The organism is Yeosuana sp., assembly GCF_057126245.1.
In genome coordinates, this window is the sequence record NZ_DBNGMQ010000054.1 from 1 (window position 1) to 207,630 (window position 207,630).

The 207,630-nt window shown below is 32.6% G+C and carries 181 protein-coding genes, 2 tRNA genes, 2 pseudogenes and 2 riboswitches; of the genes and pseudogenes, 65 read left to right on the top strand and 120 right to left on the bottom strand.

Annotated features, from left to right (window positions below; translation table 11 throughout):
- The first annotated feature begins 709 nt into the window (after positions 1 to 709).
- The 5 genes from AC15TD_RS06315 to AC15TD_RS06335 all read left to right on the top strand — a co-directional run bounded on the left by AC15TD_RS06315 (position 710) and on the right by AC15TD_RS06335 (position 4,146).
- The gene (locus tag AC15TD_RS06315) at positions 710 to 892 is read left to right on the top strand and encodes a hypothetical protein (protein WP_484451289.1); all 183 of its coding nucleotides are present in this window, start codon (positions 710 to 712) and stop codon (positions 890 to 892) included.
- 43 nt (positions 893 to 935) lie between these two features.
- Complete coding sequence (locus tag AC15TD_RS06320; RefSeq protein ID WP_484451290.1) at positions 936 to 1,373, top strand: hypothetical protein; 438 nt, start codon at positions 936 to 938, stop codon at positions 1,371 to 1,373.
- A gap of 162 nt (positions 1,374 to 1,535) precedes the next feature.
- Positions 1,536 to 1,982 carry a DUF6090 family protein gene (locus AC15TD_RS06325; protein WP_484451291.1) on the top strand — a complete coding sequence of 149 codons (447 nt, stop codon included), beginning with the start codon at positions 1,536 to 1,538 and terminating at the stop codon, positions 1,980 to 1,982.
- Positions 1,983 to 2,487: 505 nt separating this feature from the next.
- Positions 2,488 to 3,687: a 6-phosphofructokinase gene (locus tag AC15TD_RS06330; protein ID WP_484451292.1), complete on the top strand. Its 1,200-nt coding sequence runs from the start codon at positions 2,488 to 2,490 to the stop codon at positions 3,685 to 3,687.
- A 252-nt stretch (positions 3,688 to 3,939) separates the two neighbouring features.
- A complete protein-coding gene (locus AC15TD_RS06335; protein ID WP_484451293.1) occupies positions 3,940 to 4,146 on the top strand; it encodes a hypothetical protein in 207 nt (68 codons plus the stop codon).
- Between the two features lie 156 nt (positions 4,147 to 4,302).
- Here the strand turns inward: AC15TD_RS06335 and gldC are convergent, their stop codons facing one another.
- Both gldC and gldB read right to left on the bottom strand, forming a co-directional pair.
- Entirely contained in the window at positions 4,303 to 4,638 is a 336-nt protein-coding gene (gldC, locus tag AC15TD_RS06340; RefSeq protein ID WP_484451294.1) for a gliding motility protein GldC, read from the bottom strand.
- Positions 4,638 to 5,600 (bottom strand): gliding motility lipoprotein GldB, encoded by a 963-nt coding sequence (gldB, locus tag AC15TD_RS06345; protein ID WP_484451295.1) that lies wholly within the window; start codon positions 5,598 to 5,600, stop codon positions 4,638 to 4,640. Before gldB ends, gldC begins: the two co-directional genes overlap by 1 nt.
- Positions 5,601 to 5,692: 92 nt before the next feature.
- Between gldB and nadE the strand changes: the two genes are divergently transcribed.
- Positions 5,693 to 6,481 carry an NAD(+) synthase gene (gene nadE / locus AC15TD_RS06350; RefSeq protein WP_484451296.1) on the top strand — a complete coding sequence of 263 codons (789 nt, stop codon included), beginning with the start codon at positions 5,693 to 5,695 and terminating at the stop codon, positions 6,479 to 6,481.
- A gap of 94 nt (positions 6,482 to 6,575) precedes the next feature.
- Positions 6,576 to 7,202, top strand: coding sequence for a response regulator (locus AC15TD_RS06355; RefSeq protein ID WP_484451297.1), 627 nt, complete (start codon positions 6,576 to 6,578; stop codon positions 7,200 to 7,202).
- Here the strand turns inward: AC15TD_RS06355 and dnaG are convergent.
- The 4 genes from dnaG to AC15TD_RS06375 all read right to left on the bottom strand — a co-directional run bounded on the left by dnaG (position 7,197) and on the right by AC15TD_RS06375 (position 11,805).
- Positions 7,197 to 9,155 (bottom strand): DNA primase, encoded by a 1,959-nt coding sequence (dnaG, locus tag AC15TD_RS06360; protein WP_484451298.1) that lies wholly within the window; start codon positions 9,153 to 9,155, stop codon positions 7,197 to 7,199. The two genes, AC15TD_RS06355 and dnaG, sit on opposite strands and share 6 nt — an antisense overlap.
- A gap of 203 nt (positions 9,156 to 9,358) precedes the next feature.
- On the bottom strand, positions 9,359 to 10,438 hold the full coding sequence (locus AC15TD_RS06365) for a hypothetical protein (RefSeq protein ID WP_484451299.1): 1,080 nt from the start codon (positions 10,436 to 10,438) through the stop codon (positions 9,359 to 9,361).
- 49 nt (positions 10,439 to 10,487) lie between these two features.
- Positions 10,488 to 11,243: a hypothetical protein gene (locus tag AC15TD_RS06370; RefSeq protein WP_484451300.1), complete on the bottom strand. Its 756-nt coding sequence runs from the start codon at positions 11,241 to 11,243 to the stop codon at positions 10,488 to 10,490.
- Positions 11,230 to 11,805 (bottom strand): RNA polymerase sigma factor, encoded by a 576-nt coding sequence (locus AC15TD_RS06375; protein WP_484451301.1) that lies wholly within the window; start codon positions 11,803 to 11,805, stop codon positions 11,230 to 11,232. Before AC15TD_RS06375 ends, AC15TD_RS06370 begins: the two co-directional genes overlap by 14 nt.
- Before the next feature lie 289 nt (positions 11,806 to 12,094).
- Here AC15TD_RS06375 and AC15TD_RS06380 point away from each other — a divergent pair, with 289 nt between their 5' ends.
- From AC15TD_RS06380 to AC15TD_RS06400, 5 genes are all read left to right on the top strand, one after another.
- The gene (locus AC15TD_RS06380) at positions 12,095 to 13,537 is read left to right on the top strand and encodes a circularly permuted type 2 ATP-grasp protein (protein ID WP_484451302.1); all 1,443 of its coding nucleotides are present in this window, start codon (positions 12,095 to 12,097) and stop codon (positions 13,535 to 13,537) included.
- Between the two features lie 18 nt (positions 13,538 to 13,555).
- Positions 13,556 to 14,482 (top strand): alpha-E domain-containing protein, encoded by a 927-nt coding sequence (locus tag AC15TD_RS06385; RefSeq protein WP_484451303.1) that lies wholly within the window; start codon positions 13,556 to 13,558, stop codon positions 14,480 to 14,482.
- Between the two features lie 14 nt (positions 14,483 to 14,496).
- Complete coding sequence (locus AC15TD_RS06390; protein ID WP_484451304.1) at positions 14,497 to 15,465, top strand: transglutaminase family protein; 969 nt, start codon at positions 14,497 to 14,499, stop codon at positions 15,463 to 15,465.
- 171 nt (positions 15,466 to 15,636) lie between these two features.
- Positions 15,637 to 16,047, top strand: a complete 411-nt coding sequence (locus AC15TD_RS06395; RefSeq protein WP_484451305.1) for a DoxX family membrane protein — start codon at positions 15,637 to 15,639, stop codon at positions 16,045 to 16,047.
- 245 nt (positions 16,048 to 16,292) lie between these two features.
- Complete coding sequence (locus AC15TD_RS06400) at positions 16,293 to 17,219, top strand: lysostaphin resistance A-like protein (RefSeq protein WP_484451306.1); 927 nt, start codon at positions 16,293 to 16,295, stop codon at positions 17,217 to 17,219.
- A 229-nt stretch (positions 17,220 to 17,448) separates the two neighbouring features.
- Here AC15TD_RS06400 and AC15TD_RS06405 read toward each other — a convergent pair whose 3' ends face one another.
- The 8 genes from AC15TD_RS06405 to rsgA form a co-directional block, all read right to left on the bottom strand.
- On the bottom strand, positions 17,449 to 18,426 hold the full coding sequence (locus AC15TD_RS06405) for a polyprenyl synthetase family protein (RefSeq protein WP_484451307.1): 978 nt from the start codon (positions 18,424 to 18,426) through the stop codon (positions 17,449 to 17,451).
- A gap of 77 nt (positions 18,427 to 18,503) precedes the next feature.
- Positions 18,504 to 19,544: a dual-specificity RNA methyltransferase RlmN gene (gene rlmN / locus AC15TD_RS06410; protein ID WP_484451308.1), complete on the bottom strand. Its 1,041-nt coding sequence runs from the start codon at positions 19,542 to 19,544 to the stop codon at positions 18,504 to 18,506.
- Positions 19,545 to 19,739: 195 nt separating this feature from the next.
- Positions 19,740 to 20,789 carry a tRNA preQ1(34) S-adenosylmethionine ribosyltransferase-isomerase QueA gene (gene queA, locus AC15TD_RS06415; protein ID WP_484451309.1) on the bottom strand — a complete coding sequence of 350 codons (1,050 nt, stop codon included), beginning with the start codon at positions 20,787 to 20,789 and terminating at the stop codon, positions 19,740 to 19,742.
- A 79-nt stretch (positions 20,790 to 20,868) separates the two neighbouring features.
- Positions 20,869 to 22,092, bottom strand: coding sequence for a 3-phosphoshikimate 1-carboxyvinyltransferase (locus AC15TD_RS06420; RefSeq protein WP_484451310.1), 1,224 nt, complete (start codon positions 22,090 to 22,092; stop codon positions 20,869 to 20,871).
- A 51-nt stretch (positions 22,093 to 22,143) separates the two neighbouring features.
- Positions 22,144 to 22,470, bottom strand: a complete 327-nt coding sequence (locus AC15TD_RS06425) for a nucleotide pyrophosphohydrolase (protein WP_484451311.1) — start codon at positions 22,468 to 22,470, stop codon at positions 22,144 to 22,146.
- An 83-nt stretch (positions 22,471 to 22,553) separates the two neighbouring features.
- On the bottom strand, positions 22,554 to 22,931 hold the full coding sequence (locus AC15TD_RS06430) for a metal-dependent hydrolase (protein WP_484451312.1): 378 nt from the start codon (positions 22,929 to 22,931) through the stop codon (positions 22,554 to 22,556).
- A 450-nt stretch (positions 22,932 to 23,381) separates the two neighbouring features.
- Positions 23,382 to 23,834: a D-aminoacyl-tRNA deacylase gene (gene dtd, locus AC15TD_RS06435; protein WP_484451313.1), complete on the bottom strand. Its 453-nt coding sequence runs from the start codon at positions 23,832 to 23,834 to the stop codon at positions 23,382 to 23,384.
- 10 nt (positions 23,835 to 23,844) lie between these two features.
- Positions 23,845 to 24,795: a ribosome small subunit-dependent GTPase A gene (gene rsgA, locus AC15TD_RS06440; protein ID WP_484451314.1), complete on the bottom strand. Its 951-nt coding sequence runs from the start codon at positions 24,793 to 24,795 to the stop codon at positions 23,845 to 23,847.
- Positions 24,796 to 24,881: 86 nt separating this feature from the next.
- Between rsgA and AC15TD_RS06445 the strand changes: the two genes are divergently transcribed.
- Positions 24,882 to 25,334: a hypothetical protein gene (locus tag AC15TD_RS06445; protein WP_484451315.1), complete on the top strand. Its 453-nt coding sequence runs from the start codon at positions 24,882 to 24,884 to the stop codon at positions 25,332 to 25,334.
- A gap of 54 nt (positions 25,335 to 25,388) precedes the next feature.
- On the opposite strand, the gene AC15TD_RS06450 is transcribed toward AC15TD_RS06445, so the two are convergent.
- The 5 genes from AC15TD_RS06450 to AC15TD_RS06470 all read right to left on the bottom strand — a co-directional run bounded on the left by AC15TD_RS06450 (position 25,389) and on the right by AC15TD_RS06470 (position 29,806).
- Positions 25,389 to 25,730 carry a hypothetical protein gene (locus tag AC15TD_RS06450; protein ID WP_484451316.1) on the bottom strand — a complete coding sequence of 114 codons (342 nt, stop codon included), beginning with the start codon at positions 25,728 to 25,730 and terminating at the stop codon, positions 25,389 to 25,391.
- Between the two features lie 164 nt (positions 25,731 to 25,894).
- Positions 25,895 to 26,977 carry a chorismate mutase gene (locus AC15TD_RS06455; RefSeq protein ID WP_484451317.1) on the bottom strand — a complete coding sequence of 361 codons (1,083 nt, stop codon included), beginning with the start codon at positions 26,975 to 26,977 and terminating at the stop codon, positions 25,895 to 25,897.
- A gap of 11 nt (positions 26,978 to 26,988) precedes the next feature.
- On the bottom strand, positions 26,989 to 27,840 hold the full coding sequence (locus AC15TD_RS06460) for a prephenate dehydrogenase (protein ID WP_484451318.1): 852 nt from the start codon (positions 27,838 to 27,840) through the stop codon (positions 26,989 to 26,991).
- Complete coding sequence (locus tag AC15TD_RS06465; protein ID WP_484451319.1) at positions 27,840 to 28,982, bottom strand: pyridoxal phosphate-dependent aminotransferase; 1,143 nt, start codon at positions 28,980 to 28,982, stop codon at positions 27,840 to 27,842. Before AC15TD_RS06465 ends, AC15TD_RS06460 begins: the two co-directional genes overlap by 1 nt.
- Entirely contained in the window at positions 28,979 to 29,806 is an 828-nt protein-coding gene (locus tag AC15TD_RS06470) for a prephenate dehydratase (RefSeq protein WP_484451320.1), read from the bottom strand. The genes AC15TD_RS06465 and AC15TD_RS06470 overlap by 4 nt, the downstream gene beginning before the upstream one ends.
- Before the next feature lie 290 nt (positions 29,807 to 30,096).
- Here AC15TD_RS06470 and gldA point away from each other — a divergent pair, with 290 nt between their 5' ends.
- The gene (gene gldA, locus AC15TD_RS06475; protein ID WP_484451321.1) at positions 30,097 to 30,993 is read left to right on the top strand and encodes a gliding motility-associated ABC transporter ATP-binding subunit GldA; all 897 of its coding nucleotides are present in this window, start codon (positions 30,097 to 30,099) and stop codon (positions 30,991 to 30,993) included.
- Here the strand turns inward: gldA and AC15TD_RS06480 are convergent.
- The 20 genes from AC15TD_RS06480 to AC15TD_RS06575 all read right to left on the bottom strand — a co-directional run bounded on the left by AC15TD_RS06480 (position 30,990) and on the right by AC15TD_RS06575 (position 55,692).
- Positions 30,990 to 31,739, bottom strand: a complete 750-nt coding sequence (locus AC15TD_RS06480; protein WP_484451322.1) for a head GIN domain-containing protein — start codon at positions 31,737 to 31,739, stop codon at positions 30,990 to 30,992. The genes gldA and AC15TD_RS06480 overlap by 4 nt on opposite strands.
- Positions 31,736 to 32,836, bottom strand: a complete 1,101-nt coding sequence (locus AC15TD_RS06485) for an acyloxyacyl hydrolase (protein WP_484451323.1) — start codon at positions 32,834 to 32,836, stop codon at positions 31,736 to 31,738. The genes AC15TD_RS06480 and AC15TD_RS06485 overlap by 4 nt, the downstream gene beginning before the upstream one ends.
- 34 nt (positions 32,837 to 32,870) lie before the next feature.
- Positions 32,871 to 33,827 (bottom strand): methylenetetrahydrofolate reductase [NAD(P)H], encoded by a 957-nt coding sequence (metF, locus tag AC15TD_RS06490; protein WP_484451324.1) that lies wholly within the window; start codon positions 33,825 to 33,827, stop codon positions 32,871 to 32,873.
- A 220-nt stretch (positions 33,828 to 34,047) separates the two neighbouring features.
- Entirely contained in the window at positions 34,048 to 36,723 is a 2,676-nt protein-coding gene (metH, locus tag AC15TD_RS06495; protein WP_484451325.1) for a methionine synthase, read from the bottom strand.
- Positions 36,723 to 37,727, bottom strand: a complete 1,005-nt coding sequence (locus AC15TD_RS06500) for a homocysteine S-methyltransferase family protein (RefSeq protein WP_484451326.1) — start codon at positions 37,725 to 37,727, stop codon at positions 36,723 to 36,725. Before AC15TD_RS06500 ends, metH begins: the two co-directional genes overlap by 1 nt.
- 49 nt (positions 37,728 to 37,776) lie before the next feature.
- Positions 37,777 to 37,892, bottom strand: a riboswitch (SAM riboswitch).
- 77 nt (positions 37,893 to 37,969) lie between these two features.
- Entirely contained in the window at positions 37,970 to 38,860 is an 891-nt protein-coding gene (gene cysM, locus AC15TD_RS06505; RefSeq protein ID WP_484451327.1) for a cysteine synthase CysM, read from the bottom strand.
- Positions 38,847 to 39,581, bottom strand: a complete 735-nt coding sequence (gene epsC / locus AC15TD_RS06510) for a serine O-acetyltransferase EpsC (RefSeq protein WP_484451328.1) — start codon at positions 39,579 to 39,581, stop codon at positions 38,847 to 38,849. Before epsC ends, cysM begins: the two co-directional genes overlap by 14 nt.
- A gap of 46 nt (positions 39,582 to 39,627) precedes the next feature.
- Complete coding sequence (locus tag AC15TD_RS06515; protein WP_484451329.1) at positions 39,628 to 40,680, bottom strand: NAD(P)/FAD-dependent oxidoreductase; 1,053 nt, start codon at positions 40,678 to 40,680, stop codon at positions 39,628 to 39,630.
- Positions 40,681 to 40,688: 8 nt separating this feature from the next.
- Complete coding sequence (locus AC15TD_RS06520; RefSeq protein WP_484451330.1) at positions 40,689 to 41,267, bottom strand: precorrin-2 dehydrogenase/sirohydrochlorin ferrochelatase family protein; 579 nt, start codon at positions 41,265 to 41,267, stop codon at positions 40,689 to 40,691.
- Between the two features lie 8 nt (positions 41,268 to 41,275).
- Positions 41,276 to 42,052 carry a uroporphyrinogen-III C-methyltransferase gene (gene cobA / locus AC15TD_RS06525; RefSeq protein ID WP_484451331.1) on the bottom strand — a complete coding sequence of 259 codons (777 nt, stop codon included), beginning with the start codon at positions 42,050 to 42,052 and terminating at the stop codon, positions 41,276 to 41,278.
- Positions 42,053 to 42,082: 30 nt separating this feature from the next.
- A complete protein-coding gene (locus AC15TD_RS06530; protein ID WP_484451332.1) occupies positions 42,083 to 44,176 on the bottom strand; it encodes a HEPN domain-containing protein in 2,094 nt (697 codons plus the stop codon).
- Between the two features lie 48 nt (positions 44,177 to 44,224).
- Entirely contained in the window at positions 44,225 to 45,472 is a 1,248-nt protein-coding gene (locus AC15TD_RS06535; RefSeq protein WP_484451333.1) for a sulfate adenylyltransferase subunit 1, read from the bottom strand.
- Positions 45,473 to 45,539: 67 nt separating this feature from the next.
- Entirely contained in the window at positions 45,540 to 46,442 is a 903-nt protein-coding gene (gene cysD, locus AC15TD_RS06540) for a sulfate adenylyltransferase subunit CysD (protein ID WP_484451334.1), read from the bottom strand.
- A 21-nt stretch (positions 46,443 to 46,463) separates the two neighbouring features.
- Entirely contained in the window at positions 46,464 to 47,084 is a 621-nt protein-coding gene (locus AC15TD_RS06545; protein ID WP_484451335.1) for a phosphoadenosine phosphosulfate reductase domain-containing protein, read from the bottom strand.
- A gap of 11 nt (positions 47,085 to 47,095) precedes the next feature.
- Positions 47,096 to 47,359 (bottom strand): DUF2061 domain-containing protein, encoded by a 264-nt coding sequence (locus AC15TD_RS06550; RefSeq protein WP_484451336.1) that lies wholly within the window; start codon positions 47,357 to 47,359, stop codon positions 47,096 to 47,098.
- A 165-nt stretch (positions 47,360 to 47,524) separates the two neighbouring features.
- Positions 47,525 to 47,941: an RrF2 family transcriptional regulator gene (locus AC15TD_RS06555; RefSeq protein ID WP_484451337.1), complete on the bottom strand. Its 417-nt coding sequence runs from the start codon at positions 47,939 to 47,941 to the stop codon at positions 47,525 to 47,527.
- Positions 47,942 to 47,954: 13 nt separating this feature from the next.
- A complete protein-coding gene (locus AC15TD_RS06560) occupies positions 47,955 to 49,127 on the bottom strand; it encodes a trans-sulfuration enzyme family protein (protein WP_484451338.1) in 1,173 nt (390 codons plus the stop codon).
- 4 nt (positions 49,128 to 49,131) lie between these two features.
- Positions 49,132 to 52,533, bottom strand: a complete 3,402-nt coding sequence (gene thrA, locus AC15TD_RS06565) for a bifunctional aspartate kinase/homoserine dehydrogenase I (protein ID WP_484451339.1) — start codon at positions 52,531 to 52,533, stop codon at positions 49,132 to 49,134.
- 15 nt (positions 52,534 to 52,548) lie between these two features.
- Positions 52,549 to 53,823: an O-acetylhomoserine aminocarboxypropyltransferase/cysteine synthase family protein gene (locus AC15TD_RS06570; RefSeq protein ID WP_484451340.1), complete on the bottom strand. Its 1,275-nt coding sequence runs from the start codon at positions 53,821 to 53,823 to the stop codon at positions 52,549 to 52,551.
- 115 nt (positions 53,824 to 53,938) lie between these two features.
- Positions 53,939 to 54,053, bottom strand: a riboswitch (SAM riboswitch).
- 88 nt (positions 54,054 to 54,141) lie between these two features.
- Positions 54,142 to 55,692 (bottom strand): hypothetical protein, encoded by a 1,551-nt coding sequence (locus AC15TD_RS06575; protein ID WP_484451341.1) that lies wholly within the window; start codon positions 55,690 to 55,692, stop codon positions 54,142 to 54,144.
- Between the two features lie 148 nt (positions 55,693 to 55,840).
- Here AC15TD_RS06575 and AC15TD_RS06580 point away from each other — a divergent pair, with 148 nt between their 5' ends.
- Both AC15TD_RS06580 and leuB read left to right on the top strand, forming a co-directional pair.
- Positions 55,841 to 57,016, top strand: coding sequence for a 2-isopropylmalate synthase (locus tag AC15TD_RS06580; RefSeq protein ID WP_484451342.1), 1,176 nt, complete (start codon positions 55,841 to 55,843; stop codon positions 57,014 to 57,016).
- Between the two features lie 17 nt (positions 57,017 to 57,033).
- Entirely contained in the window at positions 57,034 to 58,152 is a 1,119-nt protein-coding gene (leuB, locus tag AC15TD_RS06585; protein ID WP_484451343.1) for a 3-isopropylmalate dehydrogenase, read from the top strand.
- 118 nt (positions 58,153 to 58,270) lie between these two features.
- Here leuB and AC15TD_RS06590 read toward each other — a convergent pair whose 3' ends face one another.
- The 23 genes from AC15TD_RS06590 to AC15TD_RS06700 form a co-directional block, all read right to left on the bottom strand.
- The gene (locus AC15TD_RS06590) at positions 58,271 to 59,362 is read right to left on the bottom strand and encodes an acyltransferase family protein (RefSeq protein ID WP_484451344.1); all 1,092 of its coding nucleotides are present in this window, start codon (positions 59,360 to 59,362) and stop codon (positions 58,271 to 58,273) included.
- 248 nt (positions 59,363 to 59,610) lie between these two features.
- Positions 59,611 to 59,814, bottom strand: coding sequence for a response regulator (locus AC15TD_RS06595; RefSeq protein ID WP_484451345.1), 204 nt, complete (start codon positions 59,812 to 59,814; stop codon positions 59,611 to 59,613).
- Positions 59,787 to 59,978 carry a hypothetical protein gene (locus AC15TD_RS06600; protein ID WP_484451346.1) on the bottom strand — a complete coding sequence of 64 codons (192 nt, stop codon included), beginning with the start codon at positions 59,976 to 59,978 and terminating at the stop codon, positions 59,787 to 59,789. Before AC15TD_RS06600 ends, AC15TD_RS06595 begins: the two co-directional genes overlap by 28 nt.
- 7 nt (positions 59,979 to 59,985) lie before the next feature.
- On the bottom strand, positions 59,986 to 60,408 hold the full coding sequence (locus tag AC15TD_RS06605; protein ID WP_484451347.1) for a hypothetical protein: 423 nt from the start codon (positions 60,406 to 60,408) through the stop codon (positions 59,986 to 59,988).
- 217 nt (positions 60,409 to 60,625) lie between these two features.
- Entirely contained in the window at positions 60,626 to 63,745 is a 3,120-nt protein-coding gene (locus AC15TD_RS06610) for a sigma 54-interacting transcriptional regulator (RefSeq protein WP_484451348.1), read from the bottom strand.
- Positions 63,742 to 66,360, bottom strand: coding sequence for a CheR family methyltransferase (locus AC15TD_RS06615; protein ID WP_484451349.1), 2,619 nt, complete (start codon positions 66,358 to 66,360; stop codon positions 63,742 to 63,744). The genes AC15TD_RS06610 and AC15TD_RS06615 overlap by 4 nt, the downstream gene beginning before the upstream one ends.
- A 322-nt stretch (positions 66,361 to 66,682) precedes the next feature.
- A complete protein-coding gene (locus AC15TD_RS06620) occupies positions 66,683 to 67,051 on the bottom strand; it encodes a response regulator (RefSeq protein ID WP_484451464.1) in 369 nt (122 codons plus the stop codon).
- Between the two features lie 124 nt (positions 67,052 to 67,175).
- Complete coding sequence (gene argH / locus AC15TD_RS06625; RefSeq protein WP_484451350.1) at positions 67,176 to 68,453, bottom strand: argininosuccinate lyase; 1,278 nt, start codon at positions 68,451 to 68,453, stop codon at positions 67,176 to 67,178.
- A 152-nt stretch (positions 68,454 to 68,605) separates the two neighbouring features.
- Positions 68,606 to 69,676, bottom strand: coding sequence for a M20 family metallo-hydrolase (locus AC15TD_RS06630; RefSeq protein ID WP_484451351.1), 1,071 nt, complete (start codon positions 69,674 to 69,676; stop codon positions 68,606 to 68,608).
- A 1-nt stretch (position 69,677) separates the two neighbouring features.
- Entirely contained in the window at positions 69,678 to 70,454 is a 777-nt protein-coding gene (argB, locus tag AC15TD_RS06635) for an acetylglutamate kinase (protein ID WP_484451352.1), read from the bottom strand.
- Positions 70,455 to 70,549: 95 nt separating this feature from the next.
- Positions 70,550 to 71,491, bottom strand: a complete 942-nt coding sequence (locus AC15TD_RS06640) for a Rossmann-fold NAD(P)-binding domain-containing protein (RefSeq protein ID WP_484451353.1) — start codon at positions 71,489 to 71,491, stop codon at positions 70,550 to 70,552.
- A gap of 6 nt (positions 71,492 to 71,497) precedes the next feature.
- On the bottom strand, positions 71,498 to 72,262 hold the full coding sequence (gene proB / locus AC15TD_RS06645) for a glutamate 5-kinase (protein ID WP_484451354.1): 765 nt from the start codon (positions 72,260 to 72,262) through the stop codon (positions 71,498 to 71,500).
- A gap of 1 nt (position 72,263) precedes the next feature.
- A complete protein-coding gene (locus AC15TD_RS06650) occupies positions 72,264 to 73,460 on the bottom strand; it encodes a glutamate-5-semialdehyde dehydrogenase (protein WP_484451355.1) in 1,197 nt (398 codons plus the stop codon).
- An 87-nt stretch (positions 73,461 to 73,547) separates the two neighbouring features.
- Positions 73,548 to 74,672 (bottom strand): aspartate aminotransferase family protein, encoded by a 1,125-nt coding sequence (locus tag AC15TD_RS06655; protein ID WP_484451356.1) that lies wholly within the window; start codon positions 74,670 to 74,672, stop codon positions 73,548 to 73,550.
- Between the two features lie 2 nt (positions 74,673 to 74,674).
- Positions 74,675 to 75,469 carry a pyrroline-5-carboxylate reductase gene (gene proC / locus AC15TD_RS06660; RefSeq protein ID WP_484451357.1) on the bottom strand — a complete coding sequence of 265 codons (795 nt, stop codon included), beginning with the start codon at positions 75,467 to 75,469 and terminating at the stop codon, positions 74,675 to 74,677.
- Positions 75,470 to 75,481: 12 nt separating this feature from the next.
- On the bottom strand, positions 75,482 to 76,459 hold the full coding sequence (gene argC / locus AC15TD_RS06665) for an N-acetyl-gamma-glutamyl-phosphate reductase (protein WP_484451358.1): 978 nt from the start codon (positions 76,457 to 76,459) through the stop codon (positions 75,482 to 75,484).
- A gap of 3 nt (positions 76,460 to 76,462) precedes the next feature.
- The gene (locus AC15TD_RS06670; protein WP_484451465.1) at positions 76,463 to 77,638 is read right to left on the bottom strand and encodes an argininosuccinate synthase; all 1,176 of its coding nucleotides are present in this window, start codon (positions 77,636 to 77,638) and stop codon (positions 76,463 to 76,465) included.
- A gap of 5 nt (positions 77,639 to 77,643) precedes the next feature.
- Positions 77,644 to 78,261: a GNAT family N-acetyltransferase gene (locus AC15TD_RS06675; RefSeq protein WP_484451359.1), complete on the bottom strand. Its 618-nt coding sequence runs from the start codon at positions 78,259 to 78,261 to the stop codon at positions 77,644 to 77,646.
- 507 nt (positions 78,262 to 78,768) lie between these two features.
- Complete coding sequence (locus tag AC15TD_RS06680; protein WP_484451360.1) at positions 78,769 to 79,530, bottom strand: 3-keto-disaccharide hydrolase; 762 nt, start codon at positions 79,528 to 79,530, stop codon at positions 78,769 to 78,771.
- A gap of 149 nt (positions 79,531 to 79,679) precedes the next feature.
- Positions 79,680 to 80,732 carry a sugar phosphate isomerase/epimerase family protein gene (locus AC15TD_RS06685; RefSeq protein WP_484451361.1) on the bottom strand — a complete coding sequence of 351 codons (1,053 nt, stop codon included), beginning with the start codon at positions 80,730 to 80,732 and terminating at the stop codon, positions 79,680 to 79,682.
- 22 nt (positions 80,733 to 80,754) lie between these two features.
- Positions 80,755 to 81,903 (bottom strand): Gfo/Idh/MocA family protein, encoded by a 1,149-nt coding sequence (locus tag AC15TD_RS06690; RefSeq protein WP_484451362.1) that lies wholly within the window; start codon positions 81,901 to 81,903, stop codon positions 80,755 to 80,757.
- Between the two features lie 7 nt (positions 81,904 to 81,910).
- The gene (locus AC15TD_RS06695) at positions 81,911 to 83,083 is read right to left on the bottom strand and encodes an MFS transporter (protein WP_484451363.1); all 1,173 of its coding nucleotides are present in this window, start codon (positions 83,081 to 83,083) and stop codon (positions 81,911 to 81,913) included.
- Between the two features lie 32 nt (positions 83,084 to 83,115).
- Positions 83,116 to 84,072, bottom strand: coding sequence for a sugar phosphate isomerase/epimerase family protein (locus AC15TD_RS06700; protein ID WP_484451364.1), 957 nt, complete (start codon positions 84,070 to 84,072; stop codon positions 83,116 to 83,118).
- 340 nt (positions 84,073 to 84,412) lie between these two features.
- Here AC15TD_RS06700 and AC15TD_RS06705 point away from each other — a divergent pair, with 340 nt between their 5' ends.
- From AC15TD_RS06705 to AC15TD_RS06735, 7 genes are read left to right on the top strand one after another with little or no spacing between them, the layout of a single operon-like run.
- The gene (locus tag AC15TD_RS06705; protein WP_484451365.1) at positions 84,413 to 86,122 is read left to right on the top strand and encodes a GMC oxidoreductase; all 1,710 of its coding nucleotides are present in this window, start codon (positions 84,413 to 84,415) and stop codon (positions 86,120 to 86,122) included.
- A 2-nt stretch (positions 86,123 to 86,124) separates the two neighbouring features.
- Positions 86,125 to 86,733: a gluconate 2-dehydrogenase subunit 3 family protein gene (locus AC15TD_RS06710; protein ID WP_484451366.1), complete on the top strand. Its 609-nt coding sequence runs from the start codon at positions 86,125 to 86,127 to the stop codon at positions 86,731 to 86,733.
- Positions 86,734 to 86,743: 10 nt separating this feature from the next.
- On the top strand, positions 86,744 to 87,544 hold the full coding sequence (locus tag AC15TD_RS06715; RefSeq protein WP_484451367.1) for a 3-keto-disaccharide hydrolase: 801 nt from the start codon (positions 86,744 to 86,746) through the stop codon (positions 87,542 to 87,544).
- 13 nt (positions 87,545 to 87,557) lie between these two features.
- The gene (locus AC15TD_RS06720; protein ID WP_484451368.1) at positions 87,558 to 88,529 is read left to right on the top strand and encodes a formylglycine-generating enzyme family protein; all 972 of its coding nucleotides are present in this window, start codon (positions 87,558 to 87,560) and stop codon (positions 88,527 to 88,529) included.
- A gap of 6 nt (positions 88,530 to 88,535) precedes the next feature.
- Positions 88,536 to 89,861, top strand: coding sequence for a Gfo/Idh/MocA family protein (locus tag AC15TD_RS06725; RefSeq protein WP_484451369.1), 1,326 nt, complete (start codon positions 88,536 to 88,538; stop codon positions 89,859 to 89,861).
- Between the two features lie 11 nt (positions 89,862 to 89,872).
- Positions 89,873 to 90,799, top strand: a complete 927-nt coding sequence (locus tag AC15TD_RS06730; RefSeq protein WP_484451370.1) for a hydroxypyruvate isomerase family protein — start codon at positions 89,873 to 89,875, stop codon at positions 90,797 to 90,799.
- 11 nt (positions 90,800 to 90,810) lie between these two features.
- Positions 90,811 to 92,262 carry a Gfo/Idh/MocA family protein gene (locus tag AC15TD_RS06735; protein ID WP_484451371.1) on the top strand — a complete coding sequence of 484 codons (1,452 nt, stop codon included), beginning with the start codon at positions 90,811 to 90,813 and terminating at the stop codon, positions 92,260 to 92,262.
- 5 nt (positions 92,263 to 92,267) lie between these two features.
- Here AC15TD_RS06735 and AC15TD_RS06740 read toward each other — a convergent pair whose 3' ends face one another.
- The 6 genes from AC15TD_RS06740 to ilvD form a co-directional block, all read right to left on the bottom strand.
- Positions 92,268 to 93,860 (bottom strand): NADP-dependent glyceraldehyde-3-phosphate dehydrogenase, encoded by a 1,593-nt coding sequence (locus AC15TD_RS06740; RefSeq protein ID WP_484451372.1) that lies wholly within the window; start codon positions 93,858 to 93,860, stop codon positions 92,268 to 92,270.
- A 185-nt stretch (positions 93,861 to 94,045) separates the two neighbouring features.
- On the bottom strand, positions 94,046 to 95,311 hold the full coding sequence (gene ilvA / locus AC15TD_RS06745) for a threonine ammonia-lyase IlvA (RefSeq protein ID WP_484451373.1): 1,266 nt from the start codon (positions 95,309 to 95,311) through the stop codon (positions 94,046 to 94,048).
- Positions 95,312 to 95,326: 15 nt separating this feature from the next.
- The gene (gene ilvC, locus AC15TD_RS06750; RefSeq protein WP_484451374.1) at positions 95,327 to 96,802 is read right to left on the bottom strand and encodes a ketol-acid reductoisomerase; all 1,476 of its coding nucleotides are present in this window, start codon (positions 96,800 to 96,802) and stop codon (positions 95,327 to 95,329) included.
- 9 nt (positions 96,803 to 96,811) lie between these two features.
- Positions 96,812 to 97,345, bottom strand: coding sequence for an acetolactate synthase small subunit (gene ilvN, locus AC15TD_RS06755; RefSeq protein ID WP_484451375.1), 534 nt, complete (start codon positions 97,343 to 97,345; stop codon positions 96,812 to 96,814).
- A 115-nt stretch (positions 97,346 to 97,460) separates the two neighbouring features.
- Positions 97,461 to 99,161, bottom strand: coding sequence for a biosynthetic-type acetolactate synthase large subunit (ilvB, locus tag AC15TD_RS06760; protein WP_484451376.1), 1,701 nt, complete (start codon positions 99,159 to 99,161; stop codon positions 97,461 to 97,463).
- 42 nt (positions 99,162 to 99,203) lie between these two features.
- The gene (gene ilvD, locus AC15TD_RS06765) at positions 99,204 to 100,889 is read right to left on the bottom strand and encodes a dihydroxy-acid dehydratase (RefSeq protein ID WP_484451377.1); all 1,686 of its coding nucleotides are present in this window, start codon (positions 100,887 to 100,889) and stop codon (positions 99,204 to 99,206) included.
- Between the two features lie 506 nt (positions 100,890 to 101,395).
- Between ilvD and metK the strand changes: the two genes are divergently transcribed.
- Together metK and AC15TD_RS06775 are read left to right on the top strand one after the other, a co-directional pair.
- Positions 101,396 to 102,649 carry a methionine adenosyltransferase gene (gene metK / locus AC15TD_RS06770; RefSeq protein ID WP_484451378.1) on the top strand — a complete coding sequence of 418 codons (1,254 nt, stop codon included), beginning with the start codon at positions 101,396 to 101,398 and terminating at the stop codon, positions 102,647 to 102,649.
- A gap of 11 nt (positions 102,650 to 102,660) precedes the next feature.
- Positions 102,661 to 103,734, top strand: a complete 1,074-nt coding sequence (locus AC15TD_RS06775) for an NADH:flavin oxidoreductase (protein WP_484451379.1) — start codon at positions 102,661 to 102,663, stop codon at positions 103,732 to 103,734.
- Between the two features lie 332 nt (positions 103,735 to 104,066).
- On the opposite strand, the gene AC15TD_RS06780 is transcribed toward AC15TD_RS06775, so the two are convergent.
- The 3 genes from AC15TD_RS06780 to AC15TD_RS06790 form a co-directional block, all read right to left on the bottom strand.
- Complete coding sequence (locus AC15TD_RS06780) at positions 104,067 to 106,805, bottom strand: carboxypeptidase regulatory-like domain-containing protein (RefSeq protein WP_484451380.1); 2,739 nt, start codon at positions 106,803 to 106,805, stop codon at positions 104,067 to 104,069.
- Between the two features lie 69 nt (positions 106,806 to 106,874).
- A complete protein-coding gene (locus tag AC15TD_RS06785) occupies positions 106,875 to 107,735 on the bottom strand; it encodes a GLPGLI family protein (protein WP_484451381.1) in 861 nt (286 codons plus the stop codon).
- A 172-nt stretch (positions 107,736 to 107,907) separates the two neighbouring features.
- Complete coding sequence (locus tag AC15TD_RS06790; RefSeq protein ID WP_484451382.1) at positions 107,908 to 108,759, bottom strand: GLPGLI family protein; 852 nt, start codon at positions 108,757 to 108,759, stop codon at positions 107,908 to 107,910.
- 124 nt (positions 108,760 to 108,883) lie between these two features.
- Between AC15TD_RS06790 and AC15TD_RS06795 the strand changes: the two genes are divergently transcribed.
- Genes AC15TD_RS06795 through AC15TD_RS06810 form a run of 4 tightly spaced genes read left to right on the top strand, consistent with a single transcriptional unit; the run spans position 108,884 to position 112,467 of the window.
- Positions 108,884 to 110,362: a sensor histidine kinase gene (locus AC15TD_RS06795; protein WP_484451383.1), complete on the top strand. Its 1,479-nt coding sequence runs from the start codon at positions 108,884 to 108,886 to the stop codon at positions 110,360 to 110,362.
- Positions 110,355 to 111,035 carry a response regulator transcription factor gene (locus AC15TD_RS06800; protein WP_484451384.1) on the top strand — a complete coding sequence of 227 codons (681 nt, stop codon included), beginning with the start codon at positions 110,355 to 110,357 and terminating at the stop codon, positions 111,033 to 111,035. Before AC15TD_RS06795 ends, AC15TD_RS06800 begins: the two co-directional genes overlap by 8 nt.
- Before the next feature lie 33 nt (positions 111,036 to 111,068).
- Entirely contained in the window at positions 111,069 to 111,848 is a 780-nt protein-coding gene (locus AC15TD_RS06805) for a hypothetical protein (RefSeq protein ID WP_484451385.1), read from the top strand.
- Between the two features lie 4 nt (positions 111,849 to 111,852).
- A complete protein-coding gene (locus AC15TD_RS06810; protein WP_484451386.1) occupies positions 111,853 to 112,467 on the top strand; it encodes a deoxynucleoside kinase in 615 nt (204 codons plus the stop codon).
- A gap of 73 nt (positions 112,468 to 112,540) precedes the next feature.
- Here AC15TD_RS06810 and AC15TD_RS06815 read toward each other — a convergent pair whose 3' ends face one another.
- From AC15TD_RS06815 to AC15TD_RS06830, 4 genes are all read right to left on the bottom strand, one after another.
- On the bottom strand, positions 112,541 to 114,946 hold the full coding sequence (locus AC15TD_RS06815; RefSeq protein WP_484451387.1) for a sodium-translocating pyrophosphatase: 2,406 nt from the start codon (positions 114,944 to 114,946) through the stop codon (positions 112,541 to 112,543).
- Positions 114,947 to 115,071: 125 nt separating this feature from the next.
- Positions 115,072 to 115,599 carry an inorganic diphosphatase gene (locus tag AC15TD_RS06820; protein WP_484451388.1) on the bottom strand — a complete coding sequence of 176 codons (528 nt, stop codon included), beginning with the start codon at positions 115,597 to 115,599 and terminating at the stop codon, positions 115,072 to 115,074.
- A 177-nt stretch (positions 115,600 to 115,776) separates the two neighbouring features.
- The gene (locus tag AC15TD_RS06825; protein ID WP_484451389.1) at positions 115,777 to 118,272 is read right to left on the bottom strand and encodes a DUF5686 and carboxypeptidase-like regulatory domain-containing protein; all 2,496 of its coding nucleotides are present in this window, start codon (positions 118,270 to 118,272) and stop codon (positions 115,777 to 115,779) included.
- A gap of 146 nt (positions 118,273 to 118,418) precedes the next feature.
- The gene (locus tag AC15TD_RS06830) at positions 118,419 to 119,396 is read right to left on the bottom strand and encodes a pyruvate dehydrogenase complex E1 component subunit beta (RefSeq protein ID WP_484451390.1); all 978 of its coding nucleotides are present in this window, start codon (positions 119,394 to 119,396) and stop codon (positions 118,419 to 118,421) included.
- A gap of 213 nt (positions 119,397 to 119,609) precedes the next feature.
- Here AC15TD_RS06830 and AC15TD_RS06835 point away from each other — a divergent pair, with 213 nt between their 5' ends.
- The 5 genes from AC15TD_RS06835 (at position 119,610) to AC15TD_RS06855 (ending at position 124,678) form a co-directional block, all read left to right on the top strand.
- Positions 119,610 to 120,356, top strand: coding sequence for an electron transfer flavoprotein subunit beta/FixA family protein (locus AC15TD_RS06835; protein ID WP_484451391.1), 747 nt, complete (start codon positions 119,610 to 119,612; stop codon positions 120,354 to 120,356).
- Between the two features lie 77 nt (positions 120,357 to 120,433).
- A complete protein-coding gene (locus AC15TD_RS06840; protein WP_484451392.1) occupies positions 120,434 to 121,393 on the top strand; it encodes an electron transfer flavoprotein subunit alpha/FixB family protein in 960 nt (319 codons plus the stop codon).
- Between the two features lie 118 nt (positions 121,394 to 121,511).
- Positions 121,512 to 122,126, top strand: a complete 615-nt coding sequence (locus AC15TD_RS06845) for a bifunctional nuclease family protein (RefSeq protein ID WP_484451393.1) — start codon at positions 121,512 to 121,514, stop codon at positions 122,124 to 122,126.
- Positions 122,127 to 122,214: 88 nt separating this feature from the next.
- Positions 122,215 to 123,729, top strand: coding sequence for a NupC/NupG family nucleoside CNT transporter (locus AC15TD_RS06850; RefSeq protein ID WP_484451394.1), 1,515 nt, complete (start codon positions 122,215 to 122,217; stop codon positions 123,727 to 123,729).
- A gap of 124 nt (positions 123,730 to 123,853) precedes the next feature.
- Positions 123,854 to 124,678 carry a thymidylate synthase gene (locus AC15TD_RS06855; RefSeq protein WP_484451395.1) on the top strand — a complete coding sequence of 275 codons (825 nt, stop codon included), beginning with the start codon at positions 123,854 to 123,856 and terminating at the stop codon, positions 124,676 to 124,678.
- Between the two features lie 50 nt (positions 124,679 to 124,728).
- Here the strand turns inward: AC15TD_RS06855 and AC15TD_RS06860 are convergent, their stop codons facing one another.
- Positions 124,729 to 125,025: an isoamylase early set domain-containing protein gene (locus AC15TD_RS06860; protein ID WP_484451396.1), complete on the bottom strand. Its 297-nt coding sequence runs from the start codon at positions 125,023 to 125,025 to the stop codon at positions 124,729 to 124,731.
- A gap of 300 nt (positions 125,026 to 125,325) precedes the next feature.
- Here AC15TD_RS06860 and AC15TD_RS06865 point away from each other — a divergent pair, with 300 nt between their 5' ends.
- The 5 genes from AC15TD_RS06865 to lspA all read left to right on the top strand — a co-directional run bounded on the left by AC15TD_RS06865 (position 125,326) and on the right by lspA (position 131,279).
- On the top strand, positions 125,326 to 126,234 hold the full coding sequence (locus tag AC15TD_RS06865) for a dihydrofolate reductase (protein WP_484451397.1): 909 nt from the start codon (positions 125,326 to 125,328) through the stop codon (positions 126,232 to 126,234).
- Positions 126,235 to 126,329: 95 nt separating this feature from the next.
- Positions 126,330 to 128,096 (top strand): serine hydrolase, encoded by a 1,767-nt coding sequence (locus tag AC15TD_RS06870; RefSeq protein ID WP_484451398.1) that lies wholly within the window; start codon positions 126,330 to 126,332, stop codon positions 128,094 to 128,096.
- A gap of 132 nt (positions 128,097 to 128,228) precedes the next feature.
- Entirely contained in the window at positions 128,229 to 129,785 is a 1,557-nt protein-coding gene (locus AC15TD_RS06875; RefSeq protein ID WP_484451399.1) for an NAD(P)/FAD-dependent oxidoreductase, read from the top strand.
- 107 nt (positions 129,786 to 129,892) lie between these two features.
- Positions 129,893 to 130,780 (top strand): ACP S-malonyltransferase, encoded by an 888-nt coding sequence (gene fabD, locus AC15TD_RS06880; RefSeq protein ID WP_484451400.1) that lies wholly within the window; start codon positions 129,893 to 129,895, stop codon positions 130,778 to 130,780.
- A gap of 4 nt (positions 130,781 to 130,784) precedes the next feature.
- Positions 130,785 to 131,279: a signal peptidase II gene (lspA, locus tag AC15TD_RS06885; RefSeq protein ID WP_484451401.1), complete on the top strand. Its 495-nt coding sequence runs from the start codon at positions 130,785 to 130,787 to the stop codon at positions 131,277 to 131,279.
- A 64-nt stretch (positions 131,280 to 131,343) separates the two neighbouring features.
- On the opposite strand, the gene AC15TD_RS06890 is transcribed toward lspA, so the two are convergent.
- The 3 genes from AC15TD_RS06890 to AC15TD_RS06900 are packed head-to-tail and all read right to left on the bottom strand — an operon-like array spanning position 131,344 to position 133,631.
- Positions 131,344 to 131,514: a hypothetical protein gene (locus AC15TD_RS06890; protein WP_484451402.1), complete on the bottom strand. Its 171-nt coding sequence runs from the start codon at positions 131,512 to 131,514 to the stop codon at positions 131,344 to 131,346.
- Positions 131,465 to 132,484: a UDP-glucose 4-epimerase GalE gene (gene galE, locus AC15TD_RS06895; RefSeq protein WP_484451403.1), complete on the bottom strand. Its 1,020-nt coding sequence runs from the start codon at positions 132,482 to 132,484 to the stop codon at positions 131,465 to 131,467. Before galE ends, AC15TD_RS06890 begins: the two co-directional genes overlap by 50 nt.
- On the bottom strand, positions 132,477 to 133,631 hold the full coding sequence (locus AC15TD_RS06900; protein WP_484451404.1) for a DegT/DnrJ/EryC1/StrS family aminotransferase: 1,155 nt from the start codon (positions 133,629 to 133,631) through the stop codon (positions 132,477 to 132,479). Before AC15TD_RS06900 ends, galE begins: the two co-directional genes overlap by 8 nt.
- Before the next feature lie 129 nt (positions 133,632 to 133,760).
- Here AC15TD_RS06900 and AC15TD_RS06905 point away from each other — a divergent pair, with 129 nt between their 5' ends.
- From AC15TD_RS06905 to AC15TD_RS06915, 3 genes and pseudogenes are all read left to right on the top strand, one after another.
- On the top strand, positions 133,761 to 134,996 hold the full coding sequence (locus AC15TD_RS06905; RefSeq protein WP_484451405.1) for a 3-deoxy-D-manno-octulosonic acid transferase: 1,236 nt from the start codon (positions 133,761 to 133,763) through the stop codon (positions 134,994 to 134,996).
- Positions 134,997 to 135,106: 110 nt separating this feature from the next.
- A complete protein-coding gene (locus tag AC15TD_RS06910; protein WP_484451406.1) occupies positions 135,107 to 135,337 on the top strand; it encodes a hypothetical protein in 231 nt (76 codons plus the stop codon).
- 943 nt (positions 135,338 to 136,280) lie between these two features.
- Positions 136,281 to 136,352 (top strand): annotated as a pseudogene (locus AC15TD_RS06915) (hypothetical protein); the annotation flags it as partial.
- Positions 136,353 to 136,784: 432 nt separating this feature from the next.
- Here the strand turns inward: AC15TD_RS06915 and AC15TD_RS06920 are convergent.
- From AC15TD_RS06920 to mutS, 3 genes are all read right to left on the bottom strand, one after another.
- Positions 136,785 to 136,868: transfer RNA gene (locus tag AC15TD_RS06920), tRNA-Leu, on the bottom strand.
- A gap of 29 nt (positions 136,869 to 136,897) precedes the next feature.
- Positions 136,898 to 136,969: transfer RNA gene (locus tag AC15TD_RS06925), tRNA-Gly, on the bottom strand.
- Positions 136,970 to 137,067: 98 nt separating this feature from the next.
- The gene (gene mutS, locus AC15TD_RS06930) at positions 137,068 to 139,647 is read right to left on the bottom strand and encodes a DNA mismatch repair protein MutS (protein WP_484451466.1); all 2,580 of its coding nucleotides are present in this window, start codon (positions 139,645 to 139,647) and stop codon (positions 137,068 to 137,070) included.
- A 143-nt stretch (positions 139,648 to 139,790) separates the two neighbouring features.
- Between mutS and AC15TD_RS06935 the strand changes: the two genes are divergently transcribed.
- The 5 genes from AC15TD_RS06935 (at position 139,791) to AC15TD_RS06955 (ending at position 143,700) form a co-directional block, all read left to right on the top strand.
- Positions 139,791 to 140,327, top strand: a complete 537-nt coding sequence (locus AC15TD_RS06935; protein ID WP_484451407.1) for an RNA methyltransferase — start codon at positions 139,791 to 139,793, stop codon at positions 140,325 to 140,327.
- 88 nt (positions 140,328 to 140,415) lie between these two features.
- A complete protein-coding gene (locus AC15TD_RS06940) occupies positions 140,416 to 141,522 on the top strand; it encodes a glycoside hydrolase family 88/105 protein (RefSeq protein ID WP_484451408.1) in 1,107 nt (368 codons plus the stop codon).
- A gap of 213 nt (positions 141,523 to 141,735) precedes the next feature.
- Positions 141,736 to 142,725 carry a Tll0287-like domain-containing protein gene (locus AC15TD_RS06945; protein WP_484451409.1) on the top strand — a complete coding sequence of 330 codons (990 nt, stop codon included), beginning with the start codon at positions 141,736 to 141,738 and terminating at the stop codon, positions 142,723 to 142,725.
- 3 nt (positions 142,726 to 142,728) lie between these two features.
- Complete coding sequence (locus AC15TD_RS06950; protein WP_484451410.1) at positions 142,729 to 142,989, top strand: heavy-metal-associated domain-containing protein; 261 nt, start codon at positions 142,729 to 142,731, stop codon at positions 142,987 to 142,989.
- A 51-nt stretch (positions 142,990 to 143,040) separates the two neighbouring features.
- Complete coding sequence (locus tag AC15TD_RS06955) at positions 143,041 to 143,700, top strand: class I SAM-dependent methyltransferase (protein WP_484451411.1); 660 nt, start codon at positions 143,041 to 143,043, stop codon at positions 143,698 to 143,700.
- A 384-nt stretch (positions 143,701 to 144,084) separates the two neighbouring features.
- On the opposite strand, the gene AC15TD_RS06960 is transcribed toward AC15TD_RS06955, so the two are convergent.
- Positions 144,085 to 146,166, bottom strand: coding sequence for a prolyl oligopeptidase family serine peptidase (locus AC15TD_RS06960; RefSeq protein WP_484451412.1), 2,082 nt, complete (start codon positions 146,164 to 146,166; stop codon positions 144,085 to 144,087).
- 385 nt (positions 146,167 to 146,551) lie between these two features.
- Positions 146,552 to 147,682, bottom strand: a complete 1,131-nt coding sequence (gene folK / locus AC15TD_RS06965) for a 2-amino-4-hydroxy-6-hydroxymethyldihydropteridine diphosphokinase (RefSeq protein WP_484451413.1) — start codon at positions 147,680 to 147,682, stop codon at positions 146,552 to 146,554.
- Positions 147,683 to 147,751: 69 nt separating this feature from the next.
- Between folK and AC15TD_RS06970 the strand changes: the two genes are divergently transcribed.
- From AC15TD_RS06970 to rpsU, 4 genes are all read left to right on the top strand, one after another.
- Positions 147,752 to 148,456: a queuosine precursor transporter gene (locus AC15TD_RS06970; protein ID WP_484451414.1), complete on the top strand. Its 705-nt coding sequence runs from the start codon at positions 147,752 to 147,754 to the stop codon at positions 148,454 to 148,456.
- A gap of 95 nt (positions 148,457 to 148,551) precedes the next feature.
- Positions 148,552 to 151,191, top strand: a complete 2,640-nt coding sequence (locus AC15TD_RS06975) for an AsmA family protein (protein ID WP_484451415.1) — start codon at positions 148,552 to 148,554, stop codon at positions 151,189 to 151,191.
- 111 nt (positions 151,192 to 151,302) lie between these two features.
- Positions 151,303 to 152,166: a sigma-70 family RNA polymerase sigma factor gene (locus AC15TD_RS06980; protein WP_484451416.1), complete on the top strand. Its 864-nt coding sequence runs from the start codon at positions 151,303 to 151,305 to the stop codon at positions 152,164 to 152,166.
- Positions 152,167 to 152,203: 37 nt separating this feature from the next.
- On the top strand, positions 152,204 to 152,398 hold the full coding sequence (rpsU, locus tag AC15TD_RS06985) for a 30S ribosomal protein S21 (RefSeq protein WP_166962940.1): 195 nt from the start codon (positions 152,204 to 152,206) through the stop codon (positions 152,396 to 152,398).
- A gap of 56 nt (positions 152,399 to 152,454) precedes the next feature.
- Here rpsU and AC15TD_RS06990 read toward each other — a convergent pair whose 3' ends face one another.
- Positions 152,455 to 153,249, bottom strand: coding sequence for a DUF2797 domain-containing protein (locus AC15TD_RS06990; protein ID WP_484451417.1), 795 nt, complete (start codon positions 153,247 to 153,249; stop codon positions 152,455 to 152,457).
- 42 nt (positions 153,250 to 153,291) lie between these two features.
- Here AC15TD_RS06990 and AC15TD_RS06995 point away from each other — a divergent pair, with 42 nt between their 5' ends.
- Positions 153,292 to 154,806: a GH3 auxin-responsive promoter family protein gene (locus AC15TD_RS06995; protein WP_484451418.1), complete on the top strand. Its 1,515-nt coding sequence runs from the start codon at positions 153,292 to 153,294 to the stop codon at positions 154,804 to 154,806.
- A gap of 236 nt (positions 154,807 to 155,042) precedes the next feature.
- Here the strand turns inward: AC15TD_RS06995 and clpX are convergent, their stop codons facing one another.
- The 7 genes from clpX to AC15TD_RS07030 form a co-directional block, all read right to left on the bottom strand.
- Positions 155,043 to 156,275: an ATP-dependent Clp protease ATP-binding subunit ClpX gene (gene clpX, locus AC15TD_RS07000; protein WP_484451419.1), complete on the bottom strand. Its 1,233-nt coding sequence runs from the start codon at positions 156,273 to 156,275 to the stop codon at positions 155,043 to 155,045.
- A gap of 73 nt (positions 156,276 to 156,348) precedes the next feature.
- Positions 156,349 to 157,023, bottom strand: coding sequence for an ATP-dependent Clp endopeptidase proteolytic subunit ClpP (clpP, locus tag AC15TD_RS07005; RefSeq protein ID WP_484451420.1), 675 nt, complete (start codon positions 157,021 to 157,023; stop codon positions 156,349 to 156,351).
- 177 nt (positions 157,024 to 157,200) lie between these two features.
- Positions 157,201 to 158,529 (bottom strand): trigger factor, encoded by a 1,329-nt coding sequence (gene tig, locus AC15TD_RS07010; RefSeq protein ID WP_484451421.1) that lies wholly within the window; start codon positions 158,527 to 158,529, stop codon positions 157,201 to 157,203.
- 137 nt (positions 158,530 to 158,666) lie between these two features.
- Positions 158,667 to 159,020 carry a phage holin family protein gene (locus AC15TD_RS07015; protein WP_484451422.1) on the bottom strand — a complete coding sequence of 118 codons (354 nt, stop codon included), beginning with the start codon at positions 159,018 to 159,020 and terminating at the stop codon, positions 158,667 to 158,669.
- Between the two features lie 140 nt (positions 159,021 to 159,160).
- Positions 159,161 to 160,021 carry a class I SAM-dependent methyltransferase gene (locus tag AC15TD_RS07020; protein ID WP_484451423.1) on the bottom strand — a complete coding sequence of 287 codons (861 nt, stop codon included), beginning with the start codon at positions 160,019 to 160,021 and terminating at the stop codon, positions 159,161 to 159,163.
- Positions 160,022 to 160,067: 46 nt separating this feature from the next.
- Entirely contained in the window at positions 160,068 to 160,838 is a 771-nt protein-coding gene (locus tag AC15TD_RS07025) for an alpha/beta fold hydrolase (RefSeq protein WP_484451424.1), read from the bottom strand.
- Positions 160,838 to 161,551: a pyridoxine 5'-phosphate synthase gene (locus AC15TD_RS07030; protein WP_484451425.1), complete on the bottom strand. Its 714-nt coding sequence runs from the start codon at positions 161,549 to 161,551 to the stop codon at positions 160,838 to 160,840. Before AC15TD_RS07030 ends, AC15TD_RS07025 begins: the two co-directional genes overlap by 1 nt.
- Positions 161,552 to 161,640: 89 nt before the next feature.
- Between AC15TD_RS07030 and AC15TD_RS07035 the strand changes: the two genes are divergently transcribed.
- The 8 genes from AC15TD_RS07035 to murI all read left to right on the top strand — a co-directional run bounded on the left by AC15TD_RS07035 (position 161,641) and on the right by murI (position 169,893).
- Positions 161,641 to 162,300: a CBS domain-containing protein gene (locus AC15TD_RS07035; RefSeq protein WP_484451426.1), complete on the top strand. Its 660-nt coding sequence runs from the start codon at positions 161,641 to 161,643 to the stop codon at positions 162,298 to 162,300.
- 3 nt (positions 162,301 to 162,303) lie between these two features.
- The gene (locus AC15TD_RS07040; protein WP_484451427.1) at positions 162,304 to 163,188 is read left to right on the top strand and encodes an NAD kinase; all 885 of its coding nucleotides are present in this window, start codon (positions 162,304 to 162,306) and stop codon (positions 163,186 to 163,188) included.
- A 100-nt stretch (positions 163,189 to 163,288) separates the two neighbouring features.
- Positions 163,289 to 163,981 carry a type IX secretion system protein PorG gene (porG, locus tag AC15TD_RS07045; protein WP_484451428.1) on the top strand — a complete coding sequence of 231 codons (693 nt, stop codon included), beginning with the start codon at positions 163,289 to 163,291 and terminating at the stop codon, positions 163,979 to 163,981.
- Complete coding sequence (locus AC15TD_RS07050) at positions 163,978 to 164,718, top strand: isoprenyl transferase (RefSeq protein WP_484451429.1); 741 nt, start codon at positions 163,978 to 163,980, stop codon at positions 164,716 to 164,718. The genes porG and AC15TD_RS07050 overlap by 4 nt, the downstream gene beginning before the upstream one ends.
- Positions 164,690 to 167,329, top strand: a complete 2,640-nt coding sequence (gene bamA, locus AC15TD_RS07055; protein ID WP_484451430.1) for an outer membrane protein assembly factor BamA — start codon at positions 164,690 to 164,692, stop codon at positions 167,327 to 167,329. Before AC15TD_RS07050 ends, bamA begins: the two co-directional genes overlap by 29 nt.
- 36 nt (positions 167,330 to 167,365) lie before the next feature.
- Positions 167,366 to 168,508: an OmpH family outer membrane protein gene (locus AC15TD_RS07060; RefSeq protein ID WP_484451431.1), complete on the top strand. Its 1,143-nt coding sequence runs from the start codon at positions 167,366 to 167,368 to the stop codon at positions 168,506 to 168,508.
- Between the two features lie 30 nt (positions 168,509 to 168,538).
- On the top strand, positions 168,539 to 169,045 hold the full coding sequence (locus AC15TD_RS07065; protein WP_484451432.1) for an OmpH/Skp family outer membrane protein: 507 nt from the start codon (positions 168,539 to 168,541) through the stop codon (positions 169,043 to 169,045).
- Positions 169,046 to 169,113: 68 nt separating this feature from the next.
- Entirely contained in the window at positions 169,114 to 169,893 is a 780-nt protein-coding gene (murI, locus tag AC15TD_RS07070; RefSeq protein WP_484451433.1) for a glutamate racemase, read from the top strand.
- Positions 169,894 to 169,912: 19 nt separating this feature from the next.
- On the opposite strand, the gene AC15TD_RS07075 is transcribed toward murI, so the two are convergent.
- The 3 genes from AC15TD_RS07075 to AC15TD_RS07085 are packed head-to-tail and all read right to left on the bottom strand — an operon-like array spanning position 169,913 to position 172,515.
- On the bottom strand, positions 169,913 to 171,016 hold the full coding sequence (locus AC15TD_RS07075) for an esterase-like activity of phytase family protein (RefSeq protein WP_484451434.1): 1,104 nt from the start codon (positions 171,014 to 171,016) through the stop codon (positions 169,913 to 169,915).
- On the bottom strand, positions 170,997 to 171,509 hold the full coding sequence (locus tag AC15TD_RS07080; RefSeq protein WP_484451435.1) for a gamma carbonic anhydrase family protein: 513 nt from the start codon (positions 171,507 to 171,509) through the stop codon (positions 170,997 to 170,999). Before AC15TD_RS07080 ends, AC15TD_RS07075 begins: the two co-directional genes overlap by 20 nt.
- 4 nt (positions 171,510 to 171,513) lie before the next feature.
- Positions 171,514 to 172,515, bottom strand: coding sequence for a PorP/SprF family type IX secretion system membrane protein (locus AC15TD_RS07085; RefSeq protein WP_484451436.1), 1,002 nt, complete (start codon positions 172,513 to 172,515; stop codon positions 171,514 to 171,516).
- Between the two features lie 174 nt (positions 172,516 to 172,689).
- Here AC15TD_RS07085 and AC15TD_RS07090 point away from each other — a divergent pair, with 174 nt between their 5' ends.
- From AC15TD_RS07090 to AC15TD_RS07110, 5 genes and pseudogenes are all read left to right on the top strand, one after another.
- Positions 172,690 to 173,592, top strand: a complete 903-nt coding sequence (locus tag AC15TD_RS07090) for a NifU family protein (RefSeq protein WP_484451437.1) — start codon at positions 172,690 to 172,692, stop codon at positions 173,590 to 173,592.
- 58 nt (positions 173,593 to 173,650) lie between these two features.
- Positions 173,651 to 173,850, top strand: a pseudogene (locus tag AC15TD_RS07095) (dodecin family protein).
- Positions 173,851 to 173,992: 142 nt separating this feature from the next.
- Positions 173,993 to 176,029, top strand: coding sequence for a thioredoxin domain-containing protein (locus tag AC15TD_RS07100; protein ID WP_484451467.1), 2,037 nt, complete (start codon positions 173,993 to 173,995; stop codon positions 176,027 to 176,029).
- The gene (locus AC15TD_RS07105) at positions 176,026 to 176,379 is read left to right on the top strand and encodes a DUF1304 domain-containing protein (protein WP_484451438.1); all 354 of its coding nucleotides are present in this window, start codon (positions 176,026 to 176,028) and stop codon (positions 176,377 to 176,379) included. Before AC15TD_RS07100 ends, AC15TD_RS07105 begins: the two co-directional genes overlap by 4 nt.
- Positions 176,380 to 176,469: 90 nt before the next feature.
- The gene (locus AC15TD_RS07110) at positions 176,470 to 177,282 is read left to right on the top strand and encodes a mechanosensitive ion channel family protein (RefSeq protein ID WP_484451439.1); all 813 of its coding nucleotides are present in this window, start codon (positions 176,470 to 176,472) and stop codon (positions 177,280 to 177,282) included.
- On the opposite strand, the gene tsaB is transcribed toward AC15TD_RS07110, so the two are convergent.
- From tsaB to AC15TD_RS07235, 25 genes are all read right to left on the bottom strand, one after another.
- Positions 177,279 to 177,950, bottom strand: a complete 672-nt coding sequence (gene tsaB, locus AC15TD_RS07115; protein ID WP_484451440.1) for a tRNA (adenosine(37)-N6)-threonylcarbamoyltransferase complex dimerization subunit type 1 TsaB — start codon at positions 177,948 to 177,950, stop codon at positions 177,279 to 177,281. The genes AC15TD_RS07110 and tsaB overlap by 4 nt on opposite strands.
- Before the next feature lie 18 nt (positions 177,951 to 177,968).
- Positions 177,969 to 179,249, bottom strand: coding sequence for an efflux RND transporter periplasmic adaptor subunit (locus AC15TD_RS07120; RefSeq protein WP_484451441.1), 1,281 nt, complete (start codon positions 179,247 to 179,249; stop codon positions 177,969 to 177,971).
- Between the two features lie 5 nt (positions 179,250 to 179,254).
- Positions 179,255 to 180,583 carry a TolC family protein gene (locus tag AC15TD_RS07125; protein WP_484451442.1) on the bottom strand — a complete coding sequence of 443 codons (1,329 nt, stop codon included), beginning with the start codon at positions 180,581 to 180,583 and terminating at the stop codon, positions 179,255 to 179,257.
- A 102-nt stretch (positions 180,584 to 180,685) separates the two neighbouring features.
- Positions 180,686 to 181,849: an efflux RND transporter periplasmic adaptor subunit gene (locus AC15TD_RS07130; RefSeq protein ID WP_484451443.1), complete on the bottom strand. Its 1,164-nt coding sequence runs from the start codon at positions 181,847 to 181,849 to the stop codon at positions 180,686 to 180,688.
- Between the two features lie 18 nt (positions 181,850 to 181,867).
- Positions 181,868 to 183,127: an ABC transporter permease gene (locus tag AC15TD_RS07135; protein ID WP_484451444.1), complete on the bottom strand. Its 1,260-nt coding sequence runs from the start codon at positions 183,125 to 183,127 to the stop codon at positions 181,868 to 181,870.
- 1 nt (position 183,128) lies between these two features.
- A complete protein-coding gene (locus AC15TD_RS07140) occupies positions 183,129 to 184,373 on the bottom strand; it encodes an ABC transporter permease (protein WP_484451445.1) in 1,245 nt (414 codons plus the stop codon).
- Positions 184,366 to 185,067, bottom strand: a complete 702-nt coding sequence (locus AC15TD_RS07145) for an ABC transporter ATP-binding protein (RefSeq protein WP_484451446.1) — start codon at positions 185,065 to 185,067, stop codon at positions 184,366 to 184,368. Before AC15TD_RS07145 ends, AC15TD_RS07140 begins: the two co-directional genes overlap by 8 nt.
- 101 nt (positions 185,068 to 185,168) lie before the next feature.
- Positions 185,169 to 185,321 carry a hypothetical protein gene (locus AC15TD_RS07150; protein ID WP_484451447.1) on the bottom strand — a complete coding sequence of 51 codons (153 nt, stop codon included), beginning with the start codon at positions 185,319 to 185,321 and terminating at the stop codon, positions 185,169 to 185,171.
- Between the two features lie 67 nt (positions 185,322 to 185,388).
- Complete coding sequence (locus AC15TD_RS07155; protein WP_484451448.1) at positions 185,389 to 185,934, bottom strand: DUF420 domain-containing protein; 546 nt, start codon at positions 185,932 to 185,934, stop codon at positions 185,389 to 185,391.
- A complete protein-coding gene (locus AC15TD_RS07160; RefSeq protein WP_484451449.1) occupies positions 185,934 to 186,674 on the bottom strand; it encodes an SCO family protein in 741 nt (246 codons plus the stop codon). The genes AC15TD_RS07155 and AC15TD_RS07160 overlap by 1 nt, the downstream gene beginning before the upstream one ends.
- Entirely contained in the window at positions 186,661 to 187,383 is a 723-nt protein-coding gene (locus AC15TD_RS07165) for a hypothetical protein (RefSeq protein WP_484451450.1), read from the bottom strand. The genes AC15TD_RS07160 and AC15TD_RS07165 overlap by 14 nt, the downstream gene beginning before the upstream one ends.
- 100 nt (positions 187,384 to 187,483) lie before the next feature.
- Positions 187,484 to 187,864, bottom strand: a complete 381-nt coding sequence (locus AC15TD_RS07170) for a cytochrome C oxidase subunit IV family protein (RefSeq protein WP_484451451.1) — start codon at positions 187,862 to 187,864, stop codon at positions 187,484 to 187,486.
- Between the two features lie 22 nt (positions 187,865 to 187,886).
- Entirely contained in the window at positions 187,887 to 188,867 is a 981-nt protein-coding gene (locus AC15TD_RS07175) for a cytochrome c oxidase subunit 3 (protein ID WP_484451452.1), read from the bottom strand.
- Between the two features lie 138 nt (positions 188,868 to 189,005).
- Complete coding sequence (locus AC15TD_RS07180) at positions 189,006 to 189,587, bottom strand: cytochrome c oxidase subunit 3 (RefSeq protein WP_484451453.1); 582 nt, start codon at positions 189,585 to 189,587, stop codon at positions 189,006 to 189,008.
- Positions 189,588 to 189,589: 2 nt separating this feature from the next.
- Positions 189,590 to 190,480 (bottom strand): heme o synthase, encoded by an 891-nt coding sequence (cyoE, locus tag AC15TD_RS07185; RefSeq protein ID WP_484451454.1) that lies wholly within the window; start codon positions 190,478 to 190,480, stop codon positions 189,590 to 189,592.
- Between the two features lie 195 nt (positions 190,481 to 190,675).
- Positions 190,676 to 192,775: a gliding motility protein RemB gene (locus AC15TD_RS07190; RefSeq protein WP_484451455.1), complete on the bottom strand. Its 2,100-nt coding sequence runs from the start codon at positions 192,773 to 192,775 to the stop codon at positions 190,676 to 190,678.
- Between the two features lie 179 nt (positions 192,776 to 192,954).
- The gene (locus tag AC15TD_RS07195) at positions 192,955 to 193,674 is read right to left on the bottom strand and encodes an energy transducer TonB (protein ID WP_484451456.1); all 720 of its coding nucleotides are present in this window, start codon (positions 193,672 to 193,674) and stop codon (positions 192,955 to 192,957) included.
- A gap of 68 nt (positions 193,675 to 193,742) precedes the next feature.
- On the bottom strand, positions 193,743 to 194,123 hold the full coding sequence (locus AC15TD_RS07200; protein ID WP_484451457.1) for a VanZ family protein: 381 nt from the start codon (positions 194,121 to 194,123) through the stop codon (positions 193,743 to 193,745).
- The gene (gcvH, locus tag AC15TD_RS07205) at positions 194,116 to 194,496 is read right to left on the bottom strand and encodes a glycine cleavage system protein GcvH (protein ID WP_484451458.1); all 381 of its coding nucleotides are present in this window, start codon (positions 194,494 to 194,496) and stop codon (positions 194,116 to 194,118) included. The genes AC15TD_RS07200 and gcvH overlap by 8 nt, the downstream gene beginning before the upstream one ends.
- Before the next feature lie 63 nt (positions 194,497 to 194,559).
- Positions 194,560 to 201,810 carry a T9SS outer membrane translocon Sov/SprA gene (gene sov / locus AC15TD_RS07210; protein ID WP_484451459.1) on the bottom strand — a complete coding sequence of 2,417 codons (7,251 nt, stop codon included), beginning with the start codon at positions 201,808 to 201,810 and terminating at the stop codon, positions 194,560 to 194,562.
- A gap of 6 nt (positions 201,811 to 201,816) precedes the next feature.
- Complete coding sequence (ruvA, locus tag AC15TD_RS07215) at positions 201,817 to 202,398, bottom strand: Holliday junction branch migration protein RuvA (RefSeq protein ID WP_484451460.1); 582 nt, start codon at positions 202,396 to 202,398, stop codon at positions 201,817 to 201,819.
- A gap of 51 nt (positions 202,399 to 202,449) precedes the next feature.
- The gene (locus AC15TD_RS07220; protein WP_484451461.1) at positions 202,450 to 204,750 is read right to left on the bottom strand and encodes an NADP-dependent malic enzyme; all 2,301 of its coding nucleotides are present in this window, start codon (positions 204,748 to 204,750) and stop codon (positions 202,450 to 202,452) included.
- A 211-nt stretch (positions 204,751 to 204,961) separates the two neighbouring features.
- On the bottom strand, positions 204,962 to 205,906 hold the full coding sequence (locus tag AC15TD_RS07225; RefSeq protein ID WP_484451462.1) for a carbohydrate kinase family protein: 945 nt from the start codon (positions 205,904 to 205,906) through the stop codon (positions 204,962 to 204,964).
- 68 nt (positions 205,907 to 205,974) lie between these two features.
- Positions 205,975 to 206,898 carry a tRNA epoxyqueuosine(34) reductase QueG gene (gene queG / locus AC15TD_RS07230; RefSeq protein ID WP_484451468.1) on the bottom strand — a complete coding sequence of 308 codons (924 nt, stop codon included), beginning with the start codon at positions 206,896 to 206,898 and terminating at the stop codon, positions 205,975 to 205,977.
- 16 nt (positions 206,899 to 206,914) lie between these two features.
- On the bottom strand, positions 206,915 to 207,630 hold a 716-nt coding region (locus AC15TD_RS07235), incomplete at its 5' end, for a hypothetical protein (RefSeq protein ID WP_484451463.1).

Genomic DNA, 207,630 nt, shown 5'->3' on the forward strand with positions numbered 1-207,630 from the left:
AGAAATAGTACATATGATTAAGAAAGAACAGTTGATTTCAAATAGAAAATCAGTGTTTAAGTCATTCTTATCATTGGCTGCTTAATCACCTAATTTAAAAGATTATATTTTTTAATTTTAATAGATGTGACAGAACCAAAAATTATACGAGGTAGAAATGCAAAATTATTTTATCGAGAATATTTATTTAACAATAAGGAAAGACTCGGTTTATACCAAGGCAATTCGGGAAATAGATACGATTATTAATATGATTGATAACGAACTAAATTTAAATCCCGAGTGACATGAATTCGTCTAAATACATTAAAAAAACCACCGAAAAGGTATTAAGGAAGAATGAAACAACGGGTTCCTATAACAATAGGGTCTTTTTAGGAAAGTACTGTAGCCAACCACGGGTATAATAAATTGCTTCTGCTGGCTAAGTAAAGGGTTTTTTCTTACAATTCACTATATTGTATTGCGGAAAATGAATCGTGTACTTATACAGAACTAACCATGAACGGACACATTGGCAGCAAATGAATAAACTTATTAATACATAAATAGATGAGATCTCAAGAAATTCAAAATAAGCTTTGGGGAAGACAAACTCAAGATTGGGCAGAAATTCAGAAAAAACCGGATTTAGTGGATATGAATATACCTTGAAGCAATTGGAAGTTAATGAGCATAGAAAAGAACTTTAACCATAAAACATATAATTATGAAATATAGAGTACATAGAATTGAAGTCAAGAGTGAAAACATGCAAGAAAAATTAGAGCAATATTTAAATAAACTTGATGGAGAAGTTGTTTCAATAATCCCAAATGTTCGTCCAACTTTTCAACTCATGGGGGCAACAGCGAAAATTGATTACATCCTTATTGTTGAAATGCAAAAATAAGAGATTCATAATGATTCCAAAAGAGTTTATAAGAAGTTAAGAAATGGAAAAGAATAATAACTTTTTCACAGATAAAGCATCAATAAAAACGATTGATAGCAAAAGAATTGTTTATTTCGTGATTGCAGTTTTATTTTTCTTTTTGACAGAAATTGGTCGAAACATTTATAGACCATATATTTATTCAAACAACATTGATGATTATGGAATTGCTGATAGTATTGGAAATTCGTTAGGCATAATCGTTCAAATATTTTTCACATTGGCAATATTGAACTCCCCAAGAAAGAAAGTGTTTCGGGTAATTGGATTTATTGTGATTGGATATATTCTTTATGAAATATTGCAACCCTATTTGCCTCGTGGCGTATTTGATTGGAAAGATATTTATGGGACTTTAATCGGTGGAATAATATCTTTATTTATTTTATTTTTTATAAAAAAATTTGTTAAAAATAAAGTTGTTTATGCCTTTAAATAAGACAAATACAACAAAATAATATAACGTATTTGGCATATAGTATTCAATTTGAGTGTATTAAAAACAAATAATCATAGTAATAAATTGAAATATTGGCCCGTTGAAATGCAAAACACACCCTATTAACAAAGCCGTACTTCATTATAACCAACCAATAATCAAATGATGAAATTCTTTAGAAAAATTAGACAACAATTGCTGACCGAAAATAAATTAAGCAAGTATTTTATTTATGCCATTGACGAAATAATTCTTGTGGTGATTGGGATTTTGATTGCGTTACAAATCAACCATTGGAATCAAGCTAAAGTTAAAGTCGTTAAAGAAATAGAAATGCTAAAAGGATTCCAAAATCAATTTAAGAGTGATTTGATTGAAATTGATAGCAGTTTAACGTTTTATAAAGGCGCAACGAATTCAATTGGTATTATTCTTAATCATTTAGAAAATAATCTATCCTATAACGATTCTCTAAAACTCCATTTCTTCATAACTACCAGATATTGGATGGGTTCAGTTTTGGACAATCATGAATTTGAAACATTAAAATCTATTGGTGTAGATTTAATTTCGAATGAAGATATTAGAAATAGCATTATACTAATATAAGAAGACAAAAATGAGTGGATAGAAGATTCTGAAGCTGTTTATTTACAATTTTTATATAACGCAAGGGGAAACTTATTTAATACCCGATTTAATGATTTTTGACATGGCGATTATAAAAATAAAACGGTAATAAGAGAAATGGTTCCCTTAAATTTCGAAAAACTTAAAAGTGATCAAGAATATTTATATTTTCTTAGAACCCAAAAATACCGCATTGGTTGGCTCCTTAAAAACCCGATGGAAACCACTAAAATATAAGTATTAAAGTTGTCGAAGGCTTTAACCAAAGAAATTGAACGACATTAAAATAAATAACGAAAGCCCAACACCGCATAAAACCGGCCTATCAAAAAGGGACTAATTGGTAGTTGTAGTCCTTGGATAGGCTTCTAAGTTTAATAATTTTAACTTTTTTTAGTCAAAAATAATTAACTTCGTTATCTTACAATAAAACTAATCATAATCAATAAAAATTCTCTATTTTAATTAAATTAACTTAAATAATATGGCAAGCAAAATCAAAGGAACCATAGCTATACTTACGGGTGGCGGTGATGTTCCAGGGTTAAACCCTGCAATTCGAGCAATTACTATACGCGCAAGTCGTGAAGGATACAAAGTAATTGGATTAAGGCGCGGTTGGGCAGGAATTGTTGAAATGACTCAAAACCCAAAAGATGATAATAGCAATAATTATATTGAATTAACACAAACCTTAGTAAATAGAGCTGGTAGAACCGGTGGTACATTTTTACATAGTTCCAGAACCAGACCAAGTCATTTACCTAAGACAAGTGTTCCTGAGCATCATAAGGACTCATATCAAGAGGAATATAATGACATGACCAAAGTTGTATTGGATAATTTAGCCTATTTAGGCGTAGATTATTTAATCCCAATAGGAGGTGATGACACCTTAAGTTATGGTGTTAGATTATATCAGGAAGGTTTTAAAGTAGTTGCCATTCCTAAAACTATGGATAACGATGTGCCTGGAACTGATTATTGTATTGGTTTCAGTACGTGTATTACACGAACTATTAATATGACCAACACGCTTCGTACTTCTGCAGGATCTCATGAACGATTCCTTGTTCTTGAAGTGTTCGGGAGGTATGCAGGATTTACGGCTATGTTACCAACTATGGCCGGCGCTGCAAATCGTTGTGTTATTCCCGAGTATCAATTTGATATAGATGTACTAACCGAGCAAATGGTTCAAGACAGAAATGAAAATCCAAGTAACTATTCTGTAGTTTTAGTATCGGAAGGCGCTACGTTCAAAGGTGGTGAAATGGTTTTTAAGGATGGCGTAAAAGATCAGTTTGGTCATGCAAAATTAGGAGGTATTGGCGATTTAGTTTCAGACCGTTTAAAAATGTTATCCCCTAAATATAATAAAGGAAAACAAGTAAATGTAATTAACCAAAAATTAGGTTATTTAGTACGAGGTGGTGATCCAGATGCTGTTGATTCTATCGTCCCAATGGCTTACGGAAACCTTGCTCTGGATTTGATCTTAAAAGGTATTCATGGACGTCTTGTGGTGCTTAAAAACGGACGTTATGACAATGTACCTATTGATGTGGTTGTAGGTAAATCTAAACTAGTTAACATTGATAAATTCTATAATACAGATCGTTTACGTCCTTTCTATAATAGTTTTGAAATGAATCCACTGTTTATCATGACCAGTGAAGGCTAAAAATGGATTTAAGCCCTTGCTAGTTCTATCCAACTTACTAAAATTGCTGTAGCAGTTCGCTTCCCTCGCGGATTAGCTGCTTGCCTGACAGGATTTGGTTTGTATTTGCTAAATTAAGTGCTTAAATTACGCAACTAACCATACATAAACACTTTGTAATCTATTTGAATATAACTATCAATTATAAAAAATATTCTGATTATTGTTCCTTTATTTTCATTTGCTTAGTATAGTAAAAACTACTTGGAAGTTATGAATTATCTGATTCCAACAAATTCAATTAGTATAGAAACAACGTTTAGAAATGAGAAACCTAAATATGTTGGAACAACGACGTATTATAAGTGTCAGGACAAAGAACTTTCCTTCTTAACAGGGAAGCATATTAAATATTACAAAAATGGCTCAAGGACTGAAGGAATCTACGATTCTTGGGAAACAATTTTAGAAAACAAATAGAAAAGTAAAAATTATTGGCTCATAGATTATCCTGCAAAAATATCGAAAGAATTATTTAGCCAAATAGCTAATTAAATTGACAAAAATGAGAGAGGCTATCAAATAATCTTAAAATTAGATATTTAAAGACAATCCGGTTTTGAAAAAAGTTTTTGATTACTTTTTCAACTCTAATTTTTCAGCAAAATAATCACAAAAATCTTTCATGGTCGCTGTCATCTTTTCATCTTGAGTCGCTTTATTAAAAGTATTGCTCATCGCCACTAAGGTTTGATGAAAAAATACTTTCATCTCATCTACAGGCATATCCTTGGTCCATAAATCAATTCTTAGCGTTTCTTGAGTCTTTGAATCCCAAACAGATAACATCATCGCTTTGGCTTCTTCCTGACTTACACCACCATCTTGTGCTGTCCAATATAATTTTTCAGGAACTCTATTTTCATCTAATTCAATATTAAGCTCAATTTTAGAGGATATTTTTTTTGACATTATTTTCTTGGTTTAAACTTAGAGTTATTAAAAATATCTTCAGGCGATGTAATCAGCATTTCTTTTAATGACACCTCATTATTTTCAATGTAAGCCCTTACTATTTGCCAGCCTATATATCTTCCTAATTTTCCTGGTGACTGATTATCAATTTCTTCTAAATAAAATTTAGTAAATGGCGCAGGATTTATAAACCTACCTGGTAATTTTGAATCTGTACTAAACAGTAATTCTCGTTCAACAAAATATCTCCAAATATAACTTTCATTAGCATGTGCCCAATCTAATTGTTTTTGTGTATAACTTATTCGCTCTGCCTCCGTTTTAAAAGGTAGAACCACATCTTTAAAGTATAGTTGTTTCCCGAAATAAATCATTTCGTCTAATAAGGTTTTGTTCGTATGCTGATAAATAAACTTTTTAGAATATTCTGTAGCTAAATCAATAACTATATGGTCTTTATTAAAGTCGTCTCTAATATATTTTTGAATACCCTGATAGAACTCGTGCTCACTTCCTAAATAACAGTCCAAAGAAATTAAGTTGATGGTATCTGTCACAATAATTCGATTTCTATAATCTACAAAAGATGTTGTAGTAATAATTCTGGGGGGATTAAATTCAGGAAAATAGAATTTTATATGCTGAAATAAGGACCTTATCTCTTTTTCTTGTTTACGAACATCTGGAAACACTTTTGAGACTTCATCAAGCAATTTAATTTGAAGTGTATCCTTAGTTTTTGCAATCCAAAAAGAATCGGGATATTTTTCAGAGAACATAAACGGGTAATCTTTCTTTAACTTTGGTAAATTATGGGCACTGGTTTCACGAAACAATTCATCAAATCGTTCTATTTTAATGTCCATAGACATATTCCTTATCTCTTGTTCCATTTTATTCTCATGTTTACAAGAAAGTATAACAAGTAAAAAAAATAAAAGTATAAATGCTTTTTTCATATAAAACTTAAACGTTCTAAATTTTTATTAATTAAGTGATTGCCTTATTTTTGTTTGCAAATGTACCAATCTTTGAATTAAAATCATTTAAAATGCAAACAGAAAAAGTTGTTGATTATATAGTAAATTGGTTAAAAGACTACGCCACAAAAGCTGGTATGCACGGTTTTGTTATAGGTGTTTCGGGTGGCATTGACTCTGCTGTAACTTCAACGCTTTGTGCTAAAACAGGTTTACCTCTTCTTTGTTTAGAAATGCCTATACATCAGGCAGAATCTCAGGTTAGCAGAGCTCTTAATCATATTAACTGGTTGCAATCTAATTTTAATAAAGTAAGGATGACACAGATTAATTTAACACCTGTTTTTGATAGTTTAATTGGGTCCTTACCTCCTGTAGAAAATGAAGAGCATCGTTTTATGTCGTTAGCCAATACTAGAGCAAGATTACGTATGACGACCTTGTACTATTTCGCCGCTTTAGAAAAATATTTAGTCGCGGGAACAGGAAATAAGGTAGAGGATTTCGGAGTTGGTTTTTATACAAAATATGGAGATGGTGGCGTTGACTTAAGTCCTATTGCAGATTTGTTGAAGACCGAAGTCTATACCATTGCCAAGTATTTATGCATTAATACTGAGATTATAGAAGCAGCTCCTACGGATGGTCTTTGGGGGGATGATAGAACTGATGAAGATCAAATTGGTGCATCTTACCCCGAACTAGAATGGGCTATGAAAATGGATGACGAAGGTAAAAAAGCCAATGATTTCTCAGGCAGAGAACAAGAAGTTTTTAAAATCTATAAACAATATAACACCGCTAATAAACATAAAATGAACCCAATACCAATTTGCGAAATACCTATTAATTTAATGTAAATATTGCTAAACTTTTAAATTATTACTATATTTATCCTTCGGCATTGTTAAAATGCCAATTCCCTAAGCACTCTCAACTTAAAAATCATCCATTATGATTAAATTATTAATAGCAGACAACCATCCAATAATCCGAAAGGGATTAGAGATTCTTTTTTCAGCGTCATCAAACATCCAAATTATGGGAAGCGTTGATAATGGTGAAGACATTATTGACTTTATAAAAAAAAATCCTGTAGATATTATATTAACAGAAATTGATTTACCAAAACTTAATGGTTTAACAGTTTTAAGAATCTTAAAAAACGAATTTCCCGATATTAAAACGATTATTTTTAGTGCGCAACCTGAAGAGGTTTACGCCATCAATTCAATAAAAGCAGGTGCCTCTGGTTATGTATCCAAATCGGAAAATATTATCAACATAAATGAAGCTATTTTAAAAGTACATGAAGGTGGTATTTTTGTTAGCGACAATATTAACGAGCAGTTAAAACTAGGCAGACGCGTTAATAAAAATGGCTCTTATTACAAAAAGCTTTCTACCAGAGAAGCAGAAGTTTTAAAACTATTGTGTATTGGAAAGAAAAACAAAGAAGTTGCCAAAGAACTAAATGTTAACGAAAAGACTATTAGTACTTACAAAGCGAGATTAATGCGAAAACTTAAAGTAACAAACTTAGTTGATTTAGTTAACCAAGCTAAGATAGCTGGTTTATAAAGCTCTGTTTAACTTTCTTGATAACAGCATCTTTAAGCCCGAGTAATCTTTGACCTCTTCAAGAATGTCTTTATTTACATTGGTTTTGTTTTGTGCCGTTTTTTCTTGATATTCTCTAACTTTTTGATCAATTAAATAGCATCTTAGATTCAGTATGGTTTCACTTACTAATTGCGCTATACTATGTGATTTCCCCTTAGGAAAAATTTGCATTCGCTCCCAATCGTCTAAGGTGTAACGTTCATCCTCCATTAAAATCGTAGTTATTTCATTGGCTATTGTAGCATCAACTGTATTGATGAAATTTTTAAGCTGAAAGTCAGGATTTTGGTTAAGTGTATCAATAATATTATAGTACAATGTTTTAAATTGAGGGTTTGAAAACTCCATTTCATCTTCCTGTAAATCTAAAAACACTTTTTCAAAAACTTTTGACGTATTTATTTCAGGTTCTAAAATCAATTGACCTTCTTTATTTTCCTTCAAAATTAAATCTTCAAAATCTTCAGTTTTATTTCCGTAGAGCAATAATACTTCAATAATTTTTCGTTCTAAAACATATTGAACATTTACCTTTTCGATGGGTTGATTATGTTTTATAACATCAAAAGCCTTTCGTTGAGTTTTATATTCTTTATTGGCCTCTTGAAACTCTTTTTTATTAATTTGTGCTAAAGTGCTAAACAAAACATCTTCACTAATATCCATGATTCTAGCGCACTCTTGAATGTAGATTTCCTTTTTAATTCTATCTGGAATTTTAGAAATACTATTCACAATATCTCTAACGGTTTCAGCCTTTTTAATAGGATCATTTTTCGATTCTTCGAACAACACAGATGCTTTAAACTGAATAAAATCTTTCGCGTTTTCTTCTAAATATAATGCCAGTTCTTCAAGCGTATTTTGCTTTGCAAAGCTGTCAGGATCTTCTCCTTCTGGAAATGAACAAACCTTGACATTCATGCCCTGCTCCAGAATTAAATCAATGCCTCTAAGTGACGCTCGCAATCCAGCAGCATCACCATCAAACAAAACCGTAATATTTTTTGTTAGTCTATTGATTAATCGGATTTGCTCAGATGTTAAGGCCGTTCCTGATGAGGATACTACATTTTGAATTCCAGTTTGATGAAATTGAATGACATCGGTATACCCTTCAACCAAAAAGCAATTATCTTCTTTAGCGATACTTTGTTTGGCGTGATAAATTCCGTAAAGTACATTACTTTTATGATAAATGATACTCTCTGGGGAATTTACATATTTGGCGGCTTTTTTATCGGTAATTAAGATACGACCACCAAAGCCTAACACACGACCGCTCATGCTTTTTATTGGAAACATAACCCGTCCTTTAAACCTATCAAAGCGTTTATCCTCCTTGACTATAGTTAGTCCGGTTTTCTCTAAAAATTCTAACTTATAGCCTTGTTTTAAAGCCTCATCTGTAAAGGCTTGCCATTCGTTTAACGAATAACCCAAATCAAACTTTTTAATGGTGTCTTCTGTAAAACCGCGTTCTTTAAAATAACTAAGACCAATTGATTTTCCTTGGTCTGTTTTATGTAGTATTTTTTTAAAATACGAATTTGCAAATTCACTCACTAAATATAAACTCTCTCGCTCATCTTGCTTTTCCTTTTGCTCATCGGTTTGCTCCGTTTCCTCAATCTCTATATTGTATTTTTTAGCGAGATATTTAATGGCTTCGGGATATGTGAAATGTTCATGCTCCATTAAAAAGGCTACCACATTACCACCTTTTCCGCTACTAAAATCTTTCCATATTTGTTTAACGGGAGAGACCATAAAACTTGGTGAACGCTCATCGCTAAAGGGACTCAAGCCTTTAAAATTACTTCCCGCCTTTTTTAACTGTACAAAATCACCAATAACCTCTTCAACACGAGCGGTTTCAAATACTTGGTCTATGGATGATGGTGAAATCATTATTAAAAGTTATGCGAAATAATATGAATATTCATTTAAAATGTAAATGTAATATAATCTATTGAAAGTAAATAGAGCATTATGAATTTGAGTTTATTAGAAAAAAACAAACCTCATTTAACGTTTGGCTTATAAGCAGTAAAACATTTTCGAATTGGTAGAAAACATAAAAAAGCTTCTTAAAAGAGGCTTTCTTTTAACATCTAGTCCACATCAAACCTGACACCTACAGAAATATTATGTTGGTCCACTGCTTGATTATTAAAAATAGGGGACAAATCATATTTTACATACAACGCTGTATCATCAAAAGCCAAATAACCACTTAAACCATAAACCAAATTAGTGGTGTTAAATCCTCTTTTTTGTTTGTCTTTTACGCGCTCTCCATCTAGTTCATACTTTAATTTTTGACGCGTACCTATATTGAAACCTGCATAACCACCAAGACCAATTTTAAATTGATTGTTTGTAGAATACCTAAAATAGGTGTCTCTATCAATTTTTTTAGAGGGCCCAAACTCAAAATGTACAGGGAACACTAAATTTGAAATGGATAACTTTGATTTTTTTAAGTTAACAGGAAACTCTTCTAGATAAGTTTCATTATTATTTTGAACGAAATACTGATTATCAGTTGGCTTTAAGCCGTTTACCTGCAATGATACGCCATACTTCAAACGTAAAAAATTGGAGGTTTCAAATACACGTGTTTTCCATGCCCAACCTATTTCGAAAAAGCGAGAGCCACCAAATTTATAAGGCGAATCATTTAAGTTCTCACCATCTATAATCGCGTTATTAAAACCAAAGGCTAAGACCAAATCGCTTGATGTATGTCTATCATACTTTCTGGGTTTGTTTTTACCATTAATTTTAAAGCTACCAAAACTTCCTTCTTCAGAACTAATGCTAAATCCTATTTTAGAATCATCGGGATTATCATTATGAGTATAATCATCATCATTCCTTTCAACCAGGGCTATTTTATTATCAATAATCGCCAATCGGTTTTCTATATTCTTGGCGCGCTTTTTAGCCACCTCCATTTTTAATGTTTCAGCTTCAGAACTCGAAATATCTCCTTTCTCTAACCGTAACGTAATGGCTTCAACTTCGGCTTTCAAAAAATCACGCTCTTCTGTTTTAATCTTATCTTTAAGCGCTGTTAAAGATTCTATTTTAGCTTGATTCTTAGTGTTTTGGATTGTGTCCTGCGCATTGATTAAGTGGACGTTTAATACAAGCACTGCGAGTGCTAAATATTTTGTAATTGTTTGCATAACTGTTCGTTTTTTGATTTAAATAATATTGATGAATTGCTAATTATTGTTAATCGTTGCGTCTGGCAACGGCTGTTTTTATAAAATTGAAATTTTCTTTTAAGGCTTTAAATGCTTTGTCTCTAAAGGATTGATCTAACTCCTGCTCAACATCTTCAAGCAACATTCTGGCGTCAACAACTCCTGTATTGCTATTATAAGTTTGTTTTAAACGAATTTCTTTCTGTGCTTGCTTCAATAAATCATCAATTTCTGAATCGGTCACTGATTTGTTTTTATCTTTTAAATGTTGAACTTGTGCTACAACCTCCTGAATTTTTTGGCCTTCAAAACTTAAGTCCGTTTGTGCTGGTTCAACCAATTTATTTTTGATTTCAGCAGATTGATTGCCATTATCTACAACGGCTTCCTTTGAGAAAGCTACCTCATTTATATCTGGCTTTACAATAATATTTTTTAGTTGCTTTTTAGAATCTTGCTGAGTAACGTTTTCAACTTCTTTATTTTCAGGTTCGGTTTCTACTAAAATTTCGACAATTGATTCATCTTGCTTGACAACCTTGGGAGTTACAACAATAGTTGGCGACATTGTTTCGTGTTTATTTTGGTTAAAAAATTGAGAAACCACCAATAACACGCCTACGATACTCGCCGCCACACCTAACCAAATGATTGGCTTATTTTTAGATGACTTAGCCGTCTCACCTAAACGCATTTCTAATTTATACCAAGCACTGGCTGATGGCGTAATGCTTCGCTCTTCAAGCTTTTCTTTTAGGTGCTCTTCAAATTTAATGGGTGCCATAGCTTGTTTTATTTAAGTCGTTTACTTTTTGTTGCAACATTTTTCTTGCTTTATATAATTGCGATTTTGAAGTTCCTTCAGTAATGTTTAGCATTTGTGCAATCTCCTGATGTTTATAGCCTTCAATAGCATACATCACAAATACCATTTTATATCCTTCAGGCAGCGCATCAATAATTTGTTGTATTTCGGCAACTTCAATATCTGTTTCAATATTAGTGGTATAATCATTTTCTATTTTAACTGCTTCCATTATGAATTCAATCCGTTTTTTCTGGCGTAAAAAAGAAATACTTTCTCTAACCATAATACGTCTAATCCAACCTTCAAAACTTCCTTCGCCTTTAAACGTTTCTAAATTAGAAAATACTTTATAAAATCCGTTTAACATAGCTTCCTCGGCCTGCTGCATGTCCTTTATATAATATCTACAAACGCTTAACATTTTTGGCGCATGCAATTCAAACAACACGTGTTGTGCTTCACGATTGTTCTTAACGGCCTTCTCTATAAGTGTTTTTTCGTTTTTAAATAGTTGAATGACTTTCAAAAGCGGCTTCATTTTGTCTTCTAATTATATAGACGCAAATTTTATTAATATGGTTGCCTCGTTATACATTTTTGTTTAAAATTATTTTAAACAAACTCTAAATCTAAGATACATTACCTTCAATAAAACTAGTATCATTATATTATTATTTGATAATTTTTGAATTTAACCACTACTTTTTATTTAATCAACGAATTATTGTCAATAATAAATTAATATTGACAATTTATCATCAAGAAATTATTCGTTTTCTTGCATATTATTCAAGTATTGTTATATTTGATACATACAATAAAACTTTATGAGTAAAGACCATCTTTTTTCTTCTTATGATCAACTCTCTAGCACTTGGGACGAAATGTACAGTTCCGATGCAGGTATTAGAGAACAATATGATATGATTATTGAATATTTAAAAAATACTTCTACCGATAAACTATCAAAAAAAGAAGAGTTGTCAAAACAACTTTTTATGAGTCAGGGGGTTACATTCACCGTCTATAGTGATAATGAAGGTATTGAAAAAATATTCCCGTTCGATATTGTGCCTAGAATTATTACGGCTGCGGAATGGGATAAAATTGAGCGTGGTATCAAGCAGCGCATTAAAGCTTTAAATTTATTTATTAAAGATATTTATAATGAACAATTCATTATAAAAGATGGCATTGTTCCAGCCGATTTAATTTACTCGTGCCCTAATTATTTACGCGAGATGAAAGGGGTTAAAGTGCCACATGATGTTTATGTACATATTGCTGGTGTCGATTTAATACGAAATAATGATGGCGAATTTTATGTGCTTGAGGATAATTTAAGAACACCTTCTGGAGTGAGCTATATGCTTGAAAACAGAGAGATCTCAAAACGGTTGTATCCAGGTATTTTACCAAAAAATAATGTACGCTCTGTTTCTAACTATCCTAACTTACTATATAAAAAATTACAAGAGTTATCCTACCACAACAATCCTAATATCGTATTGCTGACTCCTGGTATTTATAATTCAGCTTATTATGAGCACACAACCTTGGCACGTCTCATGGGTATTGAGTTGGTTGAAGGAAGTGACTTGGTTGTGAAAAATCATTTCGTGTATATGAAAACCACCAACGGTTTAAAGCAAGTCGATGTCATTTATAGACGAGTTGATGACGACTTTTTAGATCCGCTTGAGTTTAATGCCAAAAGTGTTCTAGGTGTTGCCGGTATTATGTCTGCTTACAGAAAAGGTAACGTAAATATTATCAATGCGCCAGGAACTGGTGTTGCCGATGATAAAGCAACCTATGTGTATGTACCCGATATGATTAAGTACTATTTAGATGAAGATCCTATTTTAAAAAATATTGAAACCTATCAATTAGGACGTCCAGACGAACTAAAATATGTTATTGACAACATTAAAACCATGGTTATAAAAAAGACCGATGGAAGTGGTGGTTATGGCATGTTGATGGGACATGAAGCCACTGATGACGAGATTAAAGACTATCTCGAAAACCTAAAGAAAAAACCTGAAAACTTTATCGCACAACCCATTTTAAAGTTATCCACGGCGCCTTGTTATATAGATGGACAATTATCACCTCGCTGCATAGATTTAAGACCATTTGCTTTATCTGGTAAAGATGGTATAGATATTTGTCCGGGTGGACTAACACGTGTAGCTCTTAAAAAAGGCTCATTAGTTGTGAACAGTTCACAAGGCGGAGGAAGTAAAGACACGTGGGTAATTCAATAAATCTGAAAAAAATAACATATGTTAAGTAGAGTAGCAAATAATCTTATCTGGTTAGAACGATATATGGAACGTGGTAACGGTATTTTAAGTTTGCTTAAAGTAAATTATTATGCTAACCAAGACTCCCCTGAATTATTTTCGTGGGAACCTATTATACAAAATTATAATGCTTCGGGTAAACCATTTCAAACTGAAGACGCCATTGAATGTATCGAATTTTTGGTGTTTAATGCTGAAAACCCAAACTCCATTTTAAATTTAGTTATTAAAGCCCGAGAGAATGCCCGGAGTGTTCAAGAACATATTTCTAGAGAGATATGGCTCGCTATCAATAACTATTACCTGTATTTAACGCGAAAAGATTTAATCACAAAGCTAAGGGAAGAAGACCCTATTGCATTTCTAGATGAATTAAAAAAATATCATTTAATCCATAATGGTACGATGGATACGACGCAAGAAAGAGGTCCTGCTTATTACTTTATGAATGTTGGTAAATTCTTAGAACGTGTAATACAAATTTCAGATTTCACAGAAATGAAACTTGTTGAAATTGCTAAAACATCAGATAGTTTAGAACAAAGTTTCTACTGGAAAAATCTTTTGCTATCTATTGGCGGATATCAATTATATTTAAAAAAGCATAAATCATCTTTTCAAGAAAACCATGTAATTACGATGATTTTTCAAGATAAATTATTCCCAAGATCGATGTATTATTGTGTGAGTAAATTAAGTCAGCACATTAATCAACTAATTCAAATTCAAGAGCTAGATAAAAACAATACCGAATTTTTACTAGGAAAACTTGAAAGTACCATAAAGTACACCACTATTGAAGGTATTAACGAACAAGGGCTTCATAAATTTATTCTCGGTATTAAAGAAGATATTAGAAACATTTCTATGAGTATAAACACAGTTTATTTTTCACATTCTAGCTAATTAATCCGTTTATCATGGCAACCTTTTATATAAAACACCTTACTAAATACACATATAGCAACAACGTAATAGACGCAGCTAACCAAATAAAGTTGTATCCTATCAACGATAATTTTCAAAAAGTTGTGCAACAACATATTGTTATAAATAATGCATTGCCATTTATAGACACTTATTTAGATTTTTATAACAATCTTGTAGGGACCTTTATGATTATCGAACCGCATCATTATTTATCTATTGAATCCAACGTTGATGTAATTACCTATCCAAAACTATTACCTGAAGATAGCGCCAATGTAACTGCACAATGGAATGAGTTAAAAAGCCTAGAAAATCATACAGATTATTTCGATTTTTTAATGTATCGCAAATTTAAAGGCACTCAAGATGTTTTAGAGTTGTTAAGTAATTTAGATAAAGCCACAAAAACGCCATATACTATGTTACAGGAACTTTGTGATTATGTATTCCAAAACTTCAAATACAGTAAAGGCATTACAACAGTCGATACCACAATAGATGAAGCATGGGAATTAAAAGCAGGTGTTTGTCAAGATTTTACCAATATTTTGTTACAAATGGTAAGAATGCTAGGAATACCAGCCCGTTACGTAAGTGGTTATGTTTTTACAAACGATGAAATTACTCGTGGTGAGGGAGCAACTCACGCCTGGATAGAAGCCTTCATCCCTTTTTATGGTTGGTTAGGTTTCGATCCAACCAATAATATCATTGCAAATGAAAACCACGTGCGCTTAGCTGTTGGAAAAAACTACAATGACTGTTCACCTCTAAAAGGTGTCTTTAAAGGAAATGTAGAAGAAGAACTGTCAGTAAAAGTAAATGTAAGTACCACTAAAAATAGTACTAACTCAAACCACTTTGTAACCGATGCAGAACCCGACGAAACCATAAACAGTTTTCAAAAAAATCAGGAAATTATTCATCTACAACAGCAACAGCAGCAGCAGCAGCAATAGTAAAAATTCTATTAAAATAACTCCGTTTTTTCTAAGATTTAAACTAAAATCGATTTAACACTCTGTAAATCATCATTAAAAGGTTATTTGTATGGTTATACAATACCATTACTAAAACGTAACATATTTATATTTGACTCGTCAATTAATTATAACAACATGTAAAACGGGATGATTTATAAAAAACAACCACTTCTAAAAACATTATATTGGATTATTAGAATAAGCATGGGAATTACATTTATTCTATCGGGCATAAGAAAAATGCCAGGAGTTAAATTTACTGCACTTTCTATAGACAATCCAGTAGGTTTTTACTTTGAAGCAATGCATGAGACTGGTTTCTATTGGAATTTCATAGGCTACTTCCAAATAGCAATTGGTATTCTCATATTTTTTAATCGTTTTGTTGTTGTTTCTAGTCTATTTATGATGCCGGTTACAATAAATATTTTTTTAATATCCATTTCTTTAAATATGAAAGGCACGCCTATAATCACATCAATGATGTTATTAGGTAATTTGTTTTTGCTTTTATGGCATTTTAAAAATTATAGAACGATTTTTATAAAGGCCATTTAATGAGATAAATACGTTAGCAGAAAAATAACCAAAACCTACTTTAAGTTTATAAGAATTTTTAGATAACATAGTACACCGCTAGATATAAGGCATTAAAACGAACTCTTTTCAATAAATTAACCATCATTATGACTAACCAATAATCGATGATAAAATTCTTTAGAAAAATTAGTTCATGTTTATATACTAAAATTAACAGAAAAAATCGCTCAATGAATTGATGCAAAAATAAAATGTAACGTAAAATGAACATTCTGAAAAATTTATTTATAAATCCAAACTCTAAAACCCTTCGTGCCGGTTGGCGCATATTGATGTTTGGAGTATTTTTTGTTCCTATTAACTTAGGCCTTACTTTTGGAGTGCGAGAAATTCTAGGCAGCCTAAAAGGTGGCGGTACCTTATGGTTTACCTTGCTTGGGATTTCGGCAACTATCGCTGCCTATATTACTCGAAAGTATATTGATAAAGAAAGTTTTATCTCACTGGGATTAAGAATAGACAAAATGGCTATACTTGATGTCTTTTCTGGAGTAGTTAATAGTGCTATAATTATGACAAGTATATATTTCACTATGCTGTTAACTGGCTTAATTGAGTTCAAAGGTTTCAGTTGGTGGACTGATATCTCTAGTCATGATATTAATTTTAATGTAGCTGTGATACCAATTATTCTTGCTGTACTTTGGGAGTTGGTTGTTGTTGCATGGTGGGAAGAACTCGTGTTTCGAGGGATTATTTTTCAAAATATGATTAAAGGTATGGGGCTTATTTGGGCTGTAATCATTTCATCAATCTTATTTGGTTTAGTCCATGCCGGCAATCCTGACGCGACCTTAATTAGTACCTTAATGATTGCTATTATTACACCACAATTAATTTATGCCTATCTTAAAACAGGACAGCTTTGGTTACCAATTGGTCTTCACTTGGGATGGAATTTCTTTCAAGCCTCTGTTTTTGGATTTGCATCTAGTGGACAAACCTCACCTAGCATGATAACGCAAAACCCTATTGGCCCAGATTGGTTAAGCGGAGGTGCTTTTGGTGCTGAAGGTAGCATTTTAATTATTCCCTTTATTATTGTATCGGTCTTTCTAATTCATTGGTGGGTGAAAGCTACGCGAGATTCAGATCAAAAATTCTTTGGCCTTTTAGTAAAACAGGAATAACTTAATTTTTATTAAAATCGTCAAGATTTACTGAATATTTCCATCTTTTTTTAGTTAAATGAAATAACGAAATCTTAGTAGAAAAGAGATAGGGTTACTAATTTTGTCGAAGTCAATTGCTTCAACCTGCATTCTAACCTTATTATTCCCTTTTGTTCTTTCTGATTTATATTCTAATTTAATGAATTGTGAACTATGTGCCCTAACGAACACTCCTAATCATCTCCCTTTACTTTTTCCTGTCAATCACATAATTAACCATCAACTCCAGTGAATTTCTAAAGTCTGATTCAGGGTAGGTACACAGCATCTGTAGGGCTTCTTCTTGAAATGCTTTCATTTTTTGTATCGCATACTCTAAACCACCATGCTCTATTACAAACGTAATTACTTCTTTCACTCTAACGATATCTTTATTGTGGTTTTTAATGGAGTTAATTAACCACCCTTTATCGTTTTTAGATGCTTGATTTAACACATATATTAAAGGCAAGGTCATTTTTTGCTCTTTAATGTCAATACCAGTGGGTTTTCCTATTTGCGCATCGCTGTAATCAAATAAATCGTCTTTAATTTGAAATGCCATTCCAATCAACTCACCAAATTTTCTCATGGTTTCTACATGCTGAGATTCTGGTTTTACTGATGCAGCTCCTAAACTACAACAAGCTGCAATAAGCGTTGCTGTTTTTTGACGAATAATTTCATAGTAAACTGCTTCGGTTATATCAAGTTTGCGCGCCTTTTCAATTTGAAGCAATTCACCTTCACTCATCTCTCTTACCGCAATCGAGATGATTTTAAGTAAATCAAAATCGTTATTATCAATCGATAACAACAATCCTTTTGAAAGTAGATAATCCCCTATTAAAACGGCTATTTTATTTTTCCAAAGGGCATTAATAGAAAAAAAACCGCGTCGTCTATTGCTATCATCTACCACATCATCATGAACCAAGGTAGCGGTATGAATTAATTCAATCACCGATGCACCTCTAAAGGTACGCTCACTAATTTCACCATTAGATACCATTTTTGCAACTAGAAACACAAACATCGGTCGCATTTGTTTGCCTTTTCGGTTAACGATATAATGGGTAATTCTATTAAGTAAGGCAACCTTACTAGACATAGAGAGCTGAAACTTTTGTTCAAAAAGTTCCATCTCATAGGCGATAGGTTGTTTTATTTGTTCTACAATCTTCATGCGAAGCGTCAAAGATACTATTTAGATTGAATAATGATAAAAAACAATGTGTTTGAATGCGTATTTTTAACTTCTTTTTATGACTTATTTGCTAATTGTCCACAGGCTGCATCAATATCTTTACCTCTACTTCTTCGAACATTCACTACAATTCTATTTTGCTCTAAATGTCTAATATATTGCTGAATAGCTTCACTAGACGCTTGCTGAAACTCACCATCATCAATAGGATTATATTCAATAAGATTCACTTTACAAGGTACGAATTTGCAAAACTTTACAAAGGCATCAATATCTTTTTTAGAATCATTAATATCATTCCAAACCACATACTCATAACTTATCATCCTTTTGGTTTTTGCATACCAGTACTGCAATGATTCTTTTAAATCTTCTAACGGAAAGGTTTCATTAAACGGCATAATTGATGTGCGAACACTATCAATAGCCGAGTGTAAAGAGACTGCAAGATTAAATTTAACGCCATCATCCGCCATCTTTTTTATCATTTTAGGAACACCTGATGTAGACAGTGTAATCCGTTTTGGCGACATTCCTAAACCTTCTAATGATGTAATTTTATCAATAGCTTTCATGACATTGTTGTAATTCATAAGAGGTTCTCCCATTCCCATAAACACAATATTACTTAAAGGTCTGTTAAAATACAGTTTACTTTCTTTATCAATGGCAACAACCTGGTCATAAATCTCATCCGGATTTAAATTCCGCATCCGTTTTAAGCGCGCTGTAGCGCAAAATTTACAATCTAAACTACAGCCCACTTGGCTAGACACGCAAGCTGTTGTTCTTGTTGCTGTAGGAATTAAAACGGACTCAACAATTAAACCATCATGCAATTTTACGGCATTTTTCACAGTACCATCACTACTACGTTGCATGGTGCTTACCTCGATATTATTAATAACAAAGTGGTCCTCAAGCATCTGCCTAGTTTCTATTGATATGTTAGTCATATCGTCAAAACTATATGCCGATTTTTGCCATAGCCATTCGTATACTTGATTGCCACGAAATGCTTTATCGCCTTGTTTTTCAAAGAAATCTCTTAGTTGCTCTTTGGTTAAAGCACGTATGTCTTTTTTTTCTATTGCCATAAGTTGTGTAAAAATAGTGAAACGATTTTCGAAATACGATTTTTGATTTGTGATTTGTGATTTGCTGTTTGAAGTTTTGATTTGTATTGGCGATTGAGGCTTTATTGAAGCTCCTTTTATGCTGTTGCGCTGATGCAACATAAAAAAGCCTCCAATAAAAGAGGCTTTTTTATATAAAATATTTGACGTAATCTCTTAGATAACTAACATGGCATCTCCATAGCTATAAAATTTATAGCCTTCTTTGATAGCTTCTGCATAGGCCTTTTTTATTAAATCATGACCTGCAAAGGCAGACACCATCATTAACAGGGTTGATTTTGGTGTATGAAAATTCGTAATCATGCAGTTTGCAATACTAAATTCATACGGTGGGAAAATAAATTTGTTAGTCCAACCATCAATTTCATTCAATAAGCCATTTGAAGATACGGCACTTTCAATGGCGCGCATAGCCGTTGTACCTACTGCACAAACACGCTTTCTATTTTTTATACCTGTATTTACAATATCTACGGCCTTACTATCAATACGAAGTTCTTCACTATCCATTTTATGTTTTGAAAGATCTTCAACTTCTACTGGATTAAAGGTTCCTAAACCAACATGAAGTGTGACTTCTGCAAAATTAACCCCTTTAATTTCTAATCGCTTTAGCAAATGTTTAGAGAAATGTAATCCTGCCGTTGGTGCTGCTACAGCGCCCTCATTTTTAGCAAAAATGGTTTGGTAACGCTCTTCGTCCTCTGGCTCTACCTCCCTTTTAATATACTTTGGAAGTGGTGTTTCTCCTAATTCATTCAATTTTTTACGAAACTCATTGTATGATCCATCAAAAAGAAAACGAAGGGTACGACCTCTAGATGTTGTGTTATCAATAACTTCTGCAACGAGCATATCATCATCACCAAAATATAACTTATTACCAATACGAATTTTACGAGCTGGATCTACTAAAACATCCCACAAACGTTGTTCTTCATTTAGCTCTCTTAATAAAAACACTTCAATTCTAGCGCCCGTTTTTTCTTTATTACCATATAATCTAGCAGGAAATACTTTCGTGTCATTAAGAATTAGCACATCATCTTCATTAAAATAATCAATAATATCTTTAAATAATTTGTGTTCAATGGTTTGCTTTTTTCTATCTATAACCATTAGGCGTGCCTCGTCTCTATGTTCTGATGGATATTCTGCTAATAATTCTTCAGGTAAATTGAAGCCAAAGTGTGATAATTTCATCTTTAAGTTTTAATTGTTTTTTTGAAAGGCTGCAAATATACAATCTCAAAGTAGGCCTTGTCAAGTAAATGGATGATTATTATTTAGTTATTTCAAAACCTATAGATTTTAAGTCGTCCCAAAAGCTAGGGTAAGACTTTGTAACAACATAAGCATGTTGAATAATAATGTTTGTTTTTAAAGCAAGGGGGGCAAAGGCCATAGCCATTCTGTGGTCATTATAAGTAGCAATTGACACCATATTTTTTATAGATTTAGATTCATAAAGATGCAAAGATTCGTTGGTTATTTCCACCTTTCCACCTAATTTTTCAATCTCAGTTTTTAAGGCGACCAACCTATCTGTTTCTTTTATTTTAAGGGTATGTAATCCTGTTAAATCACATGATACCCCTAGGGCAAAACAGGTAACCGCAATGGTTTGAGCAATATCTGGTGCATTTTGTAAATCTAGTGTTAAAGACTCACTATTAATTTTTTCCTTTATAAGTGTAATCATATTACCGTTAAAAACCGTGCTTACACCAAAATGCTTATAAATATCTTTGAGTGCAGAATCACCCTGTAACGATTCTTTTTTATAAGAAGACAATGTTATTTCTGTTCCAATCTCACTTAAAGCTACAATGCTATAAAAATAAGAGGCCGATGACCAATCAGACTCAACCAATAATGTTTTTGTTTTTAAATTTTTAGCATTAGGTTTTATAGTAATGATATTGTCTTTAAAAATAGATTCAACCCCTATTTCATCTAACAAACTTAAAGTCATTTTTATATAGGGAATAGACGTTATCTCTCCTTCAAGTAATAGTTCTAATCCGTTTTCAAGTTTTGACGCAATAAGTAATAAGGCAGAAATGTATTGACTACTTACATTAGCGTTAAGCGTTACTTTTGATATTGATAATTTTTCCCCTTTGATTTTTAATGGTGGAAAGCCCTCGTTTTCATGATATGTAATATCGGCTCCTAACTCCTGTAACGCCTCTACTAATATTTCGATGGGACGCTCCTTCATACGCTCTGAACCCGTTAGAATAACTTCTCGTTCATTTTGAATAGCAAAAAAGGCTGTTAAAAATCGCATTGCAGTACCTGCATGATGAATATCGACAATATCATCTTTAGACTGTAATGCCTTAGTCATTAATTGGCTATCATCAGAATTAGATACATTTTCTATTTTCAGTTCAGGATATAATGCTTGCAGTAACAACAATCTATTGGTTTCACTTTTTGAACCTGTAATTTCAATAGTTGATTGCTTTTTTACAGTTGATTTTTGAAGAGTAAGATTCATATAACTAAATAAAAAAACTTCATAAAAGAAGCGCTCAAAGATACTTATTATTTATTTTAATTTTTCGTTATTATGATGCCTATCATGGTCTCTTTTGGCCTTTAAATCTAATTTTTTGTTAAAAGCTTCTTGCAAATCAACACCTGTTTGATTGGCTAAACATAACACTACAAACAGCACATCGGCCAATTCTTCACCAAGATCTTTACCTTTATCACTTTCTTTTTCACTTTGCTCACCGTAACGTCTAGCAATAATACGAGCCACTTCACCAACCTCCTCAGTAAGTTGGGCCATGTTAGTAAGCTCGTTAAAATAGCGTACACCGTGTTCTTTAATCCATGTATCAACTTCTAGCTGTGCGTTTTGAATATTCATTGTAATTTTTTTAAATGCGTATAAAAATAATAAAATTAGCAAGCATGGAATAAAAATATATTTTATTTCATTTAAAATCCTCCTTAATCCCATTCAGAAAAAAACTTTTCAATTCCAATAGGTGATACTTTAATTACTTGAAAGGGTAAGAAAAATCGAGAATTATTATACGGTATAAAAAATCCAATTCCTTTTCCTACAGTTGTCATTGCATCCAGCACTCCATGCGAAAGTGTTGAAAGGAAAATCACTAAAAACCAAAGGCTCTTGTTTTGTTTTCCAAATAAGCCCATTAATAATAAAGCCCATAATACAGTAAACAATATAGAGTGCGTAAAACCTCTATGGCCAAAGGGATGTGCGTATGAAATACCAAGTTCAAAAGTTAATACATCAAAAGAAAGTATAGTTGAAAAAAAACTGCAATAGCAACCATTTAACACGCTTTTTATCAATGGCATTAACCAAAGTATAACCAACAACACTATGCCCAAAAATAGAAGCCATGTAAGCTTTATATTTTTTTAAATATAATCAACTTGAAAAGAAAAATCTTGAGTTTTTGGTATGAAAACTCGTTTTTGATAACATAATTTATTGATAATCATCAAAATAAAATTAAAAAAGTTAATACTTTGTTAAAAAAAATAATTAAATTAGGCTCTTACTAACCAACCAATCAACTAAAATGATCACAAAAAAAACCCGTTTTGAAAAAAGTCACTTTGAGTTCCTAAGGTTACTCGATTTCCTCACTTTATTAGGATTATTAACACTTATCGTTCTTTTTGCCAACTCAGTTATAGACCTTGCAACATCTTGGAATATTGAAATTTTTTCAGATAAAATTGCTGATTTAAATTTTCCTTTCAAAGTTTAAAAACTGAATTTTCAGAACTTTACAACTATCTTTATTCTTTATTTTTAGAATCAATTATTATTGTAACGGGTCCTTCATTTAATAATTCCACTTTCATATCGGCACCAAATTGCCCAGTTTGAACTTGTTTGCTCAAATCTGACTCTAATTGTTTTATAAAAGCGTTATATAATGGAATAGCAACATCTGGTTTAGCCGCTTTAATATAACTGGGTCTATTGCCTTTTTTTGTGGAAGCGTGCAATGTAAATTGGCTTACTAAGGCAATTTCACCATTAACATCTTTTATAGAAGCATTCATGATTTCATTTTCATCGGGAAATACACGAAGATTTACAATTTTATTTGATAACCAATTAATATCATCTTGTGAATCCTCATTAACAATTCCTAAAAAAACTAAAAGCCCCATATTAATTGATACCACTTTAACGCCTTCAATGGTAACACTTGCATTTGAAACACGCTGAATAACTACTTTCATAAACTAGCTTTTATTCTTTTTCCCAATTATCAGTTCTGTAATGTTCGTCTTCACCTTCGAGTATTTGTAAATAACTTCGGTATCTTGAAAAAGCAACTTCCTTATTATCTAATGCTTTTTTAACGGCACAATGTGGCTCTTTTATATGCAAACAGTTATTAAATTTACAATCTTGTTTCAATTTAAAAAATTCAGGAAAATAATCCCCAACTTCTTCTTTATCCATATCTACCACCCCAAAACCTTTTATTCCAGGCGTATCAATAATTTTAGCTCCAAAACTCAAATCAAACATTTCAGCAAACGTCGTAGTATGTTGCCCTTGCATATGAAGCATTGAAATTTCTTTAGTCTTAATATTCAAATCTGGTTCTATGGTATTAACCAAAGTAGATTTTCCAACCCCTGAATGACCTGAAAACATGCTTACCTTATCATGCATTAATGCTTTCACCTTATCTACATTTTCACCTGTTTTTGCAGAAACACCGATACATTCATAACCAATTTTCCTATAAACATGCGATAAATATTTCACCTCTGAAAGCATGTCTTTATCATAGGTGTCAATTTTATTAAATAACAATACTGTTTTAATAGAATAGGCATTCGCAGTTACTAAAAACCGATCGATAAAACTGGTTAATGTAGGTGGATTATTAATAGTAATCATTAAAAAAACCAAATCTATATTAGCCGCTATAATATGTGTCTGCTTTGATAAATTGACTGATTTTCTAACAATGTAATTTGCTCTATCATGAATATTAAAAATAACACCCGACTCTTGGTCATTATCCGTTTCCAACTCAAAATCCACATAATCGCCAACAGCAATAGGATTGGTGCTTTTAATACCTTTTATCCTAAATTTACCTTTAATACGACATTCGTAAGTCTCACCTAGTGCTGTTTTTACGGTGTACCAACTTCCTGTAGATTTATAAACAAGTCCTGTCATATTGTTTCCAAAAGTAGTTTAAAATAATTATTTTTAGCATAAGAATATCTTTATATTAGCAACTTAATTTTAACAAAACCAACAACATGAAAAAAATTTTATTCATTACCGTATTAGCATTAATATCCTTTATTGATGTAAATGCACAAGTTGAGTACAAAATTGTTACGAGTGTTGAATCTATTGTGCCAAGTGGACTAGGAAGATCTCGTTTAATCTCAGCTGTTGAAGAAAAAAACTATAAAGATTTTACAACTGAACAAACTGAAGATGACAATACACGAAATAAATCTAACAGAGGAAATATAAGAGTTAAAGATTTTGAAGAAACGAAACTATTAAACTTTTATAATATTGCTGGAATTAGATTTCAGAATATTGCAGCTAATGATGCCGTTGTTGGTTCAAAAATTAATGCCATGATTGAAGAAGGCTGGGAATTAGCCTTTGTTACTAGTGCTGTTGAAAGTGATAGTGGTAAAGACGATGGACAAGGAATTTTTATTACACGTTATCTTTTTAAAAGGAATAAACAATAACAGTATGAGTACAAAATACCCTCACAGATATGTGAGGATATTTTGTATTACTTATCAACCACCAGCAACCAAAAGTAAAACACCAAGACCAAGTGCCACAAAAAGCAAATAACTGATTACTGCGCCAGCGCCAATATAGACTCCTGACGCAACAGTAGAGCCAGCTTTATTTTTTGTTTTAACATAATCCACTAAATTTTCTTCTATAGGGAATCTTTTATTTTTGGAGTACCATTGTTTTTTAAAATAACCATAATAATTATCATCTTCTTTGGTTAATTTATTAAAACTCATTTTAGAGTTATCTTTATAAAACACCTTTGAATTGGAATTAGCTTCTACAGCCTCATCAAGAGTAAGTGGTTGAGACTTGTAAATTGTACAACTTTGAAGCACTATTAATAAAAATAGTAGCAGAATTAATCTAGAGATATTTATATGGTGGTTAGTTTATTTATTTAAATTTATATTTTTTTTCAAAATCACAAAAAAATCCTTAATCAAATATATTTCAATTTATAAACATAAAAAAGCCTCGCAATTGCGAGGCTTTTTTATGTTTAATGATTTAATATTTTTTCCTGATGGTTTATAGATTCTTGATGAATAGCTTTAAACATTTTTAAAATGAATTCTTCACTCAATCCATGATCTTGCCCTTCTAAAACCATCCTGCCTAAAATCTCATTCCAACGTTTGCTTTGTAACACGGCTACATTTTTCTGCTTTTTAAGAGTTCCAATGCCATCTGCTGCTTGCATCCGTTTTCCTAATAACTCAATAATTTGATTATCAACCACATCTATCTGAGCTCTTAAATTATCAAGCGCCTTATTGTACTCTTCTTCAGAGTTAGATTCTTTTCTAATTTTTAAATCTTTCATGATTTGAATTAATGTCTTCGGCGTTACCTGTTGCGAAGCATCACTCCAAGCCTTGTCAGGATCATAATGTGTTTCTATCATTAACCCATCGAAATTCAAATCTAAAGCTGCCTGAGATACATCAAAAATCATATCTCTTTTGCCTGTTATATGTGACGGGTCATTAATTAAAGGAATATCTGGATATTTATTTTGAAACTCAATAGCCAACTGCCATTCAGGGTTATTTCTATATTTCGTTTTTTCATACGTTGAAAAACCCCTATGTATAGCTCCTATATTTTTAACACCGGATTTATAAATTCTTTCAATACCACCAAGCCACAACGCCAAATCTGGATTTACCGGGTTCTTAATTAAAACTGGTTTATCAGTTCCATCTAAAGCATCTGCAATTTCTTGCATTATAAAAGGACTCACCGTTGACCGTGCTCCTATCCACAATAAATCGATATCGTGTTCTAAAGCTAATTTTACATGCGCTGCATTGGCAACTTCTGTACACACTTTCATGCCAGTTTCTTCCTTTACTTTTTGCAACCATTTTAATCCTAATGCACCTACACCTTCAAACATTCCGGGACGTGTTCTAGGTTTCCAGATTCCTGCTCTAAAATAACTCACATCAGTATCTTTTAACTCATGCGCAATTTTTAATACTTGTTCTTCTGTTTCAGCACTGCAAGGTCCTGCAATTACTAGTGGATGATCTAATTTCAAATCATCTAACCAGGTTCTCATTTCATTTTTGTTTTCCATAATTTTACTGCTTAAGCAATTCCTTTTAAAATATCTTTAATATAATTGGTGTTTTTCATCTCATTAAAAATGGCTTCGAAATCATCTTGTTTCATCAAGTCTTTAAAATGAGTGAGGTTAATAATATATTCTTCTAATGTTTCAATAACATTATCTTTATTCTCCTTAAAAATAGGGGTCCACATCTCTGGCGAACTTTTGGCAAGCCTAACGGTAGAGGCAAATCCACTACCAGCCATATCAAAAATATCACGTTCATTTCTTTCCTTATCAATTACGGTTTTACCTAGCATAAATGAACTTATATGTGATAAATGAGATACATAGGCTATATGCTTATCATGCGCCTCTGGATTCATATAACGAATACGCATACCTATTGATTTAAAAAGGTCTAAAGCTTTTTCCTGAAGTTTGAATGTTGTTTTCTCTACTTCACAGATAATATTTGTTTTCCCAATAAACAAACCTTCAATGGCAGCACTAGGCCCAGAATGTTCGGTACCCGCAATAGGATGCATTGCCAAAAAATTTCTTCGCTTTGGGTGGTTTTCAACTGACTTACAAATTCCTACTTTAGTAGACCCTGCATCTATAACTAAAGCTGTGTCTGGTATCTTGTCTAAAATAATTGGCAACAACTTTACCGTGGCATCTACAGGAATTGATATAATGACTAAATCTGCTTTATCAACATCATCCAAGGAAGCTTTTTTATCAATTAATTTAAGTGATAATGCTTCATCAAGCGTTGCTTCTTTTCTACTAATACCGTGAATAATAGCATTATGATTATTCCTTTTGATCTCTATAGCAAGACTACCACCAATTAAACCAACTCCTATGATATATATATTCTTCATTATAATCTTGTAATTGCTTCTTCTAAAACTTCGGTAGTGGCACATAAAGAAAACCTTATATAACCTTCACCTTTACTTCCAAAAATAGTTCCTGGTGTTATGAAAATATGATTCTTTTTAAGAACTTCATCTATAAATTCTTCAGATTTTAAATGGGCAGGTAATTTAGCCCAAACAAAAAGTCCCGTCGCCTCTTTATCATAGGTACAACCTAAAGCATCTGCCAATCTCCAAACTAACTTTCTGCGTTGTTTATAGACATTATTCAAAGTAGAAAACCACATATTAGTACATTTTAATGCTTCAGTAGCTCCTTTTTGAATGCCATAAAACATTCCAGAATCCATATTGCTTTTTACTTTTAAAATATTGTTAATATGCTTGCTATCTCCAACTACCATACCTACGCGCCATCCAGCCATATTAAAAGTTTTACTCAAGGAGTTAAGTTCTAAACAAACCTCTTTAGCGCCTTCAACACTTAAAATACTTTTAGGGTGATCACTTAAAACAAAACTATAAGGATTGTCATTTACAATTAAAATATCATGCTTTTTACCAAACGCTACCAATTCTTCGAATAGAAATTTACTAGGTTGTGCTCCCGTTGGCATGTGCGGGTAATTTACCCACATAATTTTCACCTTGCTTAAATCTTGTTTTGATACTATTTTTAAATCTGGCATCCAATTATTGTCAGCATCCAATTCATAAAAAACAGGTGTTGCTCCTACTAATTTTGTAACCGATTGATAGGTTGGATATCCCGGATTTGGAATCAACACCTCATCTCCTTCATTTAAGTAGGCCATAGAAATATGCATAATGCCTTCCTTACTTCCCATTAAAGGTAGAATCTCATTTTGCGGACTCAAAGACACCTGGAAATGTTCTTTATAAAATTCAGAAATAGCATCTCTTAACTCTGGTAATCCCTGATAACTCTGGTATTTATGAGCATTCGGACTTGAAAAACTATCTGTTATAGCATCAATTACTTTTTGAGGTGGTTGCAAATCTGGACTTCCAATTCCTAAATTGATGATTGGTTTTCCATTAGCTATAAGCATATTAACTTCTCTTAATTTCTTAGAAAAGTAGTATTCTTCAACGGTATGCAATCTGTTAGCTACTTCAATCATAACTTTGCATTTTTATATTCACCTAAAACTTTTAATCCTTGACACATAATATTTAAAATAGATTTCGCCTTATCAAAATCTGAATACGTTTCAAAAGTGACATCGACAAAAAAAGCATATTTCCAAGGTTTCTCAATAATTGGCAACGATTGTATTTTTGTTAAATTCAGTTTACAATCACTCATAACATTTAGAATAGTCGCTAAACTTCCTCTTTTATGATCTGACTCAAATTTTAATGACGCCTTATTAATTTCCTCTTTAGGAAATTCTGAATTAGTTCGTTTTACAATAACAAAACGTGTTTCGTTATGTTTTATAGATTGTATGCTGTGTGCTAACACATCTAACTCAAAAAGCTTGGCTGCATATTCACTAGCAATAGCGCCGATATTTTTAAGTTGGTTGTTATGAATACGCTCTGCCACCTCAGCCGTATCTTTGTCTTCTACCAATTTAATATGTGGGTAATTTTTAAAAAACTCTTTACACTGGAGTAATGCCATTGGATGAGAATATACTTCCTCAATATCTTCAATACGTTGGTTAGGCCAAGCCATTAAGCAATGTTGTATATCTAAATAATGCTCCCCCACTATATGCAAATAATGATTATCAATCAAGGCATAATTTGGAATGATAGACCCTGCAATAGAATTTTCTAACGCCATAATAACAGCATCACTTTCTTTGCTTATTAAGGATTCTACAACTCTATCAAATGTTAAGCACTCTATAACATTCACAGATTTATCAAAATATTGCTGTGACACAATATGATGATATGATCCTTTTATTCCTTGTATGGCAACAGTATTTATCATATATCAAAAAAAAGTCCCGATTTCCATCGAGACTTATATTCAAATTTATATTTCTTATAAATTACACATACAACGTCTCGATTCTTTTGCTAAAAAAGAAATAGAAAAAGTTGCTAAAATATGTATAACCTATAGTTGTTTTCATAATTGTGGGGCTAAAGTAAATAATATTTTAACAAATCAAAATTGAACAACCATTTTTTTATTATTATTTTAAAAGTTTTAAAGATTTTAAGGCAAAGCTCCAAATAAATTATATAATCGCTATTTTTGAGCAAACAATTTTAATTATGTCAATAGAGGTAGAAGGCGTTTCAAAACTTTACGGAACACAAAAAGCATTAAACAATGTTTCTTTTAGTGTTGGAAGACCAGAAATTGTTGGTTTTTTAGGTCCAAATGGTGCTGGAAAATCGACCATGATGAAAATTTTGACCACATTTATAAGCGCTTCTGAAGGAACAATTAAAGTGAATGCCTTTGATGTTAAACAAGAACAAAAAAACGTACAAAAAAGTGTCGGGTATTTACCTGAAAACAATCCGTTGTATTTAGAGATGTATGTTAAGGAGTATTTAAGTTTTAATGCTCAAGTTTATAAAGTCTCAAAAGAGCGCATTCACGAAGTTATTGAGCAAACTGGATTAACACCAGAATCACATAAAAAAATAGGTGAGTTATCTAAAGGATACAGACAACGCGTAGGTTTGGCTTGCGCTTTATTGCATAACCCAGACGTTTTAATTCTTGATGAACCTACTACAGGTTTGGACCCAAATCAATTGGTTGACATCAGACATTTGATAAAAACTATTGGGCAAACAAAAACTGTGTTTTTATCAACACACATTATGCAGGAAGTGGAGGCCATGTGCGACCGTGTAATTATTATAAATAAAGGAGCCATTGTGGCTGATAAAAAACTACAAGAGCTTAGAGATGGAAAAGAGCAAACCGTTATTGTTGAGTTTGATTATCGCGTAGAAGAAGCTTTTTTAAAGAATTTACCTATGGCGAAAAGTCTGATTAATCCACATGGTTTTGTTTATGAAATAACCTTTAAAACCTCTGAGGATATGCGCTCTCATGTGTTTGATTTTGCACACGACAATCAACTTAAAATTTTACAATTAAATCAAAAGAATGTAAGTTTAGAAAGTTTGTTTAGAGAATTGACCAGTAATTAATTTTCAAAAATAAGTTTTCCTTTATATTGCTCTTCAACCTCTACTATTGGTGGTTGATCCACACAAATAACATCACCAGTTCCTGATATTTTACCTGTAATTTTTTGAACGGGATTCAAGATCATATCATTAGAGCTTCTATTCCAAATAGTTATATTTTGAGCAATTAGATCTCTTGCTTCAAAACGAGATGTTCCAGCTGCAAAGGTGACATTTAAACTATTTGTCGTGCCTGAAATATAGCCATTAGATAAATTATTAAAAACAACACTAAATGAGATGTTATCAATCTCCAAATAAAAATTACCCACTGTAAAAGTATCTGGAGCATAATAATCTTCTGATAAAATAGTTAAACTTGGATAGGTTAAAATCCCATCTGAACGGATATCATATTGGGTTGAACTTCTAATTTCTGTAATATTTGGTGATGTTACATACACTTTGGTAATGCCATAATCACGCAGGTAATTGCAGGTATTTTTATCGGTCAAAATTAATTTGCCATCTACTACAACAGCTTCAACATCATTAAAAAGTTTTTTTCCTGTTTCAATAATCACTTTTTGGCCTAATCCGTCTTTAATAATCAATTCAATATCACGATTTACTAAAATTTTATTAAACGTTTCTAAGGTTACTTCCTGCTGAATAATGACCCCCGTTGTTTGAAAACAGTCGCCAGTATTTTCACTATTGCATGACACAAGGAAAGCAATAAATACGATGTAAATTATTTTTCTCATAACCTTACTCCTATTCCAAATTCAACGGCTTCAGCTTTAGCTGCGTGCGACTTTAAAGTTAAAGCTCCAAACCATTTTTTTCCAAAATAACGCTTTAATCCCACTCTAAGATACGTTCTCCCTTCAAAATCAAATGGATAATACACATAGTAACCAAATTGTGAGACAATAGACATTCTGTTCACGAATAACTCATGCCCAACAAACAGTCCAACGCGCTTATAATCTTCATTGCCTGTTATTGGCTCTTCAGGGAACGATACCAATCGATAATAAATATATTCCTTTAAAAAATTAGAAAAGAATACATCGCTTCCAAACTGAAAGGCACTTTTTCTATTGATGCGTTTATCTGCATAGGCTGAAAATGTATAAAAGGAAAACTGACCACTTCCTACCACATCACTTTCATTTACACCGCTTCTAAAGACTAAGTTATATTTAATTGGTTCTTTATAATTTTTACTTAACTCAGTATTATCTGGGAAGATATATTCCGGTTGCTCAGTATCTAAACTATAATTCACTCCTACATTAAAAGTCATTGAATTTATACTTGTATTAGGTGCTTTTACATTCGCATTAGAATAATGTATCATAGATAACCCTACTTGTATTCCAAATCGATCAAATAAGTGTTCTTTTTTATAATTAAGCATCACATAGGTACTGCTCATTATTTTAGAGCCAAAAGCATTATTTCTGTAGTTATCAATTTTATCGTAAGGATTTGTTGTAAGTGCTAACCCTTGTCCTATACGCAACATGATGTTTCGCTTTAAAAAATAAAAATTATAATGTGCATATAAAGAATAATTCTTCCCTAAAACATCATTTTTTAAATTTTGATACGCAAAAGAAATACCGTAATCTGGGTAGTTGTAAAATTGTTCCCATGTTTCGTTTCCAAAGGTTTTTTTATTCCAACTTAAAATAACGCCTTCAGGATGCCCCTTAATTAAATGGAGAATATCGTTATTATGTAGGGCAATATTTCCTTTAAAATAATTAATATCTACATAAGAAGATTCCTCATTATTTTGTGAAAAACAAAAGCTATAAATAGCACAACAAATACAGGTGAAAAATAGCCTCATAAATAAGTTTTACTCGGCAAAAATAACGGAATATTTAAAACAACTGTGATGCAATCGCCTTTATATTATCACTTTTACCCATGGAGTAGTAATGAAGTACTGGAACACCCGCATCTTTTAATTCTTTAGATTGCTGAATCGCCCATTCAACTCCTACCTGGCGCACTTGCTTATTATCTTTACAAGCATCAACCGCATTAATAAGGTCTTCTGGGATATCAATTTTAAATACTTGGGGCAACAATTGCAAATGTTTCTTCACTGCAATCGGCTTAATTCCCGGAATTATTGGCACATTGATGCCGATAGCTTTGGCTTTCTCAATAAATTCAAAATACTTTTTATTATCAAAAAACATCTGAGTTACCACATAATCGGCACCGGCATCTACCTTTTCTTTAAGGCGCTTTAAATCGTTATTTAATGAAGGTGCTTCTAAGTGTTTTTCAGGATAACCAGCAACGCCAATACAAAAATTGGTCTTGTAATCAGATTCTATAACATCGTGTAAATACTTCCCTCTATTTAAGTCACTCATTTGTTTCACAAGATCGGAAGCAAAATTATTTCCACCTTCAACAGGTTCAAAATATTGTTCCCCTTTCATCGCATCACCACGAAGTGCCATCACATTATCAATACCTAAATAATGGCAATCTACCAATACGTATTCAGTTTCTTCCTTTGTAAATCCACCACATAAGACATGAGGAATCGTATCTACATTATACTTATGTTTTATGGCAGCACAAATTCCTACCGTGCCTGGTCTCATCCTTGTAATTTTTCGATCTAAAAGCCCATTTCCCTTATCAATATAAACATACTCCTCACGCGAGGTAGTCACATCAATAAAAGGCGGCTTGAAGTCCATTAAAGGATCTATATTATTATATAATTCCTCAATGCTATTACCCTTTTTTGGTGGTATAATTTCAAACGAAAATAATGTTTTTCCTTTGGCGTTTTTTAAATGTTCTGTTACTTTCATCTATCCTGAATTTATTCAGTGTATCTCTATTTTATTTTTGTCCGTTCCCTAAAGGCCGCGCTTTTCCCTATATTTTTCTTTTTACATCATTGCGAAGAAAATTTCAAATTTTCTTTAGAATATCTTAAAATCGGAAGCGATTACTTCGTCGTCACTCTCGTAATGACATTTATCTAAAACGAAAAAAAAGGTGCCGTTGCAATCGTCACTAAAGCTTTTTTTACTCTTCCACTATAGCAGGATGCAACCATTTACTTGCCTTTTCTTTTGCAATGCCTTTTCTTACAGCATAATCAGTCACTTGATCGTCTGTTATTTTCCCCAACCCAAAATATTTCGCTTCAGGATTTGCAAAATAATACCCAGAAACAGAGGCTGCTGGCCACATAGCCAAACTTTCAGTTAAGGTTACTCCTATTAATTTTTCAACCTCTAAAAGTTCCCAAATCGTTTCCTTCTCTAAATGGTCTGGACACGCAGGATAACCGGGTGCCGGTCTTATTCCTTTATAACTTTCCTTTATTAAATCCTCATTAGTTAAATTTTCATCAGTAACATAACCCCAATGCTTGGTTCGTACTTGCTTATGTAAATATTCAGCAAAGGCTTCAGCAAATCTATCGGCTAGAGCTTGCGCCATAATCGCATTATAATCGTCATCCCTAGCTTTAAATTGTTCAGCTAATTCTTGAGTTCCAAAAATACTCACGCAAAACGCACCAATATAATCTTGTTTTTGCGACTCCTTTGGCGCAATAAAATCCGATAACGCAATATGAGGAATACCTTCACGCTTATCTAATTGTTGACGCAAAGTTCTAAAAACAGTAATTTCCTTTCCGTTTTTTTTAACAGAAATATCATCATCATTAATAGAATTCGCTTCAAATAATCCAAAAACTGCTTTAGGCTTCAACTGTTGTTTGGCTATGATATTTTTTAACATGGCCTGAGCATCTTCAAACAATTGTGTGGCTTGTTCACCCACAACATTATCTGTTAAAATATCTGGATATTTACCATGTAAATCCCAACTTCTAAAAAACGGACTCCAATCAACAAAAGGCAAAAGCTCTTTTAAACTTAATTGCTTTAATATTTGAACACCAATTTCTTTGGGTTTTACAATTTCCGATTGTTCCCAATCAATTTTAAATTTATTTTTTCTGGCTTCAGTAATTGAAATATATGACTTTTGCTTTCCGCGATTTAAAAACTTCTCTCTAAACTGATTATAATCTTCTTTGATTTTTGATATATAACCTTCATTCGATTTTTTATTCAGTAAATCGCCCACTACTGTTACGGCTCTGGATGCATCGTTTACATGTACCACAGCGTTTGAGTATTGCGTATCTATCTTAACGGCGGTATGCGCTTTTGATGTTGTTGCTCCTCCAATCAACAAAGGCACCGTAAAATTTTGACGTTGCATTTCTTTTGCTAAATACACCATTTCATCAAGTGATGGTGTAATTAAACCAGATAAACCAATAGCATCTACATGCTCTCTCTTCGCAGTTTCAATAATTTTTTCTGGTGGTACCATCACCCCTAAATCAATAATCTCGTAATTATTACAAGCCAAAACGACACTCACAATATTTTTACCAATATCATGTACATCACCTTTTACAGTGGCCATTAAAATCTTTCCAACGGGCTCTTGTTTTTCTGTTTTTTCAGCTTCTATAAATGGGTTTAAATACCCAACAGCCTTTTTCATAACACGGGCAGACTTCACAACCTGAGGTAAAAACATTTTTCCTGCCCCGAACAAATCGCCTACTACATTCATTCCAATCATTAAATGACCTTCAATAACATCGATAGGTTTCTCTGCTTCTAATCGAGCCGTTTCAACATCTTCAATAATAAAGGCATCAATCCCTTTAACTAAGGCATGCGTAATTCGCTCTTGCACTGGGTTTTCTCTCCAGGTTAAATCGACTCCTTTTTCTGTTTTTGAGCCTTTAACGGTTTCAGAAAAATCTAGTAAACGCTCAGTAGCATCATCACGTCTGTCTAATATAACATCTTCAACATGCTCTAATAAATCTTTTGGAATATCATCGTACACTTCTAATAGCGCAGGGTTAACAATACCCATATTCATTCCTGCTTGAATAGCATGATATAAAAATACCGAATGCATCGCTTCGCGAACACCATCATTTCCTCTAAAAGAAAAGGACACATTGCTTACACCACCGCTTACACTTACATTTGGTAAATTTTGACGGACCCAACGTGTAGCTTCAATAAAATCGATGGCATTTCTACGATGCTCATCCATACCAGTCGCTACCGGAAAAATATTTAAATCAAATATGATATCCTCTGATGAAAAACCAACCTTATTAACTAAGATATCATACGAACGCTTTGCAATTTCAATTCTTCGCTTATAATTATCGGCTTGTCCGACTTCATCAAAGGCCATAACAATAACAGCAGCACCATAACGTTTAATTTGTTTGGCTTCCCAAATGAATTTCTCCTCACCTTCTTTTAAAGAAATGGAATTTACGACACATTTCCCTTGCACTACTTGAAGTCCCGCTTCAATGATTTCCCATTTAGAACTATCAATCATAATTGGCACTCTTGAAATATCGGGTTCAGCAGCAATTAAATTTAAAAAACGAACCATAGATTCTTTGCCATCAATAAGACCGTCGTCAAAATTTACGTCAATAATTTGTGCGCCTCCATCAACCTGATGACGAGCTATCTCAAGCGCCTCATCAAATTTCTCCTCTTTGATAAGTCTTAAAAACTTACGAGAGCCCGCAACATTAGTGCGCTCACCAACATTTATAAAGTTACTGTTTTCATTAAGGACAAGCGGTTCAAGTCCTGATAAATGCATGTATTTTGTTTGAGTAATCTTCATTAAACTATCGCTTCTAAAACTTTACGTGGTTTATACTTTGCGGCTATTTCTGCAATGACTTTTATATGTGCGGGTGAGGTTCCACAACAGCCTCCAATAATATTTATTAAATTCTTTTTTAAATACTCCTCTATCTGAGCTCCCATTTGCTCTGGTGTTTCATCATATTCACCAAACGCATTCGGCAACCCTGCATTTGGATGTGCTGATATAGCAAAATCAGTCTTTCCTGCAATGGCTTCTAAATGAGGTTGCAATAAATTAGCCCCTAAAGCACAATTAAATCCAACAGACAATAAGGGAATATGCGATACCGAGATTAAAAATGCTTCAGCTGTTTGACCTGATAAAGTTCTGCCCGACGCATCCGTAATGGTTCCACTTAACATGATAGGGATATCAATATGCTTTTCTTCTTTTACTTCTTCAATGGCAAATAACGCTGCCTTAGCATTCAAAGTGTCAAACACGGTTTCAACCAACAACACATCTACACCGCCATCTACTAAAGCTTCTACCTGTTCTTTGTAGGCTATTCGCAATTGATTAAAAGTCACCGCTCTAAAACCGGGATCATTTACGTCTGGTGACATACTTGCAGTTCTATTCGTTGGCCCTATAGAACCTGCAACAAAACGTGGTTTATGAGATTCCTTTTTTGTAAATTCATCGGCTACTTCTCTGGCTATTTTAGCAGACTGAAAATTTAGTTCATACACTAAATCTTCCATATTATAATCTGCCATGGCAATGGTAGTTCCAGAAAATGTATTGGTTTCTACAATATCTGCACCAGCTTCAAAATACTTAGCATGTATGGTTTTAATAGCTTCTGGCTGTGTAATAGACAATAAATCGTTGTTACCTTGCAAGGGTGACGGGTAGTCTTTAAAGCGTTCGCCTCTAAAATCTTTTTCAGTGAATTTATAAGCTTGCAGCATGGTACCCATAGCACCATCGAGCACTAAAATACGTTGTTGTAAAGCTTGTTTTATATTTGACATGTTGATATATTTATATCTATCTGTCATCAAGAAAAGTAAAAAACACTCTCCGTTATCTTTCCAATATTCAGATATAAATATTAGTAGAACGTAGCACCTTCTTTACAAAATAAAGGGTTGCTAAGGCTTCAACGGGTCTGTTCCCTCTACCTTTCTTGATAACATTATTAATACATTTATGAACTAGTTTGCAAAAGTACTATATATATTCTTTTATTCACAGAAAAATAAAAAAAACTGATTTATTCAAATAACGATGAAGATAAATAACGATCTCCTCTGTCGCAAATAATAGCAACAATTACACCTTTATTAATATTTTTAGCTATTTGCAAAGCACTATACACAGAACCTCCACTACTCATACCTGCAAACACACCTTCTTCTTTTGCCAAACGCTGTGTCGTTGTTTTTGCATCTTGTTCACTTAATTCAATAACAATATCCACTTTAGATCTGTTAAAAAATTTCGGTACATAATCTGGTGACCATTTTCTAATCCCTGGAATTTTGGCACCATCTTCTGGCTGTGCGCCAACAATAGTGATATTTTTATTTTGCTCTTTTAAATAGGTTGAAACACCCATAATGGTTCCGGTAGTTCCCATTGCGGAGATAAAATGTGTTACTTTACCTTGAGTATCTCGCCAAATTTCCGGGCCTGTTGTTTTATAGTGTGCCTTCCAGTTATCATCATTTTCAAACTGATTTAACAACGTATACCCTTTTTCATCTCTTAACTGAAACGCCAGATCTCTAGACCCTTCAATCCCTGTATCGGCTGGTGTTAAAATCACCTCAGCTCCATAAGCACGCATAGTTTTTACACGCTCTTCGGTAGAGTTTTCTGGCATAATTAATACCATATTTAAGCCTAACAATTGCGCAATAAAGGCTAAAGCAATACCTGTGTTTCCGCTGGTAGCTTCCACTAAAAAATCTCCTTTTTTAATATCACCACGTTTTATAGCTTCATTAATCATATTGAAAGCAGCGCGATCTTTAACACTTCCACCTGGATTATTCCCTTCTAACTTCAAAAAAAGTTTAACTCCCTTTTTAGAAATTAAATGGGACGCTTCGACAAGCGGTGTGTTTCCAATTTGATCTAATATCCCTTTAATGGATTCCATTTTTCTTTGGTCTTATTTTTATTTCTGTTTGATAGGTAACCAACGAATTTTCTGGTACCGATTCTGTTATCCAAACGTTCGCCCCAATTGTGCTATTTGCACCAATAACAATATCACCACCCAAAATAGTCGCATTCGCATAAATGGTAACATTATCTTCAATAGTAGGATGTCTTTTGATGGACTTCATATCTTTTTTCACCTGAAGACCACCTAAGGTAACGCCTTGAAATATCTTGACATTACTCTTTATAATTGACGTTTCTCCTATAACAATTCCTGTCCCATGATCTACAAAAAATGATTCTCCAATAGTTGCCCCCGGATGGATGTCGATACCAGTTATACCATGAACATATTCGCTCATCATTCTAGGCATTATAGGAACCTTTAAAAGATGTAACTGATGACTTAATCTATAAATTGAAATTGCATAAAAACCCGGATATGCCAAATACACCTCTTGTATACAAGTTGAAGCTGGGTCATTCTTTAAAAAAGACTGAGCATCTAAATCTAATTTTTTTCTAATAGTTAAAAACTCGCTTTGAAAATTGTTCCAAATAGTTTCAGCATCTTCAATATTTAGTTTTGAAGCAATCTCAAAAAAAGTCTCTTTTAAATAGATTGATTCTTCTTCTTGTTCATCAAACAAATTATAGAATAATCGTTTTGTGAACGGTTTTATAATTTCTTTTAAACGTATGTTATAATTTTTCATCCTTAAGTATGCTATTACGGCATAAAATTAAGCAATAAATAACTATTTATTGTATGGATTGTATGACAGCTTTTGGCGCTTCTTTACGTGTACCATCGAACCCATCAATGCCACTTACCGTAGTATATTTTAAAACGTACTTTTTACCAGGATTTATTATTCTATAGGCGGCCTGACACATGAGGGTTGCTTCGTGAAAACCACAAAGTATTAATTTTAATTTTTCTGGATAGGTATTTACATCACCAATCGCAAAAATACCTGGAATGTTGGTTTCATAATTTCTAGAATTATCAACTTTTATAGCATTCTTCTCAATTTCTAATCCCCAATTTCCAATAGGACCTAATTTTGGGGATAATCCAAATAAGGGAATGAAATGATCAGCTTCTAAAACGATGGTTTCATCTTGTTTTTTAACCGAAACACTTTCTAAACCTTCAGCTCCATATAAAGCCGTCACTTCGGCGGGTGTAATTAGGTTAATTTTTCCTGAAGCTTTTAATTCTGTTACTTTTTCTACGGAATCTAATGCGCCTCTAAACTCATTTCTTCTGTGAATAAGCGTTACTTCTGATGCTACATCAGCTAAAAATATACTCCAGTCTAACGCTGAATCACCTCCACCAGAAATAACTACTTTTTTGTTTCGATAAACTTCAGGATCTTTAATAAAATAGTCAACTCCTTTATCTTCAAAATTGTTGATATTTTCAATTAAAGGTTTTCTAGGTTCGAAAGAACCTAAACCACCTGCAATAGCCACTACAGGGGCGTGGTGTTTGGTACCTTTATTGGTTGTAACAATAAACGAACCGTCTTCTAATTTTTCAATGATTTCAGCACGCTCTCCAAGGGTAAAACCAGGCTCAAACTGCTTCCCTTGTTCTAATAAGTTTTTAGTTAAATCACCCGCCAATATTTCCGGAAAACCCGGAATATCATAAATAGGTTTTTTTGGATATATTTCTGAACATTGTCCACCAGGTTGTGGCAAAGCATCAATTAAATGACATTTAAGTTTTAATAGACCTGCTTCAAAAACGGTAAATAATCCCGTTGGTCCTGCACCAATAATTAGAATATCTGTCTTTATCATTTTAAGCTTCATTTTTTTGCAATTAATCCTTTCGTGAATTCGTTTAAAGTTTCCACTTTTTCTTCAAAATCACCTTTTATTGTTTTTCTAAATTCATTTAAATTTTGCACCAAGTCATCTACATTATCCGGAATAACTTCCTCAAAATATTGACGTAAGCGTTTCGCCGTTGTAGGTGATTTTCCATTGGTTGAAATAGCTACTTTAACATTACCTTTTGTTACGATGCCGCCCATATAAAAATCACAATATGGTGGATTATCGGCCACGTTAACCAATTTTGCTTCTGCTCGGCAATCTTTCCAAACTTGAATATTTACTTCTGGAATATCTGTCGTTGCCACTACCATATGCTTACCATTTAAATAACGCGAATGATAAGTGTCTTCGATGAGCGTAACGCAGCCTTTTTCAGCTAAAAACGTTGTACCGTTTCTAAACATAGGAGAAACTATGGTTACGTGTGCATCAGGACTGGATTTTAACAAGAACTTTAACTTTTCTTCGGCCACAAATCCGCCACCGACAATTAGCACATTCAAATTCTTAGCCTTTAAAAAAATTGGATATAAGTTGTTTCGTTCCATTTAAAAAATCAATTAATCATTTCCGTTTTGATGTCTTTTAAAATTGAAGACAGAACAACGCGCTCATTCACCACATCTCCAATAACTATGATTGCTGGTGAAGATAATTTGTGTTCTTTTACTACTTTTTCGATGGTATTAATGGTTCCAAAACCCACTTTTTCGTTTTCTGTAGTTCCATTTTGAATAATAGCCACAGCCACTTCATGTTTATTTTTAGCTTTAAAAACTTTAACAATTTCCGAAAGCTTCCCCATTCCCATAAGAATAACAACCGTTGATGTGGATTGAGCTGCGAGCATAACGTCGTCTGATAACTGATGTAATTTCGTAGTTCCCGTAATAACCCAAAAACTTTCTGAAGTGCCTCTTTTTGTTAGTGGAATTCCTTGATAGGCCGGCACTGCAAACGACGATGAAATTCCAGGAACGACATAAGTTTCAATATCAAATTGTCTGGCATAATCAATCTCTTCGGCTCCACGACCAAAAATAAAGGGGTCGCCACCTTTTAACCTAACCACATGACGATGACTTTTTGCTCGGCTGACGATAAGTTCGTTAATTTGCTCTTGCTGATAGGCATAACAACCTTTGCGTTTCCCAACAAAAACGAGTTCTGTATCATTAGATGCATAATTTAGTAACACGGGATTAACAAGTGCATCATACAAAATAACATCGGCACTTTCAATAGCTTTAATAGCTTTTAGTGTGATTAAATCTGGATCACCTGGTCCTGCGCCAACAACGGTTAATTTTGGTTTTTTAGTATTTGATTCCATTAAAAGTCTGGAGTGTTAGAAAGCTTTATTTTAAAGCGTTTCGTTTTTCGAAATCTCTCTAAATGCTCTTACTTTAGCTAAAAACTGAATTGCATTTTCAATATATTTGGAAGCAAATTCTTGAGTAGGTGCATACTCTTTAATTTGGAATATCAATTGAGAAAAGGATGTTCCTAAATTTAGTTTTTCATTAGAACCAAAGGTTTCATCAAACTGACTAATGATACCGGCCTGTGTGTTCGTACTAATATTTTCGGCTAATAATAACGCTTTCGCGGAATTCACCATAGAACTGTAAGCATGATAAATAGCACTTGAATACACCTTATCATCAAAAGAAACTTTGGCATCATCAATCTTTTCTTCGCTTTCTAAAAACAAGGTTGAAATTAAATCGATAACCACACCTGCACATTCCCCAACTCCAATAGCTTTTTCGTATTTTTTATTGGCTCCCCAGTCAATAAAATCGTCTTGAGTTAAATTGGTAACATCTTGAAGGTCGTTTAACAAATCATAAAAATAACGTTCACCTGTTACTTTATAATAATCTACAAATCGTTTGCCGTTTGAATGTTCTTCAAAATCATTCAGTATTCTTCGTAAGGCTTCTGGGCCTCTTCTACTTGGAATTTTAACCACCTTATCTGCAAAAAGTCCGTTACCATTACCTAAATTTCCGCCACCTAAAAGTACTTGCAATGCTGGCGCTACCAATTTATCCGGTGTACGAACCGACATTCCCTGAAACCCAATATTTGCCATGGTATGTTGCCCACAAGCATTCATACAACCACTTATTTTTATGACTAAATCTTTGTTTTCTAAATACTGAGGGTATTCTGCTTTTATAACGCGCTCCAATTCAGCGGCAACACCGGTGCTGCTTGCAATTCCTAAATTACACGTATCTGTACCTGGGCACGCTGTAATATCTACAGCTTTGTTATAGCCTGCTTCTGTAAAACCAAGCTTTTCTAATTCATTATAGAAAAACGGCAGTAATTCTTCTTTAATAAAAGGAATTAATATGTTTTGACGTAATGACAAACGTATTTCTCCTGCAGCATAATTTTCAACTAAATCGGCAAGCAACCTTGCTTTATCGGTATAAAAATCCCCCAAAAGGACTTTAATACCAATCGCTACATACCCTTCTTGTTTTTGAGAAATTACATTTGTTGCTTTCCACGTTTCAAACGCTTTTACATCGTTAATCTGAACGTTGGGAGCTTTAATCGAAACAGGTTTTGAAGGCACATACGTATCGGCATCAATTTCAACCGATTTATATTCAATCGCATTTTGCTCTTCGTTGACTAAAACTCTAAAAGCCTCTAAGCCAATATCTTTAATTAAGAATTTTATACGTGCTTTAGCTCTACTTTTACGCTCACCATGTCGATCAAAAACTCTTAAAACACCTTCCATAACTGGAATAATTTTATCTGAAGGTAGAAAACGGTATAGCTCATCGGCATGACGTGGTTGAGAACCTAATCCGCCACCAAGCATCACTTTAAAACCGCGAACGCCGTGTTTAATTTTAGCGATAAACCCTAAATCGTGCATATAGGAAAGTCCCGTGTCTTCATCGGATGATGAAAATGATACCTTAAACTTTCTCCCCATTTCCTGACAAATAGGATTTCTTAAGAAGAATTTGAAAACAGCATCGGCATATGGCGATACATCAAACGGTTCGTTAACATCGATACCCGCTGTTTCTGAAGCGGTTACGTTTCTAACTGTATTCCCACAAGCTTCCCTAAGGGTTACATCATCTTTTTCCAAATCGGCCCAAAGTTGTGGCGTTCTGTTTAAATCAACATGATGAATTTGGATGTCTTGACGTGTTGTAATATGCAAACGCCCACGCGAATATTCATCAGATACATCGGCAATTCGACGTAATTGATTACTCAATACTTTTCCGAAAGGTAATTTAATACGAATCATTTGAACACCTTGCTGACGTTGACCGTAAACACCTCGTGCTAAACGAAGACTTCTGAATTTTTCTTCATCTAATTTGCCGTTATTGAATAACTCAATTTTTTTTGATAATTCAATAATATCCCTTTCGACAATAGGATTCTCTATTTCCGTTCTAAAACTTTGCATTACGTACCTGACCTTTCCTATAAATAGGAAAGAATTTTTTGTTATTATTTATTGAATAAACCCTGCTCCAACAGTGTTATTTGATTGTTTATCTATTAATATAAATGACCCGTTTGTTCTATGATTTTTAAATTGATCGTAAAAAATAGGTTTGTTTAATTTAAATGTAACCTGCGCAATATCATTCACGTTTAATCCCGTTACATCCTCTTCAATACCTGAATAATCAGGATTTATTTTATGATGGATTTTATCAACTTTTGCCAACACTTTGTTTACACCATGTTGAACGACATACTTTCCGCCTGGTGATAACTGCGTTGAATCCATCCAACAGACATTAGCGGTGAATTGTTTTTCTACAACTGGTAAATCATCATCCTTTACTATCATATCGCCACGGCTCACATTAATATCATTCTCTAAAGTGATTGTAACTGATGAGCGTCTTGAGGCCGTTTCATATTTTTTATCAAAGAAATAAATGTCCTTTATTTTAGATTTTGTTTGAGATGGCAGCACAACTACATCATCACCGACACTTAAATTACCACCATAAACCTTACCAGCATAGCCCCTGAAATCGTGAAATTCTTCTGTTTTAGGACGAATGACATATTGAACAGGAAAACGAGGTGTTCCAATATTGAAAATATCTTTCTTATCTAAAGCCTCTAAATGCTCTAACAAACTTTGTCCAGTATACCAAGGCATATTTTCAGATCTGTTTACCACATTATCACCCTTTAAAGCACTTACAGGAATGAAGGTTATTTTTTGATCTTGATAATCTCTCTTGCTCATCAATTCGGTGAAATCTGCTTTAATTTTGTTGTAAACGTCTTCTGAATAATCTACCAAATCCATCTTGTTAATAGTCACTACAACATCTTTAATTCGCAATAAATTATTAATGAAAAAGTGACGATTTGTTTGCTCAATCACACCTTTTCTGGCATCAATCAAAATAACTGACGCTTGTGATGTTGAAGCTCCGGTTACCATGTTACGCGTATACTCTACATGACCAGGTGTATCGGCAATAATATAACTTTTTTTAGCTGTTGAAAAGTAAATATGAGCCACATCAATAGTAATTCCCTGTTCTCTTTCTGCAACCAAACCATCGGTTGCTAAAGAGAAATCTAAGTAATCATATCCTTTTTGTTTACTTGTTTTTTCAATGGCTTCTAACTTATCTGTAGTTAATGATTTTGTGTCGTAAAGTATTCTACCTATTAAGGTACTCTTTCCGTCATCTACACTTCCTGCTGTTGCAATTTTTAATACTTCCATTATTTTTTCCTTTGTGCTTTACGCTTTAAGCAATCCGACTTAATCTAAATATTTTTTTAGCTTTTGACTAAAAGTACCCTTGTTGTTTACGTTTTTCCATAGCGGCTTCAGAGCGTTTATCGTCTATACGAGCCCCGCGTTCTGAAATGGTGGAATCTCTAATCTCCTGCACTACGCTCGAAATATCAGTTGCTTCAGAAAATACGGCCGCGGTACAACTCATATCGCCAACGGTTCTGAAACGTACCATGCGCTCCAACACTTCTTCATCATCTTCCTGATATACAAATTCCGAATGCGACCAAATCAATCCGTCACGTAAAAAGACTTTTCGCTTATGAGCGAAATAGATAGATGGAATCTCAATATCTTCTTCTTCAATGTAAGACCAAACATCTAATTCTGTCCAGTTTGAAATTGGGAAAACACGTACATTTTGGCCATGTTCAATTTGACCATTTAACATGTCGAACAATTCTGGGCGTTGATTTTTCTCATCCCATTGACCAAAATCATCGCGAACAGAGAAAATTCGTTCTTTAGCTCTTGCTTTTTCTTCATCACGTCTTGCTCCGCCAATACACGCATCGAATTTAAACTCTTCAATGGCATCTAAAAGCGTTGTTGTTTGCAAAGAATTTCTACTTGAATATTTTCCCGATTCTTCTTTTACTTTCCCTTCATCAATTGAGTCTTGAACATTTCTCACAATTAATTCCAGACCTAATTCATTAACCAATCTATCTCTAAATTCAATAGTCTCTGGAAAGTTATGACCTGTATCAATATGCATTAAAGGAAATGGGATTTTGGCTGGATAAAACGCTTTTACAGCAAGCCTTACCAAGGTTATTGAATCCTTTCCTCCAGAAAATAACAACACTGGTTTTTCAAATTGTGCTGCTACTTCTCTCATAATATAGATTGCTTCGTTTTCAAGCGAATTTATACGTGATGTATCTTTATTCATTGTATTCATTTTTCATTTATCCTACGCGTGTAAACCACACTCTCTGTTTTCTAAAGCTTTTGTTGGATCAAAATATTTAAATTCATTAGGCAACTTGTTCTCTTCTAAATATGTATCTAAATCTATATCTGTCCAATAGTAAAAAGGACTCACTTTTAAAATTCCATCTTTACTTAAACTAAAAATGCCTATGCTATCTCTAAAAGCTGTTTGCCCTTGACGTAAGTTGGTGAACCATACTTTAGGTTTATGCTCCTCCATAGCACGTTTAAAGGGCTCTAACTTAACTTGCTCAGTAAATAAGGCATGTTGTGGATCGTCAATGCCAGGAATTCCCAGCACAACATCTCTATGAGCTGACGTTTGCTTTGGAACATACAAATGCACGTTTAATTTTAAATCTTCAATAACCTGATTTGCATGTTTGTATGTTTGCGGTGTATTATAACCCGTATCGCACCAAACCACAAAAATATTTGGTTTCTCCAAATTTACAGCATATAATATGGCCGCTTCGTATGGCCTGAAATTTGTTGTCACTACAGCGTCATCACTCAATTCCAAAGCTTTTTTAATAATTTCAGATGGTTTTGCTTCTTTAAATAGAAGATTTAAGTCCTTTATTTGATCTTGTGTTATCATCTCACTAACTGTTATTTACCCCATTTAATTGAATTCCAAATTCGCTCATGGAAAAAATACAACACCATTTTGGTCACTAATTCTATAGATCCTATGGAAAAGGCTAAATCTAGTTTTCCAGTAATAAACCAAGATATTAAAATGGTATCTAAAGTCCCTATGATTCTCCAGCTTATAGATTTTATAACACTACGCCCAGGTTTTTCTGAAGCGACATCCGTTTTATAAGAAGATTTCTCTTTTTCTCTAGAATTTGTTAACACGTGCCCAATCATTTTGAATTGTATTATATTATTCCTATAGATTTAATAGGGAATACAAAAATAAAACATTTTGTAACATAAAAAAGAATATTGCAAACTTTTTAGAATAATGAAATTATTTTAGAATAAACCGAAGAATAAAAACAAAAAATAAGGCTTATTTTAAGAAATAAACAATTATTTTTTGGCAGATAGATCTTCTAGAGTGGTATTTCTAAGGACTTTAAGTGTGCTATCTCTAACTTGAATCATCAACTTATTTACGGTACATTGATCTTCATTTGGACAATCATCACACTTCTCATAGAAGTTTAAACTTACGCAAGGCACCATAGCAATTGGCCCCTCTAGAGCACGCATCACATCAGCCATAATAATTTCGGAAGGCTTTTTAATTAAGTAATAACCTCCATGTTTCCCTTTTTTAGACCCTAAGCAACCCGACTTTCTTAAGGTTAATAATATACTTTCTAAAAATTTTTGAGGGATTTGTTCACTTTTGGCAATTTCACCTACTTGAACAGGCTTATCACCACCACTTCGTGCGATATAAGTAAGTGCTTTTAATCCGTATTTAGTTCTTTTAGAGAGCATGACGTAAAGATAGTTAATTTAACGCTTGCTTCAAATCTTGTATAATATCATCAACATGCTCTAATCCAACTGAAATTCTAACCAAACCATCAGTAATACTTACTTCTAACCTATCTTCATCTGATAATTTACTGTGGGTTGTCGATGCCGGATGTGTCACAATACTTCTGGTATCCCCTAAGTTTGCAGACAAAGAACACATTTTAATAGCATTTAAAAATTTACGCCCAGATTGAATACCTCCTTTTACTTCAAAGGCAACAATATTACCTCCCAATTTCATTTGCTTTTTAGCTACTTCGTATTGCGGATGCGATTTCAAAAACGGATACTTTACCCAATTCACATTAGCATGTGCTTCTAAAAACTCGGCTACTTTTAGTGCATTCTCACAATGTTTATCGACTCTAACAGAAAGCGTTTCCAAACTTTTCGATAATACCCAAGCATTAAATGGTGATAATGCAGGTCCCGTATTTCTCGAAAATAAATAAATGTCTCTTATTAATTCAGCATTACCAACAGTTACGCCACCTAAAACACGTCCTTGTCCATCAATTAATTTGGTTGCAGAATGAATGACTAAATCTGCTCCAAAATTTATGGGTTGTTGTAAATATGGCGTCGCAAAACAGTTGTCTATAATTAAAATTAAATTGTGCTTTTTGGCAATGGTTCCTAACACCTCTAAATCTATGATATCAACCGCAGGATTTGTTGGCGTTTCAGCATACAATATTTTGGTGTTTGACGTAATAAAACTTTCAATCGTTTCTGGCTTATTAATATCGTAATAGCTAGTTGAAATATTCCACTTTGGAAGATACGTCGTAAACAGCGCATGCGTAGAACCAAAAACAGAACGCGCAGACACAATATGATCGCCACTATTTAACAAAGCCGCAAAGGTTGAAAATACGGCAGCCATACCAGTAGCAAACGCATAACCACTTTCTGCGCCTTCCATTTTGCAGATTTTTTCAACAAACTCAGATGTATTCGGATTTGAAAAACGACTGTAAATATTACGTTCCTTTTCTTCGGTGAAAGAAGCGCGCATATCTTCGGCATCTTCAAACACAAAACTGGATGTTAAGTATAACGGTACAGAGTGTTCTAAAAATTCACTCCGTTCCAATTGTGTTCGAATCGCTTCTGTTTCAAACTGCTTTCTTTCCTCACTCATAATTCTAATTTATATGCTTAGATAACCTCAAAATATCACCAAAAACGCCTCTAGCCGTAACTTCAGCACCAGCGCCAGCTCCTTGAATAACAATAGGTTGCTCTCCATAAGATTCTGTAAATATTTCAAAAATAGCATCACTCCCTTTAATGTGTCCTAATGTACTATCTTCTGGAATGGACACTAATTTCACTTCTAAGTTTCCTTTGTCCTGAGATAAATCTCCTGATAAATCTCCAATATATCTTAACACATGTCCTGGTTTTTGAGCATCTTTAATTGACTGAAATTCATCATCTAACGCATTCAATTGTTTTAAAAATTCAGCAACCGAAATATGTTGATATTGTTCTGGAATTAAATTTTGAACCGACACATCTTCAAACTCATTATGCAAATCTAATTCTCTTGCCAAAATTAACAATTTTCTAGCGACATCATTTCCTGAAAAATCTTCTCTGGGATCGGGTTCTGTAAACCCTTTATCGATCGTTTCCTGAACAATCGTGCTAAACGCCTTATCTTCTACTGAAAAATTATTAAATAAATAACTCAAAGTTCCTGAAAAAACCCCTCTAATTCTAGTAATATTTTCACCAGATTCGTGTAATAGTTTAATCGTATCAATTAACGGCAATCCAGCACCAACAGTCGTTTCATATAAATACTGTTTATTATGTGCGTTTAATTGTTCCCGTAAATCTGTATAAAATTGATGCGAAATCGTGTTGGCTATTTTGTTGGACGACACCAAATCGAAACCAGCTTCAACCAACGGGACATAATTTTTATAAAAAGTTGAGCTCGCTGTATTATCGACCGCAATTAAATTTTCTAAATGGTGTGTTTTAGCAAAATCAATAATGGTTTTAATAGAACTGTCTGTCGAAGATAATTGAATGTCTTTACTCCATTTTTTATTAACGCCCTTTTTATTTAGGAGAAGTTGTTTAGAATTGGCGATGGCAAACACATTCAGATTAATGCCTTTTCTTTTTTCAATATCGATTTTCGATTTTAAAATCTGATATATGAGAGCGCCACCAACTAAACCATGACCAAAAATGGCGATGTTTATTTTCTTAGAAATTCCGAAAATCTCACCATGAATCACATTCAAGGCTTTATGCAACTGATTTTTCTTCACAACCAAACTTACATTTCTACCAGTCACCGTATTGTTGAATAGCAACGGTGTTATTTGATTTTTTATTAAGGCATTAAATGGCTTATGAAACGAACTTAACGCAATGCCGATAATTGAAATCACTGATACATCATCAACCACACCTATTTTATTAACATCTTGTGAATAAAAATCTTTTTCAAACTCTCGTTCTAAGGCAATAACGGCTTTAGTAGCTTGGTCAGCATTAATAATTAAACCAATACCACGTTCTGAAGACCCTTGAGAAATAATACTAACGCTAATATCTTTACTAGCTAATGCTCCAAATATTCTGGCATCTACACCACTTTTACCTAATAGACCTCTACCTTCTAAGTTTAACAAGGCTACATGATCTAAAACCGATAAAGATGTCACTTCTTTAGAATTTGGTTTTGCTGTGATTAAAGTCCCTTCATCATCTGGATTAAAAGTATTTAAAATGCGTAAGTTGATGTTTTTTTCAACTAACGGAATGATAGTTTTGGCATGCAATACAGTCGTTCCAAAATTGGCTAACTCATTAGCTTCTCTAAATGATAACTCTCTAATTTTTTGAGCATCTTCGACCAAATCTGGATTTGCTGTATAAATCCCGTTAACATGGGTGTAATTTTGTAACTCTTCGGCATCCAAAAAATTCGCTAATAAAGCCGCCGTGTAGTTACTACCATTTCGTCCAAGCGTTGTAGTTTCATTTTTCAAATTAGACGCAATAAACCCAGCAATAATATTCACAACACCCCGTTCGGTATTTTTATAATAATTTTTAACATTGTCTTTCGACAATTGATTAATAGGCTGTGCATTACCAAAATTACCATCGGTTTTTAATAATTCCCTCGCGTCAACAGCAGTCGCCTTTATGTTTTTTTCATTTAATAAATGAGCTATCAGATTTACAGAAAGTAATTCACCTTGAGCCAAAATTTCATCTTTTGTTTTTTGACTGTAATCACCAAGTAAGCTTACGCCCTCAAACAATTTATCTAAGATTAAAAACTCCTTTGAAAAATCTACAGTTTTTAAAGGTTCTGTTTGGTAATCTTTAAAAGCCTGCAAATCTATTTTATAAGACTTTCCTTTTGAAGCGCGCTCTAAAATATCTTCTAAATCATCAGTTGCTGAACCTCTCGCCGAAACCACAACTGTTATTTTGTCTCCTGCATTCACCTTGCTTTCAATAATAGAAATTACCGTTTGTAATCCGTTACCGTTAGCTAAAGATTTTCCTCCAAATTTTAATACTTTCATTTTTCTTTTTTTATGACTCGGCACAAATATGCCCTCTATAATTTTTTCTAGTTGTTCGTATTCCATTAAAAACGCATCATGACCGTGTACCGAATGAATTTCATTATACGTTACATTTGGATTTGATACCGCTAATTGCTTGTGTGTTTGTCTGTTTTCTTCGGCTGTGAAAAACAAATCTGAATCGACACCTACAATATGAATGTTTGCTTCAATGTTTTCTAAAACATTAAAATCGGTTGGTCTGTTTTTAGTAACATCAATACTTTTTAACAGTTGATTCATTAACTTATAAGCAGATAATTGAAATCGCTCTTGCAATTTTTTACCATGATGCAACAACCAACTTTCTACATTAAAAATTTCTGAATCTGTTTTTTTTGACCGTTGAAATCGCTCATTAAAAGACTCTGGCGTTCGGTAGCATAACATGGCGTGCATTCTGGCATCATGAACCGGGTTTTTAGAATTTAATAAGAATTGTTCTTGAATTTGGCAATTAGCAATCAACCAATCCGTAGATTTCCAATCGGTTGCAACAGGTATTAAATGCTCGGTAATATCGGGTTTTAAAACCGCCATTTCCCATGCAATACCACCACCTAAAGAACCACCAATTAAAGCAAAAAGCTTGTTGATTTTTAATTCGTTTAAACCTATTAAAAACAAACTTGCGATGTCTCTAGCGACAAAATCTTTATAGCTATCTATTACAAAACTATCAAAACCATTACCCGGTATGTTAAAGGCTAAAACGGTGTACAATTTAGTATCGATAACCTTGTCGTCTCCTACCAAATCTTTCCACCAGCCATTATCTCCTGCCACATTACTATTCCCTGTTAATGCATGATTCACTAAAACAATCGGTGCAGACCCTAAAGGCTCACCAAAAAGTTGATAACTTAGTTTTATTTCAGAATTAGCAACCTTACTTTCTGTTACAAAATCTTTAATAATGATATGATGTAATGACTCTTTCAAGATTTATCCCTTTTATTAAATTTTAATGAATGCGGCTTTTAAATCGGCTTTTAAATCTTCAATATATTCAATTCCTACAGACAAACGAATTAAATCTTTTGGAACACCCGCTGAGACTTGTTCGTCATCGGTTAATTGTTGATGCGTTGTACTTGCCGGATGAATAATCAATGATTTCGTATCACCTATATTTGCTAATAATGAAAATATTTTAGAATTATCTGCAATGGCTTTCGCCGCATCAAAACCTCCTTTTGCCCCAAAGGTAACAATTCCACTTTGTCCTTTAGGTAAATATTTGTCAGCTAACGATTTGTATTTACTAGATTCTAACCCCGGATAATTTACCCAAGCAACTTCCTCCTGTTCTTCTAACCATTTGGCTAATTCTAATGCATTGGCAGAATGTTGCTTTATTCTAACCGGAAGGGTCTCTAAGCCTTGAATAATCTGAAAAGCATTAAACGGACTAAGAGCTCCTCCAAAATCTCTTAAGCCTTCCAAAATCAATTTGAAGGTATAAGCAGCAGCACCTAAAGCTTCATGATAGACTAACCCATGATAACCATCTGATGGCACTGTAAATTCAGGAAATTTTCCGTTCGACCAATCAAAGGTACCGGCATCGATAATAGCACCTCCTAACGACGTTCCTTGTCCGCCAATATATTTGGTAAGTGAGTGTATAACGATGTTTGCCCCATGCTCTATAGGATTTAAAAGTGATGGTGTAGCTACCGTATTATCAACAATAAATGGCACTCCAGCAGCTTTAGCATGTACAGAAATTGATTTTAAATCTAATACATCTAGTTTTGGATTCCCCAAAGATTCAACAAAGAAAGCTCTGGTGTTTTCTTGAACTGCTTCAGCAAAATTATCTGGATTATCGGCATCTACAAACGTGGTTGTAATTCCCAATCTTGGTAACGTAACTTTTAACAAATTAAAGGTTCCTCCATATAAACTGCTCGAGGCTACAATATGGTCACCAGACTTTAATAAGGTTAACAGTCCTGTTGAAATGGCGGCCGTACCTGATGCAAAAACAACAGCACCAATACCTCCTTCTACGGCTGCAAGACGATCTTGTAATATTTGGTTTGTTGGATTATTAAGTCTGGTATAAATAAACCCTAATTCTTTTAAAGAAAACAAATTGGCTGCATGATCTGAATCATTAAAAACATACGACGATGTTTGATAAATTGGAACTGCTCTAGCCCCTCCATTTGCAGCGACATCATGTCCTGCATGTAATACTTGCGTTGCGATTTTTTGTGTACTCATTTTTCTAATTTTTTGAATTAATAAATAATTAAACCAAAAGTCAAATGCATCAAAATTTGATGTGCTTAATAGAAAAATGTTAAAAAGAAATTTAAATTACAAAAGTAATTTTGTTTGGTTATCTATCTAAAATCAGAAAAATGATTTAAGTAGAATTTAGCACCTTCTTTACAAGTAAAGGGTTGCTAAGGCTTCAATGGGTCTAATCCCTCCACCTTTCTTGATAACATTCCAATAAGTATTTGAACTTTGCGAGTGCAAATATTCGGTTAGAAAAATTTAAAATCCAAATTATTATTGAAAAAAATTAAAAAAATGTTATTTCTTCAGCAAATTAGCTTCAAACTTATCTTTTATTACTAAACCAATTGGTTTACTTTCAATTTTTGACTCTAACCAAGAAATGATATCCAAATACAAGAAAGCTCTACTTTGGTAGGGATCGTTTTCAAACTGTTTTAACTTGTTATGAAGTTTTATAAATTCCCTTTTGACTTCATGGGGATAAATATCGCCTAAACCTCTTAAAAATTTAATAAATTCCTTTTGAACCTCATACAAATCTTCCATCTTAATTAAAAACTTATATGTGCTTCTAATTAAAACATCTAAATTATAATCGATTCCTGCTTCGTAATGCGCTACCAAATTTAAAATTCTAGAAAAACACAATAAATCTTCACGCATTTGAAGTGATTTATTACTTATTATTTTTTCTAAAAAGTGAATGCACTTTTTATTTTCACCAGCACCAAAATACATGCTAGCGATCTTATAATAAAAGACCATAATATGATGCTCATCTATTCTATCTTTATAATTTTTTAATTGATCTAAAACTTCCTCTACTAAAGGCAAACCTTGTTTAAAACTACCTTCAATAAAATGCAAATTAAATTTGTTATTGTAGATGTATAAAAATTTTAGCCCCTCAACATTATCATCTAAAGGAAACCATTTTTCTTGAGTAATAGTTTCTAATCTTAAAAGAGATTCTTTAAATTTTTCATAATGCCTTAAATAAAACAAGGCTTCTAGAAGATAGTGATTCCCTCTTAAAAAAAAGACAGGATGTAAAACAATCATATCTTTATTATCATAAAATAAATCGACCCATTTAGAGGCATATTTGTAACAGGCCAAAAAATCTAAGGTTAAAAAGCTATACCATAAATATGCTTTGTACAACCACAATTTTTCTCGTGTTCCCAGGGTGTTAATATCATATTTTGGAAGTCTATCATTAAAATATTTAATAACGCGTTTGCTTTCCTTATCGTTTTTCACATAACCCGTTTTTAGAAACAGACCATAAAGTTGTAGAGACAAATTAGATAGTTTACTTGCTAATACATTTTGTTGACTTAATTCTTTGGCCTGAATAGACAGTTCATCAGCTCTATTACTCAAACTTCTCGTAATATATTGAGATTCGATAACTTTTTCAAACTCAACAATTTCATACGCCACATTTTTTTCTTCATTATTTATGGCCAAATTTTTAGCTTTTTCTAATATTTTTAAACTTTGCTTATATAATCCTTTGTGATATAAAATAGTGGCAAAATCTAATTGTTCGCGAATCTGAATTCTTATGGTTTGATGAGAAGGATTTAATCTTAAACTAATTAAAATTTGCTTATATAAATGAGCTTTTAAATTAGATAATTGTTGCTTTTTTACAATGCCTTTTTTAAGAATGGCGTCTTCATCATATATTGATAATTTTTCTAATATATTAAAAAGCATTAGAAATTTAGAATCTTCGTTAACACCTAATCTTCCTACATAAAGTTTAAACTGTCTCTTCTCAGATTTTGACAGTGATTTTACTAATACAAACAGATTATCTTTTTGCTCTTTCGTCATAGTTATAAAAACAACATTAACTAACTGTAAAACAGTATTTTAAAATTACACAATATAAGTTAAACATCGTAAAAAATATATGTTGAATTCTACATTTAGGAAACCAAAATATACATTCGTATAACAATAAGAAAATTTATTTTAATAAATGTTAGATAACAACGTACAAATTTTTGATACAACCCTTAGAGATGGAGAGCAAGTTCCTGGATGTAAGTTAAATACAGAACAGAAATTAATTATTGCAGAACAGTTAGATTTTTTAGGTGTTGATATCATAGAAGCTGGTTTTCCAGTATCGAGTCCAGGAGATTTCAAATCGGTTGAATCTATATCAAAACTAGTAAAGCATGCGACTGTTTGCGGTTTAACACGATCCGTTGAAAACGATATTAAAGTGGCCGCAGAAGCCCTAAAATACGCTAAAAAAGCAAGAATACACACAGGTATAGGAACCTCAGATTCACATATAAAATTTAAGTTTAAATCTAATCGTGAAGACATTTTAGAAAGAGCTTTTAAGGCTGTGAGTTATGCGAAATCATTTGTTGAAGATATTGAGTTTTATGCAGAAGATGCTGGAAGAACTGACAACGATTATCTGGCAAGAATTTGTGAAACCGCTATTAAAGCAGGTGCTACAGTTTTAAATATTCCAGATACTACAGGTTATTGTTTACCTCATGAATATGGCGCAAAAATAAAATACCTTAGAGAGAATGTTAAAGGTATTGATAAAGCAATATTATCTTGTCATTGTCATAACGATTTAGGTTTGGCTACTGCAAATTCTATAGAAGGTGTTATTAATGGTGCCAGACAAATTGAATGTACTATTAACGGCATAGGTGAACGTGCAGGCAACACAGCACTTGAAGAAGTTGTGATGATTTTAAAGCAACATCCATATTTAAATTTAGATACGCATATTAAAACTGAAATGCTTTATGGCATTAGTCAATTAGTATCTGATAGTATGGGTATTTATACGCAGCCAAACAAAGCTATTGTTGGAGCAAATGCTTTTGCCCACAGTTCTGGCATTCATCAAGATGGTGTTATTAAAAATCGTGAAACTTACGAAATTATTGACCCTAAGGATGTTGGTGTTACAGAATCATCTATTGTTTTAACAGCAAGAAGTGGAAGAGCTGCTTTAGCTTACAGAGCAAAAAATATTGGATATGAATTAACAAAATTGCAATTGGACGAAATTTATTCTAACTTTCTTAACTTTGCAGATAAAAAGAAAGAAGTTGATGATTCAGATATTCATCAAATTATTGAATCAAGTAAAGTTTATAAAGAAATTATTTCAGCGTAAACACTAATAAAGCCAAAATGAAACTACATATTGCGGTACTGCCAGGTGATGGCATAGGACCAGAAGTCATATCACAAGCCGTTAAAGTATTACAAGCCGTTGCTATGGAGTTTGGTCATATATTCACATTTGAATATGGTTTGGTAGGTGGTATAGCAATTTCAAAAACTGGCACTGCTCTGCCTGAAGAATCACTATCAATGTGTAAAAAAGCAGATGCTATTTTATTTGGTGCTATTGGAGAGCCTAAGTACAATTTCGATCCAGATGCTAAAATACGACCAGAACAAGGTCTTTTAAAATTGCGTAAAGAACTCGATTTATTTGCTAATATCAGACCGGTAATTGCTTATGACGATCTTCTAAATCATTCTCCTCTAAAGAATAAGTGCATTAAAGATACTGATATCATGATATATCGTGAATTAAGTTCGGGCATATATTATGGTGAAAAAACATTAAGCGAAGACGGACAATCTGCTTCTGATATTTGTAAATACACTTGGTTTGAGATTGAACGTATTGCTCATTTAGCTTTTAAAGCTGCCCAGTCAAGAAGACGAAAACTTACCTTAGTTGACAAAGCGAATGTACTTGAAAGTTCTAGGCTTTGGCGTAAAGTGTTGCTGAAGTTAGCGCCTCAATATCCCAATGTTACTTTAGATTTCTTATACATAGATAATGCCGCCATGCAACTCATTTTAAATCCAAGGCAATTTGATGTTATTTTAACCGAAAATATGTTTGGCGATATTCTTTCTGAAGAAGCAAGTGTTATTGTTGGTTCTATTGGTTTATTGGCATCCGCCTCATTAGGGCCAAAATATGCAATGTTTGAACCTATACATGGAGCCTACTCTAAAGCAACCGATAAAGGCATTGCCAACCCTATCGCTTCCATATTATCTGCAGCCATGTTGCTAGATCATTTTGGATTGCTTGATGAAGCTGCTTTAGTGAGACAAGCTATTGAAAAATCAATACAACTTCATATCACTACACCAGATTTAAATACGAAGTATGATAATATCTCAACTAGTAAGGTTGGTGGTTTTATTGAAGATTTTATAAATCATCCGGATGAAACAAACTTAAATTTTACAAATATCCATTTAGGACAATCTACAATTATTTAATTATTTTGAATTAGTCACAAACAAATTAAACTAAACTAACTAATTTGGATTTTGAAAGAGCATCGTAACGATGCTCTTTTTATTGTAGTAATAATTTCTTTTAATTTTTCTAAATTAATCAAGAACCGATAATCATACGCGAATTTTTGCCGAATATTTTCTTCAATATGAAAACAATCAGCATACTTATAAATACAGATAGTACCAGAAGTACAAAGGCTCCTAAAATAATATTGAAGGGCTCAATAAATTCAGCACCTGAAATAAATAAAAATAAAGGTGATATGGCGTAAAGAATTGTTCCGTGAATAAAATAAATAGAAAATGAATCTCTTGCTATTGGAAACATCCATGGTGGCTGCTTATCTCCAAGTGCTTTAAAAAGCATTATAAAAATAAGTGCAAAGCAAATTTTTTGAATATAAAAAACCAACTCTCTTAAAGACACTTTACCTATTAGATCAATCTGATTATAATAGAAATAAAACAAAACTATAGTACATATAAAAACTACAGTAAGAATATACAAACTATACTTTTTTACCAATTGTAACTTAGTTTCTAAATCTTTACCCAAGTACATCCCGAAAGCATAAGCTCCCGTGAAATATAACATGGTTTCTATTCTAAAAACATACTCTGTTAATACTTGCACTCTAGAAACATACAGGGGCATTATTATAATTAAAGAAAATAAAAGTTTTGTTACTCGATTCTTTGTTTGAAGAAATTCTAAAACTGGCGTAATTAAATAAAGAAATATTAAAACCGGAATATACCATAAGGCGAAATTAACCTTTCCAAAAATCAAGTTTTGAAACACTTTTGAAGAATAGTAAATAATTCCTTCTTGAAAACCAGAAACGTAATTAAACTTTATTTTAATAAGTGTAAGTACCAAAGTAACAAAAATATAGGGTAATAAAATATTTTTAACCTTACTACTATAAAAAGTATAATAGCCTTTTGGTTTTAACACTTTTGTAAACAACACTCCTGAAATAATGGCAAAGTAAATAGTACTATCATGATAAAATATTTCACTCATTATGATAATTGGAGCCGTGTCATCAAAATTACCATAAGCTGATATAAAGGCAGCAGCAACGGCATGACCCAGCACAATTTTCAGAATAGCAAGTCCTCTGAAACTATGTAGATAACCTAAGAAAATAGGTTCTGTAACTTTAATAGTTTTATTTTCGCTCAAATAACAATTTTTAATATAAATTAAAAATAAAAGAATATAATAAACGAAACACTACACAAGTTATATTTTTGAAATAAATAATTAAAATACTATTTCAGTAAGTTTTAAAAATTTAAAGAGAAGAGCGCCGTCTCTAACAATGCGCTCTTCTTATAAATGTAAAATGAACTCTCATTTTACGGCTATTAACCACTTAAAATTTTCACCTCATTAATTAAGCTTTTTAAAAAATTAATGAGTGAGTTTAATTAAATGTTTATAATTCTCTTTTTAGAAACTTTATCTATAATATTTAAAAGCATATTTTTATTAATAGGCTTTGTTATAAATTCATTAGCTCCAGCTTCAATAGCTACGCGATTATCTTCTATTTCAACAAAAGCCGATTGTATTATTATTTGAACCTCTTTATTTAGTTTTCTAATTATAGATGCAGCTCCAATTCCATCCATTTCGGGCATTCTAACATATTAACAACTGCATTATTCACTTCTACAGGAAACCCTTCATTAGCATCTGTGCTTAACAAGGCTATAAGTGCATTTTCATACAATGCACTAAACCGTTTTTCATTGTTTTTGATACGGATTGTCTGCTCTTTTACTTCTTTACGCAATTATTCTTTATATGTTCGTAAAACATTTTCTACTGTTTTTTTTCTCTTTATTATCTTTCAATAAACAAACCGCATAATTATTATTAAGTACTTTTTGAGTTTGCCCTGACAACGTCATAGCTAATTGTTCCCTATTCTCAGTTTTTAAAAATATTTTATAATCTTTTATACTACCAAATTCTAGAAGTATACCACAAATATTAAAAAGTTCGTTTTCATCAGTGAATAGATTAGTCAATTTTGAAAAATCTGCAAATACTTGTTCTTTTGTAACATTAAAAGTCATAGTAAATTGATTATTAACATCAACAATTAAGCGCTCTGATAAATCGAAAACAATAATAATGTCGTCACTTAATTCATAAATCACATTTAGTAAAGGATATAAAGCTACGTTACCGTATAATAGTGATAATTGGTCTGTCCTCATTTTCTATTGTGTATTAAGTTTAATTAAAACATAGACAAACATCATTACGCAAATTAGATGCCAACATTAATAAATATCATATTTTATAAGTTAATACATTGTTTTTCAATAGCTTATATTTTTATATTATATAAATTTTATTCTAATTATACAACACAAAAAACTACGATATTTCGTGTTTACACGAAATATCGTAGTTTTTTGTGTTGTGATCTTATTATCCGTTTTTTAAAATATTGAGCTTCTTTATTCTGGATTCTAAAGTTGTTGGTTTTAATCCTAAAATTTTGGCTGCTCCGTTTTCACCTCTTATTTTACCTTTTGTTTCCTCCAATACTGTTGTAATATAATTGCGCTCAGCCTGCTCTAAAGTTATAAACTTATCCTTTAATACTACTTCCTCATTATCACCTAAAAACCATTTCCCTAACCGAAGTTGTTCTCCATGATTTAATATCATAGCCCGTTCAATAACATGCTCTAATTCTCTAATATTTCCTGGCCAATTATAGCTTATCAATCTATCAATACTATTTTTATGAACTGATTTAATTGTGTTTCTTATTTTGTTATTATACTTATTAATAAAATGACTCGTTAAAATTGGAATATCGATTTTTCTGTCTCGCAATGGCGGACAGGTTATTGGAAACACATTTAACCGGTAATAGAGATCTTGTCTAAATTTACCTTCAATTACCAATCCTTCTAAATCTCTGTTGGTTGCCGTAATTATTCTAACATCTACTTTAATAGTCTTTTCTCCCCCTAAAAGTTCAAATTCCCTTTCTTGTAATACACGCAACAATCGTGTTTGAAGATTAATAGATAAATCACCTATTTCATCCAAAAAAATAGTGCCTTTATCAGCCAATTCAAAACGGCCAACTTTTCTATTAAAAGCACCCGTAAAAGCGCCTTTTTCATGTCCAAAAAGTTCACTTTCAATTAATTCGGCGGGCAGGGCAGAACAATTAACTTTAATTAACGGTTTGCTTTTTCTATCACTAGCCTCATGTATTGCTTTCGCAATAAGCTCTTTTCCTGTGCCAGTTTCTCCAAGAACTAATACCGTAGTATCTGATTTTGCAACTTGTTCAACCTGCTTTAATATTCCCCTCAATAATTTACTCGTTCCTATAATTTCATGAAAATTACCTTCTAATTTTAATTCTTCTTTTAAGTAAATATTTTCTGCTTCAATTTGTTCCTTTAATTCTAACAACTCATTTAAGGCATTCTCCAACTGTTCCTGTGCATTTTTACGGTCTGTAATGTCTCTAATTACTCCAATTAAAAATTTGTTTTTATTAGAATCAACATATCGTGTTTTTCGTGTAGAAATTATTTTTGATGGCCCATCTCTAACTGTAAGCGACTCCTCAACTATACTCTCTTTCCCTATTTTAATTACTCGATTATCTTCCTTTAAAAAAGCTTCACGTTCTTCTTGAGAAACATGTTCTACTAATGTTTTACCAATTATTTTATCTCTATCTAGCCGAAAAAGTTCACAAAACGAATTGTTAACCATAAGCAGTCTGCTCTCTTCATCCTTAACAAAAACAGGATCACCAATGTTATTAATTATATTATCAAGATAAATCCTATTTACTTCAACCTCTTCCTTGGACTTAATAAGTGCAATTTCTGCCAGTTTTTGTTTCGTAATGTCTTGAAATATGCCAATTAATTTAACTGGTTTGCCATGCTTTAATATTACTTCGCACGTTGTACGAACATAGATATGACGACCTTTGGTCGTGTGGGTTTCAAGTTCAAGATCGTAACCTTTTCCTTTTTCTATAGCTAATTTTAGAGCTTCTGAAATAATTTTACGAGATTCAGGTAAAAAATAGTTTACACCAGCATCGACCGTTGGATTAAATTTTGATGGAGACGTATCATGAATATGATAGGTTTCATTGGTCCAAAATAAATTACCGCTGGCAATATCTAATTCCCACCCTCCTACTTTAGCAATTTTTTGAGAAGCTTCCAATAATAAGGTGCTTTGACGTAATTTTAACTCTACTTGCTTCCGTAACGTATTATCATGTGCCGTAGTAAGTATTGCTTTTTTTCCTTCAAATTCAATTATTGTAGCAGAAAAATTAACCCATTTCGTTTCACCAGTCTTTGTAATTATCTTTAATTCATAATTTTCAAGCACTTTTTTTCCAGAAAATCTCATTCGTGCTCTTTCTTTAACTATCTCTTTAAACTCTGGAGCTACTATAGCTTCAACATCTAAATTTTCAGCTTCCTTTTTTGTGTAACCCGTTAGTTTTTCCCAATATTGGTTAGCATAAAGATATCCTTTACCCGAAGTAGATCCAAAAATTGCTATAGACACGTTAGCTGTTTCAGCTAAATTTTTAAAATTTTGTTCGCTTTTTTCCAGAGCTATTCGCGTAACACGTTCTTCAGTAACATCTAAATAAGAAATAATGAATACATCATCACTATTTTTATAGGCCTTTGTTCCGTTTATTAATACATGACGAATTTCTCCAGACTTCGTTTTAATAGTAAAAGGTTGATTGAATATTCTTCCTTCTTTAATTCCTTTTTTAAATAATGTTATAAAATTTTTCTTATTTGCTGAAATATTATTTGCACGAAAATTTTCAACATTTAGCAATTCGTCTTTTGTATACCCAAAGAGTTCACAATACTTTTTATTCAGAGCTAATCGTTTTTCTGATTTGACATCGAAAATAGAAATTGGTATTGGCGAATTATCAAAGGCTATAGAAAATTTTTGCTCAGATTCTTCTAAAGCTTCTTTTGTTAATCGCTCTTGAGTAATATCTACTAGCGTTAAAAAACATTCATCTCCGCCTGGGGAGACAACCCCTTCAACAAAGACATATAATGGTTGATTTTCTTTAACAGAGATTATAATATTACATGTTTGTTTATTTTTATTTGCAAAAATATTTTCAAAAAAATCGTAAAAATCAGTACGTGATTTTTCAGATAGAAAAAGGGCAAATATTTTTTTTATTAAATGCTCCCTTTCCCTTGCCAGCATATTTGCCGCAGCAAAATTTACTTTGATAATTTCTCCAGTATTAGAAAGCGTTAAATAGCCGGTAGGTGCAAAATCATAAAATTCGTTAAGCTTTTCTTCTGAAATTTCTACCTTTTCTTTTTCATTAATAATTTCATCCGTTTGTAATTCTAATTCTATCTTATGCACTTCTAATTCATGAATAAGACTCAATAAATCTCCCTCAAAACCTGAATCCTCCACCTTACCTGCCTTTGTTTTCAAAAGCTCTTCAGCCTTTTTACGAAAGTTTTTAGTAAAAGTTGAATTCTCCTTTTTCATTTTTTATCAATTTTATGATCACGCAGAATTTTAATGGTCTCACTGAGTTTTAATTCCATTTTTTTGAATTTTGTGATATCAATAAATGTGATTACCAGACCACCAATGTGGTCATCAAAAGTACGATAGGGCATGATACGTACTGCAAACCATTTGTTATCATTAGCGTTGATAGCCTTTTCTATCGTTATAAGTTTCTTTAAAACTTCATTGGCATCCCTTAACATCTCAGGATATTTTAAACTTGAAACCAAATCTGTAAAAGGTCGTCCAATATCTAAATCTCTAATTTTGAATATGTCAGAAAGTTGTTCGGTAAAACGGCGAATATTTAAATCTTTATCAAGAAATAATGCAGCAACATCTATACTATCTAAAAGATTTTTCATATCATTTTTTGCGACAATATAATCAGCCACTTTAGTTTGTAACTCAGTATTAATAGTCTGCAATTCTTCGTTTAAGCTCAACATTTCCTCTTTAGATGTTGTATGTTCTTCATTCGTTGACTGCAATTCTTCATTTGTAGATTGCATCTCTTCATTTGTTGATTTCAATTCTTCCTGTGCAGCTTGCATGTCTTCGTGTAAACTTTGTATTTCTCCTTTAGCCTTAAGTAATTCAATCATTAATTCTTCTTCTTCAATTGCTAAATCAACAACATTTGTTTTTAAGTTTTGAAAGTTTTCCTTTTGAATATGGGTAACATCGTTGAAAACTATTATGATAGTTTCTCTAATAAATTCGGGCTTATTAATTAATTGAAGTGTCACGTTTACTACTCTCTTACTATCATTTACCCCAATTGCCAAATTATTCAATTCTAAAGGCTCCTTAATTTCCTTTACTTTTTGTATCGCTCGAGGAAGCATGTTCCTTAAGCCTTCTCGTGCCATGGCATATATATTCATGTTGGCTTTTCCGGCTGCAGGTTCTAAATATTTACCGGTGCGGCCATTAATATATAAAATATCGCCATCACTGTTTACTAATACACTTGGAGGTGTGTATTTCTCAAGTAATAACTGGTTAGCAACTGTATGAACATTTTCAAACATCTTTTGGGATTTGGGAGTGCGAACTAAACGTTTTGTTGGTTGGATAAAAGAATCTGGAAAATCTAATATTTCATGTTTATCCCTTTCAGAATTTTTATATATTTTTAAACTTCGATCTAATTCTTTAAACTTATTGTTTTCAGAATTTATATTTTCTGCCGTACCAAGCACCATAATTCCTCCTCCATTTAAACTATAATGAAATAAATTCATTAGTTTTTTTTGCAATTCCGGTTGCAAGTAAATTAATAAATTTCGGCAAAAAACAAGGTCTAACTTCGTAAATGGTGGATCTTTTATCACATTTTGTTCTGCAAACACAATCATTTCGCGAATATTTGCCTTTACTCGAAATCCGGTTTCCACTTGATCAAAAAACATATTGATACGTTCTGATGGAACCGAGGCCATACTGCCATTAGTATAAAATCCCTTTCTAGCTTTTTCAATAGCCTCAATATCAATATCAGAAGCAAATATTTGAAAAGTAATATTTTTTTCATTTTTAACTTTTTCGTATGCTTCCATTAATATAACTGCCAGTGAATATGCTTCTTCACCAGAAGAACAGGCAGAAATCCAAGCTCTTAAAACATACCCGTTTGGTAAAGCTTTAAAAAGTTCTGGCAGCACCCTTTCCTTCAATTTATCCCACAAACTTGCATCACGAAAAAAACTAGTTACACCAATCAACATTTCTTTAAATAGTATATCTAGCTCAATCGGGTTATCTTGTAAAAACCAAACATAATTTTCAATTTCAGTAATTTGATGCACATTCATACGTCGCTCTATACGACGATAAAGCGTATTTTTTTTATACAATGAAAAATCATGTTCTGTACGTAACCTGAGTAGAAGAATTATTTTTGAAAGATTATTTTCGTTCTTTCTGAAAATTGAATTTTCACTCAATTTTATTCCTAGGTTTTTAAGAAAAGAAATCAAATGTTTAGGAAGTTCATTTGCCGTAGCTAAAACATCTACAGAAACAGCCTTTATTGCGCTTTTTGGCATGCCATCAAATTTCGCGTCTTTAGGGTCTTGCACCAGTACAAATCCACCATTTTCTTTGATAGCTTTTAATCCTGAACTACCATCTAATCCCATGCCCGAAAGTACAACACCTATACCGTTTTCATTCTGGTCATTAGCTAATGAGTAGAAAAAATAATCAATAGGTGAGTGTAATCCATCTAAAGTAATCGCCTCAAAAAGACGCAGATGTCCATTTAAAATAGACATACTTTTGTTTGGTGGAATAACATACACATGGTTTGACTTTACCTTCATAAAGTCTCTCACTTGAAGCACTTTCATTTTGGTTTCCCGTTGTAAAATTTCTGACAATATTCCCTCCTGGTTTGGATCGAGATGCTGAATTACTATATAAGCGAGCCCACTGTTTTCAGGCACATTGTTAAAAAATATTTTCAATGCTTCTAAACCACCAGCCGATGCACCAATACCAACTACAGGAAAACTTATTGATTTAGAATCTTGTTTTTCTAAAGGCTCAGAAATAGGATTTAATTTTTTAGTTGTGTTCTTTTTCACATTTTATATATTAGAAGCATTATCTTATTCTCAAATTATAATTTCTTTAACTGTCCAATTAGAATTTTTACATTAATTATATTTGATTTTGCATTTTATTATCTCTAACACATTATAATATTACATGTGGCATCCTATTTTAATTCAATAAAAAACTACCTTTCAAGTAAGTTATTGTAAATGTTTATACATTTTATAAAAGAAGAATACTTACTTATATCAAAGATATCTTAAAAAGATTTATTTAAAAAGGAAATACAAATTGCTTGCTGTCTTTATAAAAATGTAGTTCTTATGATAAAATTAAGAATTTTCTCTTAAACTAACTTAAAAATACATCTGTAATAATAGAAAGTAATTTATTTTTATCTATAGGTTTTTCTACAAAATAATTTGCACCACATTCAATTGCTGATTCTTTTTCTCCGATCTCAACATAGGCCGATTCAATAAATATTTGAACATCCTTATTTATTTCTCTAATTTTTCGGGTAGCTTCAAGACCATCCATTTCGGGCATTTTAATATCCATTAGAATCAAATCAATATCTTTATTCGCCAAATACAATTCTACAGCTTCTTTTCGGCTTGAAGCAAATAATAATTCCTTTTTAACATCCTTAAGAATTAGGCTAAAGTAGGTTCTTACTAATTCTTCATCATCTGCAATGAGTATTTTTAACTCTTTGATGCTTTCTTTATTATAGAATCAGTAAACGACGTCCATAGCTATTTTTTTTTACTCTTTCTATAATACTCTACTAAAATAAAAAGTTGGTTAAATATAAATAACTGGTTTGATTAAATTGAAAAAATTATGAATTCGGAAATTTACTTCTAATCTGATCTAAACACAAATTATGAATACTTCCTTGATGCGTATGTTTTTTCGATAGATCAGGAACGTAAGTACCATCCTGTACTTGTCCACCAATTTTTTGATAGGCTTCTCTAAAGCTCTGACCTTCTGTAACCAAGGTATTAATATTATCAACAGTAAACAAGTATTTATATAAATCACTATTTATGTCAACATCTTTTACAATGATTTGTTGAATCGCATAATTGAAAATATCTAGAATATCTTTTACATCTTCAAAGGCAGCAATAATGTTTTCTTTCAATAATTGAAAATCTCTGTGGTAACCACTTGGTAAATTATTGGTTATTAGAAGCATTTCTGACTGTAATGCTTGAATTTTATTACACTTTCCGCGTATTAATTCAAACACGTCAGGATTCTTTTTATGTGGCATGATGCTACTACCTGTGGTTAACTCATCTGGAAAGGATACAAAGCCAAAATTCTGACTCATATACAAGCAAATATCCATGGCAAATCGTGACATGGTGTTACATAAACCCCCTAATACAGCCGCAATAGTGCGTTCACTTTTACCTCTGCTCATCTGAGCTGCCACCACATTATATTTAAGCGTTTCGAAACCCATTTCTCTGGTGGTAAATTCTCTGTCGATTGGAAAAGAACTTCCGTAACCGGCCGCAGAACCCAACGGATTTTGGTCAACCGTTTTTATGGCAGCGTTTAATAAATAAACATCATCAATCATCAATTCAGCATAGGCAGAAAACCACAAGCCAAATGACGAAGGCATGGCTACTTGTAAATGAGTATAACCGGGTAAAACTTTATCTTTATGTATTTCTGCCAACTTTAATAGGGTCTCAAATAAAATCTTTGTTTTATCATAAACGAACCTAAGATTGTCTTTATAATAGAGATGAAGAGCTACTAAAACCTGATCGTTTCTTGAACGTGCTGTATGGATTTTTTTACCAACATCACCTAAAGTTGCCGTTAACGCATATTCTATTTTAGAATGCACATCTTCAAATTGTGGGTCAATTACAAATTCCCCAGCTTCAATCTCATTTTCTAAAACTTGTAAACCTCCTAACAATTGCTCTAATTCTATAGCTGTAAGAATTCCAATTTTATGAAGCATTTTGGCATGTGCTTTTGAAGCAATAACATCATATTTCGCAATGTGAACATCTATTTCTCTATCGTTTCCAATAGTAAATTGTTCTATTTTTTTATCTATCGATATACCTTTGTCCCAGAGTTTCATTTCGTCATTTATATTTTAAATTAAGGTAAAATGTAATTCGCCAAAAAAGCTCATTTCATTTTTTTATTTTTATTTACTTATTCGTTATTACAAATAGAATGAACCAAACTTATTAATCATTATGAGATAACCACGTTTTGTTCCTCGTTATCTCAATATACAATAACCCGATTTAGCAATTCAATATAAATTTTAATTCCTTCTTCAATTTCATATATATAGATAAATTCATCTGCCGAATGCGAACGCGTACTATCGCCTGGTCCTAATTTTAATGACGGACACGATAATACAGCCTGATCTGATAATGTTGGCGACCCATAGGTTGTTCTACCTATTTCTAAACCCGCTATTACCAAAGGATGATCAATGGGAATAGACGATGAATTTAATCTCAAACTTCTTGGTGTGATACTATCACAAGGTGATTTCTCTTGAAGAATTTCTGCTATTTCAGCATTGGTGTAGGCATCATTTACACGTACATCAATCACTAAATCAACATCAGCTGGAACTGCATTGTGTTGCGTTCCTGCTTTAATTTGAGTGACAGTTAACTTAACGTCTCCCAAAGCTTCAGAGCCTTTTTCAAACTTAAAATCTTTGAACCATTGCAATACCTTTATCGAATTGTAAATACAATTGTCATCGTTTGGATGTGCTGCGTGACTTGGTGTACCCATAACCTTAGCATCAAAAACTACTAAGCCTTTTTCCGCAACAGCAAGATTCATTAATGTTGGTTCTCCTACAATAGCCACATCTACTTTTGGAATTATTTTGAGCATACTGTTTAGACCATCAGGACCGCTGTTTTCTTCTTCCGCGGAGGCAACTAAAACCAAATTATACTTTAATTCTTCTTTATGATAAAAATAAGTAAACGTTGCAATTAGCGATACTAAACAACCCCCAGCATCATTACTGCCTAAACCAAACAATTTACCATCTTCAACAATAGCCTTTAAAGGATCTTTGGTATATGCTGAATTTGGCTTTACCGTATCATGGTGCGAATTTAACAATAAGGTTGGTTTGCTTTCATCAAAATATTTATTCATAGCCCAAACGTTATTTTTAGTGCGCTTATAATCTACGTTATAACGTTTAAACCAAGCTTCAATATGATATGCTGTCCTGTCTTCTTCTGCAGAAAAAGACTGGGTTTCTATTAATTGTTTTAATAGTGAAATGGCATTGTTTGTTAACTCCTGTATCGCCATATTATAAAGTTATTCGTGTAAAATTATCATTTTCTACGGTTAACATTGACGTGTTCCCCATATTTATGGTTTTTACTCCGTGTTTTAAAGCGTCAAAACAGTTTTCTAACTTGGGAAGCATGCCATCGACAATAATGCCATCCTCCAACAACTGATTATACAATGTTGAATCGATTTGTTTAATTACTGAATTTTTATCATGGATATCTTTTAAAACACCATTTAATTCGAAGCAATAATACATTGACGTTTCGTATAGATTACTCATCCCAATAGCAACCTGAGATGCTATGGTGTCAGCATTGGTATTTAACAATTGTCCATTTCCATCATGAGTTATGGCGCAAAAAACAGGTGTAAAACCTGCCCCTAATAACTTATTTATGGAATTATACGCTACGTTTTTAACGTCGCCTACAAAACCAAAATCAATCTCTTTTACAGGTCTTTTATCTGAAGTTATTGCATTAGCATCGGCCCCAGTTAATCCAATCGCATCTATTTTTAAAGCTTGTAATTTGGCTACGATATTCTTGTTTACCAAACCACCATATACCATAGTGATTACTTCTAAGGTTTCGGCATCTGTAATACGACGACCGTTAACCATTTTAGATTCAATACCTAGTTTTGCAGCAATATGAGTCGCGCGTTTACCACCACCATGAACCAAAATTTTATGTCCTTCTAAATTAGCAAATAGCTTTAGAAAGGCTTTTAAAGAAACGTCATCTTCAATGATGTTACCCCCTATTTTTACTATGGATAGTTTTTCCATTTATAATTTAATTTATCATCTCGAAGAGATTTTCAACAAAGTCATCTATTTCTAGTGAAGATATTGAGTCAATAGCTCCTCTTTCGCAATGACGTTTACTTATTTCTTTCTAATATTTTTTTTAGTACTAATTGTGCTGCATAGGTTCTGTTATTGGCTTGCTCAATCACCAAAGAACTATCACTATCCAAAACCGCATCTTCAACAATCAGATTTCGTCTCACGGGCAAACAATGCATAAATTTCGCAGTACCCAATTTCGCTTTTGTAATCATCCAATTAGGGTCTACATTCAAAACTTTTCCATAATCTTCATAAGAACTCCAGTTTTTAACATAAACAAAATCGGCACCTTTAAAAGCCTCTTCTTGATTAGCAATTATCGGTGTATTCTTAGTAATTTCAGGGTTTAAATTATAGCCCTCCGGATTTGTAATAACAAATTCTACATCCATTTTTTGCATCGCCTGAACAAAGCTATTTGCTACTGCATGAGGCAATGCCTTAACATGAGGAGCCCAACTCAATACTACTTTTGGTTTTATTTTTTTAGCATATTCTGAAATGGTTAAAGCATCGGTTAGACCTTGCAGCGGATGTCCTGTAGCACTTTCCATATTTACAATCGGCACTGAAGCATATTTAACAAAGGCATTCATCACCTGTTCGCTTTCGTCTTTTGCTTTATCGGTTAATGTTGGAAACGCCCTCACAGCGATAATATCACAATATTGTGAAACGACGGCAGCGGCTTCTTTAATGTGTTCGGCAGTATTGCCGTTCATAATGGTTCCATCTCCAAACTCAATACCCCAAGCATCGCCAGATACATTCATTACAATCGGATTCATTCCTAAATTTAAAGCAGCTTTTTGCGTACTTAAACGTGTGCGTAAACTGGAATTAAAAAATAATAAACCAAGTGTTTTATGTTTTCCTAATCCGATATGTCTTAATGGCGTTGACTTTAATGTTTTGGCTTCCTCAATCCATGAATGAATATCATTTATATCTTGGATGGATGTGTAATGTTTCATGTACTCTTATTTTATCTTGGTAAACGGCACTTTGTCTTCAAAAGCATTAAGTATAAAATTATCTTCTAATCCGTTTACAATCCAAGTTTCTATATTTGTTTTTTTAGCAACCGCAGCTGCTTCGATTTTAGATTGCATACCGCCGCTTCCGTGAGATGATTTGGAATTTATTACTTGTTCTTGCAGCTCTTCAAAATTTTCAACCAGTTCAATGGTCTCTGGAGCTTTATTTTCTATAGATTCTTTTGTGTAAATACCATTGGTATTCGTAGCAATTATAAATAAATCGGCTTTTAAAAGAGAGGCTGTTAAAGCCCCCAATTTGTCATTATCACCAAATTTAATTTCATCGGTAGCCACCGTATCGTTTTCGTTAATAATGGGGATGTAATTATTATTTACCAAAATATTAATAGTGTTTACTATATTGATCTTACTTTCTTGTTTTTCAAAATCTGAATAGGATAACAAACATTGCGATGTTAACAAGCCATACTCTCTAAAAATTTCTTGATAAATTCTTATAAGATGGGGCTGACCAATAGACGCCAAGGCTTGTTTTACAAACACATCTTTTTGTTTACTCTCCAACTTCACGAACTGCTTTGCTACCGCAATAGCACCAGAACTTACAATAATAAACTCGCAAGTATCTTGAAGTTTTGCTATTTGATTAGCAATATCTTCAATTTTACCTCTGGATATATTATCGGTTTCCTTGGTAAGAGTATTAGAGCCAACTTTAAGTAATATTCGTTTCTTCTTTTGCATGTTATCTTACTTGTCCACTGCCATGAACATACCATTTATTAGTTACCAAATGCTGTAGACCAATGGGTCCACGTTGGTGTAATTTATCTGTACTAATAGCCAATTCTCCACCCAAACCTAATTGACTCCCGTCGGTAAATCGTGTAGATGCATTATGATAAACGGCCGCATTATCTACATTTTTCATAAATGCTTTGGCAACAGTATTATTTTTAGTAATGATTGATGATGAATGACCGCCAGAATACTTATTAATCATGGCTACAGCATCTTCATTTGAACTAATTTCGGCTATAACTATTTTAAAATCTAAGAACTCTTGATACCAAATATCATCCGATTCAATAGCTTCAATACCTTCAAATGTTGAAAGCGTTTCATCTCCCAAAATTTCAACATTAAATTCTTTAAGTTTTGAAATTAGTGTTTTAATGAATGATACTTTATCTGGTAGGTTTTCATCTATCAACACTTTATCCAAAGCATTACAAGCTGAAATTTTTGCTGTTTTTGCATTGATAATAATATCTAAAGCTATTTGAGTATCTGCTTCCTTTTCAACAAATACAAAATTATTACCTCGCCCACTAATGATTACTGGGCACATTGCATGCTGTTTTACAAAAGCAATTAAACGTTCACCTCCTCTGGGAACTATTAAATCTACTTTTTGAGTTGGCTTTTCTAAAAAGGCCTGCGTTTCTTTTCTGTCGAATTGCAAATACTCTACCCAATCAGTAGAAGCGCCATTCTCTGTTAAAGCCTGATGCCACAAATCAACAATTTTCAAATTTGATGTTGTTGACTCTTTACCTCCTTTAAGCAATATTTTATTTCCAGATTTAAAAGCAATTCCAGCAGCTTCAACCGTTACATCTGGTCGAGATTCGTAAATAATTAAAACCGTTCCAAACGACGCTGTTTTATTATATACCTGCATCCCGTTTTCGTGCTTAAAACTAAAACGCTCAACACCAACGGGGTCATCTTGTGATGCTAAATGAGTAACCGATTTTATCATCTCGTCCACCTTTGAATCGTCCACTTTTAACCGGTCATACATAGAAATATCACCACCTTTATAAGCGTCTAAATCTGTTTTATTAATGTCAATAATTGTTTTCCTTTCTTCTTGTAAAAGTGATGCCATTGTTAATAATACGGCATTTCGTTTTTCAATAGATAGTAAGGTCTTCATTTCTTATTTTTTTAATGTTTATATCTCATATTGTACAATTTTGAATACTTAAACGAGACTCAAGTTTTATAATTTTTTGTTAAAATTTTATAATGCCTTTTTTATAGCCTCGATAAATTGATCAACATGTTCTCTTTTAATAGACAAAGGAGGCAGAATTCTTAATAATTTTTTATTTGATGCGCCACCCGTAAAAATATGGTGCTCATAAATTAATTTTTTCCTAAGGTCTCCAACTTCAAAATCAAATTCCAAACCAAGCATTAAGCCTCTGCCTTTTATTTTTTTTATCTGTGGGATTGTTCTAGCCATCGAAATAAAATACGCTGATATAGCATTAACATTATCCATCAGATGTTCTTGTTCAATTGTATCTAAAACAGCTAATCCTGCAGCGCAAGCCAAATGATTTCCACCGAACGTAGTTCCCAGCATTCCATATTTAGCTTCAATATCTGGATGAATTAAAACACCTCCAACAGGAAATCCGTTCCCCATGCCTTTAGCTATAGAAATCACATCGGGTATTACATTGTAATGTTGAAAAGCGAAAAATTTTCCTGAACGTCCGTAACCAGACTGTACCTCATCTGAAACAAAAAAGGTGTTATTTGCTTTACACAACGTATTAACTTTTTCAAAAAATTCAGTTGTCCCTTGATCGAGTCCACCAACACCTTGAATAAATTCCACAATAACCGCACAAACATCCCCTTTTTCTAACTCAGTTTTTACACCTTCAATATCGTTTAACGCTAAAATAGTTACTTTTTGTTGTGCGTTTATGGGTGCTATAATATTGGCGTTATCGGTTACCGCAACGGCTGCCGACGTGCGTCCGTGAAACCCATTTTCAAAAGCAATAACTCTAGCTTTTCCCGTTTTAAACGATGCCAACTTTAAAGCATTTTCGTTGGCTTCGGCACCAGAATTACACAGGAACAATTGATAGCCTTTACAACCAGAAATCTCTTCCAATCTTTTAGCTAATTCAACTTGTAACGGATTTTGAATGGCATTAGAATAAAACCCTAAAGTTTCTACTTGACGAGTTATTGCTTTAACATAATTTGGATGCGAATGACCAATAGATATAACGGCGTGACCACCATAAAGGTCTAAATATTCCGCCCCCTTATCATCAAAAACATGAATTCCTTTACCAGAAACTGGTGTGACATCGTATAACGGATAAACATCAAATAATGGCATATTTAACTCTTTTTAATTTGATTAATTTTTTCGAACGAGGCTACAATGCCTTGAATTAAGGCAGAACTTAATCCTTGATGTTCCATCGCATTTAATCCTTCAATAGTACAACCACTTGGTGTTGTTACACGGTCTATTTCTTGCTCTGGATGTCTGCCAGATTCAATTAATAAACTAGCGGCCCCAAAACATGTTTGCGTCGCCAGTTCATGAGCTTGTTCTGCTTCAAAACCTAACTGAATAGCACCTTGTGTCGTTGCTCTAATTAAACGCATCCAAAAGGCAATACCACTAGCGCAAATTACGGTGGCTGCCTGAATATGCTCTTCTGGAATTACCATGGTTGTTCCTAATTGATTAAATATTTTTTTAGCCAAATCCATCTTACTTTGCCCTTTAACATTAGCGGCTAAACAGGTCATAGATTTTCCTATAGAAATCGCCGTATTTGGCATAACTCTAATAATATTTTTATCGCTACCAATAATATTTTCTATTTTTGAAATTTCGAAACCAGCAACCACAGACATCACCACATGATTTTCTGTAATTACTGAAGAAACACTTTCTAAAACATTTTCGATATGACGAGGTTGCAAAGCAAAAATCACGATTTCCGATTCTTTGACTGCCAAAACATTATCACTTGTTATGGTGACATAATCCTCATCACTAAAAGCAGTAACCGCTATAGCATTTTTATCACTTAAATATAATGATGTAAATGACTTATTATTAATAAGTCCTTTTGCTATAGAACTGCCTAAATTTCCGGTTCCTATAATGGCTATTTTCATAATTTCTTTATTTTAAAAATAGGTTGCTTTTAATTGTAATCCTGTCGTTTCTTCTAAACCAAACATGAGGTTCATATTTTGAATAGCTTGTCCTGAAGCTCCTTTAAGTAAATTATCAATAATACTGGTTATGAGTAATTTATCTTTATGCTTATGTAAATGAACTAAACATTTGTTAGTATTAACCACTTGCTTTAAATGTAAAACCTCATCCGAAACAAAGGTGAATTCAGCATCTTTATAATATGATTTGAATAAGCTTTTGGCTTCTTCCAAAGACCCTTCAAAATGGGTATAAAGTGTTGCAAAAATACCTCTTGAGAAATTCCCTCTATTTGGCATAAAAAGAATATCTGAAGAAAAATTGCTTTGTAATTGATTAACTGATTGATTAATTTCTCCTAAATGCTGATGTGTAAATGGTTTGTAATACGAAAAATTATTATCTCTCCAAGTAAAATGAGTTGTTTCTGATAGTGATGTACCTGCTCCGGTAGCACCAGTAACCGCATTAATATGTACATCATTTTTCAATAAATATTTATCTGCAAGCGGTAATAAAGCTAATTGAATAGCCGTAGCAAAACAGCCAGGATTGGCAATATAATTGGCTGTTTTAATCGCTTCTCTTTGAAGTTCAGGCAAACCGTAAACAAAGGTTTTATTCTCAAACACTTTATCCCTTTCCAATCTGAAATCATTTCCTAAATCAATAATCCTTGTCTGATTAGAAAACGAATGAGCCTTTAAAAACTTTACTGAGTTTCCATGACCTAAACACAAAAACAAGACATCAACATTTGGATTTATGGTATCAGTAAATTTCAAACCTATACTCCCTACTAGATCTTGATGCACATTACTAATCTTATTCCCAGCATTAGACGTACTAAAAACAAAATCAATTTCTGCATTTGGATGAAACGTGAGCAGTCTAATCAACTCTCCAGCAGTATACCCTGCACCTCCAATAATACCAACTTGAATCATGATTTACGAATTTACTTGTTGATAAATTTTATTTTGATTACCTAAAATTTTGATAAACCCTTTTGCATCTTCTGCACTCCAAGCCTTATTTTCTTCGCCATAACTGCCAAATTTTGCACTCATCAAATCGTGTTTAGAAGAAATACCATCTAATGAGAAATGATATGGTCTTAAGCTCACGATTACATCACCACTAACTTTATCCTGACTACTTTGTAAAAATGCCTCGATATCTCGCATTACAGGATCTAAATACTGACCTTCGTGTAAATGCATCCCATAAAAACTTGATACATATTCTTTATGCTGTAACTGCCATTTAGTAAGGGTGTGTTTTTCCAATAAATGATGCGCTTTAATGGTAATTAATGCGGCTGCGGCTTCAAAACCAACACGCCCTTTAATACCAACAATAGTATCACCCACATGAATATCTCTACCAATAGCGTAAGCTGATGCTAAATTATTTAGCACCTCAATGTTCATTTCGGGATCATTTTTAATACCATTTATGGCTACTAACTCTCCTTTTTTAAAGGATAACTTAACTTTTTCCTCTTCAGTATGCTTCAATTGAGATGGATATGCTTCACTAGGCAATGGTTTTTCTGAAGTTAATGTTTCTTGTCCGCCAACGCTAGTTCCCCAAAGACCCTTATTAATAGAATATTTGGCTTTATCCCAGGACATATCTATACCATTCTCTTTTAGATAATCAATCTCAACCTGTCTTGATAATTTTTCATCTCTAATAGGTGTGATAATTTGAATTTCTGGAGCAAGTGTTTGAAAAATCATATCAAAACGTACTTGATCATTTCCTGCACCTGTACTACCATGAGCAATATAATCGGCACCAATACTTTTTGCATATTCTACTATTTCAATAGCCTGAATAATACGTTCTGCACTTACAGACAACGGATACGTGTTGTTTTTTAAAACATTACCAAATACCAAAAACTTAATTACTTTTTGATAAAAAGAAGGCACGGCATTAATATTTTTATAGGTTGAAACTCCCATTTTATAAGCGTTAGCTTCAATAACATCTATCTCCTTTTGAGTAAATCCTCCTGTGTTTACACTTACCGCATGAACATCATAATCTTTAGATAAACTTACTGCACAGTAAGAGGTATCTAACCCGCCACTATAGGCTATTACTAATTTCTTTATTGAACTCATTTTTTATCTTTTTTTAAAAACATGGTTTCTTTAATGTGTTTTAATCTTTGAAACACTTTTGTTTTTATTGGTTTATTCTCATTACTATTTTTCGCTTTTGGATCATAAAGCATTCCTGTACACAAACACATTTTTCTATTGGTCCGTTTTAAAACATCGAAGTTTTGACAGGTTTGACAACCATCCCAAAAGGTTTGATCATCTGTTAATTCGGAAAATGTTACTGGCTTATAACCTAAATCGCTGTTTAATTTCATGACCGCTAAACCGGTTGTAATACTAAATACTTTAGCATCCGGAAACTTTTTTCTTGAATGTTGAAACACTTTATGCTTGATCTTTTTTGCTAAACCCATATTTCTAAAGTCTGGATGTACTATTAAACCTGAGTTAGCAACAAATTTGCCATGACCCCATTTTTCTATATAACAAAAACCTGCAAACTTATCACCTTCTAGAGCAATAACAGCATTACCATTTTCCATTTTAGTGGTTATATATTCAGGTGTACGCCTTGCTATACCTGTTCCCCTAACCTTCGCAGATTCTGCAATAGTTTCGCAGATAATCTCTGCATATTTAATATGTGATTTATCGGCAATTACAATTTCCATTGTATCTTATATCTTATTAAATGTTATGTTTATTTTTTCCTTCCTAAATGCTGTGCTGGACTCACCTAACCCAATAAATTAATATATACCCTTACGGGCGACGAGAAAAAAAACCGCGCATAATAACAGGTTTAATTATTGAAGAATTAACTGAATTTTGAAATGCTATGATTGATATTTTGAACACTATGAAAAAAATTAAAATTACGTTTTGGTTTTTCTACAAGTTAAGATTAAAAGCGGCGGCGAAAGCGCACGGGAAAACCGGGAACTGTATAACGTATTTTATTTTTCGAATTTTTCATATTGTAAAACTAAAATTTTATTTCTTAAAATAACCACTACTAATTTGATTTTTAGTGAGAATTGTTAATATCTCTGTTTTTCAATAGTTTTATTTTAAATAATTCAATAAACAGCAGCGTATTATGATTCTTTTTATTGAGTAAGTGCTTAGAAATCTCAATATATTATTCTAAATGTATCTAAATGATATCTTTAAAGCCTTTATAATTCTTTAATTTTAATATTTTTATACCATACTTTATCACCATGATCTTGTAAACCAATATGCCCAGTTTGATATTTACCAAATGCGTCCCAATCTTTAAATTTTGAATTAGCGACCATCGCTTCCCATACTTCTCCATGAACAGGAAATTCGGCAATTACGATTCCGTTTAACGATATACTTCCTTGATTTTTGTTGTGGTTAACTTTCAGAACACATAAGTTCCATTCTCCAGCGGGCTTACATACATCATGCATAGGTTGAACCATATCATATAATGCCCCAGCTTGATGATATTTCGGATTTGCTCTAGCATCAGGATGGCGTTCATTATCTAAGACCTGAATTTCTGGACCAGTTTGGTAGGCTTCAATATATTTTTCATCTTCAAAAACTCCCCAAAAAATGCCGCTATTGCCACCTTCAGATATTTTCCACTCTAGTGATAATATAAAATTAGTAAAGGTATTTTTGGTAATGATATTTTTACCTGTGTTCTCTCCGGGATTAAATACCATAGCATCATTTTCAATACGCCATTCTGAATACATTTCATCGTTAAGATACCCTTTCCAGTTATCAAAATTAGTGCCGTCAAAAAGTATAATCCAATCATTTATCAAACCCTCTTCAATAACTTTAAATTGTTTCTCTTCTATGGATTTATCATTGTTTTGTTGTTTACAAGAAACTATAAGTATTAACAAAAACAGTGAATACATTAATTGCTTTATTGAAAGTGATTTTAAATATTTCATGTATCTTAACTGATTAAATTTCATTTATCATTCTATTTCGCATCATACTATCTATCATCTTGATTAATACAATTTGGGAACCAAACTTCTTCATATGCAAAACCGAGTTACTTTATTTATATAATTTGGTACTTTAAAAATCAACTAATTTAAAGGCCTAGTATTTTCTTTAATTGGCCTTTATCAACATCGCTTCCAGCAAAATCATCAAAACTACGTCCTGCAGCTTCAATTAAATGCTTTTGAATAAATGCTGCTCCTTCTCTTGCACCTTGTTCGGCGGATTTTATACAACACTCCCATTCCATTACCGCCCAAACATCACATCCGTATTTTGTTAATTTTGAAAAAATTCCTTTAAAATCAACTTGCCCATCTCCCAAAGAACGAAAACGTCCAGCGCGATCTTTCCAATCAGAATAGCCTCCATAAACACCTTGTTTCCCTGTTGGATTAAACTCTGCATCTTTTACATGAAACATTTTTATATATTCATGATAGTAATCGATAAACGTTAGATAATCTAATTGCTGAAGCATAAAATGACTCGGATCATAAAGAATGTTAGCACGACTATGATTATTTGTTGCTTCTAAAAAACGTTCGAAGGTAATACCATCATGTAAATCTTCTCCAGGATGCAATTCGTAACACACATCTACGCCATGCTCATCAAAATGATTTAAAATAGGCAACCAACGTTTAGCTAATTCTTCAAATCCCATTTCTACTAAACCACTTGGTCGTTGTGGCCACGGATAAACAGTCTGCCACAAAAAAGCACCGGAAAAAGTAGCATGTGCTTTTAAACCTAATCTACCACTAACTGTTCCAGATTTTTTTACAAAATCTATCGCCCAATCAGTTCTAGCTTTAGGATTATTTCTTACTGCCTCAGGCGCAAAACTATCAAACATCACATCGTAAGCCGGGTGAACCGCCACTAATTGTCCTTGTAAATGCGTAGACAATTCTGTGATTTCTAAACCATAAGAATTCACTTTTCCTTTTAAATCATCACAATAGGTTTGACTTATAGCAGCCTTTTCGATATCAATTAAATTGCATTCCCATGTTGGTATTTGAATGCCTTTATAACCTAAATCGGAAGCCCATTTACACATCCCATCTAAACTATTAAACGGTACTTCGCTTCCAGCAAATTGTGCTAAAAAAACTGCTGGTCCTTTTATTGTTTTCATACTCCCTTTCATAATTTAGTTATTATTTCATTTTTACCCATGCCGCATTATTCTTGTCGCTCTCTACTGACGCATAAATAAATTGCATGCCACGCACCCCATCTCTTACCGTTGGGTAATCAGGTTTTTCGATAGTTTTCCCATCTAAAACGGCCATTACATGTGTTGCAAAATTTTTATATATGGTAGCAAATGCTTCCAAATAACCCTCAGGATGGCCCGCTGGAATGCGCGATACATTCAAAGCCTCATCATACAAATCATTTCCATTTGGTGTAAAAATCTTCACTGGTTGTTCTAGCCAATGTGTTATCAATTGATTTGGATTTTCCTGATGCCATTCTAAACTTCCTTTTTCTCCATAAACTTTTATAGCCAAATTATTTTCCTCACCTAAAGCTATCTGAGAAATAGACATCGTACCTTTAGCTCCATTTTCCATTCGAAGTAATAAATTACCATCATCATCAAGAATTCTGCCTTCACCAAATCGACCTAAATCTGCAGCTAATTCATTAATTTTTAAACCTGTTATATATTCCACTAAGTTTTCAGCATGTGTGCCAATATCTCCTAATGCACCGCCAATTCCAGATTTCTTTGGATCGACTCGCCATGAGGCTTGCTTCTGTCCTGTTTTTTCAACTGAAGTAGATAGCCAACCTTGTAAATATTGTACTTGAATTTTTCTAATCGTACCTAAATCTCTGTTAGCGACCATAGCTTTAGCCTGCTTTACCAATGGATGTCCTGTATAATTATGTGTTAGAGCGAAAAGTTTTCCGCTTTTAACAACAATTTTTTCTAATTCGATAGCTTCATTTAAAGTAAGCGTCATCGGTTTATCGCAAACCACATGAAATCCATTCTCTAAAGCCATTTTTGCTGGCGGAAAATGCATGTGATTGGGTGTTACTATTGCTACGAAATCCATTCGTTTACTCTTAGGAAGCTCTTTTTCTTTTGAAATCATCTCTTCAAAACTTCCATAACACCTTTCTTCTGATAGGAATAACGCTTTTCCTGAAGCAATCGATTTTTCTGCACTACGACTAAACGCACCACATACCAACTCTATCATTCCATCAATAGAAGACGCTTTTCTATGCACATCTCCAATGAATGACCCAGTTCCACCACCAATCATTCCCATTCTTAATTTTCTTGTCATACTGTAATTAAGCTTGTTCTGTTTTACTTCGTTTCTTCATATAAATATTAAGTCCTATAAAAGCAATAATCAGTATTGCTGGAAGTATCGACATGGTTCTTAACGCCTCAATAGGACTAGCATTATCCATGAGATTTCCCATAATTGGTAAAACTAATGATACTGAAAACATACCTGCACCCCCCATAATAGATAAGCCTAGGGCACCTGTTTCTGGAAGATATTCTGCTACAAAACCCAACATAGTTGGCCAAAAAAATGTTACTCCAATTGCAAAGACTGCCGCTGAAACAAAGGTCATTCCACCAGCAGTAACTGTTAACAACCATAATCCAACAAACGTAAATATTGCCGAATACAATAACATGCCAGAGGGTTTTAATTTATGAACAACTTGACCAGCAAACATTCTACCTAATGCCATAATACCATTAATAAAAGCTAATACTAAAAGAGGTACTTCAACAGATTGTTTTAATAAAGATTCAATACGTTGTGTAGTCCCCAACTCCGAAGCTGCGGTTAAAAACATACAGAACATCATAAATAAAAATAAGGGTTTCCCTATGCTTGAAAACATTTTTTTATTACTTATCCCCATTTGAACACGCTCAGTAACTGGAAAATTTTGTCCAAAAAATAATGCCCCATAAATCACTAAAGGAATAAACAAAGTGCCAACCATAGCTTCCCAGCTTAATCCCATCACATCCATAATTAACCATCCAACAATGGCACCAATTACGATGCCTCCTGGAAACCATACATGAAACCTATTAAGCATCTTCGTTTTTTCTTCCGTGTACATGGATGCAATCATAGGATTTAAAGCGGCTTCAACCATGCCGTTTCCTATACCGACAAATAAAGTAGCGATAAAAAGTGAAGACATTGAATCTGCTATAAGAGTCAAAATAATTCCAATGGCGTGTGTAATAAATGCAATCCATGTGATTTTTTTTATCCCTAGAAAATCTACCAAGGGACCACCAAAAATCATGGCTAATGTAAAACCAAAAAAGGCTGGCGTAAAGGCATAACCTATTTGTTCCAATGTCAATCCAACACCTTCAGGTCCAAAGACGGTTTCTAACCTCGCCCTAATTGCAAAAGTCATTGCTGTAGTAATTAAGGCAAGACAACTTGCCAAAAAGAGTCTATTCTTATTAATGTTTTCCACGTTAAAAATATTTAGATTAGTTAGCTGTAAATTTATGAAAGTTGTTTTCCAACGCGTATCAATAAATCTCTTGTTAGTTCAATTCCTTTTTCTTCAGGAATTACTGTGCCTTCATACTCTACTCCAACAAAACTTTTGTATCCAGAATCCTTTACCATTTTCATTATTTTATAATAATCGATTAATATATCTTCTCCATTTTCATTAAAATCATAGGATTTAGCACTTACAGCTTTTGCAAAAGGCAACAATTCTTTCATGCCTTTATATCTATCATAAGCCTCTAAGCAATTACCTTCTTTATCCTTTGTAACACAAAAATTTCCAAAATCCGGTAAAGTGCCACAATTGTTATTTTTTATTTGTGAAAATACCTCAGTCATCCACTCGCCATTAGATGAAAACCCACCATGATTTTCAACCAAAATATTGATACCTGAATCCTTAGAAAAATCCGATAGTTTAGTTAAGGAATCTAAACTAGCCTTAACAGCTTCTGCTTTATCAATCCCTCCTGCAAGATTAACCCTAATGGAATGGCATCCTAAAAAATGTGCTGCTTCTACCCACTTGTAATGATTCTGAATGGCTTGTAATCGTTTTTCATCATCAGGATCAGCCATCGCTCCTTCTCCATCAATCATTATTAAAATATTTTCCTGACCTTCGCTATCTGCTCTAGATTTCATTTCCTTTAAATAAGTCATATCTTTAGCCTTATCCTTAAAAAACCCATTTACATATTCAACACCTTCAAAACCAAAACTTCTAGATTTTGCTGCGAATTCTAAATGATCCATTTTTTTATCAAATAAAGTGCGATGCAGAGACCACTCTGCTAAAGACATTTTGAAAAACAAAGAATCATCGCTTAAACCATCAATATTTGTTTCAGTATTTTTCTTTTCGTTTTTACAGGCTGACAAACCAAGCAACGACAACGCAACACTTGCCTGAGTTGTTCTTTTTACGAATTGTCTTCTTCTCATGTGTTTATATCTATTGTTTTTTATTGATCACAGTAGCATCCATTTATTTATCCCATTTGGTATCAGGGTATAGTTATGGATATATCATGAAATGGTATTATTAAATTAACAACATAATTCCGCGTTAATCGCGTGAAAATATATATTTGAATTTAAATTCTTGTAATTTATTATTCACTGAAATAATTTAAACTTTAATACGAGCCAAATTAGTTATTTTTCCAATAATTAAGAATTAATTTATTAATTTCTCTATTTTTATATATTAAGTTTAACATATTACAATAAATTTGATTTAACACTACTTTTAAATACAATCAAAATAAATATAAAAACGATAATGACTAAAGAAGTAATAACCAACTACACAACCCCTTATGACGCCATAGTAATTGGCACGGGTATATCAGGTGGTTGGGCTGCCAAAGAGTTATGTGAAAAGGGTCTAAAGACACTGGTTTTAGAACGTGGTCGTTTGATAAACCATATCACCGATTATCCAACTGCACATCTAGATCCTTGGGATATGGAGTTGCGAAACAACGTTACTAAAGAAGATAAAGCAAGACAGCTTAAGCAAAGTCGAACTGGGTATACTACAAAATTTGAAAGTAAACATTGGTTTGTAGACGATTTAAAACATCCTTATAACGAAACAAAACGGTTTGACTGGATGCGAGGTTATCATGTTGGAGGCAGATCCATCACATGGGGAAGACAAAGCTACAGATTAAGCGATTTAGACTTTGAAGCTAACAAAAAAGATGGTCACGGTGTCGATTGGCCCATTCGTTATAAAGATATTGCTCCTTGGTATGATTATGTAGAAAGCTATATTGGTGTTAGCGGAGAACATCTTGGATTACCCCAACTACCAGATGGTATTTTTGAGCCTCCGATGGAATTAAACTGTGTAGAGGAGCACCTAAAAGAGCAACTCTCCAAAAATTATGATGACAGACTTCTAACCATAGGTAGGACAGCCCATATAAATAGTTCCAAAATATTTAATGGTAGAAGTAAATGTCAATATAGAGCGCGATGCAGAAGAGGCTGTCCATTTGGAGCTTATTTTAGCAGTAATTCGTCAACCTTACCTGCAGCAGAACTTACAGGGAATATGACTTTAAGACCTAACTCTATAGTTCATGAAATTATTTATGACGCCGATTTAAAAAAAGCTACAGGAGTTAAAGTTATTGATACCGAAACAAAAGAAACTCTCGTTTTTAATGCTAAAATTATTTTTTGTTGTGCATCATCTATGGCATCAGCTTCGATATTGCTACAATCTAAATCAGACCGTTTTCCAAATGGATTAGGTAATGATTCAGGGGAACTGGGACATAATATTATGGATCATCATTTAGGTGCAGGTGCCTCAGGGAAATTTGACGGATATCATAATAAATACTATAAAGGAAGACGCCCAACTGGAATTTACATTCCTCGATTCAGAAATTTAGGAGATAAAAAAACTATAAATAAAGAATTTTTAAGAGGCTATGGTTATCAAGGTGGGGCTGGTAGAGGCTCTATTTCAGAGCATGTTAAAGAACTTGCATATGGCGCAGAATACAAAGAAAAAATATTAGAACCTGGCGAATGGCGTATGGGGTTGGGTGGTTTTGGTGAATGTTTACCAAATCATGATAACAAAATGACACTTGATTATGAGAAACTAGATGATTGGGGGTTGCCAACCATTACGTTTGATGCTGAATGGAAAGAAAACGAGCTAATTATGCGTAAGGATATGATTCAACAAGCTGCTGAAATGTTAGAAAAAGGAGGCTTTAGAGATATTACAACGTTTAATAATCTATCTGCTCCTGGCATTGGAATTCATGAAATGGGAACAGCCCGTATGGGTAGAGACCCAAAAACATCGATTCTAAATGAATACAATCAAATTCATACCGTAAATAACGTGTATGTTACCGATGGCGCATGTATGACGTCTTCTGGATGTCAAAATCCGTCGTTAACGTATATGGCAATTACTGCAAGAGCAGCAAATCATGCTGCTAAACAATTTAAAAGCCTGTAATTATGAAAAGAAGAGACGTTTTAAAAGGATTAGGACTCACATTAGGCTATACCGTTGCTACTCCATCAATTATAAGTTTGCTTCATGGCTGCAAAACAGAAGCTAAAGTTTGGATACCCCAATTTTTATCCATTACCGAAGGTGTTATTTTAACAAATTTGGTTGATTTAATTTTACCAAAAACAGAAAGTACTCCCGGAGCTTTAGAAGTAAACGTTCCTGAATTTATAGATTTGTTTGTTTTTAAAGTTTATGAAGACGAAGAAAAAATTAAATTTAAGAAAGGAATGGAATCTATTCAAAAAGCTTTAAATATTGTTGATGAGAGTACATCGATTATAAAAAATGAAGATTATGATAATCTGCTTTCAAAATATTTAAGGGCTAATAAAGAACAACAGAAGTTTTACAGTAAAGAGGAAAATGAAAATACCGAAGACTCCATGATTTTTAACACCCTAATAAGTATTAGAAACTCATCCGTTTGGGCATATAAAACCAGTGAACAAATTGGGGAAAATATTTTAGCATACGATCCCATTCCTAGCGAACAAATAGGTTGCGCTTCTGTAGAAAATCTCACTGGTGGAAAAGCTTGGTCTCCTAATTAAATAACACAATATGAAATACATTTATACATTATTTTTAATTGCTGCTTTATCTTTTATAGTAAGTTGTAAAGAAAAACCAAAAGAAAAAGAGACTATTGAGGTTACCAAAAATTGGCAGCCCTTATTTAATGGTAAAGATTTAAACGATTGGATTATAAAAATAAAAGGCTACCCATTAGACGAAAACCCTTATAACACGTTTCGTACAGAAAACGGGGTTATAAAAGTGGCTTATGACCGCTACGACAATTTCAATAATACATTCGGGCATTTATTCTATAAAACGCCGTTTAATAATTATAAATTCAGAATGCAATACCGATTTACTGGTGAACAAGTTGAAGGAGGCCCAGGTTGGGCAAAACGTAACAGTGGTATTATGATTCATTGCCAACCACCTGAAAGTATGAGCTTAGATCAAAATTTCCCACTGAGTATTGAAGTTCAACTTCTAGGAGGTATTGATGAAACTGTTAAGCGACCTACAGGGAATTTATGTACACCAGGCACTCATGTAGTTATGGGCGGCGATTTAAAAACGGACCACTGTACAGAATCTAATTCTAAAACGTTTTATGGCGATCAATGGATTAATGTAGAAGTTATTGTGAAAAATGACACGATAACTCACAAAATAAATAATGAAATCGTTCTAACTTATTCAAACCCACAAATAGGTGGAGATTTAAGTGATTTCTCTGAAGAATGGAAAGCCAAAGACGGAGAACTTTTAAAAGGAGGCTACATTTCATTACAAAGTGAAAGTCATCCAGTAGAATTTAAAAATATTGAAATACAAGTTTTAGATTAAAAGTAATATGGGAGTGAAAACAAAAACTTTTCTGCTAGTCTTATTTATGGCTATCTCGTTTTGCTCCTATACAATAAATGCCCAAGAATTTAATAATTATACTGAAACCTTAAATGATAATGATATTGTCTTTGAATTAGTAGCTATTAGAGGAGGGGCTTTTTTAATGGGAGCGGATAAAAATGATGCGACTCGAAAGCAAAATGAAAAACCTCAACACACAGCTATTATAGATGATTTTTGGATTGGAAAATATGAAATTACTTGGGAGCAATATGATGCGTTTGTTTATGAAGAATTTGAAAAACTAGATTTAACAAACAAAACAAAACTTGAACCATTAGGAATTGAGGCTATATCTGGTGCTACAACACCCTATGTAGATATGAGTTTTAACATGGGAGAGGTATCTTCCCCAGCAGTTAACATGACGCAATATGCCGCTCTTATGTATTGTAAATGGTTAACATTAAAAACAGGAGTATTCTATAGATTACCTACTGAAGCAGAATGGGAATATGTTTGTAAAAAAGGAGAGACTGACAAGATTGAAGAACTAAGTGAAGCTGCATGGTTTTTTGAAAACTCAAAAAGTAAATATCAAAACATAGGGCTTAAAAAGCCAAATAAAATTGGCGTTTACGACATGTTAGGAAATGTTTCAGAATGGGTTTTAGATCAATTTAGTACGACATATTATGAAACGTCTCCAAAAAACAATCCTTGGAATAAACCTTCTGAGCTTTATCCAAGAGTTTTAAGAGGTGGGTCATGGAAAGATACGGCTGACAAACTTTGTTGCACCTCCAGAATACCATCAAACCCTAAATGGAAACGAAGAGATCCTCAAATCCCAAAAAGTGACTGGTGGCATACCGACGCACCATTTATAGGCTTCAGAATAGTTAGACCAAAAATCCAACCTTCTAAAGAAGATATTGAAAAATATTGGCTTGAAGTTATTAAAGATTTTAATCTTAATTAAATTATTATGAATAACAAAACCAAAAACTTTACTAGAAGAGATTTTGTAAAAAGATCATCTTTAGCAACTGGTGGTATTTTACTTGCCCCGTCGTTAATAAGCGCAACACCTTATAATACTAAAAACATATTAAAATTAGCAGTTATTGGTTGTGGGGGCAGAGGCACTGGTGCGGCTGTCCAGGCCCTAAAAGCAGACAATGAGGTACAGCTAGTAGCCATGGCTGATGCTTTTAAAGACATATTAGATACATCTTTTGAAAATCTTTCTAAAATATTTGAGTCTGCTAGAATACCTGTTAAGGAAAGCATGAAGTTTGTTGGTTTTGGTTCCTATAAAAAAGCAATTGATGAAGCAGATGTTATAATACTTGCGACCCCTCCTGGATTTAGACCACAACATTTTGAATATGCTGTTTCTCAGGGTAAGCACGTATTTATGGAAAAGCCTCTTGCGACCGATGTTGCTGGGATAAAAAAGGTTTTGGAAGCAGCAAAAATTGCTGAATCAAAAAAACTTAATGTTGTAGTAGGTTTACAAAGACGTTACCAATCTAGTTACCTAGAAACACTGAATCTTATTCAAAAAGGAAGTATTGGCAAAATAGTTTCAGGACGAGTATATTGGAATAGCGGAGGTGTTTGGGTGAGACCAAGAGAAGAAAAATTTACCGAAATGGAATACCAAATGCGAAATTGGTATTATTTTAATTGGCTTTGTGGAGATCATATTTTAGAACAACACATCCACAATATTGATGTTGCTAACTGGTTTATTGGAGAACACCCAATAAAAGCACAAGGCATGGGCGGAAGAGAGGTTAGAAATGGTAAAGACCATGGGCAAATTTTCGACCATCATTTTGTGGAATTTGAATACCCAAGTGGCGCTGTTATTTCAAGTCAATGCAGACATCAGAAAGGTTGTTTAACACGAGTTGCTGAATCATTTCAAGGGACTTTAGGAACCTCTGAAACTAGTGGTGGTAATAAAGCTATTTTAAAGTCCTATTCTGGAGAAACCATATATAAACATGATAATGAAATGGACAAAAACCCTTATCAGGTTGAACACAACAAACTTTTTGCCGCTATAAGAAATGGAGAAGTAATCAATAATGTGGACTATGGAGCAAAAAGTACTATGACTGCTATTTTAGGAAGAATGGCTACTTATTCTGGCAAAGAGATTACATGGGATGAAGCTATGGCAACTAATTTAAAGTTAGTTCCAGACGAGGAAACTTTATCATTTGATTCGATGCCACCTATAATTCCAGATGAGTTTGAAAACTATCCTATTCCCGTTCCTGGCAAGACAACCTTTATTTAAAAATACACAAGATGAACAGACGATTATTTGTTAAAAAAAGTGCCACAGTTGCCTCATTTTTAGGGCTAGGACTTACAGGAGTAAATGCATTAAATCTTAAAGAACAAAAAGACAAAACCTTAAGTTCTTTTAAATTAAATTATGCACCACATATAGGTATGTTTAAACATTTTGCTGGTGAAAATCTTACTGATCAATTAAACTTTATGGCTGATGAAGGTTTTGTTGCTTTTGAAGACAATAATATGAAAAAACGTTCTATTGAAACTCAAGAGGCTATAGTAAAAACTATGAATAAAAGAGGTATGAATATGGGTGTTTTTGTGGCACATAGTATTTATTGGAAAGAACCAAATCTTACCAGTGGAAATCTTGATAAACGTAACGAGTTTTTGAATGATATTAAAGAATCTGTTGAAGTTGCTAAGCGGGTTAATGCAAAATGGATGACTGTTGTACCAGGTCATGTAGACTTAAAACAAAATATGGCTTATCAAACCCAAAATGTGATTGAAACATTAAAACAGGCCTGCGGTGTTTTAGAACCTCATAATTTAACCATGGTTTTAGAACCCTTAAATTTCAGAAATCATCCAGGACAATTTTTAAGTGAGTCGCCTCAGGCTTATCAAATATGCAAAGCAGTAGATTCGCCATCATGTAAAATATTATTTGATATTTATCATCAACAGATACAGGAAGGAAATCTAATTCCAAATATAGAAATCTGCTGGGACGAAATTGCTTATTTTCAGGTTGGTGATAATCCTGGTAGAAAAGAACCATCAACAGGAGAAATAAATTTTAAAAACGTTTTCAAGTTTATTCATTCGAAAGGTTTTAATGGCATTATTGGTATGGAACACGGAAATTCTATGAAGGGTAAAGCTGGTGAGCGCGCCGTTATTGATGCCTATAAAACCTCAGATAATTTTTAAATTAATGACAAATGAAAAAAAATCATAAATTAAATAGCAGAAGGACATTTATAAAAAAAACAGCAATAACAACCATTGGGATTTCGATAATTCCAAGGTACGTTATGGGCAAAGGATTTATTCCTCCAAGTGACAAATTAAATGTAGCTGTTGTTGGGGCTGGAGGGAAAGGGTATTCAGATATGATAAATGTTTGGAATAATGGCGCTTCAAACATTGCTGCTATTTGTGATGTTGATTGGAATAGAGCATCACAAGCATTTGATTTTTTTCCTAACGCCAAACGCTTCAAAGATTATCGGAAGTTATTAGATGAAATAAGCGATATTGATGCCATAACAGTATCAACTCCAGATCATACCCATGCTGTTATTACTTATACAGCAATGCAATTAGGTAAACACGTTTATGTGCAAAAACCATTAACACACAATATTTACGAAGCCAGAATACTAACGGAAGCCGCAAAGAAATATAAAATAGTAACTCAAATGGGCAATCAAGGTGCATCGGGAAAAGGTGTGCAAACCATGATTAACTGGTTTAACAATGGAACTATTGGCACTGTAAATAAGGTTGATGTATGGACTAACCGACCTGTATGGCCTCAAGGCATAAAAAGACCAAAAGAGAAACCAGCTTTATTAGATAATTTAGATTGGGACTCGTGGGTAGGTCCAGCCCAATGGGTAGATTATCACCCGCTATATCACCCTTTTAAATGGAGAGGCTGGTGGAGTTTTGGTACTGGAGCACTCGGAGATATGGGATGCCATTTAATGGATCCTCCTTATAGAGTTTTAGGTTTGGGTTATCCCACTGAAGTTGAAAGTAGTATAGGTTCTATATTTACTAAAGATTGGACACCTGATTATTATCCAGAATCATGTCCGACTTCATCAAGAACCCAGTTAAAATTTGAAGCTACAGAAAGGAATCCCTCAGAAGTTAAATTGAATTGGACAGATGGTGGATTACGTCCTTTTCATCCAGACTTAATTCCAGCTGATCATTCCATTGGCGACGAAAATAGCACAAATGGTGTTATAATGATCGGAGAAAAAGGCATTATGACCTCTGGAACTTATGGGAGAAACCCTAAAGTTTATCTCAATTCTGGTGAAATTATTTTACCAGATTACGATGATAATGAGGACAAAAATAGCTTGCCAGAAAATGGACACCAAGCTAAATGGGTTAAGGCTTGTAAAGATGGTTATGGTAGTGACAAACACAAAGAGCTCACCTCATCATTTGACTTTGCAGGACCACTTACGGAATCTATTTTAATGGGAAATCTAGCTATTAGGAGTTATAATTTAAGAGAAAAAGTTGGCGAAAGATTTAGTTACCCAGGTCGTAAAAAATTACTATGGGATGGCATTAATATGAAAATAACCAATTTCGAACCTGCCAATCAATTTGTAAAAAGAACATATCGAGAAGGCTGGAAATTGGATTAATTAAATTAAAGAATATAATCTGTACTAATAAAGTTTGAGGTTTTCTTTTCTAATAACTCAGTTAAGATAGCGTTGTTGTATTCGTTATCTTTTGAAGCCACAAAAGTTCTTATTGAAAACGAGCGTAACGCATCATGAACACTCAACGTACCAAAAGCGGAATCTTTTCTTCCGGTAAAAGGATACACATCAGGACCACGCTGACACGAACTATTTAAGTTTACTCTACAAACTAAATTAACAAGTGTATCAATTAACGGCGATAAGGTGTGAATATTTTTACCAAACAAACTTACTTGTTGTCCGTAATTAGATTCTGCCATATCATCTAAAGGTTCTTCAATATCAGCAAAAGAAACTACCGGAATTACAGGTCCAAACTGTTCTTCTGTAAACACCCTCATTTCTTTAGTTACAGGATATAAAACTGCAGGAAAAATAAAATTCTCACTTGTTTCGCCACCTTTTTTATTTAAAACTTTTGCGCCTTTTTCTTTGGCATCGTCTATTAATTCTTGAATATATGCTGGTTTGTCTTCTTCCGGGAGGGGTGTTAATTGAGCTCCTGTTTCCCAAGGATTTCCAAATTTAAGCTGATCAACTTTATAGGCAAATCTTCTATTAAATTCTTCGACAACAGATTCGTGAACATATAACACTTTAAGTGCCGTACATCGTTGCCCGTTAAACGATAACGTTCCTGAAATACACTCATCAACAGCTAAATCTAAATCGGCATCGGGTAACACAATGGCTGGATTTTTAGCTTCTAATCCTAAAACCATACGCAATCTATTTCCTTTCGGATGTTGCGACTGAAGGGTATTAGCAGACTTACTATTACCTATTAAGGCTAGCACATCAATTTTACCAGATTTCATAATAGGGGAGGCCAAAACACGACCACGACCATAAACAATATTCACAACACCTTCTGGAAAACTACTTTGAAAAGCTTCTAATAAAGGAGAAATTAGTAAAACCCCAAGTTTTGCCGGTTTAAAAATAACTGGATTCCCCATAATTAATGCTGGAATTAATAAGGTAAATGTTTCGTTTAATGGATAATTATAGGGTCCTAAACACAATACAACCCCTAATGGTCCACGACGAATATGAGCATATACCCCAGAGTTTTTTTCAAACTTTGCAGAGTCTCTATCTATTTGTTTATAGGCTTCAATAGTATCGTAAATATAATCGACTGTTCTATCAAATTCTTTTTCAGAATCGGGTAGGTTCTTTCCAATTTCCCACATTAAAAGCTTCACAACTTCTTCACGCTTCGTTTTCATCTGATCAACAAATGCCTCCATACATCCAATTCTATCAGCTACTTTCATGGTAGGCCATAAGCCCTTACCATTGTCATAGGCAGCAGTTGCAGAATCAAGCACTTCTAATGCCTCTTTTTCACCTAGTTGTGGAATTGTTCCCAACAAAGTTGGTTTATACTCTGGCGTTGAAGATATGGTTGAATACACTTCTGCGGTTTCTCCTTCCCAATGCTTTAACTCACCATGAACTAAATAAGTTGATTGATGTAAAAGTGTATTTATTTTATAGTTATTAGGTATATCTAAAACTGACATTTTCATATTTGTGATTTTGTTTTTATTTGAAAGCTAAGATACTGATTTTAAAAGAGAGGTTCTACCTAAAACAATTCAAACATTAAAAATTTCACAAAAAACTAAAGGTTTAATTACTTGTAAATAAATAACTTACATCGAAAACGTTTTCGTATAACAAATCACGAAAGAAATTGAAAAACTAACCAAAATTAAACTAAGAACTCAAATAAATCTGGTTTATTATTAAGATAATCACCGTAAAAATTATGACGTTTCATTTTAGTAAGTAAAGGTTCTAAATCATGAGACGACTTTAATACGATTCCAACTACGGCCGAGCCATTTTCTCTGTTGGTCTTTTTTGCATACTGAAAATACGTAATATCATCATTCTCACCCAGAATATCGACTACAAATTCTTTTAATGCTCCCGAGCGTTGAGGAAACTTCACAATAAAATAATGCTTTAAATTAGCGTATAAAAGGGCTCTTTCTTTAATTTCGGGGGTTCTATAAATATCGTTATTACCACCACTAACCACACAAACCACATGCTTATCTTTTATCTCATCAGCATAAAAATCTAATGCCGAAATACTTAAAGCTCCTGCTGGCTCAACCACGATAGCATCTTTATTATAAAGTTCCAAAATGGTTTCGCATACTTTTCCTTCTGGAACAGTAATCATGGCATGCAAATGCGCTTTACAAACATTAAATGTTAAATCCCCAACACGTTTAACGGCTGCACCATCAACAAATTTTTCAATGTGATCCAATTCGGTATTTTTATTATTTTTTATTGAAACCGACATAGAAGGTGCGCCTTCTGGTTCTACACCAATAATTTTAGTGCTGGGCGACAATTGACTAAAAACAGCTGATAATCCCGCAGCGAGACCTCCTCCACCAACGGGAATAAAAACATAATCAATGGGTGTTTTAGATTGTTCCAATAATTCTAAACCAATCGTAGCCTGCCCTTCAATAACTTTCTCATCATTAAAAGGATGAATAAATGTTTTCTTTAATTGGTCACATTCTTTCGTCGCAGCGTGATACGCATCATCAAACGTGTCACCATGAAGAATAATATCAATATACTCTTCGCCAAACATTTTTACCTGTTCCAATTTTTGATTGGGTGTAGGCGCTGGCATAAAAATAGAGCCTTTAATTTTTAATAATTTACAAGATAAGGCAACACCTTGCGCATGATTTCCGGCACTTGCACAAACAACACCCTTTGTAGATTCTTCTTTCGTTAAGGAGCTTATTTTATTATAAGCACCTCTGATTTTATAGGAACGAACTTGTTGTAGGTCTTCTCTTTTAAAATAAATATTGGAATTAAATACTTTAGAAAGCCTAACATTAGGCAATACAGACGTAACTGCCGATACCTTTTTAATGGTATCGGCAGCTACTTTTATATTATCAATACTAGGAAAATAGGGTTCTTTTTCCTTATTCATAAGTATATTTACTATTTAAACTATTGGCTTCATAGCCTTCATAGAGGCTCTTAAGAATGCTCCTATTTTTTCAACCGGATGCTCTCTTAGTGCTTTATTTACTTGAATTAACTTAGCATTATCAACACCTTTACCATTATCTTTTGCATACGCCTTCCCGATAACGTCTGTATCGATTTTCTTCATAAAATCTCCTAATAATGGTTTACAAGCATGGTCGAATAAATAACATCCGTACTCTGCTGTATCAGAAATAACACTGTTCATTTCATATAGCTTACGTCTTGCAATTGTATTTGCAATAAGTGGTGTTTCATGTAATGATTCGTAGTAAGCAGATTCATCAATAATTCCAGAATCTGTCATGGCTTCAAACGCCAATTCAACACCGGCTCTTACCATTGCTACCATTAACACACCATTATCATAATACTCTTGTTCTGAAATTTCAACATTTCCAGCAGGCGTTTTTTCAAAAGCTGTTTCGGCTGTTGCTGCTCTCCATGTTAAAAGTTTTTTATCATCATCAGCCCAATCTGCCATCATACCGCTAGAAAAGTTCCCTTCCATAATATCATCCATATGTTTTTGGAACAAGGGACGCATAATATCTTTTAACTCTTCAGATAATTCATATGCTTTAATTTTTGCTGGGTTAGATAAACGGTCCATCATATTGGTGATACCACCATACTTAAGTCCTTCAGTCACTGTTTCCCAACCATATTGAATTAATTTTGAAGCATATCCAGCGTCAATTCCTTTTTCAATCATCTTATCGAAACAAAGGATAGAGCCTGTTTGTAATAATCCACAAAGAATGGTTTGTTCTCCCATTAAATCAGATTTTACCTCAGCAACAAATGACGATGCTAAAACACCAGCTCTATCGCCTCCAGTAGCCGCTGCATACGCTTTTGCCTGTGCCCAACCTTTTCCTTCTGGATCATTTTCTTCATGAACTGCAATTAATGTTGGAACCCCAAATCCTCTTTTATATTCTTCTCTTACTTCTGTACCAGGACATTTAGGAGCCACCATAATTACGGTAAGATCTTTTCGGATTTGTGTGCCTTCTTCAACAATATTGAATCCGTGAGAATATGATAAGGTTGCGCCTTGCTTCATTAAAGGCATAATCGCTTTAATAACGCTTGTATGTTGTTTGTCTGGGGTAAGGTTTAATACTAAATCTGCTGATGGAATTAACTCGTCATAAGTTCCAACATTAAACCCATTTTCTGTCGCATTTACAAAAGAAGCTCTCTTTTCTTTAATCGCTGCTTCACGCAAGGTATACGATATATCTAGGCCAGAATCTCTCATATTTAAACCTTGATTTAATCCTTGAGCACCGCACCCCACAATGACTATCTTTTTTCCTAATAAAGCATTTACACCATCTTCAAATTCTGAAGAATCCATAAATCTACACTTTGATAATTGACTTAATTTATCTCTTAACGACAGTGTGTTAAAGTAATTTCCCATTTTTTGTTTTTATTGATTATTGAATGCCATTAGCATTTCGGTTATTTTCATTTCGTCTTTAGTAACTGCTATTCTTCCTGATCGTACAAACTGCATAATGCCAAACACATTTAAGTCTCTTCTTAGTGCTTCAATTTCATGCCTTCGCCCAGATTTTTCGAGCACAAAAAACTCTTTATTTACAGTGATGATACGCGTATCACTTTCTTTTATAATATTCTGAATCTGAGGTTCTTCAAACAATAAATCAGACTTGATTTTAAACATACAAGATTCTGTAAAAATTGTTTCATCATCGGTATGATAATAAGCCCGGATGGTTTCTACTTGTTTTTCTATTTGCTTAACAATCTTTATGGCTTGTACTTCTGCCATGTTAACTACAATGACAAACCTGTTAACGCCTTCAATTTCAGATTGAGATGTTGTTAAACTCTCAATATTTACATGTCTGCGTTGAAAAATTGCTGAAATTCGATTTAATAAACCAATATTATTTTCGGTATAAATCGATATGGTAAATGTTTTTATTTCTTCGTTCATTTTTATAAAGATAAAAGAGAAAAGATGATAGAGAAAAGATTGCCTTGACTATGCTAAATCCTATTCTATAAATATAATCATCTTTATTCTGTGTTCTATTTTCTTTGTTCTATTTTTAACTTAATCTGATATCTGAAACAGAAGCTCCTGATGGAATCATTGGAAACACATTGTCTTCCTTCTCTACACAAACCTCCAAGAAATAAGCCTCTTTTGATGCAATCATTTCCTTCACAGCATCGGCTAAATCTTCACGTTTTTTAACACGTTTCGCTTGTACATAATATCCTTTGGCTATGGTTACAAAATCTGGGTTTGTCATTTCTGTTGATGCATAACGCTTATCAAAAAATAATTGCTGCCACTGTCTTACCATTCCTAAAAAGTCATTGTTTAAAACGACTATTTTTACAGGAATTTTCTGCTGAAAAATTGTTCCTAATTCTTGAATGGTCATTTGGTAGCCACCATCTCCCGAAATAGAAATAACTTCTCTATCTGGAGCTGCCATTTTTGCTCCAATAGCTGCTGGAAGACCAAATCCCATTGTGCCTAAACCTCCAGAAGTAATATTACTTTTAGACACATTAAAATCGGCGTATCTACAAGCAATCATTTGGTGCTGACCAACATCTGAAACAATAGCAGCATTTCCTTTAGTTTGTTTGTTTATTTCTTTTAAAACTTCACCCATTGTTAATCCTTCTTTCGTAGGATATAAGTCATCTTTAATGACCTTTTCAAACTCAATTGCATATAAATCTTTAAATTCTTGAAGCCATTCTGGATGCGAATTCGCGTTCAACAATGGTAAAAGCCCTGCCAAACTAACTTTAGAATCTCCTAAAACGGCAATATCTGTTTTTACGTTTTTATCAACTTCAGCAGGATCAATTTCAAAATGAATAATTTTAGCTTGCTTTGCATAAGTATTTAAATCTCCCGTAACACGATCATCAAAACGCATTCCTATGGCAATTAACACATCGCATTCATTGGTTAATTTATTAGGCGCATAATTACCGTGCATACCAACCATACCTATATTTAACGGATGTGATGTGGGCACTGCTGATGCTCCTAAAATAGTCCAAGCTGAAGGAATACCTGCTTTTTCAATAACCGCTTTTAATTCTTCCTCTGCTTTTCCTAAAATAACCCCTTGTCCCCAAACAATCATAGGCTTCTTGGCCTGATTAATTAGTGCTGCGGCAGCCTCCAAAGATTCTTGACTTGTTTTTGGAACAGGATTATAACTTCGTATTCCGATACATTTTTTGTATGAAAAATCAAATTCCTCAAATTGGGCATCTTTCGTAATATCAATTAATACTGGCCCTGGTCTACCACTTTTAGCAATATAAAATGCTTTGGCAATCACTTCAGGTATTTCAGATGCCTTTGTAATTTGATGATTCCACTTTGTAACTGGTGTTGAAATCCCAACAATATCGGTTTCTTGAAACGCATCACTCCCTAATAAGTGAGATGCTACTTGACCCGTTATACAAACGATAGGAGTAGAATCTATTTGAGCATCTGCAATACCAGTAATTAAATTGGTAGCCCCCGGCCCTGAAGTTGCCATAGCAACACCAACTCTACCAGAAATTCTTGCATAACCCTGAGCTGCATGAGTAGCCCCCTGTTCGTGTCTTGTTAATACATGATGGATTTTATCTCTGAATTTAAATAACTCATCATATACCGGCATAATGGCTCCACCTGGATATCCATAAAGAATATCAACGCCTTCTTCTAGTAAACATCTTATAACAGCCTCACTACCTGTAATACGTTCAGTTTTTGTTGCCATTTTTTCTGATTTAATTTTTGTATCTGTGTTCATACGTCTCACTTAAAATTCATCTGTAACGCACCCTTTTGATGCTGATGAAACCGTTTTTGCATATTTATATAATATTCCTTTTTTGTGTTTTAATTCTGGGGCAACCCATCGTACTTTTCTTTCAGCTAATTCTTCATCGGAAAGTAATACGTTAATAGAGTTATCTTCTGCACTAATTTTAATTTTATCACCAGTTTTTAATAACGCAATGGCTCCACCTGACTGGGCTTCTGGGGTAATATGCCCAACAACAAAACCATGTGTTCCTCCAGAAAAACGACCATCGGTTATTAAAGCCACAGATTTCCCTAAACCGGCACCCATTATTAAAGATGTAGGTTTCAACATTTCCGGCATTCCTGGTCCTCCTCTTGGACCAACATAACGAATAACAACCACATCCCCTTTTTCTACTTCACCATTTGAAATACCTGTATTCGCTGCTTGCTCGCCATCATAAACAACCGCTTTTCCTTCAAACAACAACCCTTCATTTCCTGATATTTTCGCAACGGCACCTTCGGTGGCCAAATTTCCATACAGAATTTGTAGGTTCCCAGAAGATTTTAAGGCCTTATCTTTTGGATAAATAACATCTTGATCATTTTCAAACTTAAGAGGTTTAACATCCGCCAAATTTTCAGCTAAGGTTTTCCCTGTTACGGTCATACAATCACCATATAAATACTCATTGTCTAATAAATATTTCATAACGGCAGGCGTTCCACCAATACCGTGAACATCTTCCATTAAATATTTTCCGCTAGGTTTTAAATCTGCAATTAAAGGTGTTCTATCGCTAACACGTTGAAAATCTTCTAACGTAAAATCTATCTCTGCAGCACGCGCAATTGCTAAGAAATGTAACACCGCATTTGTAGAGCCTCCTAAGGCATTAACAAGGGCAATCGCATTTTCTACTGATTTTTTAGAAATAATATCTAATGGCTTTAAATCTAATTCTAGAAGATTTTTTATAGCTCTTGCTGTTCTTTCACTTTCTGATAATTTATTAGGGTTTTCTGCCGGAATTGAAGAATTATAAGGCAATGCAAACCCCATACACTCAATAGCCGAAGCCATTGTATTTGCTGTATACATACCACCACAAGCTCCGGCACCTGGAATAGCGCTTTTTATAATTTCTCTATATTCTTCTTCACCAATCTCACCTGCAACTTTTTGCCCTAAAGCTTCAAAAGCTGAGACTATATTTAATTTTCTTCCTTTATACTTTCCAGATGCAATAGTTCCTCCATACATCATAATTGACGGACGATTTAAACGCAACATAGCAATAACGGCACCGGGCATATTTTTATCGCAACCTACAACAGATATAAGGGCATCATAACTTTGTGCATTCATAACAGTTTCGATAGAATCTGCAATAATATCTCTTGAGACTAATGAATAATTCATCCCTGAAGTTCCCATAGAAATACCGTCTGAAACGCCAATAGTATTGAAACCTAAACCGACTAAACCAGCAATATTACATTCAATTTTAACTTCATCTTTCAAACCATTTAAGTGCATATTACACGGGTTTCCATCATACCCAGTGCTAGCGATACCCACTTGAGCCTTTTTCATATCCTCATCCGTTAAACCTACCGCATATAACATGGCTTGGGAGGCTGGCTGAGATTCGTCCTGTGTTAACCTTTTACTATATTTATTAAGTTCTTTCATTTATTAGTCTTAGTCCCGTTTTTAAAATAAAGTTCGAAATTAAATTATTAGGTTTTTAATTATCATGTTCAATCATTTTTACGGTTAAATTCATTACTCTTTAATTCAATGTAATAAACTGTTTATCAGTATTTTAAATCTTTTATTTTATGATGTCCAATATTAAAAAAAATCAATGAAAAAACGTTCCATCGTGGTAAGGTATTTATTTTTAAATATTCCAATCCAAATCCTGCTGAAATAATCACAATAATAATGACTGAAACGATGTATAAAATTTGATCTTTAATTTTGGTTCAACAAATGTTTATAATTAATTCTTAATCACCTATTAATTTGGAAAAAATCAAAAATTAATTCGCATATCCTTGTTATTTTTTTACTTTTGCATCTGTTAATAATAGAGGAAAGATTTGACTGATTGCAACCTCAAAAAAAAAATGCTAAAGGCAGTGTAAACTCCCTTCGACGTTATCGTCAAATCTTCTCAATAAAAATTTAAGCATATGCCATATTTATTTACTTCAGAAAGTGTATCTGAAGGACACCCAGATAAAGTTGCTGATCAAATTAGCGATGCATTAATCGATAACTTTTTAGCTTTTGATATAAACTCAAAAGTAGCTTGTGAAACCTTAGTAACTACAGGTCAAGTGGTTCTTGCAGGCGAAGTAAAATCTACCACCTATTTAGACGTTCAAAAGATTGCTAGAGACACTATAAATAACATAGGTTATACCAAAGGTGAATACATGTTTGATGGAAATTCCTGTGGCGTTTTTTCTGCTATTCATGAACAGTCTGATGATATAAACCGTGGTGTTGACAGAGAAAGCAAGGAACAACAAGGTGCTGGAGACCAAGGTATGATGTTTGGTTATGCCACCAATGAAACCGAAAATTTCATGCCTCTCGCGTTAGATTTATCTCATCGCATCTTGAGAGAACTTGCCGATTTAAGAAGAGAAAACAAAGATATTCTATATTTAAGACCCGATTCTAAAAGTCAAGTAACGATTGAATACAGTGATGACAATATACCTCAACGTATTGATGCTATCGTGGTGTCTACACAGCATGATGAGTTTGATAAAGATGAACCGATGTTAGCAAAAATTAGACAAGATATTATTTATGTTTTAATTCCTAGAGTTATTGCTAAATTACCTGAACATATTCAAGCCCTATTTAATGATGATATTATCTACCATATAAACCCAACAGGTAAGTTTGTAATTGGCGGACCTCATGGCGACACTGGTTTAACGGGACGTAAAATTATTGTTGATACTTACGGTGGAAAAGGCGCACATGGTGGTGGTGCTTTTTCGGGTAAAGACCCAAGTAAAGTTGACAGAAGCGCTGCCTATGCGGCACGTCATATTGCTAAAAATTTAGTAGCTGCTGGTGTTGCTGAAGAAATTTTAGTTCAGGTATCATATGCCATTGGTGTGGTTGAGCCAACATCCATTTTTGTAGATACTTATGGCACATGTCCTTTTAACATGACCGATGGAGAAATTGCAAAATCAGTCGTTAATATATTTGATATGCGACCCGCTGCGATTGAAGAACGCTTAAAACTACGCGCTCCTATTTATAGCGAGACTGCCGCTTATGGACATATGGGACGTAAAAATGAAGTCGTTACCAAGACATTTACCCAGCCAAATGGTGAAAGTATTACCCTTGATGTTGAACTATTTACTTGGGAAAAACTTGATTATGTTGATAAGGTGAAAGAAATTTTTGGACTGTAAGACAAAATACTATGAAACTTACCGATACAATTTCTTTTTCATGTGGTGCTAAAATGAAAAACCGATTTATGCTGGCACCATTAACCAATAGACAAAGCCATGAAGACGGAACTTTATCTGATGCTGAATTTAATTGGTTAAAAATGAGAGCTAAAGGTGGTTTTGGTTTGGTTATGACCTGTGCATCTCATGTTCAAGAAATTGGAAAAGGCTTTCCTGGCCAATTAGGCATTTTTGATGATAAACATATTGAAGGTCATAAAAAATTGGCTAAAGTATTGCAAGCACATGGAAGTTTAGCCGTTATTCAATTACATCATGCGGGCATGCGCTCACCTAAAGAGGTTATAGGCAAGCAACCAGTTTGCCCTTCTTATAATGAAGAATTTGATACAAAGGAATTATCCATTGAAGAAGTAAAAACCTTACGACATGATTTTATCACAGCTGCAAAACGTGCTCAAAAAGCGGGTTACGATGGTATAGAAGTTCATGGTGCTCATGGTTATATTCTATGTCAGTTTTTAAGCAGTGAGATTAATAATCGTGCAGACAACTATGGCGGTTCTCTTGAGAATAGAAGTCGTATTCTTTTTGAAATTGTGAATGGCATTCGAGAAGCCTGTGGCAAAAACTTTTTGATAGGTATTCGTTTATCACCAGAGCGCTTTGGAATGGATTTGGAAGAAATTAAAATTATTTCTCAACAATTTATTGATGAAGGAAACATCGATTTTTTAGACATCTCGCTTTGGGATTGTTTTAAAATGCCTGAAGATTTAAAATATCAAGATAAATCTTTATTAAACCATTTTACAAGTCTAGACTTCAAAAATGTAAAATTAACAGTGGCTGGAAACATAAGCTCTGGCAACAATGTCGTTGAAATTTTAAACAACAAGGTGGATTTTGTATCTATTGGAAGGTCTGCAATTTTACATCACGATTTTCCTAATCGTGTAATAGAAAATCAATATTTTACACCTGAACCTCTTCCCGTTACTCCGGAGTATTTAAAAAAGGAAGGTCTAAGTAATACTTTTATTGACTATATGGATAGATGGCCAAAATTTGTTCAGCATTAGAGCATGTTTTTTTCTATTTGTTTTCGTATTTTTCAAAATGAGTTAAAAACCCTAATAATATATATTCTCAAGTAATATTACAAAAAATTCTGATGTTTGATATTCAAATTTTTCTGAGTGAAGTCTGGAATAACAACTAAATATTAAAACTCATATAAGAAACCAAACCTAACAATATCTATAAGTTATTGCTTGTCCTTGATTCATTATGAAAATCCTATAGTCTTTTCATCATGGCACTTATCTGCCTTAAGACTGGTTAAGTTAAGTGCTAAACAACGCAACTACTGTTAACCTATACCGTTAAACGAAACTCTTAATTATATCCTCCGTTACAACTCATAACGAATCCTAAAAGTAACAAAACGAGGCTGTATAAACGTTTCAGATGTTGATACAAATAGATTGCTCGCTCCATTACTCACTCTAGAATCTATATTTAACAAGTTGGTAGCTCTAATTTCATATTCCCAATTCGAATCCTTATTCTTTCTAAATGCCAAAGATGCATTCCAAGTTTTAAAAGAGTCACTATTACCATCTAATCTGGTTTGATTAGTATAAGTAAAATCTGTTTTAAATGTGACAGAATCCCATATGTAGGCATCAAAATCTACAGAAGGTGCGTTCGTATAAATATTATTTTTGGTAGAACCTTGGTTGATTGTAGATACACTATAACGATAATTAAAACTTACATTTGGTGCTTCTCTAAAATTAGTTCGTATTTCTGGCGTATAAGTCTGATTAAAGCTTTCATTAACAGATTGTCTTCCCTGAATAAACTGGTTATTTTTACTATAATTTAAATTAGTTCTTAAACTACCTCTTAGCTTGCCAAAAGTACGTTGTATGCGCCCAAATAATGATACGCTTTCATCTGCAAAATTGGAGTTAAAGAATGTACTTGTTGTTATAACATTTTCAAAATTTGTTAAACCTCTTATTTGATTAATGTTTTTATTATAGTTTAGTCCTGCATAAACATTAGTATAATTAAAAAGATTGAAACTATTATAAAATAAACTTATATTATGTGATAAGGCATTCTGTAATTCTGGATTACCATATTGTATACTGTTATAATTATTTAAAACTAAACCTTCCGCCAATCGCGTTACGTCTGTAAACTGATTCCTCATATTATAACGCACTGTTAAACTTTCGCTCTTTTTAAATTGAATTCGAGTCTCAAAGTCGGGTAATAGTTTGAAGAAATTATCTTTAAAAACCTCATCAAATTGACTATTGTTATTTCCATATGCATGTAATGAAAATCCTGGTCTAAATGTAAATTTTCCAGATTTTAAAGTATAATGAATACCTAAATATACATCACTAAAATTATACTCGGTATCATTTGTTGCTCTACCATCATTAAATGTTGGCGTTGGATTAAATTGAGAACCATCGTCTAAAAATTGAAAAATATTTGAGTTAAACTGTTGACGACTCAAAATAGTTCCAAGTGTAAAATTGATATTACTTTTTGAGTTAAGAATATTGTAATAATCTAGCTTAGCATCTAATTGATTTGATTTAATACGTCTATTTTGTCCTAAATCATAAGTGTTTAAGCCGGTATTTAAACCTAATGCTTCAGCGGTGGTATCAAAAGCATCTCTATCTCCGGGATCCACCTCATTATTGTTATTCGGATTATTTACTAAAAGCGCATTATAAAAAGGATCTTCGTCCTTTAACAAATGTTGGGCTTCAAAAGCAAAAATATTATTCTCGTTTAAAGTGTAATAATAATTTATATTTTGATTAATACTGTAAGGTGTTCCCTCATCAAACTGATTTGTATTCCCTATAACTGATGAAAATAAGTTTTGGTCTTGAGAGTCTTTAGAAACTTTAGCTAGCACATCATAATCTAATTGATTGTTTAGGTTTGGCTTGTAGGATGCACTCAACTTCATTAAGCCTTGATTAGAACTTTCGTTGCTATTACGCTCCGTCTCTTCATCTGGAATACCTAAATCTGAATCTGTATATTGTTTAAAAGTTGCTTGTCTAGATGCGATTCGGCTACTATTGTAAATGGTAAAGCCACTAATATCTAATGCATTATTTGGAGAATAGCTAAAGTTTGCTGCTCCAAGTTTATTTTCAACTTCAACAGCATTATTTTGATTGGTTAAAAACCCAAGGCTATTATCACCTAAATTTATACTAGTTCCACTATTGTTACTCGGCATACGAAAACCGCCTCCAAAACCTCTAATATCGCGGCGTGTTAAAGCAACTTCCCCTGTATTATTAAAATCACCAATAAAGTTAACACTATATTTGGGACTATAATAGAATAACTTTGGTTGCGCTAAGTAAAGTTCTTCATCTGTAGATGCACCACCGCCAACTGTCACATTACCAAACCAAAAGTTTTCTTTACCTTCTTTAAGTTTGATATTCATGGCTACATTATCTTGATTATTGGTGACACCACTTAATTGTCCTACTTCTGAATAGTTTCGCAAAACTTGTATTTTATCAACTGCGCTAGAAGGGATGTTTTTTGTTGCTAATTTTGTGTCTCCATCAAAGAAATCTTTACCATTAACCATTAGTTTATTAACTACCTTTCCTTCAACTTCAATCTGACCATCTTCATTAATCTCAACTCCAGGTAGTTTTTCTATAACATCTTCAAGCTTGCGTTCAGATCCATTTTTAAAAGAATCAGCATTATAAATTAAAGTATCTCCTTTTAAAGTTACGGGCATTTCATAAGTAAGTTGAATTTCGTCAAGCATATTATCTGATATTAACGAAAAATCCATATTTATATCCTCCTCCTTTACAGAAATGATTTCACTACTAGTTTTCATACCAATGTAGCTTACTTGAATAGTATAATCTGCATTTTTTGATAAGGCTAATTTGAAACGACCATCATCATTCGTGATTCCATAAGACTCTAAAGCCTTCGTTTCCTTATTGATAGCAATAACATTTGCTAGTTCTAAAGGATTACCAATACTGTCTTTTACGACACCTTGTAATTTAATCTGGGAAAAAGCAATGCTTGTAAAACAAAACACGACTACAAAAAATATCTTATTCATTAGTTTAATTGAAGTATAAATTGGCTGTAAAATGTATATAATAAATGGACAAACGTACGACTCATAAATTTAATCATGTCCTCGACCACCTCTATTTCTGAACATATCTCGCATTTCTTCCATTTTTGCTTTAACAATAATATCGTATTCTTTTTTAGTCACTTCTTTCCCTTTTGATGGCACTTTCATTTCATCCTTTTCAGAAGGGTTTAAAATAATCTTAGAACAGAGAATAGTTGTTCTATCGACATTCACTTCTAAAATTAAACCTGGTAAACCCCAATACATATCAGGACCTTGATTTACAGGTATTTGCGGTGTGTACCAAGCTGTCACCATAATTTTCTTAGGAATATCTTTATCTTTTTCGGTATTTACAGTGGTTGAATCCTTAGGCTTTTCATTATTGCTTCTTCTGCGAAAACTAGCAAAATCAAAACCGTCTGCATCTTTAATCGCCGTTGCTTTAAAACACATGTACTGTCCAATCATTTTATTTTCTGAACCTAATTTCCAATTTAATTTTGGCAAACTATCATTAATTAAAAATTGCTTTCCATAAAACTCATTTTCTTGCAGAAATTGATGGTCCTTCAAGTTTTTATACTGATTTCCTCCACTAGAACTCATCATCCCGAAGCGCATTCCCCCACCTTGATTGGGTGCGGCTAGGACTTCTTCTTCCTTGTAAATAGATTCTATTTGATTAAATATTAGTATATAGTTTTTTTCTAATACACTTTTTAGACGTTCAGCAATTTGTTTTTTCTGCTGTTCATTTAATTGACGTCCACCACCAAAATTACTCATATCCATAGTCGTTTTTGAAAAATAGTAAGCCTTCCCCTGAAATTCCTGAGATGATATGTTATTGCTGATTAATAAAAGTAATACTAAAGCAATACACGAGGTAATGTAATTTGATTTCATTTTAAATATCTGATTAAGCATTTATTTAAAGGCTACTTGCTTGACTAAACTAATATTAAACCAAACAACATCTTAAATTTTATAAAAAAATTAGGAAAACCTTAAGTTATATGTAATCCTTTAACCTTCATTAGACTGCTATTACGTGTAAAGGTTTAAAATCGATTAGAATTTAATTACCTATTCTAATTTCTATTGAATGTCCTTCACCTTCACGTCTATGTTCATAACGTTCATTCTCCTCTTGCATTCTTTTTTCGACCACCTCATCATATTCTTTTTGTGATATTTCCTTTCCTTGTTTTGGCGCATCAATCGTAACTTTATCTTTTGGATTTAATACAATCTTACTGCAGACAATGGTTTCTTGCCCATCATTCACTTCAAGAATTAATCCTGGTAGACCATAAAATTTTGCAGGGCCCATACTCACGGGTATTTGAGGTGTATACCATACGACGATAGTAATTTCCTGCATCTCAGGTTCTCTGTTTTCGTCTTCGTTAAAATCTTTATCTCCATTCACACTAATTCCACTAATCACAACCGGAACTAATTTTTTTAAAGTTGCTTTAAAGCAGGTATATTCACCAATATTTTTAGTCTCTGAATGCATTTCCCATTCTAACTTAGGCATACTATCCTTTATCAAAAACACTTTACCAAATACTTCATTTTGTGAAACAAAACGATTCTCTTTAAAGTTTCTATATAAAATATCAGAACCATCTGTCGTCATTACAATCATTTCCATTCCTCCTCTTTGGGGTGAAGCCAACTTTTCATCTTCTTTGTATACAGACGCTTCCCTATTAAAATTAAGAATAAATGTTTTTTCGAATTGCTTTTTCATCATTTCAATCATTCGCTGATGCATCTCTGAATTTACTTGTGTACTATCTAACTCAATTTCAATCTTTCGTTTCGTTTTGTAGGTTGCAGATCCCTGAAAATCTTGTGCGCAAACTGCAAAAGAACATAGTGATAGTGCAGAAATAATAATTACTTTAATTAGGGTATTCATAACTGTTTGATTTTTGATTAATGATACTGCAAATATCAAATCTTTAATAATACTAAAGCGTTAATAAGTGTTAACGTGTGTTAATCGATTGGTTTTATACAGTTTTAAAATTTACTTTTGACTTATGCACGATACCAAATTAAAATGGATTTTATACTTTATAGTACTGGTTATTATAGGAACCATTAGTGTGCAATTTTATTGGAATTATAAAAGTTACCTTTCTAGCAAACAGCAATTGATTAATGATGTTCAACTAAGTCTTGATTCTTCAGTTGAAACTTATTTTGCAAATCTAGCGCAAAAAAATACATTAGAGTTTGCTTTAAAAACAAATAATCATAATTTATTTTTAAATAAAATTAAATTAGATAGTGTCATTAAAAACATAGACCTATTTAGTGATAAAAAAATGCTTTTGGACACTATAAGTACGTTTGAAAATGACACGATTTTTGAGCATATTTATAAAGATAATAATGAAAACGAATGGTACTCAAATAAAATAATTTTTAAAGAACATTCTAAGGACTCTATAGATTCACTGCACATAGATAGCTTTAAAACACTTACCTCAAAGGTTTTAATTTCAATGACCCGAGACACCTTAAAATTAGAAAAAATAGATAGTTTACTACGTGATGATCTAAAGCGGAAACAATTGAATATTGCTTATGGTTTAACATTTAAAAATGATACTTCGACTCTCCAAAAAATGGATAAGTCTAACATTAAAGATGCCACTTTAACTTTAAGTTCAAAATCTACATTTTTACCAAAGAACAGTGAATTAAAAATATATTTCAGCAATGAAACCAAGATTATTTTAAAACGTATACTTTCTAGTATTTTAATATCATTCTTACTCATATTAGCCGTTATTAGTTTGCTATTTTATCTTTTAAAAATCATAAAAACTCAAAAACAACTCGCTGAAGTTAAAAACGACTTAATAAGCAATATTACTCACGAATTTAAAACGCCTATTGCTACTATTGGTGTAGCCATAGAAAGCATAAAAGATTTTAACGTTATAGACGATAAAGAAAAAACCAAGACCTATTTAAACATGTCTAGTAATCAACTTTCCAAACTAAATGTGATGGTTGAAAAACTATTAGAAACAGCTACGTTGGACGGAGATAGTTTGCAATTAAACAAAGAAGAAATTAATTTAATAGAGCTCATTAAAACCTTGGTTAGTAAACATAAAATGCATTCAGAAACTAAAACTATTTTGTTTAATGCTGAACAAGAATCAATAATTGCCAAGGTTGATATTTTTCATTTTGAAAATGCTATTAATAATATTTTGGATAATGCCATTAAATATGGTGGCAACACAATTACAATCAAACTATCCCAATCTTCAACAACCTTCACCATTTCTATTACCGATAATGGTAATACCTTAACCAAAGCCCATAAAGAGAAAATATTTGAAAAATTTTACCGCGTTCCTAAAGGAAATACACATGATGTAAAAGGCTTTGGGATAGGACTCTATTATTCTAAAAAAATAACTGAAAAGCATGGGGGTATGATTCGATTAAATTTGGATAATAACCAAACAACTTTTAAAATGACACTGCCAAATGAATAAGCCATTAACAATATTATTAGCAGAAGACGAACCGGCATTAGGCCAAATAATAAAGGAAAGTTTAGAAACTCGAAATTTTAATGTATTGTTATGCGAAAATGGTGAAAAAGCGTTTGAAATCTACCAAAGCAAATCACCTCAATTGCTGGTACTAGATGTGATGATGCCGAAAAAAGATGGTTTTACTCTTGCTAAAGAAATAAGAACAATTGATGAATATATTCCTATTATTTTTTTAACAGCAAAATCTCAAACCCGAGATGTGGTTGAAGGTTTTTCGATAGGCGGAAATGATTACCTTAAAAAACCATTTAGTATTGAAGAACTTATTGTTCGTATTAATAACCTACTTAACAGAGTTCAACTTCAAAAAACATCAGACATACTTCAAATTGGACAATACACTTTTGACTTTCCGAAGCAAACACTAAAAATTAATGAAGAAGCTATTCAATTAACTCATAGAGAATCTCATTTACTATTTCACCTTATAAAAAATAGAAATGCCGTTTTAGACAGGTCGTTCATACTCAACAAACTTTGGGGTAATGATGACTTTTTTAATGCAAGAAGTATGGATGTCTTTATCACTAAATTGCGTAAAAAGTTAAATAAAGATGATAGTATTCAAATTTTAAATGTTCGTGGATATGGATATAAGTTAATTTGTTAAAAGTGGTTTGGTTTTTGTATTTTTCATGTCTATATGAGAAATTATTTTTTCACATTCCTTTTTGTATCGTTTTCAATAGTTGCTCAAGAACCTATTGAAGCTACTTTTATGAATGAAACCGGTATTAAGGTAGAAACCATTGTTGAAATTGATAATTTCAAAACTTTATATTACATAAAAAATGATGTGTTTTATAAAAAAACCGATAGTAAAACCATAAGCTATAACAATCTACAATTGGGCCAAATTACATCAGCGACTGCTTTTAATCCTTTAAAAATAAATTTATTTTACAAAGATTTTAATACTGCTATTATATTAGATAATAGACTTGCTGAAATATTTAAAATAGATTTTAATACTATACAACCCTATAAAAATATATCTCATATCGCCACATGTAATGACAATACACTATGGCTATTTAACCAAGACACACAACAATTGGAAATATATGATTATAAAAATCATGTAACAAGAGCTAAGTCTTTGCCCATTAAAAGTAACGTAATAGATATGAAAGGTAACTACAATTATTGTTGGCTACTCACTAATAATTATATATTAGTCTATAGTTATTTTGGAACGCTTATTTCAAAAATAAAAAACGAAGGATATACTTCTATGGATGAGAGTGATGAAAACATCATTTTAAAAAAAGAAAATTCCTTGTTCTTTTTAAAGAAAAATACAAAAACTATTATTCCAGTTGCATTACCCAATTTGTTAATAAATGATTTTTTACTTACCAATGAAACCTTGTATATTTACAGTAATGAAACCCTTAAACAATTCCAATTAAAAACCAACTGATATTATGCATTTAGCTGTTGCAGGAAACATAGGTGCCGGAAAAACAACACTTACTAAATTACTAGCAAAACACTATAAATGGGAAGCACAACTTGAAGATGTTGTAGACAACCCTTATTTAGATGATTTTTATAATCAGATGGCGCGTTGGAGTTTTAATTTACAAGTTTATTTTTTAAATAGTAGATTTCGTCAGGTCTTACAAATTCGTAAAAGCGGAAAAGATATTATTCAAGATAGAACTATTTATGAAGATGCGCATATTTTCGCGCCTAACCTTCATGCCATGGGCTTAATGACTAACAGAGATTTTGAAAACTACAAATCACTTTTTGATTTAATGGAATCATTAGTTCAAGGACCTGACGTTTTAATTTATCTGCGCAGCTCAATACCAAACTTAGTATCCCAGATTCATAAACGAGGAAGAGACTACGAAAACACAATAAGCATTGATTATTTAAGTCGATTAAATGAACGCTATGAAGCTTGGATTCATGGGTATGACAAAGGAAAATTACTGATTATAGACGTAGATAATTTAGACTTTGTTGAAAAGCCAGAAGATTTAGGAAGCATTATTAATACGATTGATGCAGAAATAAACGGATTGTTTTAAAAGCTAAATCCTTTAAAAACTAAAAACCACGCAAATTTGTGTGGTTTTTAGTTTAGATTAGTTTTCTTTTTGATTATTGAACTTTTTCTTCAATAACTTTCTCAATAAGCACTTTAGTTGATTCACTTTTTTTATTTAAAGCCTCAATATTAGCTTTTACCTCTTCTTCTGTACCTTCAAAAATTTGTTCGTTCATTGTTTGTTCACCATTCTCATTAGTTACTGTCATTACAGTGGCAGTATAAACACCTTCGTCATTACTTTCTAAAGTGACTTTTACTTCTTTACTTGAAGACATACCGGCTTCAGCATAAGCCGTTACCTCATCTACATTTAAAGCAATACTTGGTGCAATAACTAAAGCTACAACAGACATTAATTTTAATAAGATATTTAATGAAGGCCCTGATGTATCTTTAAAAGGATCTCCAACTGTATCGCCAACAACAGCGGCTTTATGTGCATCAGAACCCTTACGCCCATCTGCTTCAATCATTTTTTTAGCATTATCCCAAGCACCACCAGCATTCGATTGGAAAATTGCCATAAGGACACCACAAGTAGTAACACCTGCTAATAAGCCACCTAACATTTCAGCGCCTCCAATAAATCCAATAGCTACCGGAACGGCTAAAGCCAATAATCCTGGCAACACCATTTCTTTAATAGAAGCTTTGGTAGAAATCTCCACACACTTTTCGTATTCAGCATATCCATCAGCTTCATCAAATATTTTTCTTTGTTCATCTGTTGCTTTTGACATATCTGAGTCAAGATCCCTCATAACCTTTAAAGCTGCTGTTAATTGGGGAATATCTCTAAACTGACGGCGCACTTCTTCAATCATCGCCATAGCAGCACGTCCAACGGCATTCATAGATAAGGCAGAAAAAACAAATGGTAACATACCTCCAATTAATAATCCTGCCATAATATCTGGTTTAGACACATCAATAGCTGTAACATGGGCCGTTTTCATAAAGGCTGCAAATAAAGCTAATGCCGTTAGAGCAGCAGAAGCAATAGCAAAGCCTTTTCCGATAGCTGCCGTTGTATTTCCTACTGCATCTAATTCATCGGTACGTTCACGAACCTCACTTGGTAATTCAGCCATTTCAGCAATACCACCTGCATTATCAGAAATTGGTCCGTAAGCATCAACTGCCAACTGGATTCCTGTATTCGCCAACATACCAACCGCTGCAATAGCGATTCCGTACAAACCTGCATAATAATGAGACACTATAATAGCCGTAGCAATTAATAAAATTGGAAGTGCCGTTGACATCATCCCTACACCTAATCCTGCAATAATATTAGTAGCAGATCCTGTTTCAGATTGCCTAACTATAGAAGACACTGGCTTCGTGCCTGTTCCTGTATAATATTCGGTTACTTTACCAACACAGAAACCAGCAATTAAACCAGCTAATGTTGCACAGAATACACCAAAAGACCCAAAAGGGAGTCCTTCTATCGATTCTGGAATCATTAAATCAATAATAAACCAAGAAGCTACAATCATTAAAAATCCTGAACCAAATTCTCCCAAGTTTAATGCTTTATGTGGTGAGCCACCTTCTTTAACCCTTACAAACAATGTCCCAATAATAGACATAACAATACCGACAGCAGCTAATACTAATGGTAAGTAAACAGCGCCTAAACCTCCATATTCAGGAGTAATAATAAAAGCTCCTAAAACCATAGTCCCTATTATTGAACCTACATAAGATTCAAATAAATCGGCTCCCATTCCAGCGACATCACCTACATTATCTCCAACATTATCAGCGATTGTAGCAGGATTTAACGGATGATCTTCAGGAATTCCGGCTTCTACTTTTCCAACTAAATCAGCACCAACATCGGCAGCTTTGGTATAAATACCACCACCAACACGTGCGAATAATGCTATAGAAGACGCCCCTAATGAAAATCCTGAAAGGACATTGAGTACCATTGATAAATTTTCCGCTTTTAATTCAACTGACAAACCAGCTGCGGGCCACATCCATTGATAAAACATGAATAAACCACTAAGGCCTAAAACCCCTAACCCAACTACACCTAATCCCATAACAGATCCACCAGCAAAGGCAACTTCTAAGGCTTTACCCAACGATGTTCTTGCGGCTTGTGTAGTTCTAACATTTGCTTTCGTTGCTACGCGCATACCAATAAAGCCAGCTAAGGCCGAACAAATAGCTCCTACCACAAAGGATAAGGCTACCATTCCGTTTGAACCCTCTTCAGAATTCCCTTTAAAGAATAATAATATTGCTACTGCAATAACAAAAATTGCCAAAACTTTGTATTCAGCTTTTAAAAATGACATAGCGCCATCTGAAATATGTTTTGCGATGTTCGCCATTTTTTGTGAGCCTACATCTTGTTTAGTAATCCAAACATTTTTCACAAATACAAACAGGAGAGCAAAGACTCCAAAAACAGGCAGAAATTTTACTAATAATTCCATATTAATAGATTAGTTGTTAATTAGTTTTTTGAAACGGCTAAAAATAATAAAATATAGTTGATAAAAAAAGCCATCTAAAACTAAGATGACTTTATTTTTTTTTTGATTTTTTAAGAATCTGACAATTAGATAGTGAATGATCTATTTTTCTTATGATCACTTTCTTCGTACCTTATAACACACTCTTCATAAATTTTTTCAGCTTCTGCTGAATCACCCCATCCGCCAACATCAACTTTTTTCTCTTCTAAATCTTTATATACTTGAAAAAAATGTTCAATCTCTTGCAGTCTATGTGGATTGATATCTTTTAAATCTTTTCTTTTATTCCAAATAGGATCATGAACAGGAACACAAATAATTTTTTCATCGGGCCCTTTTTCATCTGTCATATGAAAAACTCCAATAGGTCTAACTTCCATTACTACCATAGGATAGGTTGGTTCTGTACCTAATACTAACACATCCAAAGGATCCATATCCAAAGCTAAAGTTTCTGGAACGAAACCATAATCCCCAGGATACATCATGGATGAAAACAAGGTTCTATCAAAACGAATTTTATGTAATGTAAAATCGTATTCGTATTTATTTCTACTGCCTTTAGGGATTTCTATTAAAACATCAAAAGTTAATTCTTTTTTCTTTGCCATAATTTATATTATAAATTCTAATAATTTTCTTTGTTTGAGGTTACTCACCTTATAGCAACAAAGATAATCATACAACAACTATAAAACAATAAAAGCGCTTGTGATTTAAAAAAGAGACCATATTAATCAATACAAAATTAAAAAGTGATAAGGTGAAATATAATTATATGGAAAAAACTAAAAATAAAATCCAAAAGTTCCTGTAACACCAAATTTTCTAGCATTAGGGTTTTCAAGATAATTCCCTCTAAAATTAAAATCTAGCCTAAAAACCTTAAAAATATTTCCTACTCCAAAACTGTATTCATAATATATTTTGTCACTTGGAGCTACTAACGGAATCGCATTTGGATTTGCAGTTGTATTTAGCGCAATATTTTCATCTGAAATACTTCCCCAAACACCTCTTAAACTGACTATTTCACGAAGATTAAATTTTCTTAAAAAAGGAATTCTAGAAAACAGACGACCATTAAAATTATGCTCTAGATTTATAGATGTATAGGTGTCTGAAACAAATTCATAAAAGTCTAATTGTGAAAAAGTATTATAAATTGAGAAATACGTTTGATTTCCTGGAATTACACTTAATAAACCTAGCGGAACTTCTCCAAAAGTTTTACCTGCTTCAACCGTTGTAGTTAACCTACCAATACCTCCAAGTTGCCATGGCTGTAAGTATGACATTTGTAGTTTGGTATAATTAAAATCTCCATTAAAAATATTTTTATCTCCTCTGCTTATTTGTGCAAACAAACGGGCAAAATTATCATTAGCTTCTTTTCTTTCTACACCAAAACCAGTCATTCTTCTTTTAGGAAAATAAGAAACTGAAAATGTTGTTTCATATTGTTTTATCTCTGACTCTATACCCGTTGGTGTATTATAATCAAGACTAAATGTTGGTGATGCCGACTCTAATGTGCGATAATTTCCTCCTAATCTTAAAACGAGATTTCTCCAAGGTTCTAATTCAATAGCAAGACTTGTTAAATTTATTGATGTAAGTTTATCATTAGCTCCAGTACCAACTACTGAAGATGATGCTAAACTTCTTCCTAATACGTCTGTAGATGTTGTTAAGCTAGCTCCTATTTGCTCAACGTCGCGACGGTTTCCTCCTGAAATAATAAATCTATTTTTCTTATCTAGCAACCATTTCCCCGAGATTCCGTACTTAAACTTATCATCTTCAAAACCATAAGCTACAAATCCTTCTAATCGCCATAAATCGTTTCTTGTAAAATAGGTTCTACCGCCTGTACGTAAACGCAAACCTTCAACTTCATTAAAACCAAAGGTTGAAAAAATTGGTCCATAATCTAAAGGTAAACTATTAAATTCAATATATCCCGAGGCTAAAATACTTCCTAAATTATATAGACGTTTAAACTTTTTTACTGTTTTCAATGTGTCTAACATTTTATAGACACCCTTCTCATCTTTATTTAATTTTTCTAAACGGTTGTCCTCCCAAAAACTATCATCTCTATCATATACATCTTTATCAAAATTATAAACTTCTTCTTCATAGAACTTTTTATCTTTTTCTATATCAAATTTATAGTTATTGTATAATGTTGTTCTTTTTCCATAAACCCCTCTTGATTTCTCCTTTTTGTTGAATGCAAAATCTGACATCATATAATCTCGTTTAACTAAGAATAATGAGTCATTCAATACTTCAAACTCTTGCTCAATATAAATTTCTTTTACCCAGTTGATGTTAGCACTCTTAGATGCTTGTAAGTTAATTTCTTTAATAGCATACGTCGTGTCTGCCACCCAAAAATCACCTTTAAAGGTTAATTCATTTTTTCTTCTTGGATAATAAATGATATTGTAGCACCATTTATCATCAATAAATGTACTATCAGATAAGACATAATTGTAGGTATTGATACCCGTTCTTGAAAGTGGACTTACAAAACTCTTGTCAAAAAACTTTAAATAATTATCATAAACATTAAAATCTGAATACAAATCGTTTACGAAATCTATAATAATCTGATTGTCACTAAATCCAGAGTTTTTATTTCCTTCTAAAACTTCTTTTTGTTTATTGTTTGTATTGTCTCCATAAACTTTTGAGACAGCTTCATTAATGAATATGGGCAAATATGTTTTTCCTGTAACTCGAGACGTATCTACTTCTTCAAAGACGAATTCCATCCCTCTAAAAAGTTTACTTTTTATTAGAGCACTATCTATGGTATTAATATCAAATTCAACTTTTTCATACTTATCGTATTCATATTGATTGTAAAGACTTAAGCCATTTTTGCGCCTATTTTCCCATATTTTTTTAAGAATATCTATAGCCGGATTGTCTTTTTTTGATTGTTTACCTGTTACAATCATTACTTGATCTAACTGTGATGCTTGTTCACTTAAAACGAACTTTAAATCATAATTCACTTTCTTAGTTAAAGGAATATTTAGTGTTTCAAAACCAATAAATGATACTATTAAACCATCCCAGGTTTCGTTTGATTCTAAATAAAATCTTCCGTTTTCATCAGTTATGGTTCCTTGTGTAGACCCTTTAAAAATTATATTTGCAAAAGAAATTGGCTCATCATATTCATCAAATACATGCCCACTCACTTTCGTTTGCGACATCATGGAAAAAATTCCAAAGAAAAAATATAAAATACCTAATCGTAAATTCATTTATTTAATACCCTGATTTTTAACTCCTAAAAAACAACTATCAATTTATAGCATTACGTTGTTTCTTCGTTAGTTTACTCTGTAGCATAAAAAAACTTCATCAACAATCATGCTAATGAAGTTTATATAACGTAATGTTTTAAATTTTATTTATATAAAACCTTTTTTACCGCCTTAATTACTTCTTTACTATCAGGCAACCATTCAGCTAAAAGAACTGGCGAGTACGGTGCTGGAGTATCAGCCGTATTAATTTTAATAACCGGAGCATCTAAATAATCAAAAGCTTCAGATTGAACTATATATGTAATCTCTGTTGATACGTTTCCAAATGGCCAAGCTTCTTCTAAAACTACCAATCTGTTTGTTTTCTTTATAGATTTTAAAATAGCTTCTTTATCTAAAGGTCTTACCGTACGTAAGTCAATTATTTCACAAGAAATACCTTCTTGAGCAAGTTCATCTGCGGCAATATAAGCTTCCTTAATTATTTTTCCAAAAGATACAATAGTAACATCTGTTCCTTCACGCTTAATCTCTGCGACACCAATTGGAATTGTATATTCTCCTTCTGGAACCTCCCCTTTATCACCATACATTTGTTCACTCTCCATGAATATAACTGGATCATCATCACGAATTGCCGATTTTAATAATCCTTTTGCATCATATGGGTTTGAAGGTACTACTACTTTCAATCCAGGTGTATTAGCAAACCAACTTTCAAAAGCTTGTGAGTGTGTTGCTCCTAATTGTCCTGCAGACCCTGTTGGCCCCCTAAAAACGATAGGGCACTTAAACTGGCCACCAGACATTTGTCTTATTTTGGCAGCATTATTTATAATTTGATCTATTCCAACTAGAGAAAAGTTAAAGGTCATAAATTCAACAATTGGTCTATTCCCAGTCATGGTTGAACCTACCGCAATTCCAGCAAAACCTAACTCTGCAATAGGCGTATCAATAACACGTTTAGGACCAAACTCATCCAACATTCCTTTTGATGCTTTATATGCGCCATTATACTCTGCTACTTCTTCACCCATTAAATACACACTTTCATCTCTGCGCATTTCTTCGCTCATAGCTTCGCAAACAGCCTCTCTAAATTGAATTGTCTTCATTAAATTATTTTTAATTCGCGTTGCAAAAATAACAATAAATGAAATACTATACTCAAAAGAATTATTTAAATTTGTTATGCATGCATAGTAAATATTCGGAAATAAATAATTAACTTCGTGGCACAAAAATTATATTTCGGTTTTCTTAATTATCATATCATAATTTTACTGATTTTATAATTTAACTTATTAAAAACATCTAAATTATTTAAAATGAAAATATTAGTATGTATAAGTCATGTACCCGATACTACATCAAAAATTAATTTCACAGATGACAATACTAAGTTTGACACTAATGGTGTACAATTTGTTATCAATCCTAATGATGAATTTGGTTTAACTAGAGCCATGTGGTTTAAAGAAAAACAAGGTGCGAATGTAACGGTTGTGAATGTAGGCGGACCAGAAACAGAACCTACATTACGTAAAGCATTAGCTATTGGTGCCGACGCTGCTATACGTGTAAATACTATTGCATCAGACGGTTTTTATGTCGCAAAACAATTAGCAAAAGTAGTTACCGATGGTGGATATGATTTAATAATAGCAGGTAGAGAATCTATTGATTATAATGGAGGAATGGTTCCTGGTATGATTGCTGGTTTAACCAATTCAAATTTTGTAAATAATTGTATCGGTCTTGAGGTTGATGGAACTTCTGCAAAAGTAGTCCGAGAAATTGATGGTGGAAAAGAAACAGTGTCTACTAATTTACCTTTAATTGTTGGTGGACAAAAAGGAATTGTGGAAGAAAGTGATCTTCGTATTCCAAATATGCGAGGTATCATGATGGCGAGACAGAGACCTTTAACGGTCGTTGAACCTATTGATATTGTTCCTGAAACAGCATCAGTAAAATTTGAAAAACCGGCTCCTAAAGGAGCTGTAAAACTTGTGTCCTCAGATAATTTAGATGAATTAATTAGTCTATTACATAACGAAGCAAAAGTAATATAAATCCCAATTTTTAAATTCTAAACCCAAAAACTTACAAGTTTGAATTTAGTACTTTAAATAATAAAATTTAAGAAAATATGTCAGTTTTAGTATATACAGAATCAGATCAAGGACGTTTTAAAAAAACTGCTTTTGAAGTAGCATCATATGCCAAGGCCGTTGCGGATGAATTAGGAACAACCGTTACAGCGGTTTCTATAAATGTGGAAGACGCGTCAGAATTAGAGACTTATGGTGTTAATAAAATTTTAAAAATTTCTAATACTTCTTTAGAATCTTTTAATGCCAAAACGTATGCAGCAGTCATTCAACAAGCTGCAGAAAAAGAAGCGGCTAAAGTTGTTGTTGTTAGCTCTAGTGTTAACAGCAAATATTTAGCACCCCTTTTAGCTATCAATTTAAATGCAGGATATGCCACTAATGTATTAAAAACACCTTCAAGTACGTCTCCTTTTATTGTGAAACGTACCTCCTTCACAAATAAAGCATATGAAATGTTTCAGATCAATACCGATGTTAAGCTATTAGGTATCTCAAAAAACAGTTTTGGACTAAAAGAAAATCAAACAAGTGCTAAGACGGAAAATTTTACAGTTTCTATTCCAGAAACGGGTATCCATGTCGACTCTATTGATAAAGCATCAAATAAAGTTACCATTGCTGATGCAGAAATAGTTGTTTCTGCCGGCCGAGGATTAAAAGGTCCTGAAAACTGGGGGATGATTGAAGAATTAGCTGATGTTTTAGGTGCCGCTACGGCCTGTTCAAAACCTGTATCAGATTTAGGCTGGAGACCTCATGGTGAGCATGTTGGACAAACAGGAAAACCTGTAGCTTCAAACTTATATATAGCAGTTGGAATTTCTGGAGCCATTCAGCATTTAGCTGGAATAAACGGTTCAAAAGTAAAAGTAGTTATAAATACTGATGCTGAAGCTCCCTTTTTTAAAGCGGCAGACTATGGTGTTGTTGGAGATGCATTTGAAGTGGTTCCTGAACTAATTAAAAAATTAAAAGCATTTAAAGCGCAACAATAAATATCGTTTTCTACATTGTAATTACAAATAAACTGTTTAATTTGGTATTTTAAAGTTTATTGCAAAAGGTAGTTGCTAAAGTCCAAATTTAAGCAGTTCTTTGCGTTTTATATATTTTATGAGTTTAGTTAGACTTAACATAAAAGGAATATCCTACAGCCAAACACAAAATGGTGCCTATGCCTTAATTTTAAATGAAGTAGACGGTGATAGAAAATTGCCAATCGTTATTGGTGCTTTTGAAGCCCAATCCATAGCGATAGCACTTGAAAAAGAAATCCGTCCACCAAGGCCTTTAACCCATGATTTATTCAAAAATTTTGCTGACAGATTTGATATTATAGTCAAACAGGTTATTATTCATAAATTAGTTGATGGTGTTTTTTACTCTAGTTTAATCTGTGAACGTGATAAAATTGAAGAAATTATTGACGCCAGAACAAGTGATGCTATTGCCTTGGCATTGCGTTTTCAAGCACCTATTTTTACCTATAAAAATATTTTAGATAAAGCAGGTATCTATTTAAAAGTGAATCCTAAAAAGGAAGAAGAGGAAGAGCAAGACAGTGTTTTAATGGATGAATTGCTGGTTGATGAACTTGAATCAAATCAACCTAAAGAAAGTTATAAATCAAAAACTCTTGAAGAACTACACAATATGTTGGACGAAGCTGTTTCTAATGAAGATTATGAAAAAGCAGCCCATATTAGAGACGAAATTTCAAGACGTTAAAGGTCTTATAGAAGAATTTGGAGTGAATACCTAAACAATAAATTCTTTATGTTAATTTTTATTTATAAGAATATTGAAAATTGAGCATATGAAACATTTTTTATTAGCTGCTATAGCTATTTTTTTTGGGTTTACATCTACAATATTTGCTCAAAACACTAGTGAAAAAAGAACCTTAGATACATTAAATACTCAGGTAAGTATAGCCACTAATTCTCTAGACTCAATTCCGTTACAAAAAAATCATTTAGTCTCATCAACGATTGAGATAGCGCAATCTGCTAGTGCTATAGTTCCCATTGAAGGTTTCTCAATAAATAGTTTACTTCGTGGCGCTTTAGGTATGTTAGTATTGTTATTTATTTCATTTCTACTAAGTACAAACAGAAAAGCCATCAACTGGAAAACCATTTGTTTTGGTTTATTAGCTCAATTATTATTAGCTATCGGAGTTTTAAAAGTCCCTTTTATTCAGGGTGTTTTTGAATTTGTAGGGAAAATATTCGTTAAAATATTAGAATTTACGCAAGCAGGAAGTGTATTTTTACTTGGAGACATGATGAATGTTGAAAGTTTCGGATTTATTTTCCTTTTTCAAGTATTACCTACTATTATTTTCTTTTCAGCACTTACCTCTGTTTTATTTTATTTAGGCGTTATACAAGTTGTGGTAAAAGGAATGGCTTGGGTACTGACAAAATTATTAGGTATTTCAGGGGCCGAAAGTTTGAGTGTTGCTGGTAATATATTTTTAGGGCAAACAGAAGCGCCTTTAATGATTAAAGCCTACTTAGAGCGTATGACAAAGTCAGAAATTCTATTGGTAATGGTTGGTGGTATGGCAACTGTGGCGGGCGGTGTATTAGCGGCATATATTGGTTTTTTAGGTGGTGATGATCCCGTACTAAAAATATTTTATGCAAAACATTTATTAACGGCATCTGTTATGGCAGCTCCTGGAGCCATTGTAATTTCAAAATTATTATATCCACAGCAAGACCCAATTGATACTAAATTAGAAGTATCTCAAGAAAATATTGGCTCCAATTTTTTAGATGCCATTGCAAATGGTACGACTGAAGGATTAAAACTAGCCGCCAATGTTGGGGCAATGCTGTTGGTGTTTATAGCTTTTATAGCTATGATTAACTATGGCTTTGGTAAGATTGGAATGATTGGCGGACTTAATAAATGGATTTTAGAAAATACACCGTATACAGCTTTTTCGTTAGAATTTGCCTTGGGCTACCTATTTTCACCCTTAATGTGGCTTATTGGAGTCGCCAAAGAAGATATGGCACTCATGGGACAGCTTCTTGGTATCAAATTAGCGGCCAGTGAATTTGTAGGCTATATCCAATTAGCAGATCTTAAAAACGTAGCGAATGCAACACATTTCAAATTTGAAAAGTCTATAATCATGGCAACCTATATGCTTTGTGGTTTTGCAAATTTTGCTTCTATTGGTATTCAAATTGGTGGTATTGGCTCTTTAGCGCCAGGGCAACGAAAAACCCTTTCAGCATTTGGAATGAAAGCGCTTATTGGAGGCACTATTGCGTCTTTATTATCTGCTACTATAGCAGGTATGATTATAGGATAGTAGTTAATAACTTTTAATATCATTTAAGAGCTAGATATTTTCAGTTCAACCCTTTTTTTTATTTTTATTTTTTGAAAAATTCAATTAAATTTTAATCAGATTTCCACCTTTGTGGAATACAATTATGAAGCAATATCACGATCTTGTAAGACATGTTTTAATCAACGGAAATCAAAAAGAAGACCGAACAGGGACCGGAACAAAAAGCGTTTTCGGATATCAAATGCGGTTTGACTTAAGTGAAGGGTTCCCTATGTTAACTACTAAAAAGTTACATTTAAAATCTATTATTTACGAACTCCTTTGGTTTTTAAAAGGCGATACGAACATCAACTATTTAACTGATAATGGTGTGCGCATTTGGAACGAATGGGCCGATGAAAATGGTGACTTAGGCCCTGTTTACGGACATCAATGGCGCAATTGGAACAGTGACGAAATTGACCAAATAAAAGAAATTGTTGATACCTTAAAAAATAATCCTAATAGCAGACGTATGTTAGTTTCTGCCTGGAATCCTTCGGTATTACCAGACACATCAAAAACGTTTAGTGAAAACGTAGCCAATGGAAAAGCGGCATTGCCACCATGTCATGCGTTTTTTCAGTTCTATGTAGCCAATGGCAAGTTGTCTTGTCAATTATATCAACGAAGTGCTGATATTTTTTTAGGAGTCCCCTTTAACATTGCATCCTATGCATTATTTACTATGATGATGGCACAAGTATGTGGTTATGAAGCTGGTGAATTTATTCACACGTTTGGTGATGCACATATTTATAGTAATCATTATGAGCAATTAGAATTACAACTATCTAGGGAAGCCAGACCTTTACCTAAAATGATTTTAAACCCAGATATCAAAAATATTTTTGATTTTACATTTGATGATTTCACCCTAGTAGGTTATAATCCGCATCCGCACATAAAAGGTACAGTAGCTATATAAAAAAAGCGCTTTCAAAAATGAAAGCGCTTTTTGTTTAAGTTTTTCTATTATTAAAGGTTTAAAACTCCATTTTCTGCTCCAGCAAAATCGCTCCAAGCATAAGAATCTGCTTCAGAATCATTTACATATTCACCATCAATTATGTATTTAAATTCATAAGAATTTCCTTTGTCTAAATCAACAGTACCTTTAAAAATACCGCTTTTCAATTTTTTAAGACTTTTTGTTTTAGTATCCCAATTATTGAAAGTTCCAACAACTTTAACTTCACTAGCTTCCTCTGCAGGTATAGCAAATGTTACTTTACATACTGGTTTACTCTTTAAATATTGTTTTGTAATAGCCATAATTTCAAATTTTAATTAATTAACATGACAAAATTAGCAAACAATTACTCATAAAAGATTATTTAAAACTCTTAAGTTCAAAGAATTATCAATTTGTCAAAATTGATGTTAAAAAATGTAAAAACTTAAATAAACATAGCCATTAGGTTATTATATTATCAGTTTGATTTTAAGTGATTTAGTTATATTTTTCGCAAAATAAACCCGAAAACGTTTGCGTGTTAACACTCTTATGGTTCACTTTAAAAGTTTTATATATGTCGTTAAAATTGGTTAACTTTACACCATTAATTTATAATTATGTTCGGAACAAAAAAATCGGATTCTCATATAGATAAAGACCAGTTAGAGCTTATTGAATACGCTCAAAAACGAATTAAACAAAAAAAACGTTTGTATATTCATTTTGTAGTATTTTTAATTGGTTCTGTGTTTTTTATATTATTAAACTTAGTACTTGGTTTTGGTGAAAACTTCAAACCCTTTGATACCAATTGGTTTGTATTCGCCATTTTAGCATGGTTGTTTTTATTATTATATCATACGTTTAATGTCTTTGTTACACATCATTTTATGGGTAAAGCTTGGGAACAAGTACAATTAGAAAAACTTGTAGCTAAGCAAAAACAAGGTATTACAAAACTCGAAAAAACGATTCCTGTTATTGACGAGACAAATACAACTTCTGAAACAGATTCTAAAAAAAAAACTGACATAACCAAAAATCTTACCATTATTGTAGCGGCCGCAGAGAATAATGCTATTGGAAAAGATAACCAACTTATATGGCATTTAAGTGATGATTTAAAACACTTTAAAACACTTACCAACGGCCATCATATTATCATGGGGAGGAAAACCTTTGAAAGCTTTCCAAAACCCTTACCTAACAGAACCCACGTTGTTATTACTAGGCAAGCTAACTACCAAGTGCCAGAAGGCGTTATTGTCGTAAAAACGTTAGAAGATGCTCTTGATACTGCAAAACATGATTCTCAACCTTTTATAATTGGTGGTGGTGAAATTTATAAACAAGCCATGGCTATTGCCAATAAAATTGAAATAACCCGTGTTCATGAATATTTTGAAGGTGATACTTTTTTTCCTGAAATAGATCCTAATATTTGGAAAGAAACGTTTAAAACATTTCACAAAAAAGACGAAAATCATGATTATGATTTTTCCTTTATTACATACCTTAAAAAGTAACTCGTAATTATTACAAATATTCTGTGCTTTACAACTAGTTAATAATCAAAAAATTAATTAGCAACAGTGCTTACCTTAATTAATCAATCAAAATCATGACATCATTTTTCAAACTGTATTTACAAAAAACAGTATGTATCTTTCTAATTGCTTGTTCGATTAGTTTTAATATTGTTAACGGACAAACTAAAGAGGAAAAAATAGAAAACCTCCTAAATTTATATACCGAATACAATCAATTTAACGGTTCTGTTTTAGTGTCTGAAAAAGGAAACGTTTTGTACAAAAAAGGATTTGGCTATGCTAATATGGAGTGGGATATATCAAATGACCCAGAGACTAAACACAGATTAGGATCAATAACCAAACAATTTACTGCTATGCTAATTCTACAATTAGCTTCAGAAGGTAAAATAGATTTACAAGCACCCATTTCGAAATATTTACCAGATTATCCAAAAAAAAATGCTGATATTATTACAACGCATCATTTACTTACCCATACTTCAGGAATTCCAAATTATACAGCGTTCCCCAATTTTTTTAAAGATGAAAGCAAAAACAAATATACACCTAAAGAGTTTACTAAAACATTTGCCGACTCAATTTTAGAATTCGCACCAGGCGAAAAATTTAATTATAGTAATTCTGGCTATTTTGTTTTGGGTCTGCTTGTTGAAACTATTACAGGAAAAAGTTATGAAGAAATGTTGCAAGAACGCATTTTTAATCCATTAAAAATGACTGACACAGGCTACGATCATCACGAAACTATTTTAAAAAACAGAGCAGCAGCTTACGAAAAAGAGGGGCCAAGCTATGTAAACGCTGCATATATAGACATGTCTTTACCTTACGCCGCTGGCTCGATGTATTCAACAGTTGTGGACTTGTATAAATGGGATCAAGCACTTTATACAGAAACAATACTTCCTAAAAAATATATAGATTCTTTGTTCGGAAAATACATCCCATCTTGGGAGAATACCTTTTACGGTTACGGATGGGGTATTGGTGAAATTGCTTTAGGAAATACCGATGAAAAAATAGAATTTATTGGACACGGTGGAGGAATTAATGGTTTTAATACATTAATAACCAGAATACCTTCTGATAAATCTTCAGTTATTTTATTTAATAATACCGGTGGTGCTGCTTTAGACAATATAACTAAAGCAATTTTAGGTATTTTATATAACAAACCATACGATTTACCAAAAAAATCAGCTGCGTTATCGTTATTAAATGTAATTCAAAAGGATGGCATTGACGCTGGTTTAAAACACTATATAAAGATTAAAGATGACAAGAGTTACAATTTGTCTGAAAACGAAATGAATAGAATTGGGTATCAATTACTAAGTTTAGGTAAATTAAAACTGGCTGAAGCTGTTTTTAAATTAAATATGGACGCATTCCCAAAATCATTTAACGTTTATGACAGTTATGCCGAAGTTCTTATGAAGCAAGGACAGAATGATCTAGCAATTAAAAATTACAAAAAATCTATTGAGCTTAATCCAGTCAACGAAAACGGAAAAGAAATGCTTGAAAAATTAGGCATAAAAACAGATGATTTTGTAAAAGAAATTAAAATTGAAGATAGCATTCTTGACAGCTATGTTGGCAAATATGAACTTATGCCAAATTTCATTTTAACGGTTACTAAAGAAGGCTCTCAAATGAAGGCCCAAGCTACAGGCCAGCCTGTTTTTGATATCTTTCCAAAATCTGAAAACGAGTTTTATTTAAAAGTCGTTTCTGCATTATTAACCTTCAATAAAGATGAAAACAACGACGTTGAAAATGTGGCATTGTTTCAAAACGGACAGGAAATTATTGGAAAAAAACTATCTGAATAAGCCTTACAGTGTGGTATAAATCTTGCTTGACTTTATAAATTTTTTCACCTACTTTCGTTTAACATTATAGTTAAACGAACCTTCTCAAAATTCTTTTTAAACAGCTATGGCTATTTTTACTAATTTCGCAACATGGTAAAAGAAATCCAGCTTCGCGTTACTTTAAAAGAAGAAGAGCGCAGTGATATTTTAGTTATAAAATCGGCTCATGCTTTAGATATTGATAAAGAAGATATTACAGGCGTTAAAGTCCTTAGAAAGTCTATTGATGCGAGAAAACCAAAAATAATCTTAAATTATAAAGTTGCCGTTTATATTAGAGAAGTATTACCAAAAACATCAGAATATCAATTTGATTATAAAGATGTTTCAAAAGCAAAGCCTATTCATATTATTGGCTTTGGTCCTGCTGGCATGTATGCCGCTTTGCGTTGTATAGAATTAGGCTACAAACCCATTGTTTTAGAACGTGGCAAAAATGTTCAAGATCGCCGTAGAGACATCAGAGCTATTAATCAAGAACATACCGTTAATGAAGATTCTAACTATTGTTTTGGTGAAGGTGGTGCAGGTACCTATAGTGATGGGAAACTTTATACCCGTAGCTTAAAACGTGGTGATGTTAGGCGAATCTTTGAAAATCTGGTTTATCACGGTGCAACCGATCAAATTTTAGTGGATGCCCATCCGCATATTGGCACTAATAAATTACCCAAAGTAGTCCAAAATATTAGAGAAACTATACTAAAATATGGTGGTGAGATTTATTTTGAAACTCGTGTGGTTGACTTTTCTGTTAAGAATCGAAAAATTCAATCTATACAATTACAAAATGGTGAAGAACTAACGGTAAATAGGGTTATTTTAGCTACCGGACATTCGGCACGAGATATCTTTTACTTATTATATAAAAAGAAAATAGCTTTAGAAGCAAAATCTTTTGCCATGGGTGTCCGTGTTGAACATCCACAACATATTATCGATTCTATTCAATACCATTGCAGTGGTGAACGTCATGAGTTATTACCTGCGGCATCATACAGCTTGGTGCAACAAGTTAACGATCGTGGTGTCTATTCATTTTGCATGTGCCCTGGTGGTTTTATTGTTCCTGCAGCAACCTCTGAAGGTGAAGTCGTTGTGAATGGGATGTCGCCTTCAAAACGAAATAATTTGTATGCCAATTCTGGTATTGTCGTTGAAATAAATGCCGATAAAGACTTATTTAAATATGAACAATTTGGACCATTAAAAGGGTTAGAATATCAGAAAAATCTAGAAAAAATAGCGTTTACAGCAGGTGGACGAACTCAAGCGGCTCCTGCCCAACGCTTAACCGATTTTGTAGAAGGTAAATTATCAAATGATTTAAATCCGTGTTCATATCAGCCAGGATTAAAATCGGCTCCCTTACATTCCCTTTTGCCTAAATTAATTGGCACAAGATTACGCAAAGGCTTTCAAGCTTTTGGACAAAAAATGAAGGGTTATTATACGGCTGAAGCCAATGTAGTTGGTGTTGAATCAAGAACCTCATCGCCTGTTTGTATTCCAAGAAATGAGCAACTAGAACATCCAGAGGTTTCTGGACTATTTCCCTGCGGCGAAGGTGGCGGCTATGCGGGAGGAATTGTTTCGGCCGCTATGGATGGCGAACGTTGTGCGGAAGCTGCAACTAGAGGTTTGTAAAATATATCTTAGTCAGGGGTTTTGTATTATTATGTTTATCTATATAAAGTAAAGCCGTCTAACTTCTAAAATATTACTATTTTTACAGCATTAAAAATTAAACGAATATGAACGCATATATATTTCCAGGGCAAGGGGCTCAATTTTCAGGAATGGGTTTAAACCTATACGAATCGTCACCTTTAGCACAAAAATTATTTGAACAGGCCAATGATATTTTAGGTTTTCAAATTACAGATATCATGTTTGAAGGTACCGCAGAAGCATTAAAAGAAACCAAAGTAACGCAACCTGCTATTTTTTTACATTCAGTAATTCTTGCCAAAACATTGGAAGATAGTTTTAAACCAGATATGGTTGCAGGACATTCCTTAGGTGAATTTTCAGCCTTGGTAGCCAACGGTTCTTTAACGTTTGAAGATGGTTTGAAATTAGTTTCTCAACGCGCATTAGCGATGCAAAAAGCTTGTGAACTCCAACCAAGCACGATGGCAGCCGTTTTAGGATTAGACGATACCGTTGTAGAAAAAATATGTTCAGAAACTCAAGGTATTGTGGTTGCTGCCAATTATAATTGTCCAGGACAATTAGTGATTTCTGGAGAGGTTAATGCCATTAATTTGGCTTGCGAAAGTCTAAAAGAAGCTGGTGCAAGACGTGCGTTGGTTTTACCTGTTGGAGGCGCATTTCATTCCCCTTTAATGGAACCCGCTCGCGAGGAATTAGCTGCAGCCATTGAACATACAAAATTTAGCAAACCTGCTTGTCCTATTTATCAAAATGTAACGGCAAGTGCAGTAATTGATGAAGCTTCCATAAAATTAAATTTAATATCACAATTAACAGCACCTGTTCGTTGGACCCAATCTGTTCAACAAATGATTGCGGATGGCGCTACCTTATTTACTGAAGTTGGTCCAGGAAACGTATTACAAGGTCTTGTTAAAAAAATAAATAGAGAGGCTCAAACAGCTTCAGCTACAATAGAAAAATAGTAATATGAAGTTATCAAAACGCTCTATTGTAATTATTATAATTATCGTAGGAACGATTGCGGTTGACCAAATCTCAAAAGTTTTAGTAAGAGCTAATGTAGAACCTGGTTCAAGATCAAATATCATAGGAGACTATTTCACGCTTCATAATGTAGAAAACGTAGGGGCTTTTTTAGGCATGGGAAGTGATTTAAACCCTACCCTTAAACTTATTCTGTTACTTATATTGCCCATTATTGTTTTAGGCTATGTTACGTTACATATTTTTAAAGATAAACATCTAGACAAAATGTCTCTTTTTGCTTTTGCTAGTATTATTGGTGGCGGTATCGCCAACGTATTTGACCGAGTAGTCTTTGGCTCTGTAACCGATTTTTTTCATATTGATTTAGGAGGTGTATTTAGAACTGGCATTTTTAACATGGCTGATCTTTCGGTTACAACTGGAATGATTATACTGTTGTTTGTAAGCTTTACAAAGAAAAAGACAAACAACTAATAAATCAAAACTAAAAACCCACCTCAATGAGGTGGGTTTTTAGTTTTGATTATTTTATTTATCATTAATAATGAGGATTCTCATCTTCTAAAAATCCGGTTCGCTTGTGGCCTACAAACTTATAAACGATTCCAGGATCCCAGCTAAATTCAGCTTCAAATGAAATTAATTGAAAGATATTTCTGTTAATTTCTAACAATCTGTTCCCATTTCCAGGCAGATCGCATAGCATCATCTAATGTTAATTGAGCTTTCCAACCTAACTCATTATTTGCCTTGGTAGTATCAGCATATGCAGAAATGATATCACCTTCCCTTCTATCAACAATTTTGTAATTAAGTTTTTTTCCAGAAACTTTTTCAAATGATTGTACTACTTCCAAAACTGAACTTCCTTTACCAGTGCCTAGGTTAAAAGTCTCATAATTTGATTTATTATTGCCTTTAAGAAGTCTTTGTAAAGCAATCACATGTGCTTTAGCTAAATCTACTACATGTATATAATCACGAATACAAGTTCCATCGGGGGTTGGATAATCATCTCCAAAAACAGATAGTTGTTCTCGTATACCAATAGCCGTTTGCGTGATAAAAGGCACTAAATTTTGTGGCACTCCAATAGGTAATTCACCAATTTTAGCTGACTCATGTGAACCAACCGGATTAAAATAACGTAAAGCTATAGCTTTTATACTTGGTACTACTTTGCAAACATCACTTATTATTTCTTCACCAATTTGTTTGGTATTACCATAGGGGGACTCTGCTTGTTTTACGGGCGCATTCTCTGTAATTGGTAATTCGTCAGCTTGACCATAAACAGTACAAGACGAACTAAAAATAAAACTCGCTTCAGGTAATTTTTTAAGTTCTTTTAGAATATATATCAATGTACTTATATTATTTTCATAATACATTAACGGTTCTTTTACGCTTTCACCTACGGCTTTACTAGCCGCAAAATGAATAACTCCTTTAATATCATGATGTTTTTTAAAGAAAGCTTCAACATCAGATTTCTCCTTTAAATCTAATTTTTCAAATACGGGTTTTTTTCCTGTTATAGAAGTAATTCCGTCTAAAACTTTTATCGAAGAATTTGATAAATCATCAATAATAACAACGTCATAACCTTCATTTTGCAATTCTACAACAGTGTGAGATCCTATAAAACCTAATCCACCAGTAACTAATATTTTATCCATTTATAAATGTTTTAACTTTTGAGGTAATAAATTCAATTTGTTCACCGTCTAACTCGGTATGCATTGGTAAAGAGATAACATCTTTTACTAACTGATTAGTTACTTCAAAATCGGCTTCATTATATCTATCATCCAAATATGCCTTTTGCTTATGTAACGGAATTGGATAGTAAACTCCACAAGGTACTCCATTGTCGTTTAGATATTTAACTAAAGCATCTCTTTCAACATTTTTTACTCTTAAGGTATATTGATGAAAAACATGACAATCACATGTTTCACAAATTCCTTCACAAGAAGAGTTGCCAATTGGCGTTATAATATCTGACTCACCTTTAAAAGCCTCATTATATTTTTTCGCAGCATTTTGTCTTGCTTTGTTGTAAGTATCAAGGTGCGGTAATTTAGCATCTAAAACAACGGCTTGCAGACTATCTAATCTCGAATTCACGCCTACAACATCATGATGATAACGTTCATACATCCCATGATTTACAATGCCTCTAATTGTATGAGCTAATTCATCGTTATTAGTAAAAATAGCTCCGCCATCACCATAGCATCCTAAATTTTTAGAAGGAAAAAAAGACGTAGAAGCGACATCACCAATAGTTCCTGCTTTTGCTTTGCTACCATCCTTAAAAGTATACGTTGCGCCAATAGCTTGAGCATTATCTTCAATAACATATAAATTATGTGCTTTTGCTATTTCTAAAATAGCATCCATATTTGCACATTTCCCAAATAAATGGACTGGAACAATTGCCTTTGTTTTAGGTGTTATTGCTTTTTTAATGGCCTCAATACTAATATTATAATCGTCAATGTTTACATCAACTAATACTGGCGTTAAATTAAGAAGTGCAATAACTTCAACAGTAGCAGCAAATGTGAAATCGGCCGTTATAACTTCATCACCAGGTTTTAAACCTAATCCCATCATCGCTATTTGTAAAGCATCCGTTCCGTTAGCACACGGAATCACATGCTTAACACCTAAATAGTTTTCTAATTTTTTTTGAAATTGATGAACTCTAGGTCCATTTATAAATGCAGTAGTTTCTAAAACTTCCTGAATGGATGAATTCACTTCATCCTTAATTTTTTCAAATTGACCCTTAAGGTCAACCATTTGAATTTTATTCATTTAACAAAAATTACAATTAGCCATAAACAACTGCTATGGCTGTATTAATGAATTACGAAATTACAAAATTCATATATGTTAACCATGTTTTTATTTTAAAGAAATGTATTTTTGCTACAAAGTAAATATTTGAATTTTATATACAACATAGGCATAAACCTAGCGGCTGTTTTTTTAAAAGTCTTAGCTCTTTTTAATAAAAAAATTGAAAAAGGTGTTAAAGGAAGGCATGAAACGTTTGGTTTATTAGAAAAGAAACTTCAATCACAGGATAAAACCTTATGGTTTCACTGTGCTTCTTTAGGTGAATACGAACAAGGGCTCCCCGTTTTTAAAGCTCTAAAAGCGCATTATTCAAACCATAAAATTATTTTAAGTTTTTTTTCGCCTTCTGGGTATGACATAAGAAAAAACAATCCTATTACAGATGTTGTTGTGTATTTACCAATCGACACCGAAAAAAACGCTAAACGTTTTATATCCCTTGTAAATCCAGAATTAAGCATTTTTGTTAAGTATGATATTTGGCCCAATTTTTTAAAAGAATTAAAAACCAAGCAACGAAGAGCTATATTAATTTCTGCATTATTCAGAAAAAATCAATCATATTTTAAATTATATGGCTCTCAATTAAGAAATGCCCTTTTTGCTTTTGAACATATTTTCACTCAGAATGAAGCCTCTAAAGTTTTGCTCAAATCCATTCATTATAATCATGTAACCGTTTCTGGAGACACTAGGTTCGACAGGGTTTCCGATCAACTAACTCAAAACAATCAACTTGACTTTATTGAAATCTTTAAACAAAGTAAGCTTTGTGTTGTTGCTGGAAGTACGTGGCCAGAAGACGAAACATTATTTATTAATTACATAAATTATAAAGGGTCAAAAGATGTGAAATTCATTATTGCCCCGCATAATATTAAAGCTGGTCAAATTAAAAGTTTTAAAGAACAATTAAATAAAGAAGCTATTTTATTCTCACAAAAAGAAACTATAGACGTCTCTAAAGCTCAAGTTTTTATTATTGATACCATTGGCCTTCTTTCAAAAATTTATAGCTATGCTGACATTGCTTATGTTGGTGGTGCTATGGGACAAACCGGTTTACACAATACCTTAGAACCAGCCGTTTTTGGAGTTCCTATTATTATTGGGAACCACTATTCAAAACAACCCGAAGCGCAGGATATGATCGATAATTCTGGCATGTTTTCTATTAAAAATCAAGATGAATTTAATCGTGTTTTAGAAGATTTAATTACAAATAATGAAAAACGCATCACTTCAGGAATTAATAATTTAGACTATATAACAAAGAATAAAGGAGCAGTAAATCATATTCTTAATTACCTTCACATATAAGTTAATCCTACAAAAGCCATAAAAAGCATATAGTCCAAAAGCTAAAGTTTTATCGTATCTATTACTTTAGATAACGAATCTAAAATGTTTTAAATTAATTAAATAAAATCATGAAAAAATTATTTTTAAGTACCCTTTTATTATTAGCAATAAGTTTAACATTTACGTCTTGTAGAGATACAAAAAAAACAGAATCAGTAGAAGATGCTGTTGAAAATGCTACTCAAGCAACTGAAGGTGCTCTTGAAGAAACAGGCAAGGCTATTGACAACGCTGTAGAAAAAACAAAAGAAGCAGGAGAAGCGACTAAAGAAGCAATAAAAAAAATTGGTGACAACTAAATACTATTTAATTAGATTAGAAATCTTAACTTTTAAAAAAGCCTTTATCTAACGATAAAGGCTTTTTTTTTGATTGATGATTTGTTTACTACATATAAATATGTCTATTTATATCGTCTTTCGTTATTCCAACTATAACTTTTTGATTTGTTAAATGTTCTTTGTAAATGATTATTGTTTAAAGTTCTCATTAGTTCTATTTTTTGTGGTTAATTTACTTTTAATTAATAATGATTGATAGTTTGATTTTTATAAATGTGCTTATTTATATCGTCTTTCGTTATTCCAATTGTAACTTTTTGATTTATCAAATGTTCTTGGAAAATGGTTATTGTTTAAAGTTCTCATTAGTTCTATTTTTTATGGTTAATATATTTTATTTAATTTTTAATTAATAACTATTCGCAATAGGTCTATTAATAAATATGGGTATCTGAATATCGCTATAGGTATAGATGTATTGTTTCTTAATGTTCCTATCACAACTTCTTATTTTAGCACTTGTTCTCATAATTTCTAGTTTTTAAACTTGCATTATACACTATAGACGACTGTATTTTAAAATTGTTACAGTACTATGTATAACAAAGTAATAATTTAACAATATTTAACATTTAATAAAAGTAACTCTTGTATTAAATTATTATTCAAATCAATTGTGATTTAGGAGAAGAAAGCTCGAGTTTAGATTGTTTGTCCACTATTATTAGGTCATTGTTCTTCCAAAATAACTAAGGGATATCCACATGTGGGAAACATATCATTCATGAACATTAAAGATTTACTATCTTAGACACATAATGTGCCCAATTCCTTTTTAAATAATCTGGGTTAAAAATAGTATTGAAATAAATGTAATATGAAAAAGAAAGAACTATGGAAGTATTTCCCAAAAAAAATTTCAACAAAACAAGTGTTAGACGTCAACTAAAAGTGAACTTTTAAAGGTGAAATACCTAAAGGCAAAAACCTTGTTGTAGACCACATAGACAACGTTAAAACAAATAATGAGTAGAGAGCCTTCAAGTAATTACAAACCGAGAGAACCTCTCAAAAGACAAATGGAGACATAATATTTCTAGTCCTTATACTGGGGTCTGTTTTTGTAAAGGAAAAAATAAATGGGAGTCAAGTATCTTTATAAATGGAACGTCTTTTCATCTTGGATTTTTCCAAAATGAAACTTATGCAAAACAAGAATATATTATTGCATTAGAATATTATAATGAACATTCTGACATAAATAATTTTCCTTTTAAAACTAAAAGAAGAGACAAAGCAATATTTACAGATTATAATCAATTAGCCATTAATTTCTCATAATATCGATTGTGGTTTTAAAATCTAAGGAAATAGTTATCAACAATAGGTTGACTCAACCGTGAGCACAATATATAAAAAAAGTCACCTAACAACTTCATAGTTAAGTGACTAATTTTCAATCTAGTACTGAAGACGGGACTTGAACCCGTACGTCCTAATGGACATTGGATTTTAAGTCCAACGTGTCTACCAATTCCACCACTTCAGCAACTTGGTATATTTAAAAGAAAGTTTCAGAGCGAAAGACGGGATTTGAACCCGCGACCCTCACCTTGGCAAGGTGATGCTCTACCCCTGAGCTACTTTCGCAGTCTTTTAATGAACGTGCAATATTGCTATTGCGGATGCAAATTTAAAATATTTCTCATAAAACCAAAGGCTTTTTTACAAAATAATATTTTTTATTTCTAAGCGCGTTTTTCTTTTATCAACATTCGCTTTATTTCATTTAGTTTCATAAGCGCTTCAACTGGTGTAAGTGTATCAATATCAATATGTAAAATCTCGTCTTTTATATTTTCTAGTAAGGGGTCGTCCAGATTAAAAAAGCTTAATTGCATATCATCTTTTAATGATTTTACCTTGTCGGTAAGTTCTTCACTTGAGTGAGACTTCTCTAATTTCTGTAAAATCTTATTGGCCCTATGGAGCACTTGCTGTGGCATGCCTGCCATTTTTGCGACATGAATACCAAAACTGTGAGCACTACCGCCTTCAACTAGTTTTCTTAAGAAAAGTACATTATCTTTTAATTCTTTAACCGACACATTAAAATTTTTAACGCGTTCGAAGGTTTCGGTCATTTCATTTAACTCATGGTAATGCGTTGCAAACAGGGTTTTAGGTTTCGCCGGATGTTCATGTAAATATTCACTAATAGCCCAGGCGATGGAAATGCCGTCATAGGTACTTGTCCCTCGTCCTATTTCATCAAGTAACACCAAACTTCTTTCCGAAATATTATTCAAAATTGAAGCTGTTTCGTTCATTTCTACCATAAACGTAGATTCACCCATCGAAATATTATCACTCGCTCCTACTCGTGTAAATATTTTATCAACTAAACCAATTCTAGCTTCTTTTGCAGGCACAAAACTCCCTATTTGAGCGAGTAAAACGATTAATGCTGTTTGACGCAAGATAGCCGACTTACCAGACATATTTGGCCCGGTAATCATAATGATTTGCTGCTCACTTCTATCTAAAAATACATTATTAGCTATGTAATTTTCTCCAATAGGCAATTGCTTTTCAATCACTGGGTGTCTTCCTTCTGTAATATCTAAATCAAAAGAATCATCAATAGATGGATACACGTACTGATTGTCTTTTGCTAATTGGGCAAATCCACATAAACAATCTAGTTGTCCAATTAAAAAAGCGTTTTGTTGTACGGCCTTTATATACTGATTAAGCCAACTGACCAACTCTAAAAACAACTGCTGCTCAATGGCTAAAATCCGATCTTCAGCACCTAAAATTTTAGCTTCGTATTCTTTGAGCTCTTCGGTGATGTATCGCTCTGCACTTACCAGTGTTTGCTTTCTAATCCACTCTTCTGGGACCTTATCTTTATGCGTATTTCTGACTTCTATATAATACCCAAACACGTTGTTGGAAGCTATTTTTAAAGATGTAATTCCTGTTCGTTCACTTTCGCGCTCAAGCATCTTGTCTAAATAATCTTTTCCAGATTTTGACAATCCTCTTAAATCATCTAATTCCAAAGAAAATCCAGAAGCAATGGTTTGGCCTTTTAAAACATTAACAGGCGCCTCTTCATTAAGTGTCTCTTTTATTTTTTCGCGAAGCACCTCGCAACTTTGAAGTGTCTCACCAATAATATTTAAAGATTGATTTTCACAACTTGAGGCAATCGATTTTATAGGCACAATGGCTTCTAAGGAATTTTTAAGCTGAATAACCTCTCTGGGATTCACTTTACCAGTGGCTATTTTTGAAATTAATCGTTCTAAATCGCCAATATGTTTTATGTGATTCTGAATTTTTTGAAGCGTCGTGTTTTCTTTAGTTAAATAATCGACCACTTCATGACGTTGTTTTATTTTCTCTACACTTTTTAAAGGCAAGGCCAACCAGCGTTTTAACAAACGTCCGCCCATAGGCGAAATGGTTTTGTCAATCACATTTAAAAGTGTCACAGCATTCTGATTGGTAGAATTGTAAAGTTCTAAATTGCGTATGGTAAACTTATCCATCCACACATAGGCATCTTCAGCAATTCTGGAAATAGAAGTGATGTGTTGTATTTTGTTATGCTGCGTCTCAGATAAATAATGCAAAATAGAACCAGAGGCGATAATGCCTTCATACAAGTCTTCTATTCCAAAACCTTTAAGCGATTTGGTATTGAAATGCTTCGTTAAGATTTCATAAGTATAATCAGCTTGATAAATCCAATCTTCCATATAAAAAGTATGAAAGTCGTCCCCAAAGGTTTCTATAAACGTAGTTCTTTTTCTTTTTGACACTAAGACTTCACTCGGATTAAAATTTTGCAAGAGCTTATCAATATACTCCGAATTTCCTATTGAGGTTAAAAATTCACCCGTTGAAATATCTAAAAAAGAAACACCAATATGGGATTTATCAAAATAAACAGAGCATAAAAAATTATTGGATTTTGAGACCAGAACCTCATCATTAAATGCTACACCAGGAGTTACCAATTCTGTTACGCCACGTTTTACAATGTTTTTAGTGAGTTTAGGATCTTCCAATTGGTCGCAAATTGCAACACGCTCACCTGCTTTCACCAACTTGGGCAAATACGTGTTTATAGAATGATGAGGAAACCCGGCAAGTTCAATTTCACTTTCACTTCCTGCACCTCGTTTGGTTAAGATAATTCCTAATATTTTAGCCGTTTTTATAGCATCTTCACCAAAGGTTTCATAAAAATCACCCACACGAAACAATAACAAAGCATCAGGATACTTTGTTTTAATCGTATTATACTGCTTCATTAAAGGGGTTTCTTTTTTTGCCAATGGAATATTATTTATATCTTATTTTTGTAATTTAAATAGGATTGCTAATGTAATTATTATTTCATGTTTTTTGAAACTGAAATATAATTACTTATTGATAATTATTCACAAATTTACCGATGCGAAAACTAAAAAATAACGAGTTAGATAGATTAAGTGTAGAAGATTTTAAATTGGTAAACAAAACGCCCATTATTATTGTGTTAGATAATATTCGAAGTCTCAATAATATTGGCTCTGTATTTAGAACCAGTGATGCGTTTTTGATTGAAAAAATTTATCTCTGCGGAATCACAGCAAAACCACCACATAAAGATATTCATAAAACAGCATTAGGAAGCACCGATACGGTAGATTGGGAATATGTTGAAAATACCATGGATTTAATTGAAAGACTGAAAGCTAAAAACATAAAAATATGCGCTGTTGAACAAGCTGAAAATGCAACAATGCTCAATGATTTTAAAGTTGAAACAAATACAAAATATGCCTTAGTTTTTGGCAACGAGGTAAAAGGTGTTGCACAAAATGTGGTTACCGCAAGCGATGTAATCATTGAAATACCACAATTTGGAACCAAACACTCTTTAAATATTTCGGTAAGTGCAGGTGTTGTTATTTGGGATGTTTTTAATAAGCTGAAATTGAAAAGCTAAAAGTGACCAGTTTTATTTTAATTATTTACCTTTAAAATCATAACTTAATTTCACTTTTTATCAACTAATTAATTCATTAAAAATGCACTTGTCACAAATTTTCAAGATTTTAATAGTATGCTTAATCACATCGTTCTCTCTAGCTCAAGAAATAGATCCAAATGAGGTTAAAAACATCATGAAAAAGGTTGCTGATTGGCAAATAGAACATTTCCAATATCTATACAGCGGATATGATGAACCGCACCATCCATTGGACTGGACAAATGGCGCACTGTATGTTGGGATGATAAAATGGGCTTCAATAGCTGATAATGACAAATATTACAATTGGTTAAAAGACATTGGAGAAAAACATGCCTGGCAATTGTACAAACGTAAATATCATGCAGATGATCATACCGTAGGACAATTATATATTGAACTTTACCGTAAATTCAAGGATAAAAAAATGATTGAGCCAACAAAAGAGCAGTTCGATTTCATCATGTACCATCCCGCACAAACATCTCTAAAATGGGAATCTCCTTATCACCAAAGCCGATGGAACTGGTGTGATGCCTTATTTATGTCGCCGCCTGTTTGGGCGAAACTTTATAAGATTACGGGGGAAGAAAAATATTTAGATTTTATGATGACTGAATTTAAAGCTACAACCGATTTCCTGTTTGATAAAAAAGAAAATCTGTATTATCGAGACGAAAGATATATCTCTCAACTCGATCATGGCACAAAAATATTCTGGTCTCGAGGTAACGGCTGGGTATTTTCTGGTCTTACAAATATTATGAACGAGCTAATCCCAAAGAGCAAAGAATACAAGTATTTCTTAAAAATTTATAAAAAAATGGCTGAAAAACTCGTTAAAATTCAAACCCCTGAAGGCCATTGGTCAATGAGTTTATTAGGACAAGCATTTTATCCAACACCGGAAACAAGTGGTTCTTCATTTTATATTTATGGTTTAGCTTGGGGTATAAATAATGGTGTTTTAGACAAAGCCACTTACCAGCCAGCAGTAACAAAAGGATGGAACGCCATGGTTAGCCATGTTACAGAAAATGGAATGTTAGGCTACGTACAACCCATAGGTGCTGCTCCTGGCAAGGCATGGGCAGATAAAACCGAAGTTTATGGAACAGGTGCTTTTTTAAGTGCAGGTTCAGAAGTGTATAGGTTGAGTGGTGGTAAATAAAATATCGTTAACGCCGGTAATTTAATTATCTAAATAGCGATATGGGGCACCAAACTTTCTTTAAATATTTCTGCAAGATGTGTGGGGTTTTTCTTTTGGCTATTTCTTTTCATATAAAACCTTCCAGACTAATTATTTTCATAACTTTAGGTGACTAATGTTACGCTGCAAGTAATTATTTAATATGATATTTGTACTTATAAAGTATCGATTATGAAATTAATACAATTCCTAGCAATATCACTTCTTATAATTAGCTGTAATAATAAAGAAAAACAAAACAATAAAACAGTTTCTCAAGAGTTAACAAATAAAGAAACTACGCATCCTGGAAAAACACTTATGGAAACCCATTGTTATGTTTGTCACAACCCAAAGATGCCTGAAAACGGCAGAAGAATTGCACCTCCAATGGTAGCAATAAAAATGCATTATATAAATGACGATATAACCAAAGAAGAATTTATCAATCAAATTGTAACCTATGCTTCAAATCCAACCCAAGAAAAAGCAAAACTTTTTGGAGCCGTTAGAAAATTTGGTGTCATGCCAAAACAACAATTTCCTGAAGGCGTTATTGAAAAAATTGCCGACTACATGTTTGATCACGAAATTGAGGAACCAGAGTGGTTTCAAGAGCATGTAAAAGGTAAAGGATTTCGAAATCGTAATCAAAACGGTAAAAAATATGCGAAAGTTGAATCTCCTAAAGCCGCTGAAGATATTGGTATGGCGTATGCCCTTTCAACAAAAACCGTATTGGGACAAAATTTGATGGGAACGATTCAAAAGAAAGGAACCTTGGCTGCACTAAATTTTTGTAACATAAAAGCCATGCCTTTAACAGATAGTATGGCAATAAAATATAATGCCACTATAAAAAGGGTCACCGATAAAACCAGAAACCCAGATAATATAGCAAATTCTGAAGAATTAAAATATATTAACCTTTACAAAGCCCAAGTAGCGCTTAATCAAGAACCAAAACCATCCATTATTGAAAAAGAGGATAAAATTCAATTTTATTACCCCATTACAACCAACACGATGTGTTTACAATGCCATGGGAATTCTAAAGAAATTTCAACAGCAGTGAGAGAAAAAATAGTAGCTTTATATCCAAACGACTTAGCCATTGGATATTCTGAAAACCAGGTAAGAGGAATGTGGAGTATTGAATTTGATAACCCAAAAAGTAATTGAATAATGAAACAAATTTTTGAAGTAGAAAACATAAAATGCGGAGGTTGTGTTAATAGTATAAAAACAGCACTTTTAAAATTAGACGCCGTAGAAGAGGTTTCTATAGATAAAGACACAGACACCATAAACATAACAGGCACTATTGAAAGATATATAGTTTTAAAAAAACTAAATGAACTTGGTTATCCTGAAAAAGGTGAAAACACAATGATTAAAAAAGCCAAATCGTATGTTAATTGTGCTTTTGGAAGAATGAATGAATAGGACTAAAATCATTAACATTTTAAACTATATTATTGAAGTTAATGTAAAAACGTGGCTAAAAAAATAAAAAAACCTTGGCCTACAAAAGATGTCATGAATCAGATTTATGACATACATCTTTGGGGAGGACACACATTCGATTTTTATTCTGGCTTTGGTTCTCACGATCCAAAAATTATAAAACCATATTTAAAAGTATTAGTTGCATTTTTAGAATCTCACAATAGGTCTTTAGTCGTTTGCGATTTAGGATGTGGCGATTTTAATATTGGAAAACACTTCACTCAATACACCAAAAAATATATTGCCATTGATATTGTTGAAAATCTAATTGATAGAAATAAAACCTTATACAAAGAAGATAACTTAGTGTTTGCTTGTTTAGATATTACTAAAGATGATCTTCCAGAGGCAGACTGCATGATACTTCGTCAAGTATTGCAACATTTATCTAATTTAGAGGTACAAAACCTAGTCGAAAAATTAGCAAATTATAAATATGTTATTCTTACGGAACATCTACCGGTTGGTGACTTTATTTCTAATAAGGATATTATTTCTGGGCAAGGTATTCGATTAAAACAAAACAGTGGTGTAAATATATTAGAGCCTCCTTTTAGTATCAAAATAAAAGCCCGAAAACAATTTGACGAATATATTTTAGAAAATGAAAAAGGGCGTATTGTAACCATATTGTTTGAATTGTATTAAAATCACATACTTTCCATTTTGAAAGTTTTTATGTACAGTTTATCTTGATTCTAAATTTAAAAAAATTTAACTTCGCTTATCATCTGATATAAGTCATTAAAGCGACGTCATATCATAGCGTTACCAAACATTTGAGAAAAACTCTATACATATTGACAGTTTTAGTATTCGGAGCAATTTATGTTCAATAAAATAAAACTTCTAATAGTAATTTACAAGCGGAATTTAAATCAGAACGTATTGAATTGATAAAAACGAAAATAGATATTGTTTCAATCTACAAACAATATGTTATTCAAAAAAAATAAGATTTAACTTGAAGCACATTAGATCTTTTTTGGATAATAGTTTTAACTATAAGACTCTTAAAAGAATAACTGTTACTTAATCATCAATATGATACATTATAAAACCATATATACTAGCCTGTTCTTTTAAATAGGAAAGAAGATTTGAAGCACCATAATGCCCTGCATTTTTTTCTGATTTCAATAAGACTGGATTGGTTTGAGCTTTCCTATTCTGCATTTCGGCTGTAAACTTATAAGAATGAAATGGTGGTACGCGATCATCGTTTTCAGATGTTATAATAAGCATTGTCGGATAGTTTATATTTTCTTTAATATTGTGATAAGGCGAATAATTATATAAATTTCTAAAGCCTATACTATCTTTTACTGTACCATACTCATCATGATGAAATCGACCTATTGTAAACTGCTCAAAACGCACCATATCTAAAGGAGCGACTATAGGGACGACTACTTTAAATAAGTCTGGACGTTGTATAGCTGCCACAGCAACTACTAGCCCTCCGTTAGAACTACCAGTTATGGCTAGTTTCTCACTATTTGTGTATTTTTTTTCAATTAAAAATTCTGCTGCATCAATGAAATCATTAAATGAGTTTTGTTTTTTCATCCCTTTACCCTCTTTAGCCCATTCAGGGCCTTTATCTCCTCCTCCTCTTATGTTAGCAAATGCAAAAATCCCTTTTTTTCTTACAAAACCTACAATTCCGGGATCAAAAGAGGGAAGACTTACTAATCCAAATCCACCATACGCCTTTAAAATTGTCGGATTTGACCCATTTAACTCAATATCTTTGCGGTGAACAATTATCATTGGTATTTCCACGCCGTCCCTTGATAAAAAATTCAGATTTTTAAAGACAATATCTTCATATTTGAAATTTACTTTTGTTTTTTTAACTAACTTTTGCTTAAAAGTTTGAACATTAAACTTAAATACGGCTTTTGGAATTGTATATGACTGGATATAAAAAAGTAATTCATCGTCAGTTTTATTTCCGCTAAAGCCTCCAATAGTAGAACCTAACGGAAATTTTGAATTATATAAAATTTGACCTTGATAGTCATAAACAATAAGAATAGGCTGTTGGTTTGACTGATAAATAGTCACTATTCTCTCTGAAAATAGAAAATAATTTAAAAGTAATGCAGTAGAAATATCGGGAGTAATCTGATTCCAGATATGTGGGAGAGATTTATTAAAAGAAATTAATATTCCACTTTCAGAATTTTTATTTGTTTTAGCAATAAAATTATCACCTTGACTATCTAGAATTGTGATTGAGTGATCAATATTAGAAAAAAGTTTGTTTAAATTTTTATTTTCAGAATGATAGTCAATATAAAATATATTGGTTTTTCCCTTTTCTTCATTCATTTCATAGATAACAAAATAACGTTGATCTGAAGTAGTTAGGAACTCAAATTGTGTTAAAGGGTTTTTTTCTCTTGCAAATACCAATTTATCGTCCTTCTGTTTTGTTCCAAGTTTGTGATAATAGACCTTATTATTAAGTGATTTACCATAATAATTTAATTGCTCATAGGTAGAATAAAAAAAGCCGTCCTCCAACCATGAAATATTAGAAAATTTCACTCCCTTGATATGGTCAGTCATGAGCTTTTTAGTTTTCATATTCATGATCTTAATTTCTGACCAATCACTACCATTTCTACCATATTTAACAGCTAGAAATCTAGAATCTTTTGATATTTCGAAGTTTTGGATATTAATAACATCTTCCTTTGATATTTCTTTTGGTCCAACAAGTAATGATGGATTCTCTTTCAATTGTCTTCTAAAATAAAGAGAAGGACGAGATATTAATGAAGTGTAGTACAAATTAAAATAATAGTCTCCCTTTTTTACTGGATAATCATATTCAGTATAACCATAAGTGTCAACTGCTTCATATGATCCTGTTTTATAAGATACTTTCTTTAAATATTTTTTTGATAATTCATTTTGCTCTAATATCCAATCTTTTACCTCGGGAGCTTCTGTGTCCTCCAACCAGCGAAAGTTGTCAGTAATTTGATTACCAAAATAGTAGTCGGTTATAGGGCTTTTTTTTGCAGGTACTGTATAATAATTCTGACCAAAGGAATAAAATTGAAACAAAAGCATCAAAGAAAGTAAAAACTTACCTTTCATAGTCAAGACGTTTAAAGGATGATGGGGTAAATATAATTATATTCGTTTATTTCAGCCTTATAAATTCATATGTGTTTTCAGGAGTTACACATTATTCAGCTTCTAAAAAAGATAACCCAATAGTAATGGTTTCTGGTTTACAATTAGCTGAATATCTATCATTAAACCCTTTGCTATAACCAACATAATTGTCTTTTATGCGAAAGAATGAATTTAAAAAAAGAATAATCGTATAAAAACGTGTGGTAACACCGTATAAATTTAATTGCTAGTTCTAGCCTACTTACGAAAATCTTTGCGGATTTTTTATTCAGTTTGTATTTGCCAAAATTAGTTGCTGAAATATGCAACTAATCTTATACAAACACGATAAGCGCACCAAATATTATGCCCCACAAATAACATCTAAAACGCTTAAATAATCTTCACGGTTACTAACAAAATCTTTATTAGAAATATCAATAATTTTTACATTAAAATCTGTCTGGCTTTTTAAAAATTCTAAATAACCAGCATTAATTTTTTCTAAATACTCATCGGCAATGTTTTGCTCATAATCGCGCCCTCGTTTCTTTATATTTTCTTGAAGTCGTTGCGTATTTTGATATAAATACACATATAGTTCTGGCTTTGCGATGTCTTTATACATTAAATAAAATAACTTTCTGTATAACTTAAATTCATCTTCTGGCAAGGTTATTTTTGAAAAAATCAAAGATTTAAACACATCGTAATCACTCACAATAAAATCTTTAAACAAATCAAGTTGTGATAAATCATCAGAGATTTGCTGGTAGCGGTCTGCTAAAAACGACATTTCCAACGTAAAGGCGTAGCGTTGCGCATCTTCATAAAACTTCGGCAAAAAGGGATTATCTGCAAAGCGTTCTAAAATGAGTTTTGCATTAAAATCATCTGCTATCTTATTTGCTAAACTCGTTTTTCCTGCACCAATATTCCCTTCAATAGCGATATAGCTATACTTTGAAAAATCATATTTCCTGCTAGGGTTTTTTAACCAAATATTAATAGGTTCTAATTTGCTTTGGTCTTTACAGCCTTCTAACAATTCTGTAACACTTTGCTTCGTTTTCGGGTGTATCATTTTTGGAGCAATATCATACAAAGGTTGTATTACAAACTTGCGTTTATGCATTTCTGGATGAGGGACTATAAGCGACTTCGTCTTAATAATGTCATCTTCATAAAAGATAATATCTAAATCTATTATTCTCGCTTCATATCCTGATTTTTTTGAACGAATACGGCCTAAACGCTTTTCTACATTAAGCAATTCTTTCAGAACCTCCTCAGCCGGTAACTTTGTTATTAATCGAATACATGTATTTAAAAAATCGGCACTTTCAAAACCAAACGCAGGACTGTTATATACTTTTGAAATAATATCGACCTTTCCTATTTTTAAATAAATAAGATTAATGGCGTCTTGGAGGTTTTTAAACCTATCCCCTTTATTACTACCTAATGATATATATACGATGTGAGACTGAATCATAATTGATAACAAAATAACTAAAAGAAAATCACTTTAACTTATATTTGCGTAAACTGTTAATAAGTTTCTATGTCATTAAGAAATAAGCTTGCGGCTCAACGTATTTACTTTTTATTAGGAGGTTTGTTTATTACCTCTTTAGTGGTCTCCAATTTAATTTTTCAAAAATTCTTTTATTGGTATCCGTTTCATCTTGAAATTTTTGGCACGAAACTTTTTGAAATCTCAGTAGGCATTTTACCCTATCCCATCACCTTTTTAATTACTGATTTAATAAGTGAAATTTATGGAAAAAAACGCGCTAATGATATTGTTGTTATAGGTATTTTCGCGTCTTTATTTTCATTATCGATTGTTTATGTTTCAAACGCTGTACCTGCTACCAGTTGGTCTCCCGTAGGGAACACTATGTTTTCTACCGTTTTCGGAAATACTGCCATAGCTGTTTTTGCCAGTATGCTTGCTTATTTGTTTGCTCAATTTATTGATATTCAAATATATCATTTTTGGAAACGACTCACTAAAGGAAAAATGCTATGGCTCCGTAATAATTTTTCAACCTTTTCATCGCAGTTTGTAGACACGTTTACCATTTTGATTTTACTGTGTTCCTTTGATATTATTGAATGGAGCAAATTTGAAGGGTTACTTGTGGCGGGTTTTATATTTAAAGCGTTAATTGCTTTTTTTGATACACCTTTTTTATATTTAGGGGTTTATCTCTTTAGAAGACGGTTTAATTTAAAAGTGAATGAGGAAATAAATTTAGTATAATGTTTGTTATACTTTTGTAATCCGTACCTTATTAAAAAAAAGCATAAACAACTTTTAGCCCGATCTTTGCGTATATATTCTTAGAATCATTTTATATGAAAAAAGCATTAAAAATTACTGGCACAACCTTACTTATTCTTATTATTTTATTGATAACCATCCCTTTTGTGTTTCAGTCACAAATTAAAAATGCCGTTAAAGGGTTTATTAATGATAACCTACATGCTCAAGTTGAGTTTAGTGATATTAGTTTAAGTTTTATTCGCAACTTTCCAAAAGCGTCGGTATCTGTAAGTGATTTAAAAATTACCAATTTCGAACCGTTTAAAGACGAGGTATTCACTACGGCTAAAGATATTTCCTTTACTATGTCTATTAAAGAACTCTTCAAAAATGCGAATGAAGATCCTATTATAATTAATTCTATCACAGTTAATGAGGCTTTACTAACTCTAAAATCTGATAAGTTTGGCAATACCAATTACACTATTGCAAAAGTGGATAGTACGCTTACAGAAACTGATACGAAAGGCAGTAATTTTTCATTCGACATTAAAGATTATAGCATAAAAAATAGCGCCATAACATATATAGATGAGGCCTCTAAAACCTTAATTTATATATCAGAATTAAACCATGAAGGTAACGGTATTTTCTCTGCAGAAAAATCAGAATTAGATACTAAAAGTGAAGCCAATGTAAGTATCAGCATGGATAGTACAAACTATTTAAACAACAATCACATAAAATTGGATGCTTTGATTGGTCTAGATTTAGATAACAGCATATACATGTTTAAAGAGAATAAAGGTTTTATCAACCAATTACCTGTAGAATTTCGTGGCTATGTAAAAATGTTAGAAGATAGCCAAGAGGTTGATATTACTTTTGAAAACCCTGAATCGACTTTTAAAGATTTTTTAGCTGTGATTCCTGAAAGCTATTCGAAAAATATTGAAACCGTTGAAACTACTGGTGATTTTAAAATTAAAGGACTTATAAAAGGTATTGTTTCAGAAGAAACCATACCAAACCTTGATATCAATATTACTTCAAACAATGCGTCTTTTAAATACCCTGATTTGCCCAAGCGTGTTGAAAACATAAACATTAACACTTCAATAAAAAACACAACTGGAAACATTGATGACACTTACATAGACATCAATACACTTAATTTTAAAATAGATCAAGATATTTTCAAATCGTCTGCAACCATTAAAAACCTTACCGGAAATATGCTTGTAAATGCAAATATTGATGGTGTTTTAAATCTTGCTAACATAACCAAAGTATACCCCTTAGAATTATATAATAAATTGAGTGGTATTCTAAAAGCGAAAGTTAATACAGCCTTTGATATGGATGCTATTGAATCGAATGCTTATAGTCGTATAAAAAATAGTGGTGTTATGAGTGTTAGTGATTTTAATATGTCTTCTGACGCGTTGGCAAATCCTATTCAAATTTCTGATGCCAAAATAACCTTCAATACCGGAAACGTAAGTCTTAACCAGTTTAATGCGAAAACAGGTAAGAGCGATTTAAATGCTACCGGAACTATTAAAGGATTGTTAGGCTTTTTATTAAGCGACAAGCCACTTCAAGGTTATTTTAATTTGAATTCTAATCTTTTTGCAGTGAGCGATTTTATGACTGATGAACAACCAGAAACTACTGAAAACAAGCCATCAAATAGCACTGTTAAAATACCTACATTTTTAGATTGCACCATAAATGCACAGGCTAAGACAGTTGAATATGATAATTTAAAATTAAAAAATGTAAAAGGCACGTTAATCATTAAAGATGAACAGGCCATCTTACAAAACATGACCTCGTCCCTTTTTGATGGTGAATTATCGGTTACAGGTTTAGTGTCAACTAAAGCGGACATACCAACATTTAATATGGATTTAGGTATTAATAGTTTCGACGTTGGGCAATCCTTTCAAGGTTTTGAACTCTTACAAAATATAGCGCCTATTGCTAAAGCAATTCAAGGAACATTTAATTCTACTTTAAATATTAAAGGCGCATTGGGGGATGATTTTACGCCTAACTTAAACTCGATTTCGGGAGGTGCTTTCGCAGAATTATTATCTTCTACAGTGAACCCTTTAAATGCTGAAGTTTTAAATAAATTAGGGACCTCCTTGAATTTTATCGATTTCAAAAAACTAAACCTTAAAGATTTAAAAACTAAATTTGAATTTAGTGATGGAAACGTCAGTGTAAAACCATTTACAATTAAATACCAAGACATAGATATAGAAGTTTCAGGAAATCATAATTTTGATAAAACATTGTCTTATAGCGCCGTGTTTAACGTGCCTACCAAATATTTAGGCAGTGATGTTAATAGGTTAATTGGTAAAATTGATGATGCTTCAACCAACAACCTTTCAATTCCTATTACCGCCAATATTAGTGGAACTTATATTAACCCTTCGGTTAAAACAGACCTTTCAAGTAGTGTGTCAAGCCTAACTAATAAATTGATTGAAATAGAAAAGCAAAAATTACTTAATCAAGGTAAAGGGAAAGTAACCGATTTACTTGGTGGTTTATTAGAAAGTAACAAGAAAACAACCCAAACCGATTCAACTAAAACTCAAACAACAAACGTTGATTCAACAAACACAAATACAAGTAGCACGGTTCAAAAAGAAATTAAAAATGTGCTTGGAGGGCTTCTAGGCAGCAAGAAAAAGAAAAAAGACACCATAAATTAACAATTTTTAATCTTATTAGACTTTTTTAAAATAAAAAAAACGTAATTATTAGGTTTTCTCGATAAAAAAGTTAAGTTGTAAGAAGTATAACTTTAAACTTTTCAATAATATATGAGGCAATTAAAAATTACGAAACAAGTTACCAACAGAGAATCTAAGTCACTTGACAAATATCTTCAAGATATTAGTAAAATCCAGTTAATAACAGCTGAAGAAGAGGTAGAATTAGCACAAAGAATTCGCGAGGGAGATCAAGAGGCTTTAGATAAACTTACAACTGCTAACTTACGTTTTGTAGTTTCAGTGTCTAAACAATATCAGAATCAAGGTTTAACATTACCAGATTTAATAAATGAAGGCAATGCTGGCTTAGTAAAAGCAGCTAAACGTTTTGATGAAACAAGAGGTTTTAAATTTATATCTTATGCTGTTTGGTGGATTAGACAAGCCATTCTTCAAGCTTTAGCAGAACAATCTAGAATAGTAAGATTACCTTTAAATAAGATTGGATCTATAAATAAAATAAACAAAGCCTATTCTTTCTTAGAACAAACTCATGAAAGAGCACCGAGTGCTGAGGAAATAGCCAATAACTTAGATCTTACGCTGAGTGATGTCAAACAATCTATGAGAATTTCTGGTAGACATGTTTCTATGGATGCGCCGTTAAAAGAAGGTGAAACATCAAACCTTTATGATGTTGTAAACACAAAAGATTCACCACAGCCAGATAATAATTTAATGAATGATTCTTTAAATATTGAAGTAAATCGTGCATTAGATATGCTATCAGAAAAAGAATCTGACGTAATTCGTCATTACTTTGGTATTAATAACAATAGCCCTATGAGTCTGCAAGAAATTGGCGAATCTTTTGGTTTAACAAGAGAACGTGTAAGACAAATTAAAGAAAAAGGGATTCGTAGATTACGTCACACATCAAAGAGTAAAATATTAAAAACATATTTAGGGTAATCCTAAAAGAAATAATTTCATTAACTAAAGACTATATATGCTTAAAATTATAATAAAAGAAGGCGAAAACATTGAACGTGCCTTAAAACGTTACAAAAGAAAACACCGAAATATTAAAGTGATGCAAAACTTAAGAGAAGGTCAATTTTTTACAAAACCTTCTGTTAAAAGACGCCGTGAAATTCAAAAAGCCGAATACATTCAAAATATTAGAGATCAAGAAGACATATAATAATTTTTGGAAAGAAAATATTTATCCCATTTACAATTTTTTTGTAAATGGGATTTTTAATTTATAGAAATCGTTACCACCAAGCCTTCGTTAGCTCGTACGTTAAAAACTCTATCGTCTTCAAAAATGAGGTATTGCCCTTTAATTCCGACTAATCTACCAGAATATTTTTGTTGTTTAATCAAGTTTAAACTCTTAGGCTTCTCAGGATATTTAAGAACTGGAAAACCTATATTAGTCTCTGTATTACTTTCTATAAAATAGTCTTTAGCTTCATCAGGAATATATGCCTTTAGACGTTCTCGCCATTCAACTAAATTTTCATCTTGAATTTCATTTTTCAACATCGTGCGCCAATTGGTCTTATCGGCCACATGATCTTTTAAAGCAACTTCTGTAATGCCTGCTAAATATCTGTTTGGAACCTCAATTATTTCAATGGCTTCATGAGCGCCTTGGTCAATCCAACGTGTTGGCACTTGGCTTTTTCTGGTTACTCCAACTTTAACATTACTTGAGTTCGCTAAATAGACGATATGCGGTTGTAACTGCACTTTTTTTTCGTAGACTAAATCACGATCTTCTTTATTTAAATGTGCGGTACTTAATTCAGGTCTCATAATCCAGTCGGCTGCCTGAGGTATTTCAAAAAAACAACTTTTACAAAAGCCTTGTCTGTAAATAGGTCTATCTAATCCGCAATTTAAACATTGATATTTAACAAATTGAATATTAATGTTTTTATCTATTAACTGATTCATATTTATGAAATCATTTTCAAATACTAAATAGTATTGAATAGGGTTTGAAAACTCAGATTCCATTTTTGTTAAAACGCCTTCAAAAGTCATGAAAAAAAGTGTTATTTTTAAGATCTTAAAGATAATACAAATATGCCAACCACTTTAGTGAATTCTATTGCATCTTGGTTTTTAAAAAAACGATTTCACCAAATTGAATTGTTTTTAAAATATCCTAATGAAGTGCAGAATGAATTACTTTTCAATCTTTTAGAAGAAGCTAAAGATACCCAAATAGGTAAGGAATATGACTTTGCTTCTATAGAAAATTATAGAATATTTGCTGAACGCGTTCCCATTTCAACCTATGAAGATTACCAAGATATTATTGATAGATCACGAAATGGTGAAACTAATATTTTTTGGCCTACTCCTATAAAATGGTTTGCAAAATCCAGCGGCACTACGAATGCCAAGAGTAAGTTTATCCCCGTAAGTATAGAATCTCTTGAAGACTGCCATTACGCTGCCGGAAAGGATTTACTTTGCATGTACCTTAACAACAATGAAGAATCTCAAATGTTTACAGGAAAGAGTTTACGTCTTGGTGGCAGCAAAGAACTTTATAGAGAAAACGGTACTGCATTTGGTGACCTATCGGCTATCCTAATCGACAACATGCCGTTATGGGCAGAATTTAGTAGCACTCCAAGTAACAAAGTATCTTTAATGAGTGATTGGGAACATAAAATGCAGGCGATTGTTGATGAAACCATTAATGAAAATGTGACGAGTCTTACAGGCGTCCCATCTTGGATGCTCGTATTACTTAATAATGCCCTAGAAACAACCGGAAAAGATAATTTATTTGATATTTGGCCTAACCTAGAAGTTTATTTTCATGGTGGTGTAAGTTTTAAACCCTATATAGATCAGTACAAAAAAATTCTTCCAAAATCTAATTTCAAGTACTACGAAATTTATAACGCTTCAGAAGGCTTTTTTGCAATACAAGACCAAAACAATTCAAGTGAATTATTACTTATGCTTGACTATGGTATTTTTTATGAATTTATTCCTATGGATACTTATGGTACCTCTGAACAAAAAGTGATTCCTCTAAGCGATGTTAGATTACATAAAAATTATGCACTTATAATTACCACAAATGCTGGTTTATGGCGCTATAAAATTGGAGACACCATAAGGTTTACATCTATTAGCCCTTATAGAATAAAAGTTTCTGGAAGAACAAAACATCATATTAATGTTTTTGGAGAGGAACTTATTATCGAGAATGCCGAAAATGCCTTAAAAAAGGTTTGTAAAAAAACAAAATCTGAAATTGTAGATTATACAGCGGCACCAATTTTTATGAAAGGTAAAGAAAAAGGAGCTCATGAGTGGGTTATTGAATTTAAAACGCTGCCAAAAGATATTGATTACTTTAATGAACTTTTTGACAATGCGCTTAAAGCTTTGAATTCTGACTATGAAGCCAAACGCTACAATAATATAACACTAAATAAGCCTTTGATACATATTGCAAGAAAAAATCTTTTCTATGATTGGTTAAAGCAAAATAATAAACTTGGTGGCCAACATAAAGTGCCGAGACTTTCTAACACTAGAGATTATATCGACGAACTACTAAGGTTAAATACTTAGTGATTTCTATTCATCGAAGAAATCTGTTTGTTTTAGTTTTTAAACGAAAAATGTAGATCATTAATCTAAAATACTTTTAAAACCTTTGTCCATTAATTTATTAAGTATACTTTTAAAAAATAATTAAGAACATTTACTTTAACATATCGCATAATCATTATTAATTAACATCCATAAAACAAAAAACCACTCTACATTTAGAGTGGTTTTTTTATATTTAAAATTCAATTTCGTTTCTAAGAAACTGCTTTCAACTTTTTAATCGTAGTTTTTGATATTTTACCTTCAGCGTATGATTTATTAACATTTAATATTTTTTGATCACTGCTAGGCAGTTCAAACATAGCATCTGTTAAAATCTCTTCACATAAAGAACGCAGACCTCTGGCTCCAAGTTTATACTCAATGGCTTTATTAACTATATAATCTAAAGCACCATCAGTAATACTGAAATCCACATCATCCATTGAAAACAATTTTTTATATTGTTTAATGATTGCGTTTTTAGGTTCAGTTAAAATAGCGCGAAGTGTTTTAGCGTCTAACGGATCCATATAAGTTAGTACGGGTAATCGTCCAATGATTTCTGGAATTAAACCAAAGTCTTTTAAATCTTTCGGTATAATATATTGTAATAAATTCTCTTTGTCTACGACCTCATCCGATTTCGAAGCACTATAGCCTACGGCCTGCATATTTAATCGTTTTGAAATATGACGTTCAACACCATCAAAAGCACCTCCTGCAATAAATAATATATTCTCTGTATTAACTTCTATGAATTTTTGATCTGGATGCTTACGCCCCCCTTTTGGTGGAACATTTACAACAGTTCCTTCAAGAAGTTTTAACAAAGCTTGCTGTACACCTTCACCAGACACATCCCTAGTAATAGATGGGTTATCACTTTTACGAGCTATTTTATCAATCTCATCAATAAAAACAATACCCTTTTCTGCTTTTTCTAAATTGTAATCCGCAGCTTGTAGTAAACGTGTTAAGATACTTTCAACATCTTCTCCAACATAACCAGCCTCAGTTAATACGGTAGCATCAACAATAGCTAACGGCACATTGAGCATTTTTGCAATGGTTTTAGCAATTAAGGTTTTTCCGGTTCCTGTTTGACCCACCATAATGATATTACTTTTTTGAATATCAATATCATCTTTGGTTACAGGTTGCAACAATCTCTTATAATGGTTATATACAGCAACAGACATGACTTTTTTAGTCATATTTTGACCAATAATGTAACCGTCAAGGAATTCTTTAATTTGTTGTGGCTTACGTAATTTTAACTCTGCAAATAAATCACTACTATCAGTCTGCTTTGATTCTTCAATTACAATACCATGCGCTTGCTCTATACATCTATCACATATATGCGCATCTAATCCTGCTATTAATAAATTTGTTTCAGGTTTTTTACGACCACAAAACGAACATTCCAATTCTTCTTTTGCCATTAATTTTGTTCTAAGGGGATTAAAAAATTTCTATAAATCCCTCAATTTCAATTTATAAAGTTACAATTATTTTTTAACTACGTGCTAAAATCTCGTCAATCATACCATACTCTTTAGCCTTATCCGATTTCATCCAATAGTCTCTATCGCTATCTTCATACACTTTGTCGTAATCTTGACCAGAATGTTTACTAATGATTTTATATAGTTCTTCTTTCAAGATTAAAATTTCTCTAGCCGTAATTTCGATATCACTTGCTTGACCTTGTGCGCCTCCAAGAGGTTGATGAATCATCACTCTTGAGTGTGTTAATCCAGATCGTTTCCCTTTCGTTCCTGCACATAATAACACTGCTCCCATTGATGCCGCCATACCAGTACAAATAGTAGCTACATCTGGTTTTATAAACTGCATCGTATCATAAATTCCCAATCCCGCATATACACTTCCTCCTGGTGAATTAATGTAAATTTGAATGTCTTTTGAAGCATCTGTGCTTTCTAAAAACAATAACTGAGCTTGTATAATATTGGCTACCTGATCGTTAATAGCTGTTCCCATAAAAATAATTCTATCCATCATTAAACGAGAAAACACATCGAATATGGCAATATTCATTTGGCGTTCTTCAATAATGTTAGGTGTTAAACTTGTAGGGTACATACTACTGATTATTTTGTTGTAATACGTACTACTGATTCCTTGATCTTTTATGGCGAATTTTTCAAATTCCTTAGCGTAATCCATTGTTAAATTTTAATATTAAACTTTTAATTGACATCCTAAGTTTTCCTTAGTATAAGAAAATCTTAATTACGAAAAAATAAATACATTTTCCCAATTAAGATTTACCAAAAAAATAAGCGCTTAATTGAAAAAATTGAGCGCTTAAAGATAAGGAATTATTATTTATTAATGTGATACTTATTTTTTAGAATACGCTTCTTTAACAAAATTTTCGTAAGTCACTTCTTTAACCCTCAAATTTGATTTCTCTTTATAAAGATTAAGTAACTTTTGGCTAATTAATTGCTCCGAAATTCGTCTAGCCTCATCTTTATTAGATAATACTCTTGCAGCGATATCTTCTAGCTCTTTATCAGAAGGGTTTAATTGACCAAATTGAGCCATTTGACCTTTAATCATTTCTTTTGCATGACCTTTAATATCTTCGATAGTCACTTGGATATTATTTTCTGTAATCAACTTGCCTTCAATCAATTGATAACGCAAACTTTTTTCTGACTTTTCGTATTCTTCTTTAGCTTGCTCATCGTCTAAAGGTTGTTCGCCTGCCGTTTGTAACCATTTTTGTAAAAATTCTGCTGGTAATTCAAACTTGGTATTATCTACTAAATATTCAGTAACGTCATTCAGTAATTTTTGATCTGCTTGTTGAACAAATTGTTTTTCTGCATCTTCCTTTATTTTATCTTTCAATTCGGTTACTGATTTTACAGTATCTTTTCCAAACAATTTATCAAACAACTCTTGATCTAAGTCGGCAAGCTCTCTTTTATTAATTTCAGTCACCGTAAAAGTTACAGGAATATCTAAACCATGTACTTTATCATGCTCTACCTTTAAGGCATGCATTAAATCATGATCATCATTATAAAGACCTTTAGTTTCAAGAGAAACAACATCACCAACCTTTCCGCCTATAAACTTTTTTGCTGTCGATTTCGATTTAAACTTTTCTAAAGTTAGCGTAATTGTATTTTCAATTTCGTGCTCTTCATTTTTAAATGTACCTGTTATTTCGCTGTCCTTTTCAATAATTTCTTGAGATATTAATTTACCGTATTGCTTTTGTATGTTCTCAATTTGCTCATCAATCATTTTATTATCAGCGACAATATTATATTGAGTGATTGCTTTTTTACTCTTTAACTCAACATCAAATTCTGGAGCTAATCCTAATTCAAATTCAAAAGAAAACCCATCAGTATCCCAGTCAATTGCATCCTGTGTTTTTGGTAATGGTTGACCTAAAACATCTAGTTTTTCTTCTGTTAAATATTTATTTAAAGCATCCTGCAGCAATTTATTAACCTCATCCACCAGAACAGCCTTACCATATTGTTTTTTAACCATTCCCATAGGAACGTGCCCTTTTCTAAAACCAGGTATATTAGCTGTTTTACGATAATCTGTTAAGATTTTTTCCACTTTATCGCTATAATCTTCTTTGGCAATATCAACTTTCACTACAGCGTTTAACGCATCAAGGTTTTCTCTTGTTATATTCATTTTATTTGGTATAAAGCCCAAAACGGGCATTTAACATATAAGGCCTTTAATAACCAGTAATTTATCTATATAAAATTGGGTTGCAAAAATATAATTTTTTTTACAACCCAACAAAGTTTTAACGTCTTGAGTTTAAGCTATTTTTTTTCTTCATTTAAAAATGAATGCAATATAGATTGCAATATAGATAATAGGATACTGAAAAGTATGGCAATCCAAATACTACTAACTGAAAATCCATCAATTAACTTATCTGCCAATAAAATAATTACTGCATTTATAACAAGCAGAAATAAACCTAATGTTAAAATGGTTATCGGTAAAGTAAAAACAATCAAGATTGGCTTTACTATGAGATTTAAAACAGACAATACAACAGCCACAAAAATAGCCGTTAGATAGGAATCTAGTTTAACGCCATAATCTTGTAACAGATATGATATGGCAAAAACTGCAATTGCATTTACTAATAGTTTTATTATGAGTTTCATACTTACAAGTTTTAGTTAAAGATACAAAATAAATCAAGCAACAAATGTTATAAGTGCCTCAAAAAAATCTTCTGGTTTTTCGGTATGTAACCAATGACTAACTTTTTTTTAAAATGATATTTTATCTAATTAAGAAAAGGTTAAGCTTTTTTAAATACAACAATATCTTGATATTCTTTTTTGGATTTATCTATCACATTATCTTTCCAATACCCATCAATTATTCTCACTTTTTGCAAGTTTGCAATTTTTAACATTTCATCTAACTTAGACTTATCAATTGCAATATTCCCTGATTTAACATTCTCATTCATTAACCTAAAACCATCGCCTTCATACGGAAAATTAAAATCCTTTCTACTTGCTATATAGTCTTCATCATTAACATCATATAAAAAGAAAGTTGAAAAACACAAACCTGAATCGTTAATCACTCTTTCTATTTCTTTGAAATAATGCTGAATTTCATCAATTTGCATATGAGTAAAAAGTGAAATAGTAAAAACTTTATCAAAACTGTTATCTACATATGGAAAAACAAAATCTATAGCACTTTTCTTAGAAGTATTATACAAATCATTAAAAAGAGAAACATACTGAAAATTAAAATTAGAAAAGTCTTTTCCTATTCCTTTTTTACACCAATTTATTCCTTCTTCAACTACATCAAACCCAGAATAACTTCCTTTTTTATTTAGGTATTGGGTTAAGGCTATAGCCGTCCTTCCTACACCACAACCAATATCCAAAACAGCATCTGAAGGCTTTAATTTTATTTCCTCCTTTAATAAATCTAACTGAAATTCTCCTTGTTTTATATAATCCTTTGCGTTAGAAGGTGAACCCGTATATATATATCCTCTTGGAGGAACATATTTATTTGTTCTACCAGTAAACTTATCAAACAAATCGATAGGCAAATAGTATAATCTTCGTATAACGAATCTTTGATTCGAATTTAATTTATACCATAAATTTCTTAATTCTTTTGTTTTTTTCATATCACAGTTGGATAACATTAGTAAACTTTTTCCCCGACAAAGAATATTAATCCGAAAAACTTAAAACACGACTAAAAAAATCTTCTGGATTTTCGGCATGCAACCAATGTCCGGCATTTTTTATGGTGACTATTTTCGCTTCTGGAAAATGATTTTTAATAATATTTTCGTCGTCTATCCCAATATACTCAGACCGGTCTCCTTTTAAAAATAAAGTATCTTTTTTAAATTGTGCATAGCTAGGTAATGCCTCACCAACTTCGGCTATTTCATTTTTTAAAACCTCTAAATTGATACGTAACCCCAGTTTTCCTTTTTCAATCCAATATAAATTTTTGAGTAAAAATTGACGGATTCCTAAGTCTTTAATATAGTGACTTAAAGCTTCCTCCGCATCTCCTCTACTTTTTAAGAGATTAAAATCTAAAGCGCTTAAGCCTTCTAAAATAGCATCATGATGTATTGGGTAAAACCTTGGTGAAATATCAGCTACAATTAATTTCGAAACTAATTCTGGATATTTAGATGCAAACAGCATCGCCGTTTTTCCTCCCATAGAATGGCCTAACAAAATAATATTTAAAAGTCCATGTGTCTCACAATAGCGTTTTAAATCTTCGGCTAAAACATCATAATTAAACGTATTATCCCAAAAACTACTTCCGTGATTGCGCTGATCTACCAAATGCACTTCAAATCCAGATTCACTTAGGTTTTTACCATGTGTTTTCCAATTGTCACCCATACCTAAAAACCCATGAAGAATCACAAATACTTGCTTATTTCCTTTACCTAATATGTTTGAATTTAATACCATTATTTTAGTTTATGCAAATACATTTGAATCACATTTTCAACTCCGAGATATATACTTTCTGTAATTAAAGCATGACCAATAGACACCTCTAGAAGATTGGCAATGTTTTCTTTAAAAAATTTAATATTCTCTAAAGACAAATCGTGACCAGCATTAATACCTAAATCTAATGTACTAGCAAGTTCGGCGCATTCTGTATAAGGTTTAATGGCATTTTTGTTTCCTAAGTTATACTCATGTGCAAAGGCCTCTGTATATAATTCAATTCTATCTGCCCCAATTTCTTTAGCACCTTCAATATGCTTTAAAACAGGGTCAACAAAAACCGATGTTCTAATACCGTTCTGTTTGAATTCTTTAATGATATCTATTAAAAAAGCTTTATGCTTTATCGTATCCCAACCAGCATTACTTGTAATAGCATCTTCGGCATCTGGCACCAAGGTAACCTGCGTTGGATTAACATTTAAAACCAATTTCATGAAAGAATCTACTGGATTACCTTCAATATTATACTCTGTATAAACTTCAGGTTTTAAATCGTAAGCATCTTGATAGCGAATATGACGCTCATCAGGCCTTGGGTGAATCGTGACACCTTCAGCACCGAAACGTTGAACATCTTTGGCGAACTGCATAACATTAGGAACATCGCCACCTCGCGAATTCCTTAAGGTTGCAATCTTGTTTATATTTACGCTTAGTTTTGTCATTAGTCACTTTTTAATTCGCAAAAATACAAAGTAGAACAGGCATATGTCCTTTTTTTTTGATTAATTTTGTTTACACTTAAAACATAACAATGGATCTTACATCATATATTTTAAATGATATAAAACCAATAAATATTGACAGCAAAGTTACTGACTTAATGCTTCTTTTTAATCAATTAACCTTTTCTCACATTCCTATAAAAGATGAAAACGGTGTATTTATAGGTTCCTTTTCTGAAACCGATGTGCATTGTTTTGATAGCAATATGCCATTAAGTAATTACAAGTATTCTATTGAACCCTTTTTTGTTAGAGAAGATACGATGTGGTTAGATGTATTAGAAGCATTTGCTAAAAAATCAACCAATGTCATGCCCGTTTTAAGTGCTAAAAATGACTATATCGGATATTACGAACTTAAAGATGTTATTGGGTTGTTTAATGATACCCCCTTCTTTTCTGAAGCTGGTGGCGTATTAGTTGTTGAAAAAGGAACTAGCGATTATTCTTTTAGTGAAATTAGTCAGATTGTAGAATCTAATAACGGAAAGTTACTTGGTGCTTTTGTATCAAAAATGAATACAGACCTTATTCAAGTAACTCTAAAAATTGGAAATACCGGATTAAACGATATTATACAGACATTTAGACGTTATAGTTATAATATTGTATCTGGACATGAAGAAGACAGCTATCTTGAAAGTCTTAAAGATCGCTCTGACTATTTGAATAAATATCTAAATATGTAGGTTATGAAAGTTGCTGTTTTTGGAAGATTTTATAATACTACCACCACGTTTTCTGTAGATACGCTTTTTAAATACCTTAAAAAAAAAGAAATTGATGCGTATATTGAAAGTAATTTCTATGAAATTATTGAAAAGAGTGACCCAAAAAAAATTGATTATCTAGAAACAAAACAATTTGAAACATTAGATGCTTCTTTTGACTTATTAATAAGTATTGGTGGGGATGGAACTATTTTAAGAGCAATCACTTTTGTAACAGATTTAGATATCCCTATAATTGGTATTAATACAGGAAGATTAGGGTTTTTGGCTACTATTCAAGTCAATGATATTGAAATAGCCATTCAAAATATTATTGATGGAAAATATAGAATTTCAGAACGAAGTTTATTAACCATTGAAACTTCAATCAAAAACGAAAGTATTAGTGCCTTAAACTTTGCATTAAACGAAATTGCTGTTAGTAGAAAAAATACAACCTCTATGATTACGGTTGAAACACATTTGAATGGTGAATACCTGACATCTTATTGGAGTGATGGTCTTATTATCTCAACGCCAACCGGTTCAACAGGATATTCATTAAGTTGTGGAGGACCAGTAATAACTCCAGACACTAACAGTTTTGTAATTACACCCATAGCACCGCATAATTTAAGTGCTAGACCTTTAGTAATTACAGATTCAACTGTAATTCAATTAAAAGTAACAGGTAGAGAAGAAAGCCATTTAGTCTCTTTAGATTCAAGAATTGCAACTTTAGAAAACGGAACGCTTATCACCATAAAAAAAGCTCCTTTTAAAATTAAAATGGTCGATCTCTTAAATGAAAGTTTCTTAGCGACCCTTCGTAAAAAGCTTCTTTGGGGGGAAGACAAGCGTAATTAGGCAATATTTTAAAAGAATTTATGTTTTAAAACTAATTCAATTAGGTTCTAATTGTAATCACCTAATCTTATTTGTTATATTTGCAAACTTTTAAATCTTTATGAAATATTTAACAATAATTATATTAAGCATTTTAAGTATTCAATTTAGTTACTCACAAATCAATGAAATAGGCATATTTGTTGGCGGAAGTAATTTTATAGGAGATGTAGGAGCTACTAATTATATTTCACCAAACCAAGTTGCTTTTGGAGGACTTTATAAATGGAACCGAAGCGCAAGACACTCCTACAGGATATCAGCTATTTTTACAGATTTAAAAGGAGAAGATATTGATTCTGATGATCCGAGAAGACTTCAAAGAGATTATAGTTTTATAAACCAAATGATAGAGATTTCTGCTGGCATGGAATTTACATTTCTCGACTTTAATTTACATACAGGAAAAAAAGTATCGACCCCTTATTTATATACTGGTTTAACGGCGGCTAATATTAAAGACTCCTATTTCCTAGGTGGAGAACAAATCGAACAAAATTCATCTAGTTGGGCTTTTGGAATCCCTATGGTTTTAGGCTTTAAAACAAATTTTTTAAGAAGCATTATTTTGGGAATAGAAGTTGGCGCCCGATATACTTTTTCAGATAATATTGATGGAAGCTATCCTGAAGATTCGGCTCTACAATCAAATAGGTTTGGAAACCAAAACAATAAAGACTGGTATACTTTTACAGGTATAACACTAACATATACTTTTGGAGAAAACCCCTGCTATTGTCAATATAATCAATGAGTTTAAAACAACACATAAACGTTAAGAGATTACCAAAACATATAGCAATCATTATGGATGGCAATGGGCGTTGGGCAAAAAAAAGAGCAATGCCGCGAGCTTATGGTCATGAAAACGGCGCTAAAGCAGTAAGACAAGTTGTTGAAGGTTGCGCAGAACTTGGTGCTCAAAATTTAACACTTTATGCGTTCTCTACAGAAAACTGGAAGAGACCAAAATTAGAAGTTCAAACACTTATGAGGCTTTTAATTTCTTCAATAAAGCGAGAAATTAAAACACTTCAAAAAAACAATATAAAACTTTGCGCCATAGGAAATTTAGATACCTTACCATCAAAAGTTCACAAAGAACTTTTTGACGTTATGGAAAAAACAAAGTTAAATAATAGAATGACCTTAACAGTGGCTTTAAGCTATGGTTCTAGAGAAGAATTGATTAGTAGTATTAAAGAAATAAGCATTAAAGTTAAAAATAATATAATTTCGACTGAAAATATTGATGAATCAATTATTAATGAGCATCTTTACACGCGAAATTTACCAGATGTAGATTTACTTATAAGAACAAGTGGAGAACAAAGAATAAGTAATTTTTTACTTTGGCAAATTGCATATGCAGAATTGTATTTTACAGATACACTTTGGCCAGATTTTACAAAAGAGGATTTGTATCATGCTATTATAGAATATCAAAAAAGAGAACGACGATTTGGGAAAACAAGTGAACAGATTAGCTAATTCATTACTATTGAAAACATATTTAAAACACAGCATCATTATTTTATCTTTTATATGTAGTATTAGTATTCAAGCTCAAGAAATTACTTTCAATACAGGTGCAAAATACATTTTAGGAGAGATCTCAGTCTCTGGCAATTCATCCTTTAGCGAACAAACCATAGTTACTTATTCTGGCTTAAGAAAAGGAAAAGAAATGCAAATTCCTGGCGAGGACATTAGTAATGCCATTAAAAAACTTTGGAATTCTAAATTGTTTAGTGATATTGAGATATATGTTACTAAAATAGAAGGCAATGTTGCCAATTTAGAAATAAAATTATCTGATTTACCCGAGCTAAATGAATTGAAAATTAACGGTGTTAAAAAAGGTAAAAAAGAAAGTATTATTAAAGAAAATAAGTTAACTAAAGGTACGAAGGTTACAGAAAATTTGATTACCACGACTAAAAATCACTTAACTACAAAATATAAAAAAGACGGATTTTTAAACGCTAAAATAAATATACGTACTATTGAAGTACAAGATTCTATTGAAAAAGCCAGGGTTGATATGGTTTTAAATGTAGATAAAGGTGAAAAAGTTAAAATTAAAGACATCGTTTTTAATGGCAACAACATTTTAAGTGATAAAAGCCTCAGAAAAGCTATGAAAAGCACGAAAAAGATTAATCGCCTACGCATATTAAAACGCTCAAAATTTATAGACTCTGCATATCAGGCTGATTTAGCCAGTGTTGTTGAAAAATATAAAGAAAATGGATACAGAGATGCACGTATATTATCAGACAGTTTAATTATAAATAATAATAAAACTATCTCTCTTAAAATTGATGTAAACGAAGGTGAAAAATATACCTTTGGAGACATTACCTTTATTGGAAATACGGTGTATTCAAATGATCAATTAAAGAGAATGTTGCGTATTAAAAAAGGGGATACCTATAATGGTGTATTACTTCAAAAACGTATTGCCGATAACACCAAGCCAGATGCGCTAGACATCACCAATTTATATCAAAACAATGGTTATTTATTCTCAACCATAAACCCAGTTGAAGTTGGGGCCGAAAACAATGTTATTGATATGGAAATAAGAATTGTTGAAGGAAAACCAGCCTATTTTAACAATGTTTCTGTCGTTGGAAATGACAAAACAAATGACCATGTTATTTACAGAGAAATACGTACCAGACCAGGACAATTATATAGTAAGGCTAATGTTGTTAGAACAGTACGAGAACTTGGTCAACTAGGATTCTTTGATGCACAGGAAATTTCACCAAACTTTAATAATCCAAATCCAAATGAAGGGACTATTGACATGGAGTATGCCGTAAAAGAAACAGGGTCAAGTCAAATAGAATTACAGGGTGGCTATGGCGGTGGTGGTTTTATTGGTACACTTGGGTTGTCTTTTAACAATTTTTCAATAAAAGATATCTTTAAAAAAGATGCCTATAAGCCTATACCAATGGGTGATGGCCAAAAACTGGCATTACGTTTACAAGCCAGTCGTTTTTATCAAACCTATAGCTTTTCATTTTCTGAACCTTGGTTAGGAGGGAAAAAACCAGTGCAGTTCTCAACGTCTTTATCCCATACAAAGCAATTTTTATATGATTTTACAACTGGTAGAGCAGATAAGAGTAAAAGTTTCAATATAACGGGAATAACCTTTGGATTAGCAAAACGCTTGTCGGTACCAGATGATTATTTTGTTTTATCACAAGCCATAAGTTTCCAACGTTATGATTTAAATAATTATAATACAGGCTTATTCACTTTTGGTGATGGTTATGCAAACAACCTTTCTTACACCATTGGACTAAATAGAAATGACACGAGAGTAGATCCTATATACCCAACGGGTGGTTCAAATTTTAATGTTACTGCAAATCTCACAATACCATATTCATTATTTGATGGTGTTGACTATGCAAGCTTAAAAGATGAACGTAACGATTTAGTTGTTGTAAGAGACGATGCTTCCCAAAATACAGTGGACAGAACGAATGCATCTGAAAGAATTGGTGAAATAGACCAAGAACGTTACAAATGGTTAGAATTTTACAAAATAAACTTTAAAGCAGATTGGTTTACAGAACTTGCAAAAGATTTGGTTTTACGACCTAGTGTAGAGTTTGGGTTTTTAGGAGCTTATAATAATGATAGAGGTGTTATTCCTTTTGAACGTTTCTTTTTAGGTGGTGATGGTTTAGGAACCTATAGTCTAGATGGAAGAGAAACGATTGCTTTACGTGGCTATCCAAACCAATCTATTCAACCAATTGATGCTGACACCGGTCAAACCACCAATGATGGTGCAACTATTTATAACAAGTTCTCTTTAGAACTTAGATATCCAATAACACTAAAAGCTTCAGCTAAAATATATGCCCTTGGGTTCTTAGAAGGTGGTGCAGCTTATAATAATTTTAAAGATTTTAATCCTTTTAATCTTTACCGTTCTGCAGGTTTAGGTATTCGTATTTTTATGCCAGCATTTGGTTTATTAGGTATTGATTTTGGTCACGGATTTGATCCTCTATTAGGAGAAACTGGAAGTCATGGATGGGAAACTCACTTCATAATTGGACAGCAATTTTAATTTTGGCACGATATTTTCTAATAACACTTTGATGATTTGAAAGAAGAATTGAAATTTTTAAGATTAAAATTCGTTAATTTTGAAAGATCAATTCAAAAAATGGCAGATTTCAATAATATTCATCTGGCGTTTTTAGAATTTATAACTAAAAATTATAAAAACACACATATGAAAACTAACGTTCTTTTTTTACTGACATTTGTGTTTATAACATGCTTTTCTGCCAATGCTCAAAGAGGTGTAAGAATTGCATACATAGATACAGAATATATCTTAGAAAAGGTTCCCGAATATCAAGATGCCACGTTGCAATTAGATCAAAAAGTCCAAAAATGGAAAAGTGAAATTGAGGAAAGATTGGCTCAGATTGAACAAAAGAGAAAGAATTTAAGCAATGAGAAAGCGCTTTTAACAAAAGAACTTATTGAAGAACGCGAAGAGGACATAAATTATGAAGAAAAAGAAATTTTAGATTATCAGCAAAAAAGGTTTGGTCCCAATGGTGATTTGATGATTCAGAAAAAGCAGTTAATGCAGCCTATTCAAGATCAAATCTTTTCAGCGGTTCAAGACTTGGCTTCGCAAAAAAAATATGATTTTATTTTTGATAAATCATCAGATGCAACCATGTTGTATTCAGCTAAGCAATATAATTTAAGTGAGCTAATATTAAGAAGTATTACAAGATCGTCAAAACGTGAACAAGCGCAATCAAAAGCTGAAAGAAAAGCAGCTCAAGATGAGGAATTGATACCAGAGATTAATGAAGAACTTGAAGCTCGAGAACAGGCATTAGAAGAAAAGAAAGATGAAAGAGAGAGTGCTGTTGAAAAAAGAAGGCAAGAAATATTAGCCGCTCGTGAAGCTAGAAAATTAGAAGCAGAAGCCAGGCGTCAAAAAATATTAGAAGATAGAGAAAAAGCAAAACAAGCAAAATTAGACGCCAGAAATGGCAAGGCTAAAACTGAAGAATTAGAAACTGAAAAAGATTCAACAGCAACTTCAGAAAAAATAATAGAAAAAACAACAGAAACTAAAACAAGAGAAGAACTCATAGAGGAAAACAGACAAAGAAAATTAGCTGAAAGAGAAGCTAGAAAAAAAGAATTAGAAGACAGAAAAAAGAAAATTCTAGAAGAAAGACAAAAAGAAAAAGATAGTATAAACAATAACAATTAATAAATCATAACAGTTAACACTTTTTAAAAAATGAAACAATTAAAAACACTTTTATTAGCAACAGCACTATGCATAGGTACTGTAAGTTTTACAAATGCTCAAAGTAAAGTTGCACATATAAATACGCAGGAATTAATCACAGCTATGCCAGAATATAAAGCGGCACAGACACAGATTGAGACACTTACTAAGTCTTACCAAGCAGAAATTCAAAATATGGCTACCGAATTTCAAAACAAAGTAAAACAATACGAAGCTGAAGCACCTACTAAAACAGATGAAGAAAATGCAAAAAGAGGTCAAGAAATTCAAGGAATGCAAGAGAATATAAGACAATATCAAGGTCAAGCTCAACAAGATATGCAAACCAAAGAAGTCGATCTTTTAAAGCCTATTACCGAGAAAGCTAAAACAGCAATTTTAAAAGTTTCAAGAGCTCAAGGTTTTGATTATGTTTTAGATGCTTCTCAGGGGATTGTAATCTTAACTGATGGTAAAAACCTTCTTGATGACGTTAAAAAAGAATTAGGTATCTAAAATTTTACCTGATTTAATTGATATAAAGCTGTCTATTACAAGACAGCTTTTTTTTATTTTTGTACATTATGAATACAAAACCTATTGGAATTTTTGATTCTGGTGTTGGCGGCACTTCCATTTGGAAAGAAATCCATAGTCTTTTGCCTTATGAAAACACCATCTACCTATCTGATAGTGCTAATGCACCTTATGGGTCAAAAGCAAAAGAAATTATTACTAATTTAAGCATTAAAAATACTGAATATTTAATTCATAAAGAATGTAAACTTATTGTTGTAGCTTGTAACACAGCTACAACTAACGCTATTAGCTTACTTAGAAAAAACTATGATATTCCGTTTATAGGTATTGAACCAGCAATAAAACCTGCGGCACTACAATCTAAAACCAAAGCAGTGGGCATTCTAGCGACCAAAGGAACACTTACAAGCGATTTATTCCACACAACTACCGGTTTATATGCCCATGGATTAAATGTTGTTGAGCAAGTAGGAGAAGGCTTAGTTGAATTAATTGAGATGGGTAAAGTAAATTCTCATGAAACAAGAGCCCTTTTAAAAACCTATTTAAAACCTATGCTTGAAGCAGATATAGATTATTTAGTGTTAGGGTGTACTCATTATCCTTACCTCATGCCGCTTCTACTGGATTTATTACCAAAACATATTAAAATAATTGATTCTGGCGAAGCTGTAGCTAGACAAACAAAGACTGTATTAGAAACATATAATATAATAAACCCACAACGCGTGCGTTCAAAAAATCAATTTTTCACCAATGGCAATCCTGATATTTTAAAATCAATTTTAAATGATGATTGTGAAGTTACATTTTTAGAATTTTAATTTTCTAATCGAAATATAATTAATTCGGATCAAGCTCAAGCAAAATAAATTGATTCAATTGCTTTTCAAGCTTATTAAAATTATTATCTGAAATCAATATTAAAGATTTATTGCCATTTGGTAACAAAGGCCCAAATGTAATCCCTTCAATATTATCAATACTATGATTTGTTAGCTGGTCTCTTAAATCTTCAAAATTTAGCAACAATTCTTTTCTGGCCGCTACAAAATCAGCGTTTTTTAAACTGTCTATATTTAACGTATTTGTTGTTTTTGAAGCATCCACCATAAATAATTTAATTGTATTACCTTGACTCCCTAATCCACTGGAATAACTTCGCTCAATGACTAAAAACGTATTCTTATCATATTGAATTAAATCAGTAAGTCCGTTTACGGAAAAGTTCCCAACAGCTTTTTTGGCTACAGCATCTAAAAAATATGCAAATTGCTTTTCCGGACGTTTTGTTTTTGAATTTATATACGTAATTCTAACAGGAGATTTTGTTGGTGAAAATTGTGGTTCAGAACCATCTGCCTCTAGTGGTAATTCCATAGCTAACCAATAGCCATTTTTGTTAAATGAAATACACAAGCCCTCTAAAGTTCCATTATGCCTTGGCTTTTGAATACTTCCTGGTGTAAAAGCATCAGGAATTTGAAATATATTTTGAATGCTACCAGTTGAATCAACACTAAAAAACAAAGGGTCTTTTTGTAATTTTATATGTCCTTCGCTTGTTAGTACTATTTGATTTTTATGAGTATCATACCTAATAGCCTCTAAATCTAAAAATTTAGAATTAGCATTAATTAAAACAACACTGTCTATATTTATGCTGGAAATTTTATCGTTCGTCACATCAATAGTTCCGCAATAAAATCTTGGATCATTAGAATCGTCACAGACCAGATAATACGTTCCGTTATAAAAATCAATACCCGACAAACCTCCAACTAACATGTTGTTTACAAACACATTGTCAGGGAGAATATATTCGCTTAAAAATTTGACCTTTACATTTTTGTGAGGTTTAAAATCATACCCTTTGCAACCAGAAAAGACGATACAAATAAGAATAAAATAAATTCTCAAAAAGAAATTAATCATACCAACTGGCATATTTTACATAGTTATTAGCGATACGATTTATTTCTCCAGAAATTAATTCTTCACTAATATCTTTAACTTTTTTAGCAGGAATTCCCGCATAAATACTACCAGATTCTACTCGGGTGTTTTTGGTAAGAACTGCTCCCGCAGCAATAATACTATTACTTTCTATCACACAATCATCCATAACGATACTACCCATTCCGATAAGAACATTGTCATGAATAGTGCAACCGTGTACCATCGCATTATGACCTATAGATACATTATTACCAATATTTGTTGGTGACACTTTGTAAGTTGCATGGATAATAGCTCCATCTTGAACATTCACTTTGTTACCCATTTTTATATAATGGACATCACCCCTAATAACGGCATTAAACCATATACTACATTGGCTTCCCATAACCACTTCGCCTACTATAGTAGCATTTTCTGCTATATAACAATCTTCTGGGATTTGAGGTGCAATTCCTTTTATAGATTTTATAACTGGCATAATATTAATTTACCGCAGGACACTTACAATCGTACTTCTCCTTTTTACAATTAAAATTATACCCTAATGTTAATTGATGAAAACCTCCATTAGTAAAAACTAGTGAGTTCATCTGGTATGTGTAGGTATACGCAAACATAAACTGATTATAATTAACACCTACTAATGGCGTAATTTGTCTTAGTTTCTGACTACTTATACCAGAGCCATCTAAGTATTGAGCACCATCAAAACTATTTCTATAAGAAATACCAGCCCAAAGACTTCCAAAATCCATATCCTTATAGACTTTTGCATTTAAGTCAATTGAAGCCTCTTGAGTTCCATCCTTATATTGAAACATCACCGATGGCTCATAACTCCATTCGCTTCCTAGTTTTCCAAAAACACCTCCAAGCGAAAACAAATAACGTCTTAAGTTGCTCGTAATTTCTATATCATTATTAACACCGGAATTTTTTAGTAAATTCTTAACGGTCCCATGTACATAATAATCTAAAAAATGATAAGAAAATCCCAGATCGATATTAAAATTTGTTTCACTTTGAACAATACCTTCAATAATATTATCGGGGCCATCAAATAAAAACGTTGTTTCATCAAGTTTATATTGTATAAAACCAGCACTCAAACCAAAAGAAAGCATATTTAAATCAACTGGGCTTCTTGAGAACATTAAATGATGTGCATAGGTCACATAGGCTCCTGTTTGGGAATGGTATCCATTTTTATCAGTATAAAGAATACCACCATAAGCAGATTGCGATTCTCCTATTCTACCATTAAGGCTCATCGTTAACAGTTTTGGAGCATCTTCATGTCCAAACCATTGTTGACGAGCAGTAAGCCTAACTTTAGAACAGTTAGCAACGCCAGCCATTGAAGGATGAATTAAGTAATAATTATCTGTTAAATAATCTGTATATATAGGAAGGCCTTCTTGTGATTTTACAATCTGAAAACATAAAAAAACAACTATTAAAAAAAAGATATTCTTAAATTTCATTTATTTTTATTTCAAGGTGGTTATATCAATAATAAAACGCCTTGATTATTAGAAAATTATACATAAAAAAGATAAAGACTTGCTTTATCTAATAAAAATAGGAATCAATAACTAAACCCAAATATATGTATAAGTAAAGTTTTCTTTTACTATTTTTGGAAAAAATTAGTTGAAATGAATACTTTCAAGGTTTCCGTGCAAGAAACATCAAATAATACGATTATAAAATTCGAAATAAATCAAATTATAACCAAAAATCAAAGTTTTGAATTTAATAATATTGACGAGGCAAAAGCGTCCCCATTAGCGCAACAATTATTCTATTTACCCTTTGTTAAAAAGGTATATATCTCATGGAATTTTATTGCTCTTGAGCGTTATAGCATTGTGGAATGGAGCGATGTTCAAGATGAAGTTTCCGAGCAAATAGAATCATATCTGAATGATGGTGGAATTGTTATAGAATCCTCTGAAACTACTAAAAAAACACCCGTAACGGTTTATGCAGAAAGCACACCTAATCCGGCAGTAATTAAGTTTGTTGCCAACAAAAAATTAGTGACGTCATTATTTGAGTTTACATCTATTGACGAAGCAAAAGCATCTCCCATGGCAACTGAGTTATTTCATTTCCCTTTTGTTAAAAGTGTTTTTATTGATGAAAATTATGTGTCGGTTACCAAATACGATGTAGCCGAATGGCAAGACATTACCATGGAACTTCGTGAATTTATTAGAAGCTATATTGAAAACGGAAAAGATATTATTCTAGCCAACACAACTCAAACAAAAGAAAAGACCTCAATACAAACAGATAACAATCTTGATTCTTTAGATGATACATCTAAGGATATTATCAATATCTTGGACGAATTTGTAAAACCTGCTGTTGCCAGTGATGGCGGAAACATTCAGTTTATTTCTTATGAGCCAGAAAGCAAAAAGGTAAACGTTATGCTTCAAGGCGCATGCAGTGGCTGCCCATCATCAACATATACCTTAAAGAGTGGTATAGAAAATATGCTTAAAGAAATGCTTCCTGGAAAAGTGGAGATGGTTGAAGCCATTAATGGTTAACAATAATTTATTTTGTATGTTAAGATTAAAGTCTAACTAAATTGATAAAAATAAAATTATGGCAGTATTAGAAGTAATTGAAGTTCTATCAAACTCTGACAAAAGTTGGGAGGATGCAACGAAAAAGCAGTAAAACATGCATCAAAAAGTGTAAAAAACATACGTTCTGTATATGTTCAAGACCAGAGTGCAAAAGTAAAAGGTGATGAATTTACCGAGTTTAGAGTAAACGTTAAAATAACTTTTGAAGTAGAATAGTTTATCATTAAATTAAAATTTTTAGTGTTCTTTTCGAACACTTTTTTTATATATAAATTTCATTAACTTTGAGATTATGAAGTACTTCTCACTAATAATTATGATTATTCTAATAAGCTGTAATGGCCAGAATTCAAAAACTATGGAACACCAATACACCAATAATCTTATTAATGAAACAAGTCCTTACTTATTACAACATGCACATAATCCTGTAAATTGGTTTGCATGGAATCCCGAAACTTTAAATCTTGCCAAATCACAAAACAAATTATTGTTAATTAGCGTTGGCTACGCCGCTTGCCATTGGTGTCATGTTATGGAACACGAAAGTTTTGAGGATACATTAGTAGCTCAAGTAATGAATAATCATTTTATTAATATTAAAGTCGACAGAGAAGAACGTCCTGATATTGATCAAGTCTATATGAATGCTGTTCAACTTATGACAGGCCAAGGTGGTTGGCCCATGAATGTAATTGCATTACCAGATGGAAGACCTGTTTGGGGCGGCACCTATTTTAAGAAAGAACAATGGCTAAGCGCCTTAAATCAAATTTCGAAATTATATATTGAAAAACCTGAAAAACTTTATGAGTATGCCGATAAGTTAGAAGAAGGAATTAACTCAATAGACATGGTTAGTCTCAACACAGATGAACCTATTTTTAAAACTGAGTTCATAGAAGAATCTATAAAAAAATGGTCTCAGCAATTTGATTTTAAGGATGGTGGTATGAACCGAGCACCAAAATTTATGATGCCAAATAACTATCATTTTTTATTAAGATATGCTCATCAAAATAACGATGAATTATTACAAAATTTTGTAGATCTTACGCTAAAAAAAATGGCTTATGGTGGTGTGTTTGATCAAATTGGTGGGGGTTTTTCAAGATATTCAGTAGATACTAAATGGCATGTTCCTCATTTTGAAAAAATGCTTTATGATAATGGCCAACTGGTCAGTTTATATTCAGATGCTTACCTAATAACAAAAAACGATTTATATAAGGATGTTGTGGTCCAAACATTAGAATATATAAAACGTGATATGACTAACGAAGACGGAGCCTTTTACTCTTCACTTGACGCCGATAGCCTTAATGATAAAGATTCACTTGAAGAAGGTGCTTTTTACATTTGGAAAAAAGAACAACTTAAAGTCCTTTTAAAAGACGATTATTCACTTTTTTCAGACTATTATAATATTAACGATTACGGACATTGGGAACATAATAATTACGTACTTATAAGAAAAGATGATGACGACGAAATTATTAAAAAGCATGAGTTAACCAAAGCCCAATTAACCGATAAAGTAAGTAAGTGGAGTAGCATACTTTTAAAGGAAAGGAATAAAAGAAAAACGCCAAGACTTGACGATAAAACCCTAACCTCTTGGAATGCCCTTATGCTAAAAGGATACGTTGATGCTTATAGTGTATTTGGGGATAATGAATATTTAGAAGTTGCCGAAAAAAATGCAACGTTTATACTAAATAAGCAATTACGGGAAGATGGTGGCCTAAACCATAACTATAAAAATGGAAAAAGTAATATTAATGGATATCTGGAAGATTACGCAACCACTATTGATGCCTTTATTTCACTCTATGAAATCACATTGAATGATACATGGCTTTTAACTGCTAGAAATTTAGCAAACTACACCTTTGACCATTTTTTTGATGAAAAAAGTAACATGTTTTTCTTCACCTCTAACGAAGATGATAACTTAGTATCAAGAAACATTGAATACCGTGATAATGTGATTCCTGCAAGTAATTCTATTATGGCAAAAAATTTATTCAAACTATCTCATTATTTTGACAATAATCATTTTAGCAAAACAGCCATAACCATGCTAAACAATGTAAAGCCAGAAATGCAGGAATATCCCTCTGGATATACCAACTGGTTTGATTTAATGCTAAATTATACCAAACCGTTTTACGAAGTGGCTATTGTTGGTAAAGATGCTAGGCAAAATATATCCGAATTAAATAAAACATATATTCCCAATAAGTTGATTGCTGGAAGTAGATCAGAAAACAGTTTGCCTTTACTGGAAAACAGATATGTCCAGAATGAAACCTTTATTTATGTTTGTGTAAATAAAGCTTGTAAATTACCTGTAAATGATGTAAAACAAGCCATTAAACTTTTAAAAGAATGAGTTTTTTAACAACTTTTTTAATTGCCTTGGTAGCGTTTGAACACATATATTTCATGATCTTAGAAATGTTTTTATGGACCAAGCCCGAAGGCATAAAAACCTTCGGATTAAAATCGAAAGAATTTGCAGAAGACACTAAGGTTTTGGCTGCTAATCAAGGATTGTACAATGGATTTTTAGCGGTAGGATTACTCTATTCTGTACTTATAAAAGAAAATAACATCTCTATATTCTTTTTAATTTGTGTTGTAGTTGCTGGTATTTATGGAGCTTATTCAACAAAAAAAATACGCTTGTTTTATATACAAGCACTTCCTGCCATTTTAGCCTTAATCTGCTCTGTTTTATAGAAAAATAAATTTATTGGAAGGATTAATTTTTAATACTTTAATAAGTCTTATATAGTTTTTACCTTTGTTTCTCATTAAAAAACAAAAATTATGAATTTAGACAAATGGGCGGATACAGGCTATCAATTAATTATGGCATATGGGCCAAAACTCATAGCAGCTATTGCTATTTGGATTATTGGATCTTGGACAATTAAAATAATCATTAAAGGTTTAAGGAAAGCTATGGAAAAAAGAGACTACGATATTAGTCTTAAAAAGTTTTTAATGAGCTTGCTTAGTTGGTCTTTAAAAATAGTTTTAATCGTAGTTGTTTTAGGAACTGTTGGTATAGAAACCACCTCATTTGCAGCCATATTGGCCGCTGCTGGTCTAGCCATAGGTTTAGCGCTTCAAGGATCTTTAGGAAATTTTGCTGGTGGCGTTTTAATTATGATATTCAAGCCGATTAAAATTGGGGACTATATTGAAGCCCAAGGCGAAAGCGGAACGGTAAAAGAAATTGGAGTTTTTACAACTAAACTGACCACTCCTGATAATAAAGAAATTATTATTCCGAATGGTTCTCTTTCAAATGGCAACATTACAAATTACAGTGTAGAAGATACACGACGTGTCGATTTTACATTTGGAGTTGGTTATGATTCTGATATTAAGAAAACAAAAGAGGTTATCTTAAGCGTTATTAATTCACATCCATTAATTTTGAAGGATCCTGCAGCTGCGGTAAATGTATCGGAATTAGCTGATAGTTCTATCAACTTTTTTACACGTGTCTGGGTTAAAAAAGAAGACTACTGGGGGGTGAAATTTGATATTACCGAACAAACTAAAGAAGCTCTTGATGCTGCTGGTATAGAAATACCTTATCCACATCAAGTAGAAATACGAAAACAAGCTTAAGATTTAGGCTTTAAGGCCACAAAATCTTTTAAATAATACGGTTCAAAATAAGCGACATCTTCAAAGTCGCTTATTTTGTATTTATGATATGCCAATCCACTCATTTCATTGGCTGAAGGCAATTTATCTTCAATAAATATGGCATTTGGATGATTGATTAAAACTTGTGTTTTTTCAACGCCATTTCCTATAAAATAAACTTTGCCGTTTTCTAAATAAGAATTATAAGATAATTCATTTAAAACTTCGGATTGTATCTCTCTAGTAAGATTATAATTGGAGTCAAAAATAGCCGAATACACTTCCATTCTTCTGGCATCTAACATTGGAATAATAACGCCTTCGTCACAAATAACCTGATGCGCTAAAACATTTAATGTAGATAACGAAATTAATGGCTTATCTAAAGCAAAACAAAGTCCTTTTGCTGCTGAAACACCAATACGCAAACCTGTATACGATCCAGGGCCTTTGCTTACAGCTATTGCATCTAAATCAATTGATTCTATATTAGCCTGTTTTAAAACATCATCTATATAGACATGAAGCCGTTCTGCATGCGAGTAATTTTTATCGTAGTCTTCTTTTAAAACTAAGGTTTTCCCTTCTCTTGAAAGTGACACCGAACAATTAGTTGTAGACGTTTCTATACTAAGTATGATACTCAAAATAAATACTATTAGTCATTATTTTAATTCGTCTTCTTTAGGGTTCTCTTTTATTTGAACCTTATCTCCGTTTTTAAGTGTTTTAGTCACCACATTATAAGGTCCTACAATCACTTCTTCCCCTTCTTCTAAACCCGTTACAATTTCAATATTAGAATCGTCTTGAATACCAGTTTTTACAACACGAAGCTCTGCGGTATCTCCATTTTTGATAAACACACATTCAAATTTCTCATCATTTTTTTCAAGAGACTTATTTGTTGACTTTTGCTTTGATGATGTCGTGTCTGTTTTAATAGCAATCGCACTAATAGGCACATTTATTGCGTTATTCCGTTTATCTGTAACAATATCTACCGTAGCGGTCATTCCTGGTCTGAAAGGGGAAAAATACTCAGGTTTGCCTTCCACTAAATCTTTATAAGAATCTTCAATAATTCTAACCTTTACTTTAAAATTTGTTACTTGATCTGCTGATAAAATACCATCAGCAGAATTAGAAATTTCAGTTACTACACCTTTAAATTCTTTTTTTAAATATGCATCAACTTCAACAATGGTAGAATCACTTATATTAACCTTAACAATATCATTTTCATTAACATCAACCTCAACTTCCATATTCGTTAAATCGGCTACGCGCATAATTTCTGTTCCTGCCATTTGCTGCGTACCTACTACACGCTCCCCTAACTCAACATCTAATTTTGAAATAGTTCCATCCATTGGTGCATAAATAGTAGTTCTATTCAAATTATCAATGGCTTCATTAACTGTTGCACTGGCGCTTCTAACGCCATAATAGGCCGATTCTCTATTAGCTTGAGCAATTTCATATGAAGAGATGGCTTTATCCCAATCTGCTTTCGAAATAATACCTTTTTCAAATAGTTGTTTATTTCTCTCGTAGCTCGCTTTAGCCTCTTTTAAAGAAGCTTCAGTCTGACTCAAATTTGCTTTTACGTTTTGCAAAGAAGCCTGAGCACGATTTAAACTAGATTGATAAATATCTGGGTTGATACGCACTAATAAATCACCTTTTTTTACTTGCTGTCCTTCAATAATAGGAAGTTCTATTATTTCTCCTGAAACCTCACTAGAGATCTTGACTTCTACTTCTGGCTGTATTTTACCAGTAGCAGATACTGTTTCAACAATATCTAATTTTTCAATTTTCTTTGTTTCAATTTCTTTAAAATTACCACTTTTACCAAACCATCCAGCCTTCTTTCCTCCAATTAAAACAACTAATAGAATAAGGGTAATTGATACTGTAATAATAAGTGATTTTTTATTCATTTCAATTAATTTAATTCAGTAATTGGAATTCCAAAATAGAATTCTAATACTTTCAGTTTAAATATATAATCATATTTAGCACGAATCACATCACTTTGAGCTGCCTCATACCTATTTTGTGATTGTCCGTAATCAAAAGCATTTAATAGCCCAACATTATATCGTTCTTTAGAATAGTTATAGGCTTCTTGTCTAGCATTTAATGTTTTTACTGCTGCCTCATAGGTTTTTAATGCTCCATTTGCATCATTATGTGCTTGATATACTTTCGTTTCTAAATCTAAATTAGCTTGCTCTAATTGAATTTTAGCACGTTCTAGATTTACCTTATTTCTATTAACTTCATTCCGTGCAGCAAAACCATTAAAAATTGGAATATTTAAACTCAAAGAAAAATTATGATTTTTATTATCTGTCATTTGAGTTTCAAAATCTGGTGTATCAAACAAACCAGATTTAAAATAGTTTGAACTAAAACTATATCTACCAGTTAAGGTAGGCTGCAAACCACCTTTAGCTATTTTTAAATTAGTTTCGGCAATTTTAGTATTTGCCTCGGCTATTTTAACATCATATCTTGTTTCCTTTGCCTTTTCAATGATAACACTTGGAGATTCATTTAATATTTGTGTCATTGGCACGTCATAATCTAAATCTACAATATCAAAATTCTCATAATCTTCAATTAGTAAAGTTTGTGCTAATTGAATTTTAGATATTAAGAGCGTATTTTCTGCAGCAACTATTTGTTGTTCTTGAGTTGCCACGGTTGCCTGAATTTCAAGTATATCGCCCTTAGGTAATGAACCTGCATCAACTAATTCTTGTGTACGCTCAAGTTCTTGATTAGAAATCTCAAGTTGTGATTTTAAAACTTTAAGTTGTTCTTTATTAAATAATATTTGTAGAAATGAATTGGCAACAAACAAAGAAATATCATCCTTCATACTATCTAATTGATATTGCGATGCGAGTATTTGCAAATTAGATCTGTGTAACTGACGAAGATTACGTTGTCCTCTATATATATCAATACCTGAACTTATGCCTCCTGAAAGGTTTCTTGTTGTAGAATTAACGGCATCAAAAGTCACAGGATCCTGACCTAAACCAATACTCCATGAATGTGAAGCTGACGCATTAAAAGATGGTAGAAAATTACCTATTGCATCTTTTTTGTTTATTTCTGATGTTTTTAAATCTAATTCACTTTGTTTGACAGAAATATTATTTTCTAAGGCATAATCTACACAAGCTCTTAAAGTCCACTTTTGGTCTTGAGCCCGTAATGTAATGGTTAATAAAACTAATATTATAAAGATTACTTTTTTCATCTGTTTATATTCAATGTTCTTTAAATGTCATATGGAATTCACTGAGGCTCATTTCATATTTAAAATATTGGTCTACGAAACTGTTAAAGTGTTACAAATAATTTAATTATTTTTCGCATAACTTGGAACACCTTGAACTTGATTCCAAACTTTTATTTTATCAGATTTAGTAATACCACTTTTAATTTCTACAAAGATACCATCACTTATTCCTAATTCGAGCTCTTTTCGCTCAAATTTTTGATCCCCTATTTCAACTTCAACAAATGGTTTTTTAGTCTCTCGATCATATTGAATAAGGGCTTCTCTAACAGCTAAAACTTTTTCTGCTTTATCAAGTATAATCGAAGCATTTGCACTTAATCCTGCTCTAATAAAGGTCGAGTCTATTGATTTAATACTACCCTTTATTTCAAACTGAATAGCACCATTTTCGGTTATACCTTTTGGAGCAATATAATCTAAAATAGCATCAAATTTCTGATTTTCTATAGCACCAACTGTAATTTCTAGTGGTAATCCTTCTTTTATTTTACCAACCTCACTCTCATCAACTTTTCCCTCAAAAATCATTTTTTTAACATCGGCCAAAGAGGCAATTGAAGTCCCTTCATTAAAATTATTGGCTTCAATAACTTGGTTTCCTTCTTTTACAGGTACGTCTAAGATCATACCAGAGATGGTAGCTCTTACTAATGTTTGTGCTATATTACCTAAACCACTGGTAGTACCCGTTTTAATGATATCATAATTCTGTCTTGCAGACATTAAATTTATTTTAGCCTGCTCTACGCTTTGCTTGGCTTGTAGATAGGTATTATTAATAGCTTCAAAATCATTCGCAGAAATAACACCTTTTTCAAACAATGCTTTTTGACGATCGTAATTAGCTTGTTGTGTTTGTAAATTAATTTTTGCTGTTTCTAAAGCTGTTTGAGTTGTAGCAATACTGTTTTTCGAACTGGTTAAGGATGATACATTAGGAATAACTCTAATTTTAGCAATTAAATCTCCAGATTTAATATACTCACCGGCTTCAATATATACTTCTTCAATTACCCCCGAAATATTGGATTTAATTAAGACCTCTTCCTTTGGAACAATATTACCTGTTGCCATAGTTTTTACAACAATTGTTTGTTCTGTAGGTGATTCACTTACATAGGTTACCGGATCTTCCTGATTCTTTTGCCATAAATAAATTAATGCCGTAGCAAAACATGCTACAATTACAAGTAATAGGATTACTGTTTTAGTTCTTTTCATTTCTTGGATGATTATTGTTTATTCTATTCTTAATGCGTCAACTGGTTTCATTTTAGTAGCACTATTGGCAGGTATTAAACCAGCTAAAATGCCTGAAACAACTAATATAATTAGTGCCGTAAAAACTACGGTCATACTTACACTTGGGTTTGAAAAATTATCTACAGGTCCGCTTAAATCCAATAGATAATTCATTAGCCATATAACTCCGGCTGCAAAGGAAATACCTACCATTCCTGACATAATAGTTAATATAAGACTCTCCTGAAGTATCTGAACTTTTACTACCCACGGTGTTGCTCCCAACGCTCTTCTAATACCAATTTCTTTTGTTCGTTCTTTAACAACAATGAGCATGATATTACTGATGCCTATAATTCCGGACATTAAAATTAATGCTCCAACAAAATAACCAACAAAAGTCAAGATGCTGAAAAGACCATTAACTTTGGCATAATCTTCTGATAGATCGCGGTAGCCAAATGCTGCATCATCATTAGGGTGCACTACGTGTCTTGTTTTTAAAACGCTCAAAATTCGAGATTTTAAACTGGTAATACTAACATCATCAAATGCGGTTACTCCCATCCAACCTACTCTATCTCCACGATTAAATACTTGTCCAAAAGTTGTAAAAGGTGCAATAATGGTATTTACTTCCTCCTGTTGGTCTCCGCGACTCTTACTGTACTTAAACACTCCAATTACCATAAAATTGACTCCATTGATTTTCAGGTATGACCCTATTTGATCTTCGTTCTTGTCATAAAGTGATTTTACAACGCCCGTCCCAATAACACAAACTTTGCGTTTTTCATTTAAATCTGATTGACTAATAAATCTACCCTGAAGAATATCCATAGGATTTTGAAGTATATAATCAGGTACGTGAGCTTCTACTTGAAATGCACCTGTCTCACTTCCTCTGGTTACGTTATTAGCACCCATATAGCCTCCAAGTCTGTTTTGCGGAGAGATATATTCAATTTCTGGGATTTGTTGCTTTATCGCCTTAACATCTTCTAAATCTAGATTGAACCTTCTCCTTTTGGGTAAGCCTTTATATGGCATGGTAGTTCCTCTAACATAAATGAAAGAGGAGTTTGCAGCAAAATTACCAAAACTTGATACGACTCCTTTTTGGAGTCCGTTAGTAAGCGCTAATAATAAAACCAAAATCGTAATTCCCCAAAAGACTCCAAATGCCGTTAACAATGTTCTAAATTTATTTGCATTTAAAGCTTCTAAAATTTCGTTCCACCTCTCCTTGTTAAACATATTATTCGTCTCTTAATGCTATTATAGGTCTAATTTTCGCAGCTCTGTATGCTGGGAAAAAACCAGCAAATGCTCCTGCAAGCACTAAAATAAATACCGTGGTTAAGGCCGTATTAAAATCCACTTGCGGGTATTTTATGTAATCATTTTTTATAAGAGGTCCCACTATTTCTAATAAAGCCAATCCTAGAATAAGACCAAACAACCCTGAAAACATCGTTACAAAAATAGCTTCTTGTAAAATCATTCCAACAATAGATAGCGGTTGCGCTCCTAAGGCTTTTCTAATACCAATTTCCTTGGTACGTTCTTTAACAATTATGAGCATAATATTACCAACACCAACAACTCCAGCAATAATAGTACCTATACCCACAAACCAAAATATGAGTTTTATAGCATCAATCAATGAGTAATATTTTTGAGCATTTTCAAGATTATTGTTAATTCTGATAGCTCCAATATCACTAGGTGCGACAGTATGCATTTGTTTTAAATCTGATTCAATCGCTAATGCAATATTTTGTGAGAGTTCAACACCTTTATCAAAGTTTTTAGGCATTTTTATAGTATAACTCATATTATTAATTCTGTCAGCACCATTAAAGGATTTTTGAGCCGTTGTAAGAGGAATATATATTTGACTTTCTTCATCTTCACCACCAGGATCACTATAAACGCCAATAACCTTAAAATTTATACCATATATTGACACATATTTACCTAAGGGATTTTCACTTTTAAATAAATCAAGTTTTACTTGATTTCCTATTATAGCAACTTTACTGGAGTTATTTATATCCGATTCATTAATAAAACGACCTTCTATAATATCTGAGTTTTCTATAAACTGATAATCTGGTAATGAACCCCAAACACGATAGTTATTGGATTCCTTTCCATAATTAACCATTGCTCTCCATATCATATAATTTGAAGATTCATATTCTATAAACTCTTCATAATCATTGGATATTTTTTTAAAATCAGCATTTTTAAATTGAACATATCTTCCTGGATTTAAGCCTTTATATTCTTTTGTAGTTCTTCCTCCCCAAATATTAATTTGATTCGTGGCATCACTTTCAAATTGAGATGTTACGCCATTCTGTATCCCTGAGCTAAAACCGAGAAGAATAACCAAAATGAAAATACCAGATGCTACAGAAAGCCCCGTTAAGAAGGTTTGTAATTTATTTTTTCTTAAGGTTTCAAAGATTTCTTGCCAGCGTTCAATATCAAACATACACAGAAGCTCTAACTTGTTTTACTGGAGCATCATCAATAATAACTCCATCTTTTAAATGTACTATTCGCTTGGTCATTTGCGCAATATCATGCTCATGTGTTACCATTAAAATAGTCATCCCCTCATCATTAATACTTTGAATTAGCTCCATTACCTCTTGTGAGGTTCTAGAATCTAAGGCTCCTGTTGGCTCATCTGCCAATAACACTTTGGGATTACTTGCCAAGGCTCTTGCAACGGCAACTCGTTGTTTTTGACCTCCTGAAAGTTCACTTGGTAAATGATGAGACCATGCCGATAATCCTACTTTTTCTAAATAATATTGCGCTTTTTCAGTTCGTTCTTTACGTTTCATGCCTTGATAGTATAATGGCATCGCAACATTATCCAACGCAGTTTTATAATTAATTAAATTAAACGATTGAAAAATGAACCCTAAAAATTTATTTCTATAATTTGCAGCTACTTTTTCATTCAGGTTTTTAATAGGAACTCCATCTAGAACATATGATCCCGAATCGGCTTCATCTAAAATCCCTAAAATGTTTAACAAAGTAGATTTTCCAGAACCTGAAGACCCCATGATGGATACCATTTCACCTTCTTTTACATTGAAATTAATTCCCTTAAGAACATGAAGAGAATTACTACCCATATGATAGGATTTATGCAAGTCTTTAATTTGTATCATTAATCGATGGTTATTTGTTGCAAAATTATACAAAACAAAACCTAATATATACTAAGGAAGTGTTAAGAAACCGAAAATACGACTCTGAGATAAAAGAATTTTTACTGCTTTTTTGAACTGAAATATTTCTTGTAAATAATGAAGCCAATTCCTGCCACGAGTAGGTATGGAATAGCCATTAAATAAACAATGCCATTATTGATTCCCTCTGCAGTACCCTGACCCTCCTCGGTTTCGAGAACTGCACGACACATAGCACATTGTGCATTTGCAGTAAGAGTGACAAATAATAATAAAAATAATATAATATATCTTTTCCTTTTATGCATAGTATGGTGAAATCATGATATAAACAACTACACCGCTAATAGCAACATAAAGCCATAAAGGGAATGTGATTTTTGCGATTCTTTTATGCCGTTCTATGTTATTAGTAATAGCTCTTACATAAGTAATAAGCACAAATGGAATCACTATAATGGACATTAAAATATGCGTTATTAAAATAATATAGTATACGTATTTTATAATGCCTTCGCCACCATATTTGGTTGAGTCACTTGTCATATGATACGCAATATACATCATTAAAAAAGTCAATGATAACATAATAGCAAACTGCATTAATCTTTTGTGACGTATAATATTTTTATTTTGAATTGCTACGAATCCTAATACTAAAACAAGAGCTGTTAACGCATTAATAGATGCATATATTGGTGGTAAAAAAGTTAATGGTTTCACATCAAACCCCAATTCTTGTAAATTAACTCCAAAAAGTATAGCAACTACGACCGGAATAATAACGGATAGAATGATAATCCAAGTGTTATATTGCTTTTCGGCTTTTACGTTTTCTTGACTCATTATTCATTTAATAGTTTAGCGATATCTTCTTTTAGTATGGTAATTTCTTCTGGCATGCCTTCGTCATCCACTTTCTCTGTTTGTGAAATCATACCGTTATAAAATATGATAGGATTCCCATTTACTACTCGAGATCGTATGAATCCATTTTTATCAATCAATGCAAAATTTCCTGAATGTTCAAAGCCTCCTGAAGCAGAATCATCTTGAGCGGTATACAAATTAAAGCCTTCATTCGCTAATTTATAAATAGCATCTTGATTGCCTGTCATTAAATTCCAATTAGGATTTGTAACTCCATATTTATCTGCATAGGCTTTTAAAACGTCTGATGTATCATGTTCTGGATTAATAGTAAACGATGCAATCCCAAAATTATCAAACTCTGAAAACGAATTCTGTATTTGAATCAAGTTTGCATTCATCCTTGGACAAATGGTAGGACAGGTTGTGAAAAAGAATTCAATAACATATACTTTTCCAATATAATCTTCATTTGTTATAACCTTTCCATTTTGATTTATAAAACTAAAGACCGGTACTTTCTTGGGCTCGCCATTAATTTCTATAAATGCTAAATCTGAATTTTTAGTTTTTGAATCATCGGCATAATCACTTCTACTTTCATCTCTTGTGATATCTTCATTATTAATTCTATCAATAATTCTTGGAATAAAATAAATGCCAAAAACCAAAATTATAAATGAAATACCTACGTACGAATAATTAGTTTTCTTCATTTTGTTTGTTTAAATCATTTGCTCTGCGTGTTGTAGAGTCAAAATTACCTTTTCTTTTTTGTCTATATTCTGTAAATAAAATTCGCATATCTTCGCTCATTTTATTTTTTATTTCAGCCACTTCAATACAATCATAAGAATTCAAACCGTAAACCAACTTGTCCTTTTCAATCTCATTATCGGATCTATCATCTATTCTACCTCGTTGATTTAAATCTTTATCGATAATAAACACAAGATTGGTTGCTAAATTTTTATCCAATTCAGATGTGCTTTTTAAACTACTAAAAAGATGTTGAATTTCTTGCGGTTGGGCATATACAAAGTGCCAAAACCTAATATCTTCATAAGAACTAATCTCTTGTTTTAAACGCTCTGTAGCCTCCTGTGTTCCCTCAGGAACAACTATGACCACTTGAAACTTTTTAAACCCTTTAAATTTATCGTACACCAACTCTTTTAAATTTGATGCAGCTATTACCTGATCTATTGGGTTTTTACCAAAAAATCCAAGGACTGTAATATGCTTTTTTAACATAACATCGTCGTCTGAATCAGATGAAAATGATTCTAAATCTAAAACCGATTCATTAACAATATCAAGCGGTGTATAATTATGGGTTGCTGGATATAAAAACAATAAAAAAGTTACCGGAAGAAAGAATAAAATTCCTAAAACAACATAGCGTTTTATTTTTTTTAAATTCACTTAAAAAAAGCCTTTTAGTATTGAATTGCAAAAATAAAAAAAGGTGGTTTAATAAACCACCTTTCATGTATCTTTTAACAAAGTATTATTTCTTTGTGTACTAAAAATCTCTTTTTATGTATCCTGAAGTATATACATCTTGAATATAGCCACCTTCTTGTAATAGAATAAATATTAAATATAAAATCAAGAAAACTGCAGTCCAAACCACCATTCGTCTTAAACTAGGCGTTTCATCTCTCATATGCATAAAATCCCACGTAATGTAATATGCTTTTACAATGGTAAGAATAATGAATATCCAATTTAATATTTTCATTCCTAAAAAATGAGCCATTAAAGCTTCAGGTTTTATAATACCCAAAATAACTTCAACCGTAGTAACGATACTAAGCAAAATTAAAACACCCCAAATTTTTTGAGTGTTCGATTTAAATTTAATTAAACCTCTTAATATTTCTAATTTATGTGCGTCTGCCATTTCTCTAATAATATAAATTTAATTAAACTAGGTAGAAGAATGTAAATACAAATACCCAAACTAAGTCTACAAAGTGCCAATATAAACCAACTTTCTCAACCATTTCATAGTTTTTACGCCTGTCATAAGTTCCTAAAATAACATTAAAGAAAATAATAATGTTAATCACGACTCCTGAAAATACGTGAAACCCGTGGAATCCCGTAATGAAGAAGAAAAAGTCTGCAAATAATGGTGAACCGTATTCATTAACATGCAAATTGGCTCCTTCAACAACGTGCTTGCCATTTGCTTTTATTTGTTTTAAAGATTCTTCTCTTGAAAGTACGGTTTTATGACCGTGTTCATTGATCTCTTGCGTTCTCACTAATACATTATCATGAGCTTCCAAACCGTGTATCACTTCTTCGACAGTGTATGTTGGTAATGAACCTTCACTTATAAACCATATGCCGTTCTTACGTTCGTGTTGGGTTCTATCTTTATGCTCTGCAACCACAAAATCTCTTAAAGCAACACGATGCCCATCTGTATCTACAAACTGTAAAATATTACCACCTTTTGTTTGAATAGCGCCATAATCACCTTTAATAAATGTAGCCCATTCCCATGCTTGAGAACCAACAAATATTAAACCACCTATAATGGTTAATAACATATAGATAGTTACTTTCCCTTTATTTAAATGATGTCCTGCATCAACCGCCAATACCATAGTAACCGATGACATAATTAAAACAAAGGTCATGAATGCTACATAAATCATAGGTAATTCTTGCCCATGTAAAAAAGGCACGTGTGTAAACACCTCATCGGCTATTGGCCAAGTTTCAATAAATTTAAATCTTGAAAATCCGTAGGCTGCTAAAAACGCAGAAAACGTTAAGGCATCTGAAACAATGAAAAACCACATCATCATTTTACCGTAACTTGCTTTTAAAGGCGGATTGCCACCACCCCAAGTTTTACCTTCTGTTCCAGTATTTACAACTGTAGTACTCATATATATTGGTTGTTTAATAAAAGTTGCACAAAAATAATCATTTTATTTATCTAGCGAAATATCCGGGTCTAAAATTCAATAAACGCATGTAAAAAGTAAATTTTTTAACAATTTAGTTTAAAATTTAAGAATTTATAATTATCTCACAAAATATAAAAACAAAAACAGATAAATCCAAAGTATATCTATAAAATGCCAAAATGTCGATGCTAGTTCAAAACCAAGCATATTTGATGCATTATACTTTTGTTTAAAATGGTTATAAATTACTACTATTAATACAATCAACCCAACAACAACATGTAATATATGTACCATGCCTATTAAATAAATGTAAGACATGGTGACGTTACTTGTTGGACCTGTAAAATTATAACCTTGATTAATAATTTGTTGAAAGCCTGAAAACTGATTATAAATAAAAAGAATTCCTAAAACTAAGGTAACGAATAACCAAACGGTAGTTGCTTTAAAGTTTCCGCTTTTTAAAGCTTTTTTTGCTAACAAAAATGATAGACTACTAACAATAATAACAACTGTGCTTACTAAAAATGAATTTGGTAGTTGGAAATCTTTTAACCAATCTGGCCTTGAGCTACTCACAATGAAAGCACTTGTCCAAGCAGCAAATGACATGACTAATGAAATAATAGCAAACCAAAGCATCATTTTTTTTGCTCTATTATTTTTTTCTTTTGAAGTACCTTCAGTTAAATCCATGATTATCTAATAAATTTATCAATAACATATACAATTTGCACCAATGTAATATAAGAAACACTGGCTAACATAAGTTGTTTAGCAGCCTTTGTTGTCATCATTTTAAACAGTTTAATGGCATAAAAAAACATTCCTAAACCTAAAATAAACACAATACAGGCTGCAACAACAGACAAATGCAATTTTCCTGTAAAACCGAATACAGGTAAAATAGAGACTAAAATAGTCCATATGGAATACATAATTATTTGAACGGCGGTACCTCTATCTTGATTTCCTGTTGGCAACATAAAAAATCCTCCTTTCTTATAATCTTCAAACAAAAACCATCCAATAGACCAAAAATGAGGGAATTGCCAGAAAAATTGTAATGCAAACAAGGTTCCGGGTTCAATTCCAAAATCATCTGTAGCAGCAACCCATCCTAACATAAATGGTATGGCACCTGGTATGGCTCCCACGAAAACTGATATTGGTGTTTTTGTTTTTAATGGCGTATAAACACTAGTGTATAAAAAGATGGAAATGGCCCCAAACATTGCTGTTTGTTTATTAATATTATAAAGAATAATAATCCCAAATAAAGTAAAAATGGAGGCAATGATAAATGCGGTGTTAACGGACATGCGTCCAGCTGGAATTGGTCTATTTTTAGTCCTATCCATTAACGCATCTAAATCTTTTTCAATAATTTGATTAAACGCATTTGATGCTCCTACCATAAAGTAACCACCAAAAGCTAATAAAACGAGTGTTTTAAAATCAATGATTTCAACACCTAGAAGATAACCAGCAAGCGATGAAAAAACAACACTTAAAGCCAGTCTCATTTTAGTAATTTCTTTAAAATCTGAAATTATTGAATTTGCCGATAAAGAATTTGTATTGCCCAACCTAATATTTAATGATGCCTTTTTATTGCGAGTGCAAAGATACTTTATTAATGAATTTTATCAATAGTTTTTAAAGCTAAAATTTTTATTATCAAAATATAAAGAAAAAGATTTAACAGCGCCCTGTAAAAACGAGCGTTTCATCAACAGTCTAAAAATAATAAAAACCGTTTAGACCTATAAAAAATAATTTGACTAGAAATCAAAATACCAATTAAATAAATCGGTTCTTAAACCAATATTAAACCAAACCGTATTTGTTTTAAAGGTTGAATTGGTCTCTACTTCTGGATTAAAATTTCTAAAGGTAACATCGGTAAAGAGCTTCAAATTTGATGCTGGATTTATTAGGTAACCCACTTGAAGATTACCATAAAACGTATTTGTTTTTATGCCCTGAACAACTTTTACGCCAGAATCAAAAGGACGATCGTTATAGTTTCTGTAAATATCACCACCATAACTAAAATTATCAGTCCCATCATTATAATCAAATCCTCTAACACCAAAAATAAGTTTTGCATCACCAAACCATCGCTTGTAATGATATCTACCTATCATGATGGCTTCACTAAAATTTGATCCCCAAAGATGCGCCATCGATTGATTATTATGCCCGTAATTCAACACAATGGTATTATGGGAATAGGTATAAGGTCTCACTCTGTTATATTCAAACTGTAATAACAAATTATCTACTTTAAACGCATCATAATACTTGACACCTAATTGGTATCCAAACTTGTTTTTCCAGCTTTTTTCGCCAGCCTTCACATCACTTAATGAAAATTCATCTAATATAAATTGACTATAAAGATTAATATTGTTATTTACTTTATATTTTCCTGAGGCTCCCAAAACCGCATTTCCAGATCCTTGACCCGCTCCAAATTCCATAGCTCTAAAAAAAATAATGGGATTTAAATAATTAATATCAAATCCTCTGCCGTTTGAATTGGTCCACATCACTGATTCAAATAAACCAATATTAAGCCGTTTAGAGACATTCCAGCTTAAATAATGATTTGCCATATATTTAGTTAGAAACGCCTTATCTGTGGTTACTTCCGGTCTAACGTCCTTTAACCACATCCATGTGTTGGTATATTTAATTTTCCAGAATTTAGTGTTAAGCTTTAAAAAAGTGTGAGGGCTTGCAACATCACTTAAAAGTAATGACCTATAGCCATCGCCAATAAAGTTTTTACCATGACCAAATTGAATATTAATAAATTTAGCCGGAGAATATGACAAATAAGCTTCGGCAATCGGGTAGTCATAAGAGTCCGTTTTAAAACGCTTTGCGATACCTCGACCTGGAATAATTGCTGGATCTGGTCCAAAAGCTTTTAAACTTTCTGAATACGCATTTATATATTCAGCAAATCGCCCCTGACTTTCAAAAACGGTCGTATAGAAATTAAATTTCTTACCTAAACCACCACGAACTACAACACCTCTGGTATTGTTGTAAGTTGAACCAAAATCTGCATCAAAATCTTTACCAACTTCTAAATCAAAAATAGGATCTATTGTAAACCAATAGTCTTTCCCTTGTAATTGAACCAAGTGCTCATTCCAAAGCTTTTTACCAACCCAAGTTTTAGTTTCCTCTAATAACTTCTCATTTTCAGATTTAAAGTTATAATAACTCGAAACATCTTCATATAAAAAAGGCTTGGAAGCCGTATGGCTATTCGTTCCAACCGTATTCATTTGTCTATCAAACTTTGAATAATCAAAATGCGTAAATGGAATATTTAACTGACTCGAAAAGGTCTTATTCTCAAATGGCTCTATAAATTTATTAACCTTATCAAATTCAGATTCTGCCTCGATTTCTAACTTAGATATCTCATCCTCTTTTCCTAAATACGATCTACTTTCTGATTGATTTACTAATGGAATATTAATTTGAATGGTATATTGTTTATAGGTTGGTTTTCCATTATAAGTACCCGGTTTAATTTTAGGGAATGTAGAAAACACCCGTTTTGTTTCAGTCTTCAATTCATCGAACATAGCATCTACATAAACCACTTTAAATTGACCTGTAGTATCTACTTCAAAAATAACTACTGTTTCACCTTTATATTGACTGTCAATAACATCCTGTGGCACTTTAAAGTTTTCAAAAATTAACTGAAATACGGTTTTATTAAAACATTGTTGTTGAGATGCTAATGCAAGGCCTTCACAATTACTAAATACAGGCGGTTTTTCAAAAAAAGATGACTCTTGTGAAAACAGGTTATATTGAACTAAAAGCAGGAGTAGAACAACGAATTGCTTCATGGGATTATATAATATTTATTGAAAGCAGAAAGATACTATAATTTTAATAATGCTCTTATTAAAATACCCTTATCCTTTAAAGAAAACTGTTTTAATTGATTGTCTTAATAAAGAAATCCCGTTACAAAATTGTAACGGGATTTAATATTTATAAATTCCCTATCTAATTAAGATAGTAATTAATCTTGTACCTGGAATATAATTGGTAACGAATATGGAACTGTTACCGCTTTACCACGTTGTTTCCCTGGTTTCATTTTAGGAAGCATCCCAATAACACGAGTCGCCTCTTTTTCTAAGCCTGGATGAGGTGCTCTTGCACGAATACCTACAATATTACCCGTTTTGTCTATCTTGAAAATTACGTTGATACGCTGTCTTCCGCTTAAACCTAATTCACTCGCTAGATCTGTATTAAATTTTTTATTTACAAAATCAGATATTTTTTTTGACATACAAGCTTTCTTCGCATTGTTATCGCCACCTTCACAACCTGGAAATACAGGTACGTTTTCAATAACTGCAAATGGCACTTCTATATCTTCTTCAACCTCTTCTACCATTACTTCTTCTACTTCAACAATTTCTGTCTCTTGATCTGATTCTGTAGATTCAATTACTGTTTCTTCTACTTCTTCTTCATCTTCAACAACCTCTATTTGTTCTGGAGCTGCTGGTGGAGGTGGTGGAGGTGGTGGCGTTTGAATTTGTTCTGTAATTGGAATTTCTTCTTCCAATTCTTCATCTAAATTTAATTGCCCTATATCAATATTTGACTTATCATAGGTTTTGTAATTGATAGCGTAATTTGTTAAAAATAACATTAACGCCAAACCAATTGCGAAATACAGTGAACTATTACGTCCAACATTTGCTTTAGGATTTTTCTTAAGTTCCATGATTTTGTTTTGTTTTACTAAAGGATTGCTAAAATAACTATTTATTTGTCAAAAAAACAAACCTTATATTAATTTAATCGGTATTTATTTTTAATTGTGATTACCGATGCTGTCAATAACACACCCATTGAATTGGCAAAAACATCTTTAATATCTGATGATCTTTCCGTTGTGATTGTCCCTTGTAGTACCTCAATAAGTATACCAAAAACAATGGATATTACTACTGCGTAAATTAACGCCTTTCTTTTACTAAACTTAAAGTGGTATAAAAAGCTGTTATACCATAGAATACTTAAAACTAAATAGGATAAAAAATGAAATATTTTATCTCCGTATGGAATATTTAATCCCACGCTATTTACAGCACTGCTAATCTGAATCAAACAAACGATGGCTAGTACTATTGAATATAAAATTGTTATTGCTAATGAATAGGTTTTAAGCACCAACCAGTGTTTTATATTCTTCGGGAGACATCAGATTATCAATTTGAGAAAGGTCTGAACACTTTAGTTTAATCATCCAGCCGTCACCATAAGGATCAGAATTTACTTTCTCTGGCTCATCTTCTAAGGCCTCGTTAAATTCAATAATTTCACCAGATAATGGTAAAAATAAGTCTGATACTGTTTTAACAGCTTCTACCGTTCCAAAAATCTCTTCAGTTTCTAATGTTTCATCAACTGTTTCAACCTCTACATATACAATATCACCTAATTCACCTTGGGCGAAATCTGTAATACCTATGGTTGCTATTTCGCCTTCAATACGAACCCACTCGTGATCTTTTGTGTATTTTAATTCTGATGGAATATTCATTGTTATTATATATTAATTTAGACAAATGTATTTATTCAAATTTTAAATTCAAATACTTATTTGTTAATTCCCAAAATTATATCTGATAGTAATACCTGATCTTATTGTTGTTTGTGGAAATGCCGTTGAAATGGCATATTCTGAAAACGTATAATCGAAATAGAAAATTCCTGTTAAATTTTTACTAAAAGCATAATCAGCAGAGTATTTTAATCCCCAAATAGTTTGTCCTGAGGTTACCTGATTATTTTCTAAATCTAAATATCGAATGATGGTTTTATTATCTCTTACAGAAATATCTGCTTTCATATTTAAATCACTCACGACACGTTTTCTTGGCCCAGCTAATTTTGATCGAATACGCACATCTTTTATTCTGTATCCTAACCCTAAAATATACTCATTACCTTGAACTTCTGTTACCAAATTATTATCTAAACTTAGCGATAATAGCCTGTCTTTTTTGATTTCTGTTAGAATTTTAATCGAGTTTTTCATTTCAAAATCTATACGAATAAGGGGACTAAACATTTCTGTTAAGTTAATATTACTGTATAAGGTTTCGTTTTTATAGTTCCCTGATTGATCAAAAACATTACTTGGTTGATTATCATAATCTACACCATAATCTATATTGTTATAGTCTAAATTTGATGTGAATTGGTTAATGGTATAATTAGAACGATATCCGTGCGTTAGTGAAAAACGTCTGAAGTTCTTTTTAAACCAAGCAAATCTCATTAAGCCCGTGTATTTTATATCCCAGTTAGGAATAGGCATATCTCTAAAAGCACCCGTTTTCACATTACTGGCATCCTGACCAGTATATGCCGCTAAAAAGGATGGAATAAGCACGGCTTGATTGTTTTTACCAAACCCTTTTGGATACCCATTATCATCAATATTGTCTGGATTATTTAAGTCAACCCCATTTTCTTGAGCTAATCGTTGTGCTATTTTTAGTCTGTTTTCTCTAAAATCATTAAATGCATCAGAACTGGTTTCATCACTTGCACTAAACGCTGTTTTTATTAAAACCGTTGAAATATTAAAATTACCAAAGGTATTTGGTGTTAGTGATTCGTATTCATATTCTCCACCAATAGTATTTACCCTAAAATTCTCGGTATAGTTTTCATAATACATTCTGTTCCCAACAAGGTCTATTTTAAAATCTCTAAAAGGTTCTAAACTAGCTGAAATATCAAGTTGCTTATTATTCGTTTCTGTGTACTGCTGATTAAACTCCGGGAAAACCGTGAGCCACCCATTTCTTGCTGCCAAATACCTGATATCACTTTGACTGCCAAACGTATAACCTAATGTAGGTTTTGTGGTTCCTACAAACCCGGGGGTTTGCAAGTATCCTGGCAAGAACGTCCCATTGTTCTCGGAATAATTAACCTGAATTCTTTTTATACTGGTAATTATATCAATACCCGCATTTAATAATTTAGCAGCCCCTTTATTTTTACTTTTTGGTTCTTTATCATTATTTTGATTGGCTCCAGCTCCCGGAGGTGCCCCTGCTGTCCTGGATCTAACTGTTGTTATAGGCTTTTTTGTTAAACCAATATACTTATACAACTTATTCATATCCAGCGTTGTATTAATATTATGCGTATTGGCATTTTGAATGGTGTTTCCTAAATCATAGGTTTGACCATCTAACTCCAAATTACCATATAAATCAGATCCCTTTTGCCATTGAAAATCCCCACTATATTGATAGGTAGCATTAATAAAACTAAAAGTCGGAATTTTATTTATAGGCAATTCATAGGTAAGCCCTAATTGCTGAAACTGCCGGTTAGGGTCTCCAAAATCAAAAAATCCATCCCAAACATCGAGTGTTGGGTCTTGTTCTCCATTAATAATATTGTCTTTAAAATAATTTCTTACAATGTTGTTATTGGAAGCAGAAAAATTTAACTGAAGTGATTTTGTGAAATTAAAATTAATCGTGTATTGAAAATCGAAGGTATAGTTTCTTCTGAACAATTCTTCTATGCCTATATTATTTCCACCTAACTCAACCTCTCTAAATTTTTGACTATTAAACTGTCTGTTAACATCTGTGTTTACTGTAAAACTCGTTGGTAATACATTGAAATTAAAATCTTTTAAAATCTTCCAGTATTTTCCTGTAAACAAGGAATCATTTTTCTTAAAAGGCTCAATGGTTATCGGATTAAAGTTATAAGCATAATTTGCTCCTACGCGAACATTCTTATTTACTGACTTCTCTATTTCAAAATCTCTATGTTCTACTTTATTGTAAGAATAATTTAATGTTAGATTTTCAACATCGTAAAAACGTGGTGTTTTCTCAGTGGTTCTATTTTTTCTAACGCCAATAAAATTGATACTTTGACGTTTTGTATAATCTTCAGATTGTTCTTTGATTTGTTCTTTATCGGTATTCGTATCAGCCGCATTTAGTCTTGAATCTAAGGTAAGATCTTCATAATACTGATCATATTTAGGGGTAATAAGTTCTTCACTTTGCCCGTAATTAAACGGAATTTGAACACCCCATTTTTTTGGTAACAGTTGTCCAACATTAATATTGGTTACTACGTCGTATTGCTTCACATCTTCAAGACTACGTTCACTTGGTCCTTGTTCTAATGAGCCAAAACCAGAAGTACTTTGTCTTCCTGTCGCACTTATGTTCATAAAATCGGCAAAGTTGGCGTCCATACTTACTACAGCTGCCCAACCACCTTCGTTATCCATATCTGCTAAACGAAGCTCATTAAACCAAACCGTACCACAAACTTCACTACTATTGTTACCATTTTTTAAACCTACCATTAAGGTTCTTATATCTCCAAAGTTTGGGTTACCTTTAATACCAACGCGATGCTGTCCTGCTACATAGTTTGAATATGGACTACCTGGAATAGGCACAACATCATCATTTATAACATCATAAAATGTAGGATCTTCATTTGATAAGGTTCCATCTGAAATACCAAGCGCTTTTATTTGTGCTAACACATCCAGCGGTAAATTAATTTCGTTGGCTGTTGGCCAAAGTTCTTCTCTTGAAATACCTGTTGATACTTGTAATGGTATTTCAATTTGATAATAATTTTCGGTAAGGTCATTACCCATTCTAATAAAACCGACTAAATCATTATTTGATAAACCACCAACCTCATCTTCTTCAGCATGTATAAACATTCTTAAGCGTTTATATTGGCGCATATCTAAATTAATATTTTTATAAACAGCTTTTGAGTCTTCAGTTTCAAGATTACATACGTTTACAACAAGAGATTGTTCATTCTGCTCTACAACCGTATTGTTATTAAATAACTCTTCCGGCTCTATTCCTGGAGGCCTTTTGTAACTACCTTCATTTTCAATAGTTCCGACAATCCCAACCGTAAAATCTGTTTGCGGATCATCTGGTGTTGGATCGTTTTTGTCTAAAGCCTGTGTATAACGTCTCCAGTCGCTTCTTACTAAATCAACCGTTCCGAAACGAAATACGGTATTTTGCGTAAACTCTTTTAGATATATTCTTGCAAAGCGCACTGACCTTAAATCTGTTATTCCTCCAACAGCTTTTACATGGCTTCCTAAAACTGGCACTCTTATTTGATACCAGCGAACATCAACGCTACTGCCGTTTGGTAGTGATCTTGGTCTTAATTTAAAATCCTTAATAAAATCTTTTAACGGGTTAGATGTAGCCAAATTATCAAATTCTGCTTGTGTCTCTGGTAAATTTTGTCGTGTAATATCAAGCTCATACTCAAAATAACTATCAATCGTATTCATGGTATTATCACGATTAATATCTTCTACATCTGGTTGTGTATTGGCCCCTCTGTCTGTATTTGTAAATGTATCAGGCGTATTTCCTTCTACACCATTATATTTTTTATATCTCTCAAAAATATTTCCTTCTGTATTTAAAAAATAAGTATAGTTATCTTTGGCTGGATCTTCGCCGAAATTAGCTCCAAAATTGGCGATTTCTTCGGCATCATTGTAGCCATCATAACCCACATCTTGATTTACACGTTCTTGACCTGCTGTATCGAAGGCATAAATTAATGACTGATTTTGAGGCACAACCGTTCCCCAGGCTGTTACAGGTAATAATGACTTATTACCATCTTGTGGTAAACCGTTTTCATATAGTTTTCTTCCGTCCTTTATAATATCCTCGGAAATATTTCCAAGATTAAAAACTAATTTTCCTCCTGGGTTTGATGGATTATCTTGAAAAGGGTCTTGCAACCAAAATTCAATATATTCTACGTTGGATTGTTCTAAATCTGTTGATGTTAATTGTCGAGTAATACCTGCCCAACTTTCTTGTGGATTATCTATAATCCCATCTGCAGAAGAAGATTCGAAATTGTAAGGACCTCTTTCTGTTGGATAATAAGCTAAATCTAATGTGAACAAAACAGAATTCTGTCCTTGAACCAAATCACGTTGTGGAAAAAGTTCGTTAATAAAAACTCTACTCGTATAAAGGTTAGAAATATCATCATCAGACACATCGCCTGGTCTTTGGGCACTATAAAAAATTGGGTCAATGGTATACCAGTTTAATAGGGCTCTTTGATACCCATTTTGAATTCCATTCTCATCTTCATTCGGGTTTGTGGTAATACCTAAATCAACAGGTCTACTTGATAAAAACCATGATTGTTGTGATTTTAAATCGATTGCATTTTGTGCCCCTTCAAAATCATCAATGTATGAAGTTGCTTCTCCCTGTAAATCGGTGCCTTTTGGTGCTCCGGGTGCAAGGTAAGCAAATTCGCCTCTTAAAGACAAGTTAGATTCCACATCGGTATCGATGTTAGGAAGTTTATTTACCAAACGGGTTAAAAAAGGAACTTTAGTCGCATAATTACCATTCATTCCAAAAATAGTATTATTGATAGGTTCTGTACCGTAGTTTGCTTTTTGGGTTATTGGTCGTTCGTTTAAATTTAAAAGCGTTCCTCCTAATAAAAAATTCTCATTAAACTTATGCTCTACATTTATTCCAGTAAATCGTCTTGTCTGTTGACCAAAAACAGCATTATTTTCAGTTGAAATTTGAATAGGCGTATCGGATGCTTTTAAAGCTTCATCTAAAATTTCAACGGTACCCAATTGATAATTTACTGTATAATCAATACCTTCAACTAAAACACGTCCGCCTGCAGTTACCGTTACAGACCCTTGTGGTACATTAAACGCACCAATAGAAATACCATTAGACCCCGTAGATTTATAACGCCCTTTTAGTTTAAATTTATTTCTTTCAATTTCTTCTAAAGCTGCTGTTTTGGTGCTTTTATAAAGAATATCGTATACATATTTTTCCTGATTGGGATTGATATATATGTCACTATCGTAATCACCGGGATTTGCAGGGTCATCTAATACATCAAATAAATATTTTCCGAAGGGCTCAACTTTTGTAAAAATTATTTTTCCGTTTTGCGGAATAACTGTGATACCGGAAACAAAATCAAAAAAACCATCTCCATTAGCTTGCGGATCATTGTTAAAATTTAACTTATCTAAATTAAAAATTCTCAGCAGCGGTGTTTCCTGAATGGGCTTATCATCTCCAGGGTTTGTTGGTGTAAGATTGTCAAAAAGAGGAAACGTTGTACCGTCAACTGGTGTAATATAATTTAGTGGCGAGGCTTCATTATAAAAAATATTTAGTTTAAAATCTTCCTGACTTAATTGATATGCCCCAGTATCATAAATGTTTTTCATCATTAAATTCCATACAGGCTGATTCACATTGGTAATACTGCTCTTTAACATTTTTAATATCAAATTGCTATTAACTACAGAGGTTACCTGTCCTGATGTATTTGTAGATACATTAGTAGCATCAACACCATCATTTGCAAATTCCCCAACCTGATACACCTGCCCACCTAATGTAAACTGAAATGAAACAGCTAAAACTTCATCATTATTTAGTCGTTGGTTTAACGAAATATATCCTAAATCTTTGTTTAATATGTATTCCTGGCCTTGTATAAGTTTTCTGGCGTTTTCAAGTTTAGCATAGTCAAAACCCTCTTTCACATTCGAAACTGTAATACCCGATTGCACGGTAGCTACATCTCTAATGGCATCATTAAGTTGAGAAGCTGCACCACCAATATTAGTAGGATCAAAATTATTATTGCCATTATCTGGGTAAGCTCCTGGACCAACATTAAAAAAACCTGCTGGTGGTGTTTGTAATCCTATAATATCAGACTCTCCTAAATCTTGTAATGCTACTATATTTCTAATATTATCCGTTCTATTACTTCTATTGGTTATCCAAACTTCTATTCTTGTTATTTGTAAACCTCCATTATTAAAATATGGATAGGTTTCTAAAGCCTTGTCATACGTTTCTCTAAAGTATTGAGATAAAAAGAAGTGCCTGTTTTCATCATAATCTCTTATAAACAATTCAAATTCTTGCAAGGTACCACCACCTTGCGCTACCACTGTACTAGCCTGTGATTTTTGCTCTGAGAATACGCCGGTTACTGTTGTTTTTCCAAATTGTAATTGCGCCTTTACACCAAACAAACTCTGAGCCCCGGTAATTAAGGAACTATTTAATGGCATACTCACATTACCAACTTCAATTTTTTGAATAATATCATCTTCGGTAGGTGTATATTCTAATTTTATTAAGTTTTGAAAATCAAACGTCGATTGTGTATCATAGTTGGCAGTCACTTGAAGACGGGTACCCACTTTTCCTAATAGGCTTAAACTAATCCGTTGATCAAAATCAAAGGTAAAATTACTTCTATTTCTAGGTGAAAAAGACGGATTATCCTGTTTAGAAAAAAGAATTCCTAAATCCATTTCTACCGATCCTTGAGGAACAATATCAATATTATTTCCTCCAAAAATAGTTTCAAAAAGATCAGATTTCACATAAAACCCAGGTAATAGGTTTTTCTGTTCTTCTTCAGCACCTTCTTTCTTTCCATCAAAGGCATCAATTTTTTGTTTGTAATACGATCTTAAATTTTCTTTAGCTACTAAATCTTGAAACTCTTTAGGCGTTAATATAATGGGATAATTAATATCAAAATTCCCTATTTTCTCTGTGTAAATATACCTATCTGTAATTGGGTCATACGTGTATTTAGACTCAATACTATTAGGGTTTGGAATCTTTATGTTTCCCAATTGAAATCCCGTCGCTGTTGTATCTTGAACAGGCTCTTGAGCCCAAACATTAAAAGAAAAAATAATTGCAAAGAATAAGAATATATATCTTTTAATTTGTCTACAAAATGGGAGTTTTGTTGTATTCAAAATCAATTATAAGTTTTTTAAAGCTTGTTTAATGATGGTTTCAACATTAGCATCTGGTTGAGACATTATAATTTTATCAATTACCCGTTCTGCTTGTTTTTTCACAAAACCAAGCACTTCTAAGGCAGATAACGCCTCTTCTTTATTGGTATTGTCTTTTGAAACAGAAACTTCATCTATATCGTAAATTTTTAAAACTTTATCCTTTAATTCTATGATAACTCTTTGAGCTGTTTTTGCTCCAATACCCTTAATGGATTGAATTAAAGCGACGTCGCCAGTAGCGATGCCCTCTCTAACCTGTTTTGGCGTTAATGATGACAACATAGTGCGGGCGATATTAGAACCTATACCACTAACTGATATTAATAATCTAAATATCTCTCGTTCTGCTAAGGACGAAAAACCAAATAATGTATGAGAATCTTCTTTTACTTGCAAATGGGTAAAGAGTTTTAAATGCTCTTTATCTGGAATTTGAGAAAATGTATGTAAAGAAATATTAAGCATATAACCGACACCATTGCATTCAATAACCACATCTGTTGGATTTTTTTCTATGAGTTTTCCTTGAATATGTGTTATCATTAAAAAATATTAGTTAACCTTTCAAAAGTAATAAAATAAACGGCAATTCAATTATTTCCCTTTTGCCTTTTCTTGTTCTCTTTTTTCTTTATTTTGAGCATCAACTACGGCCACGGCCGTCATGTTTACAATCTCATCAACACTTGCTCCTAATTGAAGTATATGAACTGGTTTCCGCATACCCATCATAACTGGACCGATTGATTCTGCTTCGTTCAATTCTTTTAAAAGTTTATAGGTAATGTTGGCTGAATCTAAATTTGGAAAAATTAAGGCATTTACCTTTTTACCAACAAGCTTTGAAAATGGGAAACGTTCTTTAAGCATATCATCATTCAAAGCAAAATCAGTTTGCAATTCTCCATCAACAATCAAATCTGGATAATGTCGATGTAAAAAAGAAACAGCCTCTCTCATTTTTGAAGCTTCCGGATGGTTTGACGACCCAAAATTGGAGTATGATGTCATCGCCATAACTGGTTCCATGCCAAACATTTTAATGACTCTAGAGGTCATTTGTGCAATTTTAGCTAATTCTTTTGCAGACGGATTAATATTTATAGACGTGTCGCTTAAGAATAATGGCCCTCTTTTGGTCATCATAATATTTGTTGTAGCTACTCTTGTAGCACCAGGAGCCAAGCCAATAAGTTCTAACATAGGTTTTACTACCGATGGATAGTTTCTTGAATACCCTGAAATTAAGGCATCCGCATCTCCTTCATTCACCATCATGGCTGCAAAATAATTACGCTCTCTCATTAAACGCTGTGCTGAATAATAGGTTACACCCCGTCTTTTTCGTTGTTCCCAATAAACCTTAGCATACTTATTTTTTCTATCGTCTTCATGTTCAGATTTAGGGTCAATTATAAGTACATCAGGAGAATCAAATTCAATTTCTGCCATCAATCGTTTAATTGTTGCCTCTCTACCCAACAAAATAGGTATTGCAATGCCTTCATCATGAACAATTTGAGCTGCTTTAAGCACCGAAAGCTGATCCCCTTCGGCAAACACAACACGTTTAGGGTTGAGTTTAGACCTGTTCATTAACAGCCTTACTATTTTATTATCAGAACCCATTCTTTCAAGAAGTGATTCTTTATATTTATCCCAGTCTGTTATAGGTTCTGTAGCAACACCGCTATCCATCGCAGCCTTGGCTACCGCAGGAGGCACCTCAGCAATTAACCGAGGATCAAAAGGTTTTGGAATAATATACTCTTTCCCAAAGGTTAATTTTGTTTCGCCATAGGCAATATTAACTTGTTCTGGGACCGGTTCTTTAGCTAAGTTTGCCAAAGCTGTAACAGCCGCCATTTTCATGGCTTCATTTATTTTTGTAGCTCGCACATCTAAAGCTCCTCTGAAAATATATGGAAATCCCAATACATTATTTACCTGGTTAGGATGATCGCTTCTACCTGTTGCCATAATAATATCCTTCCGGGTAGCAATAGCTTTACTATAAGCAATTTCAGGATCTGGATTCGCCATAGCAAACACTATTGGGTTTTTTGCCATAGACTTAAGCATTTCAGGAAGTACCGTATCTGCTTTTGATAGACCAATAAACACATCGGCATCTTTCATCGCTTCTTCTAACGTATGGATATCTCTTTCTGTAGAATATTCTGCTTTTTCAGCAGTTAAATTGTCTCGGTCACTTCTTATAACGCCTTTACTATCTACCATCACAACATTTTCACGTTTAGCACCAAATGCTTGGTACAAACGTGTACAGGAAATAGCGGCAGCTCCAGCACCATTAACAACTATTTTAACCTCTTCTATTTTCTTTTTAGAAAGTTCAATGGCGTTTAATAAAGCTGCTGCAGAAATAATAGCTGTTCCATGTTGATCGTCGTGCATTACAGGAATATCAAGTTCTTCTTTTAAACGTCTTTCTATTTCAAAGGCTTCAGGAGCTTTAATATCTTCGAGATTGATTCCACCAAAAGTTGGTGCAATCATTTTTACTGTTTGAATAAATTCTTCAACATCCTCAGTGCCAACTTCTATGTCAAATACATCAATATCAGCAAAAATCTTAAATAGCAAGCCTTTCCCTTCCATCACAGGTTTAGAGGCTTCAGGCCCAATATTTCCTAAGCCTAATACGGCTGTTCCGTTTGAAATAACAGCTACTAAATTCCCCTTAGCTGTGTATTTATATACATTCTTTATGTCTTTTTCAATTTCTAGACAAGGTTCTGCTACGCCTGGAGAATATGCTAATGATAGATCTCTTTGTGTTGCATATTTTTTGGTAGGTACAACTTTAATTTTTCCGGGAGTTGGTTTAGCGTGATAGATAAGGGCCTCTCTCCTTTTGCTTTGTTTACTCATTTTGGTCTAGTTTGGAAATATGTAAAAACAAAGATAAGAATCCTACTTAAGGAAAACCTTAATCTTTTAGAAAATTGATGCTTCTTTTTATGCTAAAATATATAAGCCTATTTGAACGCAAAAACTAGCATTTAAAATTTATAACAGCCTATAAGTGATTTGATTAGGACAAAGACTAAATGTTTTTAATTTTAAATTAACTTGAAGAACCCTAATAAGGATTCATAAAGACATCGATGTCTGAACGAAGTAATTTTGGATTAGCCCCTTCGCTTTGAGCGACTAAAGCACCTACAGCACAGGCAAAATCTACAGCTTCTTGGGGGTCAACTTTATTAAGGAGTTGACTTATTAAAGACCCTAAAAATGAATCCCCTGCACCTACAGTATCTACCACTTTAACAAGGTACCCACTGTTGTAATAAAACCTGTCGTTATATAAAAGTACAGCTCCATGATGCCCTTTGGTAACACATATATGCTCAGTGTTTGTTTTCTGAGCTATATAGCGTATGTTTTGTTCGATGGAACGATATTTAGAACCTAAATAAGCACTTACTTCATATAACTCATCATCATTAAACTTTATAAAATCAGCTTTATTCATTAAATAAATGAAAACCTCTTTAGTATAATATGGTGGGCGCAAGTTTAAATCAAAAATTTTATAATTGGTATGCTCCAAAAGCTCAAACAAGGTTTTCTTAGAAACATCATTTCTAGCCACCAAGCTACCAAAAACAAATGCATTAGCATTTTCAACTAAATTTATTGCATTTTTATCAATTAAAATATGATCCCATGCTCTTGGAAAATTAATATCATATGATGCAGATCCTTTCTCGTTTAGCATCACTTTTACTTTTCCAGTTTTAAATTTATTATTTACTTGAACATAATCTGTGTTCACACCATTTTGGGCCATGTAGTCTAAGAGCATTTTACCACGCTTGTCATCGCCAACACTACTAATCATCGTAACATCATTGTTAAACGACTGCAAGCGTAAAGCCACATTTAGTGGTGCTCCACCAATTTTTTTATGCGTTGGAAACACATCCCACAAAACTTCTCCAAAACAAACTACTTTCAATTTACTGATGACTGACTTTGTATGATTGACAAGGGTCTCTCTTCGTTTCATTTCTTTACTCATGTAGATAGTTCTTTATATTTTCTTTAGTTAGAATGACAAGTTAAAGAAAAATGCTATTATGCAAAGAACTACGCTTTCAAAAAATTAATGTTTCTTTTTAATCCTGAAAACTTAGTACGTTTAACTGCGGAATTTTTAAATACTTTTTTAAACGTATCTTCAGTTATCTCTTGCCAATCTTTTTTTGTCATTGATAAAAGTTCTGGATTCGGATTAAAAAGTGGTTCACTATGAGATTTAGAAAACCGATTCCATGGGCAAACGTCTTGACATACATCACAACCGAACATCCAATCGTCCATTTTTCCTTTAAATTCTGAGGGAATGTTTTCCTTTAATTCAATAGTGAGATAGGAAATACATTTACTACCATCAACCACATAAGGCTCTGTAATAGCTTGGGTTGGACATGCATCAATACAGGCAGTGCATGAACCACAATGGTCGGTGACAGGGGTGTCATATTCTAATTCTAAATCGATAATTAATTCTGCTATAAAATAGAAAGAACCCGTTTGTTGTGTTAATAAATTACTGTGCTTTCCTATCCATCCCAAACCAGATTTTGCTGCCAACGCTTTATCTAAAACTGGTGCAGAATCAACAAACGCACGCCCATAAACCTCACCTATTTGGTCTTGAATAAAATTTAAAAGTGATTTGAGTTTATCTTTTATAACAAAATGATAATCGGTTCCGTAGGCATATTTCGATAATTTAAAACTATCATTATTTTGCTCTTCCGAAGGAAAGTAATTCAACAATAAAGACACGACACTTTTGGAATCTTCTACTAGTTTTGTTGGATCTAATCTTTTATCAAAATGGTTTTCCATATAACCCATTTCTCCATGCATGTTTTTATTCAGCCATTTTTCTAACCTTGGGGCTTCTTCTTCTAAAAATCGGGCTTTACTAATACCACATGATAAAAAACCGAGGCGTTTGGCTTCGGTTTTGATAAGTTGTGTGTGTCTTGTTTTGATGCTCACTTTATCCAAATCATTTTTAACCCATTTTGGTATAGGTTGCTTTTCCTTCAATATTTCCACTTATTGAGAACTCTCCTAATTCAATTTTATCGAAATCGAAAATCATATCATCAATATAAAACATCCTGTTTTTTAGGAAATAACATTTTGCATTTGAAAATCTTTCAGAATTTAATATTAAGAGACCATCATCAATAGTTATTTCCAAGTTGTTTGCCCATTTTCCTGTGCTTTCTTTCAATCTATAATTGCCTTCTATTTTATATAAAAGCGTTGAATCATTTACCACATATCTTACAATCTCCGGAATAGAATCACCATTTTTAACAATGTTGGCAATAACTTTATAAGCATTTATGGCATTAACTCTAAATTTTTGACTATTTCTAAATACCCACCTATAGTCATTCATATAAGTAAGCACCTGATTTTTATGACTTAAATCGTTAAGGTAATAATCACTTGCTTCGTCAGTCCAATTTCCTTTTAAGAGTTGTTGCACCCATTTTTGCTTGTAATAGATATCGATATTATCGTATACTGTTTTTTGCATTCTTCTATTAGACACATCTAAATAACTTTTATTAACAACATACAAATTCTTTAAATCTTTAAGCAAAGTTTTACGTTCTTCCGAAACATTATCAATATTTCGCATCAAATTATCATAGCCATTTGTTTGTACTTCATGACTGTCATAATACAACTCAAGAAATTCAGTCTTTCCAGACT

Coding starts and splice junctions, on each gene's coding strand:
- AC15TD_RS06535 (WP_484451333.1), bottom strand. CDS start 45,472: ATGGAAGTATTAAAAATTGCAACAGCAGGAAGTGTAGATGACGGAAAG.
- nadE (WP_484451296.1), top strand. CDS start 5,693: ATGCAAACAGAAAAAGTTGTTGATTATATAGTAAATTGGTTAAAAGAC.
- murI (WP_484451433.1), top strand. CDS start 169,114: ATGAATACAAAACCTATTGGAATTTTTGATTCTGGTGTTGGCGGCACT.
- cobA (WP_484451331.1), bottom strand. CDS start 42,052: ATGGAATCAAATACTAAAAAACCAAAATTAACCGTTGTTGGCGCAGGA.
- AC15TD_RS06485 (WP_484451323.1), bottom strand. CDS start 32,836: ATGAGGCTATTTTTCACCTGTATTTGTTGTGCTATTTATAGCTTTTGT.
- AC15TD_RS06815 (WP_484451387.1), bottom strand. CDS start 114,946: ATGGAATTATTAGTAAAATTTCTGCCTGTTTTTGGAGTCTTTGCTCTC.
- AC15TD_RS07050 (WP_484451429.1), top strand. CDS start 163,978: ATGAGTTTAAAACAACACATAAACGTTAAGAGATTACCAAAACATATA.
- AC15TD_RS07090 (WP_484451437.1), top strand. CDS start 172,690: ATGAATACTTTCAAGGTTTCCGTGCAAGAAACATCAAATAATACGATT.
- ilvD (WP_484451377.1), bottom strand. CDS start 100,889: ATGAAAGAACTTAATAAATATAGTAAAAGGTTAACACAGGACGAATCT.
- AC15TD_RS06855 (WP_484451395.1), top strand. CDS start 123,854: ATGAAGCAATATCACGATCTTGTAAGACATGTTTTAATCAACGGAAAT.
- AC15TD_RS06385 (WP_484451303.1), top strand. CDS start 13,556: ATGTTAAGTAGAGTAGCAAATAATCTTATCTGGTTAGAACGATATATG.
- dnaG (WP_484451298.1), bottom strand. CDS start 9,155: ATGATTTCACCATCATCCATAGACCAAGTATTTGAAACCGCTCGTGTT.
- AC15TD_RS06845 (WP_484451393.1), top strand. CDS start 121,512: ATGAGTTTAGTTAGACTTAACATAAAAGGAATATCCTACAGCCAAACA.
- AC15TD_RS06465 (WP_484451319.1), bottom strand. CDS start 28,982: ATGATTGAAGTAGCTAACAGATTGCATACCGTTGAAGAATACTACTTT.
- galE (WP_484451403.1), bottom strand. CDS start 132,484: ATGGATAAAATATTAGTTACTGGTGGATTAGGTTTTATAGGATCTCAC.
- metH (WP_484451325.1), bottom strand. CDS start 36,723: ATGAAGATTACTCAAACAAAATACATGCATTTATCAGGACTTGAACCG.
- AC15TD_RS06780 (WP_484451380.1), bottom strand. CDS start 106,805: ATGAATAAGATATTTTTTGTAGTCGTGTTTTGTTTTACAAGCATTGCT.
- AC15TD_RS06775 (WP_484451379.1), top strand. CDS start 102,661: ATGAAACTTACCGATACAATTTCTTTTTCATGTGGTGCTAAAATGAAA.
- AC15TD_RS06530 (WP_484451332.1), bottom strand. CDS start 44,176: ATGCAAAGTTTTAGAACGGAAATAGAGAATCCTATTGTCGAAAGGGAT.
- argB (WP_484451352.1), bottom strand. CDS start 70,454: ATGGAAAAACTATCCATAGTAAAAATAGGGGGTAACATCATTGAAGAT.
- AC15TD_RS06630 (WP_484451351.1), bottom strand. CDS start 69,676: ATGGCGATACAGGAGTTAACAAACAATGCCATTTCACTATTAAAACAA.
- AC15TD_RS06975 (WP_484451415.1), top strand. CDS start 148,552: ATGAAAAAAGCATTAAAAATTACTGGCACAACCTTACTTATTCTTATT.
- AC15TD_RS06650 (WP_484451355.1), bottom strand. CDS start 73,460: ATGAAGACCTTACTATCTATTGAAAAACGAAATGCCGTATTATTAACA.
- AC15TD_RS06470 (WP_484451320.1), bottom strand. CDS start 29,806: ATGATAAATACTGTTGCCATACAAGGAATAAAAGGATCATATCATCAT.
- AC15TD_RS06790 (WP_484451382.1), bottom strand. CDS start 108,759: ATGAATACCCTAATTAAAGTAATTATTATTTCTGCACTATCACTATGT.
- AC15TD_RS07140 (WP_484451445.1), bottom strand. CDS start 184,373: ATGTTTGATATTGAACGCTGGCAAGAAATCTTTGAAACCTTAAGAAAA.
- tig (WP_484451421.1), bottom strand. CDS start 158,529: ATGAATATAACAAGAGAAAACCTTGATGCGTTAAACGCTGTAGTGAAA.
- AC15TD_RS06420 (WP_484451310.1), bottom strand. CDS start 22,092: ATGAATCTTACTCTTCAAAAATCAACTGTAAAAAAGCAATCAACTATT.
- gldA (WP_484451321.1), top strand. CDS start 30,097: ATGTCAATAGAGGTAGAAGGCGTTTCAAAACTTTACGGAACACAAAAA.
- AC15TD_RS06545 (WP_484451335.1), bottom strand. CDS start 47,084: ATGATAACACAAGATCAAATAAAGGACTTAAATCTTCTATTTAAAGAA.
- AC15TD_RS07225 (WP_484451462.1), bottom strand. CDS start 205,906: ATGAGTAAAGAAATGAAACGAAGAGAGACCCTTGTCAATCATACAAAG.
- AC15TD_RS07155 (WP_484451448.1), bottom strand. CDS start 185,934: ATGAGTCAAGAAAACGTAAAAGCCGAAAAGCAATATAACACTTGGATT.
- ilvA (WP_484451373.1), bottom strand. CDS start 95,311: ATGAATAAGGAAAAAGAACCCTATTTTCCTAGTATTGATAATATAAAA.
- AC15TD_RS06595 (WP_484451345.1), bottom strand. CDS start 59,814: ATGGATGGAATTGGAGCTGCATCTATAATTAGAAAACTAAATAAAGAG.
- AC15TD_RS06395 (WP_484451305.1), top strand. CDS start 15,637: ATGATTTATAAAAAACAACCACTTCTAAAAACATTATATTGGATTATT.
- AC15TD_RS07135 (WP_484451444.1), bottom strand. CDS start 183,127: ATGTTTAACAAGGAGAGGTGGAACGAAATTTTAGAAGCTTTAAATGCA.
- AC15TD_RS06330 (WP_484451292.1), top strand. CDS start 2,488: ATGGCAAGCAAAATCAAAGGAACCATAGCTATACTTACGGGTGGCGGT.
- AC15TD_RS06640 (WP_484451353.1), bottom strand. CDS start 71,491: ATGAAACATTACACATCCATCCAAGATATAAATGATATTCATTCATGG.
- AC15TD_RS07110 (WP_484451439.1), top strand. CDS start 176,470: ATGAATTTAGACAAATGGGCGGATACAGGCTATCAATTAATTATGGCA.
- AC15TD_RS06690 (WP_484451362.1), bottom strand. CDS start 81,903: ATGACAAGAAAATTAAGAATGGGAATGATTGGTGGTGGAACTGGGTCA.
- AC15TD_RS07080 (WP_484451435.1), bottom strand. CDS start 171,509: ATGCCAGTTATAAAATCTATAAAAGGAATTGCACCTCAAATCCCAGAA.
- AC15TD_RS07030 (WP_484451425.1), bottom strand. CDS start 161,551: ATGACAAAACTAAGCGTAAATATAAACAAGATTGCAACCTTAAGGAAT.
- AC15TD_RS06390 (WP_484451304.1), top strand. CDS start 14,497: ATGGCAACCTTTTATATAAAACACCTTACTAAATACACATATAGCAAC.
- AC15TD_RS07105 (WP_484451438.1), top strand. CDS start 176,026: ATGAGTTTTTTAACAACTTTTTTAATTGCCTTGGTAGCGTTTGAACAC.
- AC15TD_RS07075 (WP_484451434.1), bottom strand. CDS start 171,016: ATGCCAGTTGGTATGATTAATTTCTTTTTGAGAATTTATTTTATTCTT.
- AC15TD_RS07170 (WP_484451451.1), bottom strand. CDS start 187,864: ATGGCAGACGCACATAAATTAGAAATATTAAGAGGTTTAATTAAATTT.
- AC15TD_RS06315 (WP_484451289.1), top strand. CDS start 710: ATGAAATATAGAGTACATAGAATTGAAGTCAAGAGTGAAAACATGCAA.
- AC15TD_RS06605 (WP_484451347.1), bottom strand. CDS start 60,408: ATGAGGACAGACCAATTATCACTATTATACGGTAACGTAGCTTTATAT.
- AC15TD_RS06500 (WP_484451326.1), bottom strand. CDS start 37,727: ATGTCAAATATAAAACAAGCTTTACAACAACGTATTTTAGTGCTCGAT.
- AC15TD_RS06740 (WP_484451372.1), bottom strand. CDS start 93,860: ATGAAAATGTCAGTTTTAGATATACCTAATAACTATAAAATAAATACA.
- AC15TD_RS06890 (WP_484451402.1), bottom strand. CDS start 131,514: ATGATGCTATGCGATCTGCCTGGAAATGGGAACAGATTGTTAGAAATT.
- AC15TD_RS06820 (WP_484451388.1), bottom strand. CDS start 115,599: ATGGCAAAGAAAAAAGAATTAACTTTTGATGTTTTAATAGAAATCCCT.
- AC15TD_RS06735 (WP_484451371.1), top strand. CDS start 90,811: ATGAAAAAAAATCATAAATTAAATAGCAGAAGGACATTTATAAAAAAA.
- AC15TD_RS06685 (WP_484451361.1), bottom strand. CDS start 80,732: ATGAAAACAATAAAAGGACCAGCAGTTTTTTTAGCACAATTTGCTGGA.
- AC15TD_RS06840 (WP_484451392.1), top strand. CDS start 120,434: ATGTCAGTTTTAGTATATACAGAATCAGATCAAGGACGTTTTAAAAAA.
- AC15TD_RS07175 (WP_484451452.1), bottom strand. CDS start 188,867: ATGAGTACTACAGTTGTAAATACTGGAACAGAAGGTAAAACTTGGGGT.
- AC15TD_RS06325 (WP_484451291.1), top strand. CDS start 1,536: ATGATGAAATTCTTTAGAAAAATTAGACAACAATTGCTGACCGAAAAT.
- AC15TD_RS06655 (WP_484451356.1), bottom strand. CDS start 74,672: ATGCCATTATTTGATGTTTATCCGTTATACGATGTCACACCAGTTTCT.
- AC15TD_RS06910 (WP_484451406.1), top strand. CDS start 135,107: ATGAAAAAATTATTTTTAAGTACCCTTTTATTATTAGCAATAAGTTTA.
- AC15TD_RS07065 (WP_484451432.1), top strand. CDS start 168,539: ATGAAACAATTAAAAACACTTTTATTAGCAACAGCACTATGCATAGGT.
- epsC (WP_484451328.1), bottom strand. CDS start 39,581: ATGAAAAATTATAACATACGTTTAAAAGAAATTATAAAACCGTTCACA.
- cysD (WP_484451334.1), bottom strand. CDS start 46,442: ATGAATAAAGATACATCACGTATAAATTCGCTTGAAAACGAAGCAATC.
- AC15TD_RS07130 (WP_484451443.1), bottom strand. CDS start 181,849: ATGAAAAGAACTAAAACAGTAATCCTATTACTTGTAATTGTAGCATGT.
- AC15TD_RS06785 (WP_484451381.1), bottom strand. CDS start 107,735: ATGAAATCAAATTACATTACCTCGTGTATTGCTTTAGTATTACTTTTA.
- AC15TD_RS07040 (WP_484451427.1), top strand. CDS start 162,304: ATGAAAGTTGCTGTTTTTGGAAGATTTTATAATACTACCACCACGTTT.
- AC15TD_RS06460 (WP_484451318.1), bottom strand. CDS start 27,840: ATGAAGAATATATATATCATAGGAGTTGGTTTAATTGGTGGTAGTCTT.
- AC15TD_RS06365 (WP_484451299.1), bottom strand. CDS start 10,438: ATGCAAACAATTACAAAATATTTAGCACTCGCAGTGCTTGTATTAAAC.
- AC15TD_RS07220 (WP_484451461.1), bottom strand. CDS start 204,750: ATGAGTAAACAAAGCAAAAGGAGAGAGGCCCTTATCTATCACGCTAAA.
- AC15TD_RS06570 (WP_484451340.1), bottom strand. CDS start 53,823: ATGAGTACACAAAAAATCGCAACGCAAGTATTACATGCAGGACATGAT.
- AC15TD_RS06550 (WP_484451336.1), bottom strand. CDS start 47,359: ATGATTGGGCACGTGTTAACAAATTCTAGAGAAAAAGAGAAATCTTCT.
- AC15TD_RS07125 (WP_484451442.1), bottom strand. CDS start 180,583: ATGAAAAAAGTAATCTTTATAATATTAGTTTTATTAACCATTACATTA.
- AC15TD_RS06680 (WP_484451360.1), bottom strand. CDS start 79,530: ATGAAATATTTAAAATCACTTTCAATAAAGCAATTAATGTATTCACTG.
- AC15TD_RS06850 (WP_484451394.1), top strand. CDS start 122,215: ATGAAACATTTTTTATTAGCTGCTATAGCTATTTTTTTTGGGTTTACA.
- AC15TD_RS06400 (WP_484451306.1), top strand. CDS start 16,293: ATGAACATTCTGAAAAATTTATTTATAAATCCAAACTCTAAAACCCTT.
- proC (WP_484451357.1), bottom strand. CDS start 75,469: ATGAAAATAGCCATTATAGGAACCGGAAATTTAGGCAGTTCTATAGCA.
- AC15TD_RS06715 (WP_484451367.1), top strand. CDS start 86,744: ATGAAATACATTTATACATTATTTTTAATTGCTGCTTTATCTTTTATA.
- rlmN (WP_484451308.1), bottom strand. CDS start 19,544: ATGGCAATAGAAAAAAAAGACATACGTGCTTTAACCAAAGAGCAACTA.
- gldC (WP_484451294.1), bottom strand. CDS start 4,638: ATGTCAAAAAAAATATCCTCTAAAATTGAGCTTAATATTGAATTAGAT.
- AC15TD_RS07085 (WP_484451436.1), bottom strand. CDS start 172,515: ATGAAATTTAAGAATATCTTTTTTTTAATAGTTGTTTTTTTATGTTTT.
- AC15TD_RS06870 (WP_484451398.1), top strand. CDS start 126,330: ATGACATCATTTTTCAAACTGTATTTACAAAAAACAGTATGTATCTTT.
- AC15TD_RS07020 (WP_484451423.1), bottom strand. CDS start 160,021: ATGAAAAAAACAAAAGAATTAAGAAATTTATGGTATAAATTAAATTCG.
- AC15TD_RS06405 (WP_484451307.1), bottom strand. CDS start 18,426: ATGAAGATTGTAGAACAAATAAAACAACCTATCGCCTATGAGATGGAA.
- AC15TD_RS06805 (WP_484451385.1), top strand. CDS start 111,069: ATGAGAAATTATTTTTTCACATTCCTTTTTGTATCGTTTTCAATAGTT.
- AC15TD_RS06580 (WP_484451342.1), top strand. CDS start 55,841: ATGTTAGATAACAACGTACAAATTTTTGATACAACCCTTAGAGATGGA.
- AC15TD_RS06795 (WP_484451383.1), top strand. CDS start 108,884: ATGCACGATACCAAATTAAAATGGATTTTATACTTTATAGTACTGGTT.
- AC15TD_RS07160 (WP_484451449.1), bottom strand. CDS start 186,674: ATGAAGAAAACTAATTATTCGTACGTAGGTATTTCATTTATAATTTTG.
- AC15TD_RS06430 (WP_484451312.1), bottom strand. CDS start 22,931: ATGCCATTGATAAAAAGCGTGTTAAATGGTTGCTATTGCAGTTTTTTT.
- AC15TD_RS06830 (WP_484451390.1), bottom strand. CDS start 119,396: ATGAAGACAATTCAATTTAGAGAGGCTGTTTGCGAAGCTATGAGCGAA.
- AC15TD_RS06445 (WP_484451315.1), top strand. CDS start 24,882: ATGAAAAAAATTTTATTCATTACCGTATTAGCATTAATATCCTTTATT.
- AC15TD_RS06860 (WP_484451396.1), bottom strand. CDS start 125,025: ATGGCTATTACAAAACAATATTTAAAGAGTAAACCAGTATGTAAAGTA.
- AC15TD_RS06610 (WP_484451348.1), bottom strand. CDS start 63,745: ATGAAAAAGGAGAATTCAACTTTTACTAAAAACTTTCGTAAAAAGGCT.
- AC15TD_RS06730 (WP_484451370.1), top strand. CDS start 89,873: ATGAACAGACGATTATTTGTTAAAAAAAGTGCCACAGTTGCCTCATTT.
- AC15TD_RS06875 (WP_484451399.1), top strand. CDS start 128,229: ATGGTAAAAGAAATCCAGCTTCGCGTTACTTTAAAAGAAGAAGAGCGC.
- metF (WP_484451324.1), bottom strand. CDS start 33,827: ATGAAAGTAACAGAACATTTAAAAAACGCCAAAGGAAAAACATTATTT.
- ilvN (WP_484451375.1), bottom strand. CDS start 97,345: ATGAACGAAGAAATAAAAACATTTACCATATCGATTTATACCGAAAAT.
- gldB (WP_484451295.1), bottom strand. CDS start 5,600: ATGAAAAAAGCATTTATACTTTTATTTTTTTTACTTGTTATACTTTCT.
- AC15TD_RS06970 (WP_484451414.1), top strand. CDS start 147,752: ATGTCATTAAGAAATAAGCTTGCGGCTCAACGTATTTACTTTTTATTA.
- argH (WP_484451350.1), bottom strand. CDS start 68,453: ATGAAACTCTGGGACAAAGGTATATCGATAGATAAAAAAATAGAACAA.
- AC15TD_RS06725 (WP_484451369.1), top strand. CDS start 88,536: ATGAATAACAAAACCAAAAACTTTACTAGAAGAGATTTTGTAAAAAGA.
- AC15TD_RS06370 (WP_484451300.1), bottom strand. CDS start 11,243: ATGGCACCCATTAAATTTGAAGAGCACCTAAAAGAAAAGCTTGAAGAG.
- ruvA (WP_484451460.1), bottom strand. CDS start 202,398: ATGATAACACATATTCAAGGAAAACTCATAGAAAAAAATCCAACAGAT.
- clpP (WP_484451420.1), bottom strand. CDS start 157,023: ATGGATTACGCTAAGGAATTTGAAAAATTCGCCATAAAAGATCAAGGA.
- AC15TD_RS06995 (WP_484451418.1), top strand. CDS start 153,292: ATGCCAACCACTTTAGTGAATTCTATTGCATCTTGGTTTTTAAAAAAA.
- AC15TD_RS06935 (WP_484451407.1), top strand. CDS start 139,791: ATGCGAAAACTAAAAAATAACGAGTTAGATAGATTAAGTGTAGAAGAT.
- AC15TD_RS06705 (WP_484451365.1), top strand. CDS start 84,413: ATGACTAAAGAAGTAATAACCAACTACACAACCCCTTATGACGCCATA.
- AC15TD_RS06380 (WP_484451302.1), top strand. CDS start 12,095: ATGAGTAAAGACCATCTTTTTTCTTCTTATGATCAACTCTCTAGCACT.
- porG (WP_484451428.1), top strand. CDS start 163,289: ATGAAATATTTAACAATAATTATATTAAGCATTTTAAGTATTCAATTT.
- AC15TD_RS06950 (WP_484451410.1), top strand. CDS start 142,729: ATGAAACAAATTTTTGAAGTAGAAAACATAAAATGCGGAGGTTGTGTT.
- AC15TD_RS06980 (WP_484451416.1), top strand. CDS start 151,303: ATGAGGCAATTAAAAATTACGAAACAAGTTACCAACAGAGAATCTAAG.
- clpX (WP_484451419.1), bottom strand. CDS start 156,275: ATGGCAAAAGAAGAATTGGAATGTTCGTTTTGTGGTCGTAAAAAACCT.
- AC15TD_RS07015 (WP_484451422.1), bottom strand. CDS start 159,020: ATGAAACTCATAATAAAACTATTAGTAAATGCAATTGCAGTTTTTGCC.
- AC15TD_RS07100 (WP_484451467.1), top strand. CDS start 173,993: ATGGAACACCAATACACCAATAATCTTATTAATGAAACAAGTCCTTAC.
- AC15TD_RS06560 (WP_484451338.1), bottom strand. CDS start 49,127: ATGAGTGAGGAAAGAAAGCAGTTTGAAACAGAAGCGATTCGAACACAA.
- AC15TD_RS06835 (WP_484451391.1), top strand. CDS start 119,610: ATGAAAATATTAGTATGTATAAGTCATGTACCCGATACTACATCAAAA.
- AC15TD_RS06320 (WP_484451290.1), top strand. CDS start 936: ATGGAAAAGAATAATAACTTTTTCACAGATAAAGCATCAATAAAAACG.
- mutS (WP_484451466.1), bottom strand. CDS start 139,647: ATGAAGCAGTATAATACGATTAAAACAAAGTATCCTGATGCTTTGTTA.
- AC15TD_RS07120 (WP_484451441.1), bottom strand. CDS start 179,249: ATGAATAAAAAATCACTTATTATTACAGTATCAATTACCCTTATTCTA.
- AC15TD_RS07190 (WP_484451455.1), bottom strand. CDS start 192,775: ATGAAGCAATTCGTTGTTCTACTCCTGCTTTTAGTTCAATATAACCTG.
- AC15TD_RS07150 (WP_484451447.1), bottom strand. CDS start 185,321: ATGTGTCGTGCAGTTCTCGAAACCGAGGAGGGTCAGGGTACTGCAGAG.
- AC15TD_RS06520 (WP_484451330.1), bottom strand. CDS start 41,267: ATGGAACGAAACAACTTATATCCAATTTTTTTAAAGGCTAAGAATTTG.
- AC15TD_RS06555 (WP_484451337.1), bottom strand. CDS start 47,941: ATGCTCTCTAAAAGAACTAAATACGGATTAAAAGCACTTACTTATATC.
- AC15TD_RS07145 (WP_484451446.1), bottom strand. CDS start 185,067: ATGATACAAATTAAAGACTTGCATAAATCCTATCATATGGGTAGTAAT.
- AC15TD_RS06375 (WP_484451301.1), bottom strand. CDS start 11,805: ATGAAGCCGCTTTTGAAAGTCATTCAACTATTTAAAAACGAAAAAACA.
- AC15TD_RS07180 (WP_484451453.1), bottom strand. CDS start 189,587: ATGGATTTAACTGAAGGTACTTCAAAAGAAAAAAATAATAGAGCAAAA.
- AC15TD_RS07025 (WP_484451424.1), bottom strand. CDS start 160,838: ATGGTATTAAATTCAAACATATTAGGTAAAGGAAATAAGCAAGTATTT.
- folK (WP_484451413.1), bottom strand. CDS start 147,682: ATGATTCAGTCTCACATCGTATATATATCATTAGGTAGTAATAAAGGG.
- rsgA (WP_484451314.1), bottom strand. CDS start 24,795: ATGACAGGACTTGTTTATAAATCTACAGGAAGTTGGTACACCGTAAAA.
- cysM (WP_484451327.1), bottom strand. CDS start 38,860: ATGGAATCCATTAAAGGGATATTAGATCAAATTGGAAACACACCGCTT.
- AC15TD_RS06355 (WP_484451297.1), top strand. CDS start 6,576: ATGATTAAATTATTAATAGCAGACAACCATCCAATAATCCGAAAGGGA.
- AC15TD_RS06480 (WP_484451322.1), bottom strand. CDS start 31,739: ATGAGAAAAATAATTTACATCGTATTTATTGCTTTCCTTGTGTCATGC.
- AC15TD_RS06455 (WP_484451317.1), bottom strand. CDS start 26,977: ATGGAAAACAAAAATGAAATGAGAACCTGGTTAGATGATTTGAAATTA.
- AC15TD_RS06960 (WP_484451412.1), bottom strand. CDS start 146,166: ATGAAAGGTAAGTTTTTACTTTCTTTGATGCTTTTGTTTCAATTTTAT.
- gcvH (WP_484451458.1), bottom strand. CDS start 194,496: ATGAATATTCCATCAGAATTAAAATACACAAAAGATCACGAGTGGGTT.
- queA (WP_484451309.1), bottom strand. CDS start 20,789: ATGAAATTATCACACTTTGGCTTCAATTTACCTGAAGAATTATTAGCA.
- AC15TD_RS06575 (WP_484451341.1), bottom strand. CDS start 55,692: ATGACGAAAGAGCAAAAAGATAATCTGTTTGTATTAGTAAAATCACTG.
- AC15TD_RS06335 (WP_484451293.1), top strand. CDS start 3,940: ATGAATTATCTGATTCCAACAAATTCAATTAGTATAGAAACAACGTTT.
- AC15TD_RS06825 (WP_484451389.1), bottom strand. CDS start 118,272: ATGAATTTACGATTAGGTATTTTATATTTTTTCTTTGGAATTTTTTCC.
- ilvC (WP_484451374.1), bottom strand. CDS start 96,802: ATGGGAAATTACTTTAACACACTGTCGTTAAGAGATAAATTAAGTCAA.
- ilvB (WP_484451376.1), bottom strand. CDS start 99,161: ATGGCAACAAAAACTGAACGTATTACAGGTAGTGAGGCTGTTATAAGA.
- AC15TD_RS06700 (WP_484451364.1), bottom strand. CDS start 84,072: ATGAGAAGAAGACAATTCGTAAAAAGAACAACTCAGGCAAGTGTTGCG.
- AC15TD_RS06990 (WP_484451417.1), bottom strand. CDS start 153,249: ATGACTTTTGAAGGCGTTTTAACAAAAATGGAATCTGAGTTTTCAAAC.
- rpsU (WP_166962940.1), top strand. CDS start 152,204: ATGCTTAAAATTATAATAAAAGAAGGCGAAAACATTGAACGTGCCTTA.
- dtd (WP_484451313.1), bottom strand. CDS start 23,834: ATGAAAGTAGTTATTCAGCGTGTTTCAAATGCAAGTGTTACCATTGAA.
- AC15TD_RS06800 (WP_484451384.1), top strand. CDS start 110,355: ATGAATAAGCCATTAACAATATTATTAGCAGAAGACGAACCGGCATTA.
- metK (WP_484451378.1), top strand. CDS start 101,396: ATGCCATATTTATTTACTTCAGAAAGTGTATCTGAAGGACACCCAGAT.
- lspA (WP_484451401.1), top strand. CDS start 130,785: ATGAAGTTATCAAAACGCTCTATTGTAATTATTATAATTATCGTAGGA.
- AC15TD_RS06675 (WP_484451359.1), bottom strand. CDS start 78,261: ATGGAAATTGTAATTGCCGATAAATCACATATTAAATATGCAGAGATT.
- proB (WP_484451354.1), bottom strand. CDS start 72,262: ATGCAAAAGAAGAAACGAATATTACTTAAAGTTGGCTCTAATACTCTT.
- AC15TD_RS06945 (WP_484451409.1), top strand. CDS start 141,736: ATGAAATTAATACAATTCCTAGCAATATCACTTCTTATAATTAGCTGT.
- AC15TD_RS06865 (WP_484451397.1), top strand. CDS start 125,326: ATGTTCGGAACAAAAAAATCGGATTCTCATATAGATAAAGACCAGTTA.
- AC15TD_RS06900 (WP_484451404.1), bottom strand. CDS start 133,631: ATGAATAAAATTCAAATGGTTGACCTTAAGGGTCAATTTGAAAAAATT.
- AC15TD_RS06515 (WP_484451329.1), bottom strand. CDS start 40,680: ATGATAAAGACAGATATTCTAATTATTGGTGCAGGACCAACGGGATTA.
- AC15TD_RS07035 (WP_484451426.1), top strand. CDS start 161,641: ATGGATCTTACATCATATATTTTAAATGATATAAAACCAATAAATATT.
- AC15TD_RS06810 (WP_484451386.1), top strand. CDS start 111,853: ATGCATTTAGCTGTTGCAGGAAACATAGGTGCCGGAAAAACAACACTT.
- AC15TD_RS06710 (WP_484451366.1), top strand. CDS start 86,125: ATGAAAAGAAGAGACGTTTTAAAAGGATTAGGACTCACATTAGGCTAT.
- AC15TD_RS06425 (WP_484451311.1), bottom strand. CDS start 22,470: ATGAATATTCAAAACGCACAGCTAGAAGTTGATACATGGATTAAAGAA.
- fabD (WP_484451400.1), top strand. CDS start 129,893: ATGAACGCATATATATTTCCAGGGCAAGGGGCTCAATTTTCAGGAATG.
- AC15TD_RS07195 (WP_484451456.1), bottom strand. CDS start 193,674: ATGGAACTTAAGAAAAATCCTAAAGCAAATGTTGGACGTAATAGTTCA.
- argC (WP_484451358.1), bottom strand. CDS start 76,459: ATGATTCAAGTTGGTATTATTGGAGGTGCAGGGTATACTGCTGGAGAG.
- leuB (WP_484451343.1), top strand. CDS start 57,034: ATGAAACTACATATTGCGGTACTGCCAGGTGATGGCATAGGACCAGAA.